Annotated in this window: 197 protein-coding genes, 1 tRNA gene, 1 pseudogene and 1 riboswitch (2 of these 200 running past the window's edge); of the genes and pseudogenes, 155 read left to right on the forward strand and 44 right to left on the reverse strand. The window is 45.4% G+C overall.

Annotated features, from left to right (window positions below; all coding sequences use genetic code 11):
- The 18 genes from ACDE64_RS09200 to ACDE64_RS09285 form a co-directional block, all read left to right on the forward strand.
- A protein-coding gene (locus tag ACDE64_RS09200; protein WP_411349759.1) for a competence/damage-inducible protein A crosses the window boundary here: on the forward strand, positions 1 to 165 show its 3' portion. Its footprint begins 1,119 nt before the window's first position; the window shows 165 of its 1,284 coding nt (coding positions 1,120-1,284); its start codon lies beyond the left edge, outside the window; it ends in the stop codon at positions 163 to 165.
- Positions 166 to 494: 329 nt separating this feature from the next.
- Complete coding sequence (gene recA / locus ACDE64_RS09205; protein ID WP_411349760.1) at positions 495 to 1,562, forward strand: recombinase RecA; 1,068 nt, start codon at positions 495 to 497, stop codon at positions 1,560 to 1,562.
- A 170-nt stretch (positions 1,563 to 1,732) separates the two neighbouring features.
- Entirely contained in the window at positions 1,733 to 2,521 is a 789-nt protein-coding gene (locus ACDE64_RS09210; RefSeq protein ID WP_411349761.1) for a regulatory protein RecX, read from the forward strand.
- 618 nt (positions 2,522 to 3,139) lie between these two features.
- Entirely contained in the window at positions 3,140 to 4,681 is a 1,542-nt protein-coding gene (gene rny, locus ACDE64_RS09215; protein WP_411346174.1) for a ribonuclease Y, read from the forward strand.
- Between the two features lie 66 nt (positions 4,682 to 4,747).
- Positions 4,748 to 5,542, forward strand: a complete 795-nt coding sequence (locus ACDE64_RS09220) for a TIGR00282 family metallophosphoesterase (RefSeq protein WP_411346745.1) — start codon at positions 4,748 to 4,750, stop codon at positions 5,540 to 5,542.
- 310 nt (positions 5,543 to 5,852) lie between these two features.
- On the forward strand, positions 5,853 to 6,113 hold the full coding sequence (locus tag ACDE64_RS09225; protein ID WP_017813748.1) for a stage V sporulation protein S: 261 nt from the start codon (positions 5,853 to 5,855) through the stop codon (positions 6,111 to 6,113).
- A gap of 287 nt (positions 6,114 to 6,400) precedes the next feature.
- Positions 6,401 to 6,973 (forward strand): phosphate propanoyltransferase, encoded by a 573-nt coding sequence (gene pduL / locus ACDE64_RS09230; protein WP_411346175.1) that lies wholly within the window; start codon positions 6,401 to 6,403, stop codon positions 6,971 to 6,973.
- A 287-nt stretch (positions 6,974 to 7,260) separates the two neighbouring features.
- The gene (locus ACDE64_RS09235) at positions 7,261 to 7,965 is read left to right on the forward strand and encodes a L,D-transpeptidase family protein (RefSeq protein ID WP_411349762.1); all 705 of its coding nucleotides are present in this window, start codon (positions 7,261 to 7,263) and stop codon (positions 7,963 to 7,965) included.
- 282 nt (positions 7,966 to 8,247) lie between these two features.
- Entirely contained in the window at positions 8,248 to 9,798 is a 1,551-nt protein-coding gene (gene miaB / locus ACDE64_RS09240; RefSeq protein ID WP_411349763.1) for a tRNA (N6-isopentenyl adenosine(37)-C2)-methylthiotransferase MiaB, read from the forward strand.
- Positions 9,799 to 9,889: 91 nt separating this feature from the next.
- Entirely contained in the window at positions 9,890 to 10,315 is a 426-nt protein-coding gene (locus ACDE64_RS09245; protein WP_411346746.1) for a RicAFT regulatory complex protein RicA family protein, read from the forward strand.
- A 255-nt stretch (positions 10,316 to 10,570) separates the two neighbouring features.
- Positions 10,571 to 11,716: a GNAT family N-acetyltransferase gene (locus ACDE64_RS09250; RefSeq protein ID WP_411349764.1), complete on the forward strand. Its 1,146-nt coding sequence runs from the start codon at positions 10,571 to 10,573 to the stop codon at positions 11,714 to 11,716.
- Between the two features lie 277 nt (positions 11,717 to 11,993).
- A complete protein-coding gene (locus ACDE64_RS09255) occupies positions 11,994 to 12,395 on the forward strand; it encodes a PaaI family thioesterase (protein WP_411346179.1) in 402 nt (133 codons plus the stop codon).
- A 71-nt stretch (positions 12,396 to 12,466) separates the two neighbouring features.
- Complete coding sequence (locus tag ACDE64_RS09260; protein ID WP_411346180.1) at positions 12,467 to 13,240, forward strand: NUDIX domain-containing protein; 774 nt, start codon at positions 12,467 to 12,469, stop codon at positions 13,238 to 13,240.
- Positions 13,241 to 13,252: 12 nt separating this feature from the next.
- Positions 13,253 to 13,792, forward strand: a complete 540-nt coding sequence (locus tag ACDE64_RS09265) for a cysteine hydrolase family protein (RefSeq protein WP_411349765.1) — start codon at positions 13,253 to 13,255, stop codon at positions 13,790 to 13,792.
- Between the two features lie 94 nt (positions 13,793 to 13,886).
- Positions 13,887 to 15,341, forward strand: a complete 1,455-nt coding sequence (locus ACDE64_RS09270) for a nicotinate phosphoribosyltransferase (RefSeq protein ID WP_411350258.1) — start codon at positions 13,887 to 13,889, stop codon at positions 15,339 to 15,341.
- A 382-nt stretch (positions 15,342 to 15,723) separates the two neighbouring features.
- Positions 15,724 to 17,475: an NAD-dependent malic enzyme gene (locus ACDE64_RS09275; RefSeq protein WP_411349767.1), complete on the forward strand. Its 1,752-nt coding sequence runs from the start codon at positions 15,724 to 15,726 to the stop codon at positions 17,473 to 17,475.
- 203 nt (positions 17,476 to 17,678) lie between these two features.
- Positions 17,679 to 19,166, forward strand: a complete 1,488-nt coding sequence (locus ACDE64_RS09280; RefSeq protein WP_411349768.1) for an anion permease — start codon at positions 17,679 to 17,681, stop codon at positions 19,164 to 19,166.
- Positions 19,167 to 19,338: 172 nt separating this feature from the next.
- A complete protein-coding gene (locus tag ACDE64_RS09285; RefSeq protein ID WP_411349769.1) occupies positions 19,339 to 20,337 on the forward strand; it encodes an acryloyl-CoA reductase in 999 nt (332 codons plus the stop codon).
- A gap of 67 nt (positions 20,338 to 20,404) precedes the next feature.
- Here the strand turns inward: ACDE64_RS09285 and ACDE64_RS09290 are convergent, their stop codons facing one another.
- Positions 20,405 to 20,917 carry a molybdenum cofactor biosynthesis protein B gene (locus ACDE64_RS09290; RefSeq protein WP_411346185.1) on the reverse strand — a complete coding sequence of 171 codons (513 nt, stop codon included), beginning with the start codon at positions 20,915 to 20,917 and terminating at the stop codon, positions 20,405 to 20,407.
- Positions 20,918 to 21,222: 305 nt separating this feature from the next.
- Here ACDE64_RS09290 and ACDE64_RS09295 point away from each other — a divergent pair, with 305 nt between their 5' ends.
- The 4 genes from ACDE64_RS09295 (at position 21,223) to ACDE64_RS09310 (ending at position 26,580) form a co-directional block, all read left to right on the forward strand.
- Complete coding sequence (locus ACDE64_RS09295; RefSeq protein WP_411349770.1) at positions 21,223 to 22,284, forward strand: CobW family GTP-binding protein; 1,062 nt, start codon at positions 21,223 to 21,225, stop codon at positions 22,282 to 22,284.
- Positions 22,285 to 22,407: 123 nt separating this feature from the next.
- Positions 22,408 to 22,755, forward strand: coding sequence for a four-helix bundle copper-binding protein (locus tag ACDE64_RS09300; protein ID WP_411346187.1), 348 nt, complete (start codon positions 22,408 to 22,410; stop codon positions 22,753 to 22,755).
- 909 nt (positions 22,756 to 23,664) lie between these two features.
- Complete coding sequence (gene argS, locus ACDE64_RS09305) at positions 23,665 to 25,407, forward strand: arginine--tRNA ligase (protein WP_411349771.1); 1,743 nt, start codon at positions 23,665 to 23,667, stop codon at positions 25,405 to 25,407.
- A gap of 228 nt (positions 25,408 to 25,635) precedes the next feature.
- Positions 25,636 to 26,580, forward strand: coding sequence for an S-layer homology domain-containing protein (locus tag ACDE64_RS09310; protein ID WP_411349772.1), 945 nt, complete (start codon positions 25,636 to 25,638; stop codon positions 26,578 to 26,580).
- Positions 26,581 to 26,902: 322 nt separating this feature from the next.
- Here ACDE64_RS09310 and ACDE64_RS09315 read toward each other — a convergent pair whose 3' ends face one another.
- Positions 26,903 to 28,102: an AI-2E family transporter gene (locus ACDE64_RS09315; RefSeq protein WP_411346190.1), complete on the reverse strand. Its 1,200-nt coding sequence runs from the start codon at positions 28,100 to 28,102 to the stop codon at positions 26,903 to 26,905.
- A 292-nt stretch (positions 28,103 to 28,394) separates the two neighbouring features.
- Between ACDE64_RS09315 and ACDE64_RS09320 the strand changes: the two genes are divergently transcribed.
- Positions 28,395 to 29,666, forward strand: coding sequence for a methyl-accepting chemotaxis protein (locus tag ACDE64_RS09320; RefSeq protein WP_411349773.1), 1,272 nt, complete (start codon positions 28,395 to 28,397; stop codon positions 29,664 to 29,666).
- A 731-nt stretch (positions 29,667 to 30,397) separates the two neighbouring features.
- Here the strand turns inward: ACDE64_RS09320 and ACDE64_RS09325 are convergent.
- Complete coding sequence (locus ACDE64_RS09325; RefSeq protein ID WP_411349774.1) at positions 30,398 to 32,536, reverse strand: ABC transporter ATP-binding protein; 2,139 nt, start codon at positions 32,534 to 32,536, stop codon at positions 30,398 to 30,400.
- Complete coding sequence (locus ACDE64_RS09330; RefSeq protein WP_411349775.1) at positions 32,536 to 34,290, reverse strand: ABC transporter ATP-binding protein; 1,755 nt, start codon at positions 34,288 to 34,290, stop codon at positions 32,536 to 32,538. Before ACDE64_RS09330 ends, ACDE64_RS09325 begins: the two co-directional genes overlap by 1 nt.
- Positions 34,291 to 35,149: 859 nt before the next feature.
- On the opposite strand from ACDE64_RS09330, the gene ACDE64_RS09335 reads away from it, so the two are divergent.
- Positions 35,150 to 35,446, forward strand: coding sequence for a HesB/YadR/YfhF family protein (locus ACDE64_RS09335; protein ID WP_411349776.1), 297 nt, complete (start codon positions 35,150 to 35,152; stop codon positions 35,444 to 35,446).
- 180 nt (positions 35,447 to 35,626) lie between these two features.
- The gene (locus ACDE64_RS09340; protein ID WP_411346195.1) at positions 35,627 to 35,806 is read left to right on the forward strand and encodes a hypothetical protein; all 180 of its coding nucleotides are present in this window, start codon (positions 35,627 to 35,629) and stop codon (positions 35,804 to 35,806) included.
- A gap of 306 nt (positions 35,807 to 36,112) precedes the next feature.
- Here the strand turns inward: ACDE64_RS09340 and ACDE64_RS09345 are convergent, their stop codons facing one another.
- The 3 genes from ACDE64_RS09345 to ACDE64_RS09355 form a co-directional block, all read right to left on the reverse strand.
- Complete coding sequence (locus ACDE64_RS09345; RefSeq protein ID WP_411346197.1) at positions 36,113 to 36,619, reverse strand: ADP-heptose synthase; 507 nt, start codon at positions 36,617 to 36,619, stop codon at positions 36,113 to 36,115.
- 193 nt (positions 36,620 to 36,812) lie between these two features.
- A complete protein-coding gene (locus tag ACDE64_RS09350) occupies positions 36,813 to 37,265 on the reverse strand; it encodes a DUF441 domain-containing protein (protein WP_411346198.1) in 453 nt (150 codons plus the stop codon).
- A 38-nt stretch (positions 37,266 to 37,303) separates the two neighbouring features.
- Positions 37,304 to 38,281, reverse strand: coding sequence for a YpdA family putative bacillithiol disulfide reductase (locus tag ACDE64_RS09355; protein ID WP_411350259.1), 978 nt, complete (start codon positions 38,279 to 38,281; stop codon positions 37,304 to 37,306).
- Positions 38,282 to 38,653: 372 nt separating this feature from the next.
- Between ACDE64_RS09355 and ACDE64_RS09360 the strand changes: the two genes are divergently transcribed.
- The 4 genes from ACDE64_RS09360 to ACDE64_RS09375 all read left to right on the forward strand — a co-directional run bounded on the left by ACDE64_RS09360 (position 38,654) and on the right by ACDE64_RS09375 (position 42,540).
- The gene (locus ACDE64_RS09360; RefSeq protein ID WP_411349777.1) at positions 38,654 to 39,169 is read left to right on the forward strand and encodes a DUF3939 domain-containing protein; all 516 of its coding nucleotides are present in this window, start codon (positions 38,654 to 38,656) and stop codon (positions 39,167 to 39,169) included.
- A 142-nt stretch (positions 39,170 to 39,311) separates the two neighbouring features.
- The gene (locus ACDE64_RS09365; protein ID WP_411349778.1) at positions 39,312 to 39,995 is read left to right on the forward strand and encodes an HAD family hydrolase; all 684 of its coding nucleotides are present in this window, start codon (positions 39,312 to 39,314) and stop codon (positions 39,993 to 39,995) included.
- Between the two features lie 141 nt (positions 39,996 to 40,136).
- Positions 40,137 to 41,633 (forward strand): hypothetical protein, encoded by a 1,497-nt coding sequence (locus ACDE64_RS09370; RefSeq protein ID WP_411349779.1) that lies wholly within the window; start codon positions 40,137 to 40,139, stop codon positions 41,631 to 41,633.
- On the forward strand, positions 41,617 to 42,540 hold the full coding sequence (locus tag ACDE64_RS09375) for a hypothetical protein (protein ID WP_411349780.1): 924 nt from the start codon (positions 41,617 to 41,619) through the stop codon (positions 42,538 to 42,540). Before ACDE64_RS09370 ends, ACDE64_RS09375 begins: the two co-directional genes overlap by 17 nt.
- On the opposite strand, the gene ACDE64_RS09380 is transcribed toward ACDE64_RS09375, so the two are convergent.
- Together ACDE64_RS09380 and ACDE64_RS09385 are read right to left on the reverse strand one after the other, a co-directional pair.
- Positions 42,520 to 43,569, reverse strand: coding sequence for an ATP-grasp domain-containing protein (locus tag ACDE64_RS09380; RefSeq protein WP_411349781.1), 1,050 nt, complete (start codon positions 43,567 to 43,569; stop codon positions 42,520 to 42,522). The two genes, ACDE64_RS09375 and ACDE64_RS09380, sit on opposite strands and share 21 nt — an antisense overlap.
- 25 nt (positions 43,570 to 43,594) lie before the next feature.
- Entirely contained in the window at positions 43,595 to 44,539 is a 945-nt protein-coding gene (locus ACDE64_RS09385) for a tyrosine-type recombinase/integrase (protein WP_411349782.1), read from the reverse strand.
- Positions 44,540 to 44,855: 316 nt separating this feature from the next.
- On the opposite strand from ACDE64_RS09385, the gene ACDE64_RS09390 reads away from it, so the two are divergent.
- A complete protein-coding gene (locus tag ACDE64_RS09390) occupies positions 44,856 to 45,410 on the forward strand; it encodes a GNAT family N-acetyltransferase (protein ID WP_411349783.1) in 555 nt (184 codons plus the stop codon).
- A gap of 37 nt (positions 45,411 to 45,447) precedes the next feature.
- Here ACDE64_RS09390 and ACDE64_RS09395 read toward each other — a convergent pair whose 3' ends face one another.
- Positions 45,448 to 45,576, reverse strand: a complete 129-nt coding sequence (locus ACDE64_RS09395) for a hypothetical protein (RefSeq protein WP_411349784.1) — start codon at positions 45,574 to 45,576, stop codon at positions 45,448 to 45,450.
- A gap of 256 nt (positions 45,577 to 45,832) precedes the next feature.
- Positions 45,833 to 46,555 (reverse strand): S-layer homology domain-containing protein, encoded by a 723-nt coding sequence (locus ACDE64_RS09400; RefSeq protein WP_411349785.1) that lies wholly within the window; start codon positions 46,553 to 46,555, stop codon positions 45,833 to 45,835.
- Positions 46,556 to 46,823: 268 nt separating this feature from the next.
- Between ACDE64_RS09400 and ACDE64_RS09405 the strand changes: the two genes are divergently transcribed.
- The 16 genes from ACDE64_RS09405 (at position 46,824) to ACDE64_RS09480 (ending at position 67,852) form a co-directional block, all read left to right on the forward strand.
- Complete coding sequence (locus ACDE64_RS09405) at positions 46,824 to 47,906, forward strand: lactonase family protein (RefSeq protein ID WP_411349786.1); 1,083 nt, start codon at positions 46,824 to 46,826, stop codon at positions 47,904 to 47,906.
- 309 nt (positions 47,907 to 48,215) lie between these two features.
- Positions 48,216 to 48,470, forward strand: a complete 255-nt coding sequence (locus ACDE64_RS09410) for a hypothetical protein (protein ID WP_411349787.1) — start codon at positions 48,216 to 48,218, stop codon at positions 48,468 to 48,470.
- Between the two features lie 114 nt (positions 48,471 to 48,584).
- Entirely contained in the window at positions 48,585 to 48,896 is a 312-nt protein-coding gene (locus ACDE64_RS09415; protein ID WP_411349788.1) for a hypothetical protein, read from the forward strand.
- 548 nt (positions 48,897 to 49,444) lie between these two features.
- Positions 49,445 to 50,437, forward strand: a complete 993-nt coding sequence (locus tag ACDE64_RS09420; RefSeq protein ID WP_411346207.1) for a LacI family DNA-binding transcriptional regulator — start codon at positions 49,445 to 49,447, stop codon at positions 50,435 to 50,437.
- Positions 50,438 to 50,453: 16 nt separating this feature from the next.
- Positions 50,454 to 51,716: a sugar ABC transporter substrate-binding protein gene (locus tag ACDE64_RS09425; protein ID WP_411349789.1), complete on the forward strand. Its 1,263-nt coding sequence runs from the start codon at positions 50,454 to 50,456 to the stop codon at positions 51,714 to 51,716.
- A gap of 229 nt (positions 51,717 to 51,945) precedes the next feature.
- Positions 51,946 to 53,190, forward strand: coding sequence for a sugar ABC transporter substrate-binding protein (locus ACDE64_RS09430; protein ID WP_411349790.1), 1,245 nt, complete (start codon positions 51,946 to 51,948; stop codon positions 53,188 to 53,190).
- Between the two features lie 122 nt (positions 53,191 to 53,312).
- A complete protein-coding gene (locus ACDE64_RS09435) occupies positions 53,313 to 54,218 on the forward strand; it encodes a carbohydrate ABC transporter permease (protein WP_411346210.1) in 906 nt (301 codons plus the stop codon).
- A gap of 57 nt (positions 54,219 to 54,275) precedes the next feature.
- Positions 54,276 to 55,100: a carbohydrate ABC transporter permease gene (locus ACDE64_RS09440; RefSeq protein WP_411346211.1), complete on the forward strand. Its 825-nt coding sequence runs from the start codon at positions 54,276 to 54,278 to the stop codon at positions 55,098 to 55,100.
- Between the two features lie 88 nt (positions 55,101 to 55,188).
- On the forward strand, positions 55,189 to 57,606 hold the full coding sequence (locus ACDE64_RS09445; RefSeq protein ID WP_411349791.1) for a GH36-type glycosyl hydrolase domain-containing protein: 2,418 nt from the start codon (positions 55,189 to 55,191) through the stop codon (positions 57,604 to 57,606).
- 162 nt (positions 57,607 to 57,768) lie between these two features.
- Positions 57,769 to 58,236 carry a GNAT family N-acetyltransferase gene (locus ACDE64_RS09450; RefSeq protein ID WP_411349792.1) on the forward strand — a complete coding sequence of 156 codons (468 nt, stop codon included), beginning with the start codon at positions 57,769 to 57,771 and terminating at the stop codon, positions 58,234 to 58,236.
- Between the two features lie 658 nt (positions 58,237 to 58,894).
- Positions 58,895 to 61,777 carry a 2-oxoglutarate dehydrogenase E1 component gene (locus tag ACDE64_RS09455; RefSeq protein ID WP_411349793.1) on the forward strand — a complete coding sequence of 961 codons (2,883 nt, stop codon included), beginning with the start codon at positions 58,895 to 58,897 and terminating at the stop codon, positions 61,775 to 61,777.
- Between the two features lie 5 nt (positions 61,778 to 61,782).
- The gene (gene odhB / locus ACDE64_RS09460) at positions 61,783 to 63,063 is read left to right on the forward strand and encodes a 2-oxoglutarate dehydrogenase complex dihydrolipoyllysine-residue succinyltransferase (protein ID WP_411349794.1); all 1,281 of its coding nucleotides are present in this window, start codon (positions 61,783 to 61,785) and stop codon (positions 63,061 to 63,063) included.
- A gap of 102 nt (positions 63,064 to 63,165) precedes the next feature.
- Positions 63,166 to 63,711 carry a GNAT family N-acetyltransferase gene (locus ACDE64_RS09465; RefSeq protein WP_411349795.1) on the forward strand — a complete coding sequence of 182 codons (546 nt, stop codon included), beginning with the start codon at positions 63,166 to 63,168 and terminating at the stop codon, positions 63,709 to 63,711.
- Positions 63,712 to 64,163: 452 nt separating this feature from the next.
- The gene (locus ACDE64_RS09470) at positions 64,164 to 65,612 is read left to right on the forward strand and encodes a sugar porter family MFS transporter (RefSeq protein WP_411349796.1); all 1,449 of its coding nucleotides are present in this window, start codon (positions 64,164 to 64,166) and stop codon (positions 65,610 to 65,612) included.
- A 369-nt stretch (positions 65,613 to 65,981) separates the two neighbouring features.
- Positions 65,982 to 66,941, forward strand: a complete 960-nt coding sequence (locus ACDE64_RS09475) for an aldo/keto reductase (RefSeq protein WP_411349798.1) — start codon at positions 65,982 to 65,984, stop codon at positions 66,939 to 66,941.
- 428 nt (positions 66,942 to 67,369) lie between these two features.
- Complete coding sequence (locus ACDE64_RS09480; protein ID WP_411346220.1) at positions 67,370 to 67,852, forward strand: hypothetical protein; 483 nt, start codon at positions 67,370 to 67,372, stop codon at positions 67,850 to 67,852.
- A gap of 126 nt (positions 67,853 to 67,978) precedes the next feature.
- Here the strand turns inward: ACDE64_RS09480 and ACDE64_RS09485 are convergent, their stop codons facing one another.
- The gene (locus tag ACDE64_RS09485; protein WP_411349799.1) at positions 67,979 to 68,464 is read right to left on the reverse strand and encodes a CYTH domain-containing protein; all 486 of its coding nucleotides are present in this window, start codon (positions 68,462 to 68,464) and stop codon (positions 67,979 to 67,981) included.
- 169 nt (positions 68,465 to 68,633) lie between these two features.
- On the opposite strand from ACDE64_RS09485, the gene ACDE64_RS09490 reads away from it, so the two are divergent.
- The 8 genes from ACDE64_RS09490 (at position 68,634) to ACDE64_RS09525 (ending at position 76,704) form a co-directional block, all read left to right on the forward strand.
- Positions 68,634 to 69,095 carry a DIP1984 family protein gene (locus ACDE64_RS09490; protein ID WP_411349800.1) on the forward strand — a complete coding sequence of 154 codons (462 nt, stop codon included), beginning with the start codon at positions 68,634 to 68,636 and terminating at the stop codon, positions 69,093 to 69,095.
- 296 nt (positions 69,096 to 69,391) lie between these two features.
- Positions 69,392 to 69,955 carry a nitroreductase gene (locus ACDE64_RS09495; protein WP_411349801.1) on the forward strand — a complete coding sequence of 188 codons (564 nt, stop codon included), beginning with the start codon at positions 69,392 to 69,394 and terminating at the stop codon, positions 69,953 to 69,955.
- Positions 69,956 to 70,208: 253 nt separating this feature from the next.
- The gene (locus ACDE64_RS09500) at positions 70,209 to 70,547 is read left to right on the forward strand and encodes a TIGR04104 family putative zinc finger protein (protein ID WP_411349802.1); all 339 of its coding nucleotides are present in this window, start codon (positions 70,209 to 70,211) and stop codon (positions 70,545 to 70,547) included.
- Positions 70,548 to 70,823: 276 nt separating this feature from the next.
- Complete coding sequence (gene rlmD / locus ACDE64_RS09505; protein WP_411349803.1) at positions 70,824 to 72,533, forward strand: 23S rRNA (uracil(1939)-C(5))-methyltransferase RlmD; 1,710 nt, start codon at positions 70,824 to 70,826, stop codon at positions 72,531 to 72,533.
- Positions 72,534 to 72,977: 444 nt separating this feature from the next.
- Positions 72,978 to 73,418 (forward strand): DUF4365 domain-containing protein, encoded by a 441-nt coding sequence (locus ACDE64_RS09510; protein WP_411349804.1) that lies wholly within the window; start codon positions 72,978 to 72,980, stop codon positions 73,416 to 73,418.
- A gap of 30 nt (positions 73,419 to 73,448) precedes the next feature.
- Positions 73,449 to 74,246, forward strand: a complete 798-nt coding sequence (locus ACDE64_RS09515; RefSeq protein ID WP_411349805.1) for a hypothetical protein — start codon at positions 73,449 to 73,451, stop codon at positions 74,244 to 74,246.
- A gap of 811 nt (positions 74,247 to 75,057) precedes the next feature.
- Entirely contained in the window at positions 75,058 to 75,765 is a 708-nt protein-coding gene (locus ACDE64_RS09520) for a CPCC family cysteine-rich protein (RefSeq protein WP_411349806.1), read from the forward strand.
- 81 nt (positions 75,766 to 75,846) lie between these two features.
- Positions 75,847 to 76,704: a copper amine oxidase N-terminal domain-containing protein gene (locus ACDE64_RS09525; protein WP_411349807.1), complete on the forward strand. Its 858-nt coding sequence runs from the start codon at positions 75,847 to 75,849 to the stop codon at positions 76,702 to 76,704.
- A gap of 119 nt (positions 76,705 to 76,823) precedes the next feature.
- Here the strand turns inward: ACDE64_RS09525 and ACDE64_RS09530 are convergent, their stop codons facing one another.
- Positions 76,824 to 77,750, reverse strand: a complete 927-nt coding sequence (locus ACDE64_RS09530) for a GNAT family N-acetyltransferase (protein WP_411349808.1) — start codon at positions 77,748 to 77,750, stop codon at positions 76,824 to 76,826.
- Positions 77,751 to 78,021: 271 nt separating this feature from the next.
- Here ACDE64_RS09530 and ACDE64_RS09535 point away from each other — a divergent pair, with 271 nt between their 5' ends.
- The 5 genes from ACDE64_RS09535 to ACDE64_RS09555 all read left to right on the forward strand — a co-directional run bounded on the left by ACDE64_RS09535 (position 78,022) and on the right by ACDE64_RS09555 (position 83,551).
- On the forward strand, positions 78,022 to 78,729 hold the full coding sequence (locus ACDE64_RS09535; RefSeq protein ID WP_411349809.1) for a metallophosphoesterase: 708 nt from the start codon (positions 78,022 to 78,024) through the stop codon (positions 78,727 to 78,729).
- A 623-nt stretch (positions 78,730 to 79,352) separates the two neighbouring features.
- Positions 79,353 to 80,552, forward strand: a complete 1,200-nt coding sequence (locus tag ACDE64_RS09540; RefSeq protein ID WP_411346233.1) for a saccharopine dehydrogenase family protein — start codon at positions 79,353 to 79,355, stop codon at positions 80,550 to 80,552.
- Between the two features lie 21 nt (positions 80,553 to 80,573).
- On the forward strand, positions 80,574 to 81,725 hold the full coding sequence (nspC, locus tag ACDE64_RS09545; RefSeq protein ID WP_411349810.1) for a carboxynorspermidine decarboxylase: 1,152 nt from the start codon (positions 80,574 to 80,576) through the stop codon (positions 81,723 to 81,725).
- A gap of 382 nt (positions 81,726 to 82,107) precedes the next feature.
- Positions 82,108 to 82,764, forward strand: a complete 657-nt coding sequence (locus ACDE64_RS09550) for an RNA polymerase sigma factor (RefSeq protein WP_411349811.1) — start codon at positions 82,108 to 82,110, stop codon at positions 82,762 to 82,764.
- The gene (locus tag ACDE64_RS09555) at positions 82,754 to 83,551 is read left to right on the forward strand and encodes a DUF4367 domain-containing protein (RefSeq protein ID WP_411349813.1); all 798 of its coding nucleotides are present in this window, start codon (positions 82,754 to 82,756) and stop codon (positions 83,549 to 83,551) included. The genes ACDE64_RS09550 and ACDE64_RS09555 overlap by 11 nt, the downstream gene beginning before the upstream one ends.
- A gap of 163 nt (positions 83,552 to 83,714) precedes the next feature.
- Here ACDE64_RS09555 and ACDE64_RS09560 read toward each other — a convergent pair whose 3' ends face one another.
- A complete protein-coding gene (locus ACDE64_RS09560; RefSeq protein WP_411346237.1) occupies positions 83,715 to 84,239 on the reverse strand; it encodes a pyridoxamine 5'-phosphate oxidase family protein in 525 nt (174 codons plus the stop codon).
- 345 nt (positions 84,240 to 84,584) lie between these two features.
- On the opposite strand from ACDE64_RS09560, the gene ACDE64_RS09565 reads away from it, so the two are divergent.
- The 5 genes from ACDE64_RS09565 (at position 84,585) to ACDE64_RS09585 (ending at position 91,552) form a co-directional block, all read left to right on the forward strand.
- Positions 84,585 to 86,177 (forward strand): glycosyltransferase family 39 protein, encoded by a 1,593-nt coding sequence (locus tag ACDE64_RS09565; protein WP_411349814.1) that lies wholly within the window; start codon positions 84,585 to 84,587, stop codon positions 86,175 to 86,177.
- Positions 86,174 to 87,241 carry a hypothetical protein gene (locus tag ACDE64_RS09570; RefSeq protein ID WP_411349815.1) on the forward strand — a complete coding sequence of 356 codons (1,068 nt, stop codon included), beginning with the start codon at positions 86,174 to 86,176 and terminating at the stop codon, positions 87,239 to 87,241. The genes ACDE64_RS09565 and ACDE64_RS09570 overlap by 4 nt, the downstream gene beginning before the upstream one ends.
- A gap of 615 nt (positions 87,242 to 87,856) precedes the next feature.
- Entirely contained in the window at positions 87,857 to 89,284 is a 1,428-nt protein-coding gene (locus ACDE64_RS09575) for an amino acid permease (protein ID WP_411349816.1), read from the forward strand.
- 265 nt (positions 89,285 to 89,549) lie between these two features.
- Positions 89,550 to 90,311, forward strand: coding sequence for a tRNA pseudouridine(38-40) synthase TruA (gene truA / locus ACDE64_RS09580; RefSeq protein ID WP_411349817.1), 762 nt, complete (start codon positions 89,550 to 89,552; stop codon positions 90,309 to 90,311).
- 299 nt (positions 90,312 to 90,610) lie between these two features.
- On the forward strand, positions 90,611 to 91,552 hold the full coding sequence (locus tag ACDE64_RS09585) for a sugar phosphate isomerase/epimerase (RefSeq protein WP_411349818.1): 942 nt from the start codon (positions 90,611 to 90,613) through the stop codon (positions 91,550 to 91,552).
- Between the two features lie 67 nt (positions 91,553 to 91,619).
- On the opposite strand, the gene ACDE64_RS09590 is transcribed toward ACDE64_RS09585, so the two are convergent.
- A complete protein-coding gene (locus tag ACDE64_RS09590) occupies positions 91,620 to 92,390 on the reverse strand; it encodes an aminoglycoside 3'-phosphotransferase (protein ID WP_411349819.1) in 771 nt (256 codons plus the stop codon).
- Between the two features lie 113 nt (positions 92,391 to 92,503).
- Here ACDE64_RS09590 and ACDE64_RS09595 point away from each other — a divergent pair, with 113 nt between their 5' ends.
- From ACDE64_RS09595 to ACDE64_RS09605, 3 genes are all read left to right on the forward strand, one after another.
- A complete protein-coding gene (locus ACDE64_RS09595; RefSeq protein ID WP_411349820.1) occupies positions 92,504 to 93,076 on the forward strand; it encodes a GNAT family N-acetyltransferase in 573 nt (190 codons plus the stop codon).
- Between the two features lie 131 nt (positions 93,077 to 93,207).
- Complete coding sequence (locus tag ACDE64_RS09600; RefSeq protein ID WP_411346246.1) at positions 93,208 to 93,375, forward strand: hypothetical protein; 168 nt, start codon at positions 93,208 to 93,210, stop codon at positions 93,373 to 93,375.
- 334 nt (positions 93,376 to 93,709) lie between these two features.
- The gene (locus ACDE64_RS09605) at positions 93,710 to 94,606 is read left to right on the forward strand and encodes an SDR family oxidoreductase (RefSeq protein WP_411346247.1); all 897 of its coding nucleotides are present in this window, start codon (positions 93,710 to 93,712) and stop codon (positions 94,604 to 94,606) included.
- A 98-nt stretch (positions 94,607 to 94,704) separates the two neighbouring features.
- Here ACDE64_RS09605 and ACDE64_RS09610 read toward each other — a convergent pair whose 3' ends face one another.
- A complete protein-coding gene (locus ACDE64_RS09610; RefSeq protein ID WP_411349821.1) occupies positions 94,705 to 95,193 on the reverse strand; it encodes a DinB family protein in 489 nt (162 codons plus the stop codon).
- Between the two features lie 150 nt (positions 95,194 to 95,343).
- Here ACDE64_RS09610 and ACDE64_RS09615 point away from each other — a divergent pair, with 150 nt between their 5' ends.
- From ACDE64_RS09615 to ACDE64_RS09635, 5 genes are all read left to right on the forward strand, one after another.
- A complete protein-coding gene (locus tag ACDE64_RS09615) occupies positions 95,344 to 95,883 on the forward strand; it encodes a histidine phosphatase family protein (RefSeq protein WP_411349822.1) in 540 nt (179 codons plus the stop codon).
- A gap of 79 nt (positions 95,884 to 95,962) precedes the next feature.
- The gene (locus ACDE64_RS09620; protein ID WP_411349823.1) at positions 95,963 to 97,066 is read left to right on the forward strand and encodes an NADH:flavin oxidoreductase; all 1,104 of its coding nucleotides are present in this window, start codon (positions 95,963 to 95,965) and stop codon (positions 97,064 to 97,066) included.
- A gap of 521 nt (positions 97,067 to 97,587) precedes the next feature.
- Entirely contained in the window at positions 97,588 to 98,247 is a 660-nt protein-coding gene (locus ACDE64_RS09625) for a hypothetical protein (RefSeq protein ID WP_411346251.1), read from the forward strand.
- 40 nt (positions 98,248 to 98,287) lie between these two features.
- Positions 98,288 to 98,464 (forward strand): hypothetical protein, encoded by a 177-nt coding sequence (locus tag ACDE64_RS09630; protein ID WP_411346252.1) that lies wholly within the window; start codon positions 98,288 to 98,290, stop codon positions 98,462 to 98,464.
- Between the two features lie 99 nt (positions 98,465 to 98,563).
- Positions 98,564 to 98,710, forward strand: a complete 147-nt coding sequence (locus tag ACDE64_RS09635; protein WP_411349824.1) for a hypothetical protein — start codon at positions 98,564 to 98,566, stop codon at positions 98,708 to 98,710.
- A 139-nt stretch (positions 98,711 to 98,849) separates the two neighbouring features.
- On the opposite strand, the gene ACDE64_RS09640 is transcribed toward ACDE64_RS09635, so the two are convergent.
- Positions 98,850 to 100,217 (reverse strand): MFS transporter, encoded by a 1,368-nt coding sequence (locus ACDE64_RS09640; protein WP_411349825.1) that lies wholly within the window; start codon positions 100,215 to 100,217, stop codon positions 98,850 to 98,852.
- 373 nt (positions 100,218 to 100,590) lie between these two features.
- Between ACDE64_RS09640 and ACDE64_RS09645 the strand changes: the two genes are divergently transcribed.
- The 3 genes from ACDE64_RS09645 to ACDE64_RS09655 all read left to right on the forward strand — a co-directional run bounded on the left by ACDE64_RS09645 (position 100,591) and on the right by ACDE64_RS09655 (position 105,013).
- Positions 100,591 to 101,247 carry a M48 family metallopeptidase gene (locus ACDE64_RS09645; protein ID WP_411349826.1) on the forward strand — a complete coding sequence of 219 codons (657 nt, stop codon included), beginning with the start codon at positions 100,591 to 100,593 and terminating at the stop codon, positions 101,245 to 101,247.
- 186 nt (positions 101,248 to 101,433) lie between these two features.
- Positions 101,434 to 103,191: a dihydroxyacetone kinase subunit DhaK gene (gene dhaK / locus ACDE64_RS09650; RefSeq protein WP_411349827.1), complete on the forward strand. Its 1,758-nt coding sequence runs from the start codon at positions 101,434 to 101,436 to the stop codon at positions 103,189 to 103,191.
- A gap of 238 nt (positions 103,192 to 103,429) precedes the next feature.
- Positions 103,430 to 105,013 carry a diguanylate cyclase domain-containing protein gene (locus ACDE64_RS09655; protein WP_411349828.1) on the forward strand — a complete coding sequence of 528 codons (1,584 nt, stop codon included), beginning with the start codon at positions 103,430 to 103,432 and terminating at the stop codon, positions 105,011 to 105,013.
- Positions 105,014 to 105,165: 152 nt separating this feature from the next.
- Here the strand turns inward: ACDE64_RS09655 and ACDE64_RS09660 are convergent, their stop codons facing one another.
- Complete coding sequence (locus ACDE64_RS09660) at positions 105,166 to 105,750, reverse strand: TIGR00730 family Rossman fold protein (protein ID WP_411349829.1); 585 nt, start codon at positions 105,748 to 105,750, stop codon at positions 105,166 to 105,168.
- 313 nt (positions 105,751 to 106,063) lie between these two features.
- On the opposite strand from ACDE64_RS09660, the gene ACDE64_RS09665 reads away from it, so the two are divergent.
- The 5 genes from ACDE64_RS09665 (at position 106,064) to ACDE64_RS09685 (ending at position 112,614) form a co-directional block, all read left to right on the forward strand.
- Entirely contained in the window at positions 106,064 to 106,699 is a 636-nt protein-coding gene (locus ACDE64_RS09665; protein ID WP_411349830.1) for a TetR/AcrR family transcriptional regulator, read from the forward strand.
- 176 nt (positions 106,700 to 106,875) lie between these two features.
- Positions 106,876 to 107,529, forward strand: a complete 654-nt coding sequence (locus ACDE64_RS09670) for an HlyD family secretion protein (protein WP_411346260.1) — start codon at positions 106,876 to 106,878, stop codon at positions 107,527 to 107,529.
- A gap of 15 nt (positions 107,530 to 107,544) precedes the next feature.
- Positions 107,545 to 109,071: a DHA2 family efflux MFS transporter permease subunit gene (locus ACDE64_RS09675; protein WP_411349831.1), complete on the forward strand. Its 1,527-nt coding sequence runs from the start codon at positions 107,545 to 107,547 to the stop codon at positions 109,069 to 109,071.
- A 54-nt stretch (positions 109,072 to 109,125) separates the two neighbouring features.
- A complete protein-coding gene (locus tag ACDE64_RS09680) occupies positions 109,126 to 110,640 on the forward strand; it encodes an efflux RND transporter periplasmic adaptor subunit (RefSeq protein ID WP_411349832.1) in 1,515 nt (504 codons plus the stop codon).
- A 366-nt stretch (positions 110,641 to 111,006) separates the two neighbouring features.
- A complete protein-coding gene (locus ACDE64_RS09685; protein ID WP_411349833.1) occupies positions 111,007 to 112,614 on the forward strand; it encodes a diguanylate cyclase in 1,608 nt (535 codons plus the stop codon).
- Here ACDE64_RS09685 and ACDE64_RS09690 read toward each other — a convergent pair.
- On the reverse strand, positions 112,611 to 112,802 hold the full coding sequence (locus tag ACDE64_RS09690; protein ID WP_411346264.1) for a hypothetical protein: 192 nt from the start codon (positions 112,800 to 112,802) through the stop codon (positions 112,611 to 112,613). The two genes, ACDE64_RS09685 and ACDE64_RS09690, sit on opposite strands and share 4 nt — an antisense overlap.
- Before the next feature lie 319 nt (positions 112,803 to 113,121).
- Between ACDE64_RS09690 and ACDE64_RS09695 the strand changes: the two genes are divergently transcribed.
- On the forward strand, positions 113,122 to 113,466 hold the full coding sequence (locus ACDE64_RS09695) for a MarR family transcriptional regulator (RefSeq protein WP_411349834.1): 345 nt from the start codon (positions 113,122 to 113,124) through the stop codon (positions 113,464 to 113,466).
- A 272-nt stretch (positions 113,467 to 113,738) separates the two neighbouring features.
- On the forward strand, positions 113,739 to 114,329 hold the full coding sequence (locus ACDE64_RS09700; protein ID WP_411349835.1) for an NAD(P)H-dependent oxidoreductase: 591 nt from the start codon (positions 113,739 to 113,741) through the stop codon (positions 114,327 to 114,329).
- A 391-nt stretch (positions 114,330 to 114,720) separates the two neighbouring features.
- Here ACDE64_RS09700 and ACDE64_RS09705 read toward each other — a convergent pair whose 3' ends face one another.
- Positions 114,721 to 116,421 (reverse strand): methyl-accepting chemotaxis protein, encoded by a 1,701-nt coding sequence (locus tag ACDE64_RS09705; protein ID WP_411349836.1) that lies wholly within the window; start codon positions 116,419 to 116,421, stop codon positions 114,721 to 114,723.
- 652 nt (positions 116,422 to 117,073) lie between these two features.
- Between ACDE64_RS09705 and ACDE64_RS09710 the strand changes: the two genes are divergently transcribed.
- The 7 genes from ACDE64_RS09710 (at position 117,074) to ACDE64_RS09740 (ending at position 129,360) form a co-directional block, all read left to right on the forward strand.
- Positions 117,074 to 118,414, forward strand: coding sequence for an MATE family efflux transporter (locus ACDE64_RS09710; protein ID WP_411349837.1), 1,341 nt, complete (start codon positions 117,074 to 117,076; stop codon positions 118,412 to 118,414).
- Positions 118,415 to 118,564: 150 nt separating this feature from the next.
- Positions 118,565 to 119,665 (forward strand): ATP-binding protein, encoded by a 1,101-nt coding sequence (locus ACDE64_RS09715; protein ID WP_411350260.1) that lies wholly within the window; start codon positions 118,565 to 118,567, stop codon positions 119,663 to 119,665.
- A gap of 133 nt (positions 119,666 to 119,798) precedes the next feature.
- A complete protein-coding gene (locus tag ACDE64_RS09720; protein WP_411349838.1) occupies positions 119,799 to 122,351 on the forward strand; it encodes a DUF5682 family protein in 2,553 nt (850 codons plus the stop codon).
- Complete coding sequence (locus ACDE64_RS09725) at positions 122,348 to 123,517, forward strand: VWA domain-containing protein (RefSeq protein ID WP_411349839.1); 1,170 nt, start codon at positions 122,348 to 122,350, stop codon at positions 123,515 to 123,517. Before ACDE64_RS09720 ends, ACDE64_RS09725 begins: the two co-directional genes overlap by 4 nt.
- 39 nt (positions 123,518 to 123,556) lie before the next feature.
- Positions 123,557 to 127,129, forward strand: coding sequence for a DUF4132 domain-containing protein (locus ACDE64_RS09730; protein ID WP_411349840.1), 3,573 nt, complete (start codon positions 123,557 to 123,559; stop codon positions 127,127 to 127,129).
- Positions 127,130 to 127,152: 23 nt separating this feature from the next.
- Entirely contained in the window at positions 127,153 to 128,985 is a 1,833-nt protein-coding gene (locus ACDE64_RS09735; RefSeq protein ID WP_411349841.1) for an SWIM zinc finger family protein, read from the forward strand.
- A gap of 93 nt (positions 128,986 to 129,078) precedes the next feature.
- Complete coding sequence (locus ACDE64_RS09740; RefSeq protein ID WP_411349842.1) at positions 129,079 to 129,360, forward strand: hypothetical protein; 282 nt, start codon at positions 129,079 to 129,081, stop codon at positions 129,358 to 129,360.
- 294 nt (positions 129,361 to 129,654) lie between these two features.
- Here ACDE64_RS09740 and ACDE64_RS09745 read toward each other — a convergent pair whose 3' ends face one another.
- Both ACDE64_RS09745 and ACDE64_RS09750 read right to left on the reverse strand, forming a co-directional pair.
- Positions 129,655 to 130,500, reverse strand: a complete 846-nt coding sequence (locus tag ACDE64_RS09745; protein WP_411349843.1) for a WYL domain-containing protein — start codon at positions 130,498 to 130,500, stop codon at positions 129,655 to 129,657.
- Complete coding sequence (locus ACDE64_RS09750; protein ID WP_411349844.1) at positions 130,487 to 131,785, reverse strand: helix-turn-helix transcriptional regulator; 1,299 nt, start codon at positions 131,783 to 131,785, stop codon at positions 130,487 to 130,489. The genes ACDE64_RS09745 and ACDE64_RS09750 overlap by 14 nt, the downstream gene beginning before the upstream one ends.
- 298 nt (positions 131,786 to 132,083) lie before the next feature.
- On the opposite strand from ACDE64_RS09750, the gene ACDE64_RS09755 reads away from it, so the two are divergent.
- The 3 genes from ACDE64_RS09755 to ACDE64_RS09765 all read left to right on the forward strand — a co-directional run bounded on the left by ACDE64_RS09755 (position 132,084) and on the right by ACDE64_RS09765 (position 135,915).
- A tRNA-OTHER gene (locus ACDE64_RS09755) sits at positions 132,084 to 132,148 on the forward strand.
- A gap of 523 nt (positions 132,149 to 132,671) precedes the next feature.
- Complete coding sequence (locus tag ACDE64_RS09760) at positions 132,672 to 134,267, forward strand: TROVE domain-containing protein (protein WP_411349845.1); 1,596 nt, start codon at positions 132,672 to 132,674, stop codon at positions 134,265 to 134,267.
- Positions 134,268 to 134,484: 217 nt separating this feature from the next.
- Positions 134,485 to 135,915, forward strand: a complete 1,431-nt coding sequence (locus tag ACDE64_RS09765) for an N-acetylmuramoyl-L-alanine amidase (protein WP_411349846.1) — start codon at positions 134,485 to 134,487, stop codon at positions 135,913 to 135,915.
- A gap of 299 nt (positions 135,916 to 136,214) precedes the next feature.
- On the opposite strand, the gene ACDE64_RS09770 is transcribed toward ACDE64_RS09765, so the two are convergent.
- The 3 genes from ACDE64_RS09770 to ACDE64_RS09780 form a co-directional block, all read right to left on the reverse strand.
- Positions 136,215 to 137,942 (reverse strand): cellulase family glycosylhydrolase, encoded by a 1,728-nt coding sequence (locus tag ACDE64_RS09770; protein ID WP_411349847.1) that lies wholly within the window; start codon positions 137,940 to 137,942, stop codon positions 136,215 to 136,217.
- A gap of 330 nt (positions 137,943 to 138,272) precedes the next feature.
- Positions 138,273 to 138,773 carry a GNAT family N-acetyltransferase gene (locus ACDE64_RS09775; RefSeq protein WP_411349848.1) on the reverse strand — a complete coding sequence of 167 codons (501 nt, stop codon included), beginning with the start codon at positions 138,771 to 138,773 and terminating at the stop codon, positions 138,273 to 138,275.
- A gap of 312 nt (positions 138,774 to 139,085) precedes the next feature.
- Complete coding sequence (locus ACDE64_RS09780; RefSeq protein ID WP_411346280.1) at positions 139,086 to 140,072, reverse strand: glycoside hydrolase family 5 protein; 987 nt, start codon at positions 140,070 to 140,072, stop codon at positions 139,086 to 139,088.
- Between the two features lie 269 nt (positions 140,073 to 140,341).
- Here ACDE64_RS09780 and ACDE64_RS09785 point away from each other — a divergent pair, with 269 nt between their 5' ends.
- Positions 140,342 to 140,902, forward strand: coding sequence for a DinB family protein (locus ACDE64_RS09785; RefSeq protein WP_411349849.1), 561 nt, complete (start codon positions 140,342 to 140,344; stop codon positions 140,900 to 140,902).
- A gap of 39 nt (positions 140,903 to 140,941) precedes the next feature.
- Here the strand turns inward: ACDE64_RS09785 and ACDE64_RS09790 are convergent, their stop codons facing one another.
- Positions 140,942 to 141,166, reverse strand: coding sequence for a hypothetical protein (locus ACDE64_RS09790; RefSeq protein WP_411349850.1), 225 nt, complete (start codon positions 141,164 to 141,166; stop codon positions 140,942 to 140,944).
- Between the two features lie 123 nt (positions 141,167 to 141,289).
- On the opposite strand from ACDE64_RS09790, the gene ACDE64_RS09795 reads away from it, so the two are divergent.
- The 3 genes from ACDE64_RS09795 (at position 141,290) to ACDE64_RS09805 (ending at position 143,669) form a co-directional block, all read left to right on the forward strand.
- Positions 141,290 to 141,916: a YdcF family protein gene (locus ACDE64_RS09795; protein ID WP_411349851.1), complete on the forward strand. Its 627-nt coding sequence runs from the start codon at positions 141,290 to 141,292 to the stop codon at positions 141,914 to 141,916.
- Positions 141,917 to 142,118: 202 nt separating this feature from the next.
- Positions 142,119 to 142,748 carry a hypothetical protein gene (locus tag ACDE64_RS09800; protein ID WP_411349852.1) on the forward strand — a complete coding sequence of 210 codons (630 nt, stop codon included), beginning with the start codon at positions 142,119 to 142,121 and terminating at the stop codon, positions 142,746 to 142,748.
- A gap of 180 nt (positions 142,749 to 142,928) precedes the next feature.
- Positions 142,929 to 143,669 (forward strand): spermidine synthase, encoded by a 741-nt coding sequence (locus ACDE64_RS09805; protein WP_411349853.1) that lies wholly within the window; start codon positions 142,929 to 142,931, stop codon positions 143,667 to 143,669.
- Positions 143,670 to 143,798: 129 nt separating this feature from the next.
- Here ACDE64_RS09805 and metE read toward each other — a convergent pair whose 3' ends face one another.
- Complete coding sequence (gene metE, locus ACDE64_RS09810) at positions 143,799 to 146,087, reverse strand: 5-methyltetrahydropteroyltriglutamate--homocysteine S-methyltransferase (protein ID WP_411349854.1); 2,289 nt, start codon at positions 146,085 to 146,087, stop codon at positions 143,799 to 143,801.
- Between the two features lie 361 nt (positions 146,088 to 146,448).
- Between metE and ACDE64_RS09815 the strand changes: the two genes are divergently transcribed.
- The 3 genes from ACDE64_RS09815 to ACDE64_RS09825 all read left to right on the forward strand — a co-directional run bounded on the left by ACDE64_RS09815 (position 146,449) and on the right by ACDE64_RS09825 (position 148,505).
- On the forward strand, positions 146,449 to 147,051 hold the full coding sequence (locus ACDE64_RS09815; RefSeq protein ID WP_411349855.1) for a hypothetical protein: 603 nt from the start codon (positions 146,449 to 146,451) through the stop codon (positions 147,049 to 147,051).
- 123 nt (positions 147,052 to 147,174) lie between these two features.
- Positions 147,175 to 148,068: an NAD-dependent epimerase/dehydratase family protein gene (locus tag ACDE64_RS09820; RefSeq protein ID WP_411349856.1), complete on the forward strand. Its 894-nt coding sequence runs from the start codon at positions 147,175 to 147,177 to the stop codon at positions 148,066 to 148,068.
- A gap of 56 nt (positions 148,069 to 148,124) precedes the next feature.
- Positions 148,125 to 148,505, forward strand: coding sequence for a hypothetical protein (locus tag ACDE64_RS09825; protein WP_411349857.1), 381 nt, complete (start codon positions 148,125 to 148,127; stop codon positions 148,503 to 148,505).
- 3 nt (positions 148,506 to 148,508) lie between these two features.
- Here the strand turns inward: ACDE64_RS09825 and ACDE64_RS09830 are convergent, their stop codons facing one another.
- Positions 148,509 to 149,741, reverse strand: coding sequence for an MDR family MFS transporter (locus ACDE64_RS09830; protein WP_411350261.1), 1,233 nt, complete (start codon positions 149,739 to 149,741; stop codon positions 148,509 to 148,511).
- A 242-nt stretch (positions 149,742 to 149,983) separates the two neighbouring features.
- On the opposite strand from ACDE64_RS09830, the gene ACDE64_RS09835 reads away from it, so the two are divergent.
- The 3 genes from ACDE64_RS09835 (at position 149,984) to ACDE64_RS09845 (ending at position 152,531) form a co-directional block, all read left to right on the forward strand.
- Positions 149,984 to 151,450: an aldehyde dehydrogenase family protein gene (locus ACDE64_RS09835; protein ID WP_411346289.1), complete on the forward strand. Its 1,467-nt coding sequence runs from the start codon at positions 149,984 to 149,986 to the stop codon at positions 151,448 to 151,450.
- Between the two features lie 227 nt (positions 151,451 to 151,677).
- Positions 151,678 to 152,196: a VOC family protein gene (locus ACDE64_RS09840; protein ID WP_411349858.1), complete on the forward strand. Its 519-nt coding sequence runs from the start codon at positions 151,678 to 151,680 to the stop codon at positions 152,194 to 152,196.
- A 191-nt stretch (positions 152,197 to 152,387) separates the two neighbouring features.
- Positions 152,388 to 152,531, forward strand: coding sequence for a hypothetical protein (locus ACDE64_RS09845; protein WP_411346291.1), 144 nt, complete (start codon positions 152,388 to 152,390; stop codon positions 152,529 to 152,531).
- Positions 152,532 to 152,756: 225 nt separating this feature from the next.
- Here ACDE64_RS09845 and ACDE64_RS09850 read toward each other — a convergent pair whose 3' ends face one another.
- Together ACDE64_RS09850 and ACDE64_RS09855 are read right to left on the reverse strand one after the other, a co-directional pair.
- Positions 152,757 to 153,110, reverse strand: coding sequence for a winged helix-turn-helix transcriptional regulator (locus ACDE64_RS09850; protein WP_411346292.1), 354 nt, complete (start codon positions 153,108 to 153,110; stop codon positions 152,757 to 152,759).
- A gap of 371 nt (positions 153,111 to 153,481) precedes the next feature.
- Positions 153,482 to 153,721, reverse strand: coding sequence for a hypothetical protein (locus ACDE64_RS09855; protein ID WP_367056988.1), 240 nt, complete (start codon positions 153,719 to 153,721; stop codon positions 153,482 to 153,484).
- A gap of 425 nt (positions 153,722 to 154,146) precedes the next feature.
- Between ACDE64_RS09855 and ACDE64_RS09860 the strand changes: the two genes are divergently transcribed.
- From ACDE64_RS09860 to ACDE64_RS09945, 18 genes are all read left to right on the forward strand, one after another.
- Entirely contained in the window at positions 154,147 to 154,980 is an 834-nt protein-coding gene (locus tag ACDE64_RS09860) for a hypothetical protein (RefSeq protein ID WP_411349859.1), read from the forward strand.
- A gap of 202 nt (positions 154,981 to 155,182) precedes the next feature.
- Complete coding sequence (locus ACDE64_RS09865) at positions 155,183 to 155,986, forward strand: SDR family oxidoreductase (protein ID WP_411346294.1); 804 nt, start codon at positions 155,183 to 155,185, stop codon at positions 155,984 to 155,986.
- A gap of 269 nt (positions 155,987 to 156,255) precedes the next feature.
- Entirely contained in the window at positions 156,256 to 156,627 is a 372-nt protein-coding gene (locus ACDE64_RS09870) for a DnaJ family domain-containing protein (RefSeq protein ID WP_411349860.1), read from the forward strand.
- A gap of 260 nt (positions 156,628 to 156,887) precedes the next feature.
- A complete protein-coding gene (gene hrpB / locus ACDE64_RS09875; RefSeq protein ID WP_411349861.1) occupies positions 156,888 to 159,596 on the forward strand; it encodes an ATP-dependent helicase HrpB in 2,709 nt (902 codons plus the stop codon).
- Positions 159,597 to 159,868: 272 nt separating this feature from the next.
- Positions 159,869 to 160,411, forward strand: coding sequence for a general stress protein (locus ACDE64_RS09880; RefSeq protein WP_411346297.1), 543 nt, complete (start codon positions 159,869 to 159,871; stop codon positions 160,409 to 160,411).
- A 1-nt stretch (position 160,412) separates the two neighbouring features.
- Positions 160,413 to 160,604, forward strand: coding sequence for a hypothetical protein (locus tag ACDE64_RS09885; RefSeq protein ID WP_411346298.1), 192 nt, complete (start codon positions 160,413 to 160,415; stop codon positions 160,602 to 160,604).
- A 310-nt stretch (positions 160,605 to 160,914) separates the two neighbouring features.
- A complete protein-coding gene (locus ACDE64_RS09890) occupies positions 160,915 to 161,157 on the forward strand; it encodes a hypothetical protein (RefSeq protein ID WP_411349862.1) in 243 nt (80 codons plus the stop codon).
- Between the two features lie 48 nt (positions 161,158 to 161,205).
- Positions 161,206 to 162,360: an acyltransferase gene (locus tag ACDE64_RS09895; RefSeq protein WP_411349863.1), complete on the forward strand. Its 1,155-nt coding sequence runs from the start codon at positions 161,206 to 161,208 to the stop codon at positions 162,358 to 162,360.
- A gap of 76 nt (positions 162,361 to 162,436) precedes the next feature.
- The gene (locus ACDE64_RS09900; protein WP_411349864.1) at positions 162,437 to 162,799 is read left to right on the forward strand and encodes a helix-turn-helix transcriptional regulator; all 363 of its coding nucleotides are present in this window, start codon (positions 162,437 to 162,439) and stop codon (positions 162,797 to 162,799) included.
- A gap of 115 nt (positions 162,800 to 162,914) precedes the next feature.
- On the forward strand, positions 162,915 to 163,922 hold the full coding sequence (locus tag ACDE64_RS09905) for a Gfo/Idh/MocA family protein (RefSeq protein WP_411346302.1): 1,008 nt from the start codon (positions 162,915 to 162,917) through the stop codon (positions 163,920 to 163,922).
- A gap of 206 nt (positions 163,923 to 164,128) precedes the next feature.
- Positions 164,129 to 165,133 carry an aldose 1-epimerase gene (locus ACDE64_RS09910; RefSeq protein ID WP_411349865.1) on the forward strand — a complete coding sequence of 335 codons (1,005 nt, stop codon included), beginning with the start codon at positions 164,129 to 164,131 and terminating at the stop codon, positions 165,131 to 165,133.
- Positions 165,134 to 165,713: 580 nt separating this feature from the next.
- Complete coding sequence (locus ACDE64_RS09915; RefSeq protein WP_411346304.1) at positions 165,714 to 166,418, forward strand: metal ABC transporter ATP-binding protein; 705 nt, start codon at positions 165,714 to 165,716, stop codon at positions 166,416 to 166,418.
- Complete coding sequence (locus ACDE64_RS09920) at positions 166,364 to 167,293, forward strand: metal ABC transporter permease (RefSeq protein WP_411349866.1); 930 nt, start codon at positions 166,364 to 166,366, stop codon at positions 167,291 to 167,293. The genes ACDE64_RS09915 and ACDE64_RS09920 overlap by 55 nt, the downstream gene beginning before the upstream one ends.
- Before the next feature lie 122 nt (positions 167,294 to 167,415).
- Positions 167,416 to 168,435, forward strand: a complete 1,020-nt coding sequence (locus ACDE64_RS09925) for a metal ABC transporter substrate-binding protein (protein WP_411349867.1) — start codon at positions 167,416 to 167,418, stop codon at positions 168,433 to 168,435.
- A 712-nt stretch (positions 168,436 to 169,147) separates the two neighbouring features.
- Positions 169,148 to 170,065, forward strand: a complete 918-nt coding sequence (locus ACDE64_RS09930; RefSeq protein WP_411349868.1) for a TetR/AcrR family transcriptional regulator — start codon at positions 169,148 to 169,150, stop codon at positions 170,063 to 170,065.
- Positions 170,058 to 171,551 carry an MDR family MFS transporter gene (locus ACDE64_RS09935; protein ID WP_411349869.1) on the forward strand — a complete coding sequence of 498 codons (1,494 nt, stop codon included), beginning with the start codon at positions 170,058 to 170,060 and terminating at the stop codon, positions 171,549 to 171,551. Before ACDE64_RS09930 ends, ACDE64_RS09935 begins: the two co-directional genes overlap by 8 nt.
- A 173-nt stretch (positions 171,552 to 171,724) precedes the next feature.
- Entirely contained in the window at positions 171,725 to 172,873 is a 1,149-nt protein-coding gene (locus tag ACDE64_RS09940; protein WP_411349870.1) for an NADH-dependent flavin oxidoreductase, read from the forward strand.
- A gap of 184 nt (positions 172,874 to 173,057) precedes the next feature.
- Positions 173,058 to 173,309, forward strand: a complete 252-nt coding sequence (locus tag ACDE64_RS09945) for a hypothetical protein (protein ID WP_411349871.1) — start codon at positions 173,058 to 173,060, stop codon at positions 173,307 to 173,309.
- On the opposite strand, the gene ACDE64_RS09950 is transcribed toward ACDE64_RS09945, so the two are convergent.
- The gene (locus tag ACDE64_RS09950) at positions 173,306 to 174,925 is read right to left on the reverse strand and encodes an esterase/lipase family protein (protein WP_411349872.1); all 1,620 of its coding nucleotides are present in this window, start codon (positions 174,923 to 174,925) and stop codon (positions 173,306 to 173,308) included. The two genes, ACDE64_RS09945 and ACDE64_RS09950, sit on opposite strands and share 4 nt — an antisense overlap.
- Positions 174,926 to 175,224: 299 nt before the next feature.
- Here ACDE64_RS09950 and ACDE64_RS09955 point away from each other — a divergent pair, with 299 nt between their 5' ends.
- Both ACDE64_RS09955 and ACDE64_RS09960 read left to right on the forward strand, forming a co-directional pair.
- Entirely contained in the window at positions 175,225 to 176,439 is a 1,215-nt protein-coding gene (locus ACDE64_RS09955) for an MFS transporter (RefSeq protein ID WP_411349873.1), read from the forward strand.
- Between the two features lie 139 nt (positions 176,440 to 176,578).
- Complete coding sequence (locus ACDE64_RS09960) at positions 176,579 to 177,025, forward strand: nuclear transport factor 2 family protein (protein WP_411349874.1); 447 nt, start codon at positions 176,579 to 176,581, stop codon at positions 177,023 to 177,025.
- Between the two features lie 197 nt (positions 177,026 to 177,222).
- On the opposite strand, the gene ACDE64_RS09965 is transcribed toward ACDE64_RS09960, so the two are convergent.
- Entirely contained in the window at positions 177,223 to 177,963 is a 741-nt protein-coding gene (locus tag ACDE64_RS09965; RefSeq protein ID WP_411349875.1) for an AAA family ATPase, read from the reverse strand.
- Between the two features lie 318 nt (positions 177,964 to 178,281).
- Between ACDE64_RS09965 and ACDE64_RS09970 the strand changes: the two genes are divergently transcribed.
- The 4 genes from ACDE64_RS09970 to ACDE64_RS09985 all read left to right on the forward strand — a co-directional run bounded on the left by ACDE64_RS09970 (position 178,282) and on the right by ACDE64_RS09985 (position 184,351).
- On the forward strand, positions 178,282 to 179,844 hold the full coding sequence (locus ACDE64_RS09970; protein ID WP_411349876.1) for a catalase: 1,563 nt from the start codon (positions 178,282 to 178,284) through the stop codon (positions 179,842 to 179,844).
- Between the two features lie 387 nt (positions 179,845 to 180,231).
- Positions 180,232 to 180,993 (forward strand): DUF4085 family protein, encoded by a 762-nt coding sequence (locus ACDE64_RS09975; protein WP_411349877.1) that lies wholly within the window; start codon positions 180,232 to 180,234, stop codon positions 180,991 to 180,993.
- Positions 180,994 to 181,047: 54 nt separating this feature from the next.
- Positions 181,048 to 181,200: a hypothetical protein gene (locus ACDE64_RS09980; RefSeq protein ID WP_367057057.1), complete on the forward strand. Its 153-nt coding sequence runs from the start codon at positions 181,048 to 181,050 to the stop codon at positions 181,198 to 181,200.
- A gap of 481 nt (positions 181,201 to 181,681) precedes the next feature.
- Positions 181,682 to 184,351, forward strand: a complete 2,670-nt coding sequence (locus ACDE64_RS09985) for a cation-translocating P-type ATPase (RefSeq protein ID WP_411349878.1) — start codon at positions 181,682 to 181,684, stop codon at positions 184,349 to 184,351.
- Positions 184,352 to 184,667: 316 nt separating this feature from the next.
- Here the strand turns inward: ACDE64_RS09985 and ACDE64_RS09990 are convergent, their stop codons facing one another.
- Both ACDE64_RS09990 and ACDE64_RS09995 read right to left on the reverse strand, forming a co-directional pair.
- Positions 184,668 to 185,993, reverse strand: a complete 1,326-nt coding sequence (locus tag ACDE64_RS09990; protein ID WP_411349879.1) for a hypothetical protein — start codon at positions 185,991 to 185,993, stop codon at positions 184,668 to 184,670.
- A 230-nt stretch (positions 185,994 to 186,223) separates the two neighbouring features.
- Positions 186,224 to 186,397, reverse strand: coding sequence for a hypothetical protein (locus ACDE64_RS09995; protein WP_411349880.1), 174 nt, complete (start codon positions 186,395 to 186,397; stop codon positions 186,224 to 186,226).
- Between the two features lie 178 nt (positions 186,398 to 186,575).
- On the opposite strand from ACDE64_RS09995, the pseudogene ACDE64_RS10000 reads away from it, so the two are divergent.
- From ACDE64_RS10000 to ACDE64_RS10035, 8 genes and pseudogenes are all read left to right on the forward strand, one after another.
- Positions 186,576 to 186,689, forward strand: a pseudogene (locus ACDE64_RS10000) (oxidoreductase); the annotation flags it as partial.
- 334 nt (positions 186,690 to 187,023) lie between these two features.
- Positions 187,024 to 189,093, forward strand: a complete 2,070-nt coding sequence (locus ACDE64_RS10005) for a bifunctional aldolase/short-chain dehydrogenase (protein ID WP_411349881.1) — start codon at positions 187,024 to 187,026, stop codon at positions 189,091 to 189,093.
- 148 nt (positions 189,094 to 189,241) lie between these two features.
- Complete coding sequence (rhaI, locus tag ACDE64_RS10010) at positions 189,242 to 190,462, forward strand: L-rhamnose isomerase (protein ID WP_411349883.1); 1,221 nt, start codon at positions 189,242 to 189,244, stop codon at positions 190,460 to 190,462.
- Entirely contained in the window at positions 190,459 to 191,934 is a 1,476-nt protein-coding gene (locus ACDE64_RS10015; protein ID WP_411349884.1) for a rhamnulokinase, read from the forward strand. The genes rhaI and ACDE64_RS10015 overlap by 4 nt, the downstream gene beginning before the upstream one ends.
- Positions 191,935 to 191,955: 21 nt before the next feature.
- Entirely contained in the window at positions 191,956 to 192,714 is a 759-nt protein-coding gene (locus tag ACDE64_RS10020) for a DeoR/GlpR family DNA-binding transcription regulator (RefSeq protein ID WP_411350262.1), read from the forward strand.
- Positions 192,715 to 193,095: 381 nt separating this feature from the next.
- Complete coding sequence (locus tag ACDE64_RS10025; protein WP_411349885.1) at positions 193,096 to 193,824, forward strand: (Fe-S)-binding protein; 729 nt, start codon at positions 193,096 to 193,098, stop codon at positions 193,822 to 193,824.
- Positions 193,821 to 195,347: a LutB/LldF family L-lactate oxidation iron-sulfur protein gene (locus tag ACDE64_RS10030; RefSeq protein WP_411349886.1), complete on the forward strand. Its 1,527-nt coding sequence runs from the start codon at positions 193,821 to 193,823 to the stop codon at positions 195,345 to 195,347. The genes ACDE64_RS10025 and ACDE64_RS10030 overlap by 4 nt, the downstream gene beginning before the upstream one ends.
- Complete coding sequence (locus ACDE64_RS10035) at positions 195,337 to 196,149, forward strand: LutC/YkgG family protein (RefSeq protein ID WP_411349887.1); 813 nt, start codon at positions 195,337 to 195,339, stop codon at positions 196,147 to 196,149. The genes ACDE64_RS10030 and ACDE64_RS10035 overlap by 11 nt, the downstream gene beginning before the upstream one ends.
- 118 nt (positions 196,150 to 196,267) lie before the next feature.
- Here ACDE64_RS10035 and ACDE64_RS10040 read toward each other — a convergent pair whose 3' ends face one another.
- Positions 196,268 to 197,581, reverse strand: coding sequence for an MFS transporter (locus tag ACDE64_RS10040; protein ID WP_411349888.1), 1,314 nt, complete (start codon positions 197,579 to 197,581; stop codon positions 196,268 to 196,270).
- Between the two features lie 348 nt (positions 197,582 to 197,929).
- Here ACDE64_RS10040 and rpsN point away from each other — a divergent pair, with 348 nt between their 5' ends.
- Positions 197,930 to 198,199 carry a 30S ribosomal protein S14 gene (rpsN, locus tag ACDE64_RS10045; RefSeq protein WP_411346327.1) on the forward strand — a complete coding sequence of 90 codons (270 nt, stop codon included), beginning with the start codon at positions 197,930 to 197,932 and terminating at the stop codon, positions 198,197 to 198,199.
- Positions 198,200 to 198,731: 532 nt separating this feature from the next.
- Entirely contained in the window at positions 198,732 to 200,468 is a 1,737-nt protein-coding gene (locus ACDE64_RS10050) for a carboxylesterase family protein (protein ID WP_411349889.1), read from the forward strand.
- A 341-nt stretch (positions 200,469 to 200,809) separates the two neighbouring features.
- Here the strand turns inward: ACDE64_RS10050 and ACDE64_RS10055 are convergent, their stop codons facing one another.
- The gene (locus tag ACDE64_RS10055; RefSeq protein ID WP_411349890.1) at positions 200,810 to 201,298 is read right to left on the reverse strand and encodes a hypothetical protein; all 489 of its coding nucleotides are present in this window, start codon (positions 201,296 to 201,298) and stop codon (positions 200,810 to 200,812) included.
- Positions 201,299 to 201,463: 165 nt separating this feature from the next.
- Here ACDE64_RS10055 and ACDE64_RS10060 point away from each other — a divergent pair, with 165 nt between their 5' ends.
- From ACDE64_RS10060 to ACDE64_RS10070, 3 genes are all read left to right on the forward strand, one after another.
- Positions 201,464 to 203,164, forward strand: a complete 1,701-nt coding sequence (locus ACDE64_RS10060; protein WP_411349891.1) for a M3 family oligoendopeptidase — start codon at positions 201,464 to 201,466, stop codon at positions 203,162 to 203,164.
- A 524-nt stretch (positions 203,165 to 203,688) separates the two neighbouring features.
- Positions 203,689 to 203,934 carry a hypothetical protein gene (locus ACDE64_RS10065; protein WP_411349892.1) on the forward strand — a complete coding sequence of 82 codons (246 nt, stop codon included), beginning with the start codon at positions 203,689 to 203,691 and terminating at the stop codon, positions 203,932 to 203,934.
- 58 nt (positions 203,935 to 203,992) lie between these two features.
- Positions 203,993 to 204,769 carry a hypothetical protein gene (locus ACDE64_RS10070; protein WP_411349893.1) on the forward strand — a complete coding sequence of 259 codons (777 nt, stop codon included), beginning with the start codon at positions 203,993 to 203,995 and terminating at the stop codon, positions 204,767 to 204,769.
- 190 nt (positions 204,770 to 204,959) lie between these two features.
- Here ACDE64_RS10070 and ACDE64_RS10075 read toward each other — a convergent pair whose 3' ends face one another.
- Positions 204,960 to 205,115 carry a helix-turn-helix domain-containing protein gene (locus ACDE64_RS10075; RefSeq protein ID WP_411349894.1) on the reverse strand — a complete coding sequence of 52 codons (156 nt, stop codon included), beginning with the start codon at positions 205,113 to 205,115 and terminating at the stop codon, positions 204,960 to 204,962.
- Between the two features lie 345 nt (positions 205,116 to 205,460).
- Here ACDE64_RS10075 and ACDE64_RS10080 point away from each other — a divergent pair, with 345 nt between their 5' ends.
- From ACDE64_RS10080 to ACDE64_RS10095, 4 genes are all read left to right on the forward strand, one after another.
- On the forward strand, positions 205,461 to 205,832 hold the full coding sequence (locus ACDE64_RS10080; protein WP_411349895.1) for an SH3 domain-containing protein: 372 nt from the start codon (positions 205,461 to 205,463) through the stop codon (positions 205,830 to 205,832).
- Between the two features lie 217 nt (positions 205,833 to 206,049).
- Positions 206,050 to 206,913, forward strand: a complete 864-nt coding sequence (locus tag ACDE64_RS10085; protein ID WP_411349896.1) for a CHAD domain-containing protein — start codon at positions 206,050 to 206,052, stop codon at positions 206,911 to 206,913.
- A 108-nt stretch (positions 206,914 to 207,021) separates the two neighbouring features.
- Positions 207,022 to 207,867: a PPK2 family polyphosphate kinase gene (locus ACDE64_RS10090; RefSeq protein ID WP_411349897.1), complete on the forward strand. Its 846-nt coding sequence runs from the start codon at positions 207,022 to 207,024 to the stop codon at positions 207,865 to 207,867.
- Positions 207,868 to 208,122: 255 nt separating this feature from the next.
- A complete protein-coding gene (locus tag ACDE64_RS10095) occupies positions 208,123 to 208,602 on the forward strand; it encodes an NUDIX hydrolase (protein ID WP_411346333.1) in 480 nt (159 codons plus the stop codon).
- Between the two features lie 184 nt (positions 208,603 to 208,786).
- Here the strand turns inward: ACDE64_RS10095 and deoC are convergent, their stop codons facing one another.
- Entirely contained in the window at positions 208,787 to 209,545 is a 759-nt protein-coding gene (gene deoC / locus ACDE64_RS10100) for a deoxyribose-phosphate aldolase (protein WP_411349898.1), read from the reverse strand.
- A 213-nt stretch (positions 209,546 to 209,758) separates the two neighbouring features.
- On the opposite strand from deoC, the gene ACDE64_RS10105 reads away from it, so the two are divergent.
- Together ACDE64_RS10105 and ACDE64_RS10110 are read left to right on the forward strand one after the other, a co-directional pair.
- The gene (locus tag ACDE64_RS10105; RefSeq protein ID WP_411349899.1) at positions 209,759 to 211,321 is read left to right on the forward strand and encodes a xylulokinase; all 1,563 of its coding nucleotides are present in this window, start codon (positions 209,759 to 209,761) and stop codon (positions 211,319 to 211,321) included.
- The gene (locus tag ACDE64_RS10110) at positions 211,318 to 212,082 is read left to right on the forward strand and encodes a GolD/DthD family dehydrogenase (RefSeq protein ID WP_411349900.1); all 765 of its coding nucleotides are present in this window, start codon (positions 211,318 to 211,320) and stop codon (positions 212,080 to 212,082) included. Before ACDE64_RS10105 ends, ACDE64_RS10110 begins: the two co-directional genes overlap by 4 nt.
- A gap of 125 nt (positions 212,083 to 212,207) precedes the next feature.
- Here the strand turns inward: ACDE64_RS10110 and ACDE64_RS10115 are convergent, their stop codons facing one another.
- The 3 genes from ACDE64_RS10115 to ACDE64_RS10125 form a co-directional block, all read right to left on the reverse strand.
- On the reverse strand, positions 212,208 to 212,924 hold the full coding sequence (locus ACDE64_RS10115) for a GntR family transcriptional regulator (protein WP_411349901.1): 717 nt from the start codon (positions 212,922 to 212,924) through the stop codon (positions 212,208 to 212,210).
- A 502-nt stretch (positions 212,925 to 213,426) separates the two neighbouring features.
- On the reverse strand, positions 213,427 to 214,959 hold the full coding sequence (locus tag ACDE64_RS10120; protein WP_411349902.1) for a glycoside hydrolase family 30 protein: 1,533 nt from the start codon (positions 214,957 to 214,959) through the stop codon (positions 213,427 to 213,429).
- A gap of 307 nt (positions 214,960 to 215,266) precedes the next feature.
- Complete coding sequence (locus ACDE64_RS10125; protein WP_411349903.1) at positions 215,267 to 215,611, reverse strand: hypothetical protein; 345 nt, start codon at positions 215,609 to 215,611, stop codon at positions 215,267 to 215,269.
- A 628-nt stretch (positions 215,612 to 216,239) separates the two neighbouring features.
- Between ACDE64_RS10125 and ACDE64_RS10130 the strand changes: the two genes are divergently transcribed.
- The 4 genes from ACDE64_RS10130 to ACDE64_RS10145 all read left to right on the forward strand — a co-directional run bounded on the left by ACDE64_RS10130 (position 216,240) and on the right by ACDE64_RS10145 (position 220,881).
- The gene (locus tag ACDE64_RS10130) at positions 216,240 to 216,629 is read left to right on the forward strand and encodes a hypothetical protein (protein WP_411349904.1); all 390 of its coding nucleotides are present in this window, start codon (positions 216,240 to 216,242) and stop codon (positions 216,627 to 216,629) included.
- 380 nt (positions 216,630 to 217,009) lie between these two features.
- Positions 217,010 to 217,612, forward strand: a complete 603-nt coding sequence (locus ACDE64_RS10135; protein WP_411349905.1) for an MSMEG_1061 family FMN-dependent PPOX-type flavoprotein — start codon at positions 217,010 to 217,012, stop codon at positions 217,610 to 217,612.
- A gap of 511 nt (positions 217,613 to 218,123) precedes the next feature.
- Positions 218,124 to 218,224: riboswitch (purine riboswitch) on the forward strand.
- 182 nt (positions 218,225 to 218,406) lie between these two features.
- Positions 218,407 to 219,870, forward strand: coding sequence for an NAD(P)/FAD-dependent oxidoreductase (locus tag ACDE64_RS10140; RefSeq protein WP_411346752.1), 1,464 nt, complete (start codon positions 218,407 to 218,409; stop codon positions 219,868 to 219,870).
- 372 nt (positions 219,871 to 220,242) lie between these two features.
- Positions 220,243 to 220,881, forward strand: coding sequence for an NAD(P)-dependent oxidoreductase (locus tag ACDE64_RS10145; protein ID WP_411349906.1), 639 nt, complete (start codon positions 220,243 to 220,245; stop codon positions 220,879 to 220,881).
- Between the two features lie 61 nt (positions 220,882 to 220,942).
- Here the strand turns inward: ACDE64_RS10145 and ACDE64_RS10150 are convergent, their stop codons facing one another.
- Positions 220,943 to 221,794: an alpha/beta hydrolase family protein gene (locus ACDE64_RS10150; RefSeq protein ID WP_411349907.1), complete on the reverse strand. Its 852-nt coding sequence runs from the start codon at positions 221,792 to 221,794 to the stop codon at positions 220,943 to 220,945.
- A 162-nt stretch (positions 221,795 to 221,956) separates the two neighbouring features.
- On the opposite strand from ACDE64_RS10150, the gene pxpB reads away from it, so the two are divergent.
- The 5 genes from pxpB (at position 221,957) to ACDE64_RS10175 (ending at position 227,977) form a co-directional block, all read left to right on the forward strand.
- Positions 221,957 to 222,871, forward strand: a complete 915-nt coding sequence (pxpB, locus tag ACDE64_RS10155; RefSeq protein WP_411349908.1) for a 5-oxoprolinase subunit PxpB — start codon at positions 221,957 to 221,959, stop codon at positions 222,869 to 222,871.
- Positions 222,868 to 223,899 (forward strand): biotin-dependent carboxyltransferase family protein, encoded by a 1,032-nt coding sequence (locus ACDE64_RS10160; RefSeq protein WP_411349909.1) that lies wholly within the window; start codon positions 222,868 to 222,870, stop codon positions 223,897 to 223,899. Before pxpB ends, ACDE64_RS10160 begins: the two co-directional genes overlap by 4 nt.
- Positions 223,900 to 224,122: 223 nt before the next feature.
- Positions 224,123 to 225,040, forward strand: a complete 918-nt coding sequence (locus ACDE64_RS10165; RefSeq protein ID WP_411349910.1) for a LamB/YcsF family protein — start codon at positions 224,123 to 224,125, stop codon at positions 225,038 to 225,040.
- Positions 225,037 to 226,059, forward strand: coding sequence for a TRM11 family SAM-dependent methyltransferase (locus tag ACDE64_RS10170; protein WP_411349911.1), 1,023 nt, complete (start codon positions 225,037 to 225,039; stop codon positions 226,057 to 226,059). Before ACDE64_RS10165 ends, ACDE64_RS10170 begins: the two co-directional genes overlap by 4 nt.
- A 223-nt stretch (positions 226,060 to 226,282) precedes the next feature.
- Positions 226,283 to 227,977 (forward strand): M3 family oligoendopeptidase, encoded by a 1,695-nt coding sequence (locus ACDE64_RS10175; RefSeq protein ID WP_411349912.1) that lies wholly within the window; start codon positions 226,283 to 226,285, stop codon positions 227,975 to 227,977.
- Between the two features lie 250 nt (positions 227,978 to 228,227).
- Here the strand turns inward: ACDE64_RS10175 and ACDE64_RS10180 are convergent, their stop codons facing one another.
- Positions 228,228 to 228,659, reverse strand: a complete 432-nt coding sequence (locus ACDE64_RS10180; RefSeq protein WP_411349913.1) for a hypothetical protein — start codon at positions 228,657 to 228,659, stop codon at positions 228,228 to 228,230.
- A 307-nt stretch (positions 228,660 to 228,966) separates the two neighbouring features.
- On the opposite strand from ACDE64_RS10180, the gene yqeK reads away from it, so the two are divergent.
- Complete coding sequence (gene yqeK / locus ACDE64_RS10185) at positions 228,967 to 230,172, forward strand: bis(5'-nucleosyl)-tetraphosphatase (symmetrical) YqeK (RefSeq protein ID WP_411349914.1); 1,206 nt, start codon at positions 228,967 to 228,969, stop codon at positions 230,170 to 230,172.
- Positions 230,173 to 230,379: 207 nt separating this feature from the next.
- Here the strand turns inward: yqeK and ACDE64_RS10190 are convergent, their stop codons facing one another.
- Positions 230,380 to 230,686, reverse strand: the final stretch of a protein-coding gene (locus ACDE64_RS10190; RefSeq protein WP_411346351.1) for a GntP family permease. It continues 1,052 nt past the right edge of the window; 307 of the gene's 1,359 nt are visible here — the last part of the coding sequence; the start codon falls outside the window, past its right edge; its stop codon occupies positions 230,380 to 230,382.

The following is a 230,686-nucleotide window of genomic DNA, read 5'->3' on the forward strand; positions in this document are numbered from 1 at the left end:
GGTCTAGTATATGTTGCGCTTGCGGAACGAGGACAGGATACGCAAGTATGGAAGCTGAATTTAAAAGGGAATCGCGAAGCTATTCGCATCCGCTCAGCCAAGAGCATCATGTACCGCCTCTGGCTTCGTCTCAAGCAACTTCAGCATGAACAGCCTGTAGATTAGAGCACGGAGGGCAAACAGCCATTACAGACGATCTGCGGGCTTGCAGATCGCATACAGCTATGCTATGATCACTTTAGCCGGAAGAACCGCAGCAAACCATTGCTGCGGTTTTTTGTTTCATTAGGGAGAAAAGCATGTAATTCTTACATAACGGCCGCACAAAACAGTTTGAAAAATAAGCCATTTTGTATTTTGATCATATTTTACAATATTTGTAATATGGCGAACGGAGGGCTGCAAAAAGACGAATATATGTTCGAAAAAAGCTTGGCAAAAGGTGAAAATTGCAGTATAATTAGTTTATAAACATTGAGAAGGATGTGAGCTGATTGTCAGATCGTCGTGCTGCGCTGGATATGGCGCTTCGTCAAATAGAAAAACAATTCGGTAAAGGTTCCGTTATGAAACTCGGGGAATCTACGCATATGCAAGTTGAAGTTGTACCAAGTGGATCGATTGCTTTGGATATTGCTTTAGGAACAGGCGGAATGCCAAGAGGTCGGATCATTGAAATATACGGACCTGAATCTTCAGGTAAAACTACGGTTGCCCTGCATGCAGTTGCGGAAGTGCAAAAAGCCGGCGGTCAAGCAGCATTTATTGATGCTGAGCACGCGTTGGACCCGCAATATGCTAAGAATCTGGGTGTAAACATTGATGAGCTGCTGCTGTCCCAGCCGGATACGGGTGAACAGGGTCTGGAAATCGCTGAAGCTCTCGTTCGTAGTGGTGCGGTTGATATCATCGTTATCGACTCCGTAGCGGCACTCGTGCCAAAAGCAGAGATCGAAGGCGAAATGGGTGACTCTCACGTCGGTTTGCAAGCACGTTTGATGTCTCAAGCGCTGCGCAAACTGTCCGGTGCCATCAGCAAATCGAAAACAATTACTATCTTCATCAACCAATTGCGTGAAAAAGTCGGCGTTATGTTCGGTAACCCGGAAACAACACCAGGCGGTCGTGCACTGAAATTCTACTCTACTGTACGTCTTGATGTGCGTCGTATTGAAGCTATCAAAAACGGTAACGACATCGTCGGTAACCGTACACGTATCAAAGTAGTGAAAAATAAAGTAGCACCTCCGTTCAAACAGGCAGAGATCGACATCATGTATGGTGAAGGTATCTCCAAAGAAGGTAGCTTGATCGATATCGGTACGGAAAAAGATATCGTAAACAAAAGTGGCGCTTGGTATTCGTATGATGGCGAGCGTATGGGTCAAGGTAGAGAGAATGCGAAGCAATTCCTGAAAGAAAATCCGCAAATCTCCCTCGTTATTGAAAATAGAATTCGTGAACTGAGCAACCTGAGTACACTGGTGGATGCTCCTACGGACGATCAAAAACGTAAAGAAGAATTGGAAGAGCAAGAACTGTTCTCGGAAGCAACAGAGTAATTCAGTCATTGCAGGTTCTATCATCCGAACATTTCGGATAGAGCAAATCAATACAGCCAGTCACTGATATGTGCCAGCATGTTAGTGACCCTAAGCGCCTGTAACGTGCATACGTTCAGGCGCTTATTTTATATGCAAGTAAATCTGTACTCCAGAAGGGAACCATAGGGATGAATAACTTTAGATCGTTTCGCAAATCAACTCGCAAGTCGTCTCGTTCACAGCAAGCTGAAGCTACTGAACAACCGAATGAGTGGGAATTAGAAGAAGAATTCGATCAAAAAGCAGATCGATTAGATGACTTTCCAGATGACGGCGAATTGGAGATCATCTCTGTTGAACCGGTGCGTTGGCCGCGGTTTCATTACCGATTGACGTTTGGCGAATTGAATCTGATTGTGCACGAAGATGTGATGATCAAATATCGAATGCTAAAAGGGTATTCGTTTACGAAGGACGCACTACAAGAAATTATGGCTGCGAATGAATTACAGGCAGCATATGCGTCATCTGTCAATTATTTGAGTTATCGTTCCCGTACTCGTACGGAAGTTGCGCGTAAATTGCGTGAAAAAGAATATGAGAATCATGTGATTGAAGCAACGTTAGAGCGATTGGAGCAGGAAAAGCTGATTGACGATGGACTGTTCGCCCAGCAGTGGGCAAAACAACGTGTTCGTACGCAGAAAAAGGGCAAAGTGTGGATTAGACAGGAATTACGGCAAAAAGGCGTAGATCAAGAGCAAATTGAACAAGCACTTGGCGATATTGACGAGGATGAAGAGTTAAATAGTGCTGTGCTGTTGGCACAGAAGAAATGGAACAGTACATCCGGTCAATGGCTGGACAAAAAGCGTAAAACGATGGCATACCTGATGCGTCGCGGATATTCTTCTGATCTAGTTCGCCGCGCATTGGCTCAAGTCGAACAGAATCAAGACGAAGAGGAAGAAGATTAATCGCTTTACTTTTCTACAGCAATAGTCAAGATATGCGCCAAGTATACGACACAGACATTCAGCATCGTAAGGATGTACGTATAGATCATCTGTACTCACACACTGATTTGAACAAAAAGATCATTTGAGCACCATATAATAAAACGGAACTGGACAACTATTGTCCAACTTCAAATAAATACTGCTGTTTTGCACATTGGGGCGGATTCATAATTTTGTAATCAGAGAGCAGAACGCAAAAATCATCGTAACACAATAATAACGAAATCAACTGTTTTTGCATTTATAGCGCCATCTATCGGTTGTTATGATGCAAGTGTACAGACAGAAATGCCAATTGCTTGACAATGTCTTTTGGCAAATAATAAAATGGATGTGTACAGTTTGTCATTTTTACGTCATTTTTAGCTTATTGACACCCGGTGGCGTAATGTCGACAGACTGTTGTACAAAGGCTTGAATAATGAAAATGTTTATCTCCCTTGAACAGGGAATTGGCACATGTACCCGCATGGGCGATGAAAGAGATTGTAAAGGGATGAAGCATTGCATTACCAATCAACAATGGTGGTAGTTCCCAAGGAATACCTTGGAGGAATCAGCGAGGAGGTGAACAGAATGGATTATCTCTGGATCATAATTCTCGTTGTTGCCGCATTATTCTTTGGGTTCGTGATCGGATATTTTATTCGCAAATCTCTTGCAGAAGCTAAAATTTCCAGTGCAGAAACTGCTGCCGCGCAAATCGTGGAAAATGCAAAAAAAGAAGCAGAAGCACTGAAAAAAGAAACAGTTCTGGAAGCAAAAGACGAAATCCACAAATTCAGAGCTGAAGCTGAAAAAGACATTCGTGAACGTCGGAATGAAAATCAACGGCTGGAAAGACGATTGTTGCAGAAGGAAGAGTCGCTGGATAAAAAGCTGGAATCACTGGAACGCAAAGAAGAACAAGTGGCTAACAAAGAGAAACGTATCGAAGAGACACAGCAACAAATCGAACAGCTATATGGCAGCCAGGTCGCAGAATTGGAACGTATCTCCAATCTGACCATGGAAGATGCACGCAGTATTATCCTGAGCAATGTTGAACAGGAAGTGCGTCATGAAACTGCACAATTGATCAAAGATATTGAACAACAGGCGAAAAACGAAGCGGACAAAAAGTCGCGTGAAATCATCACACTTGCGATTCAGCGTTGTGCGGCGGACCACGTGGCAGAGACAACCGTTTCTGTTGTCACCTTGCCTAATGAAGAGATGAAAGGCCGGATTATCGGTCGTGAAGGTCGCAACATCCGTGCACTGGAAACATTAACGGGAATCGATCTAATTATCGATGATACACCGGAAGCGGTTATTTTATCCGGATTTGATCCGATTCGTCGTGAAATCGCTCGTACAGCATTGGAGAAATTGGTTGCTGACGGACGTATTCACCCGGCTCGTATCGAAGAGATGGTGGACAAATCCCGCCGCGAAGTGGATGAGCGCATTCGTGAATACGGAGAGCAATCTACATTCGAAGTCGGTGTACACGGTCTACACCCAGACCTGATCAAAATTCTGGGACGACTCAAGTTCCGTACCAGTTATGGTCAAAACGTGCTGAAACACTCCATGGAGGTCGCTTACCTTACTGGTCTGATGGCCGCCGAACTAGGTCAGGATATCACGCTTGCGAAACGTGCAGGCTTACTGCATGATATCGGTAAAGCGCTTGACCATGAAGTGGAAGGTTCACACGTAGAGATCGGTGTCGAACTGGCGAAGAAATACAAAGAGCATCCAGTCGTTATTAACAGTATCGCGTCTCACCACGGCGATACCGAAGCGACTTCGATTATCGCAATGCTGGTTGGTGCTGCTGACGCATTGTCTGCTGCTAGACCAGGAGCGAGACGCGAGACGCTGGAAACGTATATCCGTCGTCTGGAAAAGCTCGAAGAAATATCGGAATCGTTCGATGGCGTCGAAAAATCGTATGCGATTCAAGCTGGACGCGAAATTCGCGTCATGGTGCAACCGGATAAGATTGACGATGCAGACAGTTTCCGACTGGCACGTGACATTACGAAAACGATTGAGAATGAACTGGATTATCCAGGGCATATCAAAGTTACCGTCATCCGCGAAACGCGGGCGGTCGATTACGCAAAATAAAGAACATGCGAAAAGTGACCTGGATAACGGGTCACTTTTTGTATATGAAGACGGAGGAGAATCACCATCAAAGTTATTTTTATTGGAGATATTGTCGGTAGTACAGGGCGTAGAGCGATTAAAGCAAGCCTTCCTAGGTTAAAATCAAAGTATAACCCGGACATCATCATAGCAAACGCGGAGAATTCGGCTTCTGGCAGAGGGTTGACGCGCAAGATTGCCAATGAGCTGTTTGAACAAGGCATTCACGGGATTACAATGGGGAACCATACATGGGATAACAGAGAGATTTTCGATTTTATCGACGATGAACAGCGGATGGTTCGTCCGGCCAATTTCCCACCCGATACACCAGGTCGCGGATATACGATTATCAAAAACGGTGGTAAGCAGCTAGCGATCATTAACTTACAGGGACGCACGTTCTTGCCTGCAATCGATTGCCCTTTCCGCAAAGTGGATGAGATTCTGGATGAACTGAATGGCAAAACGAATGCGATTCTAGTCGATTTCCATGCAGAAGCAACATCTGAGAAAATCGCGATGGGCTGGTATTTGGAAGGTCGCGCTTCAATGGTAGTCGGTACGCATACTCACGTACAGAGCAATGACGACACCATTTTGCCGGGTGGTACAGCGTATCAAACGGATGTTGGTATGGTCGGTTCGCGTGAAGGTGTGCTTGGTATGGAGAAGGATGCGGTGCTGTACAAATTCCAAACGCAGCTACCTGCACGTTTTCAAGTGTGTGAAGGCAAATGGCATTTTCACGCGGTATTCGTAGATATTGACGATCAGACTGGCAAAGCGAAAAAAATCGAAAAAATACGCATGTACGAAGACGAATGGCATATGGATTAATGACAATGGATGCCGGGATCCACGAAAATTCCTCATATTCTACGTTGTAGTGAGGGATAGAAGTCTCGCTCTCGAAGGCATTATTGCATTATGATCTTTCGTTCAATAACGGCGCCCCATCATCCCAATGAAGCCAATCGACGATATACTTGTACAGGCAAAAGCAAGGTCTGAAAATATATTTGTCAATTTGGCAATGTTCGGCTCAAAAAAAGAAGGAAACGAAAACAAATCCTCGAATACTAACTAGACGCAATTCCGATCATTTTTGAAGCTAAGCCATCATTCATTCCTAGGGGAGGTACTTAACATGGAAGTATTAAAAGTGTCAGCAAAATCCAACCCGAACTCAGTTGCAGGAGCCCTGGCAGGAGTGTTGCGCGAGCGCGGCGCTGCCGAGCTTCAAGCCATCGGAGCGGGTGCACTTAATCAAGCGATCAAAGCTGTAGCTATTGCCAGAGGATTTGTAGCACCAAGTGGAGTTGACTTGATTTGTATTCCTGCCTTTACTGATATTGTGATTGATGGAGAAGATAGAACAGCCATGAAGCTGATTGTGGAGCCGAGGTAATCATTCGCTAACGAGTGAATAAAGTAAAATATGTGACCTGTATGCCTTTTTACTGAAAGCATGCAGGTCTTTTTGCTGAATGGATTTTCATTTTCATAGTAAAAGATGTATAATGGCATAGTATGTATGTTAGCGTTTGTGGACGTGTTCATTAGCGGAATTAGATATTGTGATTGTCAATATCTCGTTAAGTCCGTTATGAATCATATGCGGCTTATTTTCTGATGATCAGGAAGTACGTGTATTTTGTTACAAGCGCATAAAGAATAGCTGAGGAGTGACATTCAATGAGTAAAGTAGTACCTGTAGGCGTATCTGCCCGTCATATTCACCTGTCCCAAGAGCATGTAGAAATTCTGTTTGGTGCTGGTTATCAACTGACTGAATTCAAACCACTGTCCCAACCGGGTCAGTTTGCTGCCAACGAAACAGTTGAGGTTGTTGGCTCTAAAGGTTCTTTCCCTAAAGTTCGTATTCTGGGTCCTGCACGCGCAGCGACACAGCTGGAAATCTCTCTGACTGATTCGTTCGCAGTTGGCGTAAAAGCACCTGTACGCGAATCTGGTAATATCGCGGGTACACCAGGCATTCTGATCAAAGGGCCAGCTGGTGAAGTGGAAATTCAGGAAGGCGTAATCGTGGCTGCCCGCCACATTCACTTCCACACATCTGATGCCGAAAAATGGGGTATCAAAGACCAGGATAAACTGAATGTTCGCCTGTCTGGCGAGCGTGGCATGGTACTGGAAAATGTGATTGCACGCGTATCTGATTCGTTTGCACTGGATATGCACATTGATACCGATGAAGCGAATGCTGCTGGTGCACGTACTGGCGACACTGCTGAAATCATCGACTAAGATCAATACGAATATAGTTAAAAACCAGGATTGTCTGTGAATCGTAATGAAGAGTATCGTATGTCTCTTGCATTATGGATCAATACAGCGATCCTGGTTTTTTTGATGCAACGTCAATTGCGATGCAGCATTAAGTTTGTGAAGTGGATACTACATACATTAAGCAATGCATGAAGAACGGTGCTGATTCAGAAGTAATATTCTGCTACTATGAATACATATCAATTTCAACGAATGAAGCTTCGATAAGGAGTGAAGCTGAACTTCAGTTGCAGGAGGACATGATCATGAGTTATCGTATCCGTTTGACGTTGTTGCTGTTTCTATTCATAAGCTATATACCAGCGTATCATCAGGCGGATGCTGCATCTGCGCTGAATGAGCCAAAGTTGTTCAAAAAATTAGATCAGCTGAGCAGTGAGCAAGTCATCATCGTCACCGCTGATACACAGCGTTCCATCACGGGCAGACTGTATGTATACGAAAAGCAGGAAAGTGGCTGGAAACGCCAGCTAGGTCCAATACCAGTTGTATTGGGCAATAAAGGGCTTGGTAAAACAAAAGAAGGCGATGGCAAAACACCGCTTGGAACGTATACACTTGGCACTGCATTTGGCAGTAGTAACCAGGCGCCGACTGGATTGAAAACCGATTATCGCACAGCAGGGGCGGACGATTATTGGATTGATACACCGGGATCACCAGATTATAACAGCTGGGTTGCATACGAAGGCAATCCGAAGGAGCGCTGGTCTTCATTTGAACGATTGAATAATCCGTTGTACCAGTATGCGATGGTCATTAACTACAATATGAATCCTGTCGTTTCTGGCAAAGGTAGTGCGATTTTTATGCATATCTGGCGTGCGTCCAACAAGCCGACAGAAGGCTGTATTGCGATGTCCCAGGACAATCTGCTACGAGTAATGAAGATGATAGATCCAGACTTGAATCCGAAAATTCGTATCGGTGTAGGTTCGCAGATATATTGAATAGGGCTTGTAAGTCACTCGGAAGTGAGCAGCAGTTGGGTATTCCTTGCTTTTTATATAGATAGTGCCATGCTATAATTATAGGTAATGCTTTTTTGTTCATTTGGTTGTTGATGTTGATAACAATACAATTCACATATCCGATAATGATTGATTTGCAGTTCGTTTACTAGCAAGGTCCGAAGGTAAACATAGAGCGCAATAGACTCATATAACGCTCCGTAACAGCACTGCAAACGATATATTCTGGAAATGGTAATGGTGGGGGAGTGACAGCATAGCATGTCAAAACAGACAAAAGATTATTCCAAGTATTTTGACTTTTCCGATGCAAAAGTGATCTCGGAAGACGAACATGGCAAAAAAATCCGTATCCGCGGACGTGATATTCATATTGTCTCTGAACCGAATCAGCGCGAAGAGAAGAAGCGCGGTAAGCAAGACGTGCAGGTTATGTACGAAAATGCAGTGCCGGAAGAATTGCGTCATATCGGCGTTGGCAAGCATTATCTCGTATATACGTTTGGTTGCCAGATGAACGAGCATGATTCCGAAACGATCAAAGGTATGCTGGAGCAAATGGGTTATCAAGCGACCGAAAGCCGTGAAGAAGCGGATATCATTCTGCTGAATACGTGCGCTATTCGTGAAAATGCAGAAGATCGTGTATTTGGCGAACTCGGTCATCTGAAAACGCTGAAGCTAGAACGTCCGGGCTTGCTGCTTGGTGTCTGCGGTTGTATGGCACAGGAAGAAGGCGTTGTGAACCGGATTATGCAGCGACATAACTTTGTCGATATGATCTTTGGTACACATAATATCCATCGTCTGCCTCAGTTAGTACAAGGAGCATTGTTTAGCAAAGAAATGGTCGTCGAGGTGTGGTCCAAAGAAGGCGATATCGTCGAGAACCTGCCGAAAAAACGTCAAGGTATGCGTGGTTGGGTAAATATTATGTATGGCTGCGACAAATTTTGTACGTATTGCATCGTGCCGTATACGCGTGGCAAGGAGCGCAGCCGTCTGCCACAGGACGTCATTGCCGAAGTGCGCGAGCTGGCACGTCAAGGCTTCAAAGAGATTACACTGCTGGGACAGAACGTGAATGCCTATGGCAAAGATCTGGAAGGCATGAATTATACATTTGGCGATCTGATGGATGATATTTCCAAAATCGATATTCCGCGCGTGCGCTTTACAACATCGCATCCGCGTGATTTTGATGATCGTCTAGTTGAAGTACTCGCTCAGGGTGGCAATCTGGTGGAACATATCCATCTGCCTGTACAGTCGGGTAGCACGGAAGTGTTGAAAAAGATGAGTCGTAAATACAGTCGCGAGCATTATTTGGAGCTGGTGGACAAAATCTATACTTCTATTCCGAACGCGGTGCTGACTACGGATATTATCGTTGGCTTCCCTGGCGAAACAGATGAGCAGTTTGAACAAACGCTGTCGCTTGTGCGTGAAGTGGGCTTTGACTCTGCGTATACGTTTATTTATTCGCCGCGCGAAGGTACGCCTGCCGCTTCGATGGAGGATAATGTGCCGATGGAAGTGAAAAAGCAGCGCTTGCAGCGTTTAAATGATACAATCAAACAGTACAGCCGCATTGGCAGCGAGAAGTTTCTCGGTCAGGTAGTGGAAGTACTCGTTGAAGGCGCCAGCAAAAATAATGAGCATGTGCTTGCCGGACGAACACGTTCCAACAAGCTCGTTCATTTTGAAGGTGCTGATGATCTGATTGGTGAATTTGTACATGTACAGATTACCGATTACAAAACATTTTACATTAAAGGCGAGCTGGTGGCAGAACCTGTAGCCATAAGCTGATTACAGAGCATTCTGCCGGTATAGCCGTCTTTCTGGAAGGGAGATACTGCCCGTGCAGCAGCAGGAGCATAACGAACATCAACAGGAACCGGTGAATGCTATTCCTGATCTGGATACAAGCGGATTGCATATTCGCGAAGATATTATGGCGAAGACGAATCAACTCGCTTCTCTCATTTCCGAAAGTGAGGAAGTTGTCCATTTTCAAAAGGCGGAGCAGATGATTCTGACTCATGAGCGAGTGCAAAGTCTGATCTCGCAAATTAAGAAGAAGCAAAAAGAAGTGGTTGCCTTTGAGTCGATGCGTAATCAGAAGATGGTTGCTAACATTGAAGCCGAGATGGCAGCCTTGCAGCAGGAAATGGACGATATTCCATTGATCTCCGATTACCAAGAGTCGCAGGTAGAGATTAATGATCTGCTACAGATGGTCATGTCTGCTATTTACAATACGGTATCGGAGAAGATTCATGTAGAGAGTGGCAAAGATTCTCCGCCGCCATCGTGTGGAGACTGAATATTGTCTATCTTTTGCTGTTCTCTTTGCAGTCATTGTATGATTACGAAGATAGAACAGACCATGAAGATCCAGAGTCATCCTATTGTATAGGGAGCGGGTATAGTAAGGGCGCGGATAGTCAATCCGCGTCTTTTTTACCATCTTCAATCCGTCACGTATCACTTCAATCCGTCACGTATCACTTCAATCACTCATGTATAGTCTTCAATCGATCATGTATCATCGCTAGAGTCTGCTTGTTAGGAGTGGTGCTTGCAGAAAGAGTGCTACATCGCCTTTGCCTACGTCATGTTATATAATGAAGAACATAATGAATCTTCTGCCGCAGCATGCGGACAAACAAGACAGAAAGAAGTGGACCGTATGGAATCTTCGTCTTATGACCGCGCACCGGTATTGATACGGGAACATCAGCAGGGGGAACACTTGCCGATCTCGCTACTCTTGTTAGCAGATCCAGACGAGAGCATGCTTCAACGCTATATGAATTACTGTCGCTGGTGGATGGCGGAATACGATGGAATACCTGTGGGTGCTTGTGGCGCGCTGCAACGTGGCAGCGAAGAGTGGGAGATTATGAATATAGCTGTATTGCCGGATTATGCAGGTCAGGGGATTGGCAGTGATTTACTCAGGCATGTACTGGAAGCGCTTGAGCGCGCTGGTGGTAACTTGATCACCGTATGTACTGGTAATTCCAGTATTGGTCCACTGGCTTTGTACCAGAAGCATGGATTTCGGATTACTGATGTGGAAACGGATTATTTTGTGCGACATTATGGGGAGCCGATCATTGAGAATGGGATTACATGCCGCGACCGCATTACATTGACGCTTCATTGTGCCCCTTCACATAGTGGGCGAAATAAACCCTCTGTGCTGCCGGGATTTCAGGCAGCTGTTTATATTCGAATTGCCCAGATTCGCGATTCCGGTCCATTGATTCGGATGAAAAAGAAGCTGGACGCACAGACGACATATATGCTGCTGGAACCGGGAGAACGAACGATGACTGAACCGGAACAGCGTGATATGATTCGCTATGCACTGCGAAGTGCCAACTCCAATATCTTTCTCGCAGAATATCAAGGGCAGATTATCGGCTATCTGGAAGCGATGGGCGGTAAGGTCGTACGCAACCGGCATACGATCTATATTGTGGTCGGTGTATTGCAGGAGTATGCTAATCGTGGTGTCGGTCGGCGTTTGTTTCATAGTATGCTGCACTGGGCAGAGGATCGTGGTGTGCATCGGATTGAGCTGACGGTACAATCGGTGAATGTACGGGGGCTACATTTGTATCGCTCACTTGGCTTTCGAATGGAAGGTATTCAGAAGGACGCACTGCTGGTGAACAATCAATATGTGGATTTGATCCAGATGAGCTTGCTGTTGTAGTTGGACAGACAAAGATATAATTGTAACTAGATAGCTGCAATTGATGTATAAACAATAATCACAAATGGTCAATATCTAGCTGGTGAATATCTACCGCAAATGATAGATGGTAATCATAAACGATAATCCTCAAGTGTAAATACCAAGCGTAACACATAGTCATAAAACATCGCGATATGATAACTGCCGGGTTTCCGGCGCAACAACGGGCGTAACGGAACCGACGAGCATACTGATAGTATATCCACACTCAACAACGAAAACGGAGGAACGCCCGATGACAGAATGGGATGACGTATTACAAGCAAGTGAGCAAATGTACTGGGGACTGCTAGGGTGCCGTCTAGTAGAAAGCCATCATGAATATATCAAAATTGGATTGACTGCTACAGCGAGTCATTTAAATCATATGCATATTGTCCATGGTGGGGTAATGATGTCTATGATGGATCAAGCGATGGGTATGATGGCGATGGCAGTGCAGGGTGGTCAACCGTGTGTAACGACCAATATGAACACGCATTTTGTGCAATCGATGACCGAAGGTGAGCTGTTTGCGAGTGCGCGTGTTATTCATCATGCTGGTCGTACGATGACGTTGCAGGCAGAGATTACGAACAGCGAAGATGTGACCGGAGCGATTGCGACAGCGACCTTTATCGCTACGCGCAGCAAATAAAGATTGACCTTACATTATTAATAGTTCATAATGATATTATCAAAAAGATAAAATGAACAGTGGTGATAAAATTGACGGAAAACAACAAACAGCATACGTATGATGTTAAAAAGTACCGTACACCGGATGGAGCGCCCGCCGATATCGTCATGTTTACACTGACCAAAAAGGAGCGCAAAACCTTCACCAAAACATTGCCTCTACGCGAATTGAAGGTAATGCTGATTCGCCGCCGTTCGTGGCCGTTTGCCGGTAAATGGGCTTTACCGGGCGGATTCTCACGCGATAATGAGTCGCTATTTGAAGCTGCTCAGCGCGAACTCAAGGAAGAGACGGGAGTCGATGCACGTCATCTGGAATATCTGGGTGTGTACAGCAAGCCGGGACGTGATCCGCGCGGCTGGATTATCTCACATGCTTTTTTTGCACTGGTAGAAGAGGAAGTACTGGAAAAGCGTCGTGCCGCTGATGATGCCGAGGAGGTCGGCTTGTTTACGATTGAGGAAGCGCTGGACAAGCTGGAGCTTGGGTTTGACCATCATGATATTATTCGTGATGCGTACATGCGTATTCAGGAGCAGATGCTCAGTACGGTCATTGCCAAAAAGTTTCTGCCGCCAGAATTTACGCTCAGCGAGCTGTATCAGGTGATCAAGGCGGTTGTGCCGGATTTTGAAGAACCGAATTTTATTCGTAAAATTACGTCCACGCGCAGCCGCAAAGGCATTATCGAGGAAGTGCGGGATGACGACGGTAATCCGCTCAGTTCCAATCAGTATTCCCAGCGCCCAGCACAGTTGTACCGGTTTACCGGTCTGGTGCCGCGTTTATCCATTTATTCGTAAGGAGGATATGTGATGAAAGCACTGATCGTGATTGATTATACGAATGATTTTGTGGATGGCAAGTTGCCGGTGGGACAGCCGGGTATTGAGATTGAGCAGCGAATAGTGGATTTGACTGAGCAGTTTGTAGAGCAGGGGGACTGGGTGGTGATGGCGGTCGATCTGCATGACGAGCAAGATGCTTTTCACCCGGAAGCGTCCTTGTTCCCGCCGCATAATATTCGCGGTACGGCAGGACGTGAGCTATATGGCAGACTGAAGCAAGTGTATGAGCAGAACCAGCAGCAGATCTACTGGATGGACAAGACGCGTTATAGTGCTTTTGCCGGTACGGATCTGGAGATGCAGCTACGTGCGCGTGGCATTACCGAGCTGCATCTGATCGGGGTATGTACCGACATCTGTGTGCTGCATACCGCTGTGGACGCCTACAATCGAGGATTCACGATGACAGTACATGAAGATGCGGTTGCTAGCTTCAATCCAGCGGGGCATGAATGGGCTTTGCAGCATTTCAAAGGTACACTTGGCGCAAATGTGGTTAAAGGATAATCATTGCATCGTTTGCAGCATGCTGTAGCCGGAAATGTGATTAGGTTCACAATTTCGGCTATGGCGGTATTATCATTAAAGAGGTGAAGTCGTGATGAGACAATATGGACTTGCGTTACATACAGACAAATATCAGATCAATATGATGTACGCCCATTGGGTGAATGGTACACACAATCGACGTGCCGTATTCGAAGCGTATTTCCGCAAGTTACCGTTCGGTAACGGGTATGCCGTATTTGCCGGATTAGAGCGGATTGTCAATTATATGAATCATCTGACATTTCATGAGGATGAGATTGCTTTTCTGGCAGAGCAGGAAGAGCAGTATGATGCGCGTTTTCTGGATGAATTGAGACAGTTCCGTTTTCGCGGCAATCTGTATGCGATGCAGGAAGGTGCAGTTGTATTCGCAGATGAGCCACTGCTTCGTGTAGAAGGTACGATTATGGAAGCACAGTTGGTTGAAACGGCGCTGCTGAACTTTATGAACTATCAGACCTTGATTGCGACCAAAGCTTCGCGGATCAAGCAGGTAGCGGGCGACGATATTCTGCTGGAATTCGGTACACGTCGTGCACAGGAAGCAGATGCGGCAATCTGGGGCGCTCGTGCTGCTTATATCGCAGGGTTCCACGGTACATCGAATGTGCTTGCCGGTGCCAAATTTGGTATTCCTGCCAAAGGCACACATGCACACGCATGGGTACAGAGCTTTGGCAATGAGCAGGAGGCATTTGATCGGTATGCAGCGGCATTGCCAGATGGCGTAACGCTGCTGGTGGATACATTCGATACACTCGGCAGCGGCGTTCCACATGCGATCAAGACTGCCAAAGATCTCGAAGCACGCGGTAAAAAGATGAGTGCCATCCGTCTGGATAGCGGTGATCTAGCGTATTTATCCATTCAAGCGCGTAAAATGCTGGATGATGCAGGGCTGCCGTATGTGAAGATCGTCGCGTCGAATGATCTCGATGAAAATACAATTTTGGATTTGAAATCTCAAGGGGCACGCATTGACACATGGGGGGTAGGTACACAACTTATCACTGCTTCGGATCAGCCGTCACTTGGTGGTGTGTACAAGCTGGTAGAGTGCGAGATTGACGGCGAAATGAAGCCTGTTATCAAAATCTCCGCCAACCCGGAAAAAGTCACAACACCGGGCAGCAAGGATGTATACCGTATTATTAGTACAGGCAGCGGTAAAGCAATTGCCGACTATATTTGTTTCCCGAACGAATCGGAGCCGCGGGAAGGCAAGCGACTCAAGCTGTTCAATCCGCTGCATCCGTATATCCGTAAATATGTATCGGATTACGAAGCGGTAGCTTTACTGCAACCGATCTTTGTTGAAGGCAAGCAAGTATACGAATTGCCTTCCCTGCAAGACATTCGTGCTTACCATGTAAGTCAGCTGGATCAGTTCTGGCCGGAATACCAGCGTAAGCTGAATCCAGAAATTTATCGTGTGAATATTAGTCCGAAAGCATGGGATATGAAGCAGCGTTTAATTGCTGAACACTTGCCACCGGAAGAAGCATAAGCTTCAATATCGTACTTGCTTCTTTTTTAAACTATTTAAAGTGATATCTCTGGACAATGATCAGATGACTGATCAGTAAGCAAAGCCCTGTGTGATAGCATCCACCGCAACATAGCGAGAATGCAGTCATACAGGGCTTTTTGCTGTTCCTTTGCAGTGTTATCGATGACAACTATCTTTTGAGTACATAATAATCACCAATGAAAAGTTATCATAATCATAGTTTTTATCAATGATATTTGCGATCATAATAGGTTTTCAAAACGCAACATTCGTTTACAATTAGGTATAAAGCGCATTACGATAGAAGCACAATATGCATAACAAGTAGACAGAGAAGCGGGTTAGACCATCAAAAACGCATGAAAGAAGGCTGTTAACGATGAAAGCTTTTTATCTGGATCAGGATGGAACACTACGGACAGCATTACGTGGCAAAGACGTGCTGGCAAATGCAATTTTGAACAAAGGTGTGGCTTTTACAGCAGAGGAACGCGACGAGCTGCATTTGAATGGTATTTTGCCACCGACGATTCTTACACTGGATCAGCAAATGAATCGTGTCTATGAACAGATCAAAAGTGAACCAAGCGATCTGCGCAAAAATATTATGCTCAATGATCTGTCCAATCGCAATGCGGTGCTATATTATCGGCTGTTAAGTCAACACCTAAGTGAGTTGCTGCCAATCGTATATACACCAACTGTAGGTCAGGCGATTCAAGAATACAGTCAGCATTACCATACACCGGGCGGCGTCTATCTGTCGATTGATAACATGGACGGTATTGAAGAAGCATTTCACAATAGCGGTGTACAGCCGGGAGACATTGATCTAATTGTCGCAACGGATGCGGAAAGTATTCTTGGTATTGGTGATTGGGGTGTAGGCGGTATTAATATCGCTATTGGTAAATTGGCTGTCTATACTGCCGCCGCTGGTATCAATCCCGGACGTGTATTGCCAGTCGTGCTAGACGCAGGGACGAATAACAAAAAGCTGCTGGAAGATCCACTCTATATCGGTAATCGGCATGAACGGATTCGCGGTGAACAGTATGAACAGCTGGTTGATCGTTATGTAGAGGTAGCGCGGAAGCTATTTCCCGAAGCATTACTGCACTGGGAAGACTTTGGCAATGTCAATGCCCGTAACATTATTAACAAGTACGGCGATCAGTTCCTGACCTTTAATGACGATATTCAAGGTACAGGAGCGGTGACACTGGCAGCGATCATTTCCGGTGTTCAGGTTAGCGGCACACCGTTGCAAGAACAGCGCATTCTCGTATTTGGTCCCGGTGCCGCAGGCATTGGTAACGCTGATCAGATTCGCGATGCGATGATCAAGACGGGATTATCGGAGCAGGATGCTGAACAGCGCTTCTGGGCATACGATTATCGCGGTCTGCTGACTGATCAAACGGAAGGCGTGCTTGATTTTCAAAAGCCGTATGTGCGCGATCACGATGAAGTGAAGGATTGGGATACTGATGAGGATGGCAAGATCAGTCTGCTGGAAGTGATTCGACAGGTGAAGCCGACAATTCTACTCGGCACATCCGGCGTGAAGGGCGCGTTTAGCGAAGAGATCGTGAAGGAAATGGCGAAGCATGTAGAGCGTCCGATCATTATGCCGATGTCCAATCCAACCTCGCTAGCGGAAGCAGTGCCTTCAGATTTGCTGAAATGGACAGATGGTAACGTGTTGATTGCAACGGGTAGCCCGTTTCCGCCGGTAGAATACAATGGTGTGACGTATGATATTGGTCAGGCGAACAATGCGTTTATTTTCCCGGGACTAGGATTGGGTGCGATTGTGACCAAAGCCAAAGTATTCACCAGAGGCATGTTCACAGCCGCCGCAGATGCAGTTGCTCATGCAGTAGATTCGTCCAAACCGGGTGCATCGCTACTGCCACATGTCAAAGGATTGCATCAAGTATCGCATGACGTAGCGATTGCCGTTGCCCGAGCGGCGATTCAAGATCAAGTAGCAAGACACGTACCGGATGATATCGAACAGGCAATTCAAGAGGCAGCATGGGAGCCAGCTTATCGCTCGGTCCGCGCGGCAGAAGCTGCGGAAGTAGTAGAACAAGAGCAGAAGAAAGAACAGCAGGTATCCTCTTAATTAGGAATGAACGCCTGCATCGTTGATACAATAGGGTAATAACCAATGAACGATGCAATAAGATAGGTCGTACTAGTACATGAACAGTTTGCTCCGATTATGAATCGGGAGCGAACTGTTCATTTGTGCGGTCACTCGTATATAGCAACGATTATGATGTGTTTTGTTTGGTAAGTATATGGAAGGATGGGGAGCGTACAGTGATGAAGGACGACACAGGAGCATCTTCTGTAAAAACGTCGACTGATGAGCCGTCAAGTGCAAGCGGCTCACCATCGCATGATAATCGCAATCGCTTGATCAAGCTAGGTGCGCTGGTGCTAGTCGCTGTCATCACTTGGCTTATTCCGACACCAGCAGGATTGAAGCCGGAAGCATGGCATTTATTTGCTATTTTTGTCAGTACGATTCTGGGATTTATTTTGAAGCCATTGCCAATGGGCGGCATCGCAGTGCTGGGGATGACGGCGTTATCGTTCACTCATACGCTGACGATTTCCCAGACATTAAGCGGATTCGGCAATTCGACGATCTGGTTAATTGTGATTGCCTTTTTTATTTCGCGTGGATTTATAAAAACGGGATTGGGTGCGCGCATTGCTTACTTATTCGTAAACAAGTTCGGTCGCAAAACACTCGGGCTGTCTTATTCATTGCTGGCGAGTGATCTGATTCTGTCGCCTGCCATTCCAAGTAATACCGCACGAGCAGGCGGAGTGATCTATCCGATTATTTTGTCGCTGGCAGAATCATTCGGTTCCAAGCCAAGTGATGGCACACAACGTAAAATTGGTTCGTTTCTGATCTTTACGAGTTTTCAGGGCAATCTTGTAACATCAGCGATGTTCATGACGGCGATGGCAGCCAATCCGATGATTGCCGGATTCGCTAGCAGTGTGGCGGGTGTCAGTTTAACTTGGACAGGCTGGATGGTTGCCGGGATTGTGCCGGGTATCGTAACGCTGATTATTTTGCCACTCTTTCTTTACAAAGTCTATCCACCGGAAGTAAAAGAAACAGCAGGTGCATCGGAGATGGCAGCAAGCAAGCTACGCGAAATGGGACGGTTCAAGCCTGCCGAGATCAGTATGTTGTGTGTATTTCTGTTGGTACTAATTTTATGGATCGCCGGTGATCATCTGCATATCGATGCAACAACGACTGCACTGATCGGTCTGTCAGTACTGCTGATTACCCGTGTACTCACGTGGGATGATATTAAAAACGAACAGGGTGCCTGGGATACACTGGTCTGGTTTGCTGCGCTCGTTATGATGGCAGGCTATCTGAATGAACTGGGCATGGTCGGTTGGTTTAGCGATAAAATTGGCGATTCAGTTAGCGCCTTGCCATGGTCGCTGGCATTGATTATTCTGGCACTGGTATACTATTACAGTCACTACTTTTTTGCGAGTGCGACCGCACATATTAGTGCGATGTATAGCGCTTTTTTGGCGGTTATTTTAACCGTTGGCACGCCGCCGATGCTGGCAGTGCTGATTCTCGCTTTTTTCAGCAATTTATTCGGATCGACAACACATTATGGAGCAGGTGCGGCGCCTGTATTTTTCGGCTCCGGCTATGTGAATCAGAATAAATGGTGGAGTCTTGGCTTTATGATCTCAATCCTTCATATTGTAATCTGGTTCGTTGTCGGAGGATTGTGGTGGAAGCTACTGGGACTGTGGTAAAAGCATGCTGACTTCATTGATAAGCTGAACAATGTAAAAGTGAAACAGTAGATGCCGCACTCCATACGCAAACAAAGTGGTAGCTCTGTCTGTGAACAAAGTTATGGCATCGTACTGTTCATATCCGGTACGTTGTATAGACAGCATGATGGAAGAGAGGATGATACTGCACATGGAACATACATTTCGCGCTTATATGCTGGAGAAGAATGGGGAAGAGGTCGAAGGAAGTATTCGTGAATTAACAGTCGATCAACTGCCACAAGGAAATGTAACGATCAAAGTTCATTATTCAGATGTCAATTATAAAGACGGTCTAGCAAGCACGACAAATGGTAAAGTCGTGAATGAGTATCCATTTATACCGGGCATTGATCTGTCTGGTGAAGTAGTGGAATCTCAGGATGAGCAGTTTCAACCGGGTGATCTGGTTCTATGTACAGGTTACAAGTTAGGTGTAAGTCACTATGGCGGATATAGTGAATATGCACGAGTGCCGGGAGAGTGGCTAGTGCGTTTGCCAGAAGGCTTGTCATTAAAAGAAGTGATGATGATCGGCACAGCAGGCTTTACCGCAGCGATGTCGGTCGAATCACTCATTCATGCAGGTGTTCAGCCGCAGGATGGACCGATTCTCGTTACTGGCGCAACAGGTGGAGTCGGCACGATGGCAATCTCGATTTTGAGTCGTCTCGGTTATGAAGTCTATGCGTCCTCTGGGAAACCAGAACAATCACAATGGCTCAAAGATCTCGGCGCGCACGATGTGATCGCCCGTGCGGACAGTGAACAACCAGTCAAAGGAGCACTTGGCAAATCGCAATGGGCAGGAATCGTCGATGCTACTGGCGGCGCTGCGCTGGGTGAACGTCTAAAAAGTGTCCGTTACCGCGGTGCAGTAGCTGTATCTGGTAATACAGCAGGTGCGAAATTCGAGAGCAGTGTATTTCCATTCATTCTACGCGGCGTACAGCTGATCGGGATTGATTCGGTCGCATGTCCAAGCGAACTGCGTCAGCGCATCTGGCAGCATCTCGGTAGCGATTGGAAGCCAGAAACGGCACTGTCAACAGGCGTAACCGAATACAGTCTGGAGCAGATTCCACAGGCGTTGGACACTGTACTCGCTGGACGCGCAGTCGGACGCCAATTGATCGTCATTGCCGAGTAATGATATCCAAGCAAGCGAATCATGCAAAAACGTATGCCTCAGCAAAAGGGCATACGTTTTTTTTGAGCTATGTTTTACGAATCTCCCGAATGACATGACCAATCTCCGGCAAAATAATCCGCTCCATCGCGAGCTTCACCGCGCCGCGCGAACCCGGCATGGAGAAAATCGCTGTCGCGCCTATCGTTCCGGCAATCGCACGACTCAAAATCGCCGCTGTACCGATATCCTCAGCAAAGCTCAAATATCGGAAAATCTCGCCAAAGCCCGGCAGTTCTTTATTGAGCAAACTTTGCACCGCTTCATAAGTTACATCGCGTGGAGCAATGCCTGTACCGCCTGTTAACAAAATAGCATCGACTTCGGCTCGTTCAGCATGATCATGCAGCAGCTCCCGAATCTGATTGTAATCATCACGAACGATTTGGTAATCGACGACTTCATGACCGTGCTCGCGTAGTAGCGACTGAATCAATTGCCCACCAGTGTCTGTTTCGACGGTACGGGTATCGGATACAGTCAGTACCATACATCTAACGATATCGGGCGCTTCCGCCCGGTGTTGATCTACAGAACGCATACAATTCACTCCTTGAATTCGCAGGCTGGAACACCTGCATTGAATCATTTAAAATGGTTTCAATACGACCGATTCTATCTTAACACAATCCAGTATGATCGCAAAAAATACTGGTTCCCATTATCCATGCACCTTGATGCCACTGCTATGAAGAGATACGACAACATAGCCATAACGATACAAGATGCAACTATGTCGACCGAGCTACGTGATATATAGGATTTGTAGACAGGATGATTTATAATAGAGAGATGACGATATACACTGCTGCGCCAAGGGTGGCGGATAGAACGGAGAGATGAGAGATGACAGTACCGATTTATATTTTGTCCGGCTTTCTGGGAAGTGGTAAGACGACATTGCTGCAACACATGCTGGAAAATTGGAAGGCTGAAGGCAAGACACCTGCTGTTGTGATGAATGAGATTGGTGATGTGAATCTGGATGGTATGATGCTCGGCGAGGATGTAGCGATGGCAGAACTGTTAAGTGGATGTATCTGTTGCTCCAACCGCGCTGATCTAGGCACGGAATTGTACAATCTGATCCAAACCGGCGAACCGGATGTGATCGTGATTGAAGCATCTGGTGTTGCCAATCCCATAGAAATTCTAGATGCAGTGACTGAGATTTCGCTATATCATCGCATGGAGTTACGTAATCTGATTACTGTAGTCGATGCCGCTCATTTGTGGGAATTGTATGAACAGCAACAGGGCAAAACGTATCGCTTGATGCAGGAGCAGATTCGTGCTGCATCGGTGTTAATGATTAACAAAAGCGATCTGCTGGATTCGAAGCGTCTGGAGCAGGTGCAACAAATCGCTCGTGGCTGGAATCCGTACGCGCCTATGCATGTGACTGTGCGCTGTGAACTAGATCGTGACTTGTATGAGCAAGCGAGTCATGCCTTAGCGGGGGAGCATCAGGCAACCAACGCAGACCAGCTGACAACTGATGAGTATAATCACCACAGTGCTAATCATGATCATGACCATAATTATCATAGTGATCACCATGATCATAGCCATTCCCATAATGAACATGAACGTGTGCATGCACCGCATCATTCGCATGAGCATGTGATGGTGTATACGCATTACTTTGAGCAGCCGATTAACAGCGAAGCATTTGAAGCTCTGATCGCTGGTTTACCTGCCGAGATTTATCGTGCCAAAGGAATCTTAACATTCAATGATACGAATAGCCGCTTTTTGTTCCAATATGCTTACCGACAAAGCGACTTTATGAAGATCACTCCGCAAAAGCCGTTGCCTGATGTAGCGGTATTCATTGGAGAACATTTTGATAAACGCCATATTCAGGAATTATTGCTGACATTGGAGCGACAGGAAAGTGAAGCTTAACTAGTGACAAAGTTTCAATGTAAGGGACGCGCGGTTAATAGTTCAATAACAACCTGGTGCCCAGGATATGCTGGACGTTCAAGCAGGGTATTGATCACAACTATACAGGAGGTTCATTATACAATGACAACCACTAACCAGTACCGCCCTTACATCGAAGCCTGTGTTGAGGCTATGAATGCTTGTAATCTATCGTATGTATCCAACTTAAAACAATACAATCTGGAAACGCTTGGCGATTGCATTCGTGTGAATCGTGATTGCGCGGAGATCTGCTCCTTCACTGTTCAAGCGCTGAGTCAAGGCAACGCATTTTCCAAGCAACTGGCAGAGTTGTGTGCCAAAGCATGTGAAGCGTGCATTAATGAATGCTCCCGTCATGAGCAAACACATTGCCAAGAATGTGTAGCAGCATGCCGCAAATGCGCAGAAATGTGCTACGAGCTGGCAGGCGTAACTGCAATGGCATAATAATCTATCATGTTTACATACAGCGAAATTATAACGAGCGGAACTCGCTGTGAATGATAGAGCTTACGTCAGTTTCACCTTGTAACATCTGCTCTCATTAGCAAAGTAAGCACTATGTGCATTAACAAATCAGTATATCAACCAAATAGTATCAATCAATGCAATCACATAAAGTCGCAGGCTCTTTTTCTACATAAGATCACATGGTGTAAACCGATCTAGAGAAAAGGTGTAGCGGCTTTTTTGCGTGTTTTGGAAGTGGGATTTGCACCATTATGGAATCCGATGCGACACTTGCTCTTGTCAGCAGACAACGGTCGCGCTATAATACAGCTTAATATCTATGACATCACCTGTCATTTCGCGAATATTCACAATAGCACTGGATCGTTCATAATCATAATACGTATACATCTGTGATGGGGAGAGTAAACAGAAGATTCGTTTGTATAGCGAGCCGGGTTGGTGGAAGCCGGTACAACGACTGCTGTTGAAGCGCACCCCGGAGATGATTATCCCAAAGCATCGTTGATACAGTTGACTGTTAAACGGTGTGCATAAGGTAATCCGGTTGACCTCGTTATCGGTACACAAGTGACAGATGAGATTACATAAGCTAATCTGACTTTGCTATACAACGATGCCCATTGAGTAGACAGATGGACATTTCGTAAAGCAGGTGTTGTTGGTTTGGATGATTTGCTCATTCTGTACATAGAGTGGCACCGCGGGAATGTCAATGATTTGGCTCTCGTCTCTACGTATGTCTAACGCATACGTAGCAGACGAGGGCTTTTTTGCATGTGCTTGGACTGTAAAATGTGGAAATAGCTGTACATATTCAACCTATCCATACTTCAATTCATATCCCGGTGTATATCCCAATTCATAAATTAGGAGGTTTTCATAATGATCACGACAGAACTATTCAAGCAACAGGCGCTTCAGGTATTGCTTCCGCTTGTTGAGATAGAAGAACAAGCGATATACACCATGCTGGAGACTCCGCCTTCACCCGAGCTGGGCGATCTGGCTTTTCCATGCTTTGCACTGGCGAAAAGTTGGCGGCGTGCGCCGCAACAGATTGCCGCGGAACTGGCGCAGCGGATCAATGAACAGCTCCAATTTGCTCATCCTACAGAACATGCTCCTGTTCAAGCCCATGCCGCAGGTCCGTACATCAATCTCAGTTGGAATCGACAGCATATCGCACCGCAATTGTTACAAGCTCTGGCTGACCCAGAATATGCACAGCTGCAAATAGTGCAAGGTCAGCGTATCATTCTCGATATGTCATCGCCGAATATTGCCAAGCCGTTCGGTGTAGGTCATCTACGTTCCACTGTGATTGGAGCGGCGCTGCATCGTCTGTATACAGCAGCAGGCTATACCGTCGTTCGGGTCAATCACATCGGCGATTGGGGCACCCAGTTTGGTAAGCAAATTACAGCCCATCTGCGCTGGCATGATCCGGTACAAGCAGCTGCCGATCCGATTGGCGAAGCATTGCGCGTATATATTCAATTCCATGATGAAGTGAAGCAGCATCCAGAATTGGACGATGAAGCGCGTGATTGGTTCCGGCGGCTAGAGCAGGGGGATGCAGAAGCGCTGGAGCTATGGCATTATTTTGTCAAAGTCAGCATGGCATCACTGGATCTGATGTATCAACGGCTTAATGTCGAATTTGATGAAGTGCTGGGCGAGAGCTTTTATAATGATAAAATGCCTGCCGTCGTGCAGCAGCTACAAGCTGCGCATCTGTTGGAACAGAGTGATGGTGCACAGGTAGTGCGTTTGGACGAATACGATATGCCGCCATGTCTGATTTTGAAATCAGACGGTACAACGATTTATCCGACTCGTGATCTGGCAACTGCCATTTATCGTAAGCAGGTGATGCGTGGAGATCGGCTCATTTATGTAGTCGGCGGTGAGCAAACGTTGCATTTCCATCAGGTTTTCGCGGTACTGGAGAAAATGGGATATGAATGGGCGCAGGATTGCACACATGTACCGTTTGGACTGATGAAGATCAATGGCAAGAAGATGTCCACCCGTAAAGGCAAAGTGGTATTTTTGGAGCAGGTATTGGATGATGCTGTGCAGCGGGCAGACGACATTATTAGCGAAAAAAATCCGCAATTGCCCGAACGTGAACAAGTAGCCCGTCAGGTTGGAATCGGAGCGGTCATTTTCAATGATCTCAAGAATTATCGGCAGAATGAGATCGATTTTGCGCCAGATCAGGCTGTCAGCTTTGAAGGGGAAACAGGTCCATATATCCAATATGTATATGCGCGGATTCAAAGTATTCTGCGCCGGGCACAAGAGCAATCGACTGCGATTCAGGCAGTGGCTGGATCTTCAATGGAAGGAGAGAGTTGGAGCGATGCCGCATGGGAACTACTCTGTCATCTGGGACGTTATCGGCAAACGCTTGAACGGGCAGTGCAGCAGCACGAGCCATCGGTAATGGCACGTTATGCTCTACACACAGCACGGCTGTTCAATCAATTTTATAGCCGTGACCGGATTGTAGATGCAGCACCATCAGAACGCGCGGTACGTCTGCAATTAACAGAAGTCACCGGACAATATATTAAGCGTATGCTGCATCTGCTTGGTATGGAAGCACCGAATCAAATGTAGAATAAGTGCAACCATTTGGATGCTTGTCCCGTCTGTGAGATTGAAGGTTCGGTAGTATTGTATGTGCAACACAGCGCAGCGCACAGGGATACCCTCATATCCGCTGGCGTTTGTCCTGTATCGGTCCGCACAGTTGCAGTATCGCAGGTTTGACCGCTTGCCTCTTCAAGTGCTGCACCAGTTCACCGAAACCTGAATTTTAAAGCAGATCATGACGGAGGGATTATCATGTTGAATTATAAACCGAATACCAAAACAATTGCTGTACTGGCGCTATCTTGCGCTATCGTGGGTGGCAGTGTAGCTTCCGCAGCAGCATTTTCCGATGTAAAAGGTGACAATAACCAGAAGATTGTTAGTTCATTGCAGGAAAAAGGCATCATTAACGGCGTAACCGCCAGCCAGTTCAAACCGGATCAGACGCTAACTCAGGCGCAGGCGATCCAGATTTTGACCAAAGCATTTGAATTGAAAAAAGACGGTGCAGAAGTGTTGCCAGCCGCAGGCAAGCCATGGTATTCCGCAGCTGTCGAAGCTGCCAAAGCCAATAGCCTGTCTATTCCAGACAGCATTCAGGCTTCGGAAAAAGTAAATCGCGAAGACTTCGCTTTGTGGCTGTATCAAGCAATTAATACAACAGGCACATATCCGGCAACGAAAATGTTTATCGTGTTTGATGATCAGGACAAAATTAGCACCGAAGCTTCCAATGCTATTCAGACGCTGGTGAATATGAATGTAATTCCGCGCGATACAGTCGGCAAAGCGTTTAACCCGCAGACAGCGATTACGCGTATGGATGCAGCAACATGGGTAAGTAGCGCTGTCGATATGATTGAGCGTGCCAATGGCACCGAAAATAACGACGGGAGCGGTACAACTACGCCACCAACAGATAATGGATCGGAGGGATCGCAAGTGGGTTATGATCCGCAACTAAGCGTGAAATCCACTGCCGATGGCAAGCAAAAAGTAACATTGACCGTGCAACTGCCGAATCCAGGCTACAGCCTCAAGATTGATAAAGTCAATCTGACAGACGACAAAAAAGCGGTAATCTCTTACTCGCTCACCAAACCGCAACCGGGCATGATGTATCCACAGGTAATCAGTGAAGGCTCGGCTGACACGATCATCCCAGCTGGATATACACCGGAATTGGCTGACAAGTAAGCCAGTCTAACTTATTAATTAGATGATCTAGATAACACATGTAGAAACACAGTAGCTAACAGGTAGGCTCTCACATCAGATGCCACATTAGGCTATAGAACCGAAGAGTATCATATCCAATGTCTGTGCTATACCTTCGGGTACGGCGCAGACATTTTATTTGATGCAAGTCTTGTTTTATAATAGAAAAGCAGCCATCCGGTATCATCTACCGATTAGGCTGCTTTTCGTCATTGACTGATGGATGATCAGCTATATTATACGAGCTGTGAGTATTGGGATGGGTTGCACATTCAAGCACTCATCCACTTGCGCGTCTATACTATAATTTTTTCGATTCCACTTCAATCGGTTGTTCGGTAATTTTCTCTGCTTCGTACAGATTGGAGCTTTTCTTGAGCCATTCGAATAGATGGGTTACGACAACCTTTAAGACGGCATAGCCCGGAACTGCCAACAGAATACCAACGACACCAAATAGATTACCAGCAGTCAAAATGACAAAAATAATCGTAATTGGATGGACTTTGAGCGATTTACCCATAATTTGTGGCGAGATCAACTTGCCTTCGATCAACTGAACAGCTGTCCAGACTACAATCATTTTGAGCAGCATAACAGGCGAAGTGACCAGCGCGACAACCAGTGCAGGCGTAATCGCAATCGCTGGACCCAGATAAGGCACAATACTAGTAAAAGAAGCGGTAATTGCCAGCACCAGTGAGTAATCCAGACCGATAATGTTATAGCCAATGTAGAGCAGACAGCCAATGCAAAAGCTAACAATAATCTGACCGCGGATATAGGAGCTGATTTTGTTGTTCATTTCAGACATCACTTCAGACGTCTGACCACGCAGACCGACTGGAATGAATTGCAGTACATATGGAACTAGACGTTTGCCATCTTTGAGCAGGTAGAATAGGATGAAGGGAACGGTCACAATTGACAGCACAATCTCAGTCAACGTACCGAGGAATCCACCGATGCCTGAGAAGGTATGCAGGAAACCAGAAGTACCACTACTGAACAGTGCGCCCCAGCGATTGGATAGACTTTGCAACAATTCCTGTGGATTAATATTCAAGGATTGCTGAATTTGTTGGAAAATATCGCCGCCCAGCCATTTCTGGATCTGCACAGTCGATTGCTCATACAGCGTCGGAATATTGCTGACCAATTCTTGAATCTGACGCTGAATGACTGGAATGACAAGACTAATAATCAATACGATGATACCGATAATAAGAATATAGAGCACAATGATAGAATAAATACGCTTTACTTTGTGCCGTTCCAGCAAATCAATCAGCGGATTGAACAAGTAAAATAAAATACCACTCAATATGATCGGTAGAATAACCGTTTTGACAAGCACGATGAACGGTGTAAACACATACGGAATTTTGGAAAGTAAGAAAATGTTTAACGAGATTAATACCAGTACAAGCAAAAAAATAACAAAGCGATTATTCAAAAAAAACAGCTTGAATCGTTCGCTCCATAGCCGGGCTCTTTCCATGAGCAGCTTCATCCCCTTTAGTATGTATCGTCTATGATTGTGGATACCAATATGGCTCTTTCTACATTCTAGCATAGCGGGAACAAGAGGATAGAGCAAGTGAGCATAAATGACAAAATTACAATTTTAAGGTAGACAAGACAGGAAAAAAGGTCTACATTGTATATTGGTTCAAAAGTCTTGAATTTTGCTTAGTCTGTGACTTAGATCACACCGCTTTTTCATTATTTTTGCTAAAATTTGAATTAATAAGATTGTGAATGAACAATTACAACTGCATGAGGAGAGCTGTATGAAACTATCCCTTGGTTCCAAACTGGTGGCAAGCTTTATTGCCGTGTCTGTTATTACGTATGGTACAAGCGCTTTCTTTATTTTTTATCTGAAGTCCTATTTGGCTTCAAGCATGGCAGATTGGATGTATGTGTCGATTATTCTGTTGCTCGGTATTATGTGGAGCGGCATTCTCGGTTACATCATTTCTCGTTTCTTAACCCGTCCGATCGTCGCTTTGTCCCGAATTGCAGAAAAGGTCTCTGCTGGTGATCTCACTGTTGATATTCCAGAACGTCGTGAGCAGGATGAGATCAAAGTGCTGAACGATGCGTTTCGTATGATGGTGTCAAATATTAAAGGTATCGTGAACGACATTGCTCACAACACCAGCACGACTTCGCAAAACGCTGATTGTTTAAGCGGTTCCATTAATGAAGCGGCACAGCAGATCGAATCGTTGTCTGCTATTGCTGATGAGATCTACAACGGTGTACAGCAACAACGTGCTTCCAGCGAGACTTCGCTGCAAACGGCACAGCATATGATGGACTCGTTCCGCGAAATGAAGGACAAATCGTCGCATATGCTGAACCTGTCTACTACGATGGATCAATCTGTCCAATCAACACGCGATATTTTTGCTTCATTAAAATCCGGTATGGACACACTATCTACCTCACAAAATGAAGCTGAGCAAACGGTTCGCCTGTTGGACAATCAGGCATCCGATATCGGTGCTGTCAGTGGTACGGTAAAAGACCTTGCTGAGCAAACGCATCTGTTAGCATTGAACGCTTCGATTGAAGCCGCTCATGCGGGTGAACATGGAGCTGGATTCGCAGTAGTCGCTTCCGAAATTCGCAAGTTGGCTGAGCAGAGTAATGATTCCGCGCAACGCATTCAATCGCTGATTGGCGCTGTGCAATCACAAATTCATGCGACAGTAGAATTGATTCATAACCAGAACGAACTAGTACAGCGCGAGACTACACATACATCCCGAGTAGAAGAGACGTTGAATCAGTTTGCAACGATTGTGGACGAATTTATGTCAGCTGTTCAATTGATGGAAGGTTCGATCTCCGAGCAAAATGATCGGGTGGAACTAACTTACAGTCATGTACAGCAAATCCGCGAAATGGCGGACAAGTTCTACGAAGGCGCACGCCAGATTTCTACAGCGACACATGAGGAAACAGCGATTATGCAGGAAATCTCATCTTCTTCCGAAGAATTGAGCAGCATGACTACCCGCTTGCTGGAGAAAACCAAAGTATTTACTGCTTGATTACAATGAAATAACCATACAACAGTATCACAACCGATGAGGTACGCGCTGCTCATTCATTAAAGTAACCATGCAACAGTGTCAAAATCGATACGTTACACGTTTCTCATTTATAAAGAAACATGTGAAAAAACAGACGTATATGCAACGACGTTGGCTACAGTCTGCTCGTATACACTTGTCGCGCACATAGCTATACACAAAATCCCCTTGCACATCCGGCGTAGTATATACGCGGAATGCAAGGGGATTTGTTCATTCATGACAAGTCTTCCGGCAGGAGCGATAAACAGGGCTTCAATGAATGCCGGTCAGACAGGTATAGCTAAGATCAAGCTGAACGATTATCGTTGTTGCTCATCAGGTAAAGATTATGATTATGATATGCAATTCTGCCACTGCTGTATGTCAGACAGGGCTATGATATAGGGAAAGCTAATTATGCTATGCATGACTCCGCATTCAAGATATGTTGCAAAGAATGCGGTATACGATCAAGCTATCTGACAGCAGCTATATAGCGATTCTATACAATAGCTGAAACGCCAGTCAGTCTAATGATGCTTATATTGGTTATCATTCTTACTTATGGTATATCTACTGTTCTAGCTAATTTATATGCTCCTGCCTACATGCCAGACTTGTCAGCCCTGTTTATAACATGGGAGAAAAGCTGGATCATTCTAATTATTCCATCAAATCATTTCATTTCATCAAGTCGTTAGATTTGATCAAGTGGTGCGCAGTCCAGTGGGAACGGGAGCTTCGCGATCCTGTGGCTGTTCTGTGCCATCCAGAATAGCGTTGGAGCCGATACCTGTTTGTACCCGGTACATTTGACGATATCGTCCATCGATCTCCATCAGTTCTTCATGCGAACCGCGTTCCACAATTTCGCCACGATGCAGTACTAGAATCTGATCTGCGCTGCGAATGGTGGAGAGACGGTGCGCCACGATAAAGGTAGTGCGTCCACGTTTTAATACTTCCAATGCAGATTGGATCAGCGCTTCTGTCTCTGTATCGATATTGGCGGTTGCTTCATCCAGAATGAGAATGGCTGGATCGTAAGCGAGCGCCCGGGCAAAAGAGATCAATTGACGTTGACCGGCAGATAAGGTACTGCCTTTTTCCACTACGGGTTCATCAAATCCCTTAGGCAGATCAGACAGAATCTGCTCGGCGCCTACATCGCGTAGCGCCTGTTCCAGCCGTTCGCGACTGATCTGCTCATTATCCAGACTGACATTGGAAGCGATGGTGCCGGTAAAGAGATATGGATCTTGCAACACAATACCCATATGCTGACGAATCCATTGCTTGGGTAATTCGCGGATATTTTGCCCGTCAATCGTAATCGTACCTTGCTGTGGATCGTAGAAACGGAATAGTAGATTGATGATTGAGCTTTTACCGGAACCGGTATGACCGACCAGCGCGACCGTCTGCCCTTGCTTCGCTTCAAAGTCGATGTGTTTGAGCACCGGATCTTTTTTGTAGGCAAATGTCACATCCTGAAACCGGACATTCCCTTTGTAACGCGGCATGGCACCGTCGGTAACATGTTCGCCTTCTTCATCCAGCAGTTCAAATACACGTCCAGCCGATACCATGGACAGATCCAGTGCAGCCAGCTGATTGACCATACCCGTCATCGGTTGGAATAAGCGTCCCAGCACATCGACAAAGGCGTACAGTACACCAAGTGAAATTGCACTGTCAAAGCTACCAAGCGATGCTGAGCCAAAGTACCACAGCACCAAGGCAAACGTCAGATTTCGCAACACATTCACTAGATTGAACGACGTGAGGGAATTCAGACGCAGCATTTTGTTCTGGAAAAATTGATAGTCATTGTTAAGCTTCTCAAATTCATCCTCTGTCTGCTTTTGCTTACGGAAAATACGAATGATCGACATCCCTTGAATCGATTCATTGATAATCGCATTGATCTCGCTCAACCGTGAACGGATGATGCGATTATATTTGGTAGCGATGTTGCGATACAATATGATCCACAATATCAACAGTGGAACAAGGAATAGACAAACCATGCCGAGTCGGAAATCGAGAATAAACAGAGCGATATACACACCCAGCATATACACAGCACCTGAACTGAAATTGGATAGTACTGCGACGAACAGATCTTTGACGGCTTCTGTATCATTCGTTACCCGCGATACGACTTTACCAGCAGGTAGATTGTCGAAGAACGGCACCGGTAAACGCTGAATATGTGCGTACAGATCAATGCGCAGCTCCTGAATAACTTTATTGGCGGAAGATTGCATCCAATACGTTTTACCAAATTCAGTCACAATCGTAATCAGCAAAAAGATAAAATATAATCCGACCAGCTGATAAATGCCCGGTAGCTCCGGTTGGTAAAAGCTGAATAGCTCAGTAGAAGAGAGCGCCACTGCCGGGTATACTGCCTGTTCTCCCTGTGCAGTACGAATCGTGAGTGTACCATCGTCAAACGTTTTGTCGCCGGTAGTGTTATCCATTGGACCTTCTACAAAATAGAAGGACGTTCCACTTTGCACTACATGTACTTCCAGCCCTTTCGTTTCACCGTCGCCCCAGAATCCTTGACGCTTGTAATAAGCACCATTGTATTCCGCAGCATGAGGATCATCCGCCGTTGTTTGGTAAAAAGGCTGGTTAATCGCAAACATATGATTGTCGATAATATTTTTGGCGATAAATGGACCTGCTAGCTCAGCGCCAACGCCGATAACGAGCATGATCAGTGCAACAACAAATGTCTTTTTGGCGCGTAAGGCGTATTGATACAGTCGCCTCGTAATCGTTTTATTGTCCAGCCGGGTTGTCGGCTGTTCGTTCAAATCCTGTGTCTCTAACATTAAGACACCTCCTCATCAAGGGAATCACTCACCTGCTGTCGCTCATATTGCTCATGATACCAGCCTTTGGCAGCCAGCAATTCGGCGTGCGTTCCTTCTTCAATAATGCTTCCTTTGTCCAGCACGACGATATGATCAGCATGTTCTACAGCAGACAGCCGGTGGGTAGCGATCAGTGTCGTTTTGCCAGCGCGTTCGGTACGAATATTTTCAATAATGCGAGCTTCGGTACGAGCATCGACCGCAGACAGCGCATCATCCAGTATTAAAATATGGGGCTGCGCGATAAAAGCGCGTGCTAGCGAAACCCGTTGTTTTTGTCCACCTGAGAGGGCGACACCACGTTCACCGACAATGGTATCCAGTCCTTCCGGGAACGTATGCAGATCGGTATCGAAGGCAGCTGTACGAATTGCAGCCATAACATCCTCATCCGAAGCATCTGATTTGCCGAATCGGATATTGTTGCGTACGCTGCGAGAAAATAGAATTTGCTCCTGTGGTACATAACCAAGCCAGCTGTGCAGCTCGTCTTTGGCGATATGCTGAATCGGTACACCACCAATATTCAGTTCACCGCTGCCTGTTGGATATTCATGCAGCAGTTGCTTGAGCAGAGTGGACTTACCGCTACCGGTTCGCCCAACGACACCAAGCGTTTCGCCAGCTTGAATGCGCAGCGATATATGTTGCAGATTGTCGACAGTAGATGTTGGATAGCGGAAGACGACGTCATCAAATGTGATTTCATCCGGGTGCTCTACATGCACCGGTTCAGCAATATCCTCTACGTCCGGCTTTACTGCCAGCGTTTCGTTGACACGATCCAGCGAGGCATTACCACGCTGCATAATATTAATCAATTCACCAATGGCGAACATCGGCCAGATCATCATCCCGAGATAAATATTAAAGGACACCAGATCGCCGAGTGTCAGCTGATTGTGGAATACGAGATACACCCCATAACCAAGACCGATAATATAACTCAGTCCGACAAACAGACGAATTGTCGGTTCGAATAGTCCATCGACTAGAGCAACTGCCAAGTTTTTGCGATATACATCATTCGTAATATGAGTAAACCGTTTCTCATCTTGACGCTCTTGTACATATGCACGAATGACACGCACACCGGCGATCGATTCCAGCACCTGGTCATTCATATCGCCAAAGGCATCCTGTGCCAGCGTATAACGAGAATGGACAACTTTGCCATAGATAGCCATCGAAATGGCGATAAACGGTAATGGCAAAATCGCAGCCAGTGTCAATTTCCAACTGATCAGAAAGCCCATTGCTAACAGAACAGTTAGCAGATATACCGTAGAGTCGGTCAACGTCAGCATTCCGAATCCAACGGTTACTGCAACTGAGCGTAGATCATTGGTTGCCCGTGCCATCAGATCACCCGTACGACTCCGTTCAAAAAAAGGAGGCGTCATGCGCAGCAGATGAGCCATAAAGCGTTTACGCAGCAGGCGCTCTACCAGATTGGAGCCGCCGAACAGACTGTGCATCCATATATACGTGATGCCATAAATGATCACCACGATCAACGCGATTGCACCCGTATAATACATCAATGCTTGAAACGTAATCGTACCCGAGGAAATTCGGTCAATTGCATCGCCAAGCAATTTGGGCGGTGCTAGTTCAAACACACCTACAATTGCCAGCATGATAATACCGATCAGATAACGTTTTCGTTCGCGGCTGAAAAACCAGCCGAGATTTTTTAAAACAGCAAACATCGTTTCACTACCTTTCCGTTGCATTGCTTCTTCAATGCAGGATATTCATCCTTGTATTCAACAACTGTATGGCTCAAAAGGCAGCCATAACACCCATTCTTTCCTCAAATTCCCTGTAGTAATCCAAAAAAAAGACACGTCGTGTGCAATATGCAAACGACGTGTCCTGTGTAGGTGTCATTAAGCGCACGGTTATGAACAACCGCGCGGATAGTATCATCCATTATGGATACTTTTCAGGTGTGATCTACCGTTCAATCACCGAGAAGAAGAATCTCCATCTGCTGGGTTGCTCCATTGTTCAGTTGTTGGATTGCGTTCATATCATTGCCTTGGTTATGTACAATCATTGGTTGATACATCATGGAGTTCCCCTTTCTTCAGTCAATTGGATAGTAGCAGATGGTAATAACTTGAAACTCTTACTGCCCTGCGTCTGATTGTAGCATTGTAATTTTTGACTTGTCAACGAATTTATTCAATATTTCTTCACAAAATATTCATTTGATGATGAATTTGTTATCGAAACACGTAAAATTAGTTTACATAAACAAAATGCGAAAATGAAATTATGTTATCTAAAAATGCGGATAACAACGTCTTATAATTATCAAGAAGAAAAGTAGCTACATCTCATGTAAACTGTACAAAATTGATAAGAACAGACAAGGATAACATTTAGAATTGGATACACCAATTATAGCAGCGAAATACACACAATCGTCGCAAATATAAAGGGATCGTTTGCTGGAAAAAACACCATTATGACGCTTTGGGGCATGACATGGTATAATATCCACACAGCACGGGTAATGATTACACAAGTGCAATTCAGAAATAGGGAAAGGTGGGATTGATCATGACGATTGCAGTATCCAATGAAGCAGCACAATGGTACAAAAAAGAGCTTGATCTCCAGGAAGGTGATCATATTCGTTTTTATGCGCGCTATAGCAGCAATAGCGATATCCACCCAGGATTCTCACTTGGCATTTCCGTAGAGCCGCCAGTTAGTCCTGGTCTAGAGCAAGAAGCGGAAGGTATTCAATTTTATATGGAATCGCAGGATCTGTGGTATTTGAATGGGTATCAGTTAAATGTAGAGTATGTGGATCAGGAGGACGACATCCGTTACGCATATGTGCCGGAGTCGTAGAGCGCCTGAATAACAATAACCGATCACTGTATGGATCGTTATCATGCTATAAGGATGGCGCATACGATATTCTAAGGCAATCATAAGCATATTTTTAGACGGGCTTAAGCAGCCCGTCATTTTTTATTCATGAAACTCGTCTATAATTCACTGTATCGAACAGAAGGGATTGTGATTTTCATGACGACACTCGTAATTGTAATGTGGATGATGGTTAGTATACTATTCGCAACAGCAGCCGTTTATTTTACAAAACAAAAAGTATTGCGCGGACGCTATGCAGTATTGTGGCTCTCGACCAGCTTCTCGATGCTCGGTTTGTCGCTGCTTAGCCTGTACGGTACAGGATTAACTGCATGAGGTGGAGAACGGAAAAGAGCAGGAAACGAAGAAGATTGGATCAGATGTATGATTTGAATTAAGCAGCTTTCTAAGGGGTAATAGCCGAGGAGAAGCTGCTTATTTTATTGAAATATTACGTATTGTACATATAGATATTGTTTGAAATGAATCATAGAAAGAGCAACAAACATTCATTCCATTGACTTGAACGATTCAGACTCGTTCATATCGCAAATGATTGATACGTAATAGATATATAATCCAGCCATACAGCCCAACAAAAAGAACCTTCACCGACAATCCGGTGAAGGTTCTTTGGCATGGTTACACAGGCGAAATGCCTTCGAGTGCATACGAGAAATCTTCGATATCGTATACCTGTACAGGTACTTTAGCATCGATCAGGCGCTGGATCATCTCGAACTGGTCAGTCAGCATGGGAGCTTCCTTTTTCAGCGAGGAGAGGATCAGTTCTGTTTCGATGGGGTCAAAGGATTCGCCGTAATGTGCATTGTCGAGCGCATTGACGACTGACAGCTGGACTTGATCGCTGAAGACGATGCCTGAGCTTTGCGACCAAGGCATTTGCAGGCAACGCTGAATTTTCTTTTTGTTCAGCGGCTCTTCTAGATAGCGAATCAGCTCCTGAATTCGGTCGCGCACTTCACGGTCTTCGACCGGGTTGTTCATAAGCGGCTCTTCGCTCTCCGCGAATTCGTACAGCTCCATAATGGTAGTGTACGGCACAATATAAGTGACCGGTTTATCCGGGTTAAGTAACTGGCCATAGATGGCAATCATGACTGCTTCAATTACAAACGCCTGGGACATGGGAAATCCTCCTGGAAATGCATACGTGTATACATAGTTGAATGTCAGCCTACATGGAAAGGCTGGTATTGGAAGTATATCATATCCTGCTGTTGGCGATAACCTTCAACTTCACAACACGTCCAAGCCTGCTGTTTCATTCGTGTACATGAATAGCTCCGCACATAAACGAAGCGGCAAATGTATGTGTAGATTACGATCTGCCGATCAGTAACGATAGTAAACCCGCCGCGATCAATGGGCCGACCGGTACACCTTTGAAAAAGGCAACCCCAAGTAACGTCCCGATCAACAGCCCTGCTACAACGGTCGGCTGATTGGTCATCAGTATCGTTCCGCGTCCGCCCAGATAAGCAACAAATAGACCGATGCCAACCGCAGCAAGCGATTTCCAGCTCAGAAAAGAGTTCCAAATCACATCCATCGAGATTCTGCCGCTGGCAAGTGGCGTCATGACACCAATCGTCAAAATCGTAATCCCAATCGTTAGTCCGTATTTTTCCAGCCACGGAAACGCTTGATTCCAGCCGAGCACACGAACTAGCAACAGTACCAACATTGCGATGGTGACCGTTGTATTTTTGCCGACGATCCCGAGTCCTGCCATGACTAGCAGCACGAGAGCAGGCATATCGATAGCGCCCATAGTTATTCACCCTTTCCAATTATGCTGCTCCCGTATCATCAGGAGTTGGCAACGATATGCTTGGCGATCAGCGCACCATGGCGGCGTCCCGTTTCAATAAACACTTCGTTTGCATTACGACCGGAGGCGATAACACCAGCGACGTACAGACCTTCGATATTCGTTTCCATCGTATCCGGGTCAAAGCGAGGCTTGTCTATATCGTCACTCATCGTTACACCCATCGAAGTGATTAATTTGCGATCAGGGCGGAAGCCAGTCATCGCGAGTACGAAGTCATTGTGCAGCATTTCGATTTTACCGTCATTATGGGTGAGTTGAACTTCCGAGTCATGAATTTCGGTCACACGTGCATTTAGATGAAGCGCGATCTTGCCTTTCATAACTAGACTTTCAAAAATAGGACGCACCCATGATTTGATATTGGCGGACAGATCATTGCCACGATAGACCATATCGACTTTGGCACCGACGCGCACAATTTCTAGCGCAGCATCGACTGCGGAGTTACTGCCCCCGATAATCGCTACACGCATACCGGTATACGGATGAGCTTCGCGGAAATAATGAGTAACTTTGTCCAGATCTTCGCCCGGAATACCGAGATAGTTTGGATGGTCAAAATAACCGGTGGAAATGATCACTTTGCGCGCTTCATACGTATGCTGTTGCCCCTGACGATTCACCGTATGCAGGGAGAACGTACCGTTCTCGTGGCGCTCTATGCCTGTCGCTTCGGTATATGGCTGAATATTCAATTTGTAATGTTCCGCAGCACGGCGATAATATGCCAGCGCTTCATGTCGGAATGGCTTCTCATTAGGAGATGGAAACGGCAAATTGCCAATTTCCAGCAATTCTGCTGTACTGAAAAATTGCATATTGGTCGGGTATAGAAAAATCGAGTGCACCACATTGTACTTTTCAATCACTAACGTATTCAAACCGAGGCGCTCACATTCAATCGCTGCGGATAAGCCGCATGGACCAGCGCCCACAATAATAACATCTTGCATCACAGGGTCATTCTCCTTCCATTTCCTTAAAATCTGTCTATAAAAACGCTACTTTTTATCATACCATATTTGGAGGGAAACGGCAGAACTCTAACGTATAGCGTATCTTCTATATGATAAGGAGATAGTAGAGAAGGAACATGTGCATGCAAGATGCTACGATAGGGCTATAGATTACGCTGAGTCGCTTTAGTCAGACAGAACTATTTTGTCAGAAACGCGCATGAATTTGTAAAATCGTGCATCATTTATTGTAAAATGCGGTATAGTTATAGTAAGGAAAGCAAAAAAGTAAGTATTCCTTGTATGTATAACTGAAAACGTTTTCTGTCGTGTCCCTTGTGCACCCACTCTCAGGGAGGAGAGATTGTGATGTCTATACTGGAACGCTTGAAAGGCAGAAGCAAAAAGACCGGAGGCGGAATGCCCTCAGTTCATGTAACAATGGACGAATTGCGCAGTGCGGTATTGCAGTTTGAACGCGATATGGGCGATGGTATCAATCGTACCGTATTAATGCAGGAGGATGGAACACTCGATTTGTCCAGATTGAACCGTTATTTGGGCGGGCAATGTGATCAGAAGTTTTATCTGTCCCGTGAGACATTTGAGCTGTTTGAAGAACAGGAGCGGCATATTCCATACCATTTGGATCGTGTACAATGGGCGGTGGACGATTATGCTAGTGAAACCGGGAAAATGCCAGTGATCGAGGATTCACCGCACTTTGAGGTGGATTGCCGTAAGCTGTATCAGCAGCGCTATCTACACGAAATTCCTGACTTTCGCGTATTCGTCACCGATCAGGAAATGATGGTCACCCATCGTGAGCCAGCTATTTTACCGGAGAGTAAAGCACAGACAGATAAAAACTATGTGCTGTTGTAATGCGTATAATAAGATGAGAATACAGATGAATACCTTGACCCGGCTGTAATGCAGTCGGGTTTTTGATGTTTACATATGCGGTATAATAAGTTGTAGTATGTATAGAAATGCGAAGCAAGGAATTGCCAAAGACAGGAGCAGAATGATGACACAACAACCAATCAAAGCAGTGATTTTCGATTTGGACAATACATTAATGGATCGGGATTATACGTTTCGTGCTTTTTCCGAGCGATTGATTCGCGATTATCTCGGTCATCTGAATGAGGAGCAGGTGCGTGACATCATCGGGTATATGCGTATTGCTGATGCAGACGGATATCGAGATAAGCGGGGATTTTTTGAGGAATTGGTAGAGCGTTTGCCATGGTCGGACAAGCCAGATGCAGATGGTCTATTTGCGTATTATGATGAGCATTATATGAAGGAAGCGCGCCTGATGAATCATGCGCTGGAAGCGATTCAGGCTTGTCGCGATCAGGGGTATAAGCTGGGCATGCTGACCAATGGACGTTATGAGGTGCAGTTTGGCAAAGTGAAGCATCTAGGGTTGGAATCGTATTTTGATGTGATTTTGACATCGGGTGAAGCAGGAATCAATAAGCCAGATAAGCGGATTTATGAGATGGTGCTGGAGCGCTTGGGTACGAGTGGAGAAGAGACCGTGTTTGTAGGCGATCATCCAGAGAATGATATTTGGGGTGCAGCGCAGGTGGGGATGAGAGGGGTTTTCTTACGGCGTAGTTTTGAGTGGGATGGTAGTCTGGGATTGGAGCCGTGGAAGCGGATTGAACAGTTAGATGAGTTGGCAGGGATTTGGGGATAATTACAATTTCTACTCTTATACAAATGAATAGATGAATTATTATATTTGATATATAATTTTCTTAGGACTAACGATATACAAAAGTATTATTACGAGTGTATAAAATATCCAAATAACTATATATTATCTGGAGGTCATTCTATGGAGGAACTAATTGAAGGATTACCCATTAAGAATAAAATTCGTAAAAATATAAAAGAATATATAAATAATGATGAAAATAGAGTTCTTCGCATTAAAACATCAAGTAACATCAATTTGAAAGATATGTACATGCCGATATTAATAGAAAAATATAAAATTTTAGATATCAAATATTTGTACAAAGAAGTTAATTCAGATAAAAAACATTCTGGAAATGTAACTATTTCTTCACAACCATTAATTCAATTTCTAGGAACTATAAGTGCAGGAGCCATGAGTTATTTTTCCAAAGTGCCTACTGATCATATATTGACAGTAATTAAGTTAATAATACCAGAACGATTATCAATAAATTACGAAAAAAAATTTACACCTATTTTAAACGGACTGAATTTGAAAAAAGAACCTGCATTAAAATATTTGAATTTAAAAAGAATTATTATTGTAGAAGATTATTATTCTTTAGAAAATAGTGAGAAAGATCTTTTAAAACTAATATGTTATTTTATAGAAAAAAAATATTTGATTGATTTAGGGATAATTATTCACTACCCAAATGTTTTAGATTGGGACGATGATTTTGATAGATTCTCTGAAAGTATTCATGATATCTCAGTAAATGATCTAAATTATATTATAAAAGATCCCGAAGTGGTTTTTGAACCCTATGTATTAGAATTGACTAAACAAATGGGGCTGAAATTTTTTAAATCTTATAGTGATGTTATTATTAAAAATATGCAAAAAGAGGAATCAAACTTAGATTTTATGATCAAAAGTATTATTGAAAAAATGTTATCTGTTCTAGAACAAGATCAAAATCATATCAAAGAACTAAGAAACTTTTTTGAATGTTGTAGCCTTTTTACGAATTATTTTAAAAAATATGATATTGAAGAGGCATTAGAACTCGAAAATTTAGAGTATCTCGCATCTGCACAAGATAGCAAAATGATTAGTGAAGATAAAGGGAGTTACAAATTTACAGAATTGAAAATTAGAGAGTTCTTTTTTGAAAACGCAAAAAAACGTATACCTAGTACAGTTATAGAAAAAATGTATGTATATATTTATAAAAATTACCCTAATGAATACTTACATTTAGCTAGGTTAATAGAATGCTTTTCTAGAAAAGAGAATGAAGTTATATCAGCTTATATAGTAGCTTATTATTTTTCAAGAAAAGAGAGTTTGTTTTCACAACGTATAATTCTGAGAAACTCATTTCATTATTCTCATGAATGGATAGCATGTTTTGAAGCTTTCGAAATAATATATAACCATCACAAATATAATGAGAAAGCATTAAAAGAAAATATTGATGAATTATTAGATAAGATAAACAAAATGAATATTTCTACAATTTCCAAACTTTGCTGTTATTCTATGATTTCGATTTATTTTTATGAATATGAGAAAAACCAAGAAAATATATTGAATTTCTATAATGAATTTTTATCTGAATTTAATAAATTAGATGAAAAAAAATTGTAATTATTTTGAATATTGGGAAACTGAATTTAATACAGTTTTAATTTTAATATCTACTTTAATAAAAGAGCCTTCAGATAAAATTAGAAGATACAACCAGAAAATCATCAAAAAAACATTACAGAATGTCAAACCAGGTTTAAAAACTGACATGAAGAATTATCTAAAACTTCTCCGTTTAGGCTCTTTGATTTACGCAGAAGATTTTGAAAAATCTGTAATTTATAATAAACGAGCATATTTAGAAAGTAAAGAATATAGTGTAGATTACGAATTGTCCAAAATTAATTATAGCTGTTGTTTAATTACTTTAGGTGAATATGAAAAAGCTGTAAAAATATTAGAAGAACCTTGCTCATTTGACATTAATCTTATTAATAAAGACACTTACCTTTCATATGAAAACAATTTATTAATTGCAAGATTTATGAGTAATGTATTGTCTCCGAAGCAAGCCTATAACCAATTATTTAAATTACTTAAAAGTGCATACGACTTTAATTCAAGTGATGCTACAATTTTGCGTAATAATTTAGCTGCAATCATGCTTATATCTAATCCAGAAGAGTCAATAAACGAATTGATAGAATTATCAAAAAATCAAGATCTATATCACTCTTTTTATGCAAAACATAATCTGATCTATAGATATTTTATTGGAAATCAAATTGAAGAATTTGAAGATTTAGTTAATGATATTTCTTATGATTTCTTGTTAAAAAATTATGTTGATTTTTTCTCATACAAATTTAATACAATGAGGAGCATGATGAATATAAATTTATCTCATGAAGCTAAGAATCAAAATCTTATGAGAATTTTAAAAGGTCATTCTATATATTCTAATAGACAATATTCGCATTATAGTCAGCCAATCCTTTATGGAGGATTAGAAAGGTGGTTCGAATAATTTGTGCTTTATCATAGATGTAAAAATCAATAATTGGAAGTTGATATTTAAGCTGTTTTCGAAATGATTTTTAAATGCGTAATAAGTTGAACTCATAGATGATACAGTAGGGTTAGGAGTAATATCTATAATATAAATATTATTTTCATCTATCCTAAAATCAATACGACTGATAGCTGAAAACCCTAAAAGTTCTGCACATTTAATTGAAATTTTTTTTATAATTTCTGATTGTGGGCTATCAAATGTTGAAAAGCTATAATTTTCAGTAAATATTGTATTAGCAGTAAGTATCTCTGCCCCAAAAGGCAAATTGATTTCTATACATCCAGGTACTATATATGAATCTTTAAAATGTATGACTGGAGCTTCTATTTCTTTTCCAGCTATATATTCTTGAACAATTAGTTTGTCATATACTTTTAAATCAGCTAGTATATTTTTTTTGAATTCTTCAAAATCGAAATTTTGAAAATCGATTTTTTTGACACCTATACTTGCAGATTCTGAATTAGGTTTAATTAAAAAACTTTTCTTTTGTTTAATAAAAGAATTAATGGCAAAATCGATATCAGCTTTAGAACTAATAAAATGAGTTTCTGGAATGAATTCTCTCAATTCTTTTTCAATTATTTTATACATGATTTGTTTATTCCCACCTAAAAAAGAAGTGTAAGAATCATTTCCTACATTAATTAAATCGAAATGTTCACAAAGCAAGGGTATTAAGCTTCTTCTTCCAATACCTTTTGTGTTTTGAGCCATAGAATAAACTAATATATATTCGAATTTTTTTTTTAACATCATTATATTTTCTGTAAAATCTTTTTCGTATTTATATAAAAAAAGTTTTTCTGTTAAATCTAAAAATGAATTTTTAATTTCTTGTAGTTCACTTGGAGTTATGCCCTCAGCTGCATGAAGATAATCTAAATCATCTACATCGTTATAAACAAAAACAATACAAAAATCTTTTGAAAGTTTAATTTTGGTTATAGTATTATGAAATTCTCTTATTAGTTCCTCCATAGAATGACCTCCAGATAATATATAGTTATTTGGAGGTCTCTATTTTATTCCTTGGATTGTATTTTGCTAAAACTGCTCGTTTTCTTTTTATCGAAACTTCAGTATAAATCTCCGTTGTACTCACACTAGAATGCCCCAAAATCTCTTGCACAGCACGTAAATCAGCGCCATTCTCTAATAACTGAGTAGCAAAGGAATGGCGAAGATAATGTGGAGTTGCACTACTGTTGATTTTCGCCATTTGTTTATACTTTGCGAAAATATCTTCAATTCCGTAAATAGATAAACGATCGCCGTACTTATTCAAAAACAATGCTTCACTTCTAGGACTAAATTCCTGCCTGATTTTCAACCAAGTTTGAATTTTATCAATTAATTCTTTACTGGATAGGTAAAGTAAACGTTCTTTTCGTCCTTTACCAAATATAATAATTGATCGATTTCGAAGATCAATATCTTTTAAGCTGATTTGTACTAATTCTCCTATACGAATACCTGTTGAGAAAAGGAGATCGATGATAGCATCATTGCGAATATTCAGTCTCGTACTAAACGGACTTTTTTTTACAGAACGATCTTGTTGGGGAGCAGCCAATAGGCGTTTGATTTCATTAGGCGGTAATGTTTTTGGAATCCGTTTCGCCGTTTTAAACTTTTTGCCTAGATGAATTAGCGGGGATGCTTTGATCCATTTCTTCTGAGCCATATACGCGAAAAAGCTTTTGAACGTAATATATTTTCGTTTAATGGTTGAGTCTTTCAACGTACTATGTTGACTTAATTCTGCAAAGTACAGATGAATAATCTCTTCAGTAATATACTCGAATTTATGTTCGTGAAGCCAAATGGATAAACGATTGAGGTCTGATACATATGCTTTGATTGACTTGTTGGAAAGGTTCTTCTCAATATGCAGATGATTTATATATTTAGTAATATACGTGTGATAATGTTCAATATTTAATTTCAAAATTGATCCTCCATTTTGAGCGCAATGAATTTGTGAGTAAAGTGTTGAGACGAATGTGAGCAGTCATGTTCTATATATTGGTTCTGATGCATTCTACTATAGTGTTATATGATTTGTGAACTGTTAGGGTAGAGAGTGAATGGATTTACTGGATGTAGATGTGTAAGTGAATGGAAAAATCCTTGGATTTTTTAATTATGTAGATCTGAAAGCAATATTGTACATATGAAGATGATACATCGGGATACACTTTGTCTTCGCTTGTCAAGCATCTGATATAATGATAAAGAATTCGATAGTTGGAGGTTTACATATTATGAATAACGAATTAGAGGAAGTACACAGCTCTATTGTGATCCGCCCACTCACACCGGAACATGCGGAGGCGTTGTTACAGCTTCGGCTGGATAATCGCGAATATATGAGCAGATACGATCCGATTCGACCGGAGCATTATTGGACCATCGAGACTCAGCATGAGTTGCTGGCGAATGGGCAATTGCAGTATGAGCAAGGTATTGGGTACACATTCGGCATGTTTACAAATGATACGGGGCAGCTCATTGGCAGAATCGAAATGAGCGGAGTATCGCGCGGACCTTTTCAAAATGCGAATATCGGCTATTTTGTAGATACGCGGCATCATGGACAGGGGTATGCGACAGAAGCAGTGCGCTGGTGTGTGCAGTTTGCTTTTCGGGAAGCGGGATTGCATCGTCTGCAAGCAGGTGTGATGACGTGGAATATGCCATCCAGTCGTGTGTTAGAAAAATCGGGCTTTCGTCGCGAGGGACTGGCGGAGCGCTATCTCTGCATCAATGGTAACTGGGAAGACCATGTGTTATATGCGATTACATCAGAAGAAATCTGAGTATTGCTATATTGGAAGGATTCATACACAGAAACAATCACGGCACAAAGCCAAACACAAAGCCAAACACAAAGCCAAACACAAAGCCAAACACAAAGCCAAACACAAAGCCAAACACAAAGCCAAACACAAAGCCAAACACAAAGCCAAACACAAAGCCAAACACAAAGCCATCCCCGAGTTAAACCTGTATTGGTTTGCATCTTAGGGATGGCTTTGGCTATATACATTATAGGAAGATCAGTAATAGTAATATTTGGATTTTTATTCAATTGTTCTCTCGTAGATGGTACATATCTACAAGGGTATTACATAGTTCTCAGAACGTTTGAAAAGAAAGAGCTTTAGCGCACAACGTCATTGTATTATTCGTACACCCGTATTCAAATCCAAAGTATTCATATGCAAACCAGTAGTAACCATTACTTACTGTCATCCACCTTCGCATCAGCAGAATGAGTATCGTCCGCTTGATTGTCTGCATTCGGCTGGATTTTGCCAGTCAGCTCCAGAGCATTGTACAGCATTACTGCTGCTTCTGCGCGCGTAATCGGTACATCTGGGCGGAAGTTGCCTTCTGCATCCACGCTGGCAATATCGCTGTCGATGACTTGAGACAGGACATCGCGCTGAGAATCGTTTAGTGAGTCATCATCTTTGATTGTTATCGCCTCATCTTGCAAGGCACCGGTTGCGCCGCCAGATTCATGAATATCCGGGTCAAGCTGCTCAACACCTTGCCACAGCAAAGAGGCAAACTGCACCCGACTCATCGTAGCGCTCGTATCGATAGTTTGCGCCAGTTCGAGTCCGTTCAACTGGGCAATCATCATATCCGTGCTATACCATGCGCTATCATCCATCCCGGTAAAATAGTCGCTTGCCTTAGGAGCCTTGATAAACCAGAGATTGTCGATATTCAAATCCAAACCTTTCACTAGAAAGGCAACACCTTGCGCATTGGTCAATGGTGCATCCGGTTGAAATTCGGTTCCGGTGATACCAGCAATGATGTCATGAGTTTTCAAGTATTGGATCTCCTCTCTGCCGTTAGTTTGTTCCAGATCGTCAAAAGCAAGAGCATTACCCGGTGCAGCAATCAGCAGTGCACCGGTGAGTCCGATCATCCATTTACGAATAAACATCACACTCACTCCATTCTGATCATGATGGATCTGAAGACGTTATCCTATTAGGTTGTATATTAATTTTAGTGTAATTGAAATTCCAATTCCTGTATATATGGAAACAAGGAAGAGGAAATTTTTGATTTTTTCGGTCACAACGGTTAAGTTATATAATAGGGTGTTTCGCAAAAGTACGTGCTGTTATGCAGATATATGATATATCTGCCTTTGCAGCCATCACGGAGTTGGTATAACAAAAACAGGTAACTTATTGGAGGAGAATAGTATGGCTAATCCATCTCAACGTTTGCTCGTGTTTGCGGGCTCTTATGCAGAAGCTGCTGATTCTGGCGTATATGTGTATGAATGTAATGAACAAACTGGTGAATTGACAGCGACGGATTCCTTTTCCGGTATCCAGAATCCAACCTTCCTGAATGTGGATGCAGCGTCCAAACGTCTGTATGCACTCGGTGAGACCGTATCTGAAACGGGTGCAAAAGGCAAAGGCGGCGAAGCAGCTGCATTTGCAATTGATGCAGCTACCGGTAAGCTGGAACTGCTGAATCGTGTTCGAACAATCGATGGTCCACCATGCCATATTCAACGTTCCGACGACAACCGTTATTTGACAATGGTCAGCTATCATGGCGGTATGGTCGGTTTGATTTCGCTAAAAGAAGATGGCAGTGTAGGCGAGCTGCTGGACGTGCATCAGCATGAAGGGCACAGTGTTGATCCGCAAAATCAGGATCGTCCACATCCACACTCTACCTTTTTCGATCCATCTGGCAAATACTTGATCGTACAGGATCTCGGTCTGGATCGTGTGCGTACGTATGAACTGAAGCCAGAATCGAACGAATTGAAATTTACAGTTGATGTAGCGGCAACACCGGGCGCAGGACCGCGTCACCTCGTATTCCATCCAAACGGTCAGTTTGCGTTTGTGATCAATGAGTTGAACTCGACAGTCACTTCCTATCGTTATGATGCGGGTGTGCTGAACGAAGTACAGAGTATTCCGACATTGCCTGCTGACTACGATGGCTTCAATGGCTGTGCAGAGATTGCCATTTCGGAAGATGGTCGTTATCTGTATGGCTCGAACCGTGGCCATGACAGCATCGTACAGTACGCTGTGAACAGCGAGACTGGCGAACTGACGCTGGTACAGCATGTATCGACCGAAGGTGGTCATCCACGTCACTTCTCACTGCTGCCAGGTGGCAAATATGCGCTGGTAGCTAACCGCGACGGCAACAACATCGTTGTGTTTGCAATCGATAGTGAGAGTGGCAAGCTGAGTTATACTGGCAAAAGTGTAGAAGTATCCAAACCGGTATGTGTCTGGGGCGCTTATTTCTAAATCATTGCAGTAGTAATCATTGTTTACTCTTTCGGTTGTGAAAGTGTAACTCTAATATGAAGGTATACGTCTAACAAATGCTTTAACCGCTCTACCAGCTAGTAGGGACACAACGCATGTATTTGTCGATTCATTACAGATCATGACGTTTCGCTCATACTAGTTCAGTAGGGCGGTTTTTGTTTGATGGGACGTAAATGTCAACTTCCTGTTTCATTTCCAATTGTAGAGGTAAAAGAACAGTAATACGGTTCGCCGGCAATGCCGGATATGCAGCAACAAGCCGAATCCGCAAAGGAGATGGGAAACATGACAGAACCGCGTAAAAATGACAAAGTACAAAATCAGGCAGGCAAGCGCGACAATGCCGAACAGTATCCAACTGAAAATGAAAGTTTATTTGATCGCTTCGAGTCAGAGCAAACGGTCGATTCAATTCCGGTAGAGGATCTGAAGCTGGAACGTAAGGAAGAAAAGGATGGCGAAGCGACCAAACGTTCTTCTTCGAGTCAGAATGCGTATCCTGAAGGCGATTCCCAAGACGATTCAGATATTGTCCGCTGATCGTACAGCATTTACAATCATAACAGTAGCATAGATAAGGAACAGTGATGCCCGTTGGGAGCAGCTGTTCCTTTTCACGGGTTGGTACAGCCGGGAAAGGTGATACGAACGCATATGGCATTTGGAATCAACAGAACACAATTGAATGACTGGAAGCGACAAGTGGAGGCGGGCAAGATCGCCTTTTTGACGCATTACTGGATTGATGAACGATTTCCGGGAATACGTACAGTTACGAAAGTAGGCTGTAGCGATCTTCAGCGGTTACGGGAATGGTGTCAATCGTATGGGCTAAATCCACGTTATATTCATCATCGGGATCGATATCCGCATTTTGATCTGCTTGGACGTGAGCAAGTACGGATATTACAGGCAGAGGGATTGCAGGATCATATTGATCATTTTCGATTGATAGAACGAGGGTGATATGTCTTTTTGGGATAGATCGTGCCGTAATGGGAATTGATGATGCCAAGCGGCAGCGATGGATCCATGTTGTACTATATTCGACAGTATATGTATTAGATTCAGCGCGTTCCATCCATTTATTTACATACAATGATCAGGATAATCCATCACGATTAGCAATGAACAGCTAGATATATCCGACCCGCAATAGTATCATTTCCGCATGACACCGCCATGTAATCCTCTGTTTCAGGAAACATGCTTCGACAAAATAACAAAATTTTTTCAAAACCAGTTGAAATCGGTTACACGCAGCGCTATAATATCGTTGTAGAAACGTTTCGACAAATGAACGGAATTTCAAATTCTGTTTAGCAGCCGCCATCATGACTATTTTTGAAGTCGATAAGGGTAAATTTGTTGTTTTGAGCCAAAAATCACAAATTAAAAGTTGCTTTCGCTATCTAAAACTGTATTTTCCAAATAAATACAGAAGTGCATTTTAGTCTTAAATCGAAACGTTTCGATATGTTGAAACCATTTTCAAGGAACAGGGGTGAGCAGAGATGGGGGCAACGATCAAAGACGTAGCCGCTCTGGCGGGTGTGGCGGTATCGACAGCGTCTTATGCGCTGAATGGAATTGGCCGTGTAAGTTCAAAGACGCGAGGCAGGGTGCTGGAAGCTGCCCGTGAGTTGAATTATCAGAAGAACGGAATTGCTTCCGATCTGAAGCGCTCCCGCACCAATACGATTGCTTTGCTGCTGAGTGATTTGTCCGGTCCGTATTATTCCAGTCTGATCAAGGGTGTACAGGAAGTTAGCCTGAACAATGGCTATGACCTGATTGCTTGCAGTTCCATTGGAGGGGATACATCGACAGCGGTAAAGTTCATCAAGGAGAAACGGGTAGACGGAGCGATTATTCTCGCTCATAACATTCCAGATCGAACGATTATGGAATCGGCACGGGAAGGCTTTCCAATCGTCATGCTGGATCGCCGGTTGGAGCATGAGAGCCTCTGTTATGTAGAAGCTGATCATGAGAAGGGTGGCTTACTTGCTACCAATTATTTGATTGAGAGCGGTCATCGTCGTATCGCGTTTGTATCTGGCCCGGCTAGCAGCAAGCATAATAAGGATCGGTACAATGGATTCTCGCAGGCGATGCAGCAGCATGGATTAACGATCGAGCCGCGCTGGAATCTGGTTGGTAACTTTACGGAGGAAGGCGGCTATCGTGCAGTCAAGCTGATGATTGCACAGGGCGATCTACCGGAGGCGGTATTTTTCGCTAACGATGAGATGGCACTGGGTGGCATCACCGCTCTGAATGAGGCAGGCATCCGGGTGCCGGAAGATATCTCGGTGGTCGGCTTCGATGATATTGTTCAGGCTCGTTTCCTAACACCTGCACTGACAACGGTGCGGCAGCCAGATTATGAAGTCGGCGCGCTCGCTGTGCATCTGATTTTCCAGATTTTAAAAGGAGAATCGGTTGCCAAGCATTACACACTAGATACTGAACTCGTCATTCGTGGCACTGTCCGAATGAACTGAAAAAGAGGTGTACCTGATGAAAACATGGTGGAAACCGGCGGTATCGGGTCTGCTGATCTTTTCCTTCCTGCTTGCTGGATGTTCTGGCGGTCAGGAGCAGACCACAACCTCCGAAGGCAAACGGATACTGAAAGTATGGGGCATGGGTGCTGAAGGTACGGCACTGGCACAGATGGCATCGGATTTTGAAGCGAAAAACCCGGACATCAAGGTGGAAGTGCAATCCATTCCATGGGATAACGCACATGACAAGCTGCTGACAGCGGTCGCTTCGCAAAGCGGACCGGATGTAGTACAGATGGGAATGAGCTGGATTCCGGAATTTGCCGATGCTGGCGCTTTACAAGATCTGACTTCCTATGTGGATAAATATCCGAATTTGAAAGCGGATAATTATTTCGAAGGTGCCCGTACTAAGATGACCTATAATGACAAACTGGTCGGTATTCCTTGGTACATTGATACACGCGTATTGTTCTACCGCAAGGATCTATTGCAGCAGGTTGGCTATAATAAAGCTCCTCAAACATGGGATGAGTTGAAAGATGCAGCGACCAAGCTGGCTGCACGCGGGAATGGCAATTACGGTATCCTGCTGGATAGTAAGGATCAGCTGTTTACTCTTCCTTTTGCATGGGAGAATGGCAGCGAAGTGATTAACAGCAACAACCAGGCACAGTTGAACCAGCCTCCTTATGTGGAGACGATTCAATATTTAAGTAGCTTTTTCAAAGAAGGCATTGCTCCAACCCAGAGTGATATGCAGCTGATTCCGTCGTTCGGTGAAGGCATTCTGCCTATGTTTATTAGCGGTCCATGGACTGTGAACCAGATCAAAACCGAATTGCCGGAACTGAAGCCAGATCAATGGGGAACGGCAGTCATTCCTGCCAAAGAGCAGGGTGGTGAAAGCGCATCCGTACTCGGTGGTTCGAATCTGTCCGTATTCAGCAGTTCCAAGAACACCGAAGATGCTGTGAAATTCATCTCGTATTTGAACGATCCGGCGACTCAGGTGAAATGGTATGAGCTGACTCAAGATTTGCCATCCACGACCAAAGCATGGGATGACAAAGCATTTCAGGACAGCCCGAATATCCAGACGTTCCGTACCCAGATGGATACGGCGCGCTCCACACCATCGGTCAAAGAATGGGAAACTATTGCGAAGCAAATTTCCGACGCATTTGACCAGATCGTTGTCGGCGGCGAGGATATTCAGACCCAATTGGATCAATTGAATGAGCAAGCTGATTCTACGCTTCAAAGTGGCAATTAAACCTGTCGTCCTGTCACACTGCACCAGATGCAACTGATTGAAAAGGGGGGTCTGATGATCTGTAGTCGTCATGGACGCAGGCATCGACCACAGCAAGTAAGGATTATCGTTTGATTCTGTGTACCGGCGAAGATTTTGCCGTACGTCCTGATTCCGCGCTTATTCGTAATCCGAACGGCATCTTTGCTGTAATTTTTCATCCAAATATAAATAAAGAGGTGGCCCACGAATGGCTAAATTATGGAAATCCACGATTGTATGTATGCTCGTATTTTCACTCATACTGGCTGGATGCGGTAAAGAAGAGACAACAACCGCGGATGGAAAACGGATTTTGAAAGTGTGGGGTATGGGCGGTGAAGGTGGCTCGTTGCCGGATATGGTTGCAGCTTTTGAAAAAGCAAACCCGGATATCGATGTACAGGTACAGCAGATTCCTTGGGATTCGGCGCATGACAAGTTGTTGACCGCAGTCGCTTCCAAAAATGGTCCTGACGTAATCCAAATGGGAATGACCTGGATTCCCGAGTTTGCCAATGCAGGTGCATTGCTGGATCTGACTTCCTATGTGGATCAGTATCCGAACCTGAAACAAGAGAACTTCTTTGAAGGCGCACGTGAAACGATGACATACGACAACAAGCTGATCGCGATCCCATGGTATATGGAAACTCGCGTCCTGTACTATCGTACGGACTTGCTCAAAGAAGTAGGTTATGATCAAGCACCGAAAACCTGGGATGAGCTGAAAGATGCAGCCGACAAACTGGCAGCACGCGGCAACGGCAACTACGGTATTCTGTTGGATAATCAGGATGCGGCATTCACACTGCCATTTGCTTGGGAAAACGGTAGTGAAGTGATTGGTAGCGATAACAAAGCACAATTCAACCAACAGCCGTATATTGAAGCGGTAAACTATCTGACCAGCTTCTACAAAGACGGTGCAGCTCCAACGCAGAGCGATATGCAGCTGTTGCCAGCTTTCGGTCAAGGTATTATCCCGATGTTCTTCAGCGGTCCGTGGTCGATTAACCAGATTCACGAAACGGTGCCACAAATCGATGGCAAATGGGCGACAGCAGTCATTCCTGCCAAAGAAGAAGGCGGCAAAAGCGCATCTGTACTGGGCGGTTCCAACTGGAGCGTATTCAGTAGTGCAGCGAACAAAGACGATGCTGTGAAATTCGTATCGTTCATGAGTGACCCTGCGAACCAGATTGAATACTACAAACTGTCCAAAGACCTTCCGTCCACGCTGAAAGCATGGGATGACAAAGCACTCGATGGCGAGCAAATCAGCACATTCCGTGATCAAATGGAAACATCTCGTCCTTCTCCATTTGTACCACAATGGGAAGCAGTTGGTCAGCTGATCAAAGCAGCGCTGCAACAAATTGTCGTTGGTGGCACAGATGTGAATACACAAATGGAAGATCTCAATACACAAGCAGACGCCTTACTGCAAAAGTAAGCTGTATCGTTACAACGTGCATGAAGCAATTTAAGGTACAGAACGACGCTCCCGTGCTGTGAATGCAGCCGGGAGATGCCGTTCCACCGGAAGACCATCTTCCGTAAAGGAGGGAACAGAATATGCAAAAGGCCTGGCAGTCGTTGGCGAAGTACAAGTACCCGTACCTGTTCATTGCGCCGACGTTAATCATTCTTTTTATTTTCTCATTTATACCGATTCTGGTTGCTGTGTTTATCAGCTTTACCAATATGAATCTGGCAGGGCTGGCTGACTGGTCCAACATTGAGTTCAATGGTGTACAGAACTTTGTCCAGTTGTTCGGTGATGCGGTATTCCGCAAATCCATGTTCAATACGCTGATCTATGTCGTGGTAGGTGTTCCGCTTGTCGTTATCGTTTCGATGGCGATTGCGATTCTGATCAATCAGGGTACGAGCTGGATTTTCAAAACGTTCCGCGTCATTTACTACATGCCTTCCATTACGAATATCGTAGCGATTGCCGTAATCTGGGGCTATCTGTACAACTCCCAGTACGGTCTGATCAACCATATGCTCGAAGCGGTTGGTATCTCGCCAGTACGCTGGCTGCAAGACCCGACAATCGCCAAGTTTTCCTTGATCATCATGGCGGTGTGGAAAGCGATTGGTCTGAACATGATCATCTTCCTGGCAGCATTGCAGGGCATTCCGCGTACGTATTATGAAGCGGCACAGATTGACGGTGCTAGCCGCTGGCAACAGCTGATGCGTATTACGGTTCCGCTGCTTGGATTCGCGACATTCTTCGTATCGATCACGACGCTGATCGGTTGGATTCAATTCTTCGAAGAACCACTCGTTATGACGAAGGGTGATCCGCTCAATGGAACAACCTCGATGGCGCTGTTTATTTACCAGACGGGCTTCCAACGCAGTGATTTCGGTTATGCAGCAGCAGGTTCAATCGTGTTGTTCGTTATCATTATCTTAGTCACTCTTGTTCAATTCAAAGCACGCAAAAAAGACAGCGATGTCGAATATTGATATCCGAACAGCCTGAATGAGCTGATGCCGGAGCACACTGTGAGAGGAGGTTCCGTTATGGATCTTCGCATAAAACCTGTTTATAAAGGCATTATCGTTGTCGCTCTGCTGATCGGTGCGATCGCCATGTGTATTCCTTTTGTATGGATGATCCTGTCATCGTTCAAGCCGGAGAGTGAGGTTACATCGCTAACCCCGAGCTTCTGGCCGCAAGCGCCAACGCTGCACAACTTTGAACGATTGTTTACGGAAATGAACTTCCAGAAATATCTGGTCAATACGTTGATCATCGTATTCTTCTCGTTTATTGGACTATTCCTCAATGCGGCAGCCGGTTATGCGTTTGCCAAGTTCCAATTTCCGGGCCGTAACGTACTGTACTATCTCGTACTTGGTACGATGATGATTCCGTCCCAGGTAACGATGATTCCGGTCTACCTGATTTTGAATGAAATGCATCTGACCAATACAATGGCGGGGATTGTTCTGCCAGGTATGGTAAACGCATTTGGTATTTTCTTATTCCGTCAGTTTATGACGAGTATTCCGAACGATCTGATCGAGGCATCGCGTCTGGATGGAGCGGGTGAGATTCGTACCTTCTTCCAGCTGATTATTCCGATTGCCAAACCGATCTTTGCGGTACAAGGGATTCTGACCTTTATCGGCGGCTGGAATAGCTTCCTGTGGCCGTTGATCGTAGCGAACGACGAGAGCCTGTATACGTTGTCCGTCGGTCTGCAATTGCTGAAAGGTCAATATGGTGGTGACTTTGCTATCCAAATGGCGGGCGCATCGTTTATGGTCATCCCGATTCTGATTATCTTTATTTTCGCACAGCGTCACATTATTGAAGGCTATACCATTTCTGGTATGAAATAAGAGTCATAACAATGCAATGCGATTGTTCGCAATAACGAACACCCACCTACAGAGATACAGAAATTTACACACTACGGAGGGATTCAGTATGTCTACTGTACAAAACCAGCAAAACCAAGTACCAAGCGATGCACTTTTCCAAAATGAATATGGCTATTTCACTGCCAACGGGCGCGAATATGTCATCACTAACCCGCGTACGCCGCGTCCGTGGAGCAACATTATTAGTAACGGTGATTACTCCTTTATGGTGTCTCAGGCAGGCGGCGGCGCATCGTGGCGGGGCAATGCCGGTCAGAACCGGATTACTCGTTTATTTCAAGATGTGATCAAAGATTCATGGGGCAAATTCGTATACTTGCGCGATCGCAATTCTGGACAGTACTGGTCAGCAGCATGGAAGCCAGTTATGGCAGAGTTTGAAGAATACGAAGTACGCCATGGTATCGGCTATAGCGTATTTACGCAGCAGGTAAACGGAATCCGCAGCGAAATGACTGTATTCGTTGCACCGGATGCACCTTTGGAATTAATAAAGTTAAAAATTACCAATAACAGCGAACAAACGCGCGAGTTAGATGCGACAACGTATTTTGAATGGGCGCCGGGCTTTGCACCGGATGAACATCGCGAATTCCACAAAATCTTTATGAATTCCGAATACCGCGACGATCTGAACGCGATTCAATTGGAAAAATACCTGTGGGGCTTCCCGGATGAGAAAGGGCGCAGCAACAATGTAAGCTGGCCGTACACCGCTTTCCACGCAGCTAGTGAAAAGCCATCCTCATATGATGCGGACAAAGAGTCATTTGTCGGCATGTACGGTGAGGAAGCTCGTCCGCAGGCGATGCAGGATCAAGAATTGGCTGGTCATACCGGACGCTTTGGCGACGCAGCTGCTTCATTGCGTGTAGCCTTTACGTTAGAGCCGGGCGCATCTCATACGGTTGTATTCACCATTGGTGCCGCCGAGCACGAGAAAGAAGACGCCGCCGCATTGATCAAAGAATACACAAGCGTGGAAGCAGCGGATCGTACGCTGGCAAGAGTGCATGAATTCTGGAGTGAATTGATCGATCAGGAAGAGATTCAGACGCCGGATCCAGCGATGAATATTATGACCAACGTCTGGTTAAAATATCAATCCATCTCCTGCCGCCTATGGGGCAAAACGGCTTATTATCAAGTGAGTGCCGGCTACGGTTATCGTGACCAATTGCAGGATTCGCAAATTTTCCTAACTAGCAAGCCGGAATTGATGCGCAAGCAGATTCTGATGCATGCATCTCAGCAATTCCAAGAAGGGGATGTACTGCACTGGTGGTTCACGATCAAAGGCGGCGGTCCGCGTACACGTTGTTCCGATGACCTGTTATGGCTGCCGTTCATTCTCGATCCGTATCTGAAGGAAACACAGGATTACGATATTCTCGACGAAGTAACGCCGTTTCTCGATGGCGGCGAAGCGACGGTATACGAGCACTGCAAACGTGCCATTGAGAAGACGTTCAAACGTTTCAGCCCGCGCGGTGTACCGCTGATGGGTGAGCATGACTGGAACGATGGGCTGAGTGCCATCGGTTACGATTGGAAAGGCGAAAGCTTCTGGGTCGGTGAGTTCTTGTACATGATTCTGGGCAGCTTTGCTCCTGTTGCTGCGAAACGTGGCGATCAAGCATTTGCCGATAAAATGCTGGACGTACAAAGCAGTCTGAAAAAGGCGCTTAACGATCATGGCTGGGATGGCGAATGGTATCTGCAAGCGACTACCGATGACGGTCTCAAAGTCGGTTCCAAAGAAAACGAAGAAGGTCAAATCTTCCTCAACCCACAAATTTGGGCGGTCATTTCCGGTGTAGCGGACGAGGAGCGCGGTCAGCAGGCGATGGAGAGCGTAAGCAAACATCTGCTGCGTGATTACGGCTCACTGCTGCTATATCCGGCTTATACGAAAGTTCGTCGTGATATCGGCTATATCACACGCTATGCACCGGGTCTGCGTGAAAATGGCGGTGTCTATACACATGCTGCAACATGGGCGGTCTGGGCATACACACTGGCTGGTCAACCGGAAAAAGCATACGAAGCGTACAGCAAAATCTGTCCGCCAAACCGTTCCCACGAGCCAAACAGCTATGTTGGCGAACCGTATGTAACACCGGGTAACTCCGACGGTCCGATTTCGCCAAACTACGGTCGTGGCGGCTGGACATGGTATACCGGTTCTTCCCAATGGCTGCAACGTATGGCAACCAACTGGATTCTGGGCGTGCGCGCAGAGAATGAAGGTCTGTTGATCGATCCGAGCATTCCATCCGAATGGCCGGAATTCAGCTACCGTCGTAATTTCCGCGGTGCTACTTACCTGATCCATGTGGATAACAGCGCAGGCGTATCTCGCGGCGTGAAGTCCATTACTGTAGATGGCAAGATCATTGAAGGAAATATTCTGCCTGATTTCCAAGACGGCAAAGAGCATGAAGTGAAAGTGGTATTGGGGTAAACGTGAACGTATGATCTGTTGCGAAAAAGCATGGCTATGAAGAAAGGCAGCCATGCTTTTTTCGTTTTGTCTGCGATGCTGACGATGTATTGTTCAAATGCGAAGGAATGTACTATAATTTCAAAAAGCAATCTGGATATAGAGGAGAAGTGAAGCGGGACGATGACATGGCATATTAAGCATTTTAACGAATTGAGTACGACGGAGTTGTATTGCATTTTGAAGGAGCGAACGGATATTTTTGTAGTAGAACAGAATTGTCCGTATCCAGAAGTGGATGGTAAGGATGTGCATTGTTATCATCTGTTGAAATGGGAAGGTGAGCAGATTGTAGCGTATGCGCGTCTGCTGCCGCCGGGTATCGCGTACAAGCAAGCATCGATTGGGCGAGTGATTGTACGAGCGTCTCATCGAGGGCAGGGGCTGGCAGGAGAGTTATTTGCACGCGCGATTGATTATATTCAGCAGCAATTAAACGAAACCGAGATCAAGATTCAAGCACAACAATATTTATGCAAATTTTATGGGTCTTATGGATTCGATCCGATTTCGGAATCGTATCTGGAGGACGGTATTCCGCATGTGGATATGCTGCTGACGAAGCGGCTGGAGCCATTGTCCGCGTTATAGCATTATTTGCACCTTATGATGATACGATGAAAATGCTTTTTCCTATTGTCATACAGCAACAAGCCGCTCATCGCAATCCCAATGAGCGGCTTGTTGCTGTATGAGCGATATATTACTGGACTTCCTTTCCTTCAAACCATAGACACAAACATCATTCATATGACAAAAATAACGAACTCAGACACAATTTTGCCTTATCCAAAACAAGCTACCCAAAATACGACTACCATTGTAAATATAAACATAGTGCTGTAACTGGTTAGATTTGGACAAAATGGCTAAAAATTAAAATTGGAAATTCGTAACTCACTGGTGTAGAATGGGAAATGTAAACAGGATCACAGCAGAAGCAAGGGGGCATGAACAGCTCAGTATTACTTCGAAATATGCTCAATGTTACGGACAAATGGTAGACGAACGATTTGTTAAAATTGGTTTTTTTTGTACAGCACTCAAATTCCGTGATAATCGGGCTAAAAAACCCAAATTATTCTTTATGTACACCAAAGAAAACGTTTTCTTGATGCAGGGTCGCTTTTCCTCGCTTATGGTCCCATTTTAGGCTATTCTGTGATTAATAAGATAGAGGTATAATGAAAAGTGTTGCAATTCCGTCACAAAAATATTCACAAAAAATTCAAGACGGAGGGAATCCTCGATGACAATCGACGAATCGAACAGACCATCGTTATGGCAATCGTATTATGGACCCAATCTGGGGTACGTACAAGAGCAGTATGAAAAGTACAAACAAGATCCTAATTCTGTAGAAGAAGGATACCGTGAGCTTTTTGAACGTCATGGGGAACCAGTTGCTCCGGCAGCGTCCATCTCTGACACAGCAGGTGAAAGTGGGACAAGTGCGCCGGGCAAAGTAGACACCAATCTGTTAAAGAAAGCGGTTGCAGCAGAACGGCTGGTATGGAACATCCGTACATACGGGCATCTGGCAGCAGATATTGATCCGCTTGGACTCAGCACGCCATCTGATGTGCGTTTGCTTGATCCAGAGCAGTACGGTCTCGGTCAGCGCGATCTGGCGCAGCTTCCTGCATCATTGATCTGGGAAAATGCACCGGACGAAGCAAGAGACGGCTGGGAAGCGATTCAGATTTTGCGCAAAAAGTATACTGGTCCGCTGGCATACGAATTTGCACATGTGCATGATGAGCAGGAGCGTAACTGGCTGAACCGTCAGGTAGAAACGAATTCTGCTTCGCAAACCCTTACCAACGAAGAACGTGTGGAGCTGCTGCATCGTCTCGTGGAAGTGGAACAATTTGAAGAATTTCTGCACAAAACATTTGTAGGACAAAAGCGTTTTTCCATTGAAGGAAATGACGCGCTCGTACCGATGTTGGATACGATCGTGCGCATCGCTGCGCGTGGTGGCGCTCGTCACGTATTGATGGGTATGGCTCACCGTGGTCGTTTGAATGTACTGGCACATGTGTTGAACAAACCATACGCCAAAATTTTCTCTGAATTCCATCATTCCCCGAACAAGGACATGATTCCATCGGAAGGCTCGATGGGCATTAACTTTGGCTGGACGGGGGATGTTAAATACCATCTGGGTGCACGTTACTCACTGACTGGCGACAATCAGAGCTACGACACCCGCCTGACACTGGCGAATAACCCGAGTCACTTGGAATACGTGAATCCGGTTGTGGAAGGCTTTACCCGCGCGGCGCAAGATGACCGCAGCGAGAAGGGCTATCCGCGTCAGGACAAGGACAAAGCGGCAGCGATCATTATGCATGGTGATGCAGCATTTGCTGGTGAAGGTATTGTAGCGGAGACGCTAAACTTCAACCAACTGCCGGGCTTCCAAAACGGCGGTACCATTCACATCATCGTCAACAACCGTCTCGGATTCACGACCGACAGCAAGGATTCTCGTTCTACGCATTACGCGAGTGACCTGGCAAAAGGATATGAGATTCCGGTCGTACACGTGAATGCGGATGATCCAGAAGCTTGTATTCGTGCAGCGGAGCTGGCAATGCAATACCGCAGCCTGTTTAAAAAGGATTTCCTGATCGATCTGATCGGGTATCGCCGTTACGGTCACAACGAAGCGGATGATCCAGAAACAACTCAACCGCTCATGTATGGCAAAGTGAAAAATCATCTGCGCGTTGCTTCTATTTATGGCAAACGTCTGGCTGAGCGCAGTGTTACGCAAACGGATAAATACGAAGATTTCAAAAACGAAGTACAAGATCAACTGAAAAACATCTACGATGAAGTAAAACAGAATGAAACGCAAAGTGCATTTGGACCAGTCAATCCGGCAGGCGAAGGCGCAACCAAAGCGTCCAACCAAACTGCTATCGCTGCACCGTTATTGAATCAGATCAATGAAGGGCTATTGACTTGGCCGGAAAACTTCAGCGTATATCCAAAACTGCAACGTATTCTGGAACGTCGTCGTAATGCGCTGACTCCAGAAGGTCGCGTCGATTGGGGACATGCGGAGACACTGGCGTTTGCATCCATTCTGGCAGAAGGCAAGCCGATTCGTATTACTGGTCAGGATGCGGAGCGTGCAACCTTTGCACACCGTAACTTGGTACTGCATGACGCGAAGACAGGCGAAGAATTCTGCCCACTGCATCGCTTACCTGAAGCCAAGGCATCATTTGCCATTCATAACAGTCCGCTGTCTGAAGCAGCTGTGATCGGTTTTGAATACGGCTACAATGTGTATGCACCGGAGACGCTGGTCATCTGGGAAGCTCAATACGGCGACTTCGTGAATGCTGGTCAAGTATTGATCGACCAATTCATCTCGGCTGGACGCAGCAAATGGACACAGAAATCGAGTCTTGTTATGCTGCTGCCACACGGTTATGAAGGCATGGGACCGGAACACTCTAGCGCACGTCCAGAGCGTTTCTTGCAGCTGGCTGCTGAAGAGAACTTTACGATTGCCAATCTGACATCTGCTTCCCAATACTTCCATCTGCTGCGCCGTCAAGCGCTGAGCACGGAAACGGAGGAAGCACGTCCACTCGTCGTTGTAGCGCCGAAAAGTCTGATCCGTAACCAGCGTGTAACGGTTCCTGCTGCTGAGCTAAGCGAAGGTAGCTTCCGTCCGATTCTGGAACAAGCGGGTCTAGGTGGCAACAAAGATGCAGTGGAACGTGTACTCTTATGTACTGGTAAAGTAGCAATTGACCTTGAAGAAGCGCTGGAGAAGGAAAAAGATACTGATTTCTCCTGGTTGCATATTATTCGTGTGGAGCAGCTGTATCCGTTCCCGCAAGAAGAAATCACGAGCGTACTGTCCGGCTTCAAAAACCTGCAAGAAATCATCTGGGTACAGGAAGAACCGCAAAACATGGGGTACTGGACGTATACCGATTCCCGATTGCGTGCGTTGTCTAACGGCGTTGAAGTTAGTTATATCGGTCGTCCGGAACGTTCCAGCCCGGCAAGCGGCTACCAGCACGTTCACGCAGTTGAACAACAACGCATCCTGACATCAGCACTCAAACCAAATTCGTTGAAAAACATATCCCTTGGGAGGTAACAGCTGTGAGTGAAATTAAAGTACCGGAAATGGGCGAATCAATCACCGAAGGAACCGTATCAAAATGGGTTGTGAAAGAAGGGGATACGGTCAGCCAGGGCGATGTTCTGTTGGAACTGGAAACGGACAAAGTCAATCTGGAAATCAGTGCCGAAGAAGATGGTGTGATTGAATCGATCACACGTCAGGAAGGCGATACCGTTCAAGTCGGCGAATCAGTCGGCGTGATCGGCGCGGGTACAGGCGCTCCTAAAGCACCGGCGGCAGCACCAGAAGCGCCACCAGCCAAACCGGAAGCACCTGCTGCACCAGCTAACGAGCAAGCTCGCGAGTCCAAAACAGATTTGGCGGCAGCAGCGGCGGCGGGCAAACCGGACAGCGATACGATTGCTACACCGGCAGCACGCAAGCTGGCACGTGAGCGCGGCATCGATCTGAATGCGGTACAGGGCAATGACCCAATCGGACGTGTGAAGCATGATGATGTACGCAAGCATGACGACAAGCCAACGAACCTCGGTGCGCCGCCAAGCAAACCAGCTCCACCAGCGCCAAAAGCACCAGCAGCGGATAGCAATCCGGCGAAACCAGCAGATGTCGTACCGATGTCGCGTCGTCGTCGCACGATTGCGAACCGTCTCGTAGAAGCACAGCACAATGCTGCGATGTTGACCACATTTAACGAAGTGGACATGACTGCCATTCTCGATGTGCGCAAACGCCGCAAAGACAAATTCAAAGAAAAACATGATGTCGGTCTCGGCTTTATGTCCTTCTTTACCAAAGCAGTTGTCGGTGCGCTGAAAGCTTATCCGATGGTTAACTCCGAAATCAATGGTGAAGATGTTATTATCAAAAAATACTATGATATCGGTATTGCCGTATCTGCGAAGGAAGGTCTGGTTGTACCAGTCGTTCGCGATGCAGATCGTCTGGGCTTCGCCGGTATTGAAAAAGAAATCGCCAGCCTCGCATCCAAAGCGCGCAATAACAGCCTGGCATTGTCCGAGCTGCAAGGCGGTACCTTTACGATCACTAACGGTGGTGTATTCGGTTCCCTGCTGTCCACGCCAATCTTGAACGCGCCACAGGTCGGTATTCTGGGTATGCACAAAATCCAGCTTCGTCCGATTGCGATTGACGAGACACGTATGGAAAACCGTCCGATGATGTATATCGCGCTATCGTATGATCACCGGATCATCGATGGTAGTGAAGCGGTAAGCTTCCTGGTAAAAGTAAAAGAATTGCTGGAAGATCCAGAAACACTGTTGATCGAAGGCTAATGGAGCATATGGCAACATAACATCCCTATGATCTACAAAAGAGCTTCCTCCATTGGGGAAGCTCTTTTTGTTCCTATATCGATGGAAACGAGGAATTCTACTATGCTGATTAGCGAGCAAGTATACGATATCAAAGGATTAAATTATGTCATTCGTTGCGCCCAACCGGATGATGCAGATCATCTGGCAGAAGTGCGTCTACAAATTGATGGAGAAACAGAAAACATGGATCGTCGCCGTGGCGAAGCCTACATGGACCCAGGTGGCTTCGCTGCCTTGATCCAAAGCGATCAGGACAATCCCACCAATCTGTTTCTAGTGGCAGAAGCGAATGAACGGATTGTTGGCTACTCTCGTTGCGAGGGAAGCCCGCTTAGCCGAATGGCACATAAGGTGGAATTTGGCGTTGGTGTGATTCGCGATTACTGGGGACATGGAATCGGTAGACAACTGTTAGATCGTTCAGTAGCCTGGTCCGATGAAGCGGGTATTCAAAAGATGACGCTGCATGTGATCGAAACAAATGTAAAAGCAATCGATATGTACAAAAAAGTAGGCTTTGAGATTGAAGGTGTATTAAAGCGGGATCGCTTGCTAACGGATGGGAATTATTACAACACCATTGTAATGGGACGTTTTAGATTGTAATCCTAGGGCTGGTTACGTTGCACCCAAAGAATTGAATATACAAGAAGAAGTAAATATACAAGTAGCCGCATGATACATTCATGCGGCTACTTGTATATGAGCAGGTAGTACGAAATGCGAAGACGGCAAGCAAGGTATGATTAGAACTATGCTAGACTGGTTATATTTACACATAGATGATTGCTGATGAGTATATTTGAAATGATATAATGGGTAAATCTATCATCACATAATCAAAATATATTCATTTGCACGAAAAAGCAGTTTGGCGGAAGATCCATCAGTTGTTGGGAGAATAGATTCGATAGAACAAGTATAACTATCTATTCAGACAATTGACGAGCAACCGCTAATGTTTTTATACTTCCACTGACAGGCTAATGCAGCGCTTGACGTCTTCAATTGTTGTTGTCGTTGCCATGTTGGTACATACAGAAAACAGGAGTGGTTTGATGAGTACGATTCAAAATGAACAAAACGATGAAGCAAGTCGCAAGGCATTTCTACGCAAAGTTATTCTCATTTCCACACTTGGCGGTTTGTTGTTTGGTTACGATACAGGCGTGATCAATGGTGCACTTCCGTTCATGTCTGCCAAAGATCAGCTAAACCTGACATCGTTAACGGAAGGGATGGTAACAAGTTCTCTGCTGTTAGGGGCTGCATTCGGCGCTGTATTTGGTGGTCGACTTGCGGATGCGATTGGTCGCAGACAAAGTATTCGCTATCTGGCTGTATTATTTTTCTGTGCAACCATTGGATCGGCGCTAGCGCCCAATGTACCGATTATGGTCGTCTGTCGCTTGATTCTCGGTCTGGCTGTTGGTGGTGCATCGGTTACCGTACCGTCGTATCTGGCGGAGATTGCTCCTGCGAGTCAACGCGGGGGTATCGTCACACGGAATGAGCTGATGATTGTTAGCGGTCAGCTGCTCGCTTTTATCTTCAATGCTATTCTCGGCACTACACTTGGTCACAATGGTCATATCTGGCGTTATATGCTGGCGATGGCGGCAATTCCAGCAGTATTCCTGTTTATCGGTATGTTCCGTGTACCGGAAAGCCCGCGCTGGCTTGTTACGCAGGATGAACATAAACGTGCATTTGGGATTTTGAAACGGATGCGGAGTATCAAACAGGCAAAACGCGAATTGAACGAAATCAAAACCAATGCAGAAGCGCAAGAAGAGACAGAACAGGCAAGTTTCCGCGATCTGGCTACGCCATGGATTCGCCGGATCGTCCTGATTGGTATCGGAATCGGGGTTGTACAACAGATTACAGGTGTAAACTCCATCATGTATTATGGTACAGAGATTTTACGTGAGTCCGGTTTCGGAACCAATGCGGCGCTTATCGGGAATATCGCGAATGGCGTCATCTCGGTGGCAGCAACTTTCTTGGGCATGTGGCTTGTCGGTCGTGTCGGTCGTCGTCCGATGCTGATTACAGGTCTTGCCGGTACGACTACAGCATTGCTGTTGATCGCGATCTTTTCCAACATGCTGGCTGGTACAGCGGCTCTGCCATACGTCATTCTAGGATTGACCGTCACATTCCTCGCCTTCCAACAAGGTGCAGTATCGCCAGTAACTTGGTTGATGTTGTCTGAAGTATTCCCGCAACGTTTACGCGGCTTCGGTATGGGAATCAGTGTATTTTGTAGCTGGATGGTTAACTTTTCGGTTGGATTGCTGTTCCCGATCTTGACAGGTAGTATTGGACTATCATGGACATTTTATGTGTTTGTGGTGCTCGGTATAGGTGCTCTCGGCTTTATTATCAAGTTCCTACCTGAAACGAGAGGGCTGACACTGGAGCAAGTGGAACAGAAATTCCGTTCATTTGGCAAAGATGTAGATGCTTCAGTTACAGATACGTCAGGCGGTAATCCTGCGTGAAAAAGGTAAATGTATCAGATTCGAAAAGATAAGGCGTAACAGATTAATAACAGCTTATTGTGACTTATATTGGAGTAAAGGTATATACCGAATAGATACGTGCTCATATTAGCACATAATCGAAAAGGAATAATCGCTATGTCCTCACAGCATAGTGGATTGTTCCTTTTTGATATGTTTAGCGAAAAAGTAACAAGGGTATTAAAAGTTACAGCTTGCGTAGCGTTTATCCATTAAGATATCTGATCCGTTTCCGAATGTACGCGTTCAACTTCATCATAATGAAACAGGAATCATAGCGCGGATCATGCAATGATAGACGACGTAAGTCAAACTATATCGTGCACGACGGAAAGGAGATTGTACAGAATGAGACAGCAAGTACGTATTGGCACCACAGATCTGCTCGTAACACCGATTGGACTTGGAACAAATAAGGTTGGCGGTCATAATCTGTTCCCCAACCTGAATGACGAAGATGGTAAACATATCGTTCGTGAAGCGCTGGATCTGGGAATTAACTTCCTAGATACTGCTTATATTTATGGTCCTGAGCATTCGGAGCGCTTGATTGGCGAAGTACTTAAGGAAACCGGCAAGCGTGACAGTGTTGTACTCGCAACCAAAGGTGCGCATAAGATCGGCGAAGATGGTCAGACGACAATTGATAATTCGCCCGCATTTCTGCGTTCACAGGTGGAGAACAGTTTGAAGCGTCTGCAAACCGATCATATTGATCTCTATTATATTCATTTCCCAGATGAGCACACGCCAAAAGACGAAGCCATCGGCGAATTAAAAAAGCTAAAAGACGAGGGCAAAATCCGCTCTATCGGCGTATCGAACTTCTCCTTGGAACAGCTCAAAGAAGCGAATATTCATGGCGATGTAGATGTGCTGCAATCCAATTACAATTTGCTGGAACGCGAAGTAGAGCAGGAATACTTCCCATATCTGATCGAAAACAAAATATCATTTGTTCCTTACTTCCCATTGGCATCTGGTCTGCTAGGTGGTAAATATAACAAGGATACGCAGCTAAGCGATAGTCAGAAGAAAAAGCCGCTGTTCAAAGACGGCAATTATGAGAAGAACTTAGCCAAAATCGAGCATCTGCATCAGATTGCCAAAGAGCTGAATACCGAAGTAGCCAATGTGGTACTCGCCTGGTATCTAACTCGTGCACCGATTGATGTCGTCATTCCAGGTACCAAAGATACACGTCAACTGCATAACAACCTGAAGACACTGGATGTGCAATTATCTCCGCAACACATTCAACATATTGACGAAGTATTCGCACTACAGCAACAGGGTGCAAGCAAGTAATATGCGTTTAGATTAAAGACGAAATTGTTCGCATTTGTAGCCATCGACTCACCAATCAGATCAATGCGCTTCCCTATGCAAATGACTACGAGCGATAGGAATATTGGAGTCGGCGAAGAACCTTAACAGGTTCCGCCGACTTTTCCTGTGTCTATTTTGGCTCTTTTCAAACGATCCATTGCTATATTTAAAGTTTCATTAAATGAAAAATTCACAATAAGAACATGCTCGTACTTTGTTCTCTTATTCGAATCTCACTTTACGAACAGTTATAATGAGAAAAGCGATAATTAGCAATTCGACATAGATTTCTAATAGCTGATTTGTTTCGTTATACCGTAGGCGTACTTTGTATGTACATAATGAATGTTCTCATCATGAAGAAGCAATGTATTCCATTCTGAATCCACTGACAGACAGGAGATTATATGATGACACGAAGACCGGATTTTGATAATGATAATAACGAAGATGTTCCCGATCCCATGCAGCAACAACCTGACGGTGCGCGCCGTCAAGGGTTGGCAGCTATGCCACCACCGCAACTACAACATGAACTCGATGGCGAGCAAGGATCGTTTATTTTAAAATTACGAGTCGATCTATGCTGGGAACCGCAGCATGTACTGACATTGCTGAAGCAAATGTACGAATATATCATCTCTGTTGAAAATGCCGCTCAATTGAATCGCAAGACAGCGGGCGAACTATGGTTCGTCATTCATTTTATTCAAAATTGGTCATCCCATGAAGCATTCCGACATGCGAATCCGTATCCAGACGATTACTATCGCGATGTGTATGAACTACTATTCATGCTGGGCGATTGGTATTTTACCGGTGAATGTCCGTATACGAATCCCGGCTCCATGCTGGACGAGATTCGCAGTCTGGAACAAGGGAATGGATAATACTTTTGCAAGGTTAAGATGGTTACTGCATGATAGTGATTGCAGTAGCCATCTTTTGGATTAGCAATAGTGGAACCAATAATGAATATATTGCTTGAGGTAATGATGATAGATGTTCAACTACACTTAGTTGTGGTGCTGTTGAATCTGTTCCCATAGCTGACTGTTTACATATTGCGATTGCCCGGTAACATCTTCGCCAAACCAGTCAGGTGCGGTGTAGGCATGAAATTGCTCTTCACTGTCAAATTCAATCTCAATAGTAATAAGCCCTTGCTGCACGGTATTGTGGTAAAGATCCAGATCGTACGCATGACCATCCCATTTTACTTTATGCCGTGTTTTCTTCAAGGGAATGACGTGTAAGCGTGAAGTCAATTGCTCGTACAGTTCGCTGCCGATCTGAAATTCCGTTTCATCGCGGGAGATGCCGGAACCTGCTTTATGAGTCATGGTAAAGGTTTCTTCGCCGTTACTGAGCAGTCGGCGCACACGCAGCGATTCGTTCTCGGTAGAAGCAAGATACGTCTGATCAATCTCCTGTGTACGTGTAATGGTTAGATCATCTGGATAGCCGGTAAGTAGATATTTGCGTTCAATTTCCTTAGCCATAGTCAACATAAACCTCCTGTAAAGTGAAAATGAAATTGCTAGCATACGTGGTGCGATTGCAGAGAATCGTATTCACTGATTTGCAATGTACCATTAGGTGTAACTATAATACTATACAATTCTAACTTTGCCGAATAATGAATATACATATAAGGATGAGGTGATTCGCTTGAGATTGGCAGAAGCATTGATTGTACGATCTGATATACAGAAACGTGTAGAACAGGTCAGATCGCGATTAAATTTGAATGCAAAGATTCAAGAGGGCGAACAACCTGCGGAGCAGCCAGCTGAACTGCTGCGTGAATTGCAGGAACTGCTAAATCAGCTCGGTTCGTTGATTCGTCGGATCAATCGAACGAATGCACAGACGGCGTTTGACGATCAACGCACACTAGCAGATGCGCTGACAGACCGAGATATATTATCCTTGCATCGTAATGCGCTATCGGAGCTGATCCAGTCGGCGAGTGTACGGCAGGATCGGTTTACACGTTCTGAGATCAAATTCCTTTCTACGGTCGATATTGCTGCGCTTCAGCGACAAGTCGATCAACTTGCCAAAGACTATCGTCAACTGGATACACGCGTGCAGGAGTTGAACTGGTTAACTGATGTGTTAGAGGAATAATCGATCTCTTCCGTAAGCAGGTAGCGACCCACAATGAAGCGAGCACGAACCGCCAACTGGTCAAGTTGGAACTTGAAGGGGGATGCGGGGCAGTCCCGGGGTGCAAATCCTCATGTACAACTAAGCCTTGTAAAGTGACAAGCGTACACATCACACATACGATTTACTACCGTGTGCTGGTCATTGGGATCGTGAGGGCGGGTTTGGGGTTTTACGGAAGATTAGAGATTTGTTCGCAATTGGTGTACAATACATAATAGGTATTCATTGAGAATGATTATCAAGGAGGAATATCCATGTCTATATCTGAAACAATTCGTAATCGTCGCTCGGTTGGTAAAGTGAAACCCGATGCAATTCCACATGAGCAGATCAAACAGATTCTGGAAGCAGGCATCTGGGCACCGAATCATCGTTTGACGGAACCTTGGAAGTTTTTCGTATTGGAAGGAGACGGTCGGTATAAACTGGGCGATGCTCTTGCTAATGTCGCTCGTGCTCAAGGTGCAGACGACGAGAAAGCCGCTTCTGCTCGCAGCAAAGTAGAGCGTGCGCCGATCATTATCGCTGTAGCTGTAGAGCCAGTCGATAACGCCAAGATTATTGAACTGGAAGAATACGGTGCCGTCTTTGCAGCGATTCAGAATATGCTGCTAGAGATTCACGAGCTGGGTCTTGGCGCTGTATGGAGAAGTGGTGAGCCTTGTTATCACCAAGAAATGAATAAAGCTTTCGGTCTGAGCGAAACAGGCAAAATGCTGGGCTTTATTTACCTAGGCGTACCGGAACGTACTGATCTGACTAGTAAACGTACACCATTTGCCGAGAAAACCGAATGGATTAGCGAATATAACGGTTAATTTCAAGCATGAGGGTATAGAAAAAAGTACAATTCCACAATCATATTAAATGTAAATTAAAACTTATCTACAATAGGCAGTCACCTACAATGGTGGCTGCCTGTTTTTTCAAAGAAATAGTTTGAAAGAGTTATGGTAATCAAGCTTCTAGGTACACGTTTTATACATACATACATACATACGACCTTTCTAAGCGTGCAAGTATATACGATACACCCATCTATGGTAAAATATAGATGAAGGGAGGGGTTACATGACATTTCATCTACCAACATGCCCGAACTGCCATCATCAGTATACATGGAAAGAATCTTGGAAGCTGGCATATGACGAAGGACCGTTGGATCGACCTGTCTACACACGAATGTGTCTGAAATGCTATGCCGATCTGTATCCGACTAGCAAAGCACGAACACGTGTATTTGTGATTGCGATAAGTATACAATTCCTACTCTTCTTTATTCTACTCATCTGTCATGCGTCGAATGCCATCTTATTGTCTTTGCCCATCATTTATGGCATCACAGTGTATACGATTCGTCCGTTTACTTACCGGTATCAGCAATACGACGAACCATTGTTCCGACTGTAAATGTAATGCTATGTAGCCAGACTCATATAGCGGTAGGCAAGTCTCTAATCAATCCAGATCAATTTGCCAACGAGTTCATACTAACCAGCTATGATTGTACTGCGTATACATACGTTCATAAGAATCCACATGGAACCAAGTAACGGGAAACAGAGCAAATAGCGATTGTAGCTATTCTATTCCATCCGAATAATAATCTCTGGTTAACCCGCGCCGCCGTTTATGGTAAGATGGGACACGACAATATTCCATGAAACGGAACGGAGAATTAGCATCATGACAGATAAACAGCGCTCCAGCAAAGGGAGCCTTAACTATAAACCACAATCTCAATCGCCCGCACAGAGCAAATCTCGTAAACCCAACCCATCGTCCGGAAGCAATCCCAACTCCAAAGCGGTGCATTCCACCAATCGCTCTAACACCAATGCACCGCGTTCGGAAAAAAGTACATCCCAGTCCCGCCAACCTTCTGGTAGCGGTAAGCCTAAGTCACAACTGTTTACCAAAAAGAAGCCAAACCATAAACCAGCTGACAGCAACCAGCGACAACCAAGTACATTTACGCAGTCTAAAAATAAATCTGCTCATAAGCCAGTTAACCGCGACAATGCCGAGGAACTACGCGCTGGCGACAAAATCGTAGTTACGATCAAGCGTCTTGGTATCAATGGCGAAGGCGTAGGCTATTACCGCCGCAAAGCAGTCTTTATCGAAGGTGCACTGCCAGATGAAGTGATCAAAGCGAGCGTTACCGAAACGCAGCCCAAATTCATCAAAGCGACGGTTACTGGCATCGAGAAAAGATCCAAACAACGCGTCGAGCCACCATGCCCGGTGTTTAACGTATGTGGCGGTTGTCAGATTCAGCATTTGTCCTATGAAGGTCAGTTGCAGGCAAAGACGGATATTGTACGCGAAGCGTTTAACCGCTATACCGAACTCGGTCAGGTGAAAATCAAGCCTATGCTTGGTATGGAGCATCCGTGGGCATACCGCAACAAAGCGCAGCTGCAAACTGGACGTGACAAGCAGGAGCATGTGATTGCAGGGCTGTACGAAATGAACAGCCACGATATCGTCGACATCAGCGGCTGCCCTATCCAGCATCCGAAAGTGAATAGTACAATCGAAACAGTCAAAGCTGCCCTGGAAGAACTACAAATCCCTCTGCACAAAGACAGTGGTGCACGCGATGGCGTTCGTACAATTGTGGTACGGTATGGATTTCAATCCAATCAACTGCAAATTACATTGATTACGACTAGCACGCGTCTACCGCGTCAGGATGATCTGATTCGTAACCTGCGTCTGGCATTGCCGGAAGTGACTGGAATCTCGATCAACGTCAACAACAAGAAAACGTCGCTGATCTTCGGCGATCATACCGCCACATTGTGGGGTCAGGATACGATGTTAGAATCGCTCGGCGATCTGGAATTTGCCCTGTCACCGCGAGCCTTTTTCCAATTGAATCCACAGCAGACAGTAAAATTGTATGAATCTGTTCGCGCTGCTGCTGGACTAACAGGCAAAGAAACGGTAATCGATGCTTACTGTGGTACGGGCACGATTGGACTGTGGCTTGCTCCATATGCGAAGGAAGTGCACGGTATCGAAACGATTGCCGAAGCTGTCGAGGATGCAAGGCAAAATGCCAGTCGCAACGGACGCGACAATGCTACCTTCCATGTTGGTAAAGCGGAAGAACTGCTGCCGCGTTGGGTGAAAAAAGGACTGACTCCTGACGTCATCATCGCCGATCCGCCGCGGACAGGTCTGGATCGTCAGTTTTTGGATACGGTGCTGAAAACGAAGCCGAAGCGGATGGTGTATGTATCATGTAATCCATCAACACTGGCAAAGGATTGCAAAGTGCTGCTGGATGGTGGGTATGAGATTCAGTGGGTACAGCCGGTGGATATGTTCCCACAGACAAGTCATGTGGAGGTCGTAGTAAGACTTGAAAGAAAAGATACAGCTTAATAAATTGTATCTTTTCTTTCAAAGTGGGAACTTGCAATTAATCTTTTCATATATACTGTATGACGTCTTCCAGTTTCAGGTACTACAGAGTTGTCTATCTTTAACATATAAAGCTATATTGATTAGTTAGCACCTAGTCGTGAGAGGTATGTTAGTCGAAATTGATAGTTTTTTTCAACAAGTTATAGTTTATGGTAGGAAGTGTAATCGATTCGAGTTGAAGAAGATGTATTACGATACATTGCAACAAGTCGAAGATATCAAGGAACTAGCTGAAGTATTTTGTAATCTTTATGAGTTTGAGATAATTCCCTATGCTGAAGAAATGAAAATAGATTTTGTTATCGACACTGATACTAGCAAAATTTATTCTCCTATATATTAAAAATGAAAACATATGGATTAAACAGAGAAAATTGTCAACTGTAAAGAGGTGACAGAGTAGTGCGTTCAAAGTTTGACTCCAAGCAAAGGTTTGAGTATTTATCTAAGGTATTTATTGAAAAAGTAATTATTTCCAATGGGTGGAAATATAGAACGCAAGAAAAAGATAATGATATTGATGGCGAGATTGAATTTTTTACTAATGAATTTGAAACTACAGCTAAGATAATTAAGGTACAGCTAAAGGCAACAAGTGAACTAAACTATAAGGAAGATTCTATTGTTTTTGATTGTCCTATCAAGTTTTTGAACTTTTGCGATGTATGTGATTTTCCGGTCATCTTAGTAGTTTACGGTGTTTCTGAGGAAAAAGCCTATTGGATGTGGGCTCAGAAATACATTTTTCAGGAATTGGATAACAAGGATATCGACTGGAGAAAAAACACGTCGACAATAAGAATCAAAATACCAATTCAAAATGAGGTTAAAGAGGATTCTTAATTTTACAATGCAATAGAGAGCATCTCAAAAGTGGGCGTCAATGAATTACAGCAATGGAGAAAGCAAGAAACAAGTGAATACTATTTCACCATATTGGAAGAAAAAGATATCTCGACTGGTACGAAAAGAAGGGTTAGTGCAAAAGTTTATGTTGAACGTTCATTTGCGAGTTCGAAAGATTCTTTAGTTGAACTTATCAAAAAGATAAATGAGAAAGTGAAAAACAATAATTACTTTAAAAAAGTCTTAGAGTTAGGGAGCGAGACAAGTAAACCTGAATATGTATGGCTTTATTTTTATGATGATTTAATTCAAAATGAGTTTGGCTTACCTATTTGTCGCAGTGAGTGGATAAACAGCAATGTAACAAACGAACCAATTCTTTTAAAGGAGTTTGACCAATATATTGAAAGTCATAACATAAGAATCAAATGGGAAGATAACTATAGACCTCTGCATGAGTATCTTTTGCTAAACTCTATTTCCAAGAATGATTACTTGAAAGAAATCAAAATATTACTTGATTTTGCTAAATATGAGTTGGAAAATTTGACAAAACTTTTTAATAAAGATGATAAATTAGAATTTCATGCACATCTTATTTCAAAGAGGAAAGACTATAGAACAAATTTCCTTTTAATGAGTGATATTTTACCGCCTTATGAATGTCATAAACTAAATAGAGTTCTGTATGATGCTCTTACAGATATGGATAACTTAGCAATAGCGAAAGAACAAGGAAACGAATATTATTTATACACACAGTTCGTCAAGAAGTTTCCAGTCCATTTAGCGATAATTCAATACGAATTAGAAAAGATAATCTAATAATATCAAAAGTGAACAAATGTTATTCCACTATTTAATGGTACCCTCTATTATCGTCCTCTTCCCTTTTATCGATTACAGTAGCGCAATCCGCCCTGGTATGCTCGGTTGTTGCTAGCAGCAATGATGAAGGTTTATTACAGTTGGGATGAGCAGATGAAGAAGCTACAAGAACCGTATTATCTGAAAATATGGCTGTATGCGCCTCATTTTATCAACTTGCAAATTGTAGTGGCTTGTCGGGATCAATTGCATTTTTACGATTACACATTTGAAAAGGCTCTTTACTCTATAAATGCGATAGCTGGAATAGATAATTGCAAGATCAGTATATCGATAAGATAACATTCGGTACGTTCAGCAGTCGTGTGATCTGAATCCCAAATCGTTTCAAAATCTATATCTTTCGCGACCGTGTAATGTTGAGCGCTAGCGCGAGATTGACTTCCGCAATGAATGCAGTGTCTTCCTGATCGATATCAGTGCGGATTCTCGAGTAAGGAGCTACATTAGGAACAGTAACCTTTGTCATATCAAAGCAGATCGTACATTGGATTGTGAATATTCAAGCGGTATGCAATCGTATCGCCAAGCGCGTCTTTTGTTGTAAATCGTCTTTATACGCATCTACATAATCGGCATGCTAATCGCTGTATTGGACGAAGCATCTAACATTTGGTGATTTTTAAAATATCATATGAAAATTTAATAAATATGTATAGTAGACTGGTATAGATATAGAAAGCAGGAACAAAATGGTTTATGTTTAGTTGAAAACAGTCTGCTTTGTAAAACGAAAGGAGTCTGCGATATGGAACGATATAACTGTCCATGCTGTGGATATCCAACATTGGATGAGCCAAAGAGCTGGGATATTTGCTATTTATGCGATTGGGAAGATGATGGTCAGGATGATTATAATGCTGATCAGATCAAAGGAGGTCCGAACGGCGATTATTCATTGACAGAAGCTCGTAGAAATTTCAAAAAATATTATATAATGTATCGTCATCACGAGTCCAAGTTGCCTGACGATCCGCAGGATATAGCAAAAGTGGTTTCATTAAAACAAATGCTTATGAAGAAAATGGATCAGTTGAATAATGTAAGCGACACAGAGGATCGTTGGAATCGCATTATTTTACTTGAAGATAGATTGGCTATGCTTGTTCATGAACAGATGGAACGTCGTAGTAGAAACATAGAGCAGAATCACAAAGCCATCCAAATGATTCAATCAAACGATCCAGAGCAGATCGTAAACGGATTACTTGCGCTGTCCATGAATGCGCACGATGGAGCATTTGCACAACAATATATGCTTCAATATTCGCAACATGATAATGAAAATGTGCGTGGTATAGCGATTCTTGGCTTGGGACATATTGCGCGTATTCATGGTACGCTTGATCAAGCACGAGTACTGCCTATTATTGAAAAAGCATTGCAAGATACAAGCGAATTCGTACGCGGTCATGCAGATTCAGCGATAGACGATATTTCTCATTTTTTAAAATAATTAACTAATAAGAAACATTTTACATTTATATACGTCTGTTATTGTGCAACTACATACTACAGTAGCAGAGGAGTTATACGGATGAATAAACAGATATGTGCTATCTTTTTCATTATGTTGTTAAGTCTAGTATCTTCGATCCCAGCGCAAGCAGCTACGACCGCGCCTCATCTTCGGATTGATGGTATCGACGTAACAGCAACCGTCAAGCCAGAAATGAAAAACAATCATATGATGGTGCCACTGCGTGTTGTTAGTGAAAGTCTCGGCGCAACTGCACAACAGACGAAGAATGGTATTCAGATCATACAAGATGACAAGCAGATTATGTTGCAACCCGGCAATACGAAAGCAGTTCAAAACGGTAAAATGATCAAGCTAGACGCCAAGCCCTACATTAGCAAAGGAGTGACCTATGTTCCCTTGCGATTCGTTGCAGAGACGATGGGTGCTACAGTCGGTTATAGCCGTAACATCATCACGATCGACAGTCAACCACTGTGGATCGGTAGCGCCAAAATCAAAGCTACCCAATACGAATATCATATGACGATGGGCGGAGTTGTAGAGCAAGTATACGGTAATGCTTACAATACACAACTGTATCACATTCTGACTTCCAATAAAGGCAAGCAGGTGCAAGCACCGGAGCATTTCTCTTGGCAGTATACACTTGATATTCCGGGTTCGTACTCGAAGAATGCCCAATATGAATTTCTGGATACAAAAGGCAAGACAATTGCTCAATATGATACGTATAATCTCGTGTCGAATATAGAAAATGATTCATCGAAAAACCTTCCTGCTAGCCTACTTCATGATGTGACAGCCAACCGCTGGTATATGACAAAGCAAGACATTACGAAATTGACTACGATTCAATTGGATCGTGCTTGGAAGAATGGGTTTATCGTCGTGATTAGCGACACTGTAGTATAATAGCAGTAATACGCTAACATGAAAGTGTGAAAGCTAGCATAAAATATGAAGCAAATAGCCCCTTTTCCATCCCGGAAAGGGGCTGTTTAAATTGGTGTTATGCATAATCATTATTAATATCAGTCTAGTAGTATGCCATAGCGAACTTCTTCCTTTTCTATCTCGAATCCGGCAGATTGATACAAGGACAACGCATTGGTATTATTCGTAAGCACAGTCAGAGTGGCAGCAGACAGATGATGATGCTGAATATAATGAAGTGCCTGTGTCAACAGATAACGGGCAATGCCGCGTTTACGCCAGTTGGGATGCACCCAGACATCTTCGATCACGCCTTCATCATCTTCCTTCCATACCATAAGCCCGCCGATCGGTTGCCCCTGATGACGCACAACCATGCTTGTCCACAGCGGTTGTTGCTGATTTTCATTCAATTGCTCCAACCCAATTGGTGCTTCTGGCCAGATGCTCTTATCAATCTCCAAATACTGTTGCTGTTCTGACAGTGTTGATATCGACCAGTGCTGAAATTCCAGTTCTTCTGGCAACAAAACGTCAGGCAGCGGACTTACAAAATGATGAATCATATGAAACTGGCTATTCAAATAACGATACTGCTTGTTTTGAAAAAACGCGTTATTTTCTGTCTCGGTTGCATAATTACCGATGCACAGCATAGTCGGGTATGTAGTGGGTAGTGTAGCTTTTAATTGCTTGGCTCTTGCTAAAAGGGATAGATATAACGGATTTAGTAACTCATCATGCGATTGGCATTCTACAACCGTTTTAAGGTTCAGATAGATCGCATGATAATGCTCACTAACAAAGCCAGAAGTGATGGTGCTTACGATGTCGACTTGACCTTTGGCGAGCATTTTCCCGTTGGCAAACGCGCCGTACACATTGCTCCAGTTGGCAGGTTCACCAACCCACCAGAATACCGTATCTTCGCATTGCATGATATTCTCATACAATTCGCCGAGTAAAGGTAGATCCGATTGTTGAAACGGTCGAACAATTAGTTCTTCATACGTTGTTGTATTCAATCCAAAACCCCTTTCAAAAGTATACGGATAGTGTAATGGAAATAAATAAAAGATGCAATCGTTTCCAAAAATGGAATGAATTCCATTTCAGAAGGAGTAGATGCTCTTGACTAAATCTTCTTGCTATCTTGCTGCAAGGATGAATGTGTAGCTTATATTGTGGTATACTGGATATTCTATCCAGTACATAAAGTGGTTTGTATATGATTGTTACTGAACGATGAATTTAAAGAAAAGAATGAGTTTGCACGATGTAGAAGGGAGCGTGATCATGGACTATTTTATGACCGATATTCATGGTGATTATACCGCTATGATTGCACTGCTGGAGCAGCCTGATCTGAATTGGGGACATGACAAGCTAGTGCTGGGCGGAGATATGATCAATCGTGGTCCACAGAGTGCGGATGTGCTTCAGTATACGTATCAGCTGCAACAACAGTACCCTCAGCAGATCACGGTTCTGTGCGGCAATCACGAGCAAATGTTGTTGGATTATTACCGTCATGATGATCCTTTTTGGTTACGGTTTGGTGGTAAGGAAACGTTAAAAGACTTACAAGAGAAATATGATTCCGCCTATATCCTACAACTGGTGGATTGGTTGGAACAGCTACCGATTGTGCATGAGGATGAGCAGTACGTGTATACGCATTCGGGCTTGGATATACAGCGAACGCTGGATCAGCAGACACGCGAGATTTTATGGATGACAGAAGCCGATTTGTATCAATGTGATGCAGCAGCATTATTGCAACTGACAGGCAATCGTCCGATTGTGCATGGGCATACACCAGTGGAACGTATTTATTTTGATTCTGTGCGACTGAACTGTGATCTAGGCAGCCAGACATATCCGATTGTAGAAGCACGCGGTGTAGCGCTGGTGAATCTAACACATATGAATTATCAAGTGTATCGTCCATTTTCGGGCAAAGTTGAGCAGCATCGCATTCTGCATTATGACAGTAGTAGGTAAGCGTACCAATCTACTGATATGAATATATGGAACGAATAATAGAATGAAATGGAGAGAAGTGTCAGGAAATAGATCTGTTTATTTTACAAAATTGATATTCTGATCAAGACAGCGATGATTTTCGCTTAATATTTATCCGGTAAAATGAATAAATAGAGAAATAGTTATCCTCTTATCGTTACTAATTGTAAGCAAATTATGGATCTATTATAGATTTTGATCTGCTATAAATGAGACATACTCCTAAGTTATATGCTCAAGGATGGTTATTCTATTCAATGGAAAATCAACTGTAAATCAGTGTGTTTGAATATCATGTATAAATATTCATTTTTTAAAATCAAATAGATAACAAATCAAAATGTACCCACACCATTTACTGTACTAAAGCTTGCAAAACACAGCATTCACGCGCATTTCAGAGGATTAGTAAGAAAATATGGACTAAAATCTAGCGAATAACGGAATTTGTCGATTTTTATTGATTTACTGCGATCAGTTATGTATAATCAACGTTGGCGTTTTTGATTGGCAGGTGAGACTTTGTACCTGCCCATCTCGTTGATCAGGCGTAACCCTGATGATTCAAGCAAAACGAAACGGACTTTAAGGAGGTCAATATTTTGGGAAAAGCGTTAATTATCGGCGCCGGCGGCGTAGCTAGTGTGGTCGTGCACAAATGTGTTCAGAATCCAGATGTATTCGAGGAAATCTGCATCGCAAGCCGTACAGTTGAAAAATGTGAAGCTTTGAAAAATAAATTGGACGGAGGGAAGACCAAGATTAGTACCGCGCAGCTGGACGCCGACAACACGGATGAAATCATCGCTCTGATCGAGAACTTCCGTCCAGACGTTGTTATCAACGTTGCGCTTCCGTACCAGGATTTGACCATTATGGACGCATGTCTTGCGACCAAGACTCACTACCTGGATACAGCAAACTACGAACCGCCTGAAACGGCAAAATTCGAGTACAGCTGGCAGTGGGCTTATAAACAGAAATTTGAAGAAGCTGGCATTATGGCTCTGCTGGGCTGCGGCTTTGACCCAGGTGTAACTGGCGTATTCTCCGCATATGCTGTCAAACACTATTTCGATGAGATTCACACAATCGATATTGTGGATGCCAATGCTGGCGACCACGGGTATCCATTTGCAACCAACTTTAACCCGGAGATCAACATCCGCGAAATTACTGCCAACGGTCGTTACTACGAAAATGGCGAATGGATCGAGACACCTCCACTGTCGGAGAAAAAAGTATACGATCTGCCGGAGATCGGTCCAAAAGACATCTACCTGCTGTATCATGAAGAGCTGGAGTCCCTGGCGAAAAACATCCCTGGCATCAAAAAAATCCGCTTCTGGATGACGTTCTCGCAAAACTACCTGACTCATCTGAAAGTACTGGAAAATGTCGGCATGACTGCAATTGAGCCGATCAACTTTGAAGGTAAAGAAATCATTCCACTGCAATTCCTGAAAGCGATTCTGCCTGACCCGGCATCGCTCGGACCAAGAACCAAAGGTAAAACGAACATTGGGATCATCGCTCAAGGCACCAAAAACGGCGAAGAGAAAACATACTATGTGTACAACGTATGTGATCACCAAGAGTGTTATCGCGAAGTTGGTTCGCAGGCAATCTCTTACACAACTGGCGTTCCAGCTATGATCGGCGCAATGCTGATGATGAAGGGGGAATGGATGAAACCGGGCGTGTACAACGTAGAGGAAATGAACCCGGATCCATTCATGGAGCAATTGAACAAACAAGGGCTGCCTTGGCAAGAAGATTTCTCGCCAACGCTGCTTGACTAAGGTCAGGGTAAGGATACGTAAATGACTGATAACCTGAAACCAATCGACTATAGCGCGGTTCCCTCTCCAAGCTATGTCGTGGACGAGCGTCTGCTTGTCAAAAACTTGGAAATTCTCGATTCTGTTCAGCAGCGCACAGGCGCACACATCCTGCTTGCCCAGAAGGGCTTCTCGATGCATGCTCTGTATCCGCTCGTTGGTCAATATTTGAAAGGTGTAACGTCCAGTTCTCTGTTCGAGGCACGCCTCGGTTATGAGAAAATGGGCAAGGAAACGCATGTGTACGCACCGGCTTATGTCGATGCCGAATTCGAAGAGATCATGACATACAGCGATCATATCGTATTCAACTCGTTCTCCCAATGGCACCGTTTCAAGGATCGCGTACAACATGCAGATAAACAGATCAGCTGCGGAATCCGCATCAATCCAGAGTATTCCGAGATTGAAGTGCCGCTGTACGATCCGTGCTATAACAACTCTCGTATGGGTACTACACTGGACAATTTCCATCCAGATGATCTGGACGGTATTGACGGTCTGCATTTCCATACGATGTGCGAACAGGATTCCGACACATTGGAGCGTACGCTGCAAGTGGTGGAAGAGAAGTTCGGCAAATATATGCATAATATGAAATGGGTGAACTTCGGCGGTGGACATCATATTACCCGTGAGGGCTATGATCTGGATACACTGTGCCGCTGCATCATGCATATCAAAGAAACGTACAATGTGGAAGTATACTTGGAGCCGGGCGAAGCAATTGCGCTGAATGCCGGGTATCTCGTAGCGACTGTACTGGATACGATGAAGAACGGAATGGATATCGCGATTCTCGATACATCTGCTGAATGCCACATGCCTGACGTGCTGGCAATGCCATATCGTCCGCATATTATTGGCTCCGGCAAAGCAGGCGAGCATCCATATACGTATCGTTTGGGCGGTCTGACCTGTCTAGCAGGCGACATCATCGGTGACTATTCGTTTCCTGAGCCATTACAGCCGGGTGATCGTCTCGTGTTTACTGATATGGCGATCTACAGCATGGTCAAAAACCATATGTTCAACGGTGTCAATCTGCCGTCCATCGTTAGTTATAACGATGAAGAAGGTATCCGCGTGATCCGCGAATTCAAATTCGAAGATTTCAGTGGTCGTCTGTCCTAAGACGAAACCTTTGTATCTAATCATGAACGATATCATCGTTAAGACAACACAACTATAAAATATCGCAATAACAGATATACCCGCAGTATCGCCGTATGGCATATTGCATACAAAGCGAAAGGCTTACTGCACCAGACGGTGGAGATAGCCTTTCGCTTTTTTTATGCCTTATCAAACATTGCCGCCGACTTGCAACAATAGGCAGGCTGAAGGTGTGTATATAACAGGAGTGTATTTGGCTATCATCCCTGTACACTTGCTTTGGGATGAAGTGGATGGCAAGTTAGGACGACTGACAACAAATCCTTCTCTTTGCAAAAAACGGGGATATGTTATGCTAATAAATAACAATGGATGCGAAACGCTGGGAGGTCTTGATTTGTTGAGTACAATACAGATAATGGAGAACCGGATGCAGAATGGATTGCGTTATATGCAGTCACTGATCATATGGCTGACAGGCATACTGCGTCTGTCCATTCGCACAGAAGAGCAGCCAACGGAGGTACTGGATCTCGATAGGCTAGCTATAGTAAACGCAGAGCAGGAGCGAGAGCTGGCAAATCAGCGCGCAGAGCAGATGCTGGAGCAGTATGGGAATTCGATTTTGCGGCTGGCATATTCGTATATGCACAGTCTGTCAGATGCGGAAGATGTACTACAGGATACGCTAATTCAGTATATGCGCTCGGCACCGTCATCGTTTAATGGAGCTTCTCATGAGAAGGCGTGGCTATTACGTGTAGCGATCAATCAATGCAAAAATCGACTGCGCTACAATCAACGTCGTCAGACGACAGAGCTGGACGAAGGGCTCATTGCCGACGAGGAAGAGGATTTGCGTTTTGTATGGGAGGCAGTCACCCGGTTGCCGCAGATGTATAGCGAAGTCATGCATCTGTTTTATGAGGAGGGCTACCCGACCGCCAAGATTGCAGAGATTCTGGGCAAAAAGGAAACGACGATTCGCTCCTTGTTGCACCGGGCACGGGAGAAGCTCAAGCTCGTTTTGAAGGAGGAATACGATTTTGCCGACTAAATACAACAGATTGATGAGCAGAGTAGAAGTAACACCGGATATGCATGAACGCATCATGAATACTATTCGCAAAGCGGATCTGCATACAACAGACAAACCGGCGCGGCCCAATCGTTGGCTGGCGCGTTATCGTAAATATGCGTTTGCAGCGGCAACATTGTTAGTGCTGCTGGGCGGTGTGCTGATCGCCTACCAGAATCAAAATCAAAATCACCAGAGCGAGACGACTCCGTCCGTTGCGACGATGAATCCTGCCGATCCGCCTACTGGTGCAGAGGGACCGATGGCGCCGCAGAACGATATGCGGGTTGAGAGTAAGCGCGGAAACGTAGAAGGTGATAAAGATGCTTCCTCACGTATGCCTATAGAAGGCACGGATGAGCCGCAAATGAATACATTTGATGCCAGTGCTGTGCAGACGCTACAACAGCTGCAAGACACGGTAGGATTTAACGTGAAAACAGTACAAGCATTGCCGTTCAAAGGTGAGCAGCCGATGTATACAGCAATCGGCGGAACTCTTGCTCAGATTCAATATACCGGTAATGACGGCACTGATATGCTGACTTTCCGTATGTCGGCAGATTCTGGCGATAACAGCGGTGATTATACGAATTATGCTGACGTTCGCACTATAGAGATCAATGGATATGATGTCATTCTTAAAGGCAGCAATGCCAAATATCAACTCGCTTCATGGCAGCAGGATGGCTACTCCTATTCGATTAAGCTGATCAATGGTGTGACTGAACAGCAAATGCAGAACATGATCCAATCGGTACAATGATGTGCTGATATCCAATCAAGCTTATATAGAATGAATGAATGAATGGATGAAAAATAAGAACGAATCAAGTGTCAGCTGAAATGTGTATAGACGCAAAACACAATAAAGCCGGAGCATCCCGTAAATGGGTAGCTCCGGCTTTTTCTACTTCTATTATTGTGAATTACAAACGTTCCGTTTGCGGCGGTTGTGTCAGATCTACGGTTTCGTTCAAACCGGGTTCTGAACGTGGATCGGAATGTTTGCCGACTGCTTTTTTGAGCAGATGGGAGATCATTTTGGTGGCACTGCCGCTTTCCCAATATTCGGCAGTTTCGGTATGAATTTTGATCAATACCAGATTTGGATCGTCATAGGACACATCCAGAATCGTTTCATACAGCTTGTTCCACAATTCCTTTTTTCGTTCCAGATCTTCGACGAACTCGGCTTTCCCGCTGATCGATACATAGGATTTGCCGGCGTATGCCAGATTCACACGCGGATCAGCGAGCAGTTCGCTATATTTAGCAGTATCTTTCTTCGATAAGAACCACAGATCACCGTCAAACTCGATATCCTGCGTCTTCATCGGACGCGATACAAGTCGATCACCGGAGATCGTTGTTAACATTGCGGTTTCGATATCTTTTATCAAATCTCGGACTGTCTCTACTGCTTCGGCATGCGTTGTCGCTTGATGAGCCATAATAGAAAACCACCCTTCGTAGTATAAAGTATCGTATTTGCATCAATCTGTACTCCATTAAACGTTAAACCGGGTCATTAAAACATCATGTGCTTTTATACGAGCATTTAAAGAAGCATGTAAAGAAGATATGCAGGATATTAAATTTTTATGCTTTCCTTTATGAATTTTCAGCAATTTTTCATGTTCAGCATTTATAATGGGTCTGCGATAGGTCAAATCGAACGATAGAGATAGATTGATCTGCCCCGTTCACCACATCATGGACGAATTACGCATCATCTTTGCATCGGAACAAGGGATACAGCGGACAAGACACATATATCACCGCAAAGGGGTTTTTGCATGCCGACGTTTATTCAGAGGTTTTGTTATGGATTACTTATTTTCTTTGTAGCGCTGTTTATCGTATCGTGCTTTTTTGTACGTGCGGAATATATTTATGCGGTGTATGCGGATAATCCGTTGCTGGAGAGTCAGCGACTGTACATTTTCATACCGCTTATTATCGTTATGCTGCTGCTAAGTGTCGTATTGTATCGACTTTGTTTGAAGCTGAACGCCTATCGTGCGCGGAATGTCATCCCGCTCGTGCTGATCGGGTCATTTGTACTTCAACTGGCGATCATCTTTATTTTCCCTCGTCAGCCGACTGATGATTCTCAGACGGTGCTTGGACTGGCGATGAATATGTTGTACAACGGCGATTATTCCACGTTTGAATCTGGTGGGTATCTGCATATGTTCCCATTTAACTATTCGATTGTGCTGTATTTGGAAGCATTGCTAGCGATCTTCCCCGATAATTATCTGGTGATCAAAATCTTCAATATTCTGTTTATGCTGCTGACGACGCTAATGATCTACCTGATCTACAAGCAGATCAATCCGGGTATGCAGCGTAGAGATTACGGTGTTCTCGTATTCGCTGCGACTTTTATTCCGGCGCTATTTATGAACAATTTGATCTATAACGATGTGATTGGTACAGCGCTGCTGACGACAGCATTTTATTTTGGTATCAAATGTATTAAGCAGCACCATATTCGCGATATTATCATTACGGCTGTGCTGCTGGCAGTGGGGAACTATTTCCGCAGCATCGGTATTATTTTCTTGCTGGCAATTGCCATTACGATGTTGCTGAGATTGCGCAGTATCGGTGTGAAAAAAGTGATTTTGTCCATTGGCATTATGGGTGTATTGTTTAGCACACCAGCGCTTGCGCAAAATGCCTTACTGCAAGCAACCGGCAAAGTGGAAAGCTCTGTTACTACGAATTCGGCACCGATATACATGTGGCTGAATATGGGCATCAATCTGGAGCGCTTCGGCTTCTGGGACAATATGGAGAGCTACCAGATTTACCAGCGTCCGGCGAATTACAACAAGGCAGAGAGCAGTGAACTGTTCAAGCAGTCGATTGAGCAGAAGCTGTCTGATGCGAGCTTTGGCGAATTAACGGCGATGTATTATAAAAAGTTGATCTGGACTTGGACGGAAGGTACGTATCAGCTGGAACGCTACGGCATCGGTAGCGATAATAGCGCTTCTGGCGGACAGCGAAATATGGGCATCATGGGCAGCTATAGTTATACCAATGCTGTAACGGAACTGTTTGCCGGTAATTCCGCATATCGTACAGGAACACTGTGGATTGCTTATACGATCAGCTTCCTAATGTACTGCTTTGCACTGGTACGTCTGATTGGCAGCTTCCGTGCCAAACGATACGAAGAAGTGACGCTTGTGCTGGTGCTGCTGGGCTTTATCGGATTTTACCTATTATGGGAAATCAAATCTCGGTATCTGTTCCCGGTATATCCATTGCTGATTCTGCTGTCGTATATGGGCTTCCGCGATGTATACAGTTGGGCGCAAAACAAGCAAAGTCTCAAATGGCTGACCGGTGGAAACAAACAGGGAGGTGAAGCATGATGAACAACAAGCTAGCACAGACTACAACGCAACATCATTCATCCTCACCACATAGGAAAAAGAAACGCGGCAAAACAGCATATGCAGCATCAATGATGACTGTACTGTTAGGCAGTGCATTCATGCTCAGTGCCTGTAACCCGATTACATCACAAAATATTAGCATGAACGCTTCCGCAGGCTCAGGTGCTGGTGCCGGTATGATGGGCGGTGGTATGGATGGTGGACGAAATGGCGGGATGCGTGGCATGATGAATGCCGACGTCATTGGCAGAGTCGTGTCTGTCAGCGATAGTACGATCAAGGTTGAACTGATGGAATCGACGCGTACTAACAATCGCAATGGTAGAGGCAATACGGGTAGCACATCTAGCTCCTCTTCTAGCACAAGCACCGACACATCCAATGGCAGCGCCACTGGCAATAGTACAGGAAATGCAGCGACTCCTGGCGCAGATAACTCGACCAGTACTGGTGGAGCCGCGACTGGGAATACTGGTAACGGCACTGGTGGCGGTACGACGCAAGGCGGCAACAGCGCGCCAGGCGGTGCAGGTGCCCCGGCTGGAAGTGGCAATGCAGCAGGGCAAGGCATGGGTGGTGGCTCACGTTCCGGCGGCTTCGGTAGTACAAGTGCTTCCGACTATACGACCACTGGCGAACAGCAGACGATCAAGTTAGCGGAAGGTGTGGACATTTCCGAAATCACTAGTCTCTTTCAACAGGGGAATACTGGTGGCGGTGGTTTTGGTGGCAATGCAGCAGGAGGGATGAATGGTACTTCGACTGGGGCTACAGGCAGTACAAGTACTGGCACTGGTCAACCCCCTGGTAACACTGGCGGTACTTCCACAAGTACAGGAACGGGTACAAGTACTGGAACAGGGAATGGTAATGCAGCCGGTACAGGAAATGCAGCAGGCGGATCGACAGGGATGACTGGTGCTGCCAACAGCAATTCCGAGATGAAAGCTTCCGATCTGAAGGTTGGCGATATCGTTATGATTTGGTACAAAGAAGATACAGAAACGGCAAAGCGAATCGTAATCGTGCCGACTGAATAGTAATATATAGCAAAGCAGCAGACGAGTAATAACGTCTGCTGCTTTTTTCATTCAAGTAAATATCGTATAGATAATAGTAAAATTCCAAAACTGAAAATCAGGATATATAGTTTGATGTATGGTTGAGATGTATAGTTGAAAAGATAGAAGTAACACATATTGCATACAGAATAAATAAAGCGCTTTACATCTCGATGTCACAATTCGTTCAAAAAGTCCGTTTGCAATGGACATATTCTGTGCTGGAAATACTATGAACTATCATTTCTTTGTAGAAGCATGACAACGATATACAATCCAGAAATGCTTCTTTTCACCATAATGAGCGAAAGAATCCATTTTACATATGTTTACATAAGCATAAAGAAACGATGAGCGATCAAACAAGTATATGCAATATAATATCGATCATTCATTCAAAGAGTGCATGCACTTATTGTTTGTACATCTCCACTGGACAATGTATACGCTAACCATACTTTGTATATATTCCGCTGTAATGTGAACTATTGAAATCACATAACCTTTACATTACAATGTCACAATGAAACTCTTCACTACGTTAATGCGTTTTATCGTTTAAGAGCAAGTAGTTTGAATAAAGGGGAGCTTGTTGTGGAAGCAAAAGCAGAAGAAGAAAAGCAACTGAGCAGAGGCTTGAAATCGCGTCATATCGAATTGATCGCACTCGGGGGAACGATTGGGGTCGGTTTGTTTATGGGATCGTCCAGCACGATTCAATGGGCAGGACCATCAGTATTGCTAGCGTATTTGCTCGCAGGTATCATTATGCTGTTCGTGATGCGCATAATGGGGGAAATGCTGATTGTACAGCCGGTGACTGGTTCATTTGCAACCTTTGCGCATCGGTATATTAGTCCGCTAGCAGGCTTTGTAACTGCATGGAGTTACTGGTTTCTATGGGTAACGGTCGGAATGGCGGAAGTCACAGCCATCGGCATTTACGTCAATTACTGGTTTGCGGATATTCCGCAATGGTTGCCTGCACTGGCAGGGGTTGCGATTATTGCAGCTGCAAATCTGGCGGCAGTTAAGTTTTATGGTGAGTTTGAATTCTGGTTTGCGATGATTAAGATTGTAGCGATTGTATTCATGCTCATTCTCGGTACAGCGATCATTTTCTTCGGTCTGGGCAATGGCGGTGTACCGATTGGATTGTCCAATCTTTACAGTCATGGTGGATTTTTTGCCGGTGGGTTAAAAGGATTTCTGTTTGCGCTCTGTATAGTCACGGCGGCTTATCAGGGTATTGAGATGATCGGGATTACTGCTGGTGAAGCCGAGAATCCAAAGGAAACATTGCGCAAATCGATCAAAAATATTATTTGGCGGATTCTGATTTTTTACGCGGGTGCGATCTTTGTGATCGTTACGATTTATCCTTGGAATGAAGTCGGACAGAATGGCAGTCCGTTTGTACTGACCTTTGCAAAAGTTGGTATTGTCGCAGCAGCCGGTATTATCAATTTTGTTGTGTTGACAGCGGCGATGTCTGGTTGCAATAGCGGCATTTACAGTGCCGGTCGGATGCTGTATACACTGGCGCAAAATGGGCAGGCTCCGAAATTTTTTGCTCGTGTTGCCAAAGACAGCGGTGTGCCGCGCAACAGTATTATTACAACGATTGCGCTGCTGCTGATCGGTGTGTTGTTTAACTATTTGTTCCCAGATTCCAAGCTGTTTCTGTACATTTATAGTGCCAGCATTTTGCCGGGAATGGTGCCGTGGTTTGCACTGGCAATTAGTCAATTCAAGTTCCGTCGTCAGAATCGGGAAGATATGAAAGGACACACGTTCAAATCACTCTTTTTCCCGGTTAGTAACTATATTGTGATCATTTATCTGCTATGTGTGCTGGTGGGAATGTGCTTTAACCCGGATACACGCGTTCCGCTGATCGTAGGTGCAATATTCATCGCAATCGTGATCGTTGGCTATTTTGTTTTTCGGATTGATAAAGGGGAACGGATGAAGGAGCAGGCAAACGTAGAGAAGCTGGGCAATGAACAGCTAAACTCGTAATTTGCTGCATCATATGATGTGAGTGAAGTTTAGATAGATAGAATGATGATTAGCGCAACAAGCGAGAATTTGTAGGATATGAAACAGGCAGCGCCCTTTATATGATAGGGAAGCTGTCTGTTTTGTGTTGCAACAATGTATAGTATCATTCAAACGACAATTTTGATAAGCTTAGGAGCAGGCTGTACATGCAGAGATTTTGTTATAGACGTCAAAAGAATCTATCATGCGTGACACCTTATTTTGCATATTCAGGAGAAGTGGGATGAACAATTATAAATTAACGATCCAGTACGACGGCAACCGCTATAAAGGCTGGCAACGTCTGGGAGATAGCGACAGTACGATTCAAGGCAAGATCGAAAAAGCCATTTCCGTATTAACCGGTGAGTCGATCGAGATTATCGGTTCCAGCCGTACAGATGCGGGTGTCCATGCGCTGCATCAAGTGGCAAATGTGAAATTAGCACAGCCATTGACAACGGAGCGAATGATGAGCTTTCTCAATCATTATTTGCCGCCGGATATTAGTGTGATTCAAGTAGAGCAGGTCGACGAGCGATTCCATGCACGCTTTCATGCGACTGACAAAACATATGTGTATAAAATATGGAATCGCGAATACAGCCAGCCTTTTTTGCGTAAATACAGCATGCATGTAGTGAAACCGCTGGATGTGCTCAAGATCCAAGAAGCTGCTGCGCATTTTATCGGAGAGCATGATTTTACAGCGTATGCCAATGCAAAGTCGAAGAAAAAAGATTCTGTCCGTACCATTTATAGTCTGGACTTGGTTGAGCAGGATGGCATGTTGGAGCTGCGCGTAACCGGCAACGGATTCCTGTACAATATGGTTCGCAAAATCGTAGGTACGCTGATTGCTGTAGGTTTGGGTGAAATACAACCTGATCATATCCCAGCGATTATCGCGTCCAAAGATCGCGCACAAACAGGTGGGATGGCAGATGCGGAAGGATTGTATTTGGAGCATATTCGTTTTAAAGAGCAGAGTAGAACGAGCAAATGAGTGAGTGTTATTTTATAACGGTTGGGAAATGCCGAGGACGATGAATGTTGAGCATAGTGAATGATGTAGATTGAAAAGCAGATGTATCGATCTCTGAATCAAGCCTACGTTATTCACTGGACTACAAACCGTATTCGTGTCAGCGATAAGGATAGGAATTACAATGTATCAAGTCCCGTGGAAGCGGGATTTACATAAGAATTGTGCAGAATTGTATCGTATAACCAGATGAGGTAGATTGTAATGATTGAAATGCCATACAAATAAAAATAAGCATGCTTAGAAATGGAGAAATCCTAATGAATACAAGTTTGACGGAACATTCAATAGAAAATCAATATATGATTGGTATGTATGGTAGCTTGGATGAGTTCAAATTCAAACGCGATTATCGGGATTCTTTTTATGGAATAGAAGCTTGTCTATTTGAAAATGAAAGTGATATGGACAAGTTAAAACAACTTGCAGATCAGTATGCATTGAAGATCGGTGTTCATTTCCCATTACGCGCAGGCAAATATTCTTTTCGTGATGCGCCTATACTGGCAGAACATAAAGAACTGCGCGATGAAGCATATCGAGCAATTCAACAAGAGTTAGACTACTTGTCGGCGTATCAACCAGTACATGTATTGTTTCATTATCCTAAACCGGTTATTTTAGACAGCCATATAGATTGGAGTAGCTGGAAATTTGGAGATTCCAGTGAATATGAGTATACGAATCAAACTTCGATCACTAGAATTCAACGTCTGAGTAAAGAGTGGTTTGAATGGATTCAGTTACAAGGAGAGCGTTATCATTTTGTTCCGGTAATGGAATTGGACGCATGGAGTAGCTGGTTCTGGAAGGATTATCGCTGGTTTCTTAATTTATTGGATACATATTCGAATATACGGATTTGTCTGGACATGCAGCGTCTTTATTTACAGCAGAGAATAGATCCAGATTTCGATGTATTGAACACCATTCGTAAGCTTGCACCTTATACCTACAGCATTCATTTATCGAATATGCAATATTCTGCGAATAGAGAGATATTAAACAGGCACCAACCTGTACTACCTGAACAAACTATAGCAGCAGGATGGGCGCCTATTGATGATTATTTGAAGACCATATTCAGTCTAAATAGCAATGTGAAAATCATGTTCGAGCATCGTTCCGAACTTATTTCTGAAACCGATCTTGAGCGTTGTTATGCATATGTTCGAGAAACCATTCAAGCTGCCCAAGCATAAGCATAGATTCTATTGCCATATATTCATTCATGTAGATGTACAACGTATCATATATAGCTATACCGCTTTAAAAATCCTGACTATCAATAATTTTGCGAAAATAAGCAATACCGTTGAGATCAATACGTTCTCTACCATATCCATCTAGAAAATAATCATCATATTCATGCGTATCAAGATTATAATGCAGCGACCACAACCCCCATGCCAGATCATAATGCAGATCGCCGATTCCGCCATCGCCCACATCGATAAAGCCGGATAGCGTCAGATCATCGTGCATCATCACATTAGGCAGACAGTAATCACCATGAATCAATACGGTATCAACAGGCTGATATCGAAATGGTTGCAGATCGTCATGTGGGAAGAATGCTAATTCTTCTTGCAATTCTGTCTGTACAGACGGAGAAGCTTCCCTGAAAATCTCCTGACTGCGATTAAGATACGGACATCCTTCTACAGGCAAAGTATGAAGTTTACGTAAATGCTGCCCTAGCGCGGTTGTCAGCCGTTCTGGTTGTTGTAGAAATGTCTCTGCAATACCATCTTGTCCCACTACGGCTGCTGTCAGCAAATAGTCGTGCTGCGCCGTTGCGGTGTAAGCAATCACCGCAGGCGATAACGCATACGTATGCAAAAATAGATTCATACGGTATTCGCGTTCCAATCGACCGGAAGGCATGATTTTGAGAAAAACGGATGGAGTTCCTTGAAACAGCAACGTTCTCGCTTCAGCAGACGAGCTACTGTCGTGAACGATGGTATCGTACTTCAAATGTTGGGCGATGATTGGTGGCAGGCTGGTAATATCAAACTCGATTTTTGTTGTTTTCATTATGTAGGCTCCTGTCGTTCATTGGGTATATGACTCCATATGATCTAATATGTTGCTCGATTATACTTACGTATCTGCTAATAGCTTAATTCATTTACAAAGGAGCATCAACCATGAACAATGATCGTGTTATTCTTGTACAACACCGCAAGCTCAAAAGTCAGCGGCTTATTCTGCGCTGGCTGGAATTAAGTGATGCACCGGATTTGTTTGAAGTTGTCTCTGATCAGGAGACTACGCGTTTTCTGTTTCCGCCGCATCATAATGTGCAACAAACGGAGCGTATGATTGCGAATTATTATATGGAAGAACCGCAGGGCAAATACGCAGTCGTGTTAAAGGAAACGGGCAAAGTCATCGGTACATTCGAATTTCGCGTACACGACCATAATCGAAGCGGTGAGATCGGCTTTACGCTAGGCAGTTCTTACTGGGGCAATGGCTATATGACAGAAGCAGGACGACTGATTTTGGAACTGGCTTTCCGTGAATTGAATCTGGAACGCGTGTATGCGATGCACGATACGACCAATCCGGCATCTGGTCGGTTGATGCAGCGACTGGGCATGACGCTTGAAGGCGTATTGCGGCATGAACGGATGGATGGCAATCGCTGGGTGGATAGTGCACATTATTCGATTTTACAAACAGAGTATTTGCATCTGGACGAAAATCCCACAAGTTGAAGACGTTGGGTATGTACAAAAAACATTTTGTTCCTACAGCCCAAAGCAGGTTTAGATCGGCATGAATCGGTTTAATAAGACTCAAATCACTTAACAACCAAAGGCTTCACAGCCGAAAGGAAGCGAGACTTATGAACGAAAACCGTAATGTTGATGTAGACAAAAGAGAGGTGCGCGTAGAGCGCAAATCGGATTCCGGGCTGGTTGCATCGACTTTTATTAAATACGCTGCATACATTATCATTCTGGGACTTGTATTATGGTTCCTGATCAAATATTTGCTGCCAATGTTCCAGTAATGTTATGAATATGTTGAGCATGCTGGATATGATGAATTCATAATACGATTGCGTCGATTTAGCCGCATCCAACATCCGTTTTATGCTAACTAGCTTCACTCCCGACTATGTATATAGTGCAGGAGTGAGGCTTTTTGCTGTTATTGTACAATGTACACCTATTGTTCATATCCAACATACGTTTGAATAAAAACCTTAATTTTCCATTTTAGAAATGAGAATATTTTCTAGCTTATCATCGGTTTAAAGGTTGTCCGTACAGGTTACATAATGAGAGTTGGGATAGACGATACACAGCACGATACTTACATCCATTCAGAGGAGGAAATCAATCATGGCAGACCTGTACACCATGCAAGATCCGACGAAACAATTTCCCAAGGCAGGACCAGAGTTGAAACAACAGCAGGAAGAACCAGGCCTGCAAACGAAAATGAATCCGATCCCAGATTCCGGCGAAGAAACATACCGTGGCACCGGCAGACTGACCGGACGTAAAGCTCTTGTTACTGGCGCCGATAGCGGTATTGGTCGTGCAGCAGCAATTGCCTATGCACGAGAAGGCGCAGACGTCGTTATTGCTTACTTACCTGAGGAAGAAGAAGATGCACAACAGGTTATTCAATTGATCGAAGCCGAAGGACGCAAAGCGGTAGCTGTACCGGGCGATCTGAAGGACGAGCAATACTGTGTGCAACTGATCGAAACGACAGTCAAAGAACTGGGCGGTATCGATATTTTGGCGAATGTTGCCGGTAAACAGCAGCATGTCAAAGATATTGCCGATCTGACAACAGAGCAATTTGATCATACATTCAAAACAAACGTATACTCGCTGTTCTGGCTCTGTAAAGCAGCCATCAAGCACATGAAGCCGGGTAGCAGTATTATCAATACATCCTCGATTCAGGCGTATAGCCCATCGGAGATTCTATTGGATTATGCAACAACCAAATCCGCGATCAATACATTTAGTAAAGCACTGGCACAGCAAGTTGGACCAAAAGGAATTCGTGTCAACGTTGTTGCACCGGGTCCGGTATGGACACCACTGCAAATTGTAGGCGGTCAACCGGCAGAAGCATTGCCTGAATTTGGCTCGCAAACACCACTGGGTCGTCCCGGTCAACCGGTTGAGATGGCTCCGGCGTACGTATTCCTGGCGAGTCAGGAATCGAGCTATGTTAGCGGTGAAACGCTGAATGCTAATGGCGGTATGCCAACTCCATAAGTTTTTAGTATATAACATACGAGCCCGGATACGAAGCAGCACATGCTGCTCCTATCCGGGCTTTTTAGTGTTTGGTGCCTTGCTTGCTGTGTTTATTTCTAATCTTTTGTGCCCAAAATATCTGTATTTGGCGGTACATACCCCATTCGACGTGCGATAGCCATTAATTGTCCCTTATGATGAAATTCGTGAGTGATGGTGTGCATCAGTAGTTTACTTGGCGTCATAGATATCGTCTCGCTTCCTTCTCTCCATGGAATGTTTCGCTGGATCGGTTCATCCATGTTATGTACGTACGTTTGCAATACTTCATCTACATAATGATCCACCTGCGCAAAGCGAGCCTGAATTGCTACCACATCGAAGGAGGACAGGTTTTCCTTGGGCGTGATCGGTGTCTTGGTTTGTAGTAAAATATAGGAGCCTAGCCAAGCATCATAACAGTCTGCTATATGAACTAGGATATCTCTAATACTTTGAGAACCATATTCAGGACAGCGAGTAAAATCATCTGAGCTTAGCTCACCACAAAAATGAAGTAAAATGGCTCTCGTCTGTCTAACCCATTGATATTGATTTGGATACACATGATCTCCTCCAGTATGTAGACGTTCGTATTCGTTCAAACTAATGTTTGTGCTACCGTAGCTTCCGTTTGATGATAACGTAATATGTCGGTCATGTAAAAGTTATTGTAGTCGTAAGCATTTCGTCAATGTTGAAAGGAGCAATGCTGTATGCAAGAACTATACATCATTCGTCACTGTCAGGCAGAAGGACAGGAGCCCAATGCGCCATTAACTATACTTGGACAGGAGCAGGCAGATCGCCTTGCCGCACAATTCGATACCATTCCGCTGGATGTCATCATTTCTAGCCCTTATCTGCGAGCGATCCAGACGATTCAACCGCTAGCGGAGAAAAAGAAGCTTGTGATCCATCAGGATGAACGCCTAATCGAACGTGTACTTTGCGGTACATCTGAACCGAATTGGCGTGATATGTTGCAACATACGTATAACGATATGGAGTTATGTTATGCTGGTGGCGAATCCAGTCGACAGGCTACGGAGCGTGTGCTTGGCGTTATCGAACAATGGAAGAACAGTGATCACACGTGCGCGGCAATTATCTCGCACGGTAATCTGATTTCGTTACTGTTACGTGCGTATGATGGACGTACCAGATTTCGAGAATGGGAGCGTTTGACCAATCCGGATGTATATCGGTTGTCGCTTGATGCAATGCCACCAAGTATTGAGCGTGTATTCGTTTGATTTACATATAACACTATGTTAAGGTATTGCTGTTACGAAACATAATCAACTAATACATCATATACAAGGAGGAAGTTTGATGAGTACAGAATCCTTATTCCAACCTTTTCATAGTGAAAAATTAAGTCTGAGCAACCGAATCGTGATGGCACCAATGACGCGTGGGTTCTCTCCGGGCAATGTGCCGGGCGAGGATGTGGCGGAATATTATCGTCGCCGCGCAGCCGGTGGTGTCGGGCTGATTGTCACCGAAGGAACAGGCATCAATCATCCATCCTCTATTAGCGGAGCTAGCATTCCGGTCTTCCACGGTGAAGAAGCGCTGGCAGGCTGGCAAAAAGTCGTGGAAGCTGTACATGCAGAAGGCGGCAAAATTGCTCCACAACTATGGCATGTCGGTATGGCACGCAAACCGGGCGATGAGCCAAATCCCGATGTGGCAGCCGTCGGACCATCCGGTCTTGACTTGCAAGGTGTGGAAAAGGGTGTACCGCTTAGTGAAGTGGAGATCGACGACCTAATTCAAGCGTATGCGCAAGCAGCTTCAGATGCGAAGAAAATTGGCTTTGATGCGATTGAGCTGCATGGAGCGCACGGTTATTTGATCGACCAATTTTTGTGGGAGCGTACGAATCGTCGTACCGACCGTTTTGGCGGTGACCTGCTCGGTCGGGCTACCTTTGCGATTGAAGTGGTCAAAGCATGCCGGGCAGCGGTAGGCGAAGAGTTCCCGATCATTTTCCGATTCTCGCAATGGAAGATGTCTGATTATACAGCGAAGTTGGCAGAAACGCCGGAACAATTGAAGGAGCTGCTTCAACCGCTGGCAGATGTAGGGGTTGATATTTTCCATGCGTCTACACGTCGTTTCTGGTTGCCAGAATTTGAAGGCTCTGATCTGAATCTGGCAGGCTGGACGCAAAAGCTGACTGGCAAACCAGCAATCTCAGTCGGTTCGGTTGGACTGAAAGCCGAATTCACACCGGGACAAAATCAGCCAGTCGAAGACGATCCAACTGCACATCTGGATGAGCTGATTACGCATCTGGATAAAGGAGAATTCGATCTGATCGCCATCGGTCGCGCGCTCATCAGTGACGCCGAGTGGCCGAACAAAATTCGCGATCAACGCAGCACAGATATTCAAATCTACAGTAAAGAAGCGTTACATTCGCTTGTGTAACTAGGATTTGCTAGAGGAATGTGGGCAACATAGAACCTGTAATTGCATTATTTTCCAATAGGCGGTAGAAGCAATGAAAAGAAACATGAGCACATCTCATTGTGGGATGCTTGCTCATGTTTCTTTTTGGTATATGTTTATGTATGGAAATATTTACTCAAACAGAAGACCTGGGACTTTCAAAGTTCTCATCCTACAGGAAACTGTCGATTATCCATCGTTCTGCCCGCAACCAACGAAGCATATAGTATGAAGAAGGTCATAATGGATTGGGATCAATTAAAAATGAATAGATATGACGTGATGTATACATAATCAAACGCTACGAAGCCTGTTATACGGGTACTACATGCTTAACAAGTATAAGCTTGAGAATGAAATAAGTCGTTCGTATAATTCAATGTAATATGTCAGTTTGTACTAAGACAGACGTTGTGATTTGTTCATATAGGTATTCACAGACGATGGAATATAGTAGTGTTTAACCTGTATTTTCCAAATAAACCGAAAAGGAGATTATTATGCCGAAAACATGGAGTCGCTGTTTTATCCCGTTTCTTGTTATGATCCTTGCCTTTACGTCAGTATTCTCCAGCTATGCACATGCGGAAGTACAAAAAGATGAGGTAAGCCAGCAAGCGCTTGACCGTGCCAAACAGGTTGCATCCATGACTGAACAAGAGAGGCAGCAGGAGCTTGGCAGTATTCCAGATCTGGAACAAAAACAAACAGCTCTATCTGAGTCGCTTGTATATCAACAGGATACCGGTACAATTGTAATCAACCAGGTGAAAGCCAAACAACTGTATTCTTTTTCTGAACAAGAATTAAAAGGGTATACTACTTTTCTAAACAGTCTTACTCCTGAGGAAACGAATGACTTACTACAGGCTTATGGTGTTGACGTATCGACGACAAATGCAACCGATGGGAATGTAGTCACACCTCAGATTGCTCCGATTATCTGGATTGGGATCATAGCCATTGGAGTGATTGCTGGTGGTGTGATATTCAGCGCTCTTTATTTTAATCATCAACAAAAAATGACTTTGATCAATCGATGCTACGATGAAGGTGGCACGCCAAAAATCGATAGTCGGGATCAAAGTGGGCTGAACGGAACAACCAATAGTGGCGCAGCAGAAGGTGCCAATGGATACAAATTTGAATGCATCAAATAATATATAATCAAGTATGTTATCGAACAGGAGGGATACAGACATGGGATTGACAATATTAATGTACAGTTTGGCTGTGCTGGTTGTTGGTGTAATTGCGCTTGCCTTTTACACAACGGTACAAACGTATAAATTAAAACAGCGTGAACTGGAATTGCAGCATATGGAGCTTCAGAGCAAAGGAGCAACGCGAGAGACTGTAGCAGGTTCAACTTCCTGATCGCTACCCCTACCCAATCCATACGATATTCAGTAACTCTAAGAACGGAGCCGTAGGGCGTAACAGCCGAGCAAAGCTGAACTAGAGGATGTGACAGATATGATCGTGGAATGGATGTACTATTTGCTTGCTCTTATCGTGATCGTTGTCATCGTGCTTGCCTTTTACCATACGATTCAACATTTTAAAACCAAGCATCGATATCTCGACGAACGGGAATTGCAATTGCGGCAAAAGCTCAAATGAATATTGGATTGAAATTGCATATAAGAATGGCAAAAACATAAGAATAACAAAAACAAAAACACTCTGTCCTGAGCGACAGAGTGTTTTGTTATGATCCTTGTGCAGCTATAGCTATAGCTATAGCCACATACTATCAAGCCTACGACTTCGCCACTGCCGCTTTGTTCGCCAACGCTAGACGCTCATTCCGAACGTGATCGAAGTTGCCATACCGTTCCTGTACGAGTAGAAACGCGACACTTCCAAGCAAACATGGAATAGCGAAGAACATAAATGCTTTTTGCGGAGCGATGTTGGTCGCCAGCAGTAAGCCGATAAGCACCGGAGCCAGAATCGCACCAATCCGTCCTACGCCTACACTAACTCCGACGCCAGTCGCACGAATTTCGCGTGGATAAAATTCCGAAATATACGGATTGATCAGATTTTGCGTACCGACTGTGCAAGCACCGCCAAAAGCGATCAATACATATAGCAGCGCCGTGCTGGATGTCAGACTCAGGCAGACAAAGCAGATCGAACCAAGCAGGAAGTACGTTACCAGCACGACGCGATGCCCGACCTTTTCCACCAGATAGCCGCCCAATAGCGAACCGCCAATCTGTCCGACAGCCAGTACAAGACCAAAGGAAAGGCTAGATGTGATGCCGTAACCGGAACCTTGCATAATTTTTGGCAACCAGGTGTTCAAGCCGTAAATCATAAGCAAACAACTGAAAACGGCTGCCCAGAAGGCAAATGTGCTTAATGCCCGATGTTGGATAAATAGCTTTTTGACCGGGGTTCCTTCCGCGCGTTTCTGTACCGCTTCATATTCAAAATCGTCCTGTGCTGTATACGCACCCTGTGGATGAATACGATTCAAAATACTAGCCACAGCTGCACCCTGCTTGCGCACAATATGATACGACAACGATTCAGGGAACTGTTTCCAGAAGAAAGGCAAAGTGAACAGGGGAATGATACCGAGCCAGTACAGGAAGCGCCAGCCTAGATGTTCCATCACATACATACCCACTAACGAAGCGGCGATACTGCCGATCGAATATCCGCAATACATAATCGCTACTGTCAGCGCACGGTTCTTTTTCGGTGAGTATTCTGTCATTAACGAGATTACAGCAGGCATCAAGCCGCCCATTCCGATCCCGGCGATAAAACGCATGATTGTAAATACTTGTGCGTTGGGAGCCAGTCCCGCTAACAGGGAGAATACGCTGAACAACAGCATACAGATGGCGAGAACTTTTTTGCGACCGATGACATCGGATAAAGCACTCAGTACAAATGCACCAATCATCATCCCAACGAGTGTATAACTACCAATAGCGCCCGCTGATACTGGTGTCAATCCGTAATCTTCCATCATCAGCGGTAAGCCGATGCCATAGGTAGCAATGTCGAATCCGTCAAACCCAATCGCAAAAAAGCACCATAAAAAGACAAGCAAATGAAATGAATTGAATCGGCTATCTGCGATAACCTGATGTGGTAATACGTTACGCATAATAAATCCCCTTTTTATCTCTGTTTTGTTGGCGTAATCATATCATGCGTGGGAGAACCGGCGGTAACTGTTAATCCTGATAGTTGGCTATAGGATGAGACTATGCCCGATGTTGCAATCATAAGATATTCATTCATAAACAGACTCATAATAAACAGACTGATCAGGAAGTTGGTAGGAAGGTAGTAGCGTATGAATGGTCTTGCCATCAATGCGTCATACTACACAGAGGTGTCATGATATAATGAGATCGCAAAACCTATATCTGATGCAACGAACGATGTTGACTGCCTGATTAAGGCTATCCATTACAATCGTTCACCAATGAACAATCAGGATCGTATGATCCAAATCTACCAACGAGGTTATTGGCATGAATATTATAATTAACAATGAATCCATCCACTGTCATGTGGAATATTCCAAACGCAAAAAAGTAGCTATTCAGCTTGATCCCAATGGCTTGCTTACAGTGAAAGTACCGAATGGCACATCGGACGAGGACATTACCCGTCTCGTGCAGCGTAACAGCAAGCCCATTCTTGATTATCTACACAAGCTGGCAGAGCGTCAGCCATTGCCGGAAACGAGAACATATGCCGAAGCCGAGGATACATTTATGTATCTGGGCAAGGAGCAGCCGTTACAATCATTAATCTCAGTAGAAGATGCTGATGAAGAGGAACTGCGTGTGCGCCTCAAAAAGTTCTATTTTACCAGCTGCAAAAAGATCATTTTGGAACGGATGCAGCTTTATGTGCAGCAGCTCAAGGTCAAGCCGAAAAGTGTAGATATCGTTGAGTCCACTACTCGCTGGGGTAGCTGTAGCTACGACAAAAAGCTCACCTTCAACTACCGACTGGCGATGGCGCCGATCGAGGTGATTGATTATGTTATTGTGCATGAGCTATGCCATCTCCTGCATATGAATCACGATCGTTCCTTCTGGCGCAAAGTAGGCGGATTGATGCCAGATTACAAAGATAAGGAAGAATATCTGGCGCGTTACGGACGGTATATGAGCCTGTAATTTTGGGAATGAGGGAAGATACATTTGTGACAATCAGAAGAGGGACGGGTAATCAATAGTGGTTGCCCGCTAGAAGATTCGTCATTCATGTCCATTGATATCGTATGAACGCAGTACAGAGATGATCTGCACAGTATTCTTGACAGTATTCATACGGCATCATTGCATAAACAGGAGGGAACAAGTATGAAAAAAGTAATGAATCGCGCGGAAGATATGGTGCTCGAAATGGCAAAAGGCATGGTGCTCGCGCATCCCGAACTGGAGCTTATCCCTAAATACAAAGTGATCAAGAAAAAGCAGCTGAATCCCGATAAAGTGGCGCTCATCAGTGGCGGCGGCAGTGGACACGAACCGGCACATGCTGGCTATATCGGCGAAGGGATGTTGGACGCAGCTGTATGCGGCGATATATTTGCTTCACCATCGCAAATTCAGGTGTATCAGGCAATTAAGGCAACTGCTAGTAATAAAGGTGCATTATTGATTATCAAAAACTATAGCGGCGATATGATGAATTTCAAAAATGCCGCCCATCTGGCACAGGAAGATGGCATTGCGGTCGATTATGTCAAAGTCGATGACGATATTGCCGTTGAGGATAGTCTATACACCGTCGGTCGCCGTGGCGTGGCAGGAACAATATTTGTACATAAAATCGCGGGTGCTGCCGCCGAGGAAGGACGCGATCTGCAAGCTGTCAAAGCCGTTGCGGAAAAAGCGGCTGCCCATGTGCGCAGCATTGGTTTTGCGCTCACGTCCTGTACCGTGCCTGCGAAAGGTTCACCGACCTTTGCATTGGGCGAGCAAGAAATGGAGTATGGCGTCGGCATTCATGGCGAGCCGGGCATGGAACGGATAGATATGACGAATGCCCATGAGCTGGCAAAACGGATGGTCAACGATCTGCTGCGCGATATGAAGCTGGAGCAGGGCAGTGAGATTGCTGTATTGATCAACGGCTTTGGTTCGACTCCGCTTCAGGAACTGTATTTGTTCAATCACGATGTGACTCGCGAACTGGCAGAGCGCGGCATTGTGATCAACCGTACATTCGTAGGTGATTATATGACAAGTATCGATATGGCAGGCTTGTCTGTTACGTTTATGAAGCTGGATGATGAATTGAAAACGCTATTGTCGCATCCAAGCGATACACCGGGCTTCAAAGTATCCGGTCCGGTGGAATCGGTGAGCTATAGCGAAGCAGCGGAAGAACCGGCAGATGATCATCCGGTTTCTTATAAAGTAGAAACGAATCCTGCTGCCGCCAAGATTCAAGGCGATCAACTTACATTGGACAATCTGATCTATCTGATCGATCATATGAGCGAGATTATTATCGATAATGAAGTACCATTTTGCGATCTGGATTCATATGCGGGCGATGGCGATTTTGGTATGAGTGTCGCGAAGGGATTCCGGCAATTGAAGCGCGAATGGAAGGAGATTGTAGCGGAAGAACATCTGACGATCGGCAGCTTTTTGCATCATGTATCGCTGATTATTATGGAATCGTGCGGCGGCGCATCTGGTCCGATCTGGGGTTCGGCATTCCGAGCTGCGGGTCGTGCTGCTAACGAGCAGACCGTCGTTGATGTACATCAATTTGCCGAGATGTTACAGGCAGCGGTGGAAGGGATCCAGTCTACGGGAGAACGTTCCTTTGGACGTGGCGCTGTCGTTGGCGACAAAACGCTAATTGATGCGCTTGTTCCGTGTGCAGATAGCTGGACGCAAAGTGCACAGAATGGTGACGATATGCGAACCGCTTTCCGCAAAGGCGCGGAAGCCGCAGTACGCGGTGCTGAGAGCACCAAAGACATCGTTGCCCGTATGGGTCGAGCGGGAGCGGTTGGTGAGCGAAGTCTCGGTTACCCGGATGCTGGTGCGCACGCGCTTGGTGTCATCTTTACCGCCTTGTCGGAAGGTTTGCATGAATGATAAGGACATCGATAGAGAGGAGAAAGGCGTTGCAAATTTCCTCGTTCTGGGACAATATCCAGACTGATGCAGCAAACGCTGATAAAATCGCGTGTTTTGCTGATTTTTGTTGTCAAAATCGTCTGAATTCCTTACGATGATTGTAACGGAAACTTATACTGTAACGAAGAAACATCACAGCTATGTGAATCGGAAAGTAGTATAGGCTTTATTCTGAACATCTCGGATGGAAAGGACCATGCGAATGAACGCTTTGTTCATGGATTTTTTGACGATCCAGTTGCCTACCTACTTTTTTCTTTATATGGCGATTACCCTGCTATATCGCAATCGTAAAAGCAAAATTAACCGTATCGCCGCGCTGTTAATGATGGCGCTGGTGATGTACTTTTTGTTTGAATATTTGAAGACTTCGTTGTTGCCGCAGTATCAGATGCAGCTGGTATTGTACGGAAGTGCGCCTGCCTTGCTGCTATTTGTTTGTACACTGGTGCATTTGAGTGTGTTGTTGGGCGACCAGCTTACTCGTCCTTTGCACAAATGGTTGCCGCTTGTGTACGCGTCGCCGTATACGTTGTGGCTGTACTTTCTGCTTGGCTGGGATCATCATCTACTGTATAACGAGCATGTGACCGATGGACGTAGCCCGCTACATCCGACGTATTTACTCATGTCGATTACGTTTATTATTGGCTATATTTTCATATCGGCGTTACTGCTAGCATATAGCTGGTTACGTTCAAAAGAACCGCGTCGCAAAGTCATCTACCGTTCGCTGTTGCTGAATGACTTTCAGCTGTTTGGTACGTTTGCTCTGATTACGACCTTGCTGCAAAGTGGTGTCATCATTACGCGTGTCTCGATGATCTTTTATTTTATCGGTTATCTGGTGTGGGCGATGCGATTGCGTCATCTGATCGGCAAGTACAATATTATGCCGGACTACCGCAAGCTCTTTCAGATTTTGTTCGAGTCGGCACCGAATGCCATTTTGCTGCTGGACTTGAAAGGCAATGTAAAAGAAATGAATCCGCGTGCGCAGCGCTGGTTTGCAGATGTGCCAGTGGAACAGATTCCGGCACAGTTTGAATTGGATAGCGGGCAAAATTTGCAGCAATTGCTGTCGTCGCGACTGGATCAGCCTCAAAGCGGAGAGCATCTGGAAATGCGGATGAACAATCACGGGCAGACCAATCTGGATCTGATCGCTGGTATGGATCGTATTGCCGGAGCAAATGAAGACTTGGTTGTGCTGCATCTGACGGATGTGACGTCACTCAAGGAAACAGAGCGACGACTGATCCAATCTGAGCAGAATTACAAGCATAGCGCACATCACGATGCGCTAACCGGGCTGTATAATCGTGCGGCAGTAGAGGAGCAATTGCAATTCAAAATTGCTAGTAACGAGCGGTTTGCACTGGTGATGATTGACCTGAATCATTTTAAGCCGATCAATGATACGTATGGGCATATAGTGGGAGATCAGTATTTGCAATATATTGCCCAGCAACTGCGTACACTAGCGCAAAAGCCTGGCGATCTGATCGGACGCATTGGCGGCGATGAATTTGTACTGGTGCTGTCTTGTCCAGAACATGTCGATATCTCACTGATGGTGCAGACTCGTTTATCGCTATTGGATGATAAAGTTTTCCGTCAGGATGATCTGAACATTCCAGTTTCGTTTGCCGCCGGGCTGAGTGTATATCCAGAAGATGCCCCTGATATCATCGGATTGCTGCGATATGCAGATCAGCAGATGTACAATCGCAAACGGCAAAAGCATCTGGATACTGTGTTACATGTTAACGAGTTATAACGTCACAGTTAATCTTCTGGTGCAGATCCGTTCAAAAGTACAGTAAGCCTATATTCCAACCTATATCAAACATACAAATGCCAATCCATCTACATTCTGCATCCAGCAGGGAGTAAATGGATTGGCATTTTGCTTGTCAAGAAGTGGTGAGATTACGTTTGCGTTTGATCCTTGAGGTACGTTTTCACCGCAGGTGCTTTATACGTTGCAAATTGATCCAATAGCGCTGCTGCTCCCGTATCGTTTAGAACAATCTCACGATATTTTGCTTGCATAAACTGCTGATCCATCATCGTATCAAACATGGACAGTAATGGATCAAAGTATCCATGTATATTCAGTAATCCGCATGGTTTGCTGTGCAATCCAAGTTGTGCCCAAGTGAAGATCTCAAAATATTCTTCTAACGTTCCTGGACCGCCCGGCAGTGCAATAAAGCCATCTGCTAGCTCTGCCATTTTTGCTTTACGCTCATGCATGGATTCCACCACAATCAATTCGCTTAATCCGGTATGAGCAATTTCACGATCTTGTAGGAAGTGTGGCAATACACCAATTACGTGTCCACCCGCAGCCAGTGTACCATCTGCAACTGCGCCCATCAGTCCGACATTGGCTCCGCCATATACAAGCGTTAAACCACGCTTAGCTAACTCCTGCCCCAACGCAAATGCTTGCTCTCGATATAACTCCAGTGCACCATTACTAGAGCCGCAAAATACCGCAATATTGTTCATGTAATCCACTCCTTATGTATCGTTCTGGTCTGGCAGCCTACTCTGTCATCATTCAAATCGGTATCCAGATTAACATAGAAATGAAATGATGGGAAGGAGCAACGATAGTAATACAGATAACAAGTATTTTGCGCTATATATGTACAAATTTTAATAATAAGATTGACACATGACACCGTGTCACATATAATTCTTTATGTAACTTTTGACAACAAATTGTGCCTGCCTACATCTGATGGAATGTTCTGCTTGCAGCAACAGGCCCTGATCGTCGTCATAAACCGGAGGTTGCGGGAGGCAGTGGAGTGAATGTATGCCTACAAAAACCTTTTTTAATTTGCCGGATGAAAAGCGGCAAAATTTGATGAATGCGGCGATGCGGGAATTTTCCAGAGCTTCGCTGGCGGATGCGTCGATTGCGAATATTATTAAGGATGCTTGCATTCCGCGCGGCAGTTTTTATCAGTATTTTGAAGACAAGGCAGATTTGTTTTTTTACATTTTGGAGGAACACAGCGCTAGCAACCGTGAACTGATGATGTCACTGGCGGTCAAGCACCAAGGCGATCTGTTTGCCTCATCGGCGGAGTTTTTCCAATCTACGTTGCATCGGTTCATGCATCATGAACATCGCGATTTTGCGCGGAACATTTTCCTCAATATGAATTACAAGATTGAGTACAAGCTGATTTTGGATGTGAAAAATCCCACGACTCGTCAGCGGATTAGTGAATTTTACCGCAGCTATATGGGGTTGATTGATACGAGCGGACTCAATATTCATAGCGAACAGGAATTGTTTCATTTGATCAAAATTTTGCGAGCGATCATTATCCAGAATTTTATCCAGTTTTTCGCCGGGGAGGCGCAAGAGCAGGAAGTGATTCGTAACTTCACACTGGAGCTGGAATTGCTGCAACGAGGGTTGTACACCCCTGCGGACAATTAACGATGTAAGGAGCGAAGATTTCGCACACCGGCATAGAATTCGGGGCATCTAACTGCCATGTGTGTGGACACAGTTCCTTGCTTTTTTTGTGCGCCGTATTGTCTTAAGATCAAGAATTTAGCATTACAGTATGTTTTGTTTTTACCAAATTATGATAACTGTAGAGGTGGAGTACGTTGAAAAGAAAGATTATTTTATCGATCCTGATCGTGCTGCTGGTCGTTAGTGGCGGTACGCTCGGTTATTACTACTGGTATCAGGGCACCCATTATGTAAAAAGTGATGATGCTCGTATTACAGCAGACCAGTATAAAGTCATGCCGCAAATTACAGCGGAAATTGACCATATCGATGTAGAAGAAGGCGATGTGCTCACGCGCAACGAGCCGATTGCAGAACAAAATGTGTCTGGTCTGGATTCCAATGTAATTAGCAAATCCGTACTGCGTGCTCCGATTAACGGTACGGTCATCAAAGTGTATTCCAAAGAACATGAGATTGCTTCCCCAAGCTCGGCGGTAGCCGTAATGGCAGACATGAACAATTTGTATGTGTCTACCAATATTGAAGAAACAGATATCAATCGCATCAAGCCAGGCGCACTGGTAGATGTGACCTTGGATGCAGCTGGCGATCAGGTCATTCAAGGTAAAGTACGCAAAGTAGGCGAAGCATCCAATTCCGTCTTTGCTGTTATTGCATCGACGAACACTAGCGGTAACTTTAACAAAGTCACCCAGCGTATCCCGGTAGAAGTTGCATTGAATGTACCGAAAGGCATGACACTCATTCCGGGTACGAACGTGGAAGTGAAAATCCACACATCTTAATGAAGGGAGGGGTCGATGGTGGCTTCCGAAATTAATGCCGCTGCTCCTCCGGTCGATTCGCCGCGTGAGAAATGGCTTGCCTTTTTCGCGATTGTGCTGGGCGCCTTTGTGGCGATCCTTAATAACAGTTTGATCAACGTGGCGATTCCTCAGCTGACTACGGATCTGGGCTCAACCACATCGCGTATTCAATGGGTAATCACCGGCTATACGCTAGCATCCGGTATTATCGTTCCGATTACCGGCTTTATGGAACAGCGCATCGGTTATAAAAAGTTTCTAATTGCGGCGTTGAGCTTGTTTACGCTCGGAACCGTATTTTGTATTTTCGCTTGGAGCGATACATCATTAATTGCAGCTCGTATTGTGGCAGGGCTTGGCGGTGGTGTCATTATGCCGCTCAGTATGACAATCGTGTACAAGATCATCCCGCGTGAACAAATTGGTATGGCACTTGGTATCTGGGGTATCGCCGCAATGGCAGCACCAGCGATCGGTCCAACTCTAAGCGGATATCTGATCGAATGGTTTGATTGGCGCTTCCTGTTCATCGTCTGTGTGCCGGTTGCTCTGTTTGCGATTCTGATGGTAGTCTTGCTTATCAAAGAACCGCCCAAAGGCGCGATCGTCAAATTCGATCTGCTCGGCTTCCTGTTGGCGGCAACGTGTGCAGGTACACTACTGTACGCTTTGTCCAGTGGTTCTTCTGACGGCTGGGGTTCATTCAAGATCGTTGGACTGTTCTTTATCGCTTTCTGGGCGCTAGTGTTCCTGATCTTCGTTGAGAGTGGGCAGGAGAATCCAGTTATTGATATTTCCTTATTCAAAAATTATAAATTTGCAATTAGTGTTGTGACATCGAGCTTTGTCATGATGGGATTGTACGGTGGTACATTCTTATCCCCACTATTTCTGCAAAATATCCAATCGGTATCACCGGTACACACCGGGATTATCCTGCTGCCACAAGCGATTGCGATGGCGGTCATGATGCCATTTGCCGGTAAATTATTTGACAAAATTGGCATTGTGCCGATCGGTCTGGTTGGGCTGACACTGACAAGTGTGATGACGTATCATCTGCATACGCTCACTCCGCAAACCCCGCATCTATGGCTGCAAATCGTGCTCATGTTCCGCGGAATGGGTATCGGAATCTGTATGATGCCACTCTCTACGGTCGGCATGAACGCTGTACCGAAGGAAAAAGTCGGCAAAGCGTCGACCGCTTCCAATCTCGTACGGACAATTGCAGGCTCGATGGCAATCGCCATTTTGACCTTCTTGATGCAAAATCGGACAGCGCTGCACAGTCAGCAGATTTCCGAATCGATTACACCGGATGCGGCGCAAACATTCCAGTCGCTACTTGGGACTTCATGGACATCGACTGTAGCCGGGCTAATTACGCTCGACGCATATTCGCGCGGAATTGCTGATACATTCCTTGTCTCATCTATTCCGTTGTTCTGCTCGATTCCATTCGTCTTCCTGTTCATCAGCAGACGCAAACAGAAACAATTGCAGGAAACTCAGGTGTAATGCTTCACCTGAACAATCCTGTTATCTCCACTACAGAAAGAAAGGGACCATGCAATGAAAATTAGAAAATGGGAAGTTACCGCTGGTGCTTTGCTGCTTAGCACCGTAATGCTCGCTGGCTGTTCCACGGCGAACAATGATGCAGCGCAGGAGATGAGTGTCAACGTCAAAGTTGCTAGCGCTCAAAAAGGTCTGATCGGTCAGGGGGACATCTATACCGGAACCGTGACACCGTCCGAAACGGTCAATATTATGCCGAAGATCTCCGGCAAAGTCTCTGCCTTGTCCGTGGATGTAGGTAGTGAAGTGAAAAAAGGACAAGTGTTGTTCAAGCTCGAAGATAACGATCTGCGCAACAATCTGTCAATCGCCAAATCGAATGTGGATGCAGCCGCAGCTGGAGTGAACAGCGCTCGCGATTCCCGCGAATCTGGACTTGTATCCGCCAATTCTGGCGTAGTCAGTTCGAAGAACGGCATCATTTCTTCCAAAAGCTCTATTACACAAGCCAAAGGCAATATCAACTCTGCTCAAGGCGCGGTAAATCAAGCGCAAACTGCTGCGAAACAGGCACAAACCGCCGTATCCAGCGCGGACAATTCGATTAAACAAGCGAAAGAAGCACTGGATAGCGCACAGAAAACACTAACCCGTACCCAATCGCTATTCGATAATTCTCTGGCAACACAAGCCGATTTGGAAAAAGCGCAAGCAGCACAGGTTAGTGCCCAAACGGCGTATGACAATGCAGTTAATGCCAAAGCCAACGCTCAGGATCAACTGGCAGGTACGCAAAAATCGCTGGAAACAGCGCAAAAAGCATTATCCACTGCTCAAGAAGCATACGGAAATGCAACCAGCAGCTACGAAAACGCCAATTCTGGGTATTCCAACGCCCAGCGTCAAGCTGAAGTAGCACAAAGCACTGCTGGTATCGAAGCCAGTCAGCAAAAGCTGGATCAAGCACAGCTAAATGTTCAAATCGCTCAAGATTCACTTGGAGATACCGTTGTAAAATCACCAATCAACGGAATCATTACTACCAAAAATGCCGAAGTTGGCGAAATGGCTGGTCCATCCGCAGCTTCGCTTGTTATCGCTGATCTGAGCACCGTCAATATGCTGATCTATGTATCTGCTGATGAGATTAATCAGGTGAAAACAGGGGATCAGGTGCAAGTGCGAGTAGCTTCATCTGATATTGTAACGAGCGGGAAAGTGAAAAATATCAATCCAATGGATTCCAGCGGTAACGGTTATCCTGTTCAAATTACCGTGTCCAATACTGATAATAAGCTGAAATCTGGTATGCTAGCAGACATCAGCTTTGTTGGCAAAGACGCCAAACAAGGATTGATCCTGCCAAGCAAAGCAGTCCAAACCGAAGGCGACAAACATTATGTATACGTCGTGACAAACGGTCACGCAGTTCGCAAAGAAGTGACAGTCGGTACAGAAACCGGTTCTCAAGTGCTGATTACCAGCGGCCTGAACGGTGGCGAGAAAGTAGCTGAGAATAATTTGGCACTGCTTGGCGACAACACTCCGGTCACTACTTCCCAATATTAATCCTAAGCTACAAAAGAATAGATGGAATGAAGCCAGCTTTTGCTATGTATTGCAGAGCTGGTTTTTTGTTATTTCATTAATATCAATATTCTGCTAAAATAACCATTTAACGTAATTAATGAGTGAAAAAACAGCCGCTAACTATGTATTGTCAAAAAGAGTTTGCTTTTCATTGATAATTACTTTAAATTCATGGCGTATGATTTAAAAAACGATGGTTGTGATATAGACAAGTTTTATTATTAATAAAACAATCTTGTGGCGCAGGATGCCATTTATTGTAAAGCGATTATCTAATGAAGTGATTAAGGGAAATCGCCGATATAATGAGAAAGAAAGCGACCATGTAAGCGAGGAGAGTACAGGATGTTGTTTTCCGTTATACGTCAAGCCAGAAGATACAAATTGTCTACCGTCATGTGCGGATTGGCTTTTTGTACATTTTTCTTCATTTTGGCTGCCTGTTTGACCATTGGATATGTAAGCCAAAAGCAATCAGTCGAACAACAGACGCTACAGCTGAATGAAATTCATGCCAAGGAACTAAGCCGGATTACGCAAAGCTTGATTTACTCTATGCAATCGTCACTTGCCGAAACGAGCCGATACATAATGTTAGAGCCTACCAACGAACCTTCGGCTATACAAAAACAACTGGATTATTTTCGCAAATCGAATAGTTATTTTAACGCTGTACTGACGATGAATGAAAAAGGTGAGGTGCAATATTCATCGCCGGAGCAAGTGTATAATCCCGAGACGTTACCTGTTAACGATCAGATGGAGAAGGCATTGCTAAAACGCAGAGCGTACATTTCTACCCCTTACAGTGATCCGAATGGACGACTTGTCATCATGATGGGGCATCCGCTGTACACAGCAGATGGACGTTATATGGGAATGCTGGCAGGTGTGCTATATCTCGAAGAAAGCAATCGTTTGAATGAATTGCTGGATGAAGGCAGCAAAAAAGAAGACGGATCGTATTTCTATGTTGTCGACAACAAATCGAATATTATTTATCATCCGATAGAATCGCGCATCGGTAAACGGTTGGTCGGCAATTATATTATGGAAGAATTGCAGGATGGACGAAGTGGTTATCAGCGCACGCTTAATGTGAATCAGCAGGAAGTACTTGCTGGATATGCGACTGTACCAGGGATTCGCTGGGGAATTGTATTTCAGACACCAGCGGAAAATACGGAAATCTTTTCCGCACAATTGGTTGAAAATATGTTGTTTTATTTGGTGCCGATTATTGTGCTGTTACTGATGATTATTTATCATCTGGCGGTGCAATTATCTCATCCGCTGAACTCGCTTGCCGATTATGCGCGCAGCATCGGTGGTGAAGATGGAGATGGTATTCCGCCCCTGCATGCGGGCTGGAACTATGAAGCTCATGAGCTACATCAGGCAATTATGGTGTTAGAGCAGCAAACCAGGGAAAAAGAACGCCGATTGCAAAAAGAAGCGCATTATGATGCGCTGACCGGGGTACTCAATCGGCGAGCGCTCGTATCCATTATGCAAAACTGGGTTGGGAACCGGTACCACTTCACTGTGATGATGTTGGATATTGATCATTTTAAATCAATCAATGATACGTATGGTCATTCGATGGGAGACGATATGTTGAAATGTATGGCGGATGTGATTGCAGAGCAGATTCAGTCACAGGATTTGTGCTTCCGTTACGGTGGAGAGGAATTTGTGATTTTGCTGTATGAGATGGATGAGGATCAAGGTAGAGAAGTAGGGGAACAGATTCGTGAAGCGGCAGAGCAGTGTCCAACTCCATTTGATCGTGCGATTACGGTATCGCTAGGGATGACTGTATATGCGGGTGGTGATGAGAATTTGGAGGAATTGTTGGAGCAAGCCGATCAAGCGCTATATAACGCAAAAAACACTGGCAGAAACAAAATGGTTGTCTACGAACATCCGACAGCCATCTCAGCCAGTGATTAGTGGACAAACATTGTTTTTGCGCGTTTAATTGTCCAATAAGGGAAAGTTAAGGAGCCTTGCTCCGTATGAATAACAAAAAAATTAGGATTATCATGAGCTTCGCAGGTGCCAATGTAGGTTTCACCGCTGATCAGATGCACATGCATCGGTGTCTGGTTGTAAATAGCTTCTTGAATAGCTGGATTCACTTTAACATTCTCCTTACACGTTGAAGTCGATAGCCTATGAGGCAATATTAGCAAATTCTACGACAAATTTCTACATTTTTCATCATTGTTAAACATTATTACCCTGTTTATTACCCTTTTATATGGATAATAAACAGGGTTTACTAAATTTTTACTATTTATTTTTACATATGGTTAACAGTCATTGCATAAATGTATTGCAATTACATAGATGTCTATATATAATGGGCGTATGCCGAAATATCACGCAATATCTATGATTAGTAAAATTCGCGATGAACTGCACCGCTTGATCATATCCGAATTGGAGCAGCATGGTATGGAAGGAATTGTTCCTTCACACGGCGACATTTTAGTTTTTCTATATCAGAAAAACGGATTATCGGTCAAAGAGCTGGCACAGAAGATTCATCGCAAACAGCCAACCGTCACTGTACTGGTAGACAAACTTGCCCGGCTTGGTTATGTACAGCGGGTCAAGAGTGAGGAGGATAGCCGGATTACTCTGATTCATTTAACAGATCAGGGACGAGAGCTAGAGCCATTATTTCATCAGATTTCCGCTACTGTCAATGCAGCGGTATACGATGGATTCACAGCGCAGCAGCAAGAACAGCTGGAACAGATGCTGGGTGTGATTTTACACAGGGTTTCGGAGCAGTAAGTATAGATTGCATATTGTAACCGAAACCTTCGTTTCTTGCTATAAGTCCATATGGAGTATCTAAATGCTGTGTGTAGGATCTGATATTTTTTTAGAATAATACATAGATATCTATGTTTATTGAAGAATATTGTCTATGTGTCAGCGGTAAGCTGGCGAGTGTGCTGTTTTGTTTATAACATGGCGAATCCGATCATTGATCATACATGATCTATTTTGTCTGCTATTTAGCTATTCTATTACAATTACAAACCCATTTGGAGGAATGAACTATGAAACACCTGATCGTCTATGCACATTCTAATGTTGAAAGCTTGAACCATTCTATTCTCGAAACGACGGTACGTGCACTTGAAGAGCAAGGTCATGAGGTTGTTGTGCGCGATCTGTACGCACTAGGCTTTAACCCGGTCTTCACACCGGAAGATAGTGCTGCTATGCGCGCTGGACAGACTCCGGTCGATATTCAAACTGAGCAGGAATATATTCGGAATGCGGACGTGATTACGTTTATCCATCCGGTATGGTGGACAGGCTTGCCAGCGATTCTAAAAGGATATGTAGATCGCGTATTCGCTTACGGCTTTGCTTATGCTTCGGACGAAAATGGTATTGTGCAGCTGCTCAAAGGCAAACAAGGTCTGATCATCAGCACCCACGGTACGCCAAAAGAAGTATACGACAGCATCGGTATGACAGATGGTCTAAAAATCACATCTGACGCTGGTATCTTTGGCTTTGTCGGTATTGAATCGGTAGGGCATCTGCTGTTCGGCAGCATCGGTTATTTGGATGAAGCGGGATATCAAGGCATTTTGAACGAAGTGGATTCCACTGTCAAACATCTGTTTCCTAACGCGTAATTTCTTGTAGCTTGTTTTGGATTGGAAGATAGCACGGTACAGAATTTTGATGCAGCATTTCATTGTAAAACTTGAATGCAAGATATTCTCATAAAAGTTTATTATCAGAACTTTAGTGCAAGATGTTCTTATAAAAGTTCATTGTCAAAACAAAGCCTGCGTTCCGTATTCGGAAAACGCAGGCTTTTGCTATATTATGATAGTGATCTAAAACTATCGCAAACATGTAGGGGATGAAGAGCCAATACATATTTAGTTAATCATACATGTAGTGATCCATACATAGTAGTGATCCACACAAAGTTAGTAATCCATGCGGAGTTAATGATCGTAAGCTATGCTCAATAACGAGAGGTTATACTCCAACATAACGAGAGACTATACTGCAACATTATACTTTGCAGGAAGCGACGATTTGTTGTAATTGTTCTGCTAGCTCAGATAGATGACGAGCAGAAGCAGCAACATCGTCCATTGCGGACATTTGCTGTTCGCTTGCGGCGTTCATCTCTTCAATACCTGCGGATCCTTGCTGTGACAATGCACTCAGATGTTCCATCGCTTCAGCAATGCCGATGGAGTGCCCGGTCGTTTGTACAATCAGCTCACTGGAAGTTTGTACTTGCTCTGACGTACGGGCTACCGCTTCACGAATAGCTGCGAATGCTGTGCTTACCCGTTCGCTACCTTGTACTCCAATCTCTACACTATCCACTGAGTCCTGTGCTTGTTCCACAGCAGCCTGACTTTCTTGTTGCACATCCAAGACAAGGCTAGTAATCCGTGTAGATGAATCGGCGGTGCTTTCGGCAAGTTGCCGGATTTCTTCTGCAACAACGGCAAAGCCACGACCTGCATCGCCAGCGCGTGCAGCTTCGATGGAAGCATTAAGAGCAAGCAGATTGGTTTGACGAGCAATTTGTTGAATGGTGGAAGAGGCGAAGCCGATCTGCTCAGATTTCTCATTCAACCCGGTCAACACTTGCAACGTTGCCTCGATATGGGTAGCTACTTTACGAATAATAGAGGCGATATGGTTGACTTCATCCTGACCTTCACTGGCGGCAGTTTCCATATGATGCGACAGTGTAATCACTTCATTGCTATTATCAGCGATAATCTGCATCTGTTCAGACATATCGCTGGCAGCACCAGTTACTTCGATGACTGTATTGGCTTGTGTAATGAATCCGTTGGACAATTCACCGGAAGATGAAGCGATATGAGAAGAGGCACGAGCGGTCTGTTCTGCTCCAGCTGTTAGTTCCTCGGCAGAAGCTGTCAATGTAGCAGCGCTTTGGTCAACTTGGCGAATCATCATACGCATACGATCAGCAAGCGTATTAAAGGCAACCGATACTTGACCGATCTCATCGCGCGATACATAGGCGGATTGCACAGTCAGATCGCCGGAAGCTGCTTGCTGCATCAGGAGCTGAATCCGGCGCAGAGGACGGGCAATCAACAGAACGATCCAGACGCCGATACCAAGCGATAACAGTAATCCAGCAAATAGGACAACAGCAATAATGATTGAATTGCGGGCAAATTGGTGATCAGTCATTGTGTTACTGTCACTGGCATCGTCCAGCAGGTTTGTACGTAAAGTCGTTAATGACTGATTCAGCTGCGTTTTGGCATTTTGCAGATCGGTATAGGCTTGTAATGCAGTATTCCGGTCATTGCTCGTTATAGCAGAAATTGTACGCTCACGCGCACTGGCAAACTGCTCCGCTAACGGCAGCAACTGATCGTACTGCTGCTGGTCATCAGCATCAAACGTAAACTGATTCAGTTGATCGGTCATTGTACGATTAGCAGTTGCTGCTTGACGAATCTCGTCTATTAGCGTTTGTCGCTGACTACGATCTTCAACATTCATCAATTGCAGCAACCGGGTATCATTGGCACTGTAGTTGATAATCATATCGTCCATCAGCGTAATAGGAACGATATTGTCATCGTACATAGTAGATGCTGTATTGGACATATCGCGTGATGTGCTAATGCCATAGTACCCGACAATAGAGAAAATACACAGATTTATGGCAATCAGCAGAATTATTTTGGTACGTACTTTCATATGTTTCATCGTTAATCACTCCATGATTTTAATTTTGTACAGTAGATGACCTAGGATGCGATGGTATATGGAATGAGCGGACATGAAAAGATAAGTCAGTATCCTATGTAAAACTGACAATACACGTATATAATAAATGTTAAAAAATGGTTGTTATACGTAATATATCGTAGTTCCTTATCAAAGTATGTGCATGTGCGTATACTCAATGATCTGTATTTAGCATCTATTATCCAACAATCTTGATAAGATGTCGGTATAAGATGTAGAGTGGTTCATCTCCTTTCGCGATTCAGACTGAAGGAACTATATCGTCTGTCATTCCATACTTTGCTTATATGTCGGAAAGGGGATTTACATTGTTTAGAGCAAATATAGCGATTATAGCAAAAAGTACGATTCTGTTCATATTCAGAGGAAATAAATTGAATATAAAGTTAAATGATGGATGATAAACCTTCTAAAGGATATATGTAAAAGAATATATAACTATATTGCGTGACACTTCTCTTGTAAACAAACTTGGAGCAGGCGGTTTGCGAATACTTGTGCATACGGTATACTCAAACGGTGCTACATTGTACGTCATCATGGTATCAATCGTCATCATCGTAGATGGCACGTCAGCATAAGGTTTGTAGAAACGACAAAGGAGCGGCATATGAATACTTCTGCTATACATACTACACTTCCATCGCATCGCGATTATATTTTGCTTAGTTTGCCGCTGATCGTATCGACGATTACGACTCCGCTACTCGGGCTAGTGGATACGGCGGTAGTTGGGCATTTATTTGATCCGGCTTATTTGGGTGGAACAGCGATTGGAACGCTTATTTTTAATACGATGTATTGGTTGTTTGGCTTTTTGCGCGTAAGTACATCTGGCTTTGCGGCACAGGCACGCGGCAAGAACGATATGCTGGAAGGCATGGCAGATTTGATTCGTCCGCTGATGATTGCGCTGGTGATCGGACTGGTATTCATTGCTTTGCAGGTGCCGATTGTACAGACATCGTTATGGTTGATGCGACCGACCGATGAGGTGGCACACTGGGCGGCGGTATATTTTCATATTCGTATCTGGGGTGCACCGCTGACGCTACTTAATTATGTATTGATCGGCTGGTTAATGGGCATGGCGCATATCCGGCAAACACTCATTACACAGATTACGATGAATGTGGTGAATATGATTTTGGCAATCTGGTTTGTCCAGGGATTGCACTGGGGCGTGGCGGGTGTGGCGGCAGCGACGTTATTCGCCGAAGCGCTGGCGTTGTTGATCGGATTATGGTTTGTCTGGCGTTCGCCGTATATGGAGCTGGTTGGGCTGCGCTGGAAAGGATTGTTTAGCTGGAACAGTCTGCGTCCGATGTTTCGCGCTAACAGCGATCTGCTTGTCCGAACGATCTGTTTGCTGACGATGTTCAATATATTCACAGCGCAAAGTACGTCATTCGGACCGGAGCTGCTGGCAGCGAATTCGATATTGCTGCAAATTCATTATGTGATGGCGTATTTCTTCGACGGACTTGCCAATGCGAGTTCGATCTATGCCGGACGTGCGAAGGGTGCACAGAGTTTGCCATTGTTGCAGCGGAGTTTGCGTTTATCATGGGTATGGACAAGTGTGGTGGCATTATTGCTAACGCTTATCTATGCGCTTGGGCGAGAAGCATTCATCGGCTTGTTCACGGATAATGAGGCAGTAGCGGGATTAGCGATGCATTATCAGGGCTGGCTATTGCTGTTTCCACTAAGTACGGGGTTCGGGCTTGTCTTTTACGGTGTGTTTACAGGGATGACATTGACGGCACCGATTCGCAATTCGATGCTATTATCGATTGCACTATTTATCGTCAGTTGCCTCGTGCTGATTCCGTTGTATGGCAATCATGGGCTGTGGATTTGCTTTATCGTATTCGGCTTGGGGCGTTCATTATTTCTGCTCCTGTATGTGCCGGGACTGGCAAGACGAGCACAGATGCAGGTGGAATAAAATGCACAACCAAACCATAGCAAAAGTCTTACTTTAGGGTAATAAAGAAGGACGATCTTCCCATTTTGCTGTTGTGACTACACAGAAGCAGAATGGGTGTGTTACTATGGGAACATATGATCCTGTTTAATGAGGGGGATTCACATGGCAATGGAAATGATCAAACCGCCCGCTGAGGTGTTATATGCCCGCGAATTGCAGGCATTGCAGCAGGAGGATACAGGGAAGCGTCCGCCCAACTGGCTATTATCACCGGCATACATACGAGATTTTATTATTGGTCGTCAGCGTCCGGCAGAACTGGATGGCGAGACGGTAGAGATTACGCGCAAGTTTTATGGTAATGACATTCTGATTGAACGGGCAATTGTGACGCTTGCCGGTAACCGTGGACTCATGCTAGTCGGCGAGCCGGGCACAGCGAAGACGATGCTAAGCGAGCTATTGTCAGCGGCAATTTGCGGTAGCAGTACGAATACGATTCAGGGTACAGCCGGTACGACCGAGGATATGATCAAATATTCTTGGAATTACGCGATGCTGCTGGATCAAGGACCGTCGGAGCAGGCGTTGGTGCCATCGCCGCTTTATCATGGGATGAAGCATGGTGTGTTAACACGTTTTGAAGAAATTACGCGTTGTCCGTCTGAAGCACAGGATAGTTTGATTAGTATTTTGAGTGATAAGGTGTTGAATATTCCAGAGCTGGACGGTGGCGTACTATTCGCCAAACCGGGCTTTAACGTGATTGGTACTGCCAATATTCGGGATAAAGGGGTAAATGAGATGAGTAGCGCCTTAAAACGGCGCTTTAACTTCGAAACGATTCGCCCGATTTCAAATGTGAAAATGGAAGCACAGATTATTGAAAATCAAGCGCATAATCTGCTGCTGCATAGCGGTATTGAGATTCCGGTAGAGCGCGATGTAGTAGAGCTGCTGGCAACGACCTTTATGGAGCTGCGTACTGGTAAGACGAGCGAAGGCTACAAGATTGATATTCCGCAGTCAGTCATGAGTACGGCAGAAGCGGTATCGGTGTATGTACAGAGTGCAATGACTTCGTATTATTACGAGGATGGTGCAGTTTCCATGGATCGGCTCGTGCAGAATATGCTCGGCACTGCTGCCAAAGAAGATGAAAAAGATCTGGGTGCGCTCAAAACCTATTTCTCCCGTGTTGTAAAGGAACGGGCGCGAGATAGCGAGTTGTGGTCAGCATATTATGAAGCGAAGAAATGGATTCGCTAATCGTCTCTGAAGTTACGATCTGTACCTGTATCAGGCTCTCTGTACCTGTATCTTGGTCTATAAATAAATCTGTATGTGACCGCAGTTGTATGAATCTCCACTGCGACATGGAAGAAAGGAGAGGTGAACATAGATGGGCGATACAATGGTGACAGGCACATATAATACGTTTGCAGATTGTGATGATCTCACAACAGGTCTGGATATGGAAAATGTACAAAGAGAACGGCTTAACGGTGATACGGATAGCGACTTGGATACAGATACACTCTATTCTTATACGATAAGCAGAGCTGAGTTAGAATCTATCTTTGCGCAGCATGTCTTTGATATGAACAATCCCGTGTTATATTTGCCTATTCGTCATCATAGTCCTGGCTGCTCGCATCACCTATTACAAATGATCGCTCGTTATGAGCCGGAGATCATTTTAATTGAAGGACCGGAAGCTGGAGATGCGCTCATTCCAGTACTATCTAATCCCAATACCGTGACGCCTGTCAGCTTGTATTATACGTATGAGCAAGGAGAGGAGCGTGCTGCTTTTTATTTTCCGTTATTGGATTATTCGCCGGAGTATGTAGCGATTGGCGAAGCAGCGCGACTTGGCATCCCGGCGAAATTCATTGATCTTAATTATCGTCGTCGTTCTGTAGCACAGGACGAGTCCGAAGCAGAACCATCTACCTCGTATCAGGATGAGCATCTGCTGACAGGATCATCCTTTATGCAAGCATTATGCCATAAGCTGAATTGTCGCAGCTTTGACGAGCTATGGGATCGCTGGTTTGAGAGCGGAGCGGCGAATATAGATACATTTCAATATATGCAGGATGTATTCGTGTATTGCACCTTATCGCGGCTATGCTATACATCATCTCAATTGGAGCAGGACGAAACGCTATCGCGCGAACGTCATATGCTGCATCATATTCAGGCGGCGCAAGCGCAATACAACAAAGTTCTAGTGCTCACTGGCGGATTTCATACATATGGATTGATTCAACACAAGAGCAGCAATGACGCTAATGTATCTGCATCAGTAGATGATACAACATCGGCAAATGGAAGCAAAACAAAGCGTACCCCAGAGCTGCGTGAGCAGATATATCCTATGGTGTATACATTTCAGGAAGCGGATCGGCTCAATGGATATGCAAGCGGTATGCCATATGTAGCGTATTACGATCAGCTATGGCAAAACATGCAGAATGGTATCAACCATCCTGCGTCGCAGACGGCTATCGTCACACTGTCCCGCTTAGCGAAGGAATTGCGCAGTGAACAAGAAGCGGTATCGACGAGTGATGCGATTGAAGCATATAGCCTGTTTCAAGGACTGGCTATATTACGTGGTCGTCAGGAAGGCGGAGTATATGAGCTACTGGATAGTGTGACGTCTTGTTTTATCAAAGGTGAGCGCACATTGGTGTCCGACCGACCGCTAGATCAGCTCCGCATTCTATTGACTGGTGATCGTATTGGGGAAGTAGCGAAGAATTCATTTACAGTACCGATTGTGGAGGATTTTAAACGGCAGGCAGCAGCTTGCAAATTGCAGCTGGGTACGACTGGGCAACACAAAAAGGTGCTAGATCTGTATACTCGTCCACGACATCGACAAATTAGTCGCTTGCTGCACATGATGGAGTTTCTCGGAACAGGTCTGGCAGTACGTCAATCGGGACCAGATTGGATATCGTACACGAATATCAATCTGATGCGGGAAACATGGATGTATTCGTATTCCTCTTATACGGAAGCGCGATTGATTGAACATTCGATTCATGGCGGAACACTGGCAATCGCAGCGACTCGGCGTGCGGAACAGGAGGTAGCTGCACTATCCCAACATAACAGTGGTGCAACGGCAGAATGGCTGCTGCGTGTACTGCTAATGGAATTGGAGCAAACCGCTACCAAGCTGGTGGAGCAGACACGTCAGGCATTGCGGCATGATGGCAGTTTTCTATCTTTATGCCGGGCGTTAACAATGCTGGAACGTATTCATGAACATCGTCGATTGCTGGGACTACGGGAACATGATCATGCGCTGCCAGAATTATTGCAGGAAGCATATCATCAGGCGGTAGCGGCAATCGATACGCTGCAACAAGTACATCCCGATGATCATAACCAAATAGTACAGGCGCTTAAGCAGCTATACATGCTGTCGCAAGCGGAGTCAGGCACCTTTCCACCTGAGCCGCTATATGATCGTCTGTCAGAGCTATTGGATCAGCTCAAATTGGCACCGGCACTGGAAGGTGTTAGTGTGGCGATTCTGTCGCGTAGTGGATATTTGCCAGAGCATGAAATGACAGAGCGAGCGCGTGCTTATATGCAAGGCACACCGGAACAGGTGAAGCATACAGCAGCTTATTTGCAAGGTGTATTCGCGGCTGCACGGGATGCGTTTCTGTATGAGCCTGCTTTGCTCACATCGTTGAATCAGCTGTTATCCCAATTGTCCCATGACGATTTTGTGCAGATGATTCCAGAGCTACGGCTGGCATTTACCTTTTTCACCCCTACAGAAATGCAGATGATTGCCAGTCAAGTAGCGAGTCTATACAGCATATCTACAGCAGAGCTAGAGCAACCGGCGCTGGATGAAGCATTATTGCAGCACACTTCTGCACTGGATCAGGCGATACGGAAAGAAATGGAGCGGTGGATATTATGAATAACGATCATACAGACCATACACAGCATGCTGAAAACCAGCGTCAAACGTTGAATCGCTGGCGTCTGCTATTAGGAGAAGCGGCGGAGGAGTCGCTGGCTGAGTCAGGACAATATGATGCACAGCAATTTGCCTATCGGGAGATGGATGAAGTGCTCGGTTATTTATATGATCGCGAATACGGCGAGGAGCAAGGCTATCGTGATCGTACAGGTGGACGCGGTTCGTCCCAGCTTACCGTACCGGGCTGGCTGGATCATGTACGACGTCTATTTCCCAAAGATACCGCTGAGATTCTGGAAAAGCAGGCGCTGGATCGATATGGATTAAGTGAATTGTTATTTGACAAAAAAGTACTGGAATCCTTAGAACCGAATATGAGCCTGCTCAAAAATATTATGCAATTCAAAGGTCGGATGAAGGGCGAAGTGCTGCATAGTGCCAGAGAAATTGTACGCAATGTGGTGGAGCAGCTACGTAAGCAATTGGAGCAGGATATCCGTACCAGTATCATTGGCAAACGTAGTCGGTATCAGAGCAGCAATGTACGTTCGCTACGCAATCTCAATATGAAGAAAACGATTGAACGTAATCTGAAAAATTATGATCGTCGCAACAGGCGCTTTGTAGTGGATCGGTTGTATTTTGACGGTAACATTCGTCCGCACAATCGCTGGAATATTGTTATTGCGGTTGATGAGAGCGGTAGTATGCTGGATTCGGTCATTTATAGCGCGATTATGGCGAGTATCTTTTACCGATTGGATACGCTGCGAACGAATCTGGTCATCTTCGATACGCAGGTGGTCGATCTGAGTAGTCAATTGGAAGATCCAGTTGATCTGCTAATGAGTGTACAGCTAGGCGGTGGAACCCATATTGCCAAAGCCCTTCGCTACGGCGAGACGCTGATCCAGGACCCGGCGCGTACGATCTTCATTCTAGTGAGTGATCTGGAGGAAGGCTATCCGATTCAGCATATGTATGCTGCCTGTCACGATATTATGGAAGCTGGCAGTCAATTGATTGTTTTGCCGGCATTGAATTTTGAAGGAACGGCGGTGTATAACCGTCATGCCGCGCGCCGTTTGACCGATATGGGTGCACATGTTGCCGCTGTAACGCCGAATCGGTTGGCGGAGTGGATTGGTCAGATTATTCGCTAGCTCGTCCGTAGGACATTTCAAAATGAGAAAGGGGAATCTATGATGTTAAATCAGACTTCCATTGATCCGTTGTTGGAGAACTTTGCCCGTCATTGCTCGGAGGAATATTCCAAATTAACCGACCGCAAGCAAGAGATTCTGGACTATATCACCGGAGCAACCGATACCAAGCCTGATATGATGAAAAATTCCAATCAATATGCTTATAAGACGTTTGAGTCGCTAAATAAATTGTCCAAAAAAGAACATAATGATGCCTTCTATCGTGCCGTTGCCCTTGTGCTGCATACATCGAGCAATTGGGATGGTTACTATTACAATAACTGGTACATATTCGAATTGTGCATGCGCAGCAGCATCACTCTGCTTACACTTGCAAGCCGCACACAATCTTGGGAACAGGTAGAGCGTGAAGGTCGTTCTGCATTGCAAGGGATCGCCCGATATGCAGGGCATGAAATCATTGAAAAAGCAATTGCGTTTTTGTTATCCAATAGCGATCTGAATCGTCCATCTTCATCGGTATTTAAGCAAAAAGGCAATCAAGTCGCTCGTATCGATTATGCCGTGCAATTGTTACTACTGCTGCATCTGTATCGGGAACTGGACGAGAAGCACGTTCAGAAGATCAGTAAGCAGTTACCGCCATTATTGGAATACGCAGTAGCGCATGATAGTAAAAAGCTGAATCGTGAATTGCAGCAAACGTTACAGAGTATATTGCCTGTACGGTTAAGCAATTCCAATATGACTTCCGATCTGGATCTGGATGCAGATTTTCTGCAAAGCCAGCGTGAAGAAGAATGGACACGTCGTTTTCCATCCTCTCAGCCATCCAAGCAAATGATCAAAAGTGATCAGATCTATCGTGAACTGGTGTATGTGCATACAGCATTCTTTTACACGTTGACACTGCATGGCGGCAAAAAAAATCTATTGGAGCACCCTGATGACATTGCAGAGCAGCTACTAGATGCGATTCGTGGATTGCATGAAGTGTTACCAATCGAAACGAGACAATATTTGACCCAACTCTCCAATCGCAATGTAGATACATCGACACTGGTAGATGGCATTGTATCGCTCGATAAACCGTACGGCTTGATTGAAATGATCCGCAACGAGCTGAACAATTACTCCACATCATGGAATACACTACGCAATACGATTGCTGCCAATCCTCAGGTGAGTGAGCATGCAATGGCGATTTCACGTAATGCAGCGACACGCGCGCTTATCTTCAAAGTGTTGCTGGATGCCGGTCATGTGCAGTCACCCAATGGATCAGCACAGCTGGAACAGCTTGTACTACAAACGCTGGAAGACCGACTGGATAGCAACAAGGCAGGGCATACACTTGCAAGCTATGTAAAAGGAGATTTGGACATAGCCGCTGTGCATACGAATGATCATGTACGTGCGCTATGGAACAAGGATCAGCGCAATTCAAGAGCAAGTCAGATTCTGTTGGCAATTTCCTATTTGCCAGTACGCTCGGAGCTATTCCGTCGTTTCCTGATTGCCATCACTCAACCAGATATTCCACTATTGAATGTATTGTCGATCCTGTACAAATCGCCTTTTTTCAAAGGTTCTGAAGTGCTGAATGTATACAGTGACGATGCAGAGATTGATACAGATGAATTGCTGGCAAGTATGTTGCAATTGCAAGGACGTCCAGAATATTACTATATATCGATACCAACATCGGAATATTCCGCTATCGTGCGAGCGCACATGTTACAAAGTATGCAGCAGTACAGTAAACTGCCGCTGGATGGACGTACACTCGTGCTGGAAACGATCTATGATGCGTATGAACAGCTGGATATGAAGCAACGAGCAGAAGCACTGCGTATCGGTCTTGGTGATTCCTCCAAAAAGATCAATGCAAGAGCGCGAGCCGAGTTTGCCCGTCATGTCGATAGCGAATTGTACACTACTGTCTACAGTCAGGAGAAAAAGGCGGCGGTCAAAGAATGGATTCTGGATTCGCTCCGTAGCCTTAATGACGCTGGCGCGATCTATGCGAATCTGTTGAAAAAGGAAAAGTCGCAGAGCTTCCGCGACTTGATCGAGGTGCTGATGAATACAGCGGATCAGCCGCCACAAGTGGCACATGCCGCCATCGCTTCCAAGACGGATGCCAAAAAGTTGAGCCGTATTCAGTGGTTGCCCGTAGATTTGTTGCCTCAGCTGCAAACAACAGACGGTTCGCCGCTCGATGACAATATCAAACGTTATTTGCTACTGCAATCGCTTGATTTTACAGCGTCGCCGAACGAGCGTCTGCATGAAGTGAAGCAGTACGCTTCTCCGCAATCATTGGCTGACTTTGCTTTTGAGCTAGTACAGTTGTGGATGCAGCAGGGCGCACCTGCGAAGGAGAAATGGATATTGTATCTGGCAGCGATGTTTGGTGATCGTCGCCTCATCAATATGCTGGGCGGTCAGATCAAGGATTGGACGGAAAATAGTCGGGGGGCGATCGCCGCAGAAGCTGTACGTGTGCTGGCTTATTTGAACGATACCGCCGCATTGATGCTGATTGAACAATTATCCCGTACCATCAAAAATCGTCAGGTCAAAGCCGCTGCCGCCGAGTCCCTGCATCTGGCAGCCGAGAATATGAACCTGACGCCAGAACAACTCGCAGACCGTCTCGTTACTACACTGGGATTAGACAGCAAAGGCGAATTGGAATTGAGCTATGGTGAACGCGCATTTACCGTAAAGGTTAATAGCGATCTGCAATTGAGCGTGATCAATCAGGAAAATGGCAAAATCGTCAAAAGTTTACCTGCCGCGTCTCAAAAGGATGATGAAGCTCTGGTGAAACAGTCCAAGTCGATGTTTACCCAGTTGAAAAAAGACCTCAAAACGATGGTGACGTTGCAAACGCAGCGCTTGGAAGAATCCTTATCCAAACGTCGTCTATGGACGACAGACGAATGGAACGATTTGTTTGTTCATAACATCATTATGCGCCAGTTTGCTGTCAGTCTGATCTGGGGCGTCTATACAAATGGTGAGTTGACTGCAACGTTCCGCTATATGGAGGATGGGACATTCAATACAGTAGATGAGGACGAATATGAGCTGGAACAGGATGCACAGATCGGTCTTGTACATCCGCTGGAATTGGAGCCACAACTACTGGCAGATTGGAAGACGCAGCTGGAAGATTATGAAGTCGTACAGCCATTTACCCAGCTAGATCGCCGTATCTATTCGCTGGAAGAAGAGGAATTGCAGCGCCGTGAATGGACAGCTGTACCGAGCGGTGAATATTCGCCAACCGGTTTCCCAAAAGCGATGGAACGCTACGGCTGGTTCAAAGGCGAAGCGCAGGATGCAGGCTTCTATTATGAGCTGTACAAGCAGTATGACCATCTCATCGCAGAACTGCGATTCAGCGGCACAAGTATTTCGTATTATGAAGGTATGGAGGATATTTCGCTGGAAGAACTGCGCTTTTACAAAAATGATCAGCAAGATCAACGTCATCGTTACTATTCTCCAGACAAATCGTCGCTGCTAGTAGATGTGCCGGATCGTGTATTTAGCGAAACGGTGTACGATATTCTGCGTGCAGCAGGCGAGATCGACTGATCTCGGCGGAGGTAAATAAACGTATGGAACCATTTGAACACCGATTCCGGCAGTTTATTGCCGGCTGTACCGAAGATTATTTGATTCGTTATGCCAATAAGGGATTATATAACCGTGCGCAAAAGGACATGGATAAAGGCATCACCGTAGACTATCAATGGAATGATAACGAGAAGGTACGATGCACGTTAAGTGACGGTATTGTTGTACAGTTGTCGTATCAGATGGAACAATGTGAATGCAGCTGTCCAGCTGAAACGATATGTAAGCATATTTTGATTGCAATCCTGTATAATCAGCGTCACCATCTAACTGGTTCTGGTTCTGGTTCTGGTTCTGGTTCTGGTTCTGGTTCTGGTTCTGGTTCTGGTTCTGGTTCTGGTTCTGGTTCTGGTTCTGGTGACGAGGACAAACGTACCTATGGCGACAAATCGCCTGCGTCGGAACCTTTATCCGAACAACATCATGAAACCGATAAAGCTAATGCAATCTCAGAACAATCGTCTGCTGCTGATCGATTCCGCTGGCTACTAGATACGCCACTTTCCCAATTGCTGCGGTCATTCCCAACCGCTCAGCTGGAAGAGGCAGAATTCAGACTTGCTCGTCCGCAGTCTATTGAACTATTGTATGATACTTTGCTGACTGTGCGGCTGAATGATTACGGAGTAGAGGTATCTTTTAGCCATGATGTCAATTCCGATCCTGCTACTGCGTTATGCACAGTAAAAGGCAAAGATGCTCAATTATACAAACTGGAAGCATTGCTGCGTTATCGGCAGTATCAAGGCTTACAGGATGAACATATGCTGGAGCAGTACATGTATAATTTTGAGCAACATCCGCAGGTCATGAAGGAATGCCGTGAGTTGTTTGGTGAATTGCTGCAAACGGGTTTGGCACGATTACCACAAACGATGACAGCCCGGCTGGAAACATTGGCAGTTGCCGCTCACAGTGAAGCATTGCCCAATTTGGAAACTATGCTGCGCGGGATTCAAGGTGAGCTGGACTTGTTTTTCGCTCGGCATGTGCGGTTTCGTATGGATGTTTTGCTGAATCGTCTGACATCGGCTTATTTGACGCTGGATGCGTGGGAGCAACAGCAATCTCCGGCACGGCGTGCTGAGTTGGCAGGTAGCTTTCGCAGCAAATATTATCGTGTACCGATATTGGAGCTGTATGGCGTTGGCGCAGAGCCTTGGGAGACTACTTCCGGGTACAAAGGCATCACCTATTATTTATACAGTCTCCGTGATCGGCAAATGTATACGTATAGCGATACGCGTCCGGTCTACTATGAAGCCAATGCCTTTCCATACAGTATCCAGTACAATCAATCCTGTCCGTGGCGGGAACATCTGCCATTGCGGCAGTTTGGTCGAGAGCAGTGGCAATTGCGTGGTGTGAAGACGAATCGGGATTATCGTCTGTCTGCGGGCGAGATTGGTCACATGGAGCAACAGACGCGATCTGCCGTCGAAGATGTGGATTTTGGAGCTTACACGCTGTCGTCATTGCAGCAGTTGAAGGATGATCTACAGCCATCCTTATTTGGTGAGAAACAAATGTCGTTGTACATGCTACATCTGTCATCCATCCAATCGGTGCAATTTGATCATCTGACTCAGACTACGATCATTACAGCACAGACGTCTGCTGAAGAACTCGTCCGTCTGATTATTCAGGATCATCCCGAATGGCGCAAAATGGTACAACAACTAGAGCGTAGCACTGCTTTTCATAAGCTGACTGATATGTATGCGCTAGTGCATAGTGATGGAGTGCAGCTGTATCCGATTAGTTTTTTGCAGAAGGATCGTCTTATGAACTTGAAGCTAGACGGAGCATATTAATAGAAAAATCATCAAAAAATATAGAATGCATTAAAATGGAAATCTCTACGTAGCAAGCGAATTTCTGAAGGTGGGGAAGGGGTGTGAGCTGAATTGAATATAGCGGAGCGATTGCTGTATGATCTGAATCATTGGCTACAGGGCGTATTGATTCGAGGTATTGCCCAGCTGTCGGTGGACGAACTATCCCAATTGGAATCGATGGAGCAGATCGCTTCCTCCCTACGTATGGATACACTGGCTCAACTGCTTCAACAGCAGCAACAACAACTGCGCAATTATCTGCTGCATGCTGGTGACCAGCAGCCCGTGGTTGCAGTGTTTTTCCGATTAAGTGCGTATGCACGTATGGCGGAGAATACAGGAATCTTGTAAATATGGATGGGGTAGTACGATCTACATGCTAGCTAGGATCGACAATCTTAATTAGTATCAACCACGCCAGCTGTGCTTAATAACTCTAACTATTCTCAACATTGCTAGATAGCCTTAACACAAAGCAGAACGAAACATCGGAACGAAATAAAACAACAAAACAATGAAACTAAACAACCAAAAACGAAATAAAATAACGAAATAAAACAGCCGGAGCGATACACTATGGAATCAACTCCATGGTGTATCGCTCCGGCTGTTACTTTGCTATACATTTCAGCATACGCAATGACATCATTCGCGAAATGCTTCATCCTCGATCTGCTCCGATTCCTCGACATGCACATCGCCATAACGAGCCAATGCCCGTAGCGCTGTCTCGCGCATACGTCGTTTCAGATGATCCCCTTCTACCACCTTCACCCGTTTGCCGAGAAAGCGTAGTCGGTTCAGTACATACTCACTTTCGCTCCCCGTAAAATGAACGTGAATCCAGTACGTATGCAGCTTCTCATCAAACTCTACTTTTTTATCAAAACAGGAAAAAGCGTGCAAAATTCGTGTTAATTCCTCATTGTAGGTCGGCACTACCTGCACGACTGCTTTGTGACGATCCATCTGCACAAAGTTATCCATTCGTTCCTTTGCCTTTTTGTACGTTCGGTTTGACATCTCATGCTGCTCTACCGATTGGAGATGTGCCAGTCTTGTAATCATCGGAGCGAAGCGAGTTACGTTGAACCAGTATAGATACCATTCGCGTCGTGCCATCGAATACTCCAATCGCCATGGAATGCCCGGCTGTGGTGCGATTGGTTCGCCATATTTGTTTAGTCGTCCTAGCAGCATGCCCTGACGATGACGCATGATGCGGCGCAATGGACGAAGCCAAGGAAGGTAGCTTTGCCCATCAGTTGTACCTGCTTTTTCAATCAGCGTATGCTCTAGTACGGGTGGTTCGTCATCCAAAGTGCATTGCTCCAAACGAGCGCGTGTCTCCTCATCAAAAGCATGGGCTGCTGCCGGATGAGACAGCATCATGCGCAGCCATGAACGCTCTTGTGAGGTGAGAGTATACAGATCATTTTCTTCCAGTCGCGATGAGAGCTGGTAGCTGAATATTTTCTCAAACAGATTCATAGTAATCCAGCAACTCCTTCCATTCCTCGATCAGTGATTGTCGCAAGCCCTTCGGTTCCAGTACTTCACAGCTTGAGCCAAAGCTGCGTAGCCACGGACGAATCTCCACCCAGCCATTCACAACAATTTCAAATACAAAGCTATGCTGATCTTCTTCCGTAATGCTGCCCCATTGTCCCTGCATCATCACCCGTTCGCGGATAAAATCGCTGGCAGGAAATGCCGGTTTGAAGAAGCGCGCTTTCACTGTAATCGGAGGTCCGGTATCAACAAGCCAGCTATACTGCATTTTCTGCTGAATTTGTTGTAAACGCTGTTGAAATAGCTCCGTGTCCGCCGCTTGTTCACCGTTCAGATCGACCATGCCATCCATACGAAACTTGGCAATTCGCCCGCCTTCCAGTGTTCCAATCAGATACCAGCGCCCATATTGATGATCGTATACTACTTGAAGCGGCAATATGTGCTGACGACGCGGCTCCTGCTCTGGTGCAAATAATGGATTCGTATGACGTGCAGCGTAGGAACGTTTGCGGCTAGGCGAATAATATTGAAATGAAATATACCGTTGCTCACGAATCATGCGCAGCACTGTGTACAAATGCGCCTCATCCAGAATGCGCGCGTCATAATGATATCGATAACCAAATGGCTCTAATAGCGTGTCATCCCACTGTTCTGCCGGAATCGTTGCTTTGAGCGCTTTTTTTAAATTATCGCGTAGCAGATAGCCCTGCACTGATGGAATCCGCGTATTTGCCATCACATCAACAAACTCATACAGCTCGATTAACTCTTCCTGCGATAAACATTCTGTCAGCTCGTGATTCAGACGATACCGATACGGTCGTCCACCTGGCTGACGGCGAATGACGCCAATCTCCTCCAAATAGCGCAGATCAGAACGAATCGTTTTCTCATCCGGTGGCGCAAAGTCATATTCCGCCAATTGCTCATCGCACGCATCCAGCAGTTCGGCGGCAGTCCGGTCTTGCTGCTTGAGCGAAGAGAGCAAAATTGGCAAGCGACGACTTTCTGATTCTTTCATCGATTTGGCGCGAAACAGAAACATCAGTACCGGTTCTGCGGAATCGGCATATCGATAGCGAAACAGATCGGTCAGATCATGTTCACCGTTCACTTCTTTTAGTCGTCGGATCGTTTTATCAAATGTATGTACAGAAATACCTAGGCGTCCAGCGAACTGCTGACGGTCAAATGCGCCGCCTGTCAGTGCCAACAGACGTAAAAATTGAATTTCTTTATCAAAGCTCTCTCTTGCCATCTTCATGTTCCTCCCATGCTGGTATAGCTGTACAGCATATTGTAGCAAAGAGGGCTGTAATTAGAAATCGTTACATTGCAATCATGCACCAGCGCCAATCGAAATAGGTAAAAATATAAACAAATTCGATTTCGCCATACTTTCGCCCTGTTGACGACTTTGGGGATATGCGAAGATAAGGACATCAAAGAAACGCCAAGCAATACAGAAAAACATATAGCAACTGAGTAAGTCACACGTAAGTAATACACAAGCAATATAATGCAGTGCCATGCAACACAGCAAATGTGATATCCGAGGCGCCTGAAAGGGTTACTTCGACTGTTAATCGACCGGTCGCCGGTTCGAGTCCGGCTTCCGCCGTATGTGGCGGAATAGCTCAGATGGTAGAGCGGTAATGGACCTTTTCACCTTTTTCCTCGGATATGCTTTTTGTTTAGCTTCATCTCAGAAGCATCACACATAGCACGTCATCAATAACGGAGCGTGCAGATTTGCATATCATAGAATACGAACATGTAGATTGTAAAAGCAAGTGTAGCGTGAAGACATGGAAGCAATTGTAGCAAGTAAAGTAGACACAATGAGTAGCACGAAATGTAGCAATGCCTGTACTTGCGAATACTATGTCAAGTACAACGGTGCCCTGTCACTGCACAGGCACCACCTATTTTCAAACAATACGATAACGATATACCGTCCGAGGCGTCGGAAAGGGCTACTTCGATCTGAATTCGACTTTTGCTTTACTGGCTCATAGCTGTCAGCTTGACGCCAAACGCCTTTTCCATTGTTTCCTCGGATTCCTTACATACTGCCAACGCGCCATTACCAATAGATCAACAGAATGTTGAAAACATACACGCTCTACAAGGAGGAATATATCATGAGTCGTGCCAAGAAAATGCTAGACCTCAAACCATCCAAGCCAACCGTCAATCGTGAAGCGTATCCTGCCTATAACCGTAGTGTAGAGGAAGAGTATGTGCAGCTCCTGCTGACGAATACATTTGCCAATACGTTTTATGCGGATAGCCGAGAGTTGATTAACGAAGCGCACAGCATGCATGAACTGATGCTGGAGCTACATCCAGAGTTTATGGCGCGGGCGCTTGTCTATGCACGCGACAAAGGCTTTATGCGACTGCAACCTCTATATGGTCTGGCACTGCTGTCTGCTGCCCAGCCGACATTGTTTGCTCAAACATTTCCGCATGTGGTGAAAATCCCATCCGATCTGGCAGACTTTATGACCATTTTGCGTGGTCAAGGTCGCGGGCAGGGTGGACGCGTGGTTAAGCGACAGGTTGCCGCCTTTTTATCCAGTATGAGTGAATACTGGGCGCTCAAATACAATGGACGTGGACGCGGCTTCTCGCTTGGTGATGCGGTTGCTACCGCTCATCCAAAGCCTCACAATGCCCAGCAACAAGCGCTGTACCGATATGTACGCGGGCATGAAACGGATTTGACCAATTTGCCACAACTGGAAGCATTGGAACAGCTTAAACGATCACAAAACGATCAGGAACGTATATACTGGATTCGTCAAGGCAAACTGCCCTACGAGACGGTGACGAGTGTGCTTCAACCGAGCGTTGAAGTGTGGGAAGAACTGATGAAGCAGATGCCTGCATTTGCGCTGCTTCGTCATCTCAACACACTGGAGCGTCAGGGCGTATTCGGTGGTCATGTTCACGAAGGGAAACTAGAGCTGAAAACATCCGGTAAGCGGGTATGGAACCCTAAAACGTATGTGACCAAAGTGAAAAAGCAAAACCTGAACTATGTTACTGAACGGTTGACCGATGCTGAAGCGTTGAGCAAATCACGCATTCTGCCATTCCGTTTTGTGAAGGCTTTTCATGAAGTGGAAAATGAGGCGTTGCGCAAACCGCTGGAACAGGCGGTGGAGTTAACTTTTGCCAATTTGCCCGATCTGCCGGGACGGACAGCGATTTTCTTGGATATTTCTGGTTCGATGGTTGGCGAGTATTTGCAGACTGGTTCGGTCTTTGCACTGGCATTATACAAAAAGACCAACGGCAATTCGCTGTTCTGGCTGTTCGATACATTCGTGCAGGATGCCAAGCCTTCACGCCATGAATCCATTATGTCACAGGCAGCACGTATTCACGCACGCGGCGGTACGAATACGGGTGCTCCATTGCGCAAGCTGATCCATGATGAGGAAGTGGTCGATCAGATTATTATGATCACCGACGAGCAGCAAAATCACGGTAGCCAATTTTACAAAGAACTGCAAACGTATCGTCATCAGATCAACCGGAATGCCAAAGCATTTATTATCGATATTGCACCGTACCGTAACGCGATGGTGCCACCGGAGGATATGCGAACCTTTTATATTTACGGTTGGAGCGATCTGGTATTGTCCTTTATTTCGCGTACAGTGAGAGGCTATTCCGGCATGGTGCAGCATATTGAACAATTGCAACTGGATGCAGCAGAGCATACTTGAGTAACAAGTGACATAGTATTCAAGTTATTCAAGCAAAATCATAAACAAATCATAAATTTTTTGGATATACACTATGCAAATGAATTGGCATAGTGTATATTTTTTGCCTGTGGGAAACTTTTTCAATAAGGATGAGTCTAACTTAACAAATGCTGCAATACATACAACTGGACAGGATATCCTCATCGTTCAAATTCACAGGAAAGAAGATGACAATATGCTCACGTCTCTGCAATATCCGCTATTCGTAAAAAGGAAATGGTTGTTACCTTTGTTGTTGTTAGTACTGTTCAGCATGCCATTGCCTGCATCGGCTGCGGCGCAATCTACGCAAACAACGATTATATTGAATGATCAGACGCTGACCGGAGCAAAAGACGTCATGACCGTTAACGGCTCCACGATGGTACCAGTGCGCGTCATCTCAGAAAACCTCGGCTATCAGGTAATCTGGAACAAGAGCAATCAGCAAGTAACTGTAAGCAATGGGGCATCGCGGCTTGCCATGACAATCGGCATCAATACCGCAGATAGCTCGAATGGTAAGGTTACACTGGATCAGCCTTCATTTATTCAATCCGGTGTTACATACGTTCCACTGCGGTTCGTTAGCGAGCAGATGGGGCTGGACGTACAATGGGACAATGCTTCCAAAACCGTATCTTTGCAAAGTAATATGTCATCTATGCCCGGTATGAATGATGATGGCGATACAACGGACGATGGTGCTGCTACGGCAACGCCGCAGGTAGATGCGGTCAGCTTTAGCGATAACCGTCTGCTGATCTCGGCGAATGCCGTAATCAAGCTGCAAAGCTCGGTGCTGACGAATCCGAATCGAATTGTTATTGATCTGCCGGGTGCTACATTTAGCGATAAGTTTTTGCAGGGAAAAGTGTTGGAGCAGGGTGATGTGCAGACACTCGCTGTCCCTAATTCGACTGTTGTCAAACAAATTCGCTATTCTATATACAGCACAACGCCAGCACAAGTGCGTCTCGTAATTGATTTGCATCAAAGTCAGTCCTTCACTACGTATGCACAGGGCAATCTGATCTTCGTCGATCTGAACACTAGCAGCAACACGAAACCGATCGGTACCAACGGGAAAAAAGTAGTCGTGATTGATCCGGGTCACGGTGATACGGATTCCGGTGGTGTTGGCATCACCGGCGTATTAGAAAAGGATGTCGTATTGAAAGTCGGCAACAAAGTTGCCGCTCTGCTCAAAAAAGAATCGCAAATCGACCTCATCATGACGCGTACCGATGATACGTTTATCCCGCTGGACAATCGGGTGAAAATTGCTGAGCAGGCGAATGCAGATGTATTTTTGTCGATTCACGGCAATGCCGCACCGAATATAAACGCCAGCGGAACAGAAACATTCTACGCTGATACAGCGCGTAGTAAAAAACTATCCGACATTATTCAGAAGCATGTGCTGGAAGCGACCGGCTTCAAAGATCGTGGCTCCAAACAGGCAAACTACGTCGTCATTCGCAAAACGACGATGCCCGCAGCGCTACTGGAAATCGGCTTCCTAACCAACAAAACGGAAGAATCGATCATCGTACAGGACGACTTTCAGAATAAGGTAGCACAAGCGATCGTCGACGGATTGAAGGAATATCTCGGTATCTCGTAACTCATCTCGTAACTCATCTCGTAAATCGTAAATCTCCACTCCTGACTCCTCAAGGATAACGCGCTATCATTTGCTTATGCGCTTATGAAATGTATAGTTTGCAGTAAAACAAAAAAGATCGCATTGTAATCTTAATGCGATCTTTTTTCTGCATAACTTTCTGCATAAATTGTTGTATGACTTGCTGCATAACATTGAATGTTCTTACTGATCTCAAGTAATGATGCTATACAGCACATATATATTCTAAGATGAACATAAGCTAAAGCAGCCACACTGTCGATACAGACATCGCTTGTTTAGGAAGTCGTACCTGTTACAGTGCTGCCATTTTTGGTGATTTTGTACGTTACGGTTTCGCCGCTCCAGAAGTAGAATTTCAGATTGACGACGCCGTCCTGCGTTTCGTTAAAGAATGCTGGTTGCAGCTTGATGCTGTTGCCGCTATAGTTCGGGCTGAAGGCGGTTTCGAATTCTTTGTAGGAAGTCCAGTTTTGTGGACCAGCATTGCCGCCGGAAGCGTAAGTGGCTTCCATCGTTGCCAGTTGATCACCATTGAATTGCGTTGGAATGCTGAACGAGCTAGTCGTTCCCTGTGCATTGCTTAATGTTGGTGTACTGTACAGCACTACTTTGAATTTCCAATCCGCGCCTTTGTTGAATTTGGCAGTTAATGTAGCGGTTGTTCCCAATTTACCCGAAGCGACCAGTTTGGTCAGTTGTGCTGCTTTGATCGTCAGCACGCTACCACTGATGTCGTAATCCGTGCCTTTTTGCAGAACGGTACTGCCTGCGCTCAGAGAAGAGAACGTATTGCCGTTCAGATTCAGGTTGATTTTGCGATCCTGAATGGTTGTGCCTTTTTTAACATAGATCAGATCACTTTCGGCAGTAGCGGAACGTGTCGTCCAGCTTGTTTTGATCATACTGAACAGTTCAGGATCAGACCACGTGAAGGCAGTACGGCTGAAATGTTGACCGTTGTCCCATAGCATAGTAGCGATCTTCTTCTGCTTGGTGTAATACCCGATATACTCGAAGAATTTCAGCTTTTCACCTTGTTCGATGACGCCAGTGCTCTTATCAAAGCCGAGCAAACCGTATTCACCAAGAATGACCGGAATGCCTTTTGCGGTAAATGTATTGTACACATTGTCAAAAGTCGTCGTAATATCCTGCTGCACTTCGCTATTGAACTTGGTGTAGCCTGCGATATTCACACTGAATGGCCAGAAGCCGTAGTAGTGGACAGTAGCGATAATATTGCTGTCACCCAGTTTGGAAATAGTGTTATACAGTGCGGTCATACGAGTCTGTGTTGGCGATGCTTCCAGTGTCGACAGAACGAGTGGACGGGCTGCATTTTGTGCGCCAGAAGCACGTACGATTTTGTGGAAGGATACATTCAGCTCATCCAGCAATTGTTGTTGCTTTGTTTCATCTGTTGTGCCGCCATCGGTAAAGCGCGGTTCGTTGACACTTTCAAATGACAGCTTGGAGGAGGTATTTTTGAAGCGGTCGGCGATCTGTTTCCAGACAGCATTGTAGCGCGCCAGTACGGTATCATGCTGGGATTCCATTTTGCTGATCCAAACCCAGGAATCATGATGCACATTGATCATGACGTACAGATTTTCGTTCAATGCCCAGTTAACTACTTCTTGCACACGATTCAGATAAGCCGGATCGATCGTATAGTTGGGAGCAGCACCGATATGGGAGTCCCAGGTGACTGGAATACGGATACTTTTGTAGCCTTGAGCAGCGATCTGTTTGATAAGAGCCTGTGTAACGCGCGGATTGCCCCATGCCGTTTCATCTGCGCCGACAGAATCGAGCGAGTTGCCTAGATTCCAACCCGGCTGCATAGCATCGACATACGATTGCACGCTAACAGCGGCGGCTTTTGGTTGTACAGGAACTTGTTCCTCGGTACTTGCAGCTGAAGCAAAGGAAGGCAGCAGCGATACGAGTAAGGCAGCAGCCATCGTGAAGGAGAGAAGCGATTTGGACCTGCGTTTTGTCATAATATTCTCCTTTATAATGAATTTTTAAATATTGAAAGCGCTTTCTGATTTATAAATTATCATAGTCGTTGTTTAAAAAACACCGTCATAATTGCATCTAAAATCATATGAAAATTAGTGATTTTCTAATAAAAAGATAAATATATAATATATGGGAAATGACGATGTGCATTAACGGAAGTAACGCATGGGCTATACTGCAAAATAGATCATACTTAGCCTTAGATGATCCATTTACATACTAAACAACCGGCAATCTGTGGACACAGTATATCTGTCCAATCGCCGGTTGTTGCTGTATTTATGAAAAGATAATGTATATGTTATCGATTACAAAAAAAGCACCATTAATTCCTCATCATGATACGTATTATCGATCTTGAGTGCTCGCCAATCTTTGCCATATGCTTCAAAGCCGAGTGCCATATATAGGCGTTTGGCAGGCTCGTTATGTGCCATCACGGATAAATACAGCTGCTCAATCACACCTGTGCGGCGTGCCTGTGCAATCGCTTCCTCCATTAACCGACGACCGATGCCTGAGCCGCGTTGCTCCGGCTTGACATACATTGCCACGATATTGGCACGATGGCTGAGTTTGGTTTTACTTTGTGGAATCAGCGTCACCGAGCCGATCAATTCCTGTTCCAACCAGGCACCAAGCGTCACTCGTCCTTCCGTGCCGAGCCGATGGGCGAACCGATCAAGCGGCCATGCTTGTTCTTCTTCATAACTAGAAGCAAATGCTTCCGGATACTGCGCCAGTGCCTCTAATCGAAGCTGGCGGTATGCTTCGGCATGGCTGTTATCCAGTGGATGGATATTCATCATGAGCCTCCTTTTGTCCGGTACAAATAATATGTACAAATCAATCCTGTCTATTATAGCCTGATTGGTAGGCAATTGTCTGTGTACATTTACCAATGATTTACGGGATGAGTGCAGAAATGGATCATGATCATTGTCCCATTTATCTTAAAATCCCCTGTTGTCTATACATCAACAGGGGATGGGAATGAACACAAATGAGGAATATTCTATTTTCATTTCAGCTTTGAGTAGAATCCGAATATCAAATATTCACGATCCGATCACCATCTATACGTTTGATCGGATAATAGTTGATCCAACAAAACAGAATCTCTATTGAAAAATGCCAGCTTTTTTGGATGTTGCTTTGATACCATTGGTATCGTTCACTACCGTATTGCCAAATGTAGTCAATGTACCGTTCGGACCGGTAGCGAGATCAAGATAACTCAGATCGCTATTGTTGCCATACCATGACCAAGCGAGCCAGCCGACTCCTTTTTGCTGACCATAGCGCATAATTGCCAGTTCATCCACATCGCCATTCGTATGCTGTCCGCCAAATTCGCCGATGATCAGCGGCAGACCTTTGTTCAGTACAGCTTCCATATTGGACTTGACGATAGCATCCGTGCCACCAGCATATTCATACATATGGATGGAGAAAATCGTATTTTTTAGCGTATCAGCGGCAAATACACTTTGACCGTAATCAACGATAGATTGCGGGTATTGTCCCCAGCCAGCGGCATCGACAATCAGTGTATTTTTGATTCCGGCATTGCGTAGTTTGGGAATTGCCTGCTTGTAACCGTCTGCCCATGCACTGCCATTCCACGTGCCGTACCATTCGTTAGCAATATTGACGATCACGCGATCCTCTTTGCCAATCAGCGCATCCTTGATGCTGATCCAGTAATTGACGGCAGCATCAAGTGAAGCATAATCGTCTTTGCCGGTAGCATCATGCACCTCCAATACAGCAATCATTTTGTTCTGATTGACGAGCGAGATGATATTTTTGACGGATTGCACATCATCTTTAGTATATTGTACGCCGTTGGACAGCACAATACGTACGGTGTTCGCACCGGTTTTGGCGATAGCAGGGATGGCGGCGTTAAGATCATTTTTGAACCACGTATGCGAATGATTAACCCCGCGCATCACAAAGACTTTACCAGTAGAATCGTATAATTTGGTACCGTTTACATAAAAGCCTGTAGCAGCAGAAGTTGGGGCAGCGAATAACGAGATTCCACCAAACATCAGCAAGATAGTCAGTGCCGATAGCAAACTTTGACGAAGTACATTGTTCATGTGTGAGCCTCCGTATCATAATAGTTTGTGAAGTATTTACTGGTATATTTTAACATTCATGATGAAGTATAGAGTATAAAATAACAGAAACGTGTACAGACCTATTCTTCCTTATTTTTAGATCATCATGTCACATTCCGTGCTCATCCAATTAATTGTCAACAAATTGGTAACATTCATGTAAACAAATATCACAAAATAGACATTGGCGAGGAACAGAATCCGGGTGTACACTGAGAACATACTTTTACTTACAAGGAGGAAAGACAATGGAAAATGCCCAGTTTGGCCCGCTATTTGTAGAGATTTCTGTTCATCGAATGTGTGACCTGTACCGTAACAAATGCAAGACTGCACTGGAACATATGACTCAGGAACAGCTATGGACACAGCCTTATCCCGGTGCCAATACAACCGGTGGCATTGTGCTGCATGTTGCCGAGCATATTCATCGCAGTGTACTTCGTCTAAATGAACGAGAAAGTCTGCTGCCATCTGGCTTTTCCCATTACTTTCCCGATACGTATGAACAGCCAGAAGAAGTAATTACACGCTTGGATGCGGAGCTGGCTTCGTGGACTGAATCGGTCAATCGTCTGTTGGAGCATCCGCAGCGTATTCAGCCAGATCATGTGCACGATATTTATCATTTGGTAGAGCACGCCAGTTACCATCTCGGTCAGGTCATTGATCGGGCAAAAGCGGCAAGTGGAGCGGACTTTGACTTTGCACGCAACGGTCTGAACGAACGCTATCTGCGCAGCCAGATCGACCAGAACCGCCGCCGTCAGGAGTTTCTGGCACGCAATCAGGAGATCTATACGCTATAAAATATTAGCGATAAACCATCAACCTAGTCATTACTTTGTTTAAAGTGAACAGCCAATAGTTTTATTTAATAGCAATAGCAATAGCAATAGCAATAGCAATAGCAATAGCAATAGCAATAGCAATAGCAATAGCAATAGCAATAGCAATAGCAATAGCAATAGCAATAGCAATAGCAATAGCAATAGCAATAGCAATAGCAAGCGGCGTTCCAGCTTTCGGATCGTCGCTTTATTATGTCCACTATGCACTGTTATCCTACTCATGAATTGCAACTTTGTTGTAAATGCCGGATAATACATAGGGACTGTTTTCGTTGATCCATGTGCAGCTTTTCGTAGAAGGATCGACGGTCATTCCAACAATACATTTGTTATGGAGAATCAATCATGCCTGAATCGACTCAACACAAACGACAGATTTATACTCGACTGGCGATGCGCGTATGTATCGCTATATTGATCGCTTATATCGCATTGTTTGCCTTTTCTGCTTATTCCATTTGGAGCTTTGCGGGTAAAAATCAGGTGGCGACAACAGATGCTGCGGTTGTACTTGGTGCAGCCGTAACCGATGGTCAGCCTTCGCCTGTATTCCGCGAGCGTATCAATCATGGGATTTGGCTATATCAACAAGGCTTGGCGTCCAAGCTGATCTTTACTGGTGGTACAGATGAAGATGGACAACCGTCCGAGGCGGAAGTAGCACGTACGTATGCGATCAGTAAAGGCGTAAAACCCGCCGATATCTACACCGATACTACATCTCGCTACACTTCGGAAAATATCCAGCATGCTGCCACTATTGCCAGCGCACATCAATTGCAAAAGCTGACCATCGTCAGTGATCCACTGCATATGAAGCGGGCGATGCTGATGGCGAAGATCGACGGACTGAAAGCCTACTCCTCGCCAACGACAACATCTGCTTATACCAGTCTAAACAGCAAAATTCCGTTTTTATTACGGGAGACATTCTTTTACACGGGGTATCTGATCACGGTTCCTTTTCGCTAATATATTGGCAATCTGTAGCGATACAGAAAGGCAATCCTTCACATCAACATAGGTAGGAAACGATATTAAAATCCAGTGATTGGTTGCTAATACATGCAGGGTAATAAAGGCAGTATACGTATTTGCTGAAACTATCTATCTGTTTGCTCAATCTACCTTTCTATTAAGAAGGTCGTGTATCAAACACATTGGAGGAACGTACATGCGCTATGTACTGCTGATTGTCTGGCTTGGATTTATCGGATATGCGTTTTTACTGGCACCGGACACCGTCGGTCCTGATCCGTACTTGCGATCTTTATTAACTTTGCAATCAGATGAGCCGTCCTTGCTGGCGATGTTCACGTTGCTCGGTTTATTTCCGTTATCGTATGCGTGTCTGCTGCTGCGCACGGATGATCGTGTAGTGCCCGCGTGGCCGTTTGTGATCGGATCGTTTGCACTCGGTGCATTTGCTTTGTTGCCGTATTTTATTCTAACTGCTTCTGGAAAATGGGCAGAACGTACTCACCGCATCCGTACAGCAGATTCGATTCGCCGAAGCACCGAAGGAACGGCTACGCACTGGATTTTGCTAATACTGACTATGTTTGTGATGGGATATGGTTTGCTTGGCGGTCATGGAGCGGCATATCACCAGGCATTTGATACATCGGCATTTGTGCATACGATGACGATTGATTTTGTGATACTGACTGTATTGTCTGTCTATGCGATTCATGTGGATGAGCGTATGCAGCGTCAGCCCGCAGGCTTGGCTTGGATCGGTTTGATCCCGATTGTTGGACTATTGCTGTATGTATGGCGGACAAGAGAACCGGTACAATCGTAATAGAACATATGTCAGCAAAATCAAATATACTGGAACAGAAGGTGCCATTGCTGATATGCTCAGTGATGCACCTTTTGTATTAACTACGTCATTTATGATGCTTGAACAGCAGTCCTAACTGGATATTATCTTACTGGATACTACATATCCTATACTTGTTATGCGAAGGAGACAGCCGTCGTGAATATTTTACATCGTCAATCCAGTGCGTATGAGCAGATTATTGTGTACGAAACGGATCGACTATATGGGGAAAAGGGTCATTTTCGCGTGCTGCAATTTGCTAATACAGATGTGCAGGGAGCGCTTGATCTCAATGATCCACAACGAATCGTCTTTGAGTATCCGCGTGCGATTATTCATCTGCTGGAACATAATGTGCAGGAGCTTGAGCGGCTATACATTATCGGTCAGGGGATTGGTACGCTAGGGAATTATTTTGCCGATCGTGACGTACAGATTGCTGAGCTGGATGTAGAGGTAGCGCGTCTGAGTGTAAAATATTTTGGCTGTAACGCGGAACATATTCTGATCGGAGATGGGCGCGGCATTTTGTCGATGCAGCCGGATCAGCATTATGATGGGATCGTATTGGATGCGTTTGGCGAAACCGGCACGCCTCTGCATCTCGTTTCGATGGAATGTCTGTATCTGATGCGAAGCAAGCTACATGATTCCGGTTATATCATTATGAATCTGATCGGGCGAGGACCGAATGATAGGCGGCTTCATGCGATTTATACAACATTGTGTGAAGTGTTTGCGTATGTGCAATGCTTTCAATTGCCAGTGGAAAAGAACAGCGATGTACGAAATATCATCATGATGGCTGGTAGCGCTCCGATTCGCTACCAGCTACGTCAAATGGCAGGTTTTACGGTGATGCAGCCAGAAATAGCGTACGTTTTGTATGATGAATAGAGTCATGGCGAGGATAGTGCACAAATTGGATACTAGAATGAAAAATCGACAGCGACTGTTTGAGTCGCTGCCGATTTCTTTATATTCATAACCAATCATAGCATACCTGCATTCATCAAAACGATGAACTTATACGTTCACTTCTTGCTCCTGACCGAGTTGACGGCGAATATCGTGAGCAGCTTCAACCATCAGCTTCAGGGCGGCAACCGTTTCTGGATGTTGACGTGTTTTCAGACCGCAGTCTGGATTGATCCAGAACAGCTTCGGATCGAGAACACGCAGAGCGCGCTCAATCAATTGTACAATTTCTTCTTTTGCCGGTACACGCGGGCTGTGGATATCGTATACACCAAGACCGATTCCTTTGTCATACCCGTGCACTTCAAACGAAGAGATCAGCTCGCCGTGACTGCGTGATGTCTCAATCGAGATCACGTCTGCGTCCATCGCTTTGATTGCGTCGATAATATCGTGGAATTCCGAGTAGCACATGTGCGTATGAATCTGGGTCGTTTCTTTCACCGCAGCAGTGGAGAGACGGAAAGAGCCAACTGCCCAATCCAGATATTCCTGCCATTTGGAACGTTTGAGTGGCAGACCTTCACGCAATGCTGGCTCATCCACCTGAATCATCTCGATACCGGCAGCTTCGAGCGCCAGAATCTCCTCTGAGATCGCGCGGGCAATTTGATATGATACTTGACTGCGCGCAATATCGTCACGAACGAACGACCAGTTGAGAATCGTTACCGGACCGGTCAGCATGCCTTTTACCGGCTTGGAAGTTAGTGATTGCGCGTATTTTGTTTCTTTGACTGTCATTGGCTCGATAAAATGCACATTGCCGTAAATAACCGGCGGTTTGACGCAACGCGAACCGTACGACTGCACCCAGCCATTTTTGGTGAAAGCAAATCCGCCTAGCTGCTCACCGAAAAATTCAACCATATCGGTACGTTCAAACTCACCATGCACCAGTACATCCAGACCAAGTTCCTCTTGAATATCGATCCATTCACGGATTTCATTTTGTACGAATTGCTCATATTGCTCTGGTGTCCATTCACCGGTTCTCCATAGACGACGAGCACGACGCACTTCTACCGTTTGCGGGAAGCTTCCGATTGTTGTAGTTGGCAGCACAGGCAATTTCCACTTCTCATCATGAATACTGCGGCGCTCGTCGAAGTGTACATTACGGTCAGCACTTTGCTGCGAATCCGGCTCCAGCGCTGTACGCCATTCGGAAGAAGCAAGACGAGATACCGCTTGACGACTTTGATCCAATTCCGATTGCACAGCAGCTCCGCCAATATTGGCAGCACGAGTTAGCAGCGCCAGTTCTTCCAGCTTCTGATCGGCAAAGGCAAGTGCATCGCGCAATACTGGTTCTAGCGACGTTTCGTGAATCGTTGTTACCGGAACAAATTGTAGGCTGGCAGATGGTTGCAGCAAGATGCGGTCACGGGATACCGTTTGAGCGATCACGTTGATCAGACCCAGCTTCTCCTCCAGATTGGAGCGCCAGATGTTACGACCGTCGATCAGACCGACACCGATTACTTTATCTTCAGGGAAGCCCCAATCATCAAGGGAATTCAGATTCTGCTCCAGACCGTATACAAAGTCCAGACCAATTCCCTGTACCGGCAGATCGATCAATTTCCCGAATCCGTCCACACCTTCAAAATACGTTTGCAGCAGCAAATTGGTCTGTTTGGAAGCTTCATTGAGCTGGGTGTATGCTTCCTGCACCAGTGTCCATTCATCAGCGGATACGTCCAGTGCCAACGATGGCTCGTCGATCTGCACCCAGTTTGCGCCAGCTTGATTCAGCTCGCTCAATACTTGTGCATACAGTGGAACCAGTTTGTTCAGCCAACTAGCGAATTCGTCAGCTTCGTAGCCCTTGGATAATTTGAGGAACGTATACGGACCGAGAATGACTGGCTTCGCTTCAATACCCAGCTCTTGCTTCGCTTCCAAATACAACTTCAACGGACGGTTCTCCGTCAATTGCGGAGTCAGACCACTCAGTTCCGGTACGATATAGTGGTAGTTCGTATTGAACCATTTTGTCATTTCACCAGCTGCTGCGTCTTTCGTACCGCGGGCGATACCGAAGTATTGCTCCAATGTCACTTCGCCGCCGCTATAACCGAAACGGGATGGCACCAGACCGAATGTAACGGCTGTATCCAGTACATGATCATAATATGAGAAATCGCCAACCGGGATCAGGTCGATGCCGGATTGCTGTTGCTTGCGCAGATGATTCAGACGCAATTCCTTCATTGTGGATAAGAACGTTTCTTTGTCGCTTTTCCCACTCCAATAGCTTTCCAGTGTTTTCTTCCATTCGCGATGTTCACCGAGACGTGGGTAACCGAGGTTGCTGCTAAGTACTCTTGGCATAATTGATTCCTCCTGAGATATGAATGTGATAGCGATTCAGCATGTGATCGCTGTGGTTGCTTATGATATTACATGATCCTGTCGTAATGTGGTTATACGTTTTGGCTATACCATTTCATAGTATGGAACGATAACGAAGCCAAAACCGTGCAAACCGGGCGGTTATGTTTTGCTTTTGGAAAACCGCTCAAGCGGTGGTACACTAAGAAAGTTCAGCATTGTGATCCTCTGTTATATGCTCTTGCTATAACTGCATAGCAATTCCATGCATTTGATCGGGTTTATAACGGTTTATGAGATGAATGAGGTATATAACAGAGTCATATGCACGGAAAAGAAGAGAAAAGAAAGGGGAGCAGGAATGAGCTTTTTGTATTTTTTCTGGGGATTTTTGTGTCAGTGGGGATTAGGGCTGATCACTTCCATCTTTAGTGTGTCGGGATTGACTGGTGATTGGATTGATCATCTACCATTACTTATTGGCTATTTGTTATTTTTTATTGGATTTACCAAAATGCAGACGTTATCTCCGATACTGGGTAAAGGAAAATGGGGGGCATTGATTCTGATGGTATTATCCATCGTTCAGATGCTGATCCCTGCTGGTAATGGCATGACCAATCAGTCGCTGCTCGGAACCGTACTAACGGTCGTCGTTATTTTGCCGGAAATGTATATGATCTATCATCTATGTACTGGCATTTCGCAGATGGCGGATCATCAATTGCAACCGGATTTGCGAGATACAGCGCAAAAGCGCTGGCGTTTATTTATCTACTGTCAGGTGACAATTGTACTGGCGCTACTGACTGGGTTATTTGCCGATGTTACACAGCCGAATGCTTGGACAGTCATAACTGGAGTACTGAGTCTAATGTATGTAGTGCTGAATCTGGTTGTGTACATTCTAATGGTAACGCTAGTCTGGAAAGCACATAAGCAATTGGAACTGGAATCACAATAACACGTTTTTACTGCATGCGTATCTTAATACAGCCATGATTCGTTTACCTTGTATAGAAGCAATAGCATAAGCCAATAGACAATCACTATTGTATGCTGATCAGAACAGGGAGGATGCAAATCAATGACAAATGTACTCGTACTCGGTGGAACACGCTTTTTTGGTAAAGATCTAGTAGAATTGCTGCTGGACAAGGGAGTAGATGTCACACTGTTAACACGCGGTCAGACAGAAGATGATTTTGGGGATAAGGTGCGTCGCTTGGTGGCGGATCGTACCGATGCAACTGCGCTGCGTGAAGTGATTGGCAGTCAAACGTATGATATCGTATATGACAATATTTGTTATAACGCACAGGAAGCGCGTGAAGCAGTGAGTATATTTGCTGGTAAAGTAGGGCGTTATGTCGTTACCTCTTCACTATCCGTTTACGATTATGGCAGTACATCGCTGTCTGAGGAGCAGGTGGATACGTATCATTACGAAATCGATCCAGATCCTGATGCCAAGCTTGATTATGCAGAAGGCAAGCGGCAGGTAGAAGCTGTCTTTTTCCAGCAGGCAGATTTTCCAGTGGCAGCTGTGCGTTTCCCCATTGTGCTAGGACCGAATGATTATACGAAAAGACTCCATTTCCATGTAGGACGCATACTGCGCGGCGAGAAGATTGTGATCTCCAATCCCGATACCGTGATGAATTATATTCATGAGGAAGAAGCAGCAGCGTTTCTATACTGGCTTGGGCTGGATTGCGATCTGACAGGTCCGGTCAATGCACGCTCTGACGGCGAACTGAGCTTGCTGGAAACGATCAATCTGATTGAACAGGAAACGGGCTGTAAAGCGGTTGTATCCAGTAAAGGTGAGGAATCAGAGCAATCCCCATTTGCTGCACCGGATTCATGGGTTATGGATACATCCAAAGCATACAATGCAGGCTTCCGCTTTTACCAATTGTCTGAATGGTTCCCATTACTCGTTAGCCACGTTGCGGGTGAAGAAAAAGGTGCATTGTAATAGAGCTGAGAGAATGAGAGAGAAGAAGTGAGTTTAGGGAAATGAGGAGTTTCGACATGAAGAAAAACCGAATCAGCAATGACCTATTCGCTGGCGATGTGCCGTTAGTCGATGGAATCATCGAACAGGTCGTGCTGTTAATGGACGAGGCGAAAGTATATTTTACAACCGATAGCGGTAGCAAGGCGGTGTTTACATTTCACCAAACGCTGTCGGTGTGGGATCGTCGGTCAGCAGGGCAGGAGATTGGTGGCATGGGGACGCTGCCGATCCAATATTGCGGGTTGCTGCTACGCGAACGTTTGCTAAACGATGTACAAGCGGGTGAGCTGGAGCAGCAGACGCTGGATGATGCGTCGGTATACTCTTTTATCAATAGCTGGAGCGAGGAGCCGATTCTAGAAATCGTTGCCGCAGAAATGACAATAAGCAGCTGAATCTCAGCTGCTTTCTTTTTGCTGTCGTACAAGAAGATAACGATAAGCAGCAATGAACAACGGAATACCGGGTGCGCAACCAATCGCCAGCCATAGGAAAATAAACACACCTTGCGTCGCTCCCAGACGATCCAGCAGCATGCCACCCATAATCGGCGCCAGTACATTGCCCAGATTGTTAAACCCGATCGTAACAAAATACGTGCCTTTCCATTCCGGTTGTGCAATGCGATCAATAAACACATCAATCATCGTAAACAACAACACTTCCCCCATCGTGAACAGTATCGTTACGATCAGAAATTCAGTCAACGATGTACACATCCCGTACAGCACCAATCCGATACAGATCAGTACATTGCCTGTAATTAACGATACCGCCGGAGAGAAGTGTGATACATAGCCGATTAACGGATATTGAATCATTAGCACCGTTACCGCATTAAGCGTGAGCATATAAGCAAACCAACGACTGCCTTCACCTGCCGATAGATTTGGCAACAGCGCCATATATTGCGGCAAGGTAGAATTGAGATGCCCATAACCAAGTACCGCAAAGATCATTCCGAGCAGTACATAGCGGAATACCGAATCTTGATATACTGCCTGCATAGCCTTGCGCATAGTGATGGTCGTAGATACTTGATTGCCCTTCTGTGCAACCGCAACAGCAGGATATCGCCGAAATTGCAGTACGAGAATAAGAGAGTAGATCAGATATATCCCGCCTGCTACTAGAAAAGCCGTTCCCGAAGTGCTTGAACCCATCCATACGCCAAATAACGGTCCGACTACAATGCCGAGGTTGACCGCCGTATATCGCAGATTGAATACAAGTACCTTCTGCTCTGGCGGTGTCACGTCTGACAGCAATGCCCGTGACGCTGGTTCAAACAACGAACGACATATCCCGTTCAACATATTCAACACGAAAAACATCCACACCGCCGTCGCTCCGGCAAACGCGATCCATACAATGGTCCAGCACACAATCGCGATCAGCATGACACGCTGTCTACCTATTTTGTCCGATACATACCCGCCATAAAAGCTGGCAAAAACCCCGACCAATGAACTCACCGCAACCGTCACACCGGTAGCCGTTGGCGTTGCCCCAAGCGTAGTCGTCAAATAAATTGCCAGAAAGGGCAGACTCATGGACGTGGACATCCTTGCAAATAATGTGCCAATAATTATTGTCCAGGCAAGCGGGTGAAGGGTACGTAATGTACGTATATGCCAAACATTCAAACCTGATCCGCTCCATTATTAGAAATTTTAATGTCATTTATGCTACTCATTGTACCACTATACCACTTCAACTTCTCATCATCCTCTTACTGTTTGTCTTCCGTAATATACGGGTAAAGGATACCCAGGTGCTTTTAAAATGGTAATGTACTAACTTATAGTTATTTAATCGGTTAGCAGATAAAGATAGAGCATCGTGTGGACTTACTTTAAAGGAGGATGACATCATGACACTGGTACAATCGAAATTTGCAAAATGGAACAAGCAGTTTATCGCAGGTGAGTGGGTAGAAGGCACATCGGATAAAACGATCAAAAATATCAATCCATACAATGGAGAATTACTAGTAGAAATGAAAGCATCCAGTGAAGACGATCTGGATAAAGCGTATAAAACAGCTCATACAGCAGGTCAAGAATGGGCGAAGACCGCACCAGGCGTACGTGCACAGGTCATGTACAAAGCCGTTCAACAAATCGACGAGCGCAAAGACGAAATTGTAGAGCTACTAATCACCGAATCCGGTAGTACACGGATCAAGGCAGAACGTGAATGGATGGCAGCGCGTCGTGTTGTTGAAGAATCCGCTTCCTTCCCTTATCGGGCGAAAGGTGAGATTATTGGCTCCGATACACCAGGCAAAGAAAATCGCGTCGTTCGTGAAGCCAAAGGCGTAATCGGTATGATTGGTCCATGGAACTTCCCGCTTCATCTCTGTATGCGTTCTGTAGCTCCGGCACTTTCTCTCGGTAATGGTGTCGTCATCAAGCCCGCTTCAGACACTCCGATTACTGCCGGGCTGCTCATTGCTGATATTTTTGAAAAAGCAGGTTTGCCAAAAGGCGTACTTAGCGTCGTAAGCGGCAGTGGTAGCGAGATTGGCGATGCGTTTGTGAAACATCCAATTCCCAAATTGATTTCCTTCACCGGATCAACTGAAGTTGGACGCGGTATTGGTAAACTGGCGGGTGAGAATCTGAAAGACGTCGCGCTGGAACTAGGTGGCGATAATGCCATGATTGTACTGGACGATGCTGATATTGATCGCGCTGTTGAAGCCGCGGCATTCGGCAAGTTTTTCCACCAAGGACAGATTTGTATGGCGCTGAACCGAATCATTATCGACGATTCCATTTACGATACATTTACTGATAAATTTGTAGCCAAAGTGAAAGCATTACCATATGGCGATCCATCTGACAAACAAACAGTTGTCGGTCCGCTTATTCATGAAAAAGAAGTGGAACGCCTGCTGGAAGTGATCGACAAAGCGCAGCAGCATGGCGCAAAACTGCTGTATGGCGGCAAAGCCGACGGTAGCGTATTGCAACCAACTGTACTGAGCGAAGTGAAAGAAGACAATCCAGCTGCTCAAAAAGAACTGTTTGGTCCTGTTGCCTTACTGATTCGCGCCAAAGACGAACAAGATGCACTACGCATTATGAATAGCAGCGAATACGGATTGAGCGGTTCTGTATTCACGACCAATCTGGATCGTGGCTATCAGGTAGCACAACAGATGGAGACTGGTATGATTCATGTTAATGACCAATCTGTTAACGATGAAGCGCATGTCATGTTCGGCGGTGAGAAGGCATCCGGTGTCGGTCGTTTTGGCGGCGACTGGGCAATCGACAAATTCACACGCACCCGCTGGATCAGCGTACAGCATCAATACCGTGATTTCTTTTAACTAATAATAACAAGGTCAACACCTAAACACGAATCACAATACCAACACCAAATAGACTATTTTTAGGTTAGTTGGACATAGCTATACATCGTATTGCGATATTATGTATACCGGCAGTGCTATCCCATCGTACGGGCGTGCACTGCTGGTATTTCTGTTTTTCCCATATGCATGATTTCAAGCAGATAACATAAACATAAAACAAATAGACGAAAGGGTGGATAGGCATGACACGAGGAATTGATCATATTGGGATTACCGTACCTGATATCGAACAAGCGACTTTGTTTTTTGAACAGGCATTTGACGCGAAATTGGCATACGACAATATCGGACAAAAGGATGCCCCGCAGGAAGGCAGTGGAATTGAACAGAAATTGGGTTTGCCACAAGGAACCAAAGTGCTGCGTATTCGCATGCTGAGTATCGGTCACAGTGCAGGCATAGAACTGTTCCAATTTGTGCATACGCATCAGCAGCGTCCTGCGCTTGCGAGCGATTATGGGTTGCAGCATGCAGCATTTTATGTAGACGATATTCATGAGGCTGCTGCACGTTTTGAAGCAGCAGGTGGTGAATTGTTAAGCACGCCGTCACCACTGTCGGGAGACATTGAGAGTGGAGAAGGCAATATGTTTGTATATGGTCGTACTCCATGGGGAATGGTGATCGAATTGATCTGTTATCCGGCAGGTATTCAATATCCTTCGGATAGTGAAGCAGAGCGTTTTACACCCGATAAGTAAGTCCATAGTCTATAGTGTGGCTCACAAGCAAGACGGCAAATAGACTGTAAAAATAGGACTGTTTTAACCTTATTGTAACCTATAAAACAGTTTAATATTTCGGGGAAAAGGTTATTAATGGATACCGGAACATTTTGGCAACCATTTGCCGGAAAGAATACTTTGGCGACTGAATAAAGGGGTGAGCAGGCATGTCTATTGATCGTTTTATACTGGAAAAGCTCGGTCGGGAGGCGGATGAACATACACGTACGAATCTGTTGCGGCTGTTCATTATTCGTATTCGCAGAGCGGAAAAAATCGAAGCCGGCCGATCCAAAACACTGATCAGCTAGCAATCGCATCCTGCCACAACACTAGCAGCCTAATCCAACCACTGAACCTTATGCAACGAATCGCTCGTATCTCGTATGATGATGTTATCTATGATGGATCTATAGCAATCGCAGATCCCTTTTATATGTAGCATACGAAGAGTAAGATCACAACAACTCATACTAACGCAAAACAACCGACTTTCCCTAAGGAAGGTCGGTTATTTCTATTGTGGCAGGTTTCTGCTATTTGGCAACTTCACTATATTCGGTATCTGCGCATTGGCTAGCTGGTTGAACCCAATCTTGGGACCAATCCTGAATGCCGCGAATTACGGTTTCCAGCGCCAGACCTTTGGAAGTTAATTCGTATTCAATGCGTACAGGCGTTTCCGGATAGACATGACGAACAACCATTCCTTCATGCTCCAGATCCTTCAAACGCTCTGATAACAAACGACCGCTTACAGGAAGCGACGACTGGATCGAACAAAAGCGTTGGGGACCATTCAACAACTGATAAATGATCAGACCATTCCAGCGTTTACTTAAAATCTGCATCCCTTTTTCAAATCGGGGACAAAGCATTGATGTATCCATCTATATCACCTCTTTTGTAAACTTATTATAGCACATAATATACATTTGATACAGACTAACTTTTTGGTTATGAGATAACTTTACGGTTATTTCTTTTGAAAAGACACCAAATTACTTAAAGTTAACTTGTTCTTCATTCGGTATGTCTCCATAGTAACATAGATTTTACGTATAATTGATAGTTTGACATAAAAATGCCGAATTCCTGCTCCTATGATGGATTGACAGAAATTCGGCATTGGGATTGCATCCTATCTTATTATGTATGTTGACTCTATTCACTCAAAAACAGAAAGGGCCGTGCGGAAAATCAGTCCGGTTCCCAGGCCCGTCAATGCAACGTAATACGTATGTTCTTTCTTTGATCTAACTCAGTAAAGCGATAATGCAAGCGTATCACTTTCACGGTAAGTATGCAGGATTGCTTCGGAGCCGATAACCTCGATACTGATCACAGTGTTCAAACAGTTTTTAATCATCTTTTTGCCGTTTGTAATTTTACTCTCAAGGGTTCTGCGCAACAATCGCAATAATTTGGATACTGGCTGTGTATTATCGGCGTTAAAGTAAACGGGCACCATTTTGTCCTCTAACAGAATTGTCGTTTTCACTATTAATCACCTCATTAGTATGATAAATAATTCACAGTTAACGGTAAAGCCAATGTCGCTGTTCCTTTGGGGTTGGGGGTACTACCTATCCGCTAACTTGAGTTTATTGTAATCACCTTTCCTTAAAGAAAACTTAAAAGAACCTGATATTCACCTAAAACATTGTTCTTTTTTGATCAAGAAGACATCAAATGCTCATAAACATGGCATGATTAATAACGTCAACTTTCATTTGAAATACAGAAATATATGCGAACACTACATAACAATAGAGAAATATTTGAAAATAATTGACAAAAATAAGTCTATAGTGCTACATTTAAATGGGAAATAAGAACCATGAAACTATTTTTGATGAACGTGAATGCCCTTTTATATAGATATAAAAGCTTACATGTCATTATTGGAGGGAGAACATCCGCCATATGTTTGCCTTGGACGTTTTAAATGGCAAAAAGCTGATGCTGACGGAGAAGGAACTTTCTTTTCTGGCGGGTACGATGGGATTCAGCCGTTTATCGGGTTTGCATCCGTCATCTGTACCAGATCAGGGAGAAGAATGGATGAATGGGCTGAAACAGGTGGGTGTATCCCTGTTACAAAAAGGCTATATCAGTGGAAACGAACTGGAGAAGCTGCTTGCCTCATCACCATCTAACGATTCAGAGTCTGTTTTTGCTACTGCGTATACATGCGGTTGTTGCTTGCGGTGCAGTTTTCCAGCCAATGAACAAGAACCGGTGATACAAACACATTACTATTTAAATAAAGATGGAATTTTTGAGATTAAGCCTGCCGCAGGTATGAGTGGGCAGTACGAAATGGAACGCGCCGGCGCATTGGAGCAAGCGGATGAACTGGTATTGCAGCCATTGCAATTAAATTGTTATCCAGCTGCGGAGATGCCAGCATTATCCTTTTCGAGACAATGGTTTGATGAGCATGTCCATCTGCGAGACTTGTTATATTTGCCGGAGATGACTACAGAACTATTTGCCATGACTGGCGATGAAGAAGGAGCAGGGCTATTTGCAGGTGTGATTGCCGATAATCGTCTCTATGCAGAATTGCAATTTGCCTGCTGGACGGAAGAAGGCTGGTCAAGACAGCACGCAGTACTATTAGCAGATGACAATACCAATTGGATTGTAAGGCAGCTGAATCGTCAGGAAAGTGATTGGGTGATCGCGGTACCATTGGATCGCGAACATTTTCATACGATTTTGCTAGATTGGATGGAGCAGTCAACCAACAGATAAGGTATAGCATATTGAAAAGCTGAAAAGCCGGATTGGGAATTTTACTAACCGATCCGGCTTTTTGCTGTGAATCATTGATCATTTTCGATTAAATACCGTTCAATTATGTAGGATTGTGATTATAATGGTAACGGTTTGGGGTAATTGTTGGAGCGAGATAATTAGCATTTGCCATTAACTCATCCGAAGGAGTGAAATAAATATGGAACAAACCATCAATCCGCAGCGTTTTGCAGGACAGGTTGCCTTTATCAGCGGTGCAGGCTCAGGAATCGGCCGCGCAAGCGCACTCCGATTTGCCGCTCATGGTGCAAAAGTAATTATTTGCGATGTATCCGAAGAGCGCATTCGTGAGACAGAGGATGAGATCAATCATGTGTATCCTGACTCTGCCAAAGCTTTTGTTGCTGATATTGCTGATGAAGAACAGGTTAAGGCAGCGGTACAGCAAGGAGCGGAACATTTTGGCAGTTTGGATATCGTATTTGCCAATGCGGGTATCAATGGAACAGTAGCACCGATTGACAAGATTGGTTACGAAGACTGGCAGCGTACTATTAATACGAATCTGGGCGGTACCTTTCTGACTGTCAAATATGCGCTTCCCTATATGAAAGAACAGGGCGGTAGCATCGTAATTACTAGCTCCATCAATGGTAACACGACATTTGCTAGCTTCGGGATGTCAGCGTATAGTTCGTCCAAAGCAGCGCAGGTCGCTTTTGCCAAAATGGCAGCGCTGGAACTGGCGCAATTCCGTATTCGAGTCAATGTGATCTGTCCAGGTGCGATCTCTACCAATATCGATCAAAGTACCGAACGCAATGAACTGGTGGAGAAGATTGCCATTCCGATCGAATTCCCGAATGGACGTCAGCCGTTAGCAGGGCAATCCGGTTCGGTCGACAATGTAGTGGATCTGGTTACGTTCCTGTCTTCATCCGAAGCTTCTCATATTACAGGAGCACAGATTGTCATCGATGGCGCAGAATCACTGCTTTGTTAATTGATTGATTTGTTACTGTGTGTTGCTAATATATGTATATCATAATGATTGAAATGGACATCGTCTGACTGGCATAAACATAATCCGTTGTGAAGCGCAGAATCCTTTACACAATTGTTTCATCACATAACTAACTATAAGTCGAACGTTCTACCTGTTATTGGCAGGAGAATCGTTCGGCTTTTTCATTCTGTTGATTATTGGAATGAATCAGTATGATATAGTAAACAGTACATTACATTGCTAGAACGCAAAGGAAGGTGACGCTTATGCTGTCATGGCTGGCGGATCAGAAGATTGAAGAGGCAATGAGAAAAGGCGAGTTTGACGATTTACCCGGCAAAGGCAAGCCGCTAGAGCTGGAAGATTTGTCACATGTACCGGCGGAATTGCGCTCCGCTTATAAAGTAATGAAACATGCGAATTTGATTCCAGAAGAATTAAGTTTACGACAGGAGATGTTGACGCTGACCGATCTGATTGTAGCTTGTCAGCATGATGGCGAACGTCGTGAATTACGTAAACGGTTGGATGAGAAGACATTACGACTGAATATGCTGGCAGCTCAGCAGGATTGGAATAGCAATCCATCCTACGGCAGATACGAGAGCAACATTCGCCGTAAGTTGACGGGTTTATGAGGACGAGCAAACTTGCGAACGCATTAAGTTGGTTTTTGTAGGTTTTGATTCGTTTGTAAATATTTTTGGCTATTTTCACTATACAATAGTGGATAAACGGTTAATCATGGGCTGTAGAATGTAGAATGTAGAATGTAGAATGTAGAATGTAGAATGTAGAGCTATAGAGCTATAAGGCTATAAAAATACAATGGTATAGATGATATTGTGATATACATTGGAAATCCCAAAATTTACGGAGCGGGAAAGGAACTATTGCATTGGCAGACATTCATTCTTTACCGATCGATGCGCTGATTCCAGAACTGGTGCATCATTTAAATACATCTGGTACAGCGGTGCTCATTGCTGAACCGGGAGCAGGGAAGACGACGCGTATTCCACTGGCACTGCTGCATGAGCCGTGGTTGGATGGACGGCGCATCATTATGCTCGAACCGCGTAGATTGGCGGCGATCTCGGCGGCACGTTATATGGCATCAGCACTTGGTGAATCGGTTGGACAGATGGTTGGATACCGGGTGGCACTGGATACGCGTGTGAGCGAGCGGACACGTATCGAAGTTGTGACTGAAGGTGTACTGACTCGTATGGTGCAGCAAGATCCTTCGCTGGAACAGGCAGGCATTATTATTTTTGATGAATTTCATGAGCGCAATCTACATGCGGATCTGGGACTTGCCCTCACGATGGAGAGCAGGTCTCTTTTGCGTGATGATCTGCGTGTACTGATTATGTCGGCGACGATGAATCCAGAACCTGTGGCGCGGCTGCTGGACGATGCGCCTGTATTAATCAGTACTGGACGTAGTTTTCCTGTGGATACGATATATGAATCAGGCGAGTCGGCGTTTAACCTGTACAATCGTCCTGGTGCATATATGGAACAGATGGTTGCGGCAGTCATCGGAAAAGCGTTATCGCAGCATGATGGAGATATGCTTGTCTTTTTGCCGGGTGTACGTGAAATACGGCGTACGCAGCAGGAGCTACTTCGTTTAGGGCATGAACAGTTAGCACAAACGGATATTGTTATGTTGCATGGAGGGTTGAAGGCGGAGCAGCAAGATCAGGCGGTACGCCAACGACAGGCTGGACGCCGTAAAGTGATTCTGTCCACGTCGCTAGCAGAATCAAGCGTAACGGTGGATGGAGTACGTATCGTAATAGACAGCGGATTGATGCGTACCCGTGTGCTGTCTCCTGCTACCGGCATGGAGAAAATGGAAACACGTCGTGTATCTGTCGATGCCGCAGATCAGCGCCGCGGACGTGCTGGCAGACAGGCAGCTGGAGTATGTTACCGCTTATGGAGTGCAGAAGAACATCGTATACTGCCAGCTGAACGGGTCCCAGAAATGCTACAAAGTGATCTGACACCGCTGGCATTGGAAGTATCGGCATGGGGTACACATGTGGAGGAGATGGCATGGTTAACTCCGCCACCTGCTCATCTGTATCAGCAAGGGCAACACCTGCTGCAACAGCTGGAAGCGCTGGATGAACAGCTACGTATTACGGAGCATGGACGACGAATGATTACACTTGGGAGCCATCCGCGACTAACGCATATGATACTGCGGACAGGAGAGGTAGAACCGACTTATGTAGAGCTAGCGTGTCAGATGGCTGCTTTATTGCAGGAACGTGATATTTTGCCACCATCTGCGGGCATTGATCTGGTTGATCGCGTTAGAGCTTTGCGCGGAGCAGGCAATCATACGGTAGATCAGTATGTGTTGGAGCGAATCGAAGAATGGAGCACACGTTTCCTGCGACAATATCGACAACTAGCAGTAGAGTACAAGCAAGGCACATCAAATACGACTCTAGCAAACACATCTCATGCATCTCGTGCAAATACATCGCATACATCTCTAGCAAATGAACCTATTAGCAAGCATCAACATGTAAACAGGGCATTTCACCCCAATACTGCAAGTCATAACAATCAACCTGACGATAAACAGACGGATCATCAGCAGAACGAACTGTGGGTTGGTGCATTATTATCTCTCGCGTACCCTGACCGGATCGGGCAAAATCGGGGGGATGGGCGTTTTCGACTGCGTATCGGTCGTGGGGCGCAGATCGGTAATCGTTCGCAAGTAGCCAGTTATTTGCAGACAGCAGCGTATATTGTAGCTGCCGAGCTGGACGATCATGGCAGTGATAGTCGCATTTTGCTGGCGGCTGTCGTAGGAGAAGATCAATTGCGTCGTCTGCATGAACATCATATGGAAGAGGTCTCGCAAGTTCATTATGATGCTGAACGTGAAAGTATCCGCGCGCAGCGCATTACGCGGCTAGGTGCGATTGTACTGCGTGAAATGAATGACCCTCATCCATCGGTAGAAGCTGTCCAGCAGGCACTTCTGAAAGCGCTGCGTACGCATGGACGGGGACTGAATCTGCTGCAATGGACGCATTCAGCGATTCAATTGCGTCAGCGCTTAGCATTGATGCATGTGGTTCAGCCTGATCAGTATCCCGCGATGGACGATGAATCTTTACTAGCGGAAGCGGACGAATGGCTATTGCCATATATGGATACGGTTCGCAAGTTGTCTGATCTGCGGCGTTTACAGGCAGGCGAACTGCTGCTGAATCGATTAAGTTGGCAACAGCGTCAGGATATGGATATATTGGCGCCTACTCATATTCAGGTGCCAAGTGGATCGCGTATTCCAATCGATTATAGTGATCCCGAGCATCCCTTTATCGCGGTGCGGTTACAGGAGATGTTTGGCTGTACAAGTACGCCGCTGCTTGGCAATCGTATTCCTGTTACGATTCAGTTGCTGTCTCCCGCAAGTCGTCCAGTACAGGTGACTAGCGATCTGGAGAGCTTTTGGCAACATGCTTATTTTGATATTAAAAAAGATCTGAAAGGGCGCTATCCGAAGCATCATTGGCCGGATGATCCCTTTGCCGCCCAGCCGACCAATCGAGTGAAACCACGTAACTAATAAATGTACAATAAACCTGGAACGAAGATAGGAATATGGCAATGTAATCGTTTAACAACGAAGTATATCGGGTAAATACAAGAACAGCCTTCTCACCGAATGTAAGGATAGAAATGATATCCTACTTCATCTCAAATAAAGGCTGAATGACAACAACAGAGCCTTGCACATTGAATAGTAACGCCTGTATGAGTGCAACGATTATGCACAGGATTGCAGGCTCCATTTTGTACACAAATACTTCAACAGGTTCTGCCAGGGAGGTAAATGGAATGAACAGGAAAATTGTGGGCGTATTCGAAACGAACCGCGAAGCATCAAGTGCCATCAATGATCTCAAACATCATGGATTTAACTCAGATGAGATTTCCGTTATTACCAAAGACCGCGAAGAGCTTCGTCAAATTACCGACGAGACCGATACTAAAGCGCCAGAAGGTGTAGCTGCTGGTGCAACAACAGGTGGTATACTCGGCGGTACGGCAGGGCTGCTGGCAGGTCTGGGAGCACTGGCAATACCAGGTATTGGTCCTATTCTAGCAGCAGGTCCAATTGCAGCGACTATTGCAGGTGCAGCAGTTGGGGCAGGTGCAGGTGGTCTTGTTGGTGGCTTGATTGGACTGGGCATTCCAGAAGAGGAAGCTCAGCAATATGAAGGTTATGTAGAAGAAGGTAGAATTCTGGTACTAGTCGATGAGGATGAACGATACGATCACGCTTATGGCGTTTTCCGTAACAATCGTTCACTGAATCAACAAACGTACCGGAATCAAACGAATATACCAACAGGCAATTCAACAACAGGAGGCAATTAATATGACAAACAAAGAGCATGATGAAAATAAAGAAGTGGAAAACAAAGAAATTACGCCGGAGAATCATCGTACCGAAGACCATCCGAAGCATTCGGAAACAAGCAGCAAAGTAAAGCCTAAAGATACGAACGAGGATAGCCAGGGTTCGGACAACAAGATTACGTCCTACTCCAACGGCGGTTATGGTGTGTAAATACACTGCCGATATGAAGTGACGCTGGTAGCCTGAATAGGCTGAACATTGCGGCAATTCAACTAGAAATTTCAGTTCGGGCATGGAATGGAATATATACATTTCCAATTCGATGTCTACACAAAGACCTGTCTTCGGTACATGATTACCGGAGGCGGGTCTTTCGTCATTTTTCGTCAATAACCGTCATAATCTCTACCTGGTAAGCAAGGATTAGGTCATAAATGCCCTATCCGTTTTGGTGGATTGACGGTATACTGACAGTGGAAGGCGCAATGTCTTCCAAACTATGAATGGGGAGGTAATACGGATGCAAGCTGTAATGCCAATGCCAGCAGACAAATTGGTGGATCACCAGACGTCAGGCTCCGGCTCGGGCAAAGAGAAAAAGAAATCGCGCCGTAAATGGATGAACAAGCTTCGCAATGAATTGCGCATGCCGGGTGCTCCACCACAAGAACCGGCTCAGAGTCCACAAATCCCAGTTCCGCAGATGATCTCAGCATCGGAACGATTGGATTGGAGTATGGATCGCGCACTAATTTGTAAATAATGCAGGATCACAGCATGAATGGAATCGGAAGGATGACGATCAAGCAGAATGGCTTCCAAACAAAGACTTGGCGAAATCGAAATTTTGCGTGGCATGGCTTTTGCCGCCGTTGTGCTACAGCATTCGATTGCTCACTATTCCGTTGTTCCCGAATTGGCGATGGCGGATGGTACAAGACTCACATTACTTTTAATAGCGGCCAAATTTGCGGTACCGGCCTTTATTTTCATTACAGGGTTGGTACTTTTTTATAACTATGACGGTGAACTGGCGTATGGTTCGTTTATCCGCAAGCGTTTCAAGGATATCGTAGTTCCTTATTTGCTCTGGTCATTGTTATATATGGTGCTGAACGGTATATTGCTACATCAGCCACCGTTCGCATGGTTACCGGATATGCTGGGATTCTGGATCACAGGTAAGTCCAGTTATCATCTATGGTATATCGTTATGATTATTCCGATGTATTTGCTATTTCCGTTGCTGCGAAGTGTTGTACGGCGTCTGGATCTTGTGATTCGTGATAACGGGCGCAGGGCGTTGTTAGCAGTAGTTGGATTAACAGTAGGATATGAAGGATTGTTGTTGCTGCGTCCATGGCTGACGGATATGTTCCATGCCTGGCAGGTTCCGGGATTGTCGGCATACTTTACGATTTATGCCGATCGCAACATCGTATATTATTTGTACTACTTTGTTCTCGGAGCACTCGCCGGGTTACATATCACTGCTTTTCTGAAGCTATTGCAACGGCTCAAATGGCCGATTGTGATCTCATGTGTCATTTTCACACTGTATTATGCAGGACTTGTGCTAGGTGGTCATTTTCCACCGGGACCGGGCTTTGGTCCGCGATTCATGGCACTCATTCTGTTGCAGCCGTGGATGGCGCTATTTCTGGTGTCGCTAGTGTTAGGGGTGTACATGCTGGCCCTGCATATTCATAACACTGCTGGGATACGTCAAAAGCAAATGTGGATCACGCTCAGTCGATATTCCTATGGCGGATATTTGGCGCACGCACTGATGCTGCGCTATGCCTATGCGATTGACGACTGGTTGTTCAGCGGCTGGGATGTAACGCTGCGCACCGCAATCGTATGGTTGCTCGCGCTCATGTTGTCAGTGGCTTTAACCTATGCGCTGTCCCGACTTCGCTTCGGTACATGGCTAACTGGCATTCCTTATCGAAAAGCCCGCTAGGGCTTTTTTTGTTGTTCAAAACGGTGAAAATTTCATATAATAGAATAAGCAATGGAAAGCGAAGGGAGGAAACGAAATGGCATTTATGATTGCACAGCGAGCGTTTATCAAGCTGTATCTGATTACTATGGTAGAAGAGCATCGCGGCTATGGCTACGAAATGCTGGAAAGCATGAAAGAACGCTTCAAAGATTTCGGGTATTCGCCTCCGCAAAGCGAGATTTACCGTGCATTGCATGAATTGGTGCATGAGGGTATTTTTTACCGCACCAAACAGTTAAAAGGTAACGATCCGAAGGTTGATTTTCAGGAGATTGTTATATATCATTTTACAGATGATGGACCGGAAAAGGCGAAGCTGTATAAAAAGCAGGTCAAAACCGATCTGGATCGTTGTATCGGGATGTTGAACCGTGCTGAAGCAGACAATTACAGCTAATTCTACGCTCGGAAATCCGGGCGTACTGTTCAACATAGAGGTGACGACAGGCAATTGTATCATTCTTAACCGCAGGCAGATTGATGTAAACTGAAGCGAAGGGAAGAATGCAATCATGACTGAGCGTAAATTGCAGTGGGGCATCATTAGCACTGCGGAGATTGCTGTAAGCGCAATCATACCTTCCATTAAAGAATCCATGCGCAATGAAGTGTTAGCAATCTCCAGTCGAAATGTGGAGCATGCCGCTGAAGTTGCTGCGCGCTGTGGAATCCCGCGCTTCTATGGTAGCTATGAAGAGCTGCTCGCCGATCCAGATATCGATGCCGTCTATATTCCGCTGCCTAATCATCTGCACAAAGAATGGACGATCAAATCGGCAGAAGCGGGCAAGCATGTACTGTGCGAGAAGCCAGCGGCACTCGAAGCAGCAGATGCAGCGGAGATGGTCGATGCGTGCCGTAAGCAGGGGGTTACATTTGCCGAGGGATTTATGTATCGGTATCATCCTAAGCATGCTCGGGTACGCGAAATCATTCAGTCTGGCGAGATCGGCATGGTGCGTAGCCTACATGGTCGCTTCACTTCCAACAACGCTGACGATCTGGAAAATGTACGGTATCGACGTGAGATGGGCGGTGGATCTCTGTATGATCTGGGCGTGTACCCGGTGTCGGCGGCGCGCATGTATTTTGGAGCAGAACCAACTGCTGTGACTGTGCATGCGCTATTTTCAGCCAAGCATGATTATGTCGATATGATGGCTTCCGGGCTGCTGGAATTTCCCAATGCGCGCTCTGCCACATTTGAGTGTGGGATGTGGGCATATCCAAGTTGTGCGCTGGAGATTATCGGTACGAAAGGACGGATCAAGCTGCCGTATGCGTTTCGGCGTGATGATCACAGCGATGAGCCGCAGATTACGATTTATACCGATGAAGGCAAACGGGAGGAACATATCGATGTAGCGAATCATTTTACGCTGCAAGTGGATGCATTTGCGGCAGCGGTGCTGGATGGTATGCCTTTGCCATATAGCCCGGAGGATGCTATCCGTAATACGAGAGTGATTGCTGCCTGTCTGGAATCGGCACGCAAGGGTGAGAAGATTCGGATTGTATAAAGGGCTTGTTTGGTGTTGGATACGTGGGCATTTCAAAAATACGTGAGTATCTGCGTGAATATCCATGAGTAGATGATTATAGATGGATAGAGTGTCATTGTTTTGCAGACGAGAATTATGATATATTTTGTATGATTAATGTTTGTATTGATTAGCATATGTAATTGTAAAGGTAATAAGTACATGAGACGAAAAGGGGAATAGTCATGTCCAATCATTCCAGTACGTTTGAACAAGCTTATCAAGGGGAACCTGCTGTATGGCTGCGCTATGGTGATCTGGAAGCTGCTGTATTGCCTGGTGTGGGCGCCAATCTGATTGCGTATCGTGATCATGGTAGCGGTTACCGATTTTTGCGTGAGCCGGAGGAGCAGGAGATGGATGCGTTCCGCGCGAATCCCGGTGTGAACGGTATTCCGGTGCTGTTCCCGCCGAATCGGTACGAAGATGGTACATTTACTTGGAATGGTCGTACGTATAATTTTCCAATTAATGAACCGGAAACGAACAATCATCTGCACGGCTTCTTGCATACGATTGTATGGGATGTTGATTTCCATGAAGCGAATGAGCAGGAGAGCCGGGTCGGACTGAGTGTGAGCATTGACGAATCGCATCCTGTGTACAGCTATTGGCCGCATTCATTTACGGCGAAGCTGGTATACACGTTATCGGACAATGGATTGCAGCAGCAAATTAGCATCCAGAATCATGGGAATGATCCGATGCCGATGATGCTGGCATTCCATACGGCGCTTAATGCTCCATTTGCACCGGATAGCACGGCGGACGATGTAACGTTCCATGCAACGATTGGTCAGCGTCGTCAGATGAGCGAGCGTATGCTGCCAACGGGTGAATTCCAGCCATTGTCGGCATGGGAGCAGCAGTTGAAGGATGAAAGTGTAAACCCATACGGCGAAGAGATGGATAATCATTATACCGCTGAGCCGCGCAACGGTCGCAATATCGCGGAGATTGTTGATCATCGTGTTGGTGTGAAGCTCGTTTATGATGTTGGAACAGGCTATAAGCACTGGATGATCTGGAATTGCAAAGCATCCGGCAGCTTCCTCTGTCCAGAACCGCAAACCAATCTGGTCAATGCGCCGAATGTGAATGTGTCAGACGAAGAGAAGGGCTTTATCAGTCTCAAGCAGGGCGAGATCTGGGAAGAAACATCCCGTCTCTATGTGGTGAAGTCGCTGTAAGGTGAGCAGTATTTGCGATCCAGCCAAGATGAGCGATATATGACTTGTGATAATTGCGATTGGCAGGAAGATGGGATATAGAACAAATGTGAAGCAGGGTATGCCAATGTGCAGAACCCTGCTTTTGCATGATCACAATAGAGTGAAGATAGCTGTATATTAGCTGTGTATCCCTTTTGAATCTAATGATCTCATAATAAAGGCGCAGCGTGATAACAACTAATAGAATTACATAATGTTAGATATGAATATAATGTAGTAATAAGGCTGCACTAATGTGAAAAGGAATATGAAAAGCTAAATCGTAATTATTTTGTTTAAACCCTTGACAATGCTAACATGGCAGGAGTAAAGTAGGTCAGGTGATATTCGTAATATTTACGAACAGAAGATAATGAATCAAAAATGATAAACAACGATAAACAGCAACAGTTGATTAGAATCAAGTTGCTTGTTATCTCTAAATGGATTGCAATCTGCTCATATGATCCTGAATATAACGGCTCTTTTGCCGATATGTACAATAGAAGATATCATCACGAATTGCAGTGATGGCAATATAGGAAAGGAAGTGCTTCATTTGTTACTGGCGTCAATGCAGGACGTAGTGTTTGGTTATGATCGCGAACCGGTCGTGAACCGGCTTTCGATGGAAATATACAGCAATGAATTTATGGCGTTAAGCGGACCGAATGGTGCTGCTAAGACAACGTCACTCAAGCTGCTGCTCGGTATTCTGAAGCCGTGGAGTGGACGCGTACAGATCAACCGCAATGAAAAGGGCGGCAAACCGGTGATTGGCTATGTGCCGCAGCAGGTAGCTTCCTTCAATAGTGGCTTCCCAAGTACCGTATTTGAACTGGTGCGCTCGGGTTGTTATATGCGCCTTGGTCTATTCCGAGGCTTTAAGCAAAAGCAGGAAGCACTTGTACGCAGCTCATTGGAAGCTGTTGGCATGTGGGAGCTGCGGGATCGCAAAATCGGCGAGCTGTCTGGCGGACAGAAGCAGCGCGTCTGTATCGCTCGCGCACTTGCTCAGGAGCCGGATGTGCTCATTCTGGATGAACCGACCACCGGTATGGATCTGGAGAGCCGCAGAGGATTTTACGAATTGATGAGTCATCATGTGAAAAAGCACGGTCGTACCGTCGTCATGGTGACACATGGGCTGGAAGAAGCGGAACCATATCTGGACCGTACGATTCGGCTTCAACGAGAGGAGGGTGGCGGATGGGCATGTTTGACTACGAGTTCATGCAGCGTGCGTTTTGGGCCGGAGGAATGATTGCCATTATTGCGCCGCTACTCGGTGTATATCTGGTACTGCGTAGACAAGTGCTGATGGCGGATACGCTATCACACGTTTCACTGGCTGGTGTCGCAATTGGTGCGATTGCCGGAATCAACCCGTCAATTGGCGGATTCATCGTCGCTATTTTCGGTGCGCTGGTGATTGAACGGTTGCGACAAAATTTCCGCGGGTATGGCGAAGTATCGATTGCCGTTATTATGACGGGCGGTCTGGCGCTGGCGCTCGTATTGATGAGTATGGATTCTGGCTTAAACCGTAGCTTTAGCTCGTATCTGTTCGGCTCGATTGTAGCTGTCAGCACAGAGCAGCTGTGGATTATTGGAGCGGTGTTTGCCGTCGTGCTGATTTTCTGGGTATTGATGAGACGACCGCTATATAATATTACGTTTGACGAGGAGACGGCACAGATTGGCGGTACGCATGTACGCTGGTTGTCGCAAACGTTCTCTGTATTAACAGGTATGACCGTGGCGGCAGCGATGCCGATTGTCGGCGTATTGCTTGTCTCCGCATTGATGGCATTACCAGCCGCGTTGTCGCTGCGTTTTGCCCGCGGGTTTACTTCTGCGCTTATCATGGCTGTGGCAATCGGGCTGATCGGTATGTTTGGCGGTCTGACCACTTCCTATTATGTAAATACACCGCCGGGAGCGACTGTAGCACTGCTGCTGCTGTCCTTCCTGCTGATCGGGCTGGGCATCCAGCGGATCGTCAACCGCGTTCGCCGCGGCAATGATAGCGGATATGCACCAGATCTGGACAGCCGCCGCTTTTGGCAGCGCCAGAATACTGGTGCGCAAAAGAGTAAAGTACAAACCGAAGTGCTTCACAAAAACGGAAACGTCTGATCCTGACATTCGGCACATAGCCGATCAGAACATTCAAACGTTTCACCATCATCATGCAGCAGTGCTTTTAGCGAGCCTGCTGCACATTATTCTATCAGAATGGGAAAGGGGAACATCAATCCATGAACAACAAACGGAAACGGATGACAATACCTGCCGCAGCTCTACTTAGTCTCGGGGTACTGCTTGCCGGATGTGGCAATAGCGGAGACAGCGCATCATCCACAAATGGCACAACTTCTAACGGGAGTTCCGGTAACAAGCTACATATCATCACAAGTTTCTACCCAATGGAAGAATTCACCTCCAAAGTTGCCGGAGATCTGGCTGATGTAGAGACGCTGATTCCAGCTGGAACCGAGCCACATGATTGGGAACCAACACCGCAAGATATTGCCAAAATGACGGAAGCTGACATGATCGTATACAATGGCGCTGGTATGGAAGAATGGATCGATCAGGTCAAAGATTCACTTGGCAGCAATGGCCCAACACTCGTTGAAGCCAGCAGTGGTCTGCAAATCCTCGAAGGCACCGAAGAGGAAGAACATGAACATGAGGGTGACGATCATAGCGCCGAAGAAGCTAGTCACAGTGAAGAAGGTCATGATCATGGTGGATTCGATCCACACGTCTGGCTGTCTCCCAAACAAGCACAGACTGAAGTGCAAAATATCGAAACCGCACTGGCAAAGCTTGACCCTACCCATTCCGACCAGTACAAACAAAATGCCGATGCCTATATCAAGGAACTATCCCAGCTAGATAGCGACTTCTCAGCTGGATTGTCTAGCGCGAAACGCAAAGACTTTATCACACAACACGCAGCCTTTGCTTATCTAGCACGTGACTATGGTCTGACGCAAGTGCCAATCAGCGGCTTATCACCAGAACAAGAACCAACCGCTGCCCAAATGGCGGACGTAGTCAACTTTGCCAAACAACATAACGTCAAAACAATCTTCTTCGAGACACTGGTTTCCCCACAAATCGCCGAAACCATCGCCAACGAAGTCGGCGCCCAAACCGCCGTCCTCAACCCACTCGAAGGCCTAACCGCAGACCAAATCAAATCCGGCGAAAACTACATCACCGTCATGAAAGAAAATCTCGCCGCCCTCGAAAAAGCACTAAACGAATAAAATCAAGTACACACCAAATATAAAAGCAACACATCATAAACAAGGACTGACCTGCACCCCAGCAGATCAGTCCTTGTTCTTATTCTAAACATATAGCCCAATCCATTAACGTACTCCTAAAAGAAACTAATCATTCTAACACCGTACACAGATCATTCAGCATAAGAGTATAACCATAATTCAAAATGAACCAATCCCAATATCTAACCTGAATCTAACAAATAAAGTCTTAAACTAAAAAAAGGTTTACATATTCCCATCTACTCATCCCCGGCGGCAGCCCATCTTTTTTTGTGGTTCTCTTTACACCATATGCTATAGACAGCACGTAGCGAAGCAAAGGGAATGGGGGAAAAGGGTGACTTACAGCGTTTAAGTTCTTCAAACGCGCGGTTCAATGAAAAATGGTTTTTGCACAGCAAAATACCTTACTGCTTTGGAGCGGGGGAATTTACAGTCATTCCCCCCTATTCGTAGATTCCCCCGCTCCACCGGAGCCCGTTCCCCCATCCCTTTGCGTAGCGCATGAACTCCCCGCCACATCCCATCCAAAAAACCACCCCCAACAAAAAAATATAATAAATTTTACATACGACCTGTTTGACTTTAGAAATAACGAGGTATAAAATAGTAAGTAGAACTAATGAGTTCTCGAAGTACTATAAGGTTCCAATGAGTGTTTTCGAATTCCACACGTAGGAGATGCAGTAACATGGCAGACGATCGCAAAAAGCTAGTTTTACAAGCAGGTGGACAATTATTCGCAGAGAAAGGTTATTTTGCCACCACCGTGCAGGACATTGCTGAGCAGTGCAACATGTCCAAAGCATCTATTTATAAAATGTTCAGCTCCAAGGAGGACATTCTGCTACAGATCGTCCGCACATTGCATGAAGACATTGTCGACTCGTCCAGCATGCTGCATTTTGATGACGATGTGCCACCGCATGAACAGCTGGTGCGCAAGGTGGAAGTACAGTTGCAATCGTTTATTACGAAGCATGATTTCTTTGTCAGTCTGAATCAAAATATGCCGATTGAACTCGGCTCGCAAATTCGGCAAGTCATGCTCGACTTCAAACGTATGATGCTCAACTGGCAAAAGGAAGCACTGCTAGAGGCATTTGGCAGTCGGATTGAACATATGGTCTGGGATTTGGCTGTATGTATGCAGGGCATGACGAGAGAGATGATTTTCCTGAATCGACTGGAGCGTAAGCACCGGGTGGAATCGGATAACATCCTAAAAGTCGCTCAATTAATTGTTGATACAATGGAAGCGATGATTGAGAAACGGCTGGAGCAGGAGCCGGTCATTGATGAGCAGGTAGCCGAGCGGCTGAATCTGTTCGTGCCGGACAGTAACGGTCGTTATTTTGGAGAAAGTGAATGGCGTAAATGTATGCGTGAGCTAACACAGGCGGTTCACCGGAACAGTCCGGAGCATGTGAAAGCGGATCTGATCGCGGCGGTAGAACGACTGGATGCCGAGCGTAGAAAAAAGATACCGCAGGCGTTCATGATGGAAGCCTTAATCTCCTATCTGAAGCAACGGGACGAATTACAAACCGAAGTTGCTTACCTACAACACGTATATTCCGCAAACTGGGAGGACGAGAAACATGGATAATGCTGTAACCGAGCCGCGACCAAAGTTAAATATTGGATTGATCGTTGGCATCATGCTGGCAGGGGCGTTCGTAGCGATCTTGAATCAGACGCTATTGGTAACTGCACTGCCGCATATTATGAGAGATTTGGATATTGATGCGACTGCTGCGCAGTGGTTGACTACGATTTTTATGCTGGTGAACGGAATTATGATTCCGATTACCGCTTATTTGATTGATAAATTCAATACGAGAGCGCTGTTTATGACATCGATCGGGCTATTTGCCATCGGTACATTGATTGCTGCCATTTCGCCAAGCTTTGGCTGGCTGCTGGTCGGTCGTGTCGTTCAGGCGGCAGGAGCGGGGATTGTTATGCCGCTGATGCAGACCGTGTTCTTGGTTATTTTCCCAAAAGAAAGCCGTGGAGCAGCGATGGGGATGATCGGTCTGGTCATTTCGTTCGCTCCGGCAATTGGACCGACATTATCAGGCTGGGTCGTAGATACATTCTCATGGCGTGACCTGTTCTACATTATTTTGCCGATTGCTGTGCTTGATCTGATCATTGCCTTTTTTGCTTTGAAAAATGTGGGCAAGCTGCGCGATCCGAAATTGGATATTTTATCCGTCATTTTGTCGACGATCGGTTTTGGTGGATTGCTGTACGGATTCAGTACCGCATCCAAAGGCTGGGATGATCCAACTGTCATTATTACGATTGTAGTCGGTCTGGTCAGTCTGCTGCTTTTCGTCACTCGTCAATTCAAGCTGGAACAGCCACTGTTGGAGTTCCGCGTATTCAAAGATCGTTTGTTTACCATTTCGATGATTATTACGGTAATCGTATTTACAGCGATGATTGGTGCTTCTACACTGCTGCCGCTGTATATCCAGAATGCACGTCATCTGTCGGCAGTACAATCCGGTCTGATCGTCTTGCCGGGTGCGATTCTCATGGGCATCATGTCGCCGATTACCGGACGGATTTTTGATAAAATCGGTGCGAAGAAACTTGGATTTACCGGGCTGTTGCTGTTGACGGTCGGTACGATTCCGTTCACGATGCTGGGCGACCAGACACCTGTCTGGCTGATCGTGGTCATGTTCGCAATGCGGATGCTTGGATTGTCGATGGTGATGATGCCAGTAACGACTGCGGGTCTGAATCAGCTCCCGACGCATCTATTGTCTCATGCGACAGCGATGAACAATACGCTGCGCCAGGTTGGGGGTTCGATTGGTACGGCGGTGCTGATTACCGTCTTCACCAACGCTTCCACATCAGCAGCATCTGCTGGGCAAACCGCTGATCTTGCGATGATTCACGGTACGAATATGGCGTTCCTCGTCGCTTCGATACTGGCTATAATCGCGCTGTTCATGATGTTTTTCCTCAAAGAACCGCCGCGGGTGAAGCCGGAATCCGGCGAATCGTCAAGTTCTTCCGAAGAGAATAAACGCAGTACATCCAAACAACAAACCAAACCGGTATCGCAATCTTGATACCGGTTTTGCTTTATATTGTGTACATGATAATGCGTGCACATTTATTTATTTTTATCAATACTTGTGGAAAATTAAATTGTTTACTATAATATATATTGTTACTTTAAATAACAATCTGTCCACACGATAGATTGTACCCATTATTCTATACAGAGACAGGAGAGATCCCTTTGAATCCGAAATATAACGCATTATTTGAGCCATTTACACTGAATGACGGTATCGAACTGAAAAACCGCATTGTGCTTGCACCGATGACGCACTCTTCTTCCAATCCAGATGAAACGATCTCGGACGCTGAACTGGAATACTACGCTAGCCGTACAGGTGGCGTTGGTCTGGCAATTACAGCTGTCGGTCACGTAACACCGGGTGGTAAAGGTTTTGCTGATCAATTTCGTGTTGTAGGCGACGAGTTCTTGCCAGGTCTGACTCGTTTGGCAGAAACGCTGAAAAAGAATGGCGCCAAAGCTGTACTGCAAATTTTCCATGCTGGTAGTCAATCTCCGGCGGAACTGGTAAATGGTGATGTGACTGCACCAAGCTCTGTCCCAAGCACACGCTTTGACGGACAAGAAGGCGCAGCTCCACGTGAACTGACTGCTCAAGAGATCGACGATATTATCGCAGACTTTGGTAAAGCGACTGCTAATGCAATCGCAGCTGGATTTGACGGCGTAGAAATTCACGGCGCTAACGGCTACCTGATCCAACAATTCTTCTCCCCGCACTCCAACCGTCGCGAAGACAAATGGGGCGGTGATGTACATGGTCGTCTGGCGTTCCCACTAGCTGTTGTGGACGAAGTACAGCGTGTAGTGAAAGAACAAGCCAAAGGTCCTTTCATCGTTGGTTATCGCTTCTCCCCAGAAGAACCGGAAACACCAGGGATCACAATGGCAGAAACACTGGTGCTGATCGACGCATTGGCTGAGAAAAACCTCAGCTACCTGCATGTGTCTCTGATGGAATACGATTCTGTACCGCGCCGTGGTGTAGACGATACTCGTTCCCGTCTGGCTATTATTCAAGAACGCGTTGGCAACAAAGTACCAGTCATCGGCGTAGGTTCGGTGAAAACACCGGAAGATGCTCTTGCTGCACTGGAAACAGGCGCACCACTCGTTGCTATCGGTCGTCAACTGATCGTTGAACCGGCATGGGTAGAAAAAGTAGAATCCGGTCGTGAGCAAGAGATTGCGTACACCATCAGCAAAGGCGATCAACAAGCGCTGACTCTGCCAGATCCACTGTGGAACATGGTCATCAATATTCCGGGCTGGTTCCCTGTTGTAGAAGCGGAAGAGTCCACAAAGTAATTCAAGACACTGCGAATGAGTCTGATTTGCGGATGTATTAGATCTGAAATAGAATATTTGACGGCGACTTGACGGAGCAATCAGTTTGGTTGCTGATGTCGAGCGCCATAATAAAAGCAACCCCGGTATGCACATTCGCTGCAACCGGGGTTATTTTACATAATGAGGTTGAAAAAGTACCATTTTGAACGCCAACGCCAACGCCAACGCCAACGCCAACGCCAACGCCAACGCCAACGCCAACGCCAACGCCAACGCCAACGCCAACGCCAACGCCAACGCCAACGCCAACGCCAACGCCAACGCCAACGCCAACGCCAACGCCAACGCCAACGCCAACGCCAACGCCAACGCCAACGCCAACGCCAACATTAACAGCTACGCTATGTTTTATACCGATATAGCATTATATAGGCATGCACAACGCAACCGCTAATCCTGATGAGAATACGTAGTACCATTGGTATCGACATACACCGATTGGATTAATGTCCGTTTATAGGGTGCGCCAGTATCTGTTTTGCCTTCAATATCGCTGGTGATGACGTAATTGGATGGCTTGCCGGACGTTGGCGTTGGTATACGTTCCTGTACCGCATCGGAGGTGAGCGAACGCTGCTGCTCGGTCGGTGCTGCGATGCGTTTGCCGTGAACGTCATAATAATCAACGGTGTACGAGATGCTAGTTTGCTCATGATCCAGCCCTTCTGTCTGTACATTCATATTCAATGTATTGGCAGAGAGTGAGCTGTTCAGACTTGCCTGATTGTTGCTGCCTATGAAGACGGCGGTCATCAGGTAGGCGCCGGATGTGCGACTGATCGCTTTCACCTGCCAGTCTCCTGCAATAGGTGTGTTCAGTTGGGCAAGCTGATGATACGCGTCTTTGAAAATCTCATCATCCGGCTGGGCATTCACCTGTACCTGCTGCACATCGCCAGTCGGTGAGATCAGTTCCAGCGAAGTAACTGGCTGGCTACTGATCCAGTCCAGTGTTACGGATTGCACGTTATCTTCTACGGTCAATGTCTCAGCTGTGGTGCCATTGTAATTACCACCGCGTACATAATAATGACCATTTGCCGAAGAACTATCGGTATTGTCGTCAGTAGAAACGTGCGGCTGGTACACGTCTTCGTATACGCTTGAGGTAACAGAAGAAGTGGCAAGAGCAGGAGAAGGTACTGCGCCACTTACTGTACCGATATACGGTTTGAACAGATCGAAGGTGTAAGAGCCGGTACGCACGGTTGCATGATTCCACGGTCCCTTTTGAATCAATTGGCTTCCCGGTAATACCGCGCTATCTGTCGTCACAACGCCATCATTGCTGCCGAAGACAGACAGATAGGCACCGCCGAATGTGTAAGATGCTTTGGATGAGCCAGACCATTGATCACCGCTCATCGTGTAAAAAGGAACCTTGTTCACATCGGCATCTTTTGCCATTTCGGAGCGGAAGTATTCCATATAAGACGTTTGCAGTGAGCTGGTGCCGGGGCTTTGCGAACCGATCAGATCGGCAAGCCAGCCTGCCCAGCTACTGTAAGCGAGATCGGCAAGCTGTGAACCGTGATGCGGGCTACTGAGAGTAATGACGCGGCTCACATACGGATAGGCGTTGTAGCGAACGAGGGCGGATTGGGTATCAACGCCGCCTTTGCTATGGGCGATGATGACGAGCTTTTTGCCGTACTTCTGGCTGATCTCCTTGATCTTCGCCGCCAGCAATTCGCCGTCCTTCCACATGTCCTCTGGTGTACCGGAAATGTCATACATGTTAATAAAGGCAGTCTGGTATCCGTTGTTGTACGCATAGTCGTACATGTCATTTTCGTTGTACCAGACTTTGGCTTGACTGGTCAGACCGTGGACGAACAGCAGCACTGGCTTATTAGGATCGATCTGTGCGGGCGATTGTCCGGCAGCCCATGCCCCCGGAACATCTGCGACCGCTGGCGTAGCAGGTGCCATATGCGCCTGTGAAGGCAGCATTGGCAGAAGCATACTGGCTGTCAGTGCAGACGCTAACAGCTTTTGTTTCCATTTCATTATATATTCCTCCTTTAATATGTAGGCTGGATATATGATGTATCCTTCATTAATGTATAGTATATTTGTTAATGCTGTTACCTAATTATCGACTTCTTTTGTTTAGCTGCACAAAAATGATATTAAAAATTTTAATAATTCCCTAATAAATGTGAGGTAATTTTTCATCGATTGAGTATAATAGAATTCGTGACTACATAAACGCGGCGGTCGTACCATGGTAATGGAAAACGTTACCTGTTGTTATACCAAAGTATGTAACAAAAAGTACAAGCCAGCCGGGAAGAAGGGGTTAACGTATGGAAAAGATGGAACTGCTGCGCAATCCAAAACAGCGCAAACTGCTGTTCAGCGCAGGTTTCAGCTGGATGTTTGATGCGATGGAGGTTGGCATGATCTCCTTTATCGCGGCGGCATTAGCGAAAAGCTGGCAATTAAGCCCGCAGCAAATTGGCTATTTGACGAGTATCAACTCGGTCGGTATGGCAGTTGGTGCGATTGCTGCCGGTTATCTAGCAGATCGGTATGGACGCAAATCGATTCTGCTCTGGACTTTGCTTATTTTCTCGATTGCGAGTGGATTGTCAGCATTGGCAACCGGATTTGGTGTCTTGCTGCTGCTGCGCTTTATCGCTGGCTTCGGGCTTGGTGGAGAATTGCCAGTTGCTTCGACACTCGTATCGGAATCAGTTGCGGTCAAGGATCGTGGGCGTGCGGTTGTATTGCTCGAAAGTTTCTGGGCGTTTGGCTGGATCATCTCCGCTGTTGTTGCCTATTTTGTCATCGCCAAATACGGCTGGCAGTGGGGCTTTATTATCGGGGCAATTCCGGCGTTGTATGCGCTCTATCTGCGCCGCGCTATTGATGATTCGCCACGTTATACAGCTGCTGGTGCGGGGAAACGTGCTTCCTTCGGCGAAGGGCTGCGCAATATCTGGAATAGTGAGCATCGTCGTACTACGCTCATGGCTTGGATTCTCTGGTTTACGGTTGTCTTTTCGTATTATGGTATGTTCTTGTGGTTGCCATCAGTGATGGGCTTGAAAGGCTTTACGTTGATCAAAAGCTTTGAATACGTATTGATCATGACGCTGGCGCAATTGCCGGGTTACTTTACAGCTGCGTATTTTATTGAGAAATTCGGTCGCAAATTCGTGCTGGTGCTGTATCTAGTGCTGACGGCGGTTAGTGCAATCTGGTTCGGCTTTGCCACTAGTGAACTCTCGTTGATTCTGGCGGGCATCTGTCTGTCATTTTTCAATCTCGGTGCATGGGGCGGACTGTATGCGTATACGCCGGAGCTGTATCCGACGCGTGTGCGTTCCACTGGTGTCGGCATGGCAGCAGGCTTTGGGCGAATTGGCGGCGTGATTGCGCCATTCCTCGTCGGTATGCTTGTAGGTAAAGGGGTGGCGGTTAGCTCGATCTTTATCATTTTCTTCGTGGCGATTCTGATCGGTGCGGCTGCGGTGCTGTTCCTCGGCAAGGAAACGAAAGGGCTGGAGCTGGATTAACGTCTGTTGATACGGCTTTGCCATTGTTGTTAAAACAGAACGTATGCCGTTTCTAGTATTTGTCATATCTCATCACTGCAACATAATGTTATAATGAATCACAGAAATACAACTTATTTGCGATGATGGAGGATATGAGATGAATAGTGACTTTCTGACAGGCACCGAGCTGCTACTGGCGTATGAGGATATTCGGATGACCAAATCGCGATATTGCCGGTTTATTGATACGAAGGATTGGGAAGCACTCAAGGACGTATTTGCTCCTGATGCGGTGGCGGATTTCAGTACAGAAGGAAATCCGATTCCCGTGCTGGAAGGACGCGATACGATTGTAAATGTATTTCAAGAGCTGGTAGATCCAGCAGTTACCGTACATCAGGTGCATGGCGCGGATATTGAGCTGGTATCGGCTACAGAAGCGAACGTGCTGTCTCCAATGGAGGATTATGTAACATTCCCTGAGGGCAATCCCAATAAGTCGTTCCACGGTTACGGGTATTACCATGAAACCTTTGTGAAATTGGATGGACGTTGGGTGATTCAGCATACGAGCTTGAAGCGTTTGCGCCTTGATATTCTGTAAGTTGTGGACGGGAACGATGGTCTTGATAGCAGTAATCAAGATGTAGTATAGGTGGCTTTATCCGTTACGAATGATTTCAATTGTAAAAGAAAAGGGCGTTATCACCGCATGGTGGTAGCGTCCTTTTTGGATTTGTCTCATATTGTAAGGTTTTTGTAATGGGGTAACGATGCATGTGTACATAGAATGATTAACAATTACTCTTTTCCAAATAATTCACTTAGCAAGGAATCCGGTTTTTCCAAAAAGCGGCGGGTTAATTGGTAATGCTCTGTATCTCGATAATCAATACGCTCCAATGAGGAACCATCAAACGAAATAATATCTGCACCTGGATAACCCATTAAGATCGGCGAATGGCTGGCAATAATAAACTGCGAACGTGGCGCCAGATCGTGGATGATGCGCATAAAAGCAAGCTGACGGGCAGGAGATAATGCAGACTCCGGCTCATCAAGCAGATAGATCGAAGGCTGACGTGAACGACCGAATCGATGCTGAAACAGGGCAAGGAAGGATTCACCATGAGAACGATGATGTAGCGACTTCCCGCCATAGTTGGCAAAGAATGTCTGTGTACAGGGATCTTGCTCACTTTCATCAATATGACTGGCAAACTGATAAAACGATTCCGCTCGCAAAAAGAATCCTTCTGTCAGCTTGGGCAGCCAAGATAGGCGGATATAATCGCCAAGTGCCGATTCGGCAGCTTCTACCTGATACGCATTTTGCCGCGAACCTCCAGCAGTGTGGAACCCACTTTGATAAGCGATCGCCTCTAGCAGGGTCGATTTACCGGAACCATTTTCCCCGACAAAAAAAGTAACAGGCGCATGCAAGCGCAGACTGTCCATTTTGTTGATTAGTGGCAGATGGAATGGATAGACGGAATAATCTTTGATTTTCTCATGCAGTAAAGTAATTTGCTGTAACGCCATAACAAACTCCTCTCTTACAATAGAGTCAGCAAACCGTAGATTAATGTTGTACGTATGTATCGAAATCTTGCAAAATGATGAACCTCAATTCTCATTTATAATATATCATCTCCTGCTTTCATCCAATCTTCATTCACAAAATGGACAAAATTATGAAATCGGTTCACTTTTTCGCCTAAAAGTGTTTTATAATGGGCACAAGCAGGTAAAAAAAGGTAATGTGGTTGCTTGTTCCCAGAGTGTACCACTTGTTTTCCTGTGTCAATGTGTAATGAAGGTTTCAGCAAACTTATCCTTTCTTGAAAGGCGGAACATGTTATGGCAGATGAGAACAATAAGAACCCGCAATCAAATGATCAAGAAGAAAATGTAACGCTGACGAACCGACAGGGCCATCCTGTCACCGACAACCAGAATGTACGTACTGTAGGCAACCGTGGTCCCGTTACACTGGAAAACTACAATTTTCTCGAAAAAATAACCCATTTTGACCGTGAACGTGTACCTGAGCGTGTCGTGCATGCTCGTGGAGCAGGTGCGCATGGAGTATTTGAAGCGTACGGTACGGTTGGCGATGAGCCGGTATCCAAATATACCCGTGCCAAGTTATTCCAAGAAAAAGGCAAAGAAACACCGGTATTTGTACGCTTTTCCACGGTTGTTCATGGTGGTCATTCACCGGAAACATTGCGCGATCCGCGCGGCTTTGCTACCAAATTCTATACCGAAGATGGAAACTGGGACTTGGTCGGCAACAATCTGAAAATCTTCTTCATCCGTGATCCGTTGAAATTCCCGGACATGGTACATGCGTTTAAACCAGACCCGATTACGAACGTACAAGATATGGAGCGTTTCTTCGATTTTATCGGAAACAGCCCGGAATCTACACATATGATTACCTTCCTGTTTTCCCCATGGGGCATTCCGGCGAATTACCGCGAAATGCAGGGATCAGGTGTAAATACGTACAAATGGGTCAACGAAGCAGGTGAAGCGGTATTGATCAAATACCACTGGGAACCGCTGCAAGGCATCCGTAATCTGTTACAGGATGAAGCGAACCAGATTCAGTCGCTCGACTTTAACCATGCTACGATTGATCTGTACGATGCGATTGAGAACGGCGAATACCCAGAATGGGAACTGTGTGTCCAGATTATGGAAGACAACTACCATCCAGAGCTGGACTTTGACCCGCTTGATCCGACTAAGCTGTGGCCGGAAGAGCAATTCCCATTCCTGAAAGTCGGAAAAATGACGCTCAATCGCAATCCGGTTGACTACTTCAATGAAGTGGAGCAGGTCGCATTCGGTACAGGTGTACTGGTGGATGGACTGGACTTCTCGGATGACAAGTTGCTGCAAGGACGTACCTTCTCGTACTCCGATACCCAGCGTCACCGCGTTGGCTCCAACTATCAGCAACTGCCGATCAATGCGCCGCACAGCCGTGTAGCGACGAATCATCAGGGCGGACAAATGCGTTATCAAAGCGACCGTGCGCCGGGTCAGAACCCGCATGTCAATTATGAGCCGTCTTCGCTGGGTGGTTTGAAAGAAGCGCCAAAACCGGGTAAAGATCATGAGCCGGAATATTACGACGCACGTCTAATGCGCGAGAAAATCGACCGTCCAAACGATTTCGCTCAAGCAGGAGAAACGTACCGCAATTTTGAAGATTGGGAACGCGATGAGCTGGTCAAAAACATCGGCGGCAATCTGGCGCAATGCAACGAAGCGATTCGCAATCTGGTGCTGAACAATATCACGCAGGCAGATGAAGAGTACGGCAATCGTGTACGCGAGGAGATCACCAAAGCCGAAGCGATGGGAAAACCGACTCATCGTGCTCATGCGCCGAAAAAAGCGGATAGTTAAGCATAGGATACGAATTGATACCGATTCAGGCAACGATGTAAGGAAGAAAAAAATGAAATTTCGAATGACATCTTAAAAGTTTTGTGTTGATATAACTACAGCACAGTATACTGATTTTGATTGTGGCAGTTTACGTAGTTGAACGACATACAATGCTGGCTTTTTGCATATTGGCTAGAGATTGAATTGATATAATACAAAGGATCAGTTCGGGTTATACCCGGCTGATCTTTTTTTGTGATTAAATGGAATTGATCATATAGCGAAATATATATCTACAAACGAAATAAATGCAGGGGTTTGAAATTCAATACAGTAGATAGAGGGAGAAGTTTTAGAAATGTGGAGTTTGAAGTATACTGATGTAGGAAGAGAAGGGGAGAATACATGAAATACTGGACAAAAAAGGTGTATGAGGAAATGCAGGCATTTGGTCTGCCAGGATTTTATGAAACGGAAGCAGAGCTTGAAGAAGCGAGGCAATGGGCAATCGAAGATGGTCATGACTTTGTGGAGAGAGCGATTGAATATAATGAGTATCGTATGCCGTTATGGGAACAATACTTACCGAGAGAATTAGTAGAGTACGCTCGTAATCATCAGATGTTAACATGTTACTTGCCTGAGCCTAAGGTACTGCAAGCAATGCAACATGCGAAACAATACTGGGAAGACAAATGGATTGGACTCTGTAATCAATATGCTCAACAGTATCAAAGCATTCTGAATCAACTGCCTGCTGGTGCGATTGAATTACAGGAGAACTGTCATATTCATGATGCAAAAATTATAGCAGTGCGAGAACTGCCGAATAATCAACAAATACATAATACAGAATCTTATAAAACGATAGAGATTAGACTGGCACATGACAGTGAATATGGCTATCGATTTACTTTTGAGGGAGTTACACAATTTATATATGATGTGGATATTCTGAATAATATCTGTCTTTACAAAGAGATCGATAGAGAGGGAGAACAGCATTTTGCTTTTGGAATGTTGCTCTGTAATGCAAAAGGAACGCAGGATAGCATGAATCAAATGAGTATCGTATTTCAAAGCGTGACGGTTGAACAAGGCACTCATTTGGGAGCTACGAATTGCTCTCATGCAAGCAAGTCATACGGCTTATCTTTTGGAAACTAACTGACTCGTTTAATTGTGCTGGATTCATGGTAATGGATAACAGGAGGCGATTGTATGAAAATTATTATTACGCAGGAAGAAGCGGTACAAAAAGGCATCTGGAACGATGTGATGCAAATGTTTGGTGTGGAGAACGAGGACGAAACCTATCCGCAGGAGCAGTTTATTTTGTCCGAGGAACAGGCTCGCAAGGTAAAGCTAATCTGATCTTATAGGCGCATCAAACGCTAGCTATCGCGCAAACACATAGCAAAATTATGAATATGGATGATTCTCCAATACGAATGATTCTGCATTCCTACTACAATGAAGCCAAAAAGTCCGACTTTTGCTAAGCTAGCAAGGTCGGTTTTTTTGGCTTTTGTACATGTTATCCTTCACCTGCTGCGTTATCAATTCTATCTGCCACGTTATCAATTCCAAAAGCGATCCGCATCGTATCATAATCATTCACTGTATCTCATACTCATATGTATGCTTCGCAATATACTACAATTATGCATAGTATTGTCACCAAATCTACATCGTATTTAGTGAAACCAATCGTCCATTCAAGGGTAAACAAATAGTATGGAATGGCGGTTGTTAGTGGATATTTAACTACATACATAACAACTGTATATGACCAGTCATATCCTCTTCATACATCGCACGATCATAGCAAAATTCAGAGACAGGAGTGGTGGGAATGGAATTTTACAAGGTCAGCGCAGAGGAAGCACTGGCGGAAGTGAATAGCAGTGAACAGGGCTTGTCTTCCAGTGAAGCACAGCAGCGCTTGGAAGCGGATGGATATAACGAGTTGAAAGGCAAGGAACGTACGCCAACGTGGAAGCTATTTGTGGAAAATGTACGAGATCCGATGGTAATTGTGCTGTTGATTGCTTCCATTGTACAAATTGTGCTTGGTCATGTGGTGGAAGCAGGCATTATTATTTTCGTGTTAATTCTGAATGCGATCATTAGCGTCGTGCAGACGCGTAAGGCGGAAAGCTCCATCGAAGCGTTGCGCCAGATGTCCACACCGGAAGCGAAGGTGATTCGGGATGGTCACAAGCAATCGTTACCTGCACGCGAGCTGGCAAGAGGAGATATTATTTTGCTGGATGCTGGGGATTATGTGCCGGCGGATGCGCGTTTGCTGGAATCCGGCAGTCTCAAAGTGGACGAAGGTATGCTAACTGGTGAATCGGAAGCGGTGGAAAAGCATATTCGCACGATCGACAGCGAATCACCGATTGGAGATCGCAAAAATATGGTGTTCAGCGGTGCACTGGTCGTCTATGGACGCGGGACTGCTGTCATTACAGGCACTGGGCAACAGACAGAAATTGGTAAAATCGCTGGTCTGATCGAGAGCGCCGAATCGAAGCAAACGCCGCTGCAACGCAAGCTGGAAAGCTTTAGCAAAAAGCTGGGCGTGTTCATTTTGCTGCTCTGTATTCTCATCTTTGGTGTAGAGGCGGCTCGCATCTGGTTAGGCAATGAGACGGTCGATACGACAGCAGCCATTCTGGATGCATTAATGTTTGCTGTCGCGGTCGCGGTTGCTGCTATTCCAGAAGCGTTATCATCCATCGTGACGATTGTATTGTCTGTCGGCACGAATAAGATGGCAAAGCAGCATGCTATTATCCGTCGTCTGCCAGCAGTCGAATCACTCGGCTCCACCAGCGTCATCTGTACCGACAAAACAGGTACACTGACTGAGAATAAAATGACGGTCGTCGATTACTTTTTGCCGGACGGAAGTCGTGACGATTTCCCTGATGACCCGGAGCAATGGTCGGTCGGTGAACGCAGACTGGTGCATATCGCGGTGCTGTGTAACGATTCCCATATCGATGAAGAAGGCAAAGAGATGGGTGATCCGACCGAGGTCGCATTAATCGCCTTTAGTAACGCGAAAAATAAGCATTATGGCGAAATTCGCGATGGCTTTCCACGCGAGGCGGAGCTGCCATTTGACTCAGACCGCAAGCTAATGTCCACCGTGCATATATTGGAAGGGCAGAAGACATTGTTAACGAAAGGCGGACCGGATGTGCTGATTGGGCGCTGTACTATGGTGCTGGTTGGCGAAGAGGTCGTGCCACTGGATGATGAGATTCGTGAGCGCTTGGTGGCGGCGAATGAGGACTTTTCCGAACGGGCATTGCGGGTATTGGCGTATGCTTATAAAGAGTTGGAACATGATCACAGCGAGATCGGACTGGACGATGAACATGACCTGATTCTGGTCGGTTTGACCGCAATGATCGATCCGCCGCGTGAAGCAGTGTACGGTTCGATTGAACAATCTCGTCGTGCGGGTATTCGTACGATTATGATCACAGGCGATCATAAGACGACAGCTCAAGCGATTGGGCGCGAGATCGGTCTGATGGATCAGGATGATATTGCATTGACTGGACAGGAATTAGACAAGCTATCTGATCAGGAGCTGGACAATAAGCTGGAGCACATCTCTGTCTATGCCCGTGTCTCCCCGGAAAATAAAATCCGTATCGTACGCGCATGGCAGAAAAAAGGTCAGATTACCGCCATGACTGGCGATGGTGTCAACGATGCTCCTGCACTCAAGCAAGCGGATATCGGTGTAGCGATGGGCAGTGGAACCGATGTTGCCAAAGATTCGGCAGCGATGATACTGACAGACGACAATTTTGTTTCTATCGTTAATGCGGTGAGTGTAGGGCGTACCGTATTCGATAATATTAAAAAGTCGATTGCTTATTTGTTCGCTGGTAATCTGGGAGCGATTATCGCTATTATTTTTGCATTGATCATGGACTGGGTGAATCCATTTACGGCAATCCAGCTTCTATTTATCAATCTGGCAAATGATTCGTTACCAGCAATCTCACTCGGAATGGAAAAAGAAGAGCCGGGAGTAATGGATCGCAAGCCGCGTGATATTGACGAAGGTATCTTCGCTGGTGGTACGATGCGGGCAGTTATTACACGCGGACTGATCATCGGGATCGCGGTCATTGTGTCACAGTATATCGGCTTGCAGCATTCGCCAGAGCTGAGTGTAGCAATGGCATTTACGACGCTGATTCTGGCGCGCACCTTGCAAACCTTTGCGGCACGCTCTAATGTACAGACTGCGATTGGTGCCGGATTGTTCAGCAATAAATATGTCATCGGCTCAGTGCTGTTGTGCTTTGTGCTGTATGGCATAACACTGTTGCCGGGAGTTCGTACATTCTTCGCTATTCCAGATAGCTTTGGCGTGCAGCAGTGGTTGATTGCAACCGCTTTGGCAGTAGGCGCACTCATTGTAATGGAGCTGGAAAAGATCATTCGCCGTGCCGCATCAGGCGGTAGCAAGGCACAACCTCATGCAGCTTAATTTCCCGATTTTAGCTACTACGTTCTACAAATAGTAGTGGTACAAGGAATAGGGATGCAAATAGGAAAAGTATAAATACCAAATTAAAAAGTACAAACAGTAAAACGAAAAGAGCGTGCAGGGAGAATGCCAATCCCCTGCGCGCTCTTTTTATTTAACACATAACACTATATTTGAGATGTAAAACTATGTTTGAGATATAAAATTGTATTTGAGATGGAAACCTGTGTTTGAGATATAAAACTATGTTTGAGATGGAAACCTGCATTTCAAATGCAACACTCCATTTAAGTTGTAAGAGACAACGCCCGCTTCTTTACCAGCGGAGTGGTACACGGTCATTCCACAGTATCCAGCGATACGTTTCCAAAATGGGAGCAGTGCCAATATTGTACTCATGCATACTACCGTGATGCAGATCAAGCCAATGCGCCATGCCATTATACGTACCGACAATCAGCCAGCGTTCATCCGGTGAGATGGTCATGCCTGCAATCGTACCGCCCAGATAATGACGCCAGATTTCCACTCCCTGATGATCAATCAGGCGCAAATATCCATAAGCGTCGCCCAGAATATTGCCCTGTTCCAAAGCAACCCCGGCATACACACGCATCTCCTCATCGACCAATGGCAATTCGTCATACGCACCAATCTCACCACGTTGCACCGCCGCCAAATTCACTGTAGCTGTCGCCCCATTGTAGAAATGGCAAGCATTATACCAGACCGCAGTACTCTCCACATTGAACAGACTGTAATGCGGATAGCTGGACTGCGGCGCAAATGTATGTCGTTGCTGCGTCGGCATATGCAGCAGCCCATGCTCACTACCCTGATTACCATAAGCGATCCATTGCTCATCTATAGACACAGCACCATGAACCATGGACGACCAAGTGCTATCGTAATCTGCACCATATTCTGTAATCTCTTCTGGTGAGGGGGAGAGGATTGTTATATTTCCCTTTGACAGGACATACACACCATATTCGCTAACAAGCAGCAGCGACTTGCCCTGATCAAACGGAATCAGTTGCAACAAGGAATGGACAGCAGACTCAGCCGTTGCTAGTGATTGTATATTGGGCAAAAAGTCAGCAATCGTAGATTGCATACTTTGCCATTCGTAATAAGCGACTTCTACACCGTTCAATTCATGATCGGGATGCATAATGATAGAGATGCCTTTTTCATCCGCGAGCGCGACATAGGCACCGTCCGGGGAAAATCCAGCACGACGCACATCCTTTATCAGAATGATCTTATCCTCTGAAGCCAGACAGATTCGGCTTATAGAGGAACCAATACCAGTTTGTAATAGCACCCGTGTACCGGCGAAGCCAAGTGGAAATATTGGCTGCAACGTAGTGGACGCTTCTTCTTCACTGAAAAGGGCAAGCAGTGGAGAAGAAGCAGGCGGCAGTAAGGTATGCAATTGCTCGATCTCTCCTGCGGCATTCGCTGCTTCAATCATATCCATCACTTCAGGTGCTAATCTATATCGTTCATCTTGCGGTTCTTCCTGCTGAGCTGTCCAATCGGTTTCAACGCCAATACGTACAAATTCATTAATGTCTTGCGCATACTGCTTGCTTTGTTCTCGCCACTTTGCAGCGACGACTTCATGTAGCCATTCCATCTATGTACCTCCTGCGTATTGATATCGCTATTGTAACAGAAGGGAAAAGAGGAACTCAAAAATAGTGGCGAAACAGATCGTTTGAGCCAAAATGGATAGATAGCAATCGCGTTCTAAAATCCAATAACCCAAAAGATCGCATCATAAAAAAGGCAGTACAGATCGTTATGATCCATACTGCCTGCTGTATACATTGATCTGGATTCCTGTAGCGATCTGATTACGCCAGATTACTTATCGGAATCTTTTTTGTCTTTGTTGTCATCGTCGCCCGAGGCAACTGGAGATGGTTTGGATACCCAATCATCTGCTTGGGTTTCAGGATTGGCACCCTGTTCCTTTTTGTGTTTCTCCATTAGTGTATCTTCCGAATTCGGATTTTCCATATTGTTGTCTTGTGTCATGATGCTCTCCTCCTCGTGAATACTTCACTTTATTTTGTTCAGTAATGCTCTGTTCTTCATTACCCGATTGCAGAAAAGGGAAACATATATATGTCAAAGTCGTCTTATTCCATAACGAGCAGAAACGAGCAGAGAAATATACATGTACATACGAAATATGTAAAAGGAGATATTTAGTATGGAAAATATGAGCCTGTTGTTGACTCGCCTGATGTTGAGCATTGTGTTTTTATGTTATATATCACAGAAGTTGTTTGGATGGTTTGGCGTTTATAGCATCAAAGGTATTGGAAATACGGTCATATGGCATATCAAATGATCGTGTTTCTTTTTGTATAAAAGTCAGATTACCCTGCATATTACTTTACTTATTACCGATTAAGCGTTACCAATTTTAAATATATTTTTGTTTATTTCCGATTTATATATTTTCAAATAAAAACAGAAGTGATATACTGCAAACAAAGGAACCGCTATTTGGCATGATATTCCAGACAAGCGGTAGCATACTAGGCAATATAATCGACAACATCTGTAATGCAATCAACTGTGTATCGAGCGGCAGCAATGAACAGGAAGATACCTATTCGCGCGCCACAACGACACAGAACAATGGAGGATAACGCATGATACCGAATCAATGGAATGCACAGCAGGCAAATAGTATACAAGAAGGTGTGGACAAGCTTGTATACCGATCCAATCTGATTGGCTCTGATCGCCGGGTATGTAACTGGGGCGGCGGTAATACGTCCAGCAAAGGGACAGTACAGGATTTTCGCGGTCGTGATGTAGAAGTGATGTATGTAAAGGGCAGTGGCTCCGATCTGGCGTCGATGAAGGCGCAGCATTTTACAGGATTGCGTCTCGATGATATTGTTCCGTTGTTTGAACGTGAGGAGATGCCGGACGAGGAGATGGTCGCTTATCTGGGTAATTGCATGATCGATGCCAAAGCGCCGCGTCCATCGATTGAGACGCTGCTGCATGCGTTTCTGCCGTTCAAGCATGTGGATCATACGCATCCTGATGCGATTATTAGTCTCTGCTGTGCGGATAATGGCAAAGAGCTGGCGCGTGAAATTTTTGGAGATACGTTTGTCTGGGTGCCGTATATTCGTCCGGGCTTTACGTTATCGAAAATGATCGCTCAAGGCGTACTGGATCATCCTAACCCGCAACTGGTACTGATGGAAAAGCATGGTCTGGTTACATGGGGCGAAACACAGGAAGAATGTTACAATACAACTATCGAGATCATTAATCGCGCTGCACAGTACATCGAAGACAAGGCAAAGCAAAAGCCGCTATTTGGTGGCGAGAAATTGCAAGCGTTCTCATCGGAACAGCGCAAGCATCTGGTATCCAGCATTATGCCTGCGGTACGTGGTGCGGTTAGCGATAGCAAGAAGATGATTTTGACTTTTGACGATGGTGACGATGTGCTGGCATTTGTGAATGGTACAGATTCGGCTGCCTTATCGCAGGTCGGTGCGGCTTGTCCCGATCACCTCGTACATACAAAGATGAAACCGCTATTCATCGATATTGCGCCAGATGTAGATGATGTGGACGGGCTGAAGCAGGCAGTTATTGAGGGCATTCATCAATACAAAGAAGAGTACCGTGCGTACTTTGAGCGCAATCATCAGGAAGGCGATGTGATGTTTGAGCCAGCACCGCGTGTCATCCTGATTCCGGGTGTCGGTATGATCAACACTGGCAAAAGTCATGCCATGTCGCTCGTTAGCGGTGCACTGTATCATCGGGCGATTGCTGTCATGGGTGGTGCGACCGCATTGGGCGAGTTCGTGTCACTGAGCGAATCGGAATCGTACAACGTCGAATACTGGCCGCTGGAATTGTATAAATTGTCGCTCGCTCCTGCCGAAGCAGAATTTTCCCGGCAGATCGCACTTATTACAGGCGGCGCAGGCGGAATCGGCAGTGCAACCGCACGTCGCCTTGTGAGCGAAGGCGCACACGTTGTGCTAGCAGATCTGAATCTGGAAGGCGCACAAAAGGTAGCCGACGAGCTGAACGAAGCCTTCGGTCCTAACCGCGCACTGGCAGTGAAGATGGATGTGACGAATGAGCAGCTGGTATCGCAAGCATTTGCCGACACGGCACTTGCATATGGTGGTGTCGATGTTCTCGTCAACAATGCTGGTCTGGCAACATCCAGTCCGTTTGACGAAACGTCGCTCAAAGAATGGGAACTCAATATGAATGTACTCGGAACCGGCTACTTCCTCGTAGCGCGCGAAGCTTTTAAAATCATGAAGCAGCAGGAGCTTGGCGGTAGTATGGTCTTCATCGGCTCCAAAAACTCCGTCTACGCTGGCAAAAATGTAACAGCATACAGTTCAGCCAAAGCGCTGGAAGCACATCTGGCACGCTGTATTGCAGCCGAAGGTGGCGAGCTGGGTATTCGCGTCAATACGATTTTGCCGGATGCGATTCTGCAAGGCTCAGCGATCTGGAATTCGAACTGGCGCAACGAACGTGCCGCTGCATACGGCATTGAGCCGGATCAGCTGGAAGAGCATTATCGCAAGCGTACGACGTTGCTCGTTAACATTTATCCAGATGATATCGCCGAAGGAGTGGCTTATTTTGCCTCATCCAGAGCAGCGAAGACGACCGGCTGTATGCTAACGATTGATGGCGGCGTTCCGGCAGCCTTTACTAGATAAAAGAACCGCTTAGGATCATAGCTAACATTTGATTGATTATGATGTATACCAATCTATTACGATTGATTGCGATCTGGAAATCATATATGTGAATGTTATTGTACAAGTTTCACTTGACTTCATCCAACCCAATCAAGGAGGCATTATTATGTCCGACAAAGCGTATGCCTTATTCGAAGAACAACAGCAAGCCCGCGGCATTGACCTGAATACTGTCAAATCCCGCTTACAAGCATTGCAGATCGAGACTCCATCTTGGGGCTATGGCGATTCCGGTACCCGGTTCAAAGTGTTCCAAAAAGAAGGCGTGCCGCGCAATCCGTTTGAAAAATTAGAAGATGCGGCGCAGGTGCACAAAGTGACCGGGCTTTGCTCCTCGGTAGCGATCCACATTCCATGGGACAAAGTGGACGATTACGGTAAGCTGCGCAGTCATGCCGAAAGTCTGAATTTGAAAATCGGTGCGATCAACCCGAATCTGTTTCAGGAAGAAGATTATATGCTGGGGAGTGTAACGAACGCCGATCCAGCAATTCGCCGCAAAGCGACCAACCATCTGCTGGAATGCGTCGATATTGCCCGTGAAACGGGATCACGCGATATTAGTCTCTGGTTTGCCGATGGTACGAACTATCCGGGGCAGGGCAGTATTCGCCAGCGCAAGCATTGGATGCTAGAATCACTGGCGGAAATGTACAAATCGTTGTCGCCGGGGATGCGGATGCTGATCGAGTATAAGGCGTTTGAACCTGCCTTTTATCATACGGATATTGCTGATTGGGGTATGGCGTACAATTATGCGCTCAAGCTCGGCGAGCAGGCGCAAGTGCTGGTCGATACGGGACATCATCTGCCGGGGGCGAATGTGGAGCATATCGTATCGTATTTGATTGATGAAGGACGTTTGGGCGGATTCCATTTTAATAGTTATAAATATGCTGATGATGATCTGATTGTCGGGACGATCAATCCGTATGAGCTGTTCCTGATCTTCTATCAGATTCTGGATGCGGCGGATAGCGGGGAGCAGCGTCTGGTAGAGGCAGTCAACAATATTGCGTATATGATCGACCAATCGCACAACATCGAACAGAAGATTCCGGCGATGATTCGCTCAGTACTCAATGTGCAGACACAATATGCGAAGGCACTGCTGGTCGATCATCGCGAGGTGGCAGAAGCGCAGGCGCGCGGCGATGTGCTCGGAGCGGAGGATGCGGTTCGTCGTGCATTTGAATTTGATGTGACACCACTGCTGCATGCTGTACGCGAGGAGCAAGGATTGCCTGAGGAACCGATGAGAGCGTATTTGGATAATCAATATGGCAGCAGTATTCTGGCACGCGGCAAAGGCGGTGCAAGCTGGTGACGATTCTTGCTTATGATCTGGGGGCAGGCAGCGGCAGAGCGATCGTCGGCAGACTGAACGATAACCGGATCGTGACGCAGGAGATTCATCGGTTTAGCAATGATCCGGTTAAAGTGGGCGACCATCTGTACTGGGATATTTTACGGCTGTATCACGAAATTCAGCAGGGGCTGATCATTGCCAAGCAGGAGCAGATGCTGCCGGACAGCATTGGTATTGATTCGTGGGCAGTTGATTTTGGATTGATCGGTAGACAGGGCGAATTGCTTGCCAATCCGTATCATTATCGGGACTGGCATACACATGGTTCGATGGAGCGACTGCAAGCGGAGTTGTCGGCAGAGCGGATATTTGAAGCGACTGGGATTCAGTTTCTGAGCTTCAATACGATCTATCAGCTTGAAGCGATGGGGCGCGCGGAATCGCCGCTGCTCAAGGAAGCGCAGCGTTTTCTAATGATTCCCGATCTGCTGCGGTACTTTCTGACGGGCGAGATGATCAATGAATTTACGAATGCGACGACGACACAGCTGTACAATGCTAGACAACAGGAGTGGGATCGTAAGCTATTATCGCATATTGGATTGTCGCCCTCGCTATTCGGCAAGCCGGTGCAGCCGGGAGCGGCAGCTGGACATTTGCGTTCGTCGCTGCGGGTTGATCTGGGCTTGCCGGATATCCCGGTGACGGCGGTTGCGGAGCATGATACAGCCTCTGCTGTTGTGGCGGTACCAGCGTTGTCGGATTCGTTTGCCTACTTGAGCTGTGGTACATGGTCGCTAATGGGGACAGAAGTGAAGGAGCCGGTGATCAACGAGCAGGCGCTGGAGCTGAACTTCACCAATGAAGGCGGAGCGTACGGTACATTCCGATTGCTGAAAAATATTATGGGGCTGTGGATCTTTCAGGAGTTCAAGCGTGAAAGCGAGCGCGGTGGACACCATGTATCGTATGCCGATTGGATCAACGATACGGAAGCGGCTCCGGCATTTGCCGCTTTTATTGATCCAGATGACCAGCTATTTTTGCATGCCGGGGATATGCGTTCTCGTGTGCGTCAATATTGTCGTCAGACCGGGCAACAGCCGCCGGATGGATATGGTGAGGTAGCGCGCTGCATTTTCGAAAGTCTTGTTTTAAAATATCGTTATGTACTAGAGCTGACCGAGCAGCTGTCATGCAAGACATTCGACGGTCTGCATATGGTCGGCGGCGGCATTCAAAACCGCTTGCTCTGTCAATGGACAGCGAATGCAATTCGTCGCCCAGTCTGGGCAGGTCCGGCAGAGGGAAGCGCGATTGGCAATTTGGCGGTACAATGGATAGCACAGGGGACATTCCGCGATATCCGCGAAGCAAGAGCCGTCATCCGTGATTCTTTTCCAGTGGAGATCTATGAACCGCAGGAACAGGACGCATGGGAAGACGCTTATGGACGCTTCCGCCGATTGACCGCAGTGCCCGTACAATAACGATGCGGAGTTGAGGACTTGATGTTAGTAGCGGAACGGTATGACATGATTATCAAACTGGTCAATGAAAAAGGCAGCATGCGCGTCACCGAATTGAGTGAGCGTTGTCAAGTAACCGAGGAGACGATTCGGCGTGATCTGGATCGACTGGAGCGTCAGGGAATGCTGAAGCGGTCACACGGCGGCGCGGTCAGCGTTAAGGATGAACAGCCGGAGACGCCCTTTTCCGAACGGGAGATTATGCATGCCGATGAGAAGCGGCGGATTGCCGAGCAAGCGGTCAAGCTCATTCAGCCGAATGACCGCATACTGCTTGATGCGAGTACGACGGCGTGGTATATGGCGGCAAGTCTACCAGACATTCCGCTGACTGTACTGACCAATTCGATCCGGGTAGCGACCCAGCTTAGCAACCGTGAGAAGATTCAAGTGATCTCTACTGGTGGACAGTTGGTACAGCGCTCGCTGTCCTTTGTCGGTCCACTGGCAGAGCGTTCGCTGGATACGTACTATGTGAACAAGTTGTTCTTGTCCTGTCAGGGCGTGCATCTGGAACGCGGGGTGAGCGAATCCAACGAATTGCAAGGACGCGTGAAGCAGAAAATGGTCGGCATGGCGGATCAGGTCATTTTGCTGGCAGATGCGAGTAAATTCGGTGTGCAGGCATTTGCCCATGTGATGAATCTGGATGAGGTGGATGAGCTGATCACCGATAATCGCTTGCCAGGTGAGACGGTAAGACAGTTGGAAGAACACGATATTCGTGTGACGCTTGTCTGAAGATGCTCACTCGTGAGCAAGGCGTTGTGGAAGATTATAGGTTGAAGCAGATGATATGAGAGCGATTGGAACCGTATATCAAGTCAATTCATGATGCAACATACGCTCATTATTAGATGGATGGTATAGTTCTTATTCGCAGATGAGACACACTTGCAGATGATACACAATTCGCAGCCCGGCGTATGAACCGGGCTTTTCTATTCTAATGATGTGAAAAGGGATTTCTATCCATCCCAAAGTAGATGAGATGTGGACGTTTATTACAGTTACAGTCGTCTCATACGTAAATGTTCGATCGTAAATGTTCAATTTTTATTTGTAAGCGGTTGCTTCATAAATGGATATCTTACCAACAATCCCGCAGAAAGAAGGTGCAGCATGAAAGTTTCCCTGTTTATTACCTGTTTGAGCGATGCAATCTATCCGCAGGTTGGTGAAGCGATGGTCCGCTTGCTGGCAGCCCACGGGGTCAAGCTGGATTTTCCGCCCATTCAGACATGCTGTGGTCAGCCGTCCTATAACAGCGGCTATTGGGAGGAGACACGCACAACAGCGAAGACGATTCTAAAAGCATTTGAAGATAGTGATTTTGTTGTATCACCGTCGGGATCATGTACGTATATGATCCATCATTATCCTGAATTGTTCAAAGATGATCCGCATTGGTTGGAGCTAGCACATGAACTGGAAAAGAAGACGTATGAATTTACCCAGTTTCTCGTTCAGGTGTTAGGTGTGACGGATGTGGGTGCGCATTTTCCATATAAAGTTACGTATCACCCGTCATGTCACGGCAGTCGCTTGCTTGGGGTCAAAGATGAGCCGATGGAGCTGCTGCATCATGTGAAGGGCTTGGAGCTAGTGCCGTTACCATTTGCCGAGGATTGCTGCGGATTTGGTGGTACATTTGCAGTGAAGATGGCGGATATTTCCGGTGCGATGGTAACGGAAAAGGTCGATCATATCAAGGAAACCGAAGCGCAGGTGTTAGTAGGGCTAGATATGGCGTGCCTGATGAATATCGCTGGCAATTTGCGTCATCGCGGAGAACAGGTACGTGTGATGCATCTCGCCGAGCTGCTGTATGAAGGGGTGATGGTCACATGAATACGGCACATTCTACACACGGAACAGTCAAGGAACGGGCAGACGTGGCGCTGAACAATGATTTTCTACGCAAAGCGGTACGATTCACCACCGAGCGTCTGCGTAGTGGCAAACAGTCAGCCGCGATGGAGCATGGCAACTGGGAAGAATGGCGGGAGCGCGGGCGGCAAATCCGACTGCATACGATCGCACATCTGGATTATTATCTGAATCTGTTCGTGGATAATGCACGCAAAAACGGAGTTCATGTCCATTTTGCACCGGACACAGTAGCGGCGACAGATATCGTGATGACGATTGCTCGCCACAAGCAGGCACAATCGGTCGTCAAGTCCAAGTCGATGGTATCTGAAGAATTGCATATTAATCGTGCGCTGGAGCTAGCAGGAATCGAAACGGTAGAAAGTGATCTGGGCGAATATATTATTCAGCTTGCCGGGGAAGGACCTTCCCATATCGTCATTCCCGCTATTCACAAAAATCGCTACCAGATCGCCGAGCTGTTGTCCGAAGATGCAGGCGAGACGCTGCCGCCGGATACAACCGTGCTGGCAGGATACGTTCGTCGCAAGCTGCGTGAGAAATTCCTCGGCGCGGACATCGGTATGACTGGTTGTAACTTTGCCATTGCCGAGACGGGTTCGATGGTTTTGTTTGAAAATGAAGGCAATGCGCGCATGGTGACCACAGTGCCCAAAACGCAAATTACACTGATGGGCATGGAGCGCATCATTCCGTCATGGGAAGACCTTGAAGTGATGGCGACCTTATTACCGCGTTCTGCTACTGGTCAACGGCTAACGATGTACATGTCAGGCATTACTGGACCGAAACGCACAGCCGATGGCGATGGTCCAGAGGAAATGCACATCGTGATCGTCGATAACGGCCGTTCACAGCAGTTAGGTGATCCGGAATTTCAGGAGCTGCTCAATTGCATTCGCTGTGGAGCTTGTCTGAATGTCTGCCCCGTATATCGTCAGATCGGCGGTCATTCCTACGGCGGCACGTATAGTGGTCCAATCGGTGCCGTATTGACACCGGCGCTTAATCGCAATGTGGCGGAATGGGACGATATTGCCAACGCATCGAGCTTGTGCGGAGCATGTTACGAAGCATGTCCAGTTAAAATCCCGCTGCACGATATGCTCGTCTATTTGCGCCGCCGCAAAGTGGAACGTGGTCACGGCAATCGCTGGGAGTCCATCGGTATGAAAGGATTCGCAACCGTTATGGGCAATTCCAAACGGCTCCATCTAGCGCTGAAGATGGGTCAGCTATTTCAGAAGCCGATCGTAAAAGATAACGGCATTACACTCAAACTCGGTCCGCTCAAAGGCTGGAACACGTATCGTGTTATGCCGAAGATGGCGGATCATTCCTTCCGCGATAGCTGGTCAGAGCTGCAAAAGGAAACAGAGCAGCAATCTCATCAATTGGACGATAGCATCAAGGAGCGGATGGAGCGCATCGTGCGTGAACGAAGCCAGCGCAAGACAGGAGGCGACATACATGAAAACTGATTCCAAGCGTCCAAACCTTGAACAGAACAACGAACAGAACAACGTAGCATCCGATAGCGAGCCATCGTTTACACCTACCGATTCTCAACAACCAGATTGGTTACAAGAGCTGGAAGAACGTTCTCGTACAGCTCAAAAGGATTTTATCGACAACATTTCCACTAGGCTCAAACGTCCAATCATGACAGAGCCGCCACAGCATCCGTTTCGCGGTGCACCGCCGTTCTGGGCAAGTTTTGATTGGAACGAGGAGGAGAGAATTCAGCGTTTTACCCAGCATTTTCAGGAAGTGGGCGGGCATGTAACGCGTGTGGCGGATTGGCAAGAAGCAGGTCAATGGATCGCCGAGCACGCTCGTCATCTTGGTGCGCAGTATATTGTGCGTCAGCAATTGCCAGAGCTGGAACAACTGCAATTGGAGATGCAGCTACCAGAAGCGCATATTTCCGTTTGGAATAGTGATCCGGCACAGCCGTGGAAGGCGCGCGCCGCCGAAGCAGATATTGGCGTTGTGCTTGCAGATGGCGCTGCTGCATATACTGGCACCGTTATGGTCACTTCTGCTGCACAGCAGGGACGCTCTGTTAGTCTGCTGCCGACGGTGTGCGTTGTGCTGTTGCCTAGAGAACGGCTGTTTACTCGACTGGGTGAGCTATTGATTCCACTGGATACGCGCGGACGAGAGAATTTGCCAGCAGGTGTCCATTTTATCTCCGGTCCTAGTCGGTCGTCTGATATTGAAAATGACCTGACGATTGGTGTACATGGTCCGGGTATTATTTATACGTTACTGATTGGATGAAGTTGGGATGGAATACTGTGCATTATTCCACCTTATCAGTCCAGCGAATCACATGTATACGTTAGAGCAGTGTAGCACATACATGGGCAATCATATGCCCGATATGCGCTGCACTGCTCTATGCTTTTTTGACCATAGAAGGAGACATACGCTTGTCTTTCACACGAACCAATCCAGTAATGCCAATCAGCGTCAACAACAAACCGGCAAGCACGAACGCTGGCGTCACACCCGCAGACGTAACGAGCAGACCACCCAGCAATGGACCGGTAGCTGAACTGGCAGAAGTGAGACTACTCACTGTACCGAATACACGCCCTGTCATATGCACCGGGGTATGCTGTTGCAGCAACACCTGAAATGGTATAAAAGCAAATCCCGCTCCGATACCGACCAGCCAGAACGACAACAACAGTAATCCCGTTGTCAGCGATCCAGCATGAACCATCGCCGCAATCGGACCGACTATTACGAAGACCAATCCCATCAATGCAGCTCCGGCACTCATTTTGGATAAATGAGAGATATGCAGTCGTGAAGATAGCCACGCTGCCGTCAACGTCCCAACTCCGCTTGCAGTCATACACCAACCAAGCAATGACTGCTGAATACCCGGAATCTGGCGAAATAGCACAATCGTTTGCGAATCGGCAAGCTGCAATACGAGCAGCACCATACAGAGCAGCAACGTACCATAACCGATGATGCGCATATGTAGCATATAACGAACGCCCGTCACCAGATCGCTCCAAAATGAACGCTGACGTTCTCTTTCTTCCGGCTCTGCATCACGACTTGCCGTCTGCATCGCTTGCCGCTGATATTCACGTCCCGGCAAAGCTAGCAAAATCAAGCTCGACAGTAAAAAGGTCACCGCATCCACCACAAAGCTCCACTGAACTCCGGCAATCGCTAACAATAGTCCACCTAGCGCAGGTCCGGCGATTTTACAGCCCTGTTCAATCGAGGAGCTGATCGTTACCGCTTGGGGCAATTGAGATGACGGAACGATTTCGCGTAATTTGGCATTTTTGGCAGGAGAGAATAGGACGTCAAATATACTTTTGCCGATGAGAATGAGATAGACATGCCATAGTTGCGTAGCCCATAACAGACTGAATACGAGCAGCACACGGATCAAGTCGGCGAATATCATCAGCCATTTGCGATTCAGCCGATCCGCGAGCACACCTGCCAGTGGTCCACCAACCAGCATCGGCAATACGATACACAGTGTGGTCCACGTAATCTGCATCGGTGTTGCCTGCCAGACCATGCCGATCATTGTTAATAACGCTAGCAAATGAAGCCAGTCGCCCAGATTAGAGATTAGCTGCGCCGACATTAACACGATAAAATGCCGATTGCGATGCAGCGGTGGTAATGATGGATGGTCTAGCGCTCCATCACCATTCAGTGATTGTAGATTCATGCATCATTCTCCTTTGCAATTGAATTCGGATATGTAGGATTGTTATTGCATGTATTGTAAAAAAAATACAACGCACTGTCCTCAGCCCACTGTCCTCAGCCCACGGCAGGAGAAGAAGTGGACAAAAGCCGTAGATACGCAGCAGTAGCCCTATATGAGAACACATCTATTCACTACATACAGACCGAGCGATACATCGGAATAACAACCAACCACATCACCTATAAGAGCGTTACATCATCGTATAAAAAGAATCACTTATACAAAAAGGTTGCCAATCCAAGCTTTTTATTCTATACTATTTAATAGTAATTATTACGATTAATAAAAAAAAGGAGTGTTACCCCTATGGCTAAAAAATCTAAAGTTGTCCGTCAGCGTCAGCGTGAAGCGCTGGTGGCTAAATATGCGGAGAAACGCCGCCAATTGAAAGAAGCAGGAGATTACGAAGCGCTGAACAAGCTACCACGCGATTCATCGCCCACTCGATTGCATAATCGTTGCCAAGTAAGCGGTCGTCCGCATGGTTATCTGAGCAAATTCAAAGTGTCACGGATCGTCTTCCGCGAGCTTGCCTATCAAGGTCAAATTCCCGGCGTGAAAAAGGCAAGTTGGTAATCCAATCGCGTTGTTGATCTTTGGCATCGTACAATGGATTCCTTAACTATTGTCATTACGATTGCACTGCATGATGGAATGATGGATTGTACCTTATGATTGAACGATGGTGGAGCATCTCCTGTCTGCTTCCATTTCCATGCAAGACAGGAGATGTTCTATATATCTGTTCATCTAGCGGTACATAGTCGCCTTATAATGAGCAAGATCTTGATTGTAAAATCAAAATACATATGCAGATATGGAAGTACGCATTTCAGCTAATAACCATTTATTGGTCCTTGAAAGCGCTACAAAATGTGGTATACTTATCTGCACATGAAGGATTGTTACCGGATCGTCCGGGCGAAACCTGATTTGACTGCTTTACTGTTGCGATAGACAGTGAGCAGACAAGTCGGGTTTTTTGCTTTTTCAGGACGATTTTCCATACGACTGCAATCGTTTACATATAAGTCCCAATGAATATCGCAGTTTGAAGGAATACGGCACATTCTTCGTCTATTTTTCACAACAGAGAGGCAGGGGTATAATGAGTACAGGAAACGGAAACAGATGGTATCTAGCCGCAATGATGGCACTGTTGGTATTGTTCGGTACTGCTGGCACATGGAGTACCGTGGGAGCAGCAGCAACGACAGGAAGTGAATCCAGTATGTACGCATATCAGGCAGACATTCAGCAGCCAACCTCGCAGGCTATATGGAACGGCACCAAATCGACCAGCGCCAATACGCTGATGTGGCTTGGTGTTCCTTATGCTCAGGCACCGGTAGGTGAACTGCGCTGGCGCGCACCACAAGCGCCTCAACAGACACCGGAGCAGACAGTCGAAGCGACTAAATTGCCACAAGTATGTACGCAGCTTGCAAGTGGTAAAGTGACAGGTAGCGAGGATTGCTTGTATTTGAATATTTATCGTCCAGCGACTAGTGATGTACAGTTGCCGGTACTGGTCTTTTTACATGGTGGCGGGAATGTAACTGGTAGTGGCGGTTCTTTTGACGGACAGGCGCTGGCGGAGAAAACGAATGCCGTGATCGTGACTGTCAATTATCGTCTTGGTCTGTTGGGCTGGATTCGTAATCCGGCGCTGCGTACAGGCGACGCTGCCGAAGATTCAGGGAACTTTGCCTTGCTGGATCAGATTCAAGCGTTGAAATGGGTGCAGCAGCATATCGAGAGCTTTGGTGGTAATACCCACAATGTCACGTTGGGCGGTCAATCTGCCGGTGCGCGTGATGTGCTGGCGCTGACGATCTCTCCGCTTGCCAAAGGACTGTTTGCCAAAGTGATGCCACTGAGTGGCGGGATGACGACCACAACTCCGGCTGTCGGTGAAGCCTACGATAACGAAAAGCTGGCAGATGTACTCGTGAAAGCTGGTCAATCGGCGACCAAAGCGGAAGCATTGAACTATCTGAAGCAGACGGATGCAACCGAATTGCAACAAACGCTGCGCGGACTGGATAGTAGTCTGCTTGTGCAAGCAGTCGGTTCCGTTATGATTCGTATGTCCGAATTCCCGCATCTGTTCACCGACGGAACGGTGCTGCCAAAGCAGGGATTTGACGTTGTAGATAGCGGCAACTATAACCGTGTACCGATGCTGATCGGCAGTATGCAAAACGAGTTCAATGCGTTTGCCGCATTTGATCCTACGTTCCTGCCAAGCTTCAGCAAACATACATGGGAACCAACAACCGAAAAACAATTCTGGCAGGCAACCGCATATGGCAGCCAGTTATATTCTTCTTTTAACGCGGATCAGGTAGCAGCCAAGTACAGCAAAGATAGTAAGGCGAAAAACATCTATGCCTACCGCTTCGCATGGGGTGCACAGGATGCAGGACTGAAAGCACCAGCGAAATACGTTGCCGCCACGCATGGCGTCGATCTCGATTTCCTGACCGGTGCGTTTGACAAGAGTGCGTTTGCCGGATTGTTCCCGGGCACGCTGTATACCGATGCCAATCAAAAAGGACGTCTGGCATTGACCGCACAATATCGCGAATATGTAGCGAATTTCTTACATGGCAATAACATCAGCGCAGGCGACTTGACCCCGTGGAGCACATGGCAGCAATCAGGCAAATTGCTCAAGCTGGATGCGACAGAAACGAAAGCACGCACCAGCATGATCAAAGGTAATGCCAACGCCGCAGCTATGAAGAAAACCATTCAGGCATCGCTGAACCAATCGTCAACATCCGTTGTATGGGATACTGTGCTGAACGGTCGCTTCTTCTTCGAACCACAGTATCAATAACATCGATACAATCAAGCGATGATATACTTGTTCAAGTGATGGCGTTTGAGCGGTAGGATTACATTTTATTTTATTAAAGAAGTCCTATGATATCGACCGATCAAAGTGGACGTTCGGCAAAGCTGAATAGATAGAAAATAATGAAAAAGCCGCCGCAATAAAATACATTGCGGCGGCTTTTGGTATCCGTGATAATAGTTGTGATTGTGATTGTGATTGTGATTGTGATTGTGATTGTGATTGTGATTGTGATTGTGATTGTGGAAATATCGATGTGCGAAACCAATCAGCATCCGAGCGATGAACTTGTGTACGATATATGTCCCATAACAACAAGCATGTTAAGCGGACGGACTGGATACGATCGATGATGCCGACGATTTCGAAGCATCGCCTGCATCTGAATAATCAGTGCGGAGCACAGCTTTGTAATACTTGTTTTTGTGACTGACAATGATACAATCCTTGGTACTGCGATTGCGGAATTTGTAGATCGGCGAATCGACATTCAACACATTGCTGTCGCCATTTTTGTACGTAGTATCGATCATGGAATTATTCTCGTCGACTTCTTCAAAACTACTAATATTACGCTCTACCTTGCCGAGGCGTGGACCAACCTTGACAGTACTAAGCGCAGGCTCCATCATGATGCGATATGTACTGTTACGAAAATGTACAATGGGATACTCCCACGAAGACGTGGATACGATCTGGTCGGCAGGTCCGGCAGTTGCAGGCAACGTAGCGGATGCCGCCTGTTCGGCATTTATAGTTGCAGGCGCAAAAATAAGCGACGCGATAACAGGTAAGAACAAATACGCTCTCATAGCTGCTTTTTCAAGCTCCTTTCGTGGTGACGAATCCTCTCGTTCCAATGGAACAAAACGGACGTTACACTCTATCATAATACAAATGCAGTAACGTTTTCAAAGTTTGCAACTTACATTATGATATTGCCTAAGCTAATTATATATCATAAAGGAGGAGAACAGGTGAACAAAATTGGAGAAAATGACACATATTATGCAGATTTTGACCTGATTCACGATTTAGATCAACTGGAACAACAATTACGGAGATTAGCTGACTATCCTATCCATTCGCTGGGTGATTTAAAAAATTGGTTGCAAGCGGAGCGTGCATTAGAAGATCAAGTGGATGAAGCACTGACTGGTCACAAAATCGATTTTTACCGTGATATGAATGATCCGCAAGTGAGATACATATACGAAACGGATATGCAGCAAGTGGAGCCGCTGCTAGCTCATTATCGGGCAATCTACGATAACATTCTGCAAAAATGTCCATTTACTCTACAATTGGATACGCAATACTACGGTATTATGCGTAAACGTCGTATGAAGCAGGCTAATCAGATTAGCGATGATCAGCAAAAGTTACTGTGCAAGGAGCAAGAGTTAGTCAATCAGTATCGAGAAATAATGGGACAATTGCAGGTGGAATGGCAAGGCAATCAACGGAGTTATGCCGAAATGATAGCGTTATATGATCATCCTTCGCGTATAGTGCGGGAACAGGCATGGCGTGCTACAGCAGATACTCGAGCTCAGATTCAGTTACCTTTAGAATTACTGCTGAATCAGCTTGTTGCGGTACGACATGAGCAGGCATTGCAGGCGGGCTTTGCCAATTATGTAGAATACAACTTTTACCGCAAAGACAGGGAGTACACCATCGAAAATTGTATTCAGTTACATCAATCGGTGGCGCAACATGTCGTACCAGTATGGGATAAGCTGACGGCTTCATTGCAGCAACAGCAGGACATTGCCCAATATCGTCCATGGGATCTGGAACCGTCCGGATTGCAGGCAGCTCCGTTTGTAACAGAACAGCAATTACTGGATGGTGTGGAACGTATGCTGCAACGAACGGATGTGGAGGTGGCGAAACGTTTTGCTAATATGCGGAAATATAGATTGATCGATGTAGAGAGTCGAATAGGCAAAAGTCCGGGCGCCTTTTGCGATCCCTTGCCGCATACGAAGCAGGCATATATTTTCTCTAATTTTGCGCCTTCCTTTTATGCGATTCTAGCGCTGGTACATGAAATGGGACATGCAGAGTGTGGATACCGTCAATTTGCAGCGGGAACATTTGTGCAGGAGCGGTATTTCCGCGAGGAGATAGAAGAATTGTTCTCGCATAGCCTGGAGTTGTTGACGATGGACAAGCTAGATGAATTCTACCCTGAGCCGGATGTGTATCGTAATGCTTGTCGCGAGACACTACGCCGAATGCTACGCTTGCTGATCAATCCAGTGGCTTCGGACGCGTTTCAACATTGGATGTATACTCATCCGCATCATACAGCGGCACAACGACAGGATAAATATATAGAGTTGAATCGAATGTATTTGTATCATCCGGTGAATACGGATGGAGTGGAAGAAGGAATGGCGAGGTTGTGGATGGAGTCGAAGCATCTGTTTGCATATCCATTGTATAGTTTGGAATATGCAATGGCAGTGCTGGGGGCGGTGCAATTGTACAATGTATATCGAGATGATCCGCAGAAAGGGTTAAAGCTGTTCAAAGACGGAGCAAGTGCAAATTTTAATGGGAGTATTGCAGAAGTGTATATGGAAGCAGGAGTAAAGTTTGATTTTACGCCCGAGACGCTGAGACATGCAGCGGAAACGATTATGAGGATCATTCAAAATCTGACCTAGTTAGATGCTTGAATTTATTAATTAAAACTTAATAAAATCTATATTTTCCAAAATAAAGAATGTTAAGTTATAAATTATGTACATTAAGTGCATGAAAAATTCAGGTATTTAGAGCATTAATGAGTTGAATAGCAAAATATGTCGACTAAAGTCAAATCATGGAGAAATAAGCAGTCAAATAACCTCATACGCAAGTTGAAGTTGTTTGACTGCTTATTTAATCATGCATACAATTAAATAGACATTAGGAATAAAACCTATGTCCACTCGAACACTAGTTCTCTGCGCCAACATTGAACTAGTAAACAATACTTAACCTTTTTATTAACACTGTCGTACATACTATCAGAGCTTGATAAAATATACAAGCTTTAATCAACTGTGTGGCAAAATGTTCATAAAGTGTTCGTATGCTTTAAGAACGATTAAAGGCGATGAGTAGAGTGGCAGAATGAAGGAGGATTGAAGTAGATTAGGGTGTATTCCTTTTTCAAAATATAATGAAAAAGGTGAGGTTTTATAATATGGAGCAAGATATTCAAAATATTTTACAATTAGTTAGATCACATGCAAAGTCACATAAACTGAAAGCTCTAAAGAATTTCATTTTAAGAAAGTATAATCAAGAAGAAGTACTCGATTCTTTAGAAGCATTAGAAGAGTATTTAAGAAATCGTTGTGATTTTGAGGAAGAAACAATAAATGAAATATACAAAATCCTTAGTCAAAACTTTACAAATGGGTCTCCATATTTTGTGATGGAAATTTAATTGGAGGAATAATATCGATTTTACAAAACTTAAAGACGAGTTATCGGAAGTTTTTATATTGGAAGAAGTTATCCAACCAGATAAGAGAAAGTTTCAGTATTTAAAAAGAACTACGGAGTTTAATTTTAAAAAAAATAACTTTCTGAATTTTTTGATTGAGTTTGATTCATATAAGAAACGATTCTCATCAGGTGGACTACAAGAACAAGGAGAGCTACAAAAAAGTTTGGAAATTGAAATTACTTTTGATTTTAAATATAATCTACTGATTATTAAATGTGGCGAGCAGAGTTACGTAAACATAATCAAAAAAATATTTTCGCAAAATCTCAAGTCTATTTCATTTGAATCACTGTCTATTAAACCATTGGTAAAACAAATTAATTTTGCAGGAGAAGCAAATTTTCATAACCAATCTTACTTTATTCTTGATTTTCTTTTCTCAAAATTAAGAACGAATAATTTTGAGGCCAATGATTATCTTGCAATTAGTTTTTCAAATAATAAAAAGGAAATTAAAAAAACTAGTGTTGCTGGAAATAATCTTTTTGCTGAGCCGACAGTAGAAGAACGATTAATTTCGTTAGACGCAATAAATGCTGTGAAATTTCAATTAGCTAAAGTTTTTGTTAATCAAGAGACTGGTACTAGTGCAAATTTAGATGAAATAAGAATGGATTTTAGACAACAATTAAAAATCACTTTTTATAAAGAACAAAATGATTCCTATCATCGATCATATATTCATCATATAGTGACTTCTCTAAAAGAAGGTCTAAACGGTACTCATGATTGTCAAAATACAGAAAAACTTCTTAAAGTAATAAGAAGCTGAAAAAGAGCCTAAAAAGGCTCTTTTTTTAAAGATTGGTTTTTCAATTGCCGCAATGTTTTAATAAAAGTTTTTGCAATTTTCTGTTCTTCTTCGCTCCAATTATTTGTGTTTGATAAAGAGTGATTGAAATTAGTAAATGTAGGCGTATTCTTTCTACATAAATAGATAATCTGCATCTACATCAAAATAGTCAGCGATTGTCTTTAATTTCTTGATCCTTAAAAGCACACTTGCCTGCTTCAATTCTGGAAAGAACACTATTATTAATATGTGTGTATTTTGCGAATTCGGTTTGACTTATTTCAGATTCTTCACGCAAAGAGCGAATGTGTTCACCAATTTCCATATTTATAATTTCTTTCTTTAGAGAGGGAATATATAATTTTAAAGATTTATATATAAATTACATATATAAAGGAGTCATAGATTTATATGGGTTAAAAGTCAGGATGGGAAAACAATTATAAGTACCGCCGTACTTATGCGAGAGATGGATTGGTAGAATCGATAGTTGCAGTATGAGCGTTTGAACAAGAACAAACTGCCCTAAACATAATGTAACGTTTTGCCAGCATATTCGATCGCAAAATAATACTGTCTTTCCAATTGCATTTAAGTCTGAATTGTTATTGTGACCGTCCTATATTGTAAAATGAGAATACATGAATCGGCATAGGAGGAAATCAATCAGATGAATACATATATCGTCGTGAAATCACATTGTAGCAACTATCCAAATCCCATTACATTTCAAAAAGGCGAAGGGTTAGTTGTCGGTGAGCGTTATGATGGGCCTGAGGAATGGCCAGACTGGTATTTTTGTACGAACAGTGATGGAATCAGTGGATGGGTGCCAGGACAAGTATTCGTACGTAGCGAACAGCAACCTGCCCAGGGGATTTCGCTTGAGGACTATACCGCACTGGAAATGAATGTATTGCCCGGCGAGATTGTCATCTCACAGCGCGAGCGTAACGGATGGGTATGGTGCATGCGCCAATCGGACGGAGCAGAGGGCTGGTTGCCGCTAGATCATCTTCAGCTTGTAGAGGATGCCTTATAACGGAGCGTTTGTGCGTATACATCCTGCACAACAAGGTGAAGTGTTTGCATGTTATGAAACTTGTATACCTTTATTACAATATTAAAAATCGTCGAAACAAGTCCTGCCGCATTGCAGTAATAGATGTCATCTAGCTGCCCGATATGGTGCAAGGTATGGAATGAGCGGGTAACAGGGAATATAAGGCACACCAGTCTACCAACAGGAGTGATTAACCGTGACCTCATCAGCGACTCATCAGCGTAAAGATAAATCAGCACAATGGCATGACGTATTAAGCGAACTGTACGGCAAATTTCAGCAGCATGGAGAGCAGGCAGTGGATACGTTTGACGATGAAGATGTACATCAGGCGCGGGTCAATTGCCGCAAGTTAATGACTCTATTGCGCATTCTCGATCCGAACGACCAGACCGAACTACTGCCGCTATTCAAAAAGGCTCAAAAGCGTTTGGGCAAAGTTCGCGACGAGGACGTACTCATCGACGCCTTCAAACAACGCCGCAAGCAGGCAAAACAGCAAGAACAAGATCATCTTGTGAAACTGTTAAAAGCCGTCATCAAAGAGCAGAAGCAGCACCGCCGCTTTTACCGCAAAAAATTGACCAGCAAGCTGCCCCAATTGCAGGGGAAAAAGCTCCACAAAAAATGGAAACCTTTTTTGGAGGAACAACTGCCGAAGCTTGTTGCCGATTCCGACGTCAATCGGTTGATGCGAGAACTGGAAATCTCGTATGAGCAAAAGAAAAAAACGTACCGTCAGATTGCCAAAGAGCAAGGAATGGAAGCCGATGATACCCTAGCGGCGCTACACAAAGTGCGGATCGCTGCCAAAGAAATTCGTTATACTGCCGAAGCAGCAAGCTTTGCGCTGAATGCCAAATTCCGCGATCACGAACAATTGTACAAAAACATTCAAAAGGAATTGGGTCACATCAATGACCGTCATGTATGGATCGAAGCGCTAGAAGAATTAAAGCCAAAGCGTGTCACATTCGACGTTGAAGTACGGGATGCATTGATCGACGAATTGCGTAATGAGATGAATGCTGCCATTCGTGAGAACGAACGAGTCATCTAACACATATAACGCCATCCATATTGCTAGATTTAGCAAAAATGCGGGTAATATGTAGATACTGACACTCCAGTCATATCAATCATCATTCTACCCAAAGGAGCGATTTGTATGTCCAAGTCAAAAGAGAACTGGGTTCTCGCATCTGGTGATTCCATCTCATTGAAAGATATCGATCCTCAAGATACCGGTAAGTATAAAAATCGCGAAGATACGCAGGCAGAACGCGAGCAGTTGTCCGCTATTTTCGAAGATCTTCAACCGAAGCTGTTTGCAAGTAAGAAAAAATCCGTTCTGTTCGTTTTTCAAGGTATGGATTGCAGTGGGAAGGATGGCGTCATCAACAAGGTCTTTTCCATTTGTAACCCAGCGGGCATTGACGTATACAGCTTCAAGGCGCCCACACCGGATGAGCTGAATCATGATTATCTATGGCGTGCGCATCAGCATGTGCCGGGTTATGGCTATTTGGCTGCGTTTAATCGCTCCTACTATGAGGATGTATTGATTACCCGCGTACACGGTCAAGTGAGCGACAAGAAGGCAAAACAGCGCTTCAAGCAGATCAATCAATTCGAGAAAATGCTGGAGCAAAACAATGTGCGTGTCGTTAAGATTTTTCTGCATATCTCCAAGCAATTCCAATTGGAAAAGCTAATCGACCGCATCGAAAAGCCACATAAAAACTGGAAGTTCGACGAAAGTGATCTGCATGAACGTCAATATTGGGAAAAGTATCAGGAGTGCTATGAAGATGTATTTAAGCATTGCGCCACTGAGAAAAATCCATGGCATATCGTACCTGCCGATCACCGCTGGTATCGCGATCTTGCCGTGCTGCAAATTGTGGTGAATACGCTAGAGGAACTGGATTTGTCCAACCCTTCACCAATTCCTGCGCTCAAGGAACATCTGTCTGATATGTACGCAGAACTAGAGACAATCAAGAAAAAATAATGAATGATTGCTAACATATTCATGATGATTCCCCTGGCTGCGTTTCCGAACAGACAGGAAGCAATGAGAAGAATATAGAATGAATATAGAAGCAAAAGGTCGTATTTGAATACTCAATACCACCTTTTGCTTCTATATCGATATCCATATATTGAATCGATGTACATATACTTATAAAAAACCAATTCACAATGCTTTAAGTCTACCTATACCATGTGTAACAAATCCAATACGATACGGAAATGGAGAAATCATATGCTTGCCAAATGGGTAAATCGGATTCCGCGTGACTGGCTTGTCACCATGTACAAAATCATGCCATCCAAGCGATTCAAAGATTGGGTCGTTCGCCGTTCACAGGTTTCTTTTCTCGTGGCGGTACTTGGTGTATTTACTAATGAACAAGGCGAAGTATTGCTACTGCGTCATTCTTATCGCGATACAGAGCCATGGGGCATCCCTGGCGGTTGGATGGAGCAAGAGCAACCGGAGGAAGGTCTCATACGTGAGGTAAAAGAAGAAACCGGACTGGATGTACATATTCATCGGCTAGAACGCGCGATTCGTCGCAGTAATCCTAATTGTATTGATCTGATCTTCAGCGGCACAGTAGAGGAAGGTACGTTTCTGCCGAGTACCGAAATTACCAAGATTATGTTCTGCAAAGTGGGCGAGTGGCCTAGCGGTATGCCGCGTTCCCAGCAGTTCATTATAACGGCGCTATTGCAAAAATAGCACAGCATAGGGCGAAATAGATCCATTTCGATATCACACTTGAACATAGCAATTCCAAAGGAATGATGAATATGCCTGCCAGCATCATTACTTGGATTTGTTATGGAATACATAATCGATTCCAATCTCAAATCTGCAAATCACAAAATCATGAAATCACGAAATCCTGAACTACAGTATCCATTCAATAACGATCATCCACCGACAAATCGGACGACGTTACTAGTTCCGGCACGGTCAATCCAGCACGCGTATACGCATCTTCCAAAATCGTCAATGCTGAACGGACGCCGATGCCGAAGCGGTCGCAACCGGCAGCGCGCATGTCCAATAGCGTATCCAGATCGCGAATCCCACCTGCAGCTTTGATCTGCGCGGCATTGCCAATCGTAGAGCGAATCAGTCGGATCGTATCGACCGTTGTCGGCTTTGGACCCCATCCCGTCCCCGTTTTAACAAAAGCAGCTCCGGCTGATACAACCAGCTCACTGCCTCTGCGAATCTCATCATCGGTCAAATAGGCGATTTCTAGAATGGCTTTGACTGGAACACCGTTAGCGGTATTAACGACGGCTTGTACATCCTGCTGTACTCGCTGAATATCGCCCGACTTGAGTGCACCGACGTTAATCACCATATCGAGTTCAAGACAGCCCATTTGCAACATTTCACGCGCTGTGTGTACTTTCATCGATACGGTATCGGCTCCAGAGGGAAAACCGACGACTCCCGTTACTACCGTATCTGGTGTGTGCGTTAACTGCTGAATAACATATTCGGTCATATACGGCATCGGACTAGCGCAAATACAGTGATACGTCTTCACAATCGCCAGCAGTAGATCAACTTCCGCATGGGTGACATTGGTTCGTACGGCACTCACATCGACCCAGCGTCCAATGTCAGCTCCAAGCTTAATCGTATTTGAGTCAGTATGTCCCATTTTGTATCTCCTTTTTATTAAAGATAATTATCTTTATTGTGATCAATATACCGAATGAGATAGACAAATACAAGTAAAAGCAAAATAAAAATGAAAGCGCTTGACAAAAGATAGTTATCTTTACTATATTCAAAACAAAGAATATCCTTCTCAACAAAGCTAATGACAGCAACGTGCACTACAGTATGCCATATCTGGAAAGAAGGGAACTGAATGTCGTATCTTATCGCGTACGATCTGGGCACTGGCGGAGTCAAAGCTTCGCTGTATAATCGTCAGTTGCAGACGGTTGCGCGTTCTTTTACTGAATATGCTACTTATTATCCACAGCCAGATCATCATGAACAGTGTCCGTCCGACTGGTGGCAGAGCATATCGCAATCGACGACGCAATTGCTATCGACCGCAGGAGTTGAAGCTTCGCATATAGATGGCATTAGTCTATCCGGGCATAGTCTGGTCAGTGTACCAGTCAGCCGTACGGATGGTGTGTTGTTGGAGCAGGTGCCGATCTGGTCGGATACGCGCGCGCGGGAAGAAGCGGCAGCATTTTTCCGTCATGTGGATGAGGAGCAATGGTATATGCGTACGGGAAATGGATTCCCTGCGGCTTGTTATCCATTGTTTAAGCTCATGTGGATGCACAAGCATCAGCCGGATCTATTGGCTCGTACCGATGTGATGCTTGGCTCCAAAGACTATATCAACTATATGCTGACTGGTGCGACCTATACCGATCCTTCGTATGCTTCCGGACTGGGTGCTTATGATCTCAAGCAGGGCGTATTGGTGGATGAATGGTTGGTGACAGCAGGCATTCCGGCACATCTATTCCCGGCAATCGTACCTTCGCATGAGATAGTGGGGCGGGTAACAGTAGAAGCGGCAGCCTATACCGGATTGGCAGAAGGTACGCCGGTAGCATGTGGGGGCGTAGATAATGCGTGCATGGCGCTTGGTGCGGTAGGTAGTGAGGAAGGACGCAGTTACGTATCGCTTGGTTCATCCAGCTGGATACCTGTGAATTCCGCAGAGCCGGTGCTGGATATGGAGACGCGTCCGTATGTATTCGCTCATATTGCGGAAGGTATGTATACGAGTGCTTATTCTATTTTTGCCGGGGGAAGTTCATTACGCTGGGTGCGGGATCAGCTGTGCCCGGAGTTGGCGGGACGAGAAGATGCATATGAACGCATCAATGATATGGCGGCTTATGCACCGGCAGGCGCGAATGGTGTTGTATTTGATCCTAGTCTGGCAGGCGGTACTTCACAAGATCACAGCATTCATATTCGCGGCGGGTATATTGGTCTGCATCTGGCAACGACGCGCAACGATCTGATTCGTGCGGCGATGGAAGGCATCGCGCTCAACCTGAGGCTGTCGCTGGATCTGCTGCGCAAGCACACGACGGTAAGCGAACAATTGCTATTTTGTGGTGGTGGCAGTCGTAGTGCATTATGGCGACAGATGTTTGCAGATATATTCGATATGGATATTGTGAAAACGAATATTGATCAGGATGCCGCTTCACTTGGAGCAGCGGCGATTGCAGCACGAGCCGTAGGCTGGTGGCACGATTACAGTGGTATTGGAGATGTGCATCGTATAGAGCATATCAGCAAGCCAGAATCATCCAATCGCGATCTGTATCAGCGTCTGCTGCTGATATTTCAACATGTTCATGAACAGGCGGCGGCATTGGGCGAGTATATGCATCGCCATACGCAGGAAGTTGCCTCACCCATTGATGACAGAGTGGAGGAATCAATATGAAACGCGATGTATTTGATACTAGCTTCCGACTGGATGGCAAGACGGCGATTATTACGGGCGCAGCATCCGGCATCGGATTGGCGGTTGCCCATCTGTTTGTGGAAAAGGGTGCGTCGGTCGCATTGTTGGATCTCAATCTGGAGCAAGCCGAGCAGGCGGCAAGCGGATTGGAACGCGCGGCGGCATTTGCCGTTGATGTGGGGGATAGCGCTTCGGTGGAACAAGCGGTCTTGGCAGTCAAAGAGCATTTTGGCGGGGTCGATATTCTAGTAAATAGTGCAGGAATCGGACCGGTGGAGTGGGCGGAGCATTATCCGGAAGACGATTGGCATCGGACGATGCGAGTGAATCTGAACGGCACCTTTTTCATGGCGCAGCAGGTTGGTCGGGAACTGATTGCCGCCAATCGAGGTGGCAAAATCATTAGCCTTGCTTCGCAGGCAGGCATCGTAGCTATCGACCGCCATGTTGCCTACAGCGCGAGCAAAGCGGCAGTCATTTCCATTACCAAATCACTTGCCTACGAATGGGGCAAATACGGCATTCAGGTCAATGCGATCTCGCCAACCGCCACGTATACGCCACTGATCGCCGGATATTGGGAAGGCGAGATCAAGGACGAGGCGATTGCCAATACGCCAGCAGGACGCTTTGCCGAACCGGGTGAGATTGCGGCAGCAGCCTTGTTCCTTGCCAGTGAAGCGTCCAATATGGTCACAGGTGCCAATCTGGTAGTAGATGGCGGATATACGATTCATTGATTGGACAATATGGAGCGCACTATACAAACCAAGCGCACACCTGATGATCGGCAAATCATTTACAACGTCATCATGCTAACAATGTCCTACTGACAACTCATATAGTATAAATGTACATCATCCAATCAGCGTCTACCTTCCAGGTAGACGCTGTATTCGTATTTGTCAGCAACGAGTTTGGTAATGCTGTATTCAAACGGACCTTGTTCCGTCGAGGTTAGCCGTTTGCTGCACAATAAGGGAGCGCCGAGCGGCACTTGCAAGATTTGCGATTCGGTAAAGTCGGCAGCGACTGCGGACAGTCGTTCCCACGCATTCAGCAGAATCAGATGATATTGCTTCTCCAAAAACGCATACAAACTGTTAAAGGTGTTGCTGTATTGCTCTAAGCCAGGTACTTTACTGGCACGTAAATAATTGTTCATCAGCGCGATGGGCGCATGGTCAGCATATTGCACACGCTGAACTCGGTACACTTGCTGTCCCGCAGGTAATTGCAATTCATGAGCAATATGCTCTGGCGGCGTGATGAGTTCAATCGACATGCCGCGCGTTTGTACATCGTATCCTTTGGAGATCAGCGTTTCGGTAATGGAGGTGAGGTGATTGAGGCGCTGGGTGGTGGAAGTATCGAGTACTTCAGTGCCTTTGCCCTGCGTTTTGCGAACGAAGCCTTCGCTATGTAATTGTTCAATCGCTTTGCGAATGGTGGTGCGGCTAACGGCAAAGCGCTGCTCCAACTCAGATTCGGTTGGCAGCAGGTTGCCGGCTGGATATATGCCTTCTTTGATATCTTGTTTGAGCAGACTGTATACTTTGCGATAAGCAGGGATATTGTTCATGAATCGTACTCCTTTGGCAATCCATCAGCAGATATGGACAAATGTATAAGCTGATCTTGCCACAAAAAGCATATTTGTTCAAGTAAAGGTCATGATCTTTGTCTTCTCCTAGATTACAAAGTAGTTATACACTCCCACCCTGAAAGTGATGCAATGCATTATGATTTAATCCATTTGCGAAAGCAGCTTACCGATCCACTGTAATCAATGATAATGAAGTATAGTGATCATGATAAAATTAAAGCGTTTTAACTTTTGAACAGAGTGAATAGAATGAAAACAACAAATACAACGATCCTGTTGTTACCTAGCATTATACTCCATACGAATCCATGGCAGGATGTCCATTGCTTGCCTGTTCGGTGCAACGCTCCGGCTACCATGATCCGATCCAACAATCCCCAACAGGATTCTTTACTGCATCATTCTTGGGAGGAGTGTACAATTACAATTCACCTAATGCTCTGCAAAAAGGAATACGCTACAAAGAACAATAGTTTAATTACCACTTCAACGTAACGACCGATTTGGCAGGCACAGAGTAATTCACAGATTGACTATTCCAGTTCACCTTAACCGTACGCGCATTATTTTGCGAATTGTACAGCACGATTACCTTGGAACCATCACTATTTTTAAACGCTACACTTTGTAGATCGCCAAAGGTGTTGGAATCAATCCGATAAGCGCCCGGATTGACAAATTTGCTGAAATGACCAAGCAGATAGTACTGCTTCATGTAGGTCACTTTATCCTCTGGATTACTAGAGCTATTGTCCGAATTCTGGATAGTGACCATGCCTTTGTTTGTATTGTTGTCGCCGATCACACTCGGACCGTCCTTCTGATCCAGGGCAGCATTCCACAGAACAATTGATTTGGACCAGTTACGGGTCATGCCGATAAATTCATTGATCATATTGTCAAAGCCCTGTGTCGTACCGTTCACCGGATCATTCCAATCGCCAAAGCCACCTTCGGTAAACCAGATATCTTTATCTGGATGTGCATTGTGCATACTGGTCATTGCGGTAAAATCACCGCCATAATGATGGAAAGCACTGCCTGCGATATATTGAGACTTGCCATTATCCTTCAAGCCTTGCACAACGGTACGCGGGAATGTCCAGTTATCATAGTTATGATCATATGCGATAATCTTCGTATTCAATCCAGCGGCAAGTAGCGCTGGTCCGAGATAATCGCCGATCATACCGATCTGATCCTGTTCATTCATCAGCATACCCGGATAACGTCCCGGCTCGAACAGCGGTTCATTTTGCGGTGTAACAGCATAGATCGGAATCCCCTGTGCCTGATATGCTTGTACAAATTTGACAAAATAATTAGCGTATACCGGATAATTTTCCGCTTTTAACTTACCCGTACCGTTTTTGTCATTGGTTGTGTATTTCATCCATGCTGGTGCGCTCCATGGAGAAGCAATCACTTTGATTGCCGAATTTTTCGCCAGTGCGGCTTTGACCATCGGGATGATGTATGGTTGATCACGAGAGATACTGAACTGGTTCAATGCCGTATCGCCGCTTACATCATCGTAAGTATACGTACTCCAGGCAAAGTCGCTTGCGCCCATCGGCTGACGCAGCATACTCATGGAGATTCCGGAGTTGCTAAACAGATTGCCCATCACTTCGTTACGCTTCGTACTGCTGAGCTTGTAATTGAGTAGCCAGGCAGACGCATCGGTCAACGATACACCGAAGCCGTCCATCTGCTGGTATGTCGTGCCTTCATTGACGTTCACTGTGTAATCCGCATTGCCAGTCGAACTGCTAAATGTCAGATCGCTCTGCCGGGTCAAACGACGATCTGTACGCAGACCGACCTTAGGCTCGGTATTCGGATCGGCAGTCGTTACCCATACTTGCGCTTTTTCATTAGCGGCGTGGGCAGAGGAGGGGGCGACAGAAACAAGCGGCGTAATAACGAGACTGCTTAACAGGATGGCGTGAAGGCTTTTTTTGAATATCGACATCATATACACCTCGGTTTGCAGTTGTAAGCGTTTCACCGAACATCGACCATATTATCAGGAACGAATAGGATTTACAAACTAAATTTTACATAATTATCTAGTTTTGAGTACTCTATTTTCATATGTGTAGGAGACATAAAAATAGCCTTCGATCATATAACCGAAGGCTGTAAAACATATTTCATTTCAAATAGCGCTAACACTCTGTTCATCTACATGCGCTATTCTTATACTGGCATTAGCATATTCGATAATAATTCTGTAATTCTATAGCTAGGATGAGATTACCGCAGTGTGATAACAATACAACGAGATGCGGCAATCTGGAGTCAGGAAGAAGATCTTATGATCCGACAGACAGTGTATACGTCGCCCGCTCGGTATTCAGACGAACGCGCTGATCGGTCGCTTCGTCGATGCGCAGATCATGCGTAATGATCTCATACGTGTCGCTTGGCACGGGCACACTTTCACCGTCCGAATTTTGTGTACGACCTTCGCCGCGCAGCAGAAGGGCACTTTCCAAATAATCATCTATTTCATTATCCTGATCGCGCTGATCAACTGCTGATAATGTAAAGTGAATCACATCGGTATCGTCCAGTTCCTGCTTCTCGATAATCAGAATCTTGCCAATCTGTTGTTCCAACCAATCTTGCACTTGTTGAATATCGTTGTGTTCGCTCATAATCATCCGTCCTTTGTCTGGTATTAGAAGTGGTTCGGTATAAACGAGAGTTGGTGCTACAAGGATGCATTGGCCAATGCCTTCTACCCACCTATTTACCCGAAGGCGTCATTTCGTAATCGCCAAATGACAGGATTGCTTCTTTATTCCTGTCTAGTGGAAATGATCATTTCTAGTTACTGAACTAGCAGACGACAGGAAACGGCACGTATATACGAGTTCATGTGGGTCTTTTACCGCATTTACAGGTGGCGCTTACTCAGGCATACTTTGAATACAAATGTAATTACCAAAAGAATAGTTATCATCCTAAAAATAGTGATTTATACGGTTTTCAGTCATTCATCCAAACTTTGCTTGTTTTGCAACCGGGATGAATGTGCAACAGGAGGCTGGGACTTTGTCCTGATTCTGGTTACTTTAAAGTAATAAACGTAATACTTTTAGCATATGATTCTCACAATCATCTATGGCTTATATCGCATTTTTGACAACAATTGATTCAAATATGATTTTACGCGTTATATCCAAATGACTTCATGTTTAAGCCATCGAAGCCCACAATCAGTGCTCACATACATAGACAAAAGAGCATCTCCGGCAAACCCGGGGGATAGGAGGAGTATAGATGAATAAGAAAAACGGCGGCAACGTGAATCAACGTCACTATGATATTATTGCTCTGCATATGATGGAATGGAATCCAATGAAATTACGCGAATGGTGCTTACCTGACGAATATAATATCGAAATTGAACATATTGTTAACATTTTGCCGAATGTCCATTCCTCTCACGAATTAGGACAACAGTTGTTCTGGATCATGCAAAAGTACTTTGGTCCGTATGCCAAGTGCAGCAACGCAGAATGCCAGCAGATTGCCGATCTGATGTACACCGATTTGCAAGCTGTACCTGAAACGGCAAAGCCTATTGCATCGTTTCACTTTTACGAAGATCGGCTTGTGCTCGGTACGTATGAGGGCGGGTTGTATCGTCGTACGCGTTCGTCTGACTAAGCAGCAGTTTCATAAGAACGAGTTGTATAGAACGGTGTATATTCATATGACCGATCTGTAATATAAGAATGACAAGCCAAAGAACCTGTAACCCGCGACACTATGACGTGGATACAGGTTTTTTGGCTTGTCAAGATCCGCTGTAATCCGGATCAATACATGTAGTTAACTATCATATGTAAACTTGTACAAATAACAAATTTGAAATAAATACGATATAATAAACCAATTACGACGGACGATATTCTTACACACAGTATCGTCCTTATATGCAGACATCATCCTTACAGGCGAATGTTCAATCTAATTCAAGCATGACTTGGTATACTCTGCATATAGACAACAATTATACATATACATATCCCAAAGGAGGAATTGTTATGCAACCTGCAAAAACGGCGGTTGAACCGACAGAGCAGTATATTACTTCGCTGGAAGAATTAAGGCAGTATACTGGCGAACCTCACGAGCATATTATGAAAAAAACGATCTCCGTTGTGGATCGTCATGTGGCGTATTATTTATCCTTATCGTCGTTGTTTTTCCTAGCGACTTCGGATGGAGAAGGACGATCTGATGTATCTCCGCGCGGCGATGGACCGGGTTTTGTTAAAGTATTGGATGACAAGCGCCTGATCTTCCCTGAACGTCATGGCAATCGTCGTGCTGATTCTCTCTGCAACATGCTGGAAAATCCGCAAATCGGTATGATTTTCCTCATTCCGGGAATGGACGAAGTACTGCGCGTGAATGGGCGTGCACGGATTACCAATGACGCCACACTGCTGGAAAAGATGGAGTGGAGCGGCAAAACGATGGGACTTGGCGTCGTAGTGGAAGTAGAGGAATGTTTTGTTCATTGTCCGCGTGCGTTAAAACAGGGCGGAGCCTGGAAGCAGGAAAAATGGGCAGATGCCGAACAATTCCCATCAACGAAAGAGATGTTCTTGGATCATTTACGTTTGAATGGAATTGAGCTGTAAGTGTAATATTAAGCGGTAAATGTAATAGTAAGTTATACAAGCAATATTGAGCTGTACATGCAGTATTGAGGTGTAACTGTAATCTAATGAACTGTGAATGAGAAGGGGCGAGTACATCTGTAGAAGATGTACTCGCCATTTTTGCATTTTCGTAGACAATATGCTGATGAACGGACGTCTGTTACAGTGAAGTCTGGTGGATTCTTCTGTTACATATCATACTGAAACGTGTCAAAATCACGTATTCATGATGGATAAGCTACCTGTCTAACTTTCGGGATTGTAGAAAAAAATAAAATCTACACAATACAACTCTGTAATGAAAGTAAAGTTCGTGAAAATTAAATGAAAAAGTAATTACATACCCATATTGCCGAATTAAAATAATAAAAAACGAACATTTATGAAAATATATGGTTGACCATTCGGATATTTTTCGGTACTATACGACTGTAGCCTGTTTTGAAATGACATCGCTATGCAAATGTATAACTGAAAAGCGTACATTAATCACAATACTACAATAAATATTCGTATATCCTCGAAAATAAGGTTCGGGGGTCTCTACTAAGGAACCGCAAATTCCTGGCTACGGATAGGATGCTTTGGCATACCTGTTCGCAAGCCGGGAATTTTTTGTCGTGATAGATACGGTAGCCTTGTTTTGTCATGCCCAAAATGGCCGTTTTGGGTGACATGCAAGTACTCGGCTTGTGTGACCGGAGCAGGTACATGATGGAATACAGCAGCATCCGTATACAACCAAAATGATGATGACAGATGGGGGACTTATGATGAACACATACGATTGCATCGTTGTAGGAGCGGGACCAGCAGGAATTTTTGCTTGTTATGAATTGACACGGATTGCACCGGATTGGAAGGTACTATTGATTGACAAAGGGCATAACATTTACAGTCGCAATTGCCCGATCATGCAGGAGAAGATCCAATTCTGTCCGCCGCCAGCTGGTAAAAAGGATTATGCAGGCTGTCTGCCTGCCTGCTCTGTTACCGCAGGTTTTGGTGGTGCAGGCGCATACAGTGATGGCAAATTCAATATCACAACCGAGTTTGGCGGCTGGTTGACCGATTATTTGCCGGGGTCGCGCGTGGAGGACTTGATCCGTTACGTGGACAGCATCAATCTGGAGCATGGCGCAACCGAGAACATTACCGATCCAACCACCGATGTGATTCGCGATATTGAGCAGCGTGGCTACGCGTCCGGGCTGAAGCTACTGCGTGCTGAGGTTCGTCATCTGGGCACCGAGCAAAATCTGGAAATTCTCAAATCCATCTATGAATATCTGAATACACGCATCGATATGGTCTACAAAGCCGAAGTGGAAGACATTATCACCGTCAAAGAAGATGGCAAGCATCGTATCACAGGTATCGTCACCAAAAAAGGCGAAACCTACGAATCTGCCAATGTGATGATCGCTCCAGGACGTGACGGTTCTGCATGGCTGACTGATATTTTGAAAAAGCGTCGTCTGAAAATGTACAACAATCAGGTCGATGTAGGTGTTCGTGTGGAGACGTCCGATGTGGTCATGCAGGAGATTAACAAGCATCTGTATGAGGGCAAATTCATTTTCAATACGTCTGTCGGTACACGCGTGCGTACTTTCTGTAGCAATCCATCCGGGCACGTTGTCGTCGAGAATCATAGCGGTGTGATGGCAGCCAACGGTCATTCATTCAAAGACCCAGCGCTCGGTTCACGGAATACGAACTTTGCCCTGCTCGTCTCGCACAAATTCACAGAGCCGTTCGACAAGCCGAATGAATATGCGCGTGAGATTTGCCGACGGGCGAACGATCTGTCTAGCGGTGGTGTCATTGTACAGAAATTCGGAGACATTTTGCGTGGACGACGCTCCACAGCTGACCGGATCAAAGAAGGCTTTTTGGAGCCCACATTAAAAGAAGCGGTTCCGGGCGACCTCGGTCTCGTCTTGCCTTACAACACGATGAAAAGTCTGGTCGAAATGGTACATGCATTGGAAGGCGTGACGCCGGGGATTGCTTCCGAACACACATTATTTTACGGCGTGGAAGCCAAATTCTACTCTGCGCGTCCGAAGCTGAATGATAACCTGGAAACGGAGATTGACGGTTTGTACTGTGGCGGTGATGGAGCAGGTGTAACCCGTGGTCTGGCACAGGCAGGCGCAGCTGGCGTCTGGATCGCTCGTAGCATGTTTGCCAAAGCTGGCAGCAGCACCCGTGTTCCGGCAACTGTTGTTTGACGTTTACAGTTCAGCAAGCCTATACAGTTGCTAGATTGATTCGTAACGATGAATAGATAAACCAAACAATATACCATGTCATAACGTACCAAAAAGCTGATTCGCTATACAGAATCAGCTTTTTGCGTGTATTCATTTGACAAGTGAATCATTTCTAATTTATATTGATCATATAAAACTTACTAAAAGTAATAAAGTTTATAAATGTAACCTTTGTTATTCTATAGTACGATCTGCATGTTGACCAAGACGAATGCGTCATGACAAGCGTTGCTATGCGCAACAATGTGGATGAGAATAACGATTACAAGGTTTCGTTCGGGTAATAGATGGATAACAACATATTCTATAATAGGACGGAGTGAATGAACGATGAAGATTGTTATTTTTGGGGCGAGTGGACGGACGGGTACGGAGCTGATGGTGCAAGGATTGGAGCGTGGGCATGAAGTCACGGCATTCGTCCGTAATCCGCAAAGCATCCAAACGCAGCATCCCCATCTACATATTGTGCAAGGTGAGGCGACCAATGCGGAGCAGGTGAATAAGGTCATACGTGAAGGCTCATATGATGTGGTCTTTTCCGCGCTAGGTGCCAAAAGTCCATTTCGGCGTGATCTGAAGCTGGTCGAGGCAGTGCGATACATCGCCAGTGCGACATCCAATCACTCCTCGGCTCAATTGCTGCATATATCGTTTGTCGGTGGACGTGAAGACGCAGGCAAGCTGGGAATCTTGTACAAATATATTACCCCGGTCGTAATGAAAAATTTGCTGGCTGATCATCGTGCCAAAGACGAGATCATTACAAGTAGTGGAGCAAACTGGACCCTAGTACAGCCGCCGATTCTAACCAATGGCGAACGAAACGGACACTATATCGCCGAGACGCAGATCAGTCGACTACCATCCAGCAAATTGAAGATTTCGCGCGCTAATCTGGCGCAATTTATGCTAGAGCAAGCAGAGCAGAACGCGTACAGTCGCCAGACAGTTATGGTTAGTGAATGATGGATTGAGCGATGCTCATACAAGTGAATCGGCAGTGTACTCTTCTTTTGAGGCATTTTGGTTACTTATGCTGTATCCATTCGAACATACGGGCAATCGCCTGCTTGTGCACATCTTCGGGCATATGATGTCCGTATTCTTCATACCACTGCACATCACAAGGCTTCCCAAGCTCCTGTAGACGTCGGATCATCAATTGTCCGTGTGAAGGCTCTACCTGCTCATCTTGTTGTCCATGAATAATTAGTGTCGGGCATGGAAAGTCCTTTGCCAGTGCAGAAGGCGAACGGGCTTCGTAGCGTTCCGGGTATTTGCCAGTGGAGCCGCCAATTACGCGCTTGAGCATCCGTCTCAGATCGATCCGTTCTTCATACGTTTGCGCCAGATCGGCGACTCCACCCCACAAAATAAGCGCCAGCATATGGCGCTTTTTATTGTGCCAGCGAACGGCTGCTTGCGCTGCATTCACCGAACCACGTGAGAAGCCCATAATCGATACTCGCTGCTCCTTCACAAATGGCAAAGACGCCAGCCAATCTAGCCCGGACAGTACATCCTGTACATCGTCGCCGCCGAATTGATCACGTCCTTCGCCACCTTCGGCACCTCGATAACAGGGAGCAAATACGACCTGTCCATGCTGAGCGAACCGTTCCAGCCATGTCATCCGCACACTGCCGACCCTACCGATACCGCCGCGACAATATACAAATGCGGGATAGACATCGTTCTGCACAGCTTGCTCTGGCTTGTGTAATGGACAGGCGATTTCCTCTACAGACAGATCATCCCTTTTAAAACATTGCTGTATATGGTTCAGCAAAGTATCCGGTTGTAGGTATGTGCCGTATGGCAACGCCAGATAGCCTTTGACTTTGTATTCATCTGACAGATAAGTTATGCGGTAGATCATGGTGATCCTCTCCTTTGGTAGCTCTTGTTGTCCGTATCTATGTTACCCATTATCGCATATTCCAATAGACGTTGCCTCGACAGCATTTCCAGCAATCGGTACAATGAATGGAAGAGCTTGAATGCGTGGTTGGTATATAACAGGTCAGCAGGAGGGAAGAACATGAATCAGGGATGGACATTGCATCCGCTTGGCGATGCGGCAATTTTGATTGAATTTGGAACTGTAATTCGCGAAGATATTTTGGCAAAGGTGCAGCAGGGCATGGCAATGCTGGAGCAGTCTCCTTTTCCGGGGCTAGTGGAGTGTGTTCCTTCATATACGACACTGACGGTGTATTATGATCCGGTCAGTGTAGCCAGTTGGACCAATGCTTCTTTGCTGGATTACATAGTGGTAAGAGATTCTCAACATACAGAACCTATACAGGATCATACGTCGCATCTGGAGCATATTCATAGACACAATCCGGGTACAAGCGTGGATGATGAGCTATTGCTTGATACATTATGGCGGGGTACTCCATATGATCGGGTATGTGCATGGTTAGATGCATTGCTAAGCCATATCGCTGTTGCCGCGGACGATCTAAAAGTAGAACATACTGTAGTGGAGATTCCGGTTTGTTACGGTGGTGACTATGGACCCGATCTTGCTCATGTGGCTGCGCACAACGGGCTAACAGAGCAGGAGGTGATTGCTCTGCATAGCGGTGGAGATTATCTGGTATACACATTAGGGTTTGCGCCGGGCTTCCCGTATCTGGGTGGACTATCGAAGCAATTGGCAACACCACGGCGTGATACACCGCGCGTACGTATTCCTGCTGGTTCGGTAGGCATTGCAGGGATGCAGACGGGCATTTATCCACTGGAAACACCGGGTGGCTGGCAGCTGATTGGACGCACGCCGTTATCGTTGTTTCGTCCGCATCGACAACCACCTGCCTTATTAAGCAGTGGCAATCGACTTGTTTTTCGTCCTATTTCTGAGCAGCAGTATGTGGAATTATATGAGCAGGATACACGTATGAATTTGCCGGATTCTATTCATAAACTGGGGGAGGAGATGGAATGAGTCTATCGATCGAAAAGCCGGGATTGCTAACGACAATTCAAGATATCGGACGCATCGGCTACGGACAATATGGTATTAGTCGCTCTGGTGCGATGGACGGATTGGCACATCGACTTGCCAATTGGTTGGTTGGCAATCCAGATCATGCAGCAACACTGGAAATGACGTGGTCAGGCATGACCGCTTTGGTAGAGCAGGACTGCTGGATAGCGATTACGGGTAGTGATATGCAGCCGTGCGTTCATGGCAAACCGGTACCTATGTGGCGTCCGGTATTTGTTTCGGCAGGAAGTCGATTGTTGTTCAAGCAGTCAGTGAGCGGGTGTCGTGCCTATATCGGCATTGCAGGCGGCTGGCAGGGGGAGCAAATTATGGGCAGTACGAGTACCTATTTGCGCGCTGGTCTGGGTGGACTGGATGGTAGGCCTTTACAGGCAGGCGACAAAATTAGCGCTGCTCAATCATACTCTGGTTTCTCTCAGCAGACGTCACGGCAAGCCGCTGTATCGTTGCAGCAGAATGATGTTGCTGCTGTGAACTGGCGAGTCAGTGCCAATCTCATTCCACAGTACGGCAAGCAGGCAGTGATTCGCGTATTACCGGGCAGGCAGTGGGAAGACTTTGACGGACCGATGCAGCAAATGCTGCTGGAACAAGAGTATCGCATCACACCACAATCGGATCGCATGGGCTATCGGTTATCCGGCTCAGAGCTGCAAACGATGCAGCCCCAGCAGTACATTTCCGAAGCCGTCAGTCAGGGTACGGTTCAGGTGCCGCCAGATGGACAGCCGATTATTTTGATGGCAGATCGGCAGACATTGGGTGGTTATGCGAAGATCGCTCAAGTAATCAGTCTCGATCTGCCAAGGCTTGCTCAGATGGCACCGGGCGATCAGATTCATTTTCAACTGATTGATATGGAGGAAGCGCAGCGATTATATGTAGGATGGGTACGAGAATTGGCGGTGCTGCGTCGTTTTATTACTATGAAGTTGAATGAACTAGGGCTGAGTGTCAGATACTGAAGTGATTTGAATAATCGGATGTAACCATGCAAAACATAAAGAACACAAGAACACAAGAACACAAGAACACAAGAACACAAGAACACAAGAACACAAGAACACAAGAACACAAGAACACAAGAACACTAAAAATGCGATGAGCGCGAAGAATGCCGTGAGCGCAAAGAACGCAAAGACATAGCATCTTCGTAAATATATACCTTAGAAGATAAGGGGGATACTCATGAACAATCATGCTGAGAACAGTGACACGGAGAATAGTAATGTAGATAAACGCGATACGAAGAACCGTCATGCAGACAACTGCAATGCCAAGAGCAGGAATGCAGACAACGTAACTGCGAATCGGCAGACGCCGATTATACTGGATATCAATTGCGATATGGGTGAGAGCTTTGGTGCTTATGTGATCGGTAATGATGAGCAGTTATTCGCAGAGATTACGTCTGCCAATATTGCCTGCGGCTTTCATGCTGGTGATCCGGGTGTGATGCGGCGAGCGGTGCAAGGGGCTTTGCGACACGGCGTAGCGATTGGAGCGCATCCAGGATTGCCAGATCTGGTCGGATTTGGGCGGCGTCATATGAATATTTCACCGCAGGAAGCATACGATCTGGTTACTTATCAGCTAGGGGCGCTGCATGCTTTTGTCAGTCAGGAAGGTGGCAAGCTTCATCATGTGAAGCCGCATGGAGCGTTATACAATATGGCGGCGGTATCGCGCCCACTGGCAGATCATATCGCAAGAGCGGTTGCTGCCTATGATAGCGACCTGATCCTTTATGGATTGTCTGGCAGTCTACTCATACAAGCAGGGCAAGAAGCTGGATTGCAGGTGGCGAGTGAAGTGTTCGCTGATCGTACATATCAGTCGGATGGCACGTTAACGCCGCGTCAGCAGCCAGATGCCCTCATTGACGATACGGCAGTTGCGGTGGAGCAGATCATCCACATGCTCACAACTGGTACGGTACGTGCAGTGGATGGTACACAGGTTTCTATTCAAGCAGATACGGTGTGTATTCATGGGGATGGTGCACATGCCGTGACGTTTGCCCGTGAATTGAATAAATGTCTATGTGATGCGGGTGTACAGCTAAGCGCTCCAAGTATATTAACAGGAAAAGAGGAACAGGCTTGATAAAGCAGTACGATTCGCAAGACCAGCGTCATGAGGTATCCAGCTATTTGTATACATACGCCTGCCACGAGGACGAGCGAGAATTATGTGCGCTGGAGCTGAAGCGATTGCTGGATACAGAACCGCAGCCCGGTTATGTGGAAACGCCAATCGCGATCTCGCCAGAACGTAGCCCGTTTGTGCATTATCGGCTGGATATCCAGTGGGAAGCCCATTCGCTGGAAGCACTAGAGCAGCTTGCTGCACAGATCAATGTGCTAAATGAGCAGGAAGATACGGATTTGCCCACTTTCCATTCGAATGGAGACGAAGCGCTACGTACGTTCAAATTACTCTGTCTGGATGCACAGCAGACATTCTCTTATGAAGAGAAGCGTCAACTGGAGCGCCGCATCGGAATGTGCATACATGGCAAAGCACAAATGAAGCAACCGCAATTGTTATTCGGTATGGCATACAGCGGTGGACGCTGGGTACTGGGCAGATGTCATTTGGCGGAATCGGTCTGGTTGCAGCATAATGACAAGCCGCGCCATTATTCTACGGCGCTCAGCACGCGTGTTGCCCGGGCAGCAGTCAATATTGCTTTGCCGCATCCAACTGGACGTACGCTTATCGACCCATGCTGTGGCATCGGGACAGTACTGGTAGAGGCTTTGTCGATGAATATAGATACTGTCGGTTATGATCTCAACCCACTAGCTGTACAGGGCGCGCGCGAGAATTTGCAGCACTATGGGATGCCCAATATTGTTAGTATCGGCGATCTGCGTCAGCTCAAAGGCAGCTATGATGCGCTGATTGTTGATCTGCCTTACAATCTGTGTTCGGTTCTGGAAGAAGATGAACGTTTGCACATGCTGCAAGCAGCAGCAAGACTAGCGCACACACAGCTTGTTATTTCTACTGAAAATATCGCAAATTCGCTAGCGGAAGCTGGGCTGACTGTTCAGCATATCTGTCATTTGCATAAAGGCAAATTCACACGATACCTCTGGTTATGTAGTCATCAATTCTAAAATAAAGTTGCTATATATACCCATTTTCCGCAAGGTGAATGGGTATTATTGTAAAATAAAATCATGGCACAATACGCCTACCTATCGCTTTGCATCGACAAATTGTGTTATTTTTTATATTTTTATTCGACCAGCGGATAAAAAATCTGTTCATGCATTGTGAAATTTAGTAACATATAATTAGCCGGTAGATTCCGAGTTTATGACAGTGAGGTGCAAGTGTATGAAGTTTAGCGAATTTACGTACAAACGTCCGGATATGGACCAGTTGAAAGCGGAATTTGACCAGCTGCTGAACCGTTTTACAACAGCGTCCAGCTTTGACGAGCAGGATGAGGCAATGGCAGATATCAACAAACTAAGCAATGCGTTTTCGACGCAGGTGCAGCTTGTATCGGTACGTCATTCGATTAATACCGAAGACGAATTTTACAAAACCGAGCAGGAATTCATGGATGAGATTGGCCCTGTTTTTCAGGAATACATAGACAGCTACTACAAGGCGCTTGTACATTCCGCCTTCCGCAGTGAGCTGGAGCAGAAATGGGGACATCAGCTGTTCGCATCGGCTGAACTGACATTGAAAACGTTCCATCCTGACATCATCGGTGATCTTCAGCAGGAGAACAAGCTGGCAACCGCGTATGCGCAGCTGATTGCTTCGGCGAAAATTCCATTCGAAGGCGAAGAACGTACGCTCAGTCAGCTGGCACCATTCGCGCAGTCCAAAGACCGCGATATGCGTCAACGTGCTGGTGAAGCTACGTATGGTTTCCTTGCGGAAAACAGTGCCGAGCTGGATCGCATTTACGATGAATTGGTCAAAGTGCGTACAGGCATCGCCCGCAAGCTGGGGTATAACAACTTTACGGAACTTGCGTATGCGCGCATGGGACGTACCGATTACGGTCCAGAACAAGTAGCCGCCTTCCGCAAGCAGGTTAAAGAATATATCGTACCTGCTGCATCCCGTCTCAAAGAACGTCAGCGTAATCGTCTCGGCGTGGAGCGTCTGGCTTATTTTGACCAGAACTTCAGCTTCCCGACAGGCAACCCGCTTCCGAAGGGTGATGCTGATTTTATTATTAACAATGGTGCCAAAATGTACTCCGAGCTGTCGCCGGAGATTGATCAATTTTACAAGTTTATGCAGGACAACGAGCTGATGGATCTGCTCAGCAAAAAAGGTAAAATGGGTGGCGGCTATTGCACCTTCTTGAACGATTATCAAAGTCCGTTTATCTTCGCTAACTTTAACGGCACATCCGGCGATATTGACGTGCTGACTCATGAAATGGGACACGCGTTTCAAGTGTATGAAAGCCGCAACTTCAAAGTGCCGGAATACATCTGGCCAACTTATGAAGCGGCAGAGATTCATTCGATGAGCATGGAATTTTTTACATGGCCGTGGATGGAGCTGTTCTTCAAGGAAGATACAGACAAATACAAATTTGATCATCTGGCAAGCGGGCTGATCTTTATACCGTATGGTACCGCGGTGGATGAATTCCAGCATATCGTGTATGACAATCCGGATTTCTCACCAGCTGAGCGCAAAGCAGCTTGGAAATCGCTAGAGGAGAAATATCTTCCATACTGGGATCAGAGCGATAATCCGTATCTGGAAGGTGGCGGCTTCTGGCAGAAGCAAGGGCATATCTATGAAGCGCCATTCTACTATATCGACTACACGCTGGCACAAATCTGCGCATTCCAGTTCTGGAAACGAATGCACGAGGACCAACCAGCTGCATGGGCAGATTATGTGAACCTGTGCCGTCAGGGCGGTAGCAAATCGTTTACTGAGCTGGTAGAAGTGGCAGGTCTGATCTCACCGTTTCAAGAAGGCTGTGTATCATCCGTTATTGGCGATATCGAAGGCTGGCTGAACCAGATCGACGATAGCAAGCTGTAAGCAGAAAAGCTGTTTGGGTCTATTGCATATGAGTTGCCAATGTTACAGTATACACGTTGATTGTGTAACATTGTGAAACGGAAATAGAAATATAATAACCCCACTATTTGCGATGGAAGTTGAAGCTTCCTTATCCAGATCGTATAGAAATAACCGGCTTCCCTTACGGAAAGCCGGTTGTTTTGCATTACAGTGGTTTTCAATATACAGATATTCATATTCAATGATAGTTGTACAGATTGTTATAGTGTTAGTAAAGAAGATCCAATCCCCCACTTTTGGTATCAATTCCATCAAAGCTGAATGTAAACCGATACGTACCGGGATGCTCCTGAAGATCAACGCCATTTTGATGAGGGAACTGCTGAATTTCTTGACCTGCATGCAAGATCGTTACTGTATAAGGTTCCCATTTTTTACGTTCCTTAGAATATTTTTCAATAGAAAAAATTGCTTTTTGACTGTCCTTTAATTGAAAGTTTGTTTTTACATTGAAAAAGTAGCCTTGACCAAAAGTAGCGCTATAGTAAATTGGATTGGCTGGTGTAACTTTATATTTCCAGTGCGCTTCAATAAAACCGGCAGCACCTGCAATAGGTGCAACAGCAAGCAGCAACATCATCAGAGATAGTGTAAGCAACATCACCTTTTTGCGGATCAACAAAATTGCAGATATACTCATTATGATGCTCCTCTCTAAAACCATAGTGGATTGTGGGAACTATTGAGCAATGGAACCTCCTTTCGTTGTAAAGGGATGAGTAAAGGTTTGCTTGACTGCCCAATGACTCATGCTGTTCAGGTGCGATATGTATTCTTTTATAAAACTATAATTTTCTTTTATGACTACAATTTACCATTTGAAATCAAGGATTACTAGGTTACTTAGTCATTTTCTTTGAGATGACTGATCAATCTTTTTTATATATACGCTAGAAATAACTGCAATGCTATATTCAACATGCCCAATAGATGGAGGGAACTTGAGAATGCACAATCAAACATGGGATATTCCGCTGCACAAACTGGATATTCCTCAGTCCATATCGAGGTATGTTCCACCACTGACTGAATCACTGAATGAACAAAGAATGCTAAACGATTATATAGCATATTTTTTTGAACATAATGACGCATTGGATACGTGGAAGCATTGTCAGGAAGTTGCGAATCAGGCGCAGCAGCTGGCACAGCGGTATGATCAGGATGTGCACATCGCGGTGCTGGGTGGGTGGCTGCATGATATGTCTACCGTCATTCCAGACCAGCACAAGCTGGAGTTGGCGCTACAATTGGGGCTGGAGGTAGTAGATGCGGAGCGACAGGTTCCTTTTCTACTGCATCAAAAATTGTCTGCGTGGATGGCGGAGCATGTATTTGGTTTGGACGATCCGGCATTACTCAGTGCGATCAGTTGTCATACGACGTTAAAAGGAAAGATGGCGCAGATGGATAAGTTGCTGTTTATCGCGGATAAGCTGTCGTGGGCATCGTCGGATTCGGCACCGTATCTATCTTTGATGCGGCAGGCGGTGGATGGTTCGCTGGATGATGCGATTGATGTGTATGTTGATTATATTTTCGGTGAACCGGGCAGATTGGCTGTTGTGCATCCGTGGATGCAGGCAGCACGGCGCACGCTAGAAATGGAGCGTTATTACTATTCATTGAGCACGTTATCTTCGCCAATCGTGTGGGGACCAGTGACGGCTTCTTTTCAGCCAGCAGCGCAGTTGTCGCCACAACAACAAGCATTGATCAGCAATGTGTCGATTGTGCCGATGGTCGGCAATCAGGTGGTGATGATTCGACTGACCGATGGACGCTGGGAATTGCCAGGCGGTACGCTGGAACCGGGTGAACGTCCACTGGAAGGATTGCGGCGCGAAGTCGTAGAGGAGATCGGTGGGACGCTGCTAGACTATCAGGTGTTTGGCTATTTTGACTGTCGTTCCTCATCGGATGTGCCGTACCGTCCGCATATTCCGCATCCGCAATTTATCCGATTGGCGGGATATGGGCAGGTGCAGCTGGATGGTCAGCCGCTGAATCCGTTGGATGGAGAGCAGGTGGAGATTGTAGATGTAGTGAGTATGGAGGAAGCAGAGCAGCGCTTTCGTAGTACAGGACGTCATGATCTGGCGGACTTTTATCTTATGGGATATAAGGCTTGGCAATATGATCAATCGGATTAGTATAAGATCCAGATGTGTATAGGATCGGAACGACTACACTTACTTGCATATCGTTTGTATGAATATAGGTAAGAACATGTTGTATGAAATGTTCTATATGAACACTCACACGAAAACACTTCCTGCTGGAACAAGCTGCGCTAGCATTGCCAAGCGTACTTGAGTCCAATCAAGAAGTGTTTTTAAGTAGCAAATATTCCGGTGAATCTACACAAACACACTCAGAATCATCACGATACCAAAAGCGACAAAGCCGAGTAGCGTCTCCATCACGGTCCATGTTTTTAGCGTATCTGGTACGGACAGATTCAGATATTGCTTCACAATCCAGAAGCCTGAATCGTTCACATGGGATAAAATGATAGAGCCTGCGCCGGTAGCGAGCACGAGCAATTCAGGGCTTACACCCGGCATCGTAACGGCAATCGGTGCGACAATTCCGGCAGCAGTCGTCATGGCAACGGTAGCCGAACCCACTGCTGCGCGAATCAGACCGGCGATCAGGAAGGCGAGC

It is taken from the genome of Paenibacillus sp. WLX2291 (assembly GCF_046603665.1).
Taxonomy (GTDB): domain Bacteria; phylum Bacillota; class Bacilli; order Paenibacillales; family Paenibacillaceae; genus Saccharibacillus.

Coding starts and splice junctions, on each gene's coding strand:
- ACDE64_RS09280 (WP_411349768.1), top strand. CDS start 17,679: ATGAAGGACGACACAGGAGCATCTTCTGTAAAAACGTCGACTGATGAG.
- ACDE64_RS09885 (WP_411346298.1), top strand. CDS start 160,413: ATGACAAACAAAGAGCATGATGAAAATAAAGAAGTGGAAAACAAAGAA.
- ACDE64_RS09895 (WP_411349863.1), top strand. CDS start 161,206: ATGGCTTCCAAACAAAGACTTGGCGAAATCGAAATTTTGCGTGGCATG.
- truA (WP_411349817.1), top strand. CDS start 89,550: ATGAACAATTATAAATTAACGATCCAGTACGACGGCAACCGCTATAAA.
- ACDE64_RS10075 (WP_411349894.1), bottom strand. CDS start 205,115: ATGGAAATTGGTGAACACATTCGCTCTTTGCGTGAAGAATCTGAAATA.
- ACDE64_RS09345 (WP_411346197.1), bottom strand. CDS start 36,619: ATGTCCCAGGCGTTTGTAATTGAAGCAGTCATGATTGCCATCTATGGC.
- ACDE64_RS09560 (WP_411346237.1), bottom strand. CDS start 84,239: ATGGCTCATCAAGCGACAACGCATGCCGAAGCAGTAGAGACAGTCCGA.
- ACDE64_RS09900 (WP_411349864.1), top strand. CDS start 162,437: ATGGCATTTATGATTGCACAGCGAGCGTTTATCAAGCTGTATCTGATT.
- rhaI (WP_411349883.1), top strand. CDS start 189,242: ATGTCCGACAAAGCGTATGCCTTATTCGAAGAACAACAGCAAGCCCGC.
- ACDE64_RS09925 (WP_411349867.1), top strand. CDS start 167,416: ATGAACAACAAACGGAAACGGATGACAATACCTGCCGCAGCTCTACTT.
- ACDE64_RS09640 (WP_411349825.1), bottom strand. CDS start 100,217: ATGCGTAACGTATTACCACATCAGGTTATCGCAGATAGCCGATTCAAT.
- ACDE64_RS09485 (WP_411349799.1), bottom strand. CDS start 68,464: ATGGCTAAGGAAATTGAACGCAAATATCTACTTACCGGCTATCCAGAT.
- ACDE64_RS09950 (WP_411349872.1), bottom strand. CDS start 174,925: ATGAAATGGAAACAAAAGCTGTTAGCGTCTGCACTGACAGCCAGTATG.
- ACDE64_RS10150 (WP_411349907.1), bottom strand. CDS start 221,794: ATGATCTACCGCATAACTTATCTGTCAGATGAATACAAAGTCAAAGGC.
- ACDE64_RS10020 (WP_411350262.1), top strand. CDS start 191,956: ATGTTAGTAGCGGAACGGTATGACATGATTATCAAACTGGTCAATGAA.
- ACDE64_RS09520 (WP_411349806.1), top strand. CDS start 75,058: ATGGAACGATATAACTGTCCATGCTGTGGATATCCAACATTGGATGAG.
- ACDE64_RS09985 (WP_411349878.1), top strand. CDS start 181,682: ATGGAATTTTACAAGGTCAGCGCAGAGGAAGCACTGGCGGAAGTGAAT.
- ACDE64_RS09955 (WP_411349873.1), top strand. CDS start 175,225: ATGGAAAAGATGGAACTGCTGCGCAATCCAAAACAGCGCAAACTGCTG.
- ACDE64_RS09685 (WP_411349833.1), top strand. CDS start 111,007: ATGTTGTTTTCCGTTATACGTCAAGCCAGAAGATACAAATTGTCTACC.
- ACDE64_RS09350 (WP_411346198.1), bottom strand. CDS start 37,265: ATGGGCGCTATCGATATGCCTGCTCTCGTGCTGCTAGTCATGGCAGGA.
- ACDE64_RS09785 (WP_411349849.1), top strand. CDS start 140,342: ATGGAAAATGCCCAGTTTGGCCCGCTATTTGTAGAGATTTCTGTTCAT.
- ACDE64_RS09710 (WP_411349837.1), top strand. CDS start 117,074: ATGAATACTTCTGCTATACATACTACACTTCCATCGCATCGCGATTAT.
- ACDE64_RS09990 (WP_411349879.1), bottom strand. CDS start 185,993: ATGGAATGGCTACATGAAGTCGTCGCTGCAAAGTGGCGAGAACAAAGC.
- ACDE64_RS09500 (WP_411349802.1), top strand. CDS start 70,209: ATGACATTTCATCTACCAACATGCCCGAACTGCCATCATCAGTATACA.
- ACDE64_RS09450 (WP_411349792.1), top strand. CDS start 57,769: ATGACATGGCATATTAAGCATTTTAACGAATTGAGTACGACGGAGTTG.
- ACDE64_RS10050 (WP_411349889.1), top strand. CDS start 198,732: ATGAGTACAGGAAACGGAAACAGATGGTATCTAGCCGCAATGATGGCA.
- yqeK (WP_411349914.1), top strand. CDS start 228,967: ATGCACAATCAAACATGGGATATTCCGCTGCACAAACTGGATATTCCT.
- ACDE64_RS09920 (WP_411349866.1), top strand. CDS start 166,364: ATGGGCATGTTTGACTACGAGTTCATGCAGCGTGCGTTTTGGGCCGGA.
- pxpB (WP_411349908.1), top strand. CDS start 221,957: ATGAATCAGGGATGGACATTGCATCCGCTTGGCGATGCGGCAATTTTG.
- ACDE64_RS09630 (WP_411346252.1), top strand. CDS start 98,288: ATGGGATTGACAATATTAATGTACAGTTTGGCTGTGCTGGTTGTTGGT.
- ACDE64_RS10035 (WP_411349887.1), top strand. CDS start 195,337: ATGAAAACTGATTCCAAGCGTCCAAACCTTGAACAGAACAACGAACAG.
- ACDE64_RS09420 (WP_411346207.1), top strand. CDS start 49,445: ATGGGGGCAACGATCAAAGACGTAGCCGCTCTGGCGGGTGTGGCGGTA.
- ACDE64_RS09825 (WP_411349857.1), top strand. CDS start 148,125: ATGAAGAAAAACCGAATCAGCAATGACCTATTCGCTGGCGATGTGCCG.
- ACDE64_RS09655 (WP_411349828.1), top strand. CDS start 103,430: ATGCGAATGAACGCTTTGTTCATGGATTTTTTGACGATCCAGTTGCCT.
- rpsN (WP_411346327.1), top strand. CDS start 197,930: ATGGCTAAAAAATCTAAAGTTGTCCGTCAGCGTCAGCGTGAAGCGCTG.
- ACDE64_RS09440 (WP_411346211.1), top strand. CDS start 54,276: ATGGATCTTCGCATAAAACCTGTTTATAAAGGCATTATCGTTGTCGCT.
- ACDE64_RS09285 (WP_411349769.1), top strand. CDS start 19,339: ATGGAACATACATTTCGCGCTTATATGCTGGAGAAGAATGGGGAAGAG.
- rlmD (WP_411349803.1), top strand. CDS start 70,824: ATGACAGATAAACAGCGCTCCAGCAAAGGGAGCCTTAACTATAAACCA.
- ACDE64_RS09400 (WP_411349785.1), bottom strand. CDS start 46,555: ATGTTTATTCGTAAATGGATGATCGGACTCACCGGTGCACTGCTGATT.
- ACDE64_RS09995 (WP_411349880.1), bottom strand. CDS start 186,397: ATGACACAAGACAACAATATGGAAAATCCGAATTCGGAAGATACACTA.
- ACDE64_RS09275 (WP_411349767.1), top strand. CDS start 15,724: ATGAAAGCTTTTTATCTGGATCAGGATGGAACACTACGGACAGCATTA.
- ACDE64_RS09605 (WP_411346247.1), top strand. CDS start 93,710: ATGGCAGACCTGTACACCATGCAAGATCCGACGAAACAATTTCCCAAG.
- ACDE64_RS09355 (WP_411350259.1), bottom strand. CDS start 38,281: ATGCAAGATGTTATTATTGTGGGCGCTGGTCCATGCGGCTTATCCGCA.
- ACDE64_RS09850 (WP_411346292.1), bottom strand. CDS start 153,110: ATGGATACATCAATGCTTTGTCCCCGATTTGAAAAAGGGATGCAGATT.
- ACDE64_RS10135 (WP_411349905.1), top strand. CDS start 217,010: ATGCAACCTGCAAAAACGGCGGTTGAACCGACAGAGCAGTATATTACT.
- ACDE64_RS09425 (WP_411349789.1), top strand. CDS start 50,454: ATGAAAACATGGTGGAAACCGGCGGTATCGGGTCTGCTGATCTTTTCC.
- ACDE64_RS09725 (WP_411349839.1), top strand. CDS start 122,348: ATGAATAACGATCATACAGACCATACACAGCATGCTGAAAACCAGCGT.
- ACDE64_RS10065 (WP_411349892.1), top strand. CDS start 203,689: ATGGAGCAAGATATTCAAAATATTTTACAATTAGTTAGATCACATGCA.
- ACDE64_RS10030 (WP_411349886.1), top strand. CDS start 193,821: ATGAATACGGCACATTCTACACACGGAACAGTCAAGGAACGGGCAGAC.
- ACDE64_RS09780 (WP_411346280.1), bottom strand. CDS start 140,072: ATGAACAATGTACTTCGTCAAAGTTTGCTATCGGCACTGACTATCTTG.
- ACDE64_RS09405 (WP_411349786.1), top strand. CDS start 46,824: ATGGCTAATCCATCTCAACGTTTGCTCGTGTTTGCGGGCTCTTATGCA.
- ACDE64_RS10140 (WP_411346752.1), top strand. CDS start 218,407: ATGAACACATACGATTGCATCGTTGTAGGAGCGGGACCAGCAGGAATT.
- ACDE64_RS09880 (WP_411346297.1), top strand. CDS start 159,869: ATGAACAGGAAAATTGTGGGCGTATTCGAAACGAACCGCGAAGCATCA.
- ACDE64_RS09835 (WP_411346289.1), top strand. CDS start 149,984: ATGACACTGGTACAATCGAAATTTGCAAAATGGAACAAGCAGTTTATC.
- ACDE64_RS09720 (WP_411349838.1), top strand. CDS start 119,799: ATGGGCGATACAATGGTGACAGGCACATATAATACGTTTGCAGATTGT.
- ACDE64_RS10105 (WP_411349899.1), top strand. CDS start 209,759: ATGTCGTATCTTATCGCGTACGATCTGGGCACTGGCGGAGTCAAAGCT.
- ACDE64_RS09665 (WP_411349830.1), top strand. CDS start 106,064: ATGCCTACAAAAACCTTTTTTAATTTGCCGGATGAAAAGCGGCAAAAT.
- ACDE64_RS10145 (WP_411349906.1), top strand. CDS start 220,243: ATGAAGATTGTTATTTTTGGGGCGAGTGGACGGACGGGTACGGAGCTG.
- ACDE64_RS09965 (WP_411349875.1), bottom strand. CDS start 177,963: ATGGCGTTACAGCAAATTACTTTACTGCATGAGAAAATCAAAGATTAT.
- ACDE64_RS09415 (WP_411349788.1), top strand. CDS start 48,585: ATGGCATTTGGAATCAACAGAACACAATTGAATGACTGGAAGCGACAA.
- ACDE64_RS09770 (WP_411349847.1), bottom strand. CDS start 137,942: ATGACAAAACGCAGGTCCAAATCGCTTCTCTCCTTCACGATGGCTGCT.
- ACDE64_RS09525 (WP_411349807.1), top strand. CDS start 75,847: ATGAATAAACAGATATGTGCTATCTTTTTCATTATGTTGTTAAGTCTA.
- ACDE64_RS09715 (WP_411350260.1), top strand. CDS start 118,565: ATGGAAATGATCAAACCGCCCGCTGAGGTGTTATATGCCCGCGAATTG.
- ACDE64_RS09370 (WP_411349779.1), top strand. CDS start 40,137: ATGGAGGAACTAATTGAAGGATTACCCATTAAGAATAAAATTCGTAAA.
- ACDE64_RS09455 (WP_411349793.1), top strand. CDS start 58,895: ATGACAATCGACGAATCGAACAGACCATCGTTATGGCAATCGTATTAT.
- ACDE64_RS09595 (WP_411349820.1), top strand. CDS start 92,504: ATGAACAATGATCGTGTTATTCTTGTACAACACCGCAAGCTCAAAAGT.
- ACDE64_RS10025 (WP_411349885.1), top strand. CDS start 193,096: ATGAAAGTTTCCCTGTTTATTACCTGTTTGAGCGATGCAATCTATCCG.
- ACDE64_RS09255 (WP_411346179.1), top strand. CDS start 11,994: ATGACAGAATGGGATGACGTATTACAAGCAAGTGAGCAAATGTACTGG.
- ACDE64_RS09910 (WP_411349865.1), top strand. CDS start 164,129: ATGTCCAATCATTCCAGTACGTTTGAACAAGCTTATCAAGGGGAACCT.
- ACDE64_RS09410 (WP_411349787.1), top strand. CDS start 48,216: ATGACAGAACCGCGTAAAAATGACAAAGTACAAAATCAGGCAGGCAAG.
- ACDE64_RS09565 (WP_411349814.1), top strand. CDS start 84,585: ATGCCGACGTTTATTCAGAGGTTTTGTTATGGATTACTTATTTTCTTT.
- ACDE64_RS09615 (WP_411349822.1), top strand. CDS start 95,344: ATGCAAGAACTATACATCATTCGTCACTGTCAGGCAGAAGGACAGGAG.
- ACDE64_RS09660 (WP_411349829.1), bottom strand. CDS start 105,750: ATGAACAATATTGCGGTATTTTGCGGCTCTAGTAATGGTGCACTGGAG.
- ACDE64_RS09735 (WP_411349841.1), top strand. CDS start 127,153: ATGGAACCATTTGAACACCGATTCCGGCAGTTTATTGCCGGCTGTACC.
- ACDE64_RS09695 (WP_411349834.1), top strand. CDS start 113,122: ATGGAAGGAATTGTTCCTTCACACGGCGACATTTTAGTTTTTCTATAT.
- ACDE64_RS09265 (WP_411349765.1), top strand. CDS start 13,253: ATGAAAGCACTGATCGTGATTGATTATACGAATGATTTTGTGGATGGC.
- ACDE64_RS10175 (WP_411349912.1), top strand. CDS start 226,283: ATGAAGTTTAGCGAATTTACGTACAAACGTCCGGATATGGACCAGTTG.
- ACDE64_RS09570 (WP_411349815.1), top strand. CDS start 86,174: ATGATGAACAACAAGCTAGCACAGACTACAACGCAACATCATTCATCC.
- ACDE64_RS09375 (WP_411349780.1), top strand. CDS start 41,617: ATGAAAAAAAATTGTAATTATTTTGAATATTGGGAAACTGAATTTAAT.
- ACDE64_RS09870 (WP_411349860.1), top strand. CDS start 156,256: ATGCTGTCATGGCTGGCGGATCAGAAGATTGAAGAGGCAATGAGAAAA.
- pduL (WP_411346175.1), top strand. CDS start 6,401: ATGAGTAAAGTAGTACCTGTAGGCGTATCTGCCCGTCATATTCACCTG.
- ACDE64_RS09815 (WP_411349855.1), top strand. CDS start 146,449: ATGAGCTTTTTGTATTTTTTCTGGGGATTTTTGTGTCAGTGGGGATTA.
- ACDE64_RS10080 (WP_411349895.1), top strand. CDS start 205,461: ATGAATACATATATCGTCGTGAAATCACATTGTAGCAACTATCCAAAT.
- ACDE64_RS09860 (WP_411349859.1), top strand. CDS start 154,147: ATGTTTGCCTTGGACGTTTTAAATGGCAAAAAGCTGATGCTGACGGAG.
- ACDE64_RS09840 (WP_411349858.1), top strand. CDS start 151,678: ATGACACGAGGAATTGATCATATTGGGATTACCGTACCTGATATCGAA.
- ACDE64_RS09295 (WP_411349770.1), top strand. CDS start 21,223: ATGACAGTACCGATTTATATTTTGTCCGGCTTTCTGGGAAGTGGTAAG.
- argS (WP_411349771.1), top strand. CDS start 23,665: ATGATCACGACAGAACTATTCAAGCAACAGGCGCTTCAGGTATTGCTT.
- ACDE64_RS10115 (WP_411349901.1), bottom strand. CDS start 212,924: ATGAACAATATCCCTGCTTATCGCAAAGTATACAGTCTGCTCAAACAA.
- ACDE64_RS09760 (WP_411349845.1), top strand. CDS start 132,672: ATGAGTCGTGCCAAGAAAATGCTAGACCTCAAACCATCCAAGCCAACC.
- ACDE64_RS09645 (WP_411349826.1), top strand. CDS start 100,591: ATGAATATTATAATTAACAATGAATCCATCCACTGTCATGTGGAATAT.
- ACDE64_RS09890 (WP_411349862.1), top strand. CDS start 160,915: ATGCAAGCTGTAATGCCAATGCCAGCAGACAAATTGGTGGATCACCAG.
- ACDE64_RS09745 (WP_411349843.1), bottom strand. CDS start 130,500: ATGAATCTGTTTGAGAAAATATTCAGCTACCAGCTCTCATCGCGACTG.
- ACDE64_RS09970 (WP_411349876.1), top strand. CDS start 178,282: ATGGCAGATGAGAACAATAAGAACCCGCAATCAAATGATCAAGAAGAA.
- ACDE64_RS10165 (WP_411349910.1), top strand. CDS start 224,123: ATGAACAATCATGCTGAGAACAGTGACACGGAGAATAGTAATGTAGAT.
- ACDE64_RS09335 (WP_411349776.1), top strand. CDS start 35,150: ATGACGATTGCAGTATCCAATGAAGCAGCACAATGGTACAAAAAAGAG.
- ACDE64_RS09430 (WP_411349790.1), top strand. CDS start 51,946: ATGGCTAAATTATGGAAATCCACGATTGTATGTATGCTCGTATTTTCA.
- ACDE64_RS09960 (WP_411349874.1), top strand. CDS start 176,579: ATGAATAGTGACTTTCTGACAGGCACCGAGCTGCTACTGGCGTATGAG.
- ACDE64_RS09340 (WP_411346195.1), top strand. CDS start 35,627: ATGACGACACTCGTAATTGTAATGTGGATGATGGTTAGTATACTATTC.
- ACDE64_RS10180 (WP_411349913.1), bottom strand. CDS start 228,659: ATGAGTATATCTGCAATTTTGTTGATCCGCAAAAAGGTGATGTTGCTT.
- ACDE64_RS09980 (WP_367057057.1), top strand. CDS start 181,048: ATGAAAATTATTATTACGCAGGAAGAAGCGGTACAAAAAGGCATCTGG.
- ACDE64_RS09390 (WP_411349783.1), top strand. CDS start 44,856: ATGAATAACGAATTAGAGGAAGTACACAGCTCTATTGTGATCCGCCCA.
- ACDE64_RS09330 (WP_411349775.1), bottom strand. CDS start 34,290: ATGTTTGCTGTTTTAAAAAATCTCGGCTGGTTTTTCAGCCGCGAACGA.
- ACDE64_RS09535 (WP_411349809.1), top strand. CDS start 78,022: ATGGACTATTTTATGACCGATATTCATGGTGATTATACCGCTATGATT.
- ACDE64_RS10095 (WP_411346333.1), top strand. CDS start 208,123: ATGCTTGCCAAATGGGTAAATCGGATTCCGCGTGACTGGCTTGTCACC.
- ACDE64_RS09635 (WP_411349824.1), top strand. CDS start 98,564: ATGATCGTGGAATGGATGTACTATTTGCTTGCTCTTATCGTGATCGTT.
- ACDE64_RS10090 (WP_411349897.1), top strand. CDS start 207,022: ATGTCCAAGTCAAAAGAGAACTGGGTTCTCGCATCTGGTGATTCCATC.
- miaB (WP_411349763.1), top strand. CDS start 8,248: ATGTCAAAACAGACAAAAGATTATTCCAAGTATTTTGACTTTTCCGAT.
- ACDE64_RS09270 (WP_411350258.1), top strand. CDS start 13,887: ATGAGACAATATGGACTTGCGTTACATACAGACAAATATCAGATCAAT.
- ACDE64_RS09590 (WP_411349819.1), bottom strand. CDS start 92,390: ATGAAAACAACAAAAATCGAGTTTGATATTACCAGCCTGCCACCAATC.
- ACDE64_RS09495 (WP_411349801.1), top strand. CDS start 69,392: ATGTCTATATCTGAAACAATTCGTAATCGTCGCTCGGTTGGTAAAGTG.
- ACDE64_RS09320 (WP_411349773.1), top strand. CDS start 28,395: ATGAAACTATCCCTTGGTTCCAAACTGGTGGCAAGCTTTATTGCCGTG.
- ACDE64_RS09935 (WP_411349869.1), top strand. CDS start 170,058: ATGGATAATGCTGTAACCGAGCCGCGACCAAAGTTAAATATTGGATTG.
- ACDE64_RS10055 (WP_411349890.1), bottom strand. CDS start 201,298: ATGAGAGCGTATTTGTTCTTACCTGTTATCGCGTCGCTTATTTTTGCG.
- ACDE64_RS09225 (WP_017813748.1), top strand. CDS start 5,853: ATGGAAGTATTAAAAGTGTCAGCAAAATCCAACCCGAACTCAGTTGCA.
- ACDE64_RS09820 (WP_411349856.1), top strand. CDS start 147,175: ATGACAAATGTACTCGTACTCGGTGGAACACGCTTTTTTGGTAAAGAT.
- deoC (WP_411349898.1), bottom strand. CDS start 209,545: ATGGGACATACTGACTCAAATACGATTAAGCTTGGAGCTGACATTGGA.
- ACDE64_RS09795 (WP_411349851.1), top strand. CDS start 141,290: ATGCCTGAATCGACTCAACACAAACGACAGATTTATACTCGACTGGCG.
- dhaK (WP_411349827.1), top strand. CDS start 101,434: ATGAAAAAAGTAATGAATCGCGCGGAAGATATGGTGCTCGAAATGGCA.
- ACDE64_RS09475 (WP_411349798.1), top strand. CDS start 65,982: ATGAGACAGCAAGTACGTATTGGCACCACAGATCTGCTCGTAACACCG.
- ACDE64_RS10005 (WP_411349881.1), top strand. CDS start 187,024: ATGATACCGAATCAATGGAATGCACAGCAGGCAAATAGTATACAAGAA.
- ACDE64_RS10110 (WP_411349900.1), top strand. CDS start 211,318: ATGAAACGCGATGTATTTGATACTAGCTTCCGACTGGATGGCAAGACG.
- ACDE64_RS09325 (WP_411349774.1), bottom strand. CDS start 32,536: ATGTTAGAGACACAGGATTTGAACGAACAGCCGACAACCCGGCTGGAC.
- ACDE64_RS09465 (WP_411349795.1), top strand. CDS start 63,166: ATGCTGATTAGCGAGCAAGTATACGATATCAAAGGATTAAATTATGTC.
- ACDE64_RS09365 (WP_411349778.1), top strand. CDS start 39,312: ATGATGACACAACAACCAATCAAAGCAGTGATTTTCGATTTGGACAAT.
- ACDE64_RS09290 (WP_411346185.1), bottom strand. CDS start 20,917: ATGCGTTCTGTAGATCAACACCGGGCGGAAGCGCCCGATATCGTTAGA.
- ACDE64_RS09210 (WP_411349761.1), top strand. CDS start 1,733: ATGAATAACTTTAGATCGTTTCGCAAATCAACTCGCAAGTCGTCTCGT.
- ACDE64_RS09705 (WP_411349836.1), bottom strand. CDS start 116,421: ATGAAACATATGAAAGTACGTACCAAAATAATTCTGCTGATTGCCATA.
- ACDE64_RS09765 (WP_411349846.1), top strand. CDS start 134,485: ATGCTCACGTCTCTGCAATATCCGCTATTCGTAAAAAGGAAATGGTTG.
- ACDE64_RS09845 (WP_411346291.1), top strand. CDS start 152,388: ATGTCTATTGATCGTTTTATACTGGAAAAGCTCGGTCGGGAGGCGGAT.
- ACDE64_RS09730 (WP_411349840.1), top strand. CDS start 123,557: ATGATGTTAAATCAGACTTCCATTGATCCGTTGTTGGAGAACTTTGCC.
- ACDE64_RS09380 (WP_411349781.1), bottom strand. CDS start 43,569: ATGGAGGAACTAATAAGAGAATTTCATAATACTATAACCAAAATTAAA.
- ACDE64_RS09975 (WP_411349877.1), top strand. CDS start 180,232: ATGAAATACTGGACAAAAAAGGTGTATGAGGAAATGCAGGCATTTGGT.
- ACDE64_RS09800 (WP_411349852.1), top strand. CDS start 142,119: ATGCGCTATGTACTGCTGATTGTCTGGCTTGGATTTATCGGATATGCG.
- ACDE64_RS09480 (WP_411346220.1), top strand. CDS start 67,370: ATGATGACACGAAGACCGGATTTTGATAATGATAATAACGAAGATGTT.
- ACDE64_RS09865 (WP_411346294.1), top strand. CDS start 155,183: ATGGAACAAACCATCAATCCGCAGCGTTTTGCAGGACAGGTTGCCTTT.
- ACDE64_RS10160 (WP_411349909.1), top strand. CDS start 222,868: ATGAGTCTATCGATCGAAAAGCCGGGATTGCTAACGACAATTCAAGAT.
- ACDE64_RS09470 (WP_411349796.1), top strand. CDS start 64,164: ATGAGTACGATTCAAAATGAACAAAACGATGAAGCAAGTCGCAAGGCA.
- ACDE64_RS09775 (WP_411349848.1), bottom strand. CDS start 138,773: ATGATGAATATCCATCCACTGGATAACAGCCATGCCGAAGCATACCGC.
- ACDE64_RS10130 (WP_411349904.1), top strand. CDS start 216,240: ATGAATAAGAAAAACGGCGGCAACGTGAATCAACGTCACTATGATATT.
- ACDE64_RS09750 (WP_411349844.1), bottom strand. CDS start 131,785: ATGGCAAGAGAGAGCTTTGATAAAGAAATTCAATTTTTACGTCTGTTG.
- ACDE64_RS09675 (WP_411349831.1), top strand. CDS start 107,545: ATGGTGGCTTCCGAAATTAATGCCGCTGCTCCTCCGGTCGATTCGCCG.
- ACDE64_RS09790 (WP_411349850.1), bottom strand. CDS start 141,166: ATGAGTAGGATAACAGTGCATAGTGGACATAATAAAGCGACGATCCGA.
- ACDE64_RS09930 (WP_411349868.1), top strand. CDS start 169,148: ATGGCAGACGATCGCAAAAAGCTAGTTTTACAAGCAGGTGGACAATTA.
- ACDE64_RS09620 (WP_411349823.1), top strand. CDS start 95,963: ATGAGTACAGAATCCTTATTCCAACCTTTTCATAGTGAAAAATTAAGT.
- ACDE64_RS10125 (WP_411349903.1), bottom strand. CDS start 215,611: ATGAGCGAACACAACGATATTCAACAAGTGCAAGATTGGTTGGAACAA.
- nspC (WP_411349810.1), top strand. CDS start 80,574: ATGACTGATAACCTGAAACCAATCGACTATAGCGCGGTTCCCTCTCCA.
- ACDE64_RS09315 (WP_411346190.1), bottom strand. CDS start 28,102: ATGGAAAGAGCCCGGCTATGGAGCGAACGATTCAAGCTGTTTTTTTTG.
- ACDE64_RS09435 (WP_411346210.1), top strand. CDS start 53,313: ATGCAAAAGGCCTGGCAGTCGTTGGCGAAGTACAAGTACCCGTACCTG.
- ACDE64_RS09600 (WP_411346246.1), top strand. CDS start 93,208: ATGAACGAAAACCGTAATGTTGATGTAGACAAAAGAGAGGTGCGCGTA.
- ACDE64_RS09625 (WP_411346251.1), top strand. CDS start 97,588: ATGCCGAAAACATGGAGTCGCTGTTTTATCCCGTTTCTTGTTATGATC.
- ACDE64_RS09700 (WP_411349835.1), top strand. CDS start 113,739: ATGAAACACCTGATCGTCTATGCACATTCTAATGTTGAAAGCTTGAAC.
- ACDE64_RS10040 (WP_411349888.1), bottom strand. CDS start 197,581: ATGAATCTACAATCACTGAATGGTGATGGAGCGCTAGACCATCCATCA.
- ACDE64_RS09360 (WP_411349777.1), top strand. CDS start 38,654: ATGTCTATACTGGAACGCTTGAAAGGCAGAAGCAAAAAGACCGGAGGC.
- ACDE64_RS09445 (WP_411349791.1), top strand. CDS start 55,189: ATGTCTACTGTACAAAACCAGCAAAACCAAGTACCAAGCGATGCACTT.
- ACDE64_RS09680 (WP_411349832.1), top strand. CDS start 109,126: ATGAAAATTAGAAAATGGGAAGTTACCGCTGGTGCTTTGCTGCTTAGC.
- rny (WP_411346174.1), top strand. CDS start 3,140: ATGGATTATCTCTGGATCATAATTCTCGTTGTTGCCGCATTATTCTTT.
- ACDE64_RS09585 (WP_411349818.1), top strand. CDS start 90,611: ATGAATACAAGTTTGACGGAACATTCAATAGAAAATCAATATATGATT.
- ACDE64_RS09300 (WP_411346187.1), top strand. CDS start 22,408: ATGACAACCACTAACCAGTACCGCCCTTACATCGAAGCCTGTGTTGAG.
- metE (WP_411349854.1), bottom strand. CDS start 146,087: ATGCCAAGAGTACTTAGCAGCAACCTCGGTTACCCACGTCTCGGTGAA.
- ACDE64_RS09905 (WP_411346302.1), top strand. CDS start 162,915: ATGACTGAGCGTAAATTGCAGTGGGGCATCATTAGCACTGCGGAGATT.
- ACDE64_RS09235 (WP_411349762.1), top strand. CDS start 7,261: ATGAGTTATCGTATCCGTTTGACGTTGTTGCTGTTTCTATTCATAAGC.
- ACDE64_RS09310 (WP_411349772.1), top strand. CDS start 25,636: ATGTTGAATTATAAACCGAATACCAAAACAATTGCTGTACTGGCGCTA.